The sequence below is a fragment of the Rhizobium sp. 32-5/1 genome (assembly GCF_029537235.1).
Lineage (GTDB): Bacteria > Pseudomonadota > Alphaproteobacteria > Rhizobiales > Rhizobiaceae > Pararhizobium.
On the sequence record NZ_CP120639.1, the window covers coordinates 401,723 to 632,408 of the forward strand.

The 230,686-nt window shown below is 58.3% G+C and carries 177 protein-coding genes and 43 pseudogenes (2 of these 220 cut by a window edge); 86 read left to right on the forward strand and 134 right to left on the reverse strand.

Annotation, left to right across the window (positions count from 1 at the left end; all coding sequences use genetic code 11):
- Window positions 1-164, forward strand: partial view of a LysR substrate-binding domain-containing protein gene (locus P6U16_RS23520; protein ID WP_277704696.1) — the 3' portion only. It extends 145 nt beyond the left edge of the window; only the last 164 of its 309 coding nucleotides appear in the window; the start codon falls outside the window, past its left edge; its stop codon occupies window positions 162-164.
- Window positions 165-318: 154 nt separating this feature from the next.
- Here P6U16_RS23520 and P6U16_RS23525 read toward each other — a convergent pair.
- Window positions 319-2,354 (reverse strand): annotated as a pseudogene (locus P6U16_RS23525) (NADH:flavin oxidoreductase).
- 146 nt (window positions 2,355-2,500) lie between these two features.
- Between P6U16_RS23525 and P6U16_RS23530 the strand changes: the two are divergent.
- The 3 genes and pseudogenes from P6U16_RS23530 (at window position 2,501) to P6U16_RS23540 (ending at window position 4,765) form a co-directional block, all read left to right on the forward strand.
- Window positions 2,501-3,129: pseudogene (locus P6U16_RS23530) on the forward strand (TetR/AcrR family transcriptional regulator).
- Between the two features lie 666 nt (window positions 3,130-3,795).
- Window positions 3,796-4,290 carry a histidine kinase gene (locus tag P6U16_RS23535; RefSeq protein ID WP_277704697.1) on the forward strand — a complete coding sequence of 165 codons (495 nt, stop codon included), beginning with the start codon at window positions 3,796-3,798 and terminating at the stop codon, window positions 4,288-4,290.
- A gap of 316 nt (window positions 4,291-4,606) precedes the next feature.
- A complete protein-coding gene (locus P6U16_RS23540; protein WP_277704698.1) occupies window positions 4,607-4,765 on the forward strand; it encodes a hypothetical protein in 159 nt (52 codons plus the stop codon).
- Between the two features lie 2 nt (window positions 4,766-4,767).
- On the opposite strand, the gene P6U16_RS23545 is transcribed toward P6U16_RS23540, so the two are convergent.
- The 3 genes from P6U16_RS23545 to P6U16_RS23555 all read right to left on the reverse strand — a co-directional run bounded on the left by P6U16_RS23545 (window position 4,768) and on the right by P6U16_RS23555 (window position 8,112).
- Window positions 4,768-5,310, reverse strand: coding sequence for a type 1 glutamine amidotransferase (locus tag P6U16_RS23545; protein WP_349017751.1), 543 nt, complete (start codon window positions 5,308-5,310; stop codon window positions 4,768-4,770).
- Window positions 5,311-5,447: 137 nt separating this feature from the next.
- Window positions 5,448-6,752 carry an FAD-binding oxidoreductase gene (locus P6U16_RS23550; protein WP_277704699.1) on the reverse strand — a complete coding sequence of 435 codons (1,305 nt, stop codon included), beginning with the start codon at window positions 6,750-6,752 and terminating at the stop codon, window positions 5,448-5,450.
- 1 nt (window position 6,753) lies between these two features.
- Window positions 6,754-8,112 (reverse strand): glutamine synthetase family protein, encoded by a 1,359-nt coding sequence (locus tag P6U16_RS23555; protein WP_277704700.1) that lies wholly within the window; start codon window positions 8,110-8,112, stop codon window positions 6,754-6,756.
- A gap of 345 nt (window positions 8,113-8,457) precedes the next feature.
- Between P6U16_RS23555 and P6U16_RS23560 the strand changes: the two genes are divergently transcribed.
- Window positions 8,458-9,168 (forward strand): GntR family transcriptional regulator, encoded by a 711-nt coding sequence (locus P6U16_RS23560; protein WP_277704701.1) that lies wholly within the window; start codon window positions 8,458-8,460, stop codon window positions 9,166-9,168.
- A 28-nt stretch (window positions 9,169-9,196) separates the two neighbouring features.
- Here the strand turns inward: P6U16_RS23560 and P6U16_RS28505 are convergent, their stop codons facing one another.
- The 9 genes from P6U16_RS28505 to P6U16_RS23600 form a co-directional block, all read right to left on the reverse strand.
- On the reverse strand, window positions 9,197-9,742 hold the full coding sequence (locus tag P6U16_RS28505) for a bile acid:sodium symporter (RefSeq protein ID WP_349017742.1): 546 nt from the start codon (window positions 9,740-9,742) through the stop codon (window positions 9,197-9,199).
- Window positions 9,712-10,185 carry a bile acid:sodium symporter gene (locus tag P6U16_RS28510; protein ID WP_349017743.1) on the reverse strand — a complete coding sequence of 158 codons (474 nt, stop codon included), beginning with the start codon at window positions 10,183-10,185 and terminating at the stop codon, window positions 9,712-9,714. Before P6U16_RS28510 ends, P6U16_RS28505 begins: the two co-directional genes overlap by 31 nt.
- A 53-nt stretch (window positions 10,186-10,238) precedes the next feature.
- Entirely contained in the window at window positions 10,239-10,820 is a 582-nt protein-coding gene (locus P6U16_RS23570) for an isochorismatase family cysteine hydrolase (protein ID WP_277704702.1), read from the reverse strand.
- A 13-nt stretch (window positions 10,821-10,833) separates the two neighbouring features.
- Window positions 10,834-12,420, reverse strand: a complete 1,587-nt coding sequence (gene ggt / locus P6U16_RS23575; RefSeq protein ID WP_277704703.1) for a gamma-glutamyltransferase — start codon at window positions 12,418-12,420, stop codon at window positions 10,834-10,836.
- Between the two features lie 73 nt (window positions 12,421-12,493).
- Entirely contained in the window at window positions 12,494-13,528 is a 1,035-nt protein-coding gene (locus P6U16_RS23580) for an extracellular solute-binding protein (protein WP_277704704.1), read from the reverse strand.
- Window positions 13,529-13,552: 24 nt separating this feature from the next.
- Window positions 13,553-14,359, reverse strand: a complete 807-nt coding sequence (locus tag P6U16_RS23585; protein ID WP_277704705.1) for an ABC transporter permease — start codon at window positions 14,357-14,359, stop codon at window positions 13,553-13,555.
- Complete coding sequence (locus P6U16_RS23590) at window positions 14,349-15,275, reverse strand: ABC transporter permease (RefSeq protein ID WP_277704706.1); 927 nt, start codon at window positions 15,273-15,275, stop codon at window positions 14,349-14,351. The genes P6U16_RS23585 and P6U16_RS23590 overlap by 11 nt, the downstream gene beginning before the upstream one ends.
- A complete protein-coding gene (locus P6U16_RS23595) occupies window positions 15,268-16,392 on the reverse strand; it encodes an ABC transporter ATP-binding protein (RefSeq protein ID WP_277704707.1) in 1,125 nt (374 codons plus the stop codon). The genes P6U16_RS23590 and P6U16_RS23595 overlap by 8 nt, the downstream gene beginning before the upstream one ends.
- A 2-nt stretch (window positions 16,393-16,394) precedes the next feature.
- The gene (locus P6U16_RS23600; protein WP_349017744.1) at window positions 16,395-17,852 is read right to left on the reverse strand and encodes an amidohydrolase; all 1,458 of its coding nucleotides are present in this window, start codon (window positions 17,850-17,852) and stop codon (window positions 16,395-16,397) included.
- Between the two features lie 344 nt (window positions 17,853-18,196).
- Here P6U16_RS23600 and P6U16_RS23605 point away from each other — a divergent pair, with 344 nt between their 5' ends.
- Window positions 18,197-18,910: a GntR family transcriptional regulator gene (locus P6U16_RS23605; protein WP_277704708.1), complete on the forward strand. Its 714-nt coding sequence runs from the start codon at window positions 18,197-18,199 to the stop codon at window positions 18,908-18,910.
- 592 nt (window positions 18,911-19,502) lie between these two features.
- Here the strand turns inward: P6U16_RS23605 and P6U16_RS28515 are convergent.
- From P6U16_RS28515 to P6U16_RS28525, 9 genes and pseudogenes are all read right to left on the reverse strand, one after another.
- Complete coding sequence (locus P6U16_RS28515; protein WP_349017745.1) at window positions 19,503-19,874, reverse strand: transporter substrate-binding domain-containing protein; 372 nt, start codon at window positions 19,872-19,874, stop codon at window positions 19,503-19,505.
- Window positions 19,871-20,341, reverse strand: a complete 471-nt coding sequence (locus tag P6U16_RS28520; protein WP_349017746.1) for a transporter substrate-binding domain-containing protein — start codon at window positions 20,339-20,341, stop codon at window positions 19,871-19,873. The genes P6U16_RS28515 and P6U16_RS28520 overlap by 4 nt, the downstream gene beginning before the upstream one ends.
- Window positions 20,338-21,534 carry an alanine racemase gene (gene alr / locus P6U16_RS23615; protein WP_277704709.1) on the reverse strand — a complete coding sequence of 399 codons (1,197 nt, stop codon included), beginning with the start codon at window positions 21,532-21,534 and terminating at the stop codon, window positions 20,338-20,340. The genes P6U16_RS28520 and alr overlap by 4 nt, the downstream gene beginning before the upstream one ends.
- A pseudogene (locus P6U16_RS23620) lies at window positions 21,531-22,288 on the reverse strand (ABC transporter permease). Before P6U16_RS23620 ends, alr begins: the two are co-directional and overlap by 4 nt.
- 10 nt (window positions 22,289-22,298) lie before the next feature.
- Window positions 22,299-22,976 (reverse strand): ABC transporter permease, encoded by a 678-nt coding sequence (locus P6U16_RS23625; RefSeq protein ID WP_277704710.1) that lies wholly within the window; start codon window positions 22,974-22,976, stop codon window positions 22,299-22,301.
- On the reverse strand, window positions 22,973-23,785 hold the full coding sequence (locus P6U16_RS23630; protein ID WP_277704711.1) for an ATP-binding cassette domain-containing protein: 813 nt from the start codon (window positions 23,783-23,785) through the stop codon (window positions 22,973-22,975). Before P6U16_RS23630 ends, P6U16_RS23625 begins: the two co-directional genes overlap by 4 nt.
- A gap of 251 nt (window positions 23,786-24,036) precedes the next feature.
- Window positions 24,037-24,462: a hypothetical protein gene (locus tag P6U16_RS23635; protein WP_277704712.1), complete on the reverse strand. Its 426-nt coding sequence runs from the start codon at window positions 24,460-24,462 to the stop codon at window positions 24,037-24,039.
- 824 nt (window positions 24,463-25,286) lie between these two features.
- Window positions 25,287-25,475 carry a helix-turn-helix transcriptional regulator gene (locus P6U16_RS23640; RefSeq protein ID WP_277704797.1) on the reverse strand — a complete coding sequence of 63 codons (189 nt, stop codon included), beginning with the start codon at window positions 25,473-25,475 and terminating at the stop codon, window positions 25,287-25,289.
- A gap of 24 nt (window positions 25,476-25,499) precedes the next feature.
- A pseudogene (locus P6U16_RS28525) lies at window positions 25,500-26,074 on the reverse strand (AraC family transcriptional regulator); the annotation flags it as partial.
- A 356-nt stretch (window positions 26,075-26,430) separates the two neighbouring features.
- On the opposite strand from P6U16_RS28525, the gene P6U16_RS23650 reads away from it, so the two are divergent.
- Complete coding sequence (locus tag P6U16_RS23650; protein ID WP_277704713.1) at window positions 26,431-27,468, forward strand: class I SAM-dependent methyltransferase; 1,038 nt, start codon at window positions 26,431-26,433, stop codon at window positions 27,466-27,468.
- A gap of 517 nt (window positions 27,469-27,985) precedes the next feature.
- Here P6U16_RS23650 and P6U16_RS23655 read toward each other — a convergent pair.
- Complete coding sequence (locus tag P6U16_RS23655; protein ID WP_277704714.1) at window positions 27,986-28,465, reverse strand: helix-turn-helix transcriptional regulator; 480 nt, start codon at window positions 28,463-28,465, stop codon at window positions 27,986-27,988.
- Window positions 28,466-29,157: 692 nt separating this feature from the next.
- On the reverse strand, window positions 29,158-29,820 hold the full coding sequence (locus tag P6U16_RS23660; protein WP_277704715.1) for a thermonuclease family protein: 663 nt from the start codon (window positions 29,818-29,820) through the stop codon (window positions 29,158-29,160).
- A 56-nt stretch (window positions 29,821-29,876) separates the two neighbouring features.
- Here P6U16_RS23660 and P6U16_RS23665 point away from each other — a divergent pair, with 56 nt between their 5' ends.
- The gene (locus P6U16_RS23665) at window positions 29,877-30,161 is read left to right on the forward strand and encodes a hypothetical protein (RefSeq protein WP_277704716.1); all 285 of its coding nucleotides are present in this window, start codon (window positions 29,877-29,879) and stop codon (window positions 30,159-30,161) included.
- A 191-nt stretch (window positions 30,162-30,352) separates the two neighbouring features.
- On the opposite strand, the gene P6U16_RS23670 is transcribed toward P6U16_RS23665, so the two are convergent.
- Window positions 30,353-30,934, reverse strand: coding sequence for a hypothetical protein (locus P6U16_RS23670; protein WP_349017752.1), 582 nt, complete (start codon window positions 30,932-30,934; stop codon window positions 30,353-30,355).
- 225 nt (window positions 30,935-31,159) lie between these two features.
- Here P6U16_RS23670 and P6U16_RS23675 point away from each other — a divergent pair, with 225 nt between their 5' ends.
- The 13 genes and pseudogenes from P6U16_RS23675 (at window position 31,160) to P6U16_RS23735 (ending at window position 44,001) form a co-directional block, all read left to right on the forward strand.
- Window positions 31,160-32,026 carry a lytic transglycosylase domain-containing protein gene (locus tag P6U16_RS23675; protein ID WP_277704799.1) on the forward strand — a complete coding sequence of 289 codons (867 nt, stop codon included), beginning with the start codon at window positions 31,160-31,162 and terminating at the stop codon, window positions 32,024-32,026.
- Between the two features lie 18 nt (window positions 32,027-32,044).
- The gene (locus P6U16_RS23680; RefSeq protein WP_277704717.1) at window positions 32,045-32,383 is read left to right on the forward strand and encodes a TrbC/VirB2 family protein; all 339 of its coding nucleotides are present in this window, start codon (window positions 32,045-32,047) and stop codon (window positions 32,381-32,383) included.
- Between the two features lie 3 nt (window positions 32,384-32,386).
- Window positions 32,387-32,685, forward strand: a pseudogene (locus P6U16_RS23685) (VirB3 family type IV secretion system protein).
- Window positions 32,686-32,690: 5 nt separating this feature from the next.
- Window positions 32,691-35,104: pseudogene (locus P6U16_RS23690) on the forward strand (VirB4 family type IV secretion system protein).
- Window positions 35,105-35,121: 17 nt separating this feature from the next.
- On the forward strand, window positions 35,122-36,183 hold the full coding sequence (locus P6U16_RS23695) for a lytic transglycosylase domain-containing protein (RefSeq protein ID WP_277704800.1): 1,062 nt from the start codon (window positions 35,122-35,124) through the stop codon (window positions 36,181-36,183).
- Window positions 36,184-36,193: 10 nt separating this feature from the next.
- Window positions 36,194-36,895, forward strand: a complete 702-nt coding sequence (locus P6U16_RS23700) for a type IV secretion system protein (protein WP_277704719.1) — start codon at window positions 36,194-36,196, stop codon at window positions 36,893-36,895.
- Window positions 36,885-37,097 carry a hypothetical protein gene (locus P6U16_RS23705; protein ID WP_277704720.1) on the forward strand — a complete coding sequence of 71 codons (213 nt, stop codon included), beginning with the start codon at window positions 36,885-36,887 and terminating at the stop codon, window positions 37,095-37,097. The genes P6U16_RS23700 and P6U16_RS23705 overlap by 11 nt, the downstream gene beginning before the upstream one ends.
- A 7-nt stretch (window positions 37,098-37,104) precedes the next feature.
- Window positions 37,105-38,130 (forward strand): type IV secretion system protein, encoded by a 1,026-nt coding sequence (locus P6U16_RS23710; protein ID WP_277704721.1) that lies wholly within the window; start codon window positions 37,105-37,107, stop codon window positions 38,128-38,130.
- Between the two features lie 34 nt (window positions 38,131-38,164).
- Complete coding sequence (locus P6U16_RS23715) at window positions 38,165-38,857, forward strand: type IV secretion system protein (RefSeq protein ID WP_277704722.1); 693 nt, start codon at window positions 38,165-38,167, stop codon at window positions 38,855-38,857.
- A gap of 2 nt (window positions 38,858-38,859) precedes the next feature.
- Window positions 38,860-39,669 (forward strand): TrbG/VirB9 family P-type conjugative transfer protein, encoded by an 810-nt coding sequence (locus P6U16_RS23720; RefSeq protein WP_277704801.1) that lies wholly within the window; start codon window positions 38,860-38,862, stop codon window positions 39,667-39,669.
- Window positions 39,669-40,921 (forward strand): annotated as a pseudogene (gene virB10 / locus P6U16_RS23725) (type IV secretion system protein VirB10). The gene P6U16_RS23720 and the pseudogene virB10 overlap by 1 nt, the downstream one beginning before the upstream one ends.
- Window positions 40,887-41,912, forward strand: a pseudogene (virB11, locus tag P6U16_RS23730) (P-type DNA transfer ATPase VirB11). Before virB10 ends, virB11 begins: the two co-directional pseudogenes overlap by 35 nt.
- A pseudogene (locus P6U16_RS23735) lies at window positions 41,909-44,001 on the forward strand (type IV secretory system conjugative DNA transfer family protein). The pseudogenes virB11 and P6U16_RS23735 overlap by 4 nt, the downstream one beginning before the upstream one ends.
- A 459-nt stretch (window positions 44,002-44,460) precedes the next feature.
- Here P6U16_RS23735 and P6U16_RS23740 read toward each other — a convergent pair.
- The 4 genes and pseudogenes from P6U16_RS23740 to P6U16_RS23755 all read right to left on the reverse strand — a co-directional run.
- Window positions 44,461-45,187: pseudogene (locus P6U16_RS23740) on the reverse strand (alpha/beta hydrolase).
- A gap of 78 nt (window positions 45,188-45,265) precedes the next feature.
- The gene (locus tag P6U16_RS23745; RefSeq protein WP_277704723.1) at window positions 45,266-46,057 is read right to left on the reverse strand and encodes an SDR family oxidoreductase; all 792 of its coding nucleotides are present in this window, start codon (window positions 46,055-46,057) and stop codon (window positions 45,266-45,268) included.
- A 12-nt stretch (window positions 46,058-46,069) separates the two neighbouring features.
- Window positions 46,070-46,681 carry a hydrolase gene (locus P6U16_RS23750; protein WP_277704724.1) on the reverse strand — a complete coding sequence of 204 codons (612 nt, stop codon included), beginning with the start codon at window positions 46,679-46,681 and terminating at the stop codon, window positions 46,070-46,072.
- A gap of 447 nt (window positions 46,682-47,128) precedes the next feature.
- A pseudogene (locus P6U16_RS23755) lies at window positions 47,129-47,992 on the reverse strand (alpha/beta hydrolase); the annotation flags it as partial.
- Between the two features lie 238 nt (window positions 47,993-48,230).
- Between P6U16_RS23755 and P6U16_RS23760 the strand changes: the two are divergent.
- The 3 genes from P6U16_RS23760 to P6U16_RS23770 all read left to right on the forward strand — a co-directional run bounded on the left by P6U16_RS23760 (window position 48,231) and on the right by P6U16_RS23770 (window position 51,164).
- The gene (locus P6U16_RS23760; RefSeq protein WP_277704725.1) at window positions 48,231-49,181 is read left to right on the forward strand and encodes an AraC family transcriptional regulator; all 951 of its coding nucleotides are present in this window, start codon (window positions 48,231-48,233) and stop codon (window positions 49,179-49,181) included.
- Window positions 49,182-49,320: 139 nt separating this feature from the next.
- Window positions 49,321-50,232: an AraC family transcriptional regulator gene (locus P6U16_RS23765; RefSeq protein WP_277704726.1), complete on the forward strand. Its 912-nt coding sequence runs from the start codon at window positions 49,321-49,323 to the stop codon at window positions 50,230-50,232.
- A 143-nt stretch (window positions 50,233-50,375) separates the two neighbouring features.
- Window positions 50,376-51,164: an AraC family transcriptional regulator gene (locus P6U16_RS23770; RefSeq protein ID WP_277704727.1), complete on the forward strand. Its 789-nt coding sequence runs from the start codon at window positions 50,376-50,378 to the stop codon at window positions 51,162-51,164.
- 441 nt (window positions 51,165-51,605) lie between these two features.
- Here P6U16_RS23770 and P6U16_RS23775 read toward each other — a convergent pair whose 3' ends face one another.
- Together P6U16_RS23775 and P6U16_RS23780 are read right to left on the reverse strand one after the other, a co-directional pair.
- Window positions 51,606-52,799, reverse strand: a complete 1,194-nt coding sequence (locus P6U16_RS23775; RefSeq protein WP_277704802.1) for a PAS domain-containing protein — start codon at window positions 52,797-52,799, stop codon at window positions 51,606-51,608.
- Between the two features lie 533 nt (window positions 52,800-53,332).
- A pseudogene (locus P6U16_RS23780) lies at window positions 53,333-55,289 on the reverse strand (PAS domain S-box protein).
- Between the two features lie 431 nt (window positions 55,290-55,720).
- On the opposite strand from P6U16_RS23780, the gene P6U16_RS23785 reads away from it, so the two are divergent.
- The 3 genes from P6U16_RS23785 (at window position 55,721) to P6U16_RS23795 (ending at window position 57,390) form a co-directional block, all read left to right on the forward strand.
- Window positions 55,721-56,095: a DUF2382 domain-containing protein gene (locus P6U16_RS23785; RefSeq protein ID WP_277704728.1), complete on the forward strand. Its 375-nt coding sequence runs from the start codon at window positions 55,721-55,723 to the stop codon at window positions 56,093-56,095.
- A 17-nt stretch (window positions 56,096-56,112) separates the two neighbouring features.
- The gene (locus tag P6U16_RS23790; protein ID WP_277704729.1) at window positions 56,113-56,985 is read left to right on the forward strand and encodes a YsnF/AvaK domain-containing protein; all 873 of its coding nucleotides are present in this window, start codon (window positions 56,113-56,115) and stop codon (window positions 56,983-56,985) included.
- A gap of 132 nt (window positions 56,986-57,117) precedes the next feature.
- Window positions 57,118-57,390 carry a hypothetical protein gene (locus P6U16_RS23795; RefSeq protein WP_277704730.1) on the forward strand — a complete coding sequence of 91 codons (273 nt, stop codon included), beginning with the start codon at window positions 57,118-57,120 and terminating at the stop codon, window positions 57,388-57,390.
- Window positions 57,391-57,683: 293 nt separating this feature from the next.
- Here the strand turns inward: P6U16_RS23795 and P6U16_RS23800 are convergent, their stop codons facing one another.
- Window positions 57,684-57,824 (reverse strand): hypothetical protein, encoded by a 141-nt coding sequence (locus P6U16_RS23800; RefSeq protein WP_277704731.1) that lies wholly within the window; start codon window positions 57,822-57,824, stop codon window positions 57,684-57,686.
- Window positions 57,825-58,057: 233 nt separating this feature from the next.
- Here P6U16_RS23800 and P6U16_RS23805 point away from each other — a divergent pair, with 233 nt between their 5' ends.
- Complete coding sequence (locus tag P6U16_RS23805; RefSeq protein ID WP_277704732.1) at window positions 58,058-58,765, forward strand: SOS response-associated peptidase; 708 nt, start codon at window positions 58,058-58,060, stop codon at window positions 58,763-58,765.
- Between the two features lie 4 nt (window positions 58,766-58,769).
- Window positions 58,770-59,089, forward strand: a pseudogene (locus P6U16_RS23810) (hypothetical protein).
- Window positions 59,090-59,517: 428 nt separating this feature from the next.
- On the opposite strand, the gene glsA reads toward P6U16_RS23810, so the two are convergent.
- The 4 genes and pseudogenes from glsA to P6U16_RS23830 form a co-directional block, all read right to left on the reverse strand.
- Window positions 59,518-60,483 (reverse strand): glutaminase A, encoded by a 966-nt coding sequence (glsA, locus tag P6U16_RS23815; protein ID WP_277704733.1) that lies wholly within the window; start codon window positions 60,481-60,483, stop codon window positions 59,518-59,520.
- Between the two features lie 735 nt (window positions 60,484-61,218).
- The gene (locus tag P6U16_RS23820; protein WP_277704734.1) at window positions 61,219-61,521 is read right to left on the reverse strand and encodes a hypothetical protein; all 303 of its coding nucleotides are present in this window, start codon (window positions 61,519-61,521) and stop codon (window positions 61,219-61,221) included.
- Window positions 61,518-64,038 (reverse strand): annotated as a pseudogene (locus P6U16_RS23825) (cbb3-type cytochrome c oxidase subunit I). The gene P6U16_RS23820 and the pseudogene P6U16_RS23825 overlap by 4 nt, the downstream one beginning before the upstream one ends.
- Window positions 64,035-64,655: a cytochrome B gene (locus tag P6U16_RS23830; RefSeq protein ID WP_277704735.1), complete on the reverse strand. Its 621-nt coding sequence runs from the start codon at window positions 64,653-64,655 to the stop codon at window positions 64,035-64,037. The pseudogene P6U16_RS23825 and the gene P6U16_RS23830 overlap by 4 nt, the downstream one beginning before the upstream one ends.
- Window positions 64,656-64,739: 84 nt before the next feature.
- Between P6U16_RS23830 and P6U16_RS23835 the strand changes: the two genes are divergently transcribed.
- Window positions 64,740-65,249, forward strand: a complete 510-nt coding sequence (locus P6U16_RS23835; RefSeq protein ID WP_277704803.1) for a DUF2231 domain-containing protein — start codon at window positions 64,740-64,742, stop codon at window positions 65,247-65,249.
- On the opposite strand, the gene P6U16_RS28530 is transcribed toward P6U16_RS23835, so the two are convergent.
- The 5 genes and pseudogenes from P6U16_RS28530 to P6U16_RS23865 all read right to left on the reverse strand — a co-directional run bounded on the left by P6U16_RS28530 (window position 65,219) and on the right by P6U16_RS23865 (window position 69,329).
- A complete protein-coding gene (locus tag P6U16_RS28530; RefSeq protein ID WP_349017747.1) occupies window positions 65,219-66,421 on the reverse strand; it encodes a cytochrome c oxidase assembly protein in 1,203 nt (400 codons plus the stop codon). The genes P6U16_RS23835 and P6U16_RS28530 overlap by 31 nt on opposite strands.
- Window positions 66,422-66,547: 126 nt before the next feature.
- The gene (locus P6U16_RS23850) at window positions 66,548-66,871 is read right to left on the reverse strand and encodes a hypothetical protein (protein WP_277704736.1); all 324 of its coding nucleotides are present in this window, start codon (window positions 66,869-66,871) and stop codon (window positions 66,548-66,550) included.
- Between the two features lie 223 nt (window positions 66,872-67,094).
- Window positions 67,095-67,296, reverse strand: a pseudogene (locus tag P6U16_RS23855) (transposase domain-containing protein); the annotation flags it as partial.
- Window positions 67,290-67,571, reverse strand: a complete 282-nt coding sequence (locus P6U16_RS23860; RefSeq protein ID WP_277704737.1) for a hypothetical protein — start codon at window positions 67,569-67,571, stop codon at window positions 67,290-67,292. The pseudogene P6U16_RS23855 and the gene P6U16_RS23860, both read right to left, overlap by 7 nt.
- Window positions 67,572-67,616: 45 nt before the next feature.
- Window positions 67,617-69,329 (reverse strand): conjugal transfer protein TraA, encoded by a 1,713-nt coding sequence (locus P6U16_RS23865; protein ID WP_277704738.1) that lies wholly within the window; start codon window positions 69,327-69,329, stop codon window positions 67,617-67,619.
- Between the two features lie 1,086 nt (window positions 69,330-70,415).
- Between P6U16_RS23865 and P6U16_RS23870 the strand changes: the two genes are divergently transcribed.
- Both P6U16_RS23870 and P6U16_RS23875 read left to right on the forward strand, forming a co-directional pair.
- Window positions 70,416-71,126 carry a ParA family protein gene (locus P6U16_RS23870; RefSeq protein ID WP_277704805.1) on the forward strand — a complete coding sequence of 237 codons (711 nt, stop codon included), beginning with the start codon at window positions 70,416-70,418 and terminating at the stop codon, window positions 71,124-71,126.
- A complete protein-coding gene (locus P6U16_RS23875) occupies window positions 71,123-71,500 on the forward strand; it encodes a hypothetical protein (protein WP_277704739.1) in 378 nt (125 codons plus the stop codon). Before P6U16_RS23870 ends, P6U16_RS23875 begins: the two co-directional genes overlap by 4 nt.
- A 68-nt stretch (window positions 71,501-71,568) precedes the next feature.
- Here P6U16_RS23875 and P6U16_RS23880 read toward each other — a convergent pair whose 3' ends face one another.
- Window positions 71,569-71,712 carry a hypothetical protein gene (locus P6U16_RS23880; protein ID WP_277704740.1) on the reverse strand — a complete coding sequence of 48 codons (144 nt, stop codon included), beginning with the start codon at window positions 71,710-71,712 and terminating at the stop codon, window positions 71,569-71,571.
- 441 nt (window positions 71,713-72,153) lie between these two features.
- On the opposite strand from P6U16_RS23880, the pseudogene P6U16_RS23885 reads away from it, so the two are divergent.
- The 3 genes and pseudogenes from P6U16_RS23885 (at window position 72,154) to P6U16_RS23895 (ending at window position 73,910) form a co-directional block, all read left to right on the forward strand.
- Window positions 72,154-73,184: pseudogene (locus P6U16_RS23885) on the forward strand (DUF1173 domain-containing protein).
- 96 nt (window positions 73,185-73,280) lie between these two features.
- On the forward strand, window positions 73,281-73,574 hold the full coding sequence (locus P6U16_RS23890; RefSeq protein ID WP_277704741.1) for a WGR domain-containing protein: 294 nt from the start codon (window positions 73,281-73,283) through the stop codon (window positions 73,572-73,574).
- A 57-nt stretch (window positions 73,575-73,631) separates the two neighbouring features.
- Window positions 73,632-73,910: an HU family DNA-binding protein gene (locus P6U16_RS23895; protein ID WP_277704742.1), complete on the forward strand. Its 279-nt coding sequence runs from the start codon at window positions 73,632-73,634 to the stop codon at window positions 73,908-73,910.
- A gap of 45 nt (window positions 73,911-73,955) precedes the next feature.
- On the opposite strand, the gene P6U16_RS23900 is transcribed toward P6U16_RS23895, so the two are convergent.
- The 5 genes and pseudogenes from P6U16_RS23900 to P6U16_RS23920 form a co-directional block, all read right to left on the reverse strand.
- Window positions 73,956-74,267: a DUF736 domain-containing protein gene (locus tag P6U16_RS23900; protein WP_277704743.1), complete on the reverse strand. Its 312-nt coding sequence runs from the start codon at window positions 74,265-74,267 to the stop codon at window positions 73,956-73,958.
- Between the two features lie 370 nt (window positions 74,268-74,637).
- Window positions 74,638-74,832 (reverse strand): hypothetical protein, encoded by a 195-nt coding sequence (locus P6U16_RS23905; protein WP_277704744.1) that lies wholly within the window; start codon window positions 74,830-74,832, stop codon window positions 74,638-74,640.
- 569 nt (window positions 74,833-75,401) lie between these two features.
- Window positions 75,402-75,920, reverse strand: a pseudogene (locus tag P6U16_RS23910) (hypothetical protein).
- Between the two features lie 214 nt (window positions 75,921-76,134).
- Window positions 76,135-77,064, reverse strand: coding sequence for a zincin-like metallopeptidase domain-containing protein (locus P6U16_RS23915; RefSeq protein WP_277704806.1), 930 nt, complete (start codon window positions 77,062-77,064; stop codon window positions 76,135-76,137).
- A gap of 304 nt (window positions 77,065-77,368) precedes the next feature.
- Window positions 77,369-77,953 (reverse strand): hypothetical protein, encoded by a 585-nt coding sequence (locus P6U16_RS23920; RefSeq protein WP_277704745.1) that lies wholly within the window; start codon window positions 77,951-77,953, stop codon window positions 77,369-77,371.
- 533 nt (window positions 77,954-78,486) lie between these two features.
- On the opposite strand from P6U16_RS23920, the pseudogene P6U16_RS23925 reads away from it, so the two are divergent.
- Both P6U16_RS23925 and P6U16_RS23930 read left to right on the forward strand, forming a co-directional pair.
- Window positions 78,487-78,787: pseudogene (locus P6U16_RS23925) on the forward strand (hypothetical protein).
- Window positions 78,787-79,218 (forward strand): type II toxin-antitoxin system VapC family toxin, encoded by a 432-nt coding sequence (locus P6U16_RS23930; protein WP_277704746.1) that lies wholly within the window; start codon window positions 78,787-78,789, stop codon window positions 79,216-79,218. The pseudogene P6U16_RS23925 and the gene P6U16_RS23930 overlap by 1 nt, the downstream one beginning before the upstream one ends.
- A 721-nt stretch (window positions 79,219-79,939) precedes the next feature.
- Here the strand turns inward: P6U16_RS23930 and htpG are convergent.
- From htpG to P6U16_RS23960, 6 genes and pseudogenes are all read right to left on the reverse strand, one after another.
- Window positions 79,940-81,831 (reverse strand): annotated as a pseudogene (gene htpG, locus P6U16_RS23935) (molecular chaperone HtpG).
- A gap of 389 nt (window positions 81,832-82,220) precedes the next feature.
- Entirely contained in the window at window positions 82,221-82,562 is a 342-nt protein-coding gene (locus tag P6U16_RS28535) for a transposase family protein (protein ID WP_349017748.1), read from the reverse strand.
- A 62-nt stretch (window positions 82,563-82,624) separates the two neighbouring features.
- Window positions 82,625-83,011 (reverse strand): response regulator, encoded by a 387-nt coding sequence (locus tag P6U16_RS23945; protein ID WP_277704747.1) that lies wholly within the window; start codon window positions 83,009-83,011, stop codon window positions 82,625-82,627.
- Window positions 83,011-85,038 (reverse strand): cache domain-containing protein, encoded by a 2,028-nt coding sequence (locus P6U16_RS23950; RefSeq protein WP_277704748.1) that lies wholly within the window; start codon window positions 85,036-85,038, stop codon window positions 83,011-83,013. Before P6U16_RS23950 ends, P6U16_RS23945 begins: the two co-directional genes overlap by 1 nt.
- Window positions 85,035-86,993 carry a PAS domain-containing sensor histidine kinase gene (locus tag P6U16_RS23955; protein ID WP_277704749.1) on the reverse strand — a complete coding sequence of 653 codons (1,959 nt, stop codon included), beginning with the start codon at window positions 86,991-86,993 and terminating at the stop codon, window positions 85,035-85,037. Before P6U16_RS23955 ends, P6U16_RS23950 begins: the two co-directional genes overlap by 4 nt.
- 268 nt (window positions 86,994-87,261) lie before the next feature.
- Entirely contained in the window at window positions 87,262-88,029 is a 768-nt protein-coding gene (locus P6U16_RS23960; protein WP_277704750.1) for an EAL domain-containing protein, read from the reverse strand.
- 111 nt (window positions 88,030-88,140) lie between these two features.
- Between P6U16_RS23960 and P6U16_RS23965 the strand changes: the two genes are divergently transcribed.
- On the forward strand, window positions 88,141-88,434 hold the full coding sequence (locus P6U16_RS23965) for an I78 family peptidase inhibitor (RefSeq protein ID WP_277704751.1): 294 nt from the start codon (window positions 88,141-88,143) through the stop codon (window positions 88,432-88,434).
- 62 nt (window positions 88,435-88,496) lie between these two features.
- Here P6U16_RS23965 and P6U16_RS23970 read toward each other — a convergent pair whose 3' ends face one another.
- From P6U16_RS23970 to P6U16_RS23985, 4 genes and pseudogenes are all read right to left on the reverse strand, one after another.
- On the reverse strand, window positions 88,497-88,631 hold the full coding sequence (locus tag P6U16_RS23970) for a hypothetical protein (RefSeq protein WP_277704752.1): 135 nt from the start codon (window positions 88,629-88,631) through the stop codon (window positions 88,497-88,499).
- Window positions 88,632-88,906: 275 nt separating this feature from the next.
- Complete coding sequence (locus tag P6U16_RS23975) at window positions 88,907-89,281, reverse strand: response regulator (protein WP_277704753.1); 375 nt, start codon at window positions 89,279-89,281, stop codon at window positions 88,907-88,909.
- Window positions 89,274-90,326, reverse strand: a complete 1,053-nt coding sequence (locus tag P6U16_RS23980; protein ID WP_277704754.1) for an HWE histidine kinase domain-containing protein — start codon at window positions 90,324-90,326, stop codon at window positions 89,274-89,276. The genes P6U16_RS23975 and P6U16_RS23980 overlap by 8 nt, the downstream gene beginning before the upstream one ends.
- A gap of 262 nt (window positions 90,327-90,588) precedes the next feature.
- A pseudogene (locus P6U16_RS23985) lies at window positions 90,589-91,137 on the reverse strand (IS6 family transposase); the annotation flags it as partial.
- Window positions 91,138-92,068: 931 nt separating this feature from the next.
- On the opposite strand from P6U16_RS23985, the pseudogene P6U16_RS23990 reads away from it, so the two are divergent.
- Window positions 92,069-94,269: pseudogene (locus tag P6U16_RS23990) on the forward strand (EAL domain-containing protein); the annotation flags it as partial.
- Window positions 94,270-94,536: 267 nt separating this feature from the next.
- Here P6U16_RS23990 and P6U16_RS23995 read toward each other — a convergent pair.
- The 3 genes from P6U16_RS23995 to P6U16_RS24005 all read right to left on the reverse strand — a co-directional run bounded on the left by P6U16_RS23995 (window position 94,537) and on the right by P6U16_RS24005 (window position 96,274).
- Window positions 94,537-94,797, reverse strand: coding sequence for a hypothetical protein (locus P6U16_RS23995; RefSeq protein ID WP_277704755.1), 261 nt, complete (start codon window positions 94,795-94,797; stop codon window positions 94,537-94,539).
- A 70-nt stretch (window positions 94,798-94,867) separates the two neighbouring features.
- Window positions 94,868-95,554, reverse strand: coding sequence for a PspA/IM30 family protein (locus P6U16_RS24000; protein ID WP_277704756.1), 687 nt, complete (start codon window positions 95,552-95,554; stop codon window positions 94,868-94,870).
- 114 nt (window positions 95,555-95,668) lie between these two features.
- Window positions 95,669-96,274 carry a TetR/AcrR family transcriptional regulator gene (locus tag P6U16_RS24005; RefSeq protein WP_277704757.1) on the reverse strand — a complete coding sequence of 202 codons (606 nt, stop codon included), beginning with the start codon at window positions 96,272-96,274 and terminating at the stop codon, window positions 95,669-95,671.
- 245 nt (window positions 96,275-96,519) lie between these two features.
- Between P6U16_RS24005 and P6U16_RS24010 the strand changes: the two are divergent.
- Window positions 96,520-99,917: pseudogene (locus P6U16_RS24010) on the forward strand (acyl-[ACP]--phospholipid O-acyltransferase).
- A 135-nt stretch (window positions 99,918-100,052) separates the two neighbouring features.
- On the opposite strand, the gene P6U16_RS24015 reads toward P6U16_RS24010, so the two are convergent.
- The 6 genes from P6U16_RS24015 to P6U16_RS24040 form a co-directional block, all read right to left on the reverse strand.
- Window positions 100,053-100,274, reverse strand: coding sequence for a hypothetical protein (locus tag P6U16_RS24015; RefSeq protein ID WP_277704758.1), 222 nt, complete (start codon window positions 100,272-100,274; stop codon window positions 100,053-100,055).
- 5 nt (window positions 100,275-100,279) lie between these two features.
- Window positions 100,280-100,975 (reverse strand): hypothetical protein, encoded by a 696-nt coding sequence (locus P6U16_RS24020; protein ID WP_277704759.1) that lies wholly within the window; start codon window positions 100,973-100,975, stop codon window positions 100,280-100,282.
- Between the two features lie 11 nt (window positions 100,976-100,986).
- Window positions 100,987-102,096: a GNAT family N-acetyltransferase gene (locus P6U16_RS24025; protein WP_277704760.1), complete on the reverse strand. Its 1,110-nt coding sequence runs from the start codon at window positions 102,094-102,096 to the stop codon at window positions 100,987-100,989.
- Window positions 102,097-102,225: 129 nt separating this feature from the next.
- The gene (locus tag P6U16_RS24030) at window positions 102,226-103,296 is read right to left on the reverse strand and encodes a hypothetical protein (RefSeq protein WP_277704761.1); all 1,071 of its coding nucleotides are present in this window, start codon (window positions 103,294-103,296) and stop codon (window positions 102,226-102,228) included.
- Window positions 103,286-104,176 carry a ThiF family adenylyltransferase gene (locus P6U16_RS24035; protein ID WP_277704762.1) on the reverse strand — a complete coding sequence of 297 codons (891 nt, stop codon included), beginning with the start codon at window positions 104,174-104,176 and terminating at the stop codon, window positions 103,286-103,288. Before P6U16_RS24035 ends, P6U16_RS24030 begins: the two co-directional genes overlap by 11 nt.
- Entirely contained in the window at window positions 104,173-105,129 is a 957-nt protein-coding gene (locus P6U16_RS24040) for a hypothetical protein (RefSeq protein WP_277704763.1), read from the reverse strand. The genes P6U16_RS24035 and P6U16_RS24040 overlap by 4 nt, the downstream gene beginning before the upstream one ends.
- 471 nt (window positions 105,130-105,600) lie before the next feature.
- Here P6U16_RS24040 and P6U16_RS24045 point away from each other — a divergent pair, with 471 nt between their 5' ends.
- The gene (locus P6U16_RS24045) at window positions 105,601-106,065 is read left to right on the forward strand and encodes a mobile mystery protein A (RefSeq protein WP_277704807.1); all 465 of its coding nucleotides are present in this window, start codon (window positions 105,601-105,603) and stop codon (window positions 106,063-106,065) included.
- The gene (locus tag P6U16_RS24050) at window positions 106,062-106,658 is read left to right on the forward strand and encodes a mobile mystery protein B (protein WP_277704764.1); all 597 of its coding nucleotides are present in this window, start codon (window positions 106,062-106,064) and stop codon (window positions 106,656-106,658) included. Before P6U16_RS24045 ends, P6U16_RS24050 begins: the two co-directional genes overlap by 4 nt.
- Window positions 106,659-106,768: 110 nt before the next feature.
- Here the strand turns inward: P6U16_RS24050 and P6U16_RS24055 are convergent.
- Together P6U16_RS24055 and P6U16_RS24060 are read right to left on the reverse strand one after the other, a co-directional pair.
- Window positions 106,769-108,399, reverse strand: a pseudogene (locus P6U16_RS24055) (GMC family oxidoreductase).
- Window positions 108,400-108,583: 184 nt separating this feature from the next.
- Window positions 108,584-109,381 (reverse strand): alpha/beta hydrolase, encoded by a 798-nt coding sequence (locus tag P6U16_RS24060; RefSeq protein ID WP_277704765.1) that lies wholly within the window; start codon window positions 109,379-109,381, stop codon window positions 108,584-108,586.
- 143 nt (window positions 109,382-109,524) lie between these two features.
- Between P6U16_RS24060 and P6U16_RS24065 the strand changes: the two genes are divergently transcribed.
- Window positions 109,525-109,992, forward strand: coding sequence for a MarR family transcriptional regulator (locus P6U16_RS24065; RefSeq protein ID WP_277704766.1), 468 nt, complete (start codon window positions 109,525-109,527; stop codon window positions 109,990-109,992).
- A gap of 28 nt (window positions 109,993-110,020) precedes the next feature.
- Here the strand turns inward: P6U16_RS24065 and P6U16_RS24070 are convergent, their stop codons facing one another.
- The gene (locus P6U16_RS24070; RefSeq protein ID WP_277704767.1) at window positions 110,021-110,800 is read right to left on the reverse strand and encodes an SDR family oxidoreductase; all 780 of its coding nucleotides are present in this window, start codon (window positions 110,798-110,800) and stop codon (window positions 110,021-110,023) included.
- On the reverse strand, window positions 110,797-111,126 hold the full coding sequence (locus tag P6U16_RS24075; protein WP_277704768.1) for a nuclear transport factor 2 family protein: 330 nt from the start codon (window positions 111,124-111,126) through the stop codon (window positions 110,797-110,799). Before P6U16_RS24075 ends, P6U16_RS24070 begins: the two co-directional genes overlap by 4 nt.
- 137 nt (window positions 111,127-111,263) lie before the next feature.
- Between P6U16_RS24075 and P6U16_RS24080 the strand changes: the two genes are divergently transcribed.
- Window positions 111,264-112,160: a LysR family transcriptional regulator gene (locus P6U16_RS24080; protein WP_277704769.1), complete on the forward strand. Its 897-nt coding sequence runs from the start codon at window positions 111,264-111,266 to the stop codon at window positions 112,158-112,160.
- Window positions 112,161-112,437: 277 nt separating this feature from the next.
- Here P6U16_RS24080 and P6U16_RS24085 read toward each other — a convergent pair.
- From P6U16_RS24085 to P6U16_RS24115, 7 genes and pseudogenes are all read right to left on the reverse strand, one after another.
- Window positions 112,438-112,536: pseudogene (locus tag P6U16_RS24085) on the reverse strand (cold-shock protein); the annotation flags it as partial.
- Between the two features lie 175 nt (window positions 112,537-112,711).
- A complete protein-coding gene (locus P6U16_RS24090; RefSeq protein ID WP_277704770.1) occupies window positions 112,712-113,161 on the reverse strand; it encodes a Rid family hydrolase in 450 nt (149 codons plus the stop codon).
- Between the two features lie 115 nt (window positions 113,162-113,276).
- Window positions 113,277-114,878, reverse strand: coding sequence for an MFS transporter (locus P6U16_RS24095; RefSeq protein ID WP_277704771.1), 1,602 nt, complete (start codon window positions 114,876-114,878; stop codon window positions 113,277-113,279).
- Entirely contained in the window at window positions 114,875-115,318 is a 444-nt protein-coding gene (locus P6U16_RS24100; protein WP_277704772.1) for a DoxX family protein, read from the reverse strand. Before P6U16_RS24100 ends, P6U16_RS24095 begins: the two co-directional genes overlap by 4 nt.
- A 168-nt stretch (window positions 115,319-115,486) precedes the next feature.
- Window positions 115,487-117,469, reverse strand: a complete 1,983-nt coding sequence (locus tag P6U16_RS24105) for an amidohydrolase (RefSeq protein WP_277704773.1) — start codon at window positions 117,467-117,469, stop codon at window positions 115,487-115,489.
- Entirely contained in the window at window positions 117,469-117,756 is a 288-nt protein-coding gene (locus P6U16_RS24110; RefSeq protein WP_277704774.1) for a XapX domain-containing protein, read from the reverse strand. Before P6U16_RS24110 ends, P6U16_RS24105 begins: the two co-directional genes overlap by 1 nt.
- 166 nt (window positions 117,757-117,922) lie before the next feature.
- Entirely contained in the window at window positions 117,923-118,600 is a 678-nt protein-coding gene (locus P6U16_RS24115) for an isochorismatase family protein (RefSeq protein WP_277704808.1), read from the reverse strand.
- A 285-nt stretch (window positions 118,601-118,885) separates the two neighbouring features.
- Between P6U16_RS24115 and P6U16_RS28540 the strand changes: the two are divergent.
- Together P6U16_RS28540 and P6U16_RS24135 are read left to right on the forward strand one after the other, a co-directional pair.
- Window positions 118,886-120,811: pseudogene (locus P6U16_RS28540) on the forward strand (PAS domain S-box protein).
- Window positions 120,801-121,420, forward strand: a pseudogene (locus P6U16_RS24135) (response regulator). The pseudogenes P6U16_RS28540 and P6U16_RS24135 overlap by 11 nt, the downstream one beginning before the upstream one ends.
- A gap of 201 nt (window positions 121,421-121,621) precedes the next feature.
- Here the strand turns inward: P6U16_RS24135 and P6U16_RS28545 are convergent.
- The 18 genes and pseudogenes from P6U16_RS28545 to P6U16_RS24220 all read right to left on the reverse strand — a co-directional run bounded on the left by P6U16_RS28545 (window position 121,622) and on the right by P6U16_RS24220 (window position 137,772).
- Complete coding sequence (locus P6U16_RS28545; protein WP_349017749.1) at window positions 121,622-121,861, reverse strand: hypothetical protein; 240 nt, start codon at window positions 121,859-121,861, stop codon at window positions 121,622-121,624.
- Window positions 121,831-122,436 (reverse strand): hypothetical protein, encoded by a 606-nt coding sequence (locus P6U16_RS24140; RefSeq protein WP_349017750.1) that lies wholly within the window; start codon window positions 122,434-122,436, stop codon window positions 121,831-121,833. The genes P6U16_RS28545 and P6U16_RS24140 overlap by 31 nt, the downstream gene beginning before the upstream one ends.
- 39 nt (window positions 122,437-122,475) lie before the next feature.
- Window positions 122,476-122,898 (reverse strand): annotated as a pseudogene (locus P6U16_RS24145) (nuclear transport factor 2 family protein).
- A 19-nt stretch (window positions 122,899-122,917) separates the two neighbouring features.
- The gene (locus P6U16_RS24150) at window positions 122,918-123,541 is read right to left on the reverse strand and encodes a pyridoxamine 5'-phosphate oxidase family protein (RefSeq protein ID WP_277704777.1); all 624 of its coding nucleotides are present in this window, start codon (window positions 123,539-123,541) and stop codon (window positions 122,918-122,920) included.
- Between the two features lie 89 nt (window positions 123,542-123,630).
- Complete coding sequence (locus P6U16_RS24155; RefSeq protein WP_277704778.1) at window positions 123,631-124,617, reverse strand: MBL fold metallo-hydrolase; 987 nt, start codon at window positions 124,615-124,617, stop codon at window positions 123,631-123,633.
- A 119-nt stretch (window positions 124,618-124,736) separates the two neighbouring features.
- On the reverse strand, window positions 124,737-125,450 hold the full coding sequence (locus P6U16_RS24160; RefSeq protein WP_277704779.1) for an alpha/beta hydrolase: 714 nt from the start codon (window positions 125,448-125,450) through the stop codon (window positions 124,737-124,739).
- A 911-nt stretch (window positions 125,451-126,361) separates the two neighbouring features.
- On the reverse strand, window positions 126,362-127,297 hold the full coding sequence (locus P6U16_RS24165) for a sugar-binding domain-containing protein (RefSeq protein ID WP_277704780.1): 936 nt from the start codon (window positions 127,295-127,297) through the stop codon (window positions 126,362-126,364).
- 6 nt (window positions 127,298-127,303) lie between these two features.
- Window positions 127,304-127,741, reverse strand: a complete 438-nt coding sequence (locus P6U16_RS24170) for an FGGY-family carbohydrate kinase (RefSeq protein WP_349017753.1) — start codon at window positions 127,739-127,741, stop codon at window positions 127,304-127,306.
- Window positions 127,654-128,082, reverse strand: coding sequence for an FGGY-family carbohydrate kinase (locus P6U16_RS24175; RefSeq protein WP_277704781.1), 429 nt, complete (start codon window positions 128,080-128,082; stop codon window positions 127,654-127,656). The genes P6U16_RS24170 and P6U16_RS24175 overlap by 88 nt, the downstream gene beginning before the upstream one ends.
- Complete coding sequence (locus tag P6U16_RS24180; protein WP_277704782.1) at window positions 128,061-128,813, reverse strand: FGGY family carbohydrate kinase; 753 nt, start codon at window positions 128,811-128,813, stop codon at window positions 128,061-128,063. The genes P6U16_RS24175 and P6U16_RS24180 overlap by 22 nt, the downstream gene beginning before the upstream one ends.
- Window positions 128,814-128,834: 21 nt before the next feature.
- Window positions 128,835-129,850 (reverse strand): annotated as a pseudogene (locus P6U16_RS24185) (galactitol-1-phosphate 5-dehydrogenase).
- Window positions 129,851-129,887: 37 nt separating this feature from the next.
- Window positions 129,888-131,006: a glycerol dehydrogenase gene (locus P6U16_RS24190; protein WP_277704783.1), complete on the reverse strand. Its 1,119-nt coding sequence runs from the start codon at window positions 131,004-131,006 to the stop codon at window positions 129,888-129,890.
- 84 nt (window positions 131,007-131,090) lie between these two features.
- On the reverse strand, window positions 131,091-131,849 hold the full coding sequence (locus P6U16_RS24195; protein ID WP_277704784.1) for an SDR family oxidoreductase: 759 nt from the start codon (window positions 131,847-131,849) through the stop codon (window positions 131,091-131,093).
- A 44-nt stretch (window positions 131,850-131,893) separates the two neighbouring features.
- On the reverse strand, window positions 131,894-132,667 hold the full coding sequence (locus P6U16_RS24200; RefSeq protein ID WP_277704785.1) for an SDR family oxidoreductase: 774 nt from the start codon (window positions 132,665-132,667) through the stop codon (window positions 131,894-131,896).
- Between the two features lie 6 nt (window positions 132,668-132,673).
- Window positions 132,674-134,194 carry an FGGY family carbohydrate kinase gene (locus P6U16_RS24205; RefSeq protein WP_277704786.1) on the reverse strand — a complete coding sequence of 507 codons (1,521 nt, stop codon included), beginning with the start codon at window positions 134,192-134,194 and terminating at the stop codon, window positions 132,674-132,676.
- Window positions 134,195-134,214: 20 nt separating this feature from the next.
- Window positions 134,215-135,209 (reverse strand): annotated as a pseudogene (locus P6U16_RS24210) (ABC transporter permease).
- Window positions 135,209-136,716 (reverse strand): annotated as a pseudogene (locus tag P6U16_RS24215) (sugar ABC transporter ATP-binding protein). Before P6U16_RS24215 ends, P6U16_RS24210 begins: the two co-directional pseudogenes overlap by 1 nt.
- An 89-nt stretch (window positions 136,717-136,805) precedes the next feature.
- Window positions 136,806-137,772: pseudogene (locus P6U16_RS24220) on the reverse strand (substrate-binding domain-containing protein).
- A gap of 257 nt (window positions 137,773-138,029) precedes the next feature.
- Here P6U16_RS24220 and P6U16_RS24225 point away from each other — a divergent pair.
- The 6 genes from P6U16_RS24225 to P6U16_RS24250 are packed head-to-tail and all read left to right on the forward strand — an operon-like array spanning window position 138,030 to window position 142,365.
- A complete protein-coding gene (locus tag P6U16_RS24225; protein ID WP_277704787.1) occupies window positions 138,030-138,656 on the forward strand; it encodes a glucose-6-phosphate isomerase in 627 nt (208 codons plus the stop codon).
- 22 nt (window positions 138,657-138,678) lie between these two features.
- Window positions 138,679-139,632, forward strand: a complete 954-nt coding sequence (locus P6U16_RS24230) for a shikimate dehydrogenase (protein ID WP_277704788.1) — start codon at window positions 138,679-138,681, stop codon at window positions 139,630-139,632.
- A 3-nt stretch (window positions 139,633-139,635) separates the two neighbouring features.
- Entirely contained in the window at window positions 139,636-140,292 is a 657-nt protein-coding gene (locus P6U16_RS24235; RefSeq protein ID WP_277704789.1) for an NAD(P)-dependent oxidoreductase, read from the forward strand.
- A gap of 28 nt (window positions 140,293-140,320) precedes the next feature.
- Window positions 140,321-140,575 (forward strand): NAD(P)-dependent oxidoreductase, encoded by a 255-nt coding sequence (locus P6U16_RS24240; RefSeq protein WP_277704810.1) that lies wholly within the window; start codon window positions 140,321-140,323, stop codon window positions 140,573-140,575.
- A 19-nt stretch (window positions 140,576-140,594) separates the two neighbouring features.
- Window positions 140,595-141,449: an MBL fold metallo-hydrolase gene (locus P6U16_RS24245; protein ID WP_277704790.1), complete on the forward strand. Its 855-nt coding sequence runs from the start codon at window positions 140,595-140,597 to the stop codon at window positions 141,447-141,449.
- A 22-nt stretch (window positions 141,450-141,471) separates the two neighbouring features.
- Window positions 141,472-142,365, forward strand: coding sequence for an SIS domain-containing protein (locus P6U16_RS24250; RefSeq protein WP_277704811.1), 894 nt, complete (start codon window positions 141,472-141,474; stop codon window positions 142,363-142,365).
- 127 nt (window positions 142,366-142,492) lie between these two features.
- Here P6U16_RS24250 and P6U16_RS24255 read toward each other — a convergent pair.
- Window positions 142,493-142,724: pseudogene (locus P6U16_RS24255) on the reverse strand (transposase); the annotation flags it as partial.
- 307 nt (window positions 142,725-143,031) lie between these two features.
- Here P6U16_RS24255 and P6U16_RS24260 point away from each other — a divergent pair.
- The 5 genes from P6U16_RS24260 (at window position 143,032) to ggt (P6U16_RS24280) (ending at window position 147,758) form a co-directional block, all read left to right on the forward strand.
- Entirely contained in the window at window positions 143,032-143,703 is a 672-nt protein-coding gene (locus tag P6U16_RS24260) for a GntR family transcriptional regulator (RefSeq protein ID WP_277704035.1), read from the forward strand.
- 93 nt (window positions 143,704-143,796) lie between these two features.
- Window positions 143,797-144,648, forward strand: coding sequence for a transporter substrate-binding domain-containing protein (locus P6U16_RS24265; protein ID WP_277704036.1), 852 nt, complete (start codon window positions 143,797-143,799; stop codon window positions 144,646-144,648).
- 73 nt (window positions 144,649-144,721) lie between these two features.
- Complete coding sequence (locus P6U16_RS24270; protein ID WP_277704037.1) at window positions 144,722-145,435, forward strand: ABC transporter permease subunit; 714 nt, start codon at window positions 144,722-144,724, stop codon at window positions 145,433-145,435.
- Complete coding sequence (locus tag P6U16_RS24275) at window positions 145,432-146,124, forward strand: ABC transporter permease (protein WP_277704038.1); 693 nt, start codon at window positions 145,432-145,434, stop codon at window positions 146,122-146,124. Before P6U16_RS24270 ends, P6U16_RS24275 begins: the two co-directional genes overlap by 4 nt.
- A 38-nt stretch (window positions 146,125-146,162) precedes the next feature.
- The gene (gene ggt / locus P6U16_RS24280; RefSeq protein WP_277704039.1) at window positions 146,163-147,758 is read left to right on the forward strand and encodes a gamma-glutamyltransferase; all 1,596 of its coding nucleotides are present in this window, start codon (window positions 146,163-146,165) and stop codon (window positions 147,756-147,758) included.
- Window positions 147,759-147,933: 175 nt separating this feature from the next.
- On the opposite strand, the gene P6U16_RS24285 is transcribed toward ggt (P6U16_RS24280), so the two are convergent.
- The 7 genes and pseudogenes from P6U16_RS24285 to P6U16_RS24315 form a co-directional block, all read right to left on the reverse strand.
- Window positions 147,934-148,137 carry an acetylxylan esterase gene (locus P6U16_RS24285; protein ID WP_277704040.1) on the reverse strand — a complete coding sequence of 68 codons (204 nt, stop codon included), beginning with the start codon at window positions 148,135-148,137 and terminating at the stop codon, window positions 147,934-147,936.
- Window positions 148,138-148,139: 2 nt separating this feature from the next.
- Window positions 148,140-148,370, reverse strand: coding sequence for an acetylxylan esterase (locus tag P6U16_RS24290; RefSeq protein ID WP_277704041.1), 231 nt, complete (start codon window positions 148,368-148,370; stop codon window positions 148,140-148,142).
- A 719-nt stretch (window positions 148,371-149,089) separates the two neighbouring features.
- The gene (locus P6U16_RS24295) at window positions 149,090-149,995 is read right to left on the reverse strand and encodes a hydroxymethylglutaryl-CoA lyase (RefSeq protein ID WP_277704042.1); all 906 of its coding nucleotides are present in this window, start codon (window positions 149,993-149,995) and stop codon (window positions 149,090-149,092) included.
- Window positions 149,992-152,012, reverse strand: a pseudogene (locus P6U16_RS24300) (biotin carboxylase N-terminal domain-containing protein). The gene P6U16_RS24295 and the pseudogene P6U16_RS24300 overlap by 4 nt, the downstream one beginning before the upstream one ends.
- Before the next feature lie 13 nt (window positions 152,013-152,025).
- Window positions 152,026-152,811 carry an enoyl-CoA hydratase-related protein gene (locus P6U16_RS24305; protein ID WP_277704043.1) on the reverse strand — a complete coding sequence of 262 codons (786 nt, stop codon included), beginning with the start codon at window positions 152,809-152,811 and terminating at the stop codon, window positions 152,026-152,028.
- Window positions 152,812-152,821: 10 nt separating this feature from the next.
- Window positions 152,822-154,428 (reverse strand): annotated as a pseudogene (locus tag P6U16_RS24310) (carboxyl transferase domain-containing protein).
- A gap of 62 nt (window positions 154,429-154,490) precedes the next feature.
- Window positions 154,491-155,653: pseudogene (locus P6U16_RS24315) on the reverse strand (isovaleryl-CoA dehydrogenase).
- A 248-nt stretch (window positions 155,654-155,901) separates the two neighbouring features.
- Between P6U16_RS24315 and P6U16_RS24320 the strand changes: the two are divergent.
- A complete protein-coding gene (locus P6U16_RS24320; protein ID WP_277704044.1) occupies window positions 155,902-156,969 on the forward strand; it encodes an AraC family transcriptional regulator in 1,068 nt (355 codons plus the stop codon).
- A 262-nt stretch (window positions 156,970-157,231) separates the two neighbouring features.
- On the opposite strand, the pseudogene P6U16_RS24325 reads toward P6U16_RS24320, so the two are convergent.
- Both P6U16_RS24325 and P6U16_RS24330 read right to left on the reverse strand, forming a co-directional pair.
- Window positions 157,232-158,457, reverse strand: a pseudogene (locus P6U16_RS24325) (ATP-binding protein).
- 862 nt (window positions 158,458-159,319) lie between these two features.
- Window positions 159,320-159,595, reverse strand: a complete 276-nt coding sequence (locus P6U16_RS24330) for a hypothetical protein (RefSeq protein ID WP_277704045.1) — start codon at window positions 159,593-159,595, stop codon at window positions 159,320-159,322.
- A gap of 59 nt (window positions 159,596-159,654) precedes the next feature.
- On the opposite strand from P6U16_RS24330, the gene galE reads away from it, so the two are divergent.
- On the forward strand, window positions 159,655-160,638 hold the full coding sequence (gene galE / locus P6U16_RS24335) for a UDP-glucose 4-epimerase GalE (protein WP_277704046.1): 984 nt from the start codon (window positions 159,655-159,657) through the stop codon (window positions 160,636-160,638).
- Between the two features lie 152 nt (window positions 160,639-160,790).
- Here galE and P6U16_RS24340 read toward each other — a convergent pair whose 3' ends face one another.
- The 3 genes and pseudogenes from P6U16_RS24340 to P6U16_RS24350 all read right to left on the reverse strand — a co-directional run bounded on the left by P6U16_RS24340 (window position 160,791) and on the right by P6U16_RS24350 (window position 163,211).
- On the reverse strand, window positions 160,791-161,090 hold the full coding sequence (locus P6U16_RS24340) for a hypothetical protein (protein WP_277704047.1): 300 nt from the start codon (window positions 161,088-161,090) through the stop codon (window positions 160,791-160,793).
- 85 nt (window positions 161,091-161,175) lie between these two features.
- Window positions 161,176-162,362 (reverse strand): annotated as a pseudogene (locus tag P6U16_RS24345) (polysaccharide biosynthesis/export family protein).
- A gap of 171 nt (window positions 162,363-162,533) precedes the next feature.
- On the reverse strand, window positions 162,534-163,211 hold the full coding sequence (locus P6U16_RS24350) for a sugar transferase (protein ID WP_277704048.1): 678 nt from the start codon (window positions 163,209-163,211) through the stop codon (window positions 162,534-162,536).
- A gap of 814 nt (window positions 163,212-164,025) precedes the next feature.
- Between P6U16_RS24350 and P6U16_RS24355 the strand changes: the two genes are divergently transcribed.
- Both P6U16_RS24355 and P6U16_RS24360 read left to right on the forward strand, forming a co-directional pair.
- Entirely contained in the window at window positions 164,026-164,310 is a 285-nt protein-coding gene (locus P6U16_RS24355) for an exopolysaccharide production repressor protein (RefSeq protein ID WP_277704049.1), read from the forward strand.
- 177 nt (window positions 164,311-164,487) lie between these two features.
- On the forward strand, window positions 164,488-165,510 hold the full coding sequence (locus P6U16_RS24360) for a glycosyltransferase family 2 protein (protein ID WP_277704050.1): 1,023 nt from the start codon (window positions 164,488-164,490) through the stop codon (window positions 165,508-165,510).
- Between the two features lie 22 nt (window positions 165,511-165,532).
- On the opposite strand, the gene P6U16_RS24365 is transcribed toward P6U16_RS24360, so the two are convergent.
- Complete coding sequence (locus tag P6U16_RS24365) at window positions 165,533-166,483, reverse strand: polysaccharide pyruvyl transferase family protein (protein WP_277704051.1); 951 nt, start codon at window positions 166,481-166,483, stop codon at window positions 165,533-165,535.
- 101 nt (window positions 166,484-166,584) lie between these two features.
- A complete protein-coding gene (locus P6U16_RS24370; RefSeq protein WP_277704052.1) occupies window positions 166,585-167,544 on the reverse strand; it encodes a glycosyltransferase family 2 protein in 960 nt (319 codons plus the stop codon).
- Window positions 167,545-167,713: 169 nt separating this feature from the next.
- Between P6U16_RS24370 and P6U16_RS24375 the strand changes: the two are divergent.
- The 8 genes and pseudogenes from P6U16_RS24375 to P6U16_RS24410 all read left to right on the forward strand — a co-directional run bounded on the left by P6U16_RS24375 (window position 167,714) and on the right by P6U16_RS24410 (window position 178,113).
- Window positions 167,714-169,188 (forward strand): annotated as a pseudogene (locus tag P6U16_RS24375) (lipopolysaccharide biosynthesis protein).
- 436 nt (window positions 169,189-169,624) lie between these two features.
- A complete protein-coding gene (locus tag P6U16_RS24380; protein ID WP_277704053.1) occupies window positions 169,625-170,746 on the forward strand; it encodes an acyltransferase in 1,122 nt (373 codons plus the stop codon).
- Window positions 170,743-171,528 carry a glycoside hydrolase family 16 protein gene (locus tag P6U16_RS24385; RefSeq protein ID WP_277704054.1) on the forward strand — a complete coding sequence of 262 codons (786 nt, stop codon included), beginning with the start codon at window positions 170,743-170,745 and terminating at the stop codon, window positions 171,526-171,528. Before P6U16_RS24380 ends, P6U16_RS24385 begins: the two co-directional genes overlap by 4 nt.
- 73 nt (window positions 171,529-171,601) lie before the next feature.
- On the forward strand, window positions 171,602-172,804 hold the full coding sequence (locus P6U16_RS24390; RefSeq protein ID WP_277704055.1) for a glycosyltransferase: 1,203 nt from the start codon (window positions 171,602-171,604) through the stop codon (window positions 172,802-172,804).
- Window positions 172,801-173,799 carry a glycosyltransferase family 2 protein gene (locus P6U16_RS24395; RefSeq protein ID WP_277704056.1) on the forward strand — a complete coding sequence of 333 codons (999 nt, stop codon included), beginning with the start codon at window positions 172,801-172,803 and terminating at the stop codon, window positions 173,797-173,799. The genes P6U16_RS24390 and P6U16_RS24395 overlap by 4 nt, the downstream gene beginning before the upstream one ends.
- Window positions 173,800-173,807: 8 nt before the next feature.
- Complete coding sequence (locus P6U16_RS24400) at window positions 173,808-174,743, forward strand: glycosyltransferase family 2 protein (RefSeq protein ID WP_277704057.1); 936 nt, start codon at window positions 173,808-173,810, stop codon at window positions 174,741-174,743.
- The gene (locus P6U16_RS24405) at window positions 174,743-175,780 is read left to right on the forward strand and encodes a glycosyltransferase family 2 protein (RefSeq protein ID WP_277704058.1); all 1,038 of its coding nucleotides are present in this window, start codon (window positions 174,743-174,745) and stop codon (window positions 175,778-175,780) included. Before P6U16_RS24400 ends, P6U16_RS24405 begins: the two co-directional genes overlap by 1 nt.
- 8 nt (window positions 175,781-175,788) lie before the next feature.
- Window positions 175,789-178,113 (forward strand): polysaccharide biosynthesis tyrosine autokinase, encoded by a 2,325-nt coding sequence (locus tag P6U16_RS24410; protein ID WP_277704059.1) that lies wholly within the window; start codon window positions 175,789-175,791, stop codon window positions 178,111-178,113.
- 841 nt (window positions 178,114-178,954) lie between these two features.
- On the opposite strand, the gene P6U16_RS24415 is transcribed toward P6U16_RS24410, so the two are convergent.
- The 4 genes and pseudogenes from P6U16_RS24415 to P6U16_RS24430 form a co-directional block, all read right to left on the reverse strand.
- On the reverse strand, window positions 178,955-179,968 hold the full coding sequence (locus tag P6U16_RS24415; protein ID WP_277704060.1) for an acyltransferase: 1,014 nt from the start codon (window positions 179,966-179,968) through the stop codon (window positions 178,955-178,957).
- 55 nt (window positions 179,969-180,023) lie between these two features.
- On the reverse strand, window positions 180,024-181,277 hold the full coding sequence (locus P6U16_RS24420; RefSeq protein WP_277704061.1) for an O-antigen ligase: 1,254 nt from the start codon (window positions 181,275-181,277) through the stop codon (window positions 180,024-180,026).
- Between the two features lie 710 nt (window positions 181,278-181,987).
- Window positions 181,988-182,716, reverse strand: a complete 729-nt coding sequence (locus P6U16_RS24425) for a metallophosphoesterase family protein (protein ID WP_277704062.1) — start codon at window positions 182,714-182,716, stop codon at window positions 181,988-181,990.
- A 361-nt stretch (window positions 182,717-183,077) separates the two neighbouring features.
- Window positions 183,078-184,791 (reverse strand): annotated as a pseudogene (locus P6U16_RS24430) (ParB N-terminal domain-containing protein).
- A 319-nt stretch (window positions 184,792-185,110) separates the two neighbouring features.
- Here P6U16_RS24430 and ligD point away from each other — a divergent pair.
- Entirely contained in the window at window positions 185,111-186,157 is a 1,047-nt protein-coding gene (gene ligD, locus P6U16_RS24435) for a non-homologous end-joining DNA ligase (protein ID WP_277704063.1), read from the forward strand.
- Between the two features lie 176 nt (window positions 186,158-186,333).
- On the opposite strand, the pseudogene P6U16_RS24440 reads toward ligD, so the two are convergent.
- The 3 genes and pseudogenes from P6U16_RS24440 to P6U16_RS24450 form a co-directional block, all read right to left on the reverse strand.
- Window positions 186,334-191,420, reverse strand: a pseudogene (locus P6U16_RS24440) (helicase-related protein).
- A gap of 109 nt (window positions 191,421-191,529) precedes the next feature.
- Window positions 191,530-192,117: a DUF1419 domain-containing protein gene (locus P6U16_RS24445; RefSeq protein WP_277704812.1), complete on the reverse strand. Its 588-nt coding sequence runs from the start codon at window positions 192,115-192,117 to the stop codon at window positions 191,530-191,532.
- 131 nt (window positions 192,118-192,248) lie between these two features.
- Window positions 192,249-193,556, reverse strand: coding sequence for a DUF3991 and toprim domain-containing protein (locus tag P6U16_RS24450; protein ID WP_277704064.1), 1,308 nt, complete (start codon window positions 193,554-193,556; stop codon window positions 192,249-192,251).
- Window positions 193,557-194,301: 745 nt separating this feature from the next.
- On the opposite strand from P6U16_RS24450, the gene P6U16_RS24455 reads away from it, so the two are divergent.
- Window positions 194,302-194,505: a cold-shock protein gene (locus P6U16_RS24455; protein ID WP_277704065.1), complete on the forward strand. Its 204-nt coding sequence runs from the start codon at window positions 194,302-194,304 to the stop codon at window positions 194,503-194,505.
- 64 nt (window positions 194,506-194,569) lie between these two features.
- Here P6U16_RS24455 and P6U16_RS24460 read toward each other — a convergent pair whose 3' ends face one another.
- The 3 genes and pseudogenes from P6U16_RS24460 to P6U16_RS24470 all read right to left on the reverse strand — a co-directional run bounded on the left by P6U16_RS24460 (window position 194,570) and on the right by P6U16_RS24470 (window position 200,019).
- Entirely contained in the window at window positions 194,570-197,833 is a 3,264-nt protein-coding gene (locus P6U16_RS24460) for an error-prone DNA polymerase (RefSeq protein WP_277704066.1), read from the reverse strand.
- On the reverse strand, window positions 197,833-199,344 hold the full coding sequence (locus P6U16_RS24465) for a DNA polymerase Y family protein (protein WP_277704067.1): 1,512 nt from the start codon (window positions 199,342-199,344) through the stop codon (window positions 197,833-197,835). Before P6U16_RS24465 ends, P6U16_RS24460 begins: the two co-directional genes overlap by 1 nt.
- A pseudogene (locus tag P6U16_RS24470) lies at window positions 199,265-200,019 on the reverse strand (ImuA family protein). The gene P6U16_RS24465 and the pseudogene P6U16_RS24470 overlap by 80 nt, the downstream one beginning before the upstream one ends.
- A gap of 203 nt (window positions 200,020-200,222) precedes the next feature.
- Here P6U16_RS24470 and P6U16_RS24475 point away from each other — a divergent pair.
- The 6 genes and pseudogenes from P6U16_RS24475 to P6U16_RS24500 all read left to right on the forward strand — a co-directional run bounded on the left by P6U16_RS24475 (window position 200,223) and on the right by P6U16_RS24500 (window position 206,937).
- A pseudogene (locus P6U16_RS24475) lies at window positions 200,223-202,288 on the forward strand (ATP-dependent helicase).
- Between the two features lie 11 nt (window positions 202,289-202,299).
- Window positions 202,300-202,977 (forward strand): SOS response-associated peptidase, encoded by a 678-nt coding sequence (locus P6U16_RS24480; protein WP_277704068.1) that lies wholly within the window; start codon window positions 202,300-202,302, stop codon window positions 202,975-202,977.
- An 84-nt stretch (window positions 202,978-203,061) separates the two neighbouring features.
- Window positions 203,062-204,144 carry a DNA polymerase IV gene (dinB, locus tag P6U16_RS24485; protein ID WP_277704069.1) on the forward strand — a complete coding sequence of 361 codons (1,083 nt, stop codon included), beginning with the start codon at window positions 203,062-203,064 and terminating at the stop codon, window positions 204,142-204,144.
- Between the two features lie 617 nt (window positions 204,145-204,761).
- The gene (locus P6U16_RS24490) at window positions 204,762-206,138 is read left to right on the forward strand and encodes a TadE/TadG family type IV pilus assembly protein (protein ID WP_277704070.1); all 1,377 of its coding nucleotides are present in this window, start codon (window positions 204,762-204,764) and stop codon (window positions 206,136-206,138) included.
- A 3-nt stretch (window positions 206,139-206,141) separates the two neighbouring features.
- Window positions 206,142-206,660 carry a TadE/TadG family type IV pilus assembly protein gene (locus P6U16_RS24495; RefSeq protein ID WP_277704071.1) on the forward strand — a complete coding sequence of 173 codons (519 nt, stop codon included), beginning with the start codon at window positions 206,142-206,144 and terminating at the stop codon, window positions 206,658-206,660.
- Window positions 206,650-206,937 carry a TadE/TadG family type IV pilus assembly protein gene (locus P6U16_RS24500; protein WP_277704072.1) on the forward strand — a complete coding sequence of 96 codons (288 nt, stop codon included), beginning with the start codon at window positions 206,650-206,652 and terminating at the stop codon, window positions 206,935-206,937. Before P6U16_RS24495 ends, P6U16_RS24500 begins: the two co-directional genes overlap by 11 nt.
- A gap of 522 nt (window positions 206,938-207,459) precedes the next feature.
- Here the strand turns inward: P6U16_RS24500 and P6U16_RS24505 are convergent.
- The 8 genes from P6U16_RS24505 to P6U16_RS24540 form a co-directional block, all read right to left on the reverse strand.
- Entirely contained in the window at window positions 207,460-208,314 is an 855-nt protein-coding gene (locus P6U16_RS24505) for a mannitol dehydrogenase family protein (protein ID WP_277704073.1), read from the reverse strand.
- Between the two features lie 61 nt (window positions 208,315-208,375).
- Window positions 208,376-208,891 (reverse strand): hypothetical protein, encoded by a 516-nt coding sequence (locus tag P6U16_RS24510; protein ID WP_277704074.1) that lies wholly within the window; start codon window positions 208,889-208,891, stop codon window positions 208,376-208,378.
- 2 nt (window positions 208,892-208,893) lie between these two features.
- Window positions 208,894-210,090: a mannonate dehydratase gene (gene uxuA, locus P6U16_RS24515; RefSeq protein ID WP_277704075.1), complete on the reverse strand. Its 1,197-nt coding sequence runs from the start codon at window positions 210,088-210,090 to the stop codon at window positions 208,894-208,896.
- A gap of 9 nt (window positions 210,091-210,099) precedes the next feature.
- Window positions 210,100-211,092, reverse strand: coding sequence for an L-idonate 5-dehydrogenase (locus P6U16_RS24520; RefSeq protein WP_277704813.1), 993 nt, complete (start codon window positions 211,090-211,092; stop codon window positions 210,100-210,102).
- A 65-nt stretch (window positions 211,093-211,157) separates the two neighbouring features.
- Window positions 211,158-212,564 carry a TRAP transporter large permease gene (locus P6U16_RS24525; protein WP_277704076.1) on the reverse strand — a complete coding sequence of 469 codons (1,407 nt, stop codon included), beginning with the start codon at window positions 212,562-212,564 and terminating at the stop codon, window positions 211,158-211,160.
- A 3-nt stretch (window positions 212,565-212,567) separates the two neighbouring features.
- Window positions 212,568-213,140: a TRAP transporter small permease gene (locus tag P6U16_RS24530; RefSeq protein ID WP_277704077.1), complete on the reverse strand. Its 573-nt coding sequence runs from the start codon at window positions 213,138-213,140 to the stop codon at window positions 212,568-212,570.
- A gap of 61 nt (window positions 213,141-213,201) precedes the next feature.
- Window positions 213,202-214,176 (reverse strand): sialic acid TRAP transporter substrate-binding protein SiaP, encoded by a 975-nt coding sequence (locus tag P6U16_RS24535; protein ID WP_277704078.1) that lies wholly within the window; start codon window positions 214,174-214,176, stop codon window positions 213,202-213,204.
- Window positions 214,177-214,213: 37 nt separating this feature from the next.
- The gene (locus P6U16_RS24540; protein WP_277704814.1) at window positions 214,214-214,957 is read right to left on the reverse strand and encodes a FadR/GntR family transcriptional regulator; all 744 of its coding nucleotides are present in this window, start codon (window positions 214,955-214,957) and stop codon (window positions 214,214-214,216) included.
- A 491-nt stretch (window positions 214,958-215,448) separates the two neighbouring features.
- Here P6U16_RS24540 and P6U16_RS24545 point away from each other — a divergent pair, with 491 nt between their 5' ends.
- The 3 genes from P6U16_RS24545 to P6U16_RS24555 are packed head-to-tail and all read left to right on the forward strand — an operon-like array spanning window position 215,449 to window position 219,607.
- Complete coding sequence (locus tag P6U16_RS24545) at window positions 215,449-217,704, forward strand: EAL domain-containing protein (protein ID WP_277704079.1); 2,256 nt, start codon at window positions 215,449-215,451, stop codon at window positions 217,702-217,704.
- A 51-nt stretch (window positions 217,705-217,755) separates the two neighbouring features.
- Window positions 217,756-218,664: an amino acid ABC transporter substrate-binding protein gene (locus P6U16_RS24550; RefSeq protein WP_277704080.1), complete on the forward strand. Its 909-nt coding sequence runs from the start codon at window positions 217,756-217,758 to the stop codon at window positions 218,662-218,664.
- 13 nt (window positions 218,665-218,677) lie between these two features.
- Window positions 218,678-219,607 (forward strand): amino acid ABC transporter substrate-binding protein, encoded by a 930-nt coding sequence (locus P6U16_RS24555; protein WP_277704081.1) that lies wholly within the window; start codon window positions 218,678-218,680, stop codon window positions 219,605-219,607.
- A gap of 124 nt (window positions 219,608-219,731) precedes the next feature.
- On the opposite strand, the gene P6U16_RS24560 is transcribed toward P6U16_RS24555, so the two are convergent.
- Window positions 219,732-221,714, reverse strand: coding sequence for a bifunctional diguanylate cyclase/phosphodiesterase (locus tag P6U16_RS24560; protein WP_277704082.1), 1,983 nt, complete (start codon window positions 221,712-221,714; stop codon window positions 219,732-219,734).
- Window positions 221,715-222,039: 325 nt separating this feature from the next.
- Between P6U16_RS24560 and P6U16_RS24565 the strand changes: the two genes are divergently transcribed.
- Window positions 222,040-223,014, forward strand: coding sequence for a class I SAM-dependent methyltransferase (locus tag P6U16_RS24565; RefSeq protein WP_277704815.1), 975 nt, complete (start codon window positions 222,040-222,042; stop codon window positions 223,012-223,014).
- Window positions 223,015-223,209: 195 nt separating this feature from the next.
- On the opposite strand, the gene P6U16_RS24570 is transcribed toward P6U16_RS24565, so the two are convergent.
- The 4 genes from P6U16_RS24570 to P6U16_RS24585 all read right to left on the reverse strand — a co-directional run bounded on the left by P6U16_RS24570 (window position 223,210) and on the right by P6U16_RS24585 (window position 225,808).
- Window positions 223,210-223,347 (reverse strand): hypothetical protein, encoded by a 138-nt coding sequence (locus P6U16_RS24570; RefSeq protein WP_277704083.1) that lies wholly within the window; start codon window positions 223,345-223,347, stop codon window positions 223,210-223,212.
- A 318-nt stretch (window positions 223,348-223,665) separates the two neighbouring features.
- Entirely contained in the window at window positions 223,666-224,265 is a 600-nt protein-coding gene (locus P6U16_RS24575; RefSeq protein WP_277704084.1) for an NAD(P)-binding domain-containing protein, read from the reverse strand.
- Window positions 224,266-224,267: 2 nt separating this feature from the next.
- Window positions 224,268-225,161, reverse strand: a complete 894-nt coding sequence (locus tag P6U16_RS24580) for a pirin-like C-terminal cupin domain-containing protein (protein ID WP_277704085.1) — start codon at window positions 225,159-225,161, stop codon at window positions 224,268-224,270.
- A 17-nt stretch (window positions 225,162-225,178) separates the two neighbouring features.
- Window positions 225,179-225,808, reverse strand: a complete 630-nt coding sequence (locus P6U16_RS24585) for an NAD(P)H-dependent oxidoreductase (protein WP_277704086.1) — start codon at window positions 225,806-225,808, stop codon at window positions 225,179-225,181.
- Between the two features lie 328 nt (window positions 225,809-226,136).
- Here P6U16_RS24585 and P6U16_RS24590 point away from each other — a divergent pair.
- Window positions 226,137-227,059, forward strand: a pseudogene (locus tag P6U16_RS24590) (LysR family transcriptional regulator).
- 180 nt (window positions 227,060-227,239) lie between these two features.
- Here the strand turns inward: P6U16_RS24590 and P6U16_RS24595 are convergent.
- Complete coding sequence (locus P6U16_RS24595; protein ID WP_277704087.1) at window positions 227,240-227,923, reverse strand: IS6 family transposase; 684 nt, start codon at window positions 227,921-227,923, stop codon at window positions 227,240-227,242.
- Between the two features lie 631 nt (window positions 227,924-228,554).
- Between P6U16_RS24595 and P6U16_RS24600 the strand changes: the two genes are divergently transcribed.
- The 4 genes in view from P6U16_RS24600 to P6U16_RS24615 are tightly spaced (at most 17 nt apart) and all read left to right on the forward strand, a layout consistent with a single transcriptional unit that may run on beyond the window.
- Window positions 228,555-228,875 carry a helix-turn-helix transcriptional regulator gene (locus P6U16_RS24600; RefSeq protein WP_277704088.1) on the forward strand — a complete coding sequence of 107 codons (321 nt, stop codon included), beginning with the start codon at window positions 228,555-228,557 and terminating at the stop codon, window positions 228,873-228,875.
- 6 nt (window positions 228,876-228,881) lie between these two features.
- The gene (locus P6U16_RS24605; protein WP_277704816.1) at window positions 228,882-230,129 is read left to right on the forward strand and encodes a HipA domain-containing protein; all 1,248 of its coding nucleotides are present in this window, start codon (window positions 228,882-228,884) and stop codon (window positions 230,127-230,129) included.
- The gene (locus tag P6U16_RS24610; RefSeq protein ID WP_277704089.1) at window positions 230,126-230,638 is read left to right on the forward strand and encodes a hypothetical protein; all 513 of its coding nucleotides are present in this window, start codon (window positions 230,126-230,128) and stop codon (window positions 230,636-230,638) included. Before P6U16_RS24605 ends, P6U16_RS24610 begins: the two co-directional genes overlap by 4 nt.
- Before the next feature lie 17 nt (window positions 230,639-230,655).
- Window positions 230,656-230,686, forward strand: partial view of a hypothetical protein gene (locus P6U16_RS24615; protein WP_277704090.1) — the start only. 473 nt of this gene lie beyond the right edge of the window; the window shows 31 of its 504 coding nt (coding positions 1-31); it begins with the start codon at window positions 230,656-230,658; its stop codon lies beyond the right edge, outside the window.

The following is a 230,686-nucleotide window of genomic DNA, read 5'->3' on the forward strand; positions in this document are numbered from 1 at the left end:
GCCGGCTTGTCAGGTTGACCGATTGGACCGTAAAAACCCGAAACGCCTATTTCGCCGTCGTTCCAAAGCGACGGCGTCAAACGGAAGCGTGCAATCACTTTCAGGTTTGGCTGACGGAAACAGCGAAACAAATCATGACCGCCGATCATCCAGACTCAAGATGATCGGCGCCGGCACAATCAATGCCGGCTCTTCGCTCCTCTCCCCTGTTGACACCTGGTCTTCGGGCTGAAGGCCACGCCTGACGCGCTCAATCAAAGGCAGGCGCCGGTTCGGCTGGCGCCTGCTTCAGTCACGGCGCGTCGCTTCGCGCCAGGGTTAGATATCCTTGGCAAGACGCAACGCATCGTAGATGGCCGCATGGGTGTTGCGGGCCGCCACCGCATCTCCGATGCGGAAGAGCTGGTAGGTTCCGGCTAGATTTCGCTCGACCGTCTGCGGTGCGCCGGAAAGCAACGCGTCGTACGAGACCTCGCCAAGGTTCTTGGAACCTGGCTTCAACTCAAAGTAGAGATCATCGAGTGGGATGGTTCCATGATTGACGATGATTTGATCCACCACACGCTGTTTTGAGATGCCGCCATAGTCGCTGCCGACATGGGCGATAAGCTGGTTGCCACTTCTTTCAGCCGCGTCCAGCCGGTAGGTGACTGTGAATGTTGTGTCGAGTTTCTGCAGCGAGCGCATGTAAGGCACCAGGTTCATCGCCATGACTTCTGGAGCAAAAGCGCGGTCTGGCGTCATGATTTCGACCTTGGCGCCGGCCTTGGCGATGATCTCGGCGGCCTGCAGGCCGGCATGGTCGCCGGCATCGTCATAGATGAGCACGTTCGTCCCCGGCTTCACATCGCCTGAGATGATGTCCCAGGAGGACACGACCAGCTCGTTTCCCTTAGTGAGCACATCCGTATGCGGCAGACCGCCCGTCGCGACGATAACGACATCTGGATTTTCGGCTGCGATTATGTCGACATCGGCCCAAGTGTTGAAGTGGAAGATGACGCCTTGTTTGTCGCACTGGCTCATACGCCAGTCGATAATGCCGATCATTTCGCGCCGGCGCTCACTTTGCGCCGTCAGCCGAATCTGGCCACCGGGGTTGTTGGCCGCCTCGAAAACCACGACCGCGTGACCACGCTCCGCAGAAACGCGGGCCGCCTCGAGGCCGGCAGGGCCGGCGCCGACAATGACCACCTTCTTTCGCACATCCGCCTTTGGGATCGTGTGCGGCATGGTCTCCTCGCGGCCGGTTGCCGCATTGTGAATGCAAAGGCGAGCCCGCCCTGATAGATGCGGTCGAGACAGTAGTTTGCGCCGACGCAGGGCCGAATATCGTCCTCGCGCTTTTCAATAATCTTGCGAAGGATGTGCGGGTCCGTCATGTGGGCGCGGGTCATACCGATCATGTCGACCTTGCCGGCTGCGATCGCATGACGGGCGGTGGCGACGTCCTGGATTTTCGCCGCGTGGAAGGTCGGGAAGTTGGTCGCGGCGCGAATGTCGCCGGCGAAGTCCAGATGCGGCGCACTCGCCATGCCTTGGATCGGGATGACGTCCGTCAGGCCGGGGTCGGTATCGATATGACCGCGGATGACGTTGAGATAGTCGATGAGGCCGCTATCCCTGAGGCGACGGGAGGTTTCCAGGCCTTCGGCTTTTCCCGTGCCGCCTGGAAGACATTCATCGGCCGTGTAGCGAACGCCGAGGATGAAGTCGTTGCCAACCCTCTCGCGCATCGCCTTGAACACGTCGAAACAGAAGCGCAGACGGTTATCGAGCGAGCCTCCATAAGGACCATCGAGTTCATTGGTCAGCGGCGAGGTGAACTGGTCGATAAGGTGGCCATAGGCTTCCAGTTCGACGCCGTCCATTCCGCCGGCCTTCATGCGCTCTGCCGCATCGGCGAAGTCCTTAATGATGCGCTCGATATCCCAGTCTTCCAGCTTTTTCGGGAAGGCGCGATGCGCAGCCTCTCGGTGGTGCGACGGTGCGACGACGGGCAGCCAGTCACCCTTGTCCCACCGCGTGCGACGGCCGAGATGCGTCAGCTGGATCATGATCGCCGCGCCCTCTTCGTGCACGGCGTCGGTCATTTCGCGAATCCATGGAACGATCTCGTCCTTATAGGCGAGCAGGTTGTTGAAAACCGGCGGGCTATCCTTGGACACGGCAGCCGAACCGGCCGTCATCGTCAGCGCAACCCCGCCCCTTGCCCGCTCCACCGTGTAGGCCCGATAACGGCCTTTAGGCATACCGTCTTCCGGATAGGCAGGCTCGTGCGAGGTGACGATGATGCGGTTGCGGAGGGTCAGATGCTTCAGCTGGTACGGCTGGAGAAGAGGATCGTTCGACATGCGCCGGGCTCCGGTCTAGGGATTTACGGCAAGGCTAGGCGGGAATGTACACCTATGTCAACCAACAACGACATCAGTGTTTGTATTTCTGACGTTGATGTACATTTCACTTGTCAGGTCGAGGGGAATTTGCTAGGAGGCAATCCATGGAACAGTCAACCAATGACAGTGGCTGGAGAGGCTCTCCGGAAGGATGGCTGGCGGCGGCTTACGAGGCGCTGATTGAATCCGGCGTGGATTCAGTAAAGATCCAGCCGCTGGCCAAACGCCTCGGTCTGTCCCGAACCAGCTTCTATTGGTTCTTCAAGGACCGCGAGGAATTGCTGGGTGCCCTGATCGGCCGGTGGCGGGAAAAGAATACCGGCAATCTGGTAAAGCAGTCCGAGGCATATGCTGAAACGCTCGCCGAGGCGATGCTCAACGTCTTCGACTGCTGGGTGAACAAGGATCTTTTCGACTCCCAGTTCGAATTCGCGGTACGCAGCTGGGCTCTGCAGTCCCCGGAAATACAGGCGGAAGTGCATGAGGCCGACCAGAGGAGAATGGAAGCGATCGGTCGCATGTTCATGCGGTTCGCCTACAGCGAGGGAGCGGCGGACGTTCGCGCGCGCACGACCTACCTGGTCCAGATCGGCTACATATCGATGCAGTCCCGGAAGACATCACGCTTCGCATGAAGCGCATTCCAGAATACATCGCGATCTATATCGGTGAAACTCCGCAGCAGCGGGAACTCGATCGTTTCTTCGCACGGCACGGATACAAGCCGGAGTGACAAAGTGGCAGCAGGCAAGGGCCTGAGAATTGGCGGCGGGGCCTGCCGGCTGGGCGGAGCGGTTGCAGCCGGAATGTACGATGCCGGCGTGGTCGGGCCATTGAACATCTTCATCGCTTTCTTTCAGCCGAAGCCCCACTTGCTTCCATGAGGCTGTTAGACACCAGGCAAGCGGGCGTTGCGATCGGTCCAACGTCACCACTCTTTCCGACCTGCGGACTGGCGGTATTTGGCTGCCAAGTCGAAAGCCGGCTTATCCCATAAGCCATGGCCAATATCCGCTTTGCAACCTCTCGCGACCACGACACACCCGTCTTGCCGTGCGAACCACGACGCTGAAATGCGCTGGAAAATGGATATCACTCCCAAGTTCAGCTCCACCTCCCGGCTATAGAGACGTGGGTCTGACGTGATAACGGTCGTGCGCTCGGACTTGATCAGGAGGGGTACAAAAAGCAATCATCTTGATCGCAACAGACGAGCCTTTTGAATACGGGTTTTTAATCCCAGAAATACATAGTGAGCAGCGGCCCAAGCAGCTAGAAGACCGATGGAGTGGCGTAACGACCTGATCTTCTTCTCCTTCTGGAGCCGTGGCGACATTTCGTGTTCACATTGGTTCGACGCGACTTCCACTGAAATTCCTCTCAAACAAAGGATAGATTTTTGAGAAAAATCCTCTTCATGGCGACCGCTTTTGCAATGTCGCCAATTCTGGCCCAGGCTGCAACGCTGGTTTTTCCAAGCGACGCTCCGATTGCCTCGGTAACGATCCCGGACGAATGGGAGCCAAAGGAGACTGTTTCCGGAATAGAAGCCAAGTCGCCGGATTCGGCAATCTACTTTTCCATCGACGTCGCCACGGATAAGGATACCGACAAGGTCATTCAGGACGCTGTCAAGTTTCTGACTGATAATGGGGTCACTATCGATGATTCCACGCAGACGGACTCTGGTGACGTGGAAATCAATGGAATGACCTTCGGTAGCATAGAGTACGAAGGCAAGGATGCTGATGGGCCGGTGGACGTCTCCTTGGGCTTTGCGTCACCTGCAGAAGGCAAGATGCTCGTGGTGACCTATTGGGGCACCAAGGCAACCCAAGGTGCACATAGCAAGGCTCTGGAAGAAATCCTGAAATCCCTGAAACCCTCGAACTAAGCTTCTTGCAATGCAAGGCGGGAGCGCAAAGTTTGCTTCCGCCTTTCAACGGCCTCACGGCCCGACGACGGATCGCATCGCAAGCCCCCGGTTTGTCCCTGAGATTCAGATTCATCCCGATTTGAGAAGGCCAAACAGTCAACATCAGCAAAGCGGCTTGTAAGACGCCACCAGCGCATGGAGCGCGACCATGCGATTGGTCGGAAGGCAAAGGCAGCAATGCCGCGCTGTCGACATCCGTGAGCGGCAACAATCCCAAACTTGCTTGTGTAGCTTGCCATATTCAGTGCGTCTCAAGCCTTCTGAACTCTACACCGTGGACGAGACAATTTTGGCGTGCAGAAATCTTGGCGGCAGGCCCGAAATTTCTCTTCCGGTGGGTCAACACTCCGTTGTGCGCGAAATTTCCAACATGCCCGATCCAAAGGTCGCCGGGCGCCGGGCGCCGGGCAAGCTGATTGAAACAGACAACTGAAGTCAACGCGATTTCAAGAACGCAGCTATTTCCGCACCTGTCTTGGCACGTGCGATCTCTTTATCGTCGGCACTGCATGCCGCGCTCTTTATCGCATCCGGCAGATGCTGGCCGCGCGTGGCGACAAGTCCCCGGACGAAATCGGCGGTGAATTCCGGGTGCGCCTGATAGGTAAGCGCCGCGTCGCCATAACGCAGTATGGCATAGGGGCAAGCCGACGATCCGGACAGGATCTCGGCCTCACCGGGAAGCGTCAGGATCTGCTCCTTGTGCCAGGCAAGCAGGGTGCGATCGTATGCGCCCTCGTTTGTCCGGTACTCGGCAGCGCCTGCGACCCAGCCACCCGGGTTTTCGCCCACCGCTCCACCAAGCGCCTTGGCAATGGCCTGATGGCCGAAGCAAATGCCAACCATGGGCCGGCCCGAGGCCCTGATCTGCCGGATCAACGCGATCAGCCTGCCGATCCAGGGATCGGCGTCATTGACGGAGAAGCGCGAACCGGTGATCAGCCAGCCATCCGCGCTTTCGGCGCCTTCCGGGAAGATGTCATCGACAACCGGATAGGTGACAAAGTCGAATGTCCCCTCCCCAGCAACCGCTGGAAGAAGAGATCATAGTCGCCAAAATCCTGGCGAAGCTCGTCAGGCGCGTGGCCTGTCTGGAGTATGCCGATGCGCATTCATCAAACTCCGAACCGATCGCGCAGCCCGTACCACCAGGCGCCCAAGGCTGTGAGCGGCACGCGGAAGGCGCGGCCGCCGGGGAAAGGCAGGCTTGGCAGTGATGCCCAGATATCGAAGCGGTCTGCATGGCCGGCCACCGCCTCGCCGAGGATCTTGCCGAGAAGATGCGTCGTGGTCACACCATGGCCGCTGTCACCATGCGAGAAATAGACCGTATCGGACAGTTTGCCGACATGCGGGATGCGTGTCAGCGTCAACGCGAAATTGCCGCTCCATGCAAAGTCGATGCGGGTATTGGCCAGTTCGGGAAACGTCTTGATCATGTTGGGGCGGATGATGCCCGTCAGGTTGGCGGGGTCCTGGCCGCCATAGCCGATGCCGCCACCATAGAGCAGACGGTTGTCGCTGGTGCGCCTGTAGTAATCGAGCACGTAATTGGCATCTTCGACGCAATAGTCAGCCGGGAGCATCCGGTCGAGCAATTTGGTATCCAGCGTTTCCGTGACCATCACCTGGCTCGATACCGGCATCATGCGTTCGGTGATCCTCGGCAGCACGTTGCCGAGATAGGCATTGCCGCAGACCAGCAGGTAGCGCGATACGACGCTGCCGCCCGATGTTGTGACCACTGGTTGCTTGCCGCTGAGATCGACGCCCACCGCACGCGAGTTTTCAAAGATGCGCGCGCCGAAGGCCTCGGCCGCGCGGGCTTCGCCGAGCACGAGATTGAGCGGATGGATATGACCGCCGCGCTTGTCGATCATGCCACCGACATAGCGATGGCTGTTGACATAGGTGCCGACATCCCCCTTGCCGACCATCTCCATTCCATCGATGCCATAGCTTTCGCAGCTTTTCTTGATGGTCTCGAAGTCTCGCATTTGCTTGGTCGTGAAGGCGGCAAAGAAGCCGCCGTCGCGAAGGTCGCATTCGATGCCATGTTTCGCTATGCGTGCGCGGATGATATCGCCACCCTCGCGGGACATAAGAGCGAGCTTGCGGGCTGTGTCGGGGCCAAAGCGCCGCTCGAGCGTATCGAAATCACGGCTGTAGCCATTGACGATCTGGCCGCCATTGCGCCCTGAGGCGCCGAAGCCGATGCGTTCGGCTTCGAGGACGACGACGCTCATACCCTTTTCGGCAAGATCGAGTGCGGCCGAGATTCCGGTGAACCCGGCGCCGATGATGCAGACGTCGGCCTCAATGGGGCCATCCAGAGTGGGACGGACCGTCTTGTCGTTCGCTGTGGCTGCATACCATGAAGCGATGTGGCCGGTATTTGCCTGTGTTGCTGAAGTATTCATCTCAAGTCGTCCTGATATAGGCGTCATATTCGACGTCGGTCACTCTGAGGGCGAATTCCTGCAGTTCCTGCCGTTTGGTGGCGGAATAAAGCTTGCGGAATTCAGGGCCGAACGCGGCAAAGGCGAAACTCGAGGCCGAGAAGGTCTGGACCGCTGAATGCCAGCTGCGCTGGAGCGGCTCGATATCGGGCGCATGATCATCGCCGATGACGGCGCCACCGGGATCCGCCCGCTCGATCATGCCCATGTAGGCCGCCTGCAGGATCATCGCGAGCACCAGATAGGGATTGGTATCGGCGCCGGCGACACGGTGCTCGATGCGCGTCGCCGACCGGCCAGCGGTGATGACGCGCACGGCAGCCGACCGGTTGTCGAGTCCCCATGAGGCGTAGGTGGGTGCATGCTCGCTGGGCGTGAGCCGGCGGAACGAATTGGCATGCGGCGCAAAGATGGCCGTGCTGTCCTGCATGTATTTCAACAGGCCGCCGACGGAATGCATCAGTGCATCCGACGGGCCATTCTCGTCGGCATAGATATTGCCGCCGTTGTCGTCGATCATCGAAAAATGCACATGCATGCCGCTGCCTGCCTGGGTGCCATAGGGCTTGGCCATGAAGGTGGCGTCGAGACCGTTCTTGCGGGCAACGCCCTTAACGATGCGCTTGAGCAGAACCGCGTTGTCTGCCGCCCGAAGCGCATCTGGCAGGTGGTTCAGGTTGATCTCGTACTGCCCAGGACCGTTTTCGCGCAGCGTGGTGTCAGCCGGCACCAACTGTTCGCGGCAGACGGCAGCGATTTCGCTGAATACATGCTCGAAATCCTGCAATTCGGCAATCGAAAGAACCTGCGTTTGTCCGGTGTGCCAGCGGCCTTCACGGGTATTGGGCGGCCGCACCGGGTCAAGCGCCGACCGCACAGGATCGATGAGGTAGAATTCGAGTTCGGTCGCAACCACGGGCCTTAGCTTCATACGCTCGAAGCGGGCGAGCACTGTCGCCAGCACTTGGCGCGGATCAGCATAAAACGGCTCGCCGGCAGCATTCTGCATGCTCAGCAATACCTGGGCGGTCGGCCGTTTGAGCCAGCCGACGCGGGCGAGCGTGCCAGAGACCGCACGGCAGATCCCGTCCGGGTCGCCGGTGCCTTCGGCAAGACCCGCTGCATTGACGTCCCTGCCCCAGATATCCAGCGCATAGACGGACCGAGGCATCGCCATGCCCTTGAGCAGCACCTCAACGGCACGCTCACGCGGTATCCACTTGCCGCGCGGCACGCCGTTCACATCGATAACGAAGGCCTCGAGAACCTCGATATCGGGATTGGCATCCAGAAAATCTCGCGCTTCTTGTTCATCTATCATGCTTCACCATCAGGTCGGGTGCTTTACCGAAGGCATAGGGATGCCGGCCCGGCGGACCCAAATTGCTGTTCGTTTGTTGATTTTGATGCAGCCTTGGCCGCCGCGGTGGCTCGCGTTAGCGGAAAGCGAGGGGTCCTTCATCGACCTTCATGAACCAGCGCATCTAAGCCCCCGAACGCAAGACCCTGGAGTCTTGATTATAATATGATCAAACCTATATGTGATATGATCATATTTGTAAATCGCTCAAATAGGCCTGCAAAGCGTTTTTCACTGTGCTATGGCGGAATTCTTCGCGGCAGCGGGACATGCGACTGAAATGGGCAAAGGGATCAGGTGCTGTTGATGGACACCAAGCAGATTTCGGTTGGCAGCGAACCCAAGTTGAAGGGCGAATCTACCAAGAAATGGGTCTACCGTTCGCTCCGCCGAGCGATCATGTGTGGGCGCTTCCCGCCGGGCTTGCCGGTCACAATTTCCGGCCTCTCGGAGGGGCTTGGCGTCAGCACCATGCCGGTGCGCGGTGCGCTCGATCAGCTGATTGCTGACGGCGCATTGGAATATCTCGACAACAGGCGCGTGCGGGTGCCTGATATCGGTGCTGACCGGTTTGACGAGTTGATCGCCGCCCGCGTGGCACTCGAGACGGTCGCCGCTGAACGGGCCATGCATTTCATCGATTTCCTGCGTATCGACCGTTTGATCGCCCTCGACAACATGATCGATGAGGCTTACCAGGCTGGCGACATCGAACTCGGTATCGAGCGCAACTTCGCTTTTCACCGCTGCATGTATGATGGAAGGTCTTCTTTCGTGCTGATGCCGCTGATCGAGTCCGTCTGGCTGAGGATGGGACCGTTCATGCGCGAGGCGGTTGCCCATCTCCACCAAAGCTATCAGGTGGACCGGCATGTCGAAGCTATCGAGGCGATCAAGCGCCGAGATGCCGTTGCTCTGAAGGAAGCGATCATGGCTGATATCCAGGATGGGTCCGGTCATGTCGGCCGCCAACGTCTGCGCGAGGTCGCGACCTCAGACGCCGAACGGCAGCGCTGACACATCTGCCAAGTGGCAGCCCAGCCGTTCATTCGGCCGCCGCAGCAGCACTGCGCTGCGACAACACCGCCAGCACGGTCAGTTGGATGAGGTGATAGAGCATGAGCGGCAGGATGATGAGCGCCACTTCGGCACGGTCAAACAGGATGCCAGCCATCGGCAATCCTGTCGCCAAGCTCTTGGTGGAGCCGCAGTAGAGCAGCGCCAGGCGGTCTTCGCGCGCCAAGGCGGACACTCGCCCGCCAACTTCCACGATGATCATGGCCACGCCAAGAAGTGTCACGCAGAGAGCAATCAGCAGGCTGATATCGGTCCACGACAGCAGATGCCAGATTCCGGCGACAACACCCGCCGAAAAGGCCGAGTAGACGATCAAAAGGATCGAGCCCCGATCAACCAGCATGATCGTCTGTTTATGGCGGGTTATAAAGCCTGAAAGCCAGGGCCGGGCGATTTGCCCCAACATGAACGGCAGAAGAATCTGCTGTGCTATCTTCCAGATTGCGGCGAGCGGATCACCAGGGCCATTGCTGGCATGCAGCATCACAGCGAGCAGAAGCGGGCAAAGTACCACGCCGATGATGTTCGATAGCGACGCTGCGCAGATCGCGCCGGCGACATTGCCCCCGCCACGGACGTGAATGCGATCGAGCTCTGCACTGTCGAAGGCAGGCAGCCGAGATAGAGGAAACCGATGCCGATCGCCGCCGGAAACCATGCCTGTGAAAGGCCGAAGAGCCCAAAAGCGAGCACCGGAAACAGAGCGTATGTACACAGGAGGCAACCGAGCTGGAGTTTCCAGTTGGTGAGGCCGGCGACAGTTGCGGCCAACGAGAGTTTGGCGCCGTAGAGGAAAAACAGCAGTGCAATTGCCCAGAAGGTTACCCCGGAGAGGATGGTCGCAAACTGCCCGCTGGCTGGAACAAAGGCGGCAAGCATGACGGTCAGAAACAGGATCATCAGGTAACGATCCAGCCCCAGACGCTTCAGACTGGTCTCGATGGCAGTCAATTTCATGCCTTGAAATCTCCAGGTTGGTACTGTGTTTGCCGGCTTGATACGCCCGGACGTCAGGCGGCGAGCCATTGGGCCGTGGACATCACCCGCGCGAAGCCAGCTGACAGGGTAGCCGCCGTCGCGTCCTTGATTGCGGCCTGTGTCGCGCTATCGGACAGATCGGGGCAACCGGTGGCATCGAGCAGGAAATCGACGAAGTAGTCGAGATCATGGCCATTGCGGGCCGTCGTCTCGCAGCAGAAATTGGTCATGAAGCCGGTGACGACGATGCGGTCGATCGATTTTTCTCGCAGAATCTGGTCGAGGCCGGTGCCGACAAAGCATGAATAGCGCCGCTTGGTCACCACAAGCGCGGTCACCGGAACCATCAGTCGCGGATCGTCCTCGACCTCTTCGGTTCCAGCGACGAAACCGAGTTCGCCCGGCTCGCCGCTGAAATCGAACATGTGACCGGCATCCGATCCGTCGGCACGATGAACATGCTGGACATGAACGACAAGATCACCCGCGGCCTCGGCTGCGGCAAGCACCTGATTGATATTGGCGATCACCTCATCATTGCCGACGCAATAGAGCGGAGAGGCTGGATCGGTGTAGACCTTCTGAACGTCGATGACGAAAACTGCGCGTGCCATTAAACAACCCCTTCTAGAATCCTGACGCCATGCCATCCTTGCGAGAATCGGACGCGCCGGTCAGCGTGCCCTTTTCCCAGTCGATCCACACCGCCTGTCCGCCGCCGAACGGTTCGAGTGCTTCTTCAACCGCATGCCCCAGCGCTGTCAACTGATCGACGGTCTCGGCGGGAACACCACGCTCTGCCCTGAGCACGCCTTCAGAATGGAAGACACGCGGCGCATCGAGCGCTGCCTGCACATCCATGCCGAAATCAAGCACATTGCTGAGAAAATGCACATTGCCCATCGGCTGATAGTCGCCGCCCATCACGCCGAACGGCATGACGGCGCGGCCGTCGCGAGTCAGCATGCCCGGCATGATCGTGTGCATTGGCCGCTTCGAAGGAGCCAGGGCATTGGGATGCTCGGGGTCCACTCGGAAGCTTGAGCCACGATTTTGTAGGACCACCCCGGTTTCGGGGCAAGTGATGCCGCTGCCGAAGGCGTGGTAGGTCGAATTGATGAAGCTTATGGCATTGCGATCCTGGTCAACGATCGAAATATAAACCGTGTCGGAGCGACGGAACTCGAACTCTGGCAGGTCCGTCATCGCTCGACGACGATCGATGCTGCTGTGCAGGCGTCTGGCATAGTCCTTCGACAGCAACGTTTCGACCACCGGCCCGTCGCGGTCGATCTCGGCCAGGCGGCGATCGCGTTCGCGGTAGGCGAGGCGGGCTGCCTCCACCAACAGGTGGAACCTCTCGGCACCGACGGGATCGTGGCCCGAAATCTTGTCCTCGCCCAGGATATTGAGCATGAGGAGCGCGGTAAGTCCCTGGTTGTTCGGCGGCATCTGGTGAACGCGAAAGCCGCGATAGTCGATCGTCACCGACGAGACATAGTCACACGCCGTCGCAGCGAAATCTTCCAGAGTATGAACGCCGCCGAGCTGGCGCAACCGCGCGACGATCGCCTCGGCTACACGTCCTTCGTAGAAACCGCAACGGCCCTGTTCGGCAATCGTACGCAGTGTTGCACCGAGCCGGGCCTGTATATGCAGGTCGCCGGCAGCGTAAGGCTGGCCGTCGCGCAGGAAGATTGATGTGGAAGCTTCATCATCAGACAACAAGCCGGCGGCTTCCGCCCAGTCGAAGGCGACACGATCATGCACCACATAACCTTTTTCGGCATAGTGAATGGCAGGCGCAAGCACCTCTGCCAGCGTCATGCGACCCTGATCCCGTACCAGTCGATCCCAGGCATCGATGGCGCCGGGAATAGTAACGGAATGCGGCCCATAGGTTGGAACCGCATCCAATCCCATTGCCCGAAAACTATCTATCGACGCGGCAGCAGGCGACCGCCCGGAACCATTAAGCGCGAGCACCTTGTCGCTTCCGCCAGCGCAATAGAGCACGAAACAATCGCCGCCGATGCCGGTCGACTGCGGTTCGACAACGGCCTGCACGGCACTAGCGCACACGGCGGCATCGACCGCATTGCCACCGGTACGCAGGATATCCAGCGCCGCCTGTGTCGATAGCGGATGAGACGTGGCGACCATGGCGCCGGTGGATCGCACAGGGGAGCGCCCTGGCAGCTGGAAGTCACGCATTTTCTTTTGTCCGTGGGGATGCGAGGAAATTTTGACCCCGGCGGAGGGATGCTCCGCCGGGAAACCAGTCTCTTTACTTCAACAGGTCCGTCCAGATGCGCGTATAGAGCTCATCCACGTCCGTCGGGCAAACCTGTTGCCAGCCGGCTGCAGCCAGGTGCTCGCTGGATATGTTCAATTCCGGCGCGCTCTTGAGATCTTCGCTCATGAAAGCGCTCGAACCCTTGATGCCGTTGGCATAGGTCGCGAAGTTCGAGATTAGGGCGGCATTTTCGGGTGCCATGATGAAGTTCAAGAACGCCTTGGCGTTTTCGGGATGCGGTGCATCTGCCAGGATGGCGACGCTGTCCATAAACAGGGAATAGCCTTCCTTAGGGAAGCCGAGCTTAATGTCAGCATTGACCTTGCGGGCACGGTAGGCCGCCCCGTTGTAGTAAAGCTGGGCAAGCGTGTCGCGGCTGTCCATCTTCTCGATGCCATAATCCATCGAAACCCATGATTCTTTAGCTTCAATGAGCTTGTCACGTACCTTCTTCAGCAATTCCTTGTCACCGGTGCACCACTCGCCGCCCATGTATTTGATGGCGGCGTAAAGCACGTCGTTCTTTTCCGGCGCGACATTGATCTTACCCTTCAATTCAGCCGGTGGGTCCAGCCAGATCGCGCTGGTATTGATGTCTCCCTTGTAGAAGGATGTCGCGACGACAGGTCCAATCATGCCCCACTGCCAAGGGACCGAATAATGCCTGCCCGGATCCCAATCTACGTTGACCCAGTTTTCCTCGACATTCTTGAAGTTCGGCATCTGATCGGGGCGGGATTCGAGCAAGAGCGATTCCGCGATCCAGATCGGGACGAAGTTGGCACCGGGCACCACCATATCGAAACCCGAACCGCCTGCGCGGACCTTGGCAAGCGCGGTATCGTTGGAATCGTAGTCCGTCACCGTGACGGCAATGCCGGTTTCCTTCTTGAATTTCTCAAGCAGCTCCGGGCTGGTATAGTTGCCGAAATTGTAAAGGCTCAAGACCGGCTCTTCGGCAATTGCCACGCCGCTGGCGGCCGCCAGAAACGCGCCCGCAGCCAATGTCGTCCATAAAATTCGCATATTGGTACCCCTCTGTAGGTTTTGCTATTTTTTGCGGTTGATCAGATGCACGGCGGTCACCAGCAGGATCGACGGGATCAGCAGCATGGTGGCGGCGGCATTGACTTCGGGAGTCATGTCGCGACGGATCTGGCCGAGCATGAAGGTCGGCAGGGTTTCCTGGCCGCCGGACTTCACGAGATCGGTGATGACGACGTCATCCAGCGACACGACGAAGGCGAGCATGAAACCTGCCACGATGCCGGGACCGAGCCGGGGAAGCGTGACATGAACAAAGGTTTTCCACGGATCGGCATAAAGATCTGCCGCAGCGGTTTCGAGGTTGAGATCCATTCCCTCCAGGCGTGCCCGGATCGGAAGATAGGCAAAGGGAATGCAGAAGGCAGTATGCGCTATCACCAGATAGCCGGTGCCCGAATAGCCGGTGGCGGATTTCACCGCGGCAAAGACGATCAACAGCGAAATCGCGGTCACGATCTCGGGCACGATCAGCGGCTGGTTTATCAGCGCATAGGAAATCGTCTGGCCGCGATAGGCATCCGAACGGGTCATGGCAATTGCCGCCATCGTGGCCATGATCGTGGCAAAGACACCGGCGACCGTGGCCAGAAACAGCGAGAAGAGCGCTGCATTGATGATCAGGTCGTTGTGCCAGGCCATGACAAACCAACCGAACGAGAAGCCGCCCCAGACGCCGAGAGACGACGTGGCATTGAACGAGAAAACCACGAGGATGATGATCGGCAGATACAGGCTGACGACGGCAATCCGTGCGATCGCCGAAAAGCCGGGCTGTGCCTTGAGGTCGAAGGCTTTCGCTTTAGTGGCCATGGCTGATGTCCTTTGCCGAGCTTGCCCGGATGTAGAAGATGAGGGCTGCAGTCACGATCAAAAGGAGGCAGATCGACAGCGCCGCACCAAGAGGCCAGTTGCGGCCCTGGCCGAACTGGAGTTCGATAAGGTTACCCATCATCATGTTCTTGCCACCGCCCAGCACGCGGGGCGTCACATAGGCACCGATAGCCGGAATGAAGACGAGAATAGAGCCGGCAATGATGCCTGGCTTGCACGAGGGAATGACGATGTGCCAGAGCACCTTCAGGCGGGTGGCATAGAGGTCGTAGCCTGCCTCGACCAAATTGAAATCCATACGTTCAAGGCTTGAGTAGATCGGCAGCACCATCAGCGGCAGATAGACATAGACGAGCCCAAGTAGCACCGCGCCATCAGTGAACAGCATCTGGATCGGCGTATCGATAACGCCGATCCAGATGAGAAAGTTGTTGATCGGGCCCTGGTTCGACAGCAGCCCCATAATGGCGAAGGTGCGGATGAGCAGGTTGGTCCAGAAGGGGATGGTAATCAGCAGCATCCATTGCGACCGGATATGCTCGGGCCGAGTGGCAATATAATAGGCGGTGGGAAAGCCGACCAGCAAAGTGGCAATCGTCGTTATCAGAGCAAGCCTGATCGAGCGCCAGAGAATCAACAGGTTTGCGTCAGCGAGTACAAGTGTGTCGTCAAACGGGTCGCGCTCAACGAACACGTTCATCCAGCCGTCAAAACTGAGCTGCCCGAGATTCACGCCGCCAAAACTTCCCTTTGCCATGATCGAATAGACCAGCATGACGGAGAGCGGGCCGACGGAAGCCAGAATGATGGTCAGCAGTGCAGGCGCCTTGAGCAGCCAACGCCGGCGGACTGTTGCAGCTTGATGCGCCGCGGCCTGTTGCGTAAGACTAGACATGCTCTGCTCCCAGCAAACGGGCGCAACGATCATGAATACGCAGCCACACGCGGCCGCCGGCTGTCCTCTGCCTGTCGAGTTCCGGGCTATTGGAAAGCCGCACGGTAAACCTCGCACCGTTTTCCAGTTTCAGCCCCAGCCTTGTGTCGGAGCCGACGAACACTTCGTTCTCGACTTCGGCTGGAAGGGCGTTCGGTGTGGCGATATCCAGAACATCGACATGTTCCGGACGGATCAGAACCTGTATCGCGGAGCCTCTGGTCGCATGGCCGTAGGCCGTGATTGTCGTCCCGGCAACGTAAACCTGGAACGCGCCCGGTCCCGCGTCGTCCAGGACACGTCCTTCGAGGATGTTGGACTCGCCGATGAAGTCGGCAACGAAACGATCGACGGGAGCGTTATATATTTCCCTGGGGTTGCCGACCTGCAGGACCTTTCCCTTGCTCATTACCGCAATGCGGTCCGACATCGCCAGCGCTTCTTCCTGATCGTGGGTGACAAAGACGAAGGTAATGCCGGTTTCAGTCTGCAGGCGCTTGAGTTCGACCTGCATTTCCTTGCGCAGCTTGTAATCCAGTGCCGAAAGCGGCTCGTCCAGCAAGAGCACCTGCGGCTGAGGTGCCAACGCTCGTGCCAAGGCAACGCGTTGCTGCTGCCCGCCGGAGATCGCGCTGGTCCGGCGCTCGGCGAGCGCCTCCATGCGTACCAGGCGGAGCATTTCCGCCACGCGCGCGGTGATCTTCTCCTTGGGCCATCCCAGCATCTTCATGCCAAAGCCGATGTTTTCCGCCACTGACATGTGCGCGAAGAGTGCATAATTCTGAAACACGGTATTGATCGGCCGCTTGAACGGCGGCAGCGGGGCGATATCTTTGCCGTGCAGCAAGATCTGGCCGTCTGTCGGAAAGTTGAAACCTGCGATCAGCCGGAGCAGCGTGGTCTTTCCGCAGCCCGACGGGCCGAGCAGAGTGAAGAACTCGTTCTCGGCAATGTCGATTGAGACATCGTCGAGCGCAAGGAACGTGGCTGCTCCCGAGCCGTAGCTCTTCTGCAGGCCGATGGTCTGGATGGCGGATTTTCGATCGGCGGCGGGAGCAACATGCGTGGCTATGCTCATGATCAGGCCTCGTACGTTACGCGACCGCCGCAGACGGTCAACACCGGGAAAAGCGTCTTGATTTCGTCCTTCGGCAATGCCTCGATGTCATCAGAGAGAATAACGAAATCGGCGAGGTAGCCGGGCGCCAGCTTGCCTTTGCGATCCTCGGCATGCTCGGCATAGGCACCCTCCACCGTGTAGGCCGCGATTGCCTCCTGCAGAGAGAAGCTCTGGTCTGGAAGATCCGGCGCCCAAGGCGCGCGGTTGACGGCGGCATGGATGCCGGCAAGCACATCAATACGGGCCACCGGCCAGTCCGATGCGAAAACGACGTGGGCACCCGCTTGCTTCAAGGTCCGCCAAGCATAGGCGAGTGCCCACCGATCCGGCCCGATCCGGGTTCTGCCCGGTTCCGGCGAGAAATCCATGAGCCCCGGAGGATGGGGAGGCTGCATGGATGCGATTGCGCCGAGTTCGGCGAAACGCGGAATATCGTCTCCGAGGATCACCTCGACATGCTCAACCCGGTGGCGCGCATCGCGCGCGCCGTTGGTCTTGAGCGCGGCCTCGTAGCCGTTGAGCACGGCATTGACGGCGCCATCGCCGATGGAATGCACCGCAATCTGCAAGCCACGGCGATCAGCCTCGACGGCCATTTCAGTGAACTGCCTCTGGCTGAACAGCGGCTCGCCGGTGAAATCGGGGCGATCGGCATAACCCCCTGCGAGATAGGCGGTGTAGCCTTCGATGACGCCGTCGTAAAACGCCTTCACCAGGCCCGAATTCAGCCAGTCGCCCTGATAGGCTTCGTTCATGCGGGAGGCTTTCTCCAACATGTCGACAGTCATGAAATTCTTGAAGTGGAACGGCACCTTGACGCGGCAGATCAGGTCGCCCTCTTCCTCGATCTCCTTGAGCAGTTCGAGCGTATAGAAATTGCCATCCATGTTGTGAATAGAGGTAATGCCATGCCGAGCGCACCAGGCTAGGCCAGCGGCAATGGCAGCGCGATCCTGTGCCCGCTCTTCGGGCGTCGGCGTCACCAATGGCTCACCGCCCGTGGACAGACCCAGGCTGGCGCGATCGGTGCCGGCATAGACGTTCACAGGGCCGAAGGCTTCGACTTCTCGAAGCTCACCGCTTGCAAGGCCATCCTTGCCCATCACGATTTCATTACCGGGGCCGAGCGCCTTGCCGTTCAGCAGGTCAACTTCCTTGAGCACCAAGGTGTTGACCCACATCGTATGGTGATCAAAGGCCACGAAGGCGAGCGGTCGATCACTAATGATGGCATCGAGATAGTGACGATCGATCGGCTCGCCGTCGCGCATGTCGTAATCGACGCTCTGGCAGAACAACACCTTTGCATCCGGATTTGCCGCCGCATAAGCGCAGACTGTCTGCCGCACGATGTCGTCGCCTTTAACGCCGTTCAGGGACAGGTCCTTGAGGATGGCACCCCCGCCGAAGACATGCATGTGCGCCTCGATGAATCCGGGCAGCAGGCTGCGTCCAGCACCCTGGATCCTTCGGGTGCCCTCCCCGCCAATGCCTCGATTTGGCGGTCGTCGCCGACGGCGAGAATCCGTCCGTCGCCCACAGCAAGGGCGGTTGCCGCGGTTCTTTCCGAATCCATGGTCAGAATTCTGGCGTTGGTGACGATCATGTCGGCCTGCATGCAATTCCCTCGTTCGATTCCGCAACGCGACTTTTTGTCGATCACCTACGGATACTTTTTGTATACATAATGCAGTTGCGAGTGGGCGAGTCAACCGCTATCTAGGAAGACTAATGTCCTTCCACTTAATCACTTGGGGTTCAGATGAACGAAATTGCCCGAGGCCAACTGCGGCAAACAACCTATGAGGCGATCAAGGCGATGATCGTCACAGGTCAATTGACACCGGGCCGGCGACTGACCGAGCTTGAGCTCGTCGAACAGCTGCAGGTTAGCCGAACGCCGGTTCGCGAGGCCCTCAACCGGCTGGAGCGCGATGGGCTGGTCATTGAGCGCCCGCGTACGGGCTTTGCCGTCGTTCACTTCGATGAAGCGATGTTGCGCAACGTCTTCGACATTCGCGTCGTGCTGGATGAGCACGCCACACGGCTCGCCATGGCCCGCATCACAGATGATGAAGTCGATGTGCTACGCGGCCTCGTGGCTGAATGCGAACGGCTTGCCGCACATGATCCCACCCCGCGGGGGCGTCTGCAGGAGATGCAGACCGGGCTCGAGATTCACCGCTCGATCGCACGATATAGCGGTAATCCCATGCTGGCCGACATGCTAAACGGACTGCTGGAAAAGTGCCAAGTTTATGTCTGGATGGAGCTGACCCAATTGAACGACTGGCAGCAAGCACGCGACGAACACCATGCGATCGTCGAAGCAATTGCCGCGCGCGATGTTCAAAAGGCCTGCGATGAAGCGCGACAGCATATCAATCAGTCACGCGACGGCATTCTGAAGATGATGAATCTCCAACGCGACTTCCGTGATCTCTACAAGCAAAAGAGCGAAGACGTCGGCGTGTGAGTCTCGGTCGTCATCGGGCTGATGGCCATCGCTTTTTGCATGCCGCAATTGCAGACTTGCACTTGGCGCCTCTCCAAGTCATGTCACTATCGAAAGGCCTCAGGAGGATGCGGTCGAAGCGTAGTTCTGTCGCTTTAGATTCTATGGCAACGGTAAGCATCGGACCATCCGAGGAACTCTGCAGAGGTGGCGAGCGACGCAAGGCCGACTTTGACCTCCTGCCCCTCCCGCAGTAAGTCACGTCGGCGGAACACCCGACCTCTCGACTCTGTTGACGGACGCATGAAGCGACCGTTGACAGGAGCTGCGGAAATGCCTGGTGACGGCCTCAACGCCTGCATGAGGTGCGACCACGACGACCTCTTGACCGCCCGTAGTGGCAACGGAATTTGAAACGAGATCCACTTATCTCGCTCGGCCGGTTCGGTTCTCGAACCTCTCCCCTCGCCGCGCTCGCAAAAGACAGCTTTACGCGGGAAATACATTCCCCTCGGTATTTCCGGATAGATTTGCAAGATCGTGATGGCGGGAACGCAGCGGCGTTGCCCGTGTGAGCGACAATAGGATAGCGCACGAGTTTGGTGGCAAGCTGTTACGGCGAGACCAGATCGGCTTCAAACCACTTGAGGCTTATTTCTCTCAGCGTGCCATCCTCTGCGGTCGCTTCAATTGCGTCATTGAACTTTTCAATGAGCTCTTTGTCCCGCTTTTGTAAACCTATCCCGACACCGGGACCAAATACACCGCCCGAGATTCGAGGGCCGTAGAGCACTGCGGCGGCACCTTCCTTCGATTCCAGGAAGACTTTCCAAACCGAGTAGTCCGCCAATCCGCCATCAATGCGACCCGAGACCAGATCAAGATTGAGATTGTCCTGCTTATCGTAGGTGCGGACTTGGACTGAATCGCCGAGGTAGTCCCGCACAAACGATTCAGCGTTGGTCGATCCCTGTACACCGATCACTTTCCCCTCCAGATTTTTTTCAGCGCGTGCAAAGCGGTGGTGTCGCCTTGATTTTCGGAAGAGAGGTCGATCTTCAGGCCGCTATCCATTGCCGGAAGATCAAGCGACTTACCAACGACGAAATAGCTGGATGTCAGTGCATAGGGCTTGGAGAAGGCGATGACCTGCTTTCTTTTCTCCGTGATCGACATTCCGGCCATGATCGCATCGAATTTGCCAACATTGAGGGCCGGGATGATGCCATCCCAAGCCTGTGTAACGAACACGCATTCGAGTTTCGCGCGCTCGCAAAGCGCCCTGCCGACATCAATGTCAAATCCGACCGGTTCTCCAGACGTATCGACTGAATTCCAGGGCGGAAAGGCGCCTTCCGTCGCAATCTTGATTGCCTTGCCGTCTTGCGCATGGGCTTGGCTGGCAATTGTGGTGGCCAACAACAATTGCAGTATCACTTTGAATGTGATCATTTGAGATCCTCTCTTGAATTTGTTTGATGGCTTCCTGTGTAGAGTCGCGGGATGTGGTCCCGAAGCTGGCCATAGAGGCCAACCATGTCGGTGCCCCAAAGACGAGCCAGTTCGTCGTGAGTGATGACCTGATTGCCTTGGTGGCCGAGCAGCACGACCCGGTCTCCAAAGCGAGCCTCTGGCACTTCGGTAAGATCAATGCGCAGGTGCTCCAAATGGGCCGGACGCAGTAGCCGGACCCGCTTTCCGCCGACGATGGCTTCGGAGCCCTTGGGAATATCCCGGGGGTAGCCATCGCCCCAACCCATGCCGAGCACCCCGATAAGCATCCCGGCTTCGAAGCCGGGAATGGCTGGTACCGGCCCCATGGACGCGTCAATTCGCTTTACCGCAATCAAGCTGGTCGAGATTGCTTTCAGGGCGTGTCGCAGCTTTACCGGACGGACAGGCTTATCGGACTCTGGAAGACCAATGAACAGAGCTCCCGGATCGACCGCATCCAGGTCCATCTCTGGGTGGTTCAGAACCCCTTCGGTGCTGGACATCATGGCGACTGCCGGCCGAACACCGAGATTTCGTGCATGCTGCAAGACTACCTGCATGCGACCGAGTTGGTCTGACGCATCAGAAGGTTTCGTGGTGGGCAGCTCGCTCATGTGGGCGTAGATGCCCTCCACTTTTACATCTGCATGCGCATTGGCCATCACGAGAAGCCGGCAAACCTCCTGCGGTGTGGCACCTGCACGAAAGAAACCAAGATCAACCTTTACGAACGCGCGCGTCTTCTTCAAGGCGGCACGCCACTGCCGCAACTCCTCCGCGCTTGACACGGTGATGGTGAGATCCAGCGACTCTACTGTAGATGCTGCTACGGGCAACGCGCCGGGATAGAGGAGAATCGGAAGCCTTACGCCCGCGTCGCGGATCGCGACGGCATCGAGCAACGAGGCCACCGCGAAACCATCGACACCCTCGCTGCTCAAAATGCCGGCGACCGCACCTGCACCGCAGCCATAACCATTGCGTTTCAAACAGGCGAAGACTTTCACGCTCACGGGGAGATGGCCTCGAACCTGTTTATAGTTGTGCCGAATTGCATCAACGTCGATCTCATACCAGCTCCCTCGCTTTTCGGCGGCGCTGGTGAGACTTGGAGTGTGTAGTTCTGGTGACGGCATGAGAAGTGTTGTCATCGCGCCACCTGCCGCACGGGTATCGCCTGTTCAACGGCGCTTGCTCGCACGCCGTTGTCGTTCACGACTTGAATTCGGCGCGTGTGGATTGCCAACCGCCGTTCCAGGCGATCGAACAGATGTACGATCAGAAATGTAAAACCAAGATAGAGGAGCGCTGCGGAGACAAATACCTCGTAGGGAGAAAAGGTCTGCGACACGATCTTGCGAGCGGTGCCGGTGAGCTCCATGAGGGTAATCGTGCTGGCGAGCGAACTGGCCTTCAGCATCAAAACCACTTCGTTGGCGTAGGCTGGAAGGGAGAGTCTGAACGCGATGGGAAGGACGATACGTCGTGTCCGCAGCGCAAACGACATCCCAAGCGCTTTTGCAGCCTCAATTTCGCCCGAGGGAACTGCCTGGATCCCGCCCCGCAGGATCTCAGTCGTGTAGGCAGCGTTGTTCAGGCAAAATGCGATGAGTGCGCACCAATATGGTTCCCTTAGGATGCACCATGCAACGCTCGACCGCACCCACTCTACCTGGCCGGCGCCGTAGTAGATCAAGAATAGCTGCACGAGCAGAGGCGTCCCGCGAAACATGAAAGTGTAAAGAAGAACGGGCTGAGAGAACCAAGGAGACGAAGACGCGCGCAGCAGTGCCAATGGCAACGCGAGAAAAAGCCGAGCGCAATGGATACGACAGTCAATTTTGCAGTGAGCAAGGCTCCGTCCAGCAGAAGCGGAAGAACATCAACGATCAGATACCAGTTCATAGCCAGGTCCTCATTTTGCTATACGCACGCCGCGGCTGGCATGCCATTCGAGCAGCGCCAGGCCGACTAGGGAAACGGAGGTGAACGACAGATAGAGACCAGCGGCGATCGAATAGAAGGTCAGGGGGTCGTGGGTAGAGCCAGCGGCGACGCTGGTCTTGCGCATAAGATCTTCGAGCCCGACAACGGAGATTAACGCGGTGTCCTTCAGCAAGGTCAGCCACTGGTTCCCAAGCCCTGGCAGCGCATACCGCCACATTTGAGGGATGATCACGAGCCGCCACACCAGGAGTTTCGTCAGGCCAAGGGCTTTGGCCGCCTCAATTTGGCCCCCGGGTACCGCAAGAATTGCGGCCCTGAACACCTCGGTTGCGTATGCTCCGAAAACGATCGTCAACGAAAAAATGCCAGCGGAAAACGCGTCTACCTCGACATATCGGCCGCAAATCGCCGTCAACGCCACGGTGCCGCCAAAATAGAGAATGAGAATGATGAGCAGTTCAGGAACACCGCGAATAATGGTTGTATATCCAGCGGCAAGCCTGTTTAGACACCGATTGGGGCCAAGTTTCGCCAAGGCTCCGCAAAGGCCCACGGCTGATCCCAGCGCCAGGCTAGTGATTGCCACGTGAAGTGTGGTCACTGCCCCCAAAGCGATTTGTTCGCCGAAGCCCTGCAGGTCCATCATTGCCGGAACCCTTCACCCTGAACCGATAGGAATTGCCGGAAGCGCGCAGAGCTTGGATTTCCGAATAGCGCGTCAGGACTTCCCTCCTCTTCAATTCGACCCTGATGAAGAAACACGACCCGATCGGATACTTGCCGGGCAAACCCGAGTTCGTGTGTAACGATCAGCATCGTGCGCCCTTCGTCGGCAAGCGAGCGAATGATCTTCAGGACATCGCCGACAAGTTCGGGATCAAGGGACGACGTCGGCTCGTCGAAAAGCAGGATTTCCGGATCCATGGCCAGCGCTCGCGCGATGGCAATGCGTTGCTGCTGGCCGCCGGAGAGCTGCGAGGGATAGGCATGACGTTTGTCGGCTAGGCCGACCTTCAACAAAAGTTCTTCCGCCCGAAGACAGGCTTCACGGTTGGAGATACCGAGAACGTGAATCGGAGCTTCGATTATGTTTGCAAGAACCGTCTTGTGTGACCACAGATTGAAATTCTGGAACACCATGCCAAGCTTCTTGCGTAGCTCGTTGATTTCCTTCCCGCCGGTCAACCCGCCCCGTATTTTCACTTGCCGTCCAGAAACCCAGATCTCCCCCGCATTTGGCTCCTCCAGAAAATTCAGGCAGCGCAGGAACGTGCTTTTTCCTGAACCGCTGCTGCCGAGGATGGAGATGACGTCGCCACGCTGAGCCTGGAGGGACAGACCCTTGATGACTTCGAGGTGGCCGAAGCGCTTTTTCAAATCGACCACGCAGAGTGCTGCGGTCGTCGTCTCAGATTGAACCGGTTCGCAATTCTCGGCGGCAGGCTTGGTGTTCACTGGAAAGATCCTCGGCTGTCTTTTGTCGAGGATGCAATGTCTAAGGCGCTCGCGCTTGCAGCGGTTTGATACGACTGCGCGATCTGATCATGAAATCATGCGCCGGATTTCTTGCGCCAGGCGCGCCACAGCGGATCCCAGCGGGTGGCCAGGAGGCGTTCGAACCAATCCGGATTGCACGACCTCGCACTAGACCCGCGGGCGACATAGGGTGAGAACAATTGCGCCGGCTGCAAGGAGGACACCGAATGTCAAAAAAACGTAGAGGGCGGGATGTCGTCTGCCAGTGCGGCAATGGCGCCGAAGAGAATTAAGCCAAGCAAAACCCCGACGCCGTGAACCGCACCTTTTGCCCGGCCCAAGGTCGACCAGGGGACGATGGACTGTAGGATGACCTCAACGCCCACTCTGCCAAGATTGTACAATACGCCCAGGATCGCGAACGCAACGAGCACCGATGGCAGATCCAAAATTTTGAGAAGAGTGAAGAACATTGCGGTCAACGCGAGGACCGCTAGTTGCAGAGTGTGAATTTTAACAACGCGGATCAGTGGCACGAGAAGGAGGACACCCAGGATGGAACCGGCAGACCAAGCGCTTTCAAGTTGGCCAAAGTCAATTGCATCTCCTCCCAGCTCTTCAAGAATGAAGCTTGGGCCGACAACGCTGATTAGCATTCCCCGGTAAACAGAAATGCATAGACGGCACCGAGATAGACCAAGCGCACGTCCAAATGAAACTTAGGATATATGGGATCGGCGTCGCAGCGTTGGGTTACAACCTGCTCTCGCCTGACAAAGAGCATGCATAAGGACGACAGTGTAAACGCCACGGCCATGGCCGCGAAGGTAATCGCAGGTGTGGAAGCGTACAGCAGAAGCCCAGTTAACGATGCTGCACAAAGGCTTCCAGATTGCGTAAGGAAAAACACCGCGGAGTTCGCTGTGGTTAATGCAAATCCCGATCCTACTGATGGTATCATGCATTGGGAGGCCGTAAGTGCGATCCGATCTGAGGTCGCGAACAGGACCGCTGACAACCAGATAACCCAAAGAGGATCATTCGCAATCAGCAAGAAGGCGACTGACGACGCACCCACAAACCGGACGGCATCCGCAGCCGCGTACAGTACGCGACGATCATAACGGTCTGACATCCATCCGGCGACCGGGCTTGCTACCAGTTCCGCTACGCTCACAACCGCAAAGAAAGCCGCGACAGCTGGGCTACCGTGACCCGACACCACCAGAATCCAGGCAGACGCTATTTGATATGCGTTTCGCCCCACCGCCGAAGCAAAAACACTTGCGAGAAACCAATGGAAAGAACGATGTCCGTGACTTGTCGGCCCGGAAACTGCGACAGAAGCTGGTAGACGCATATGGCGATCTTCGCTGGTGGAGCTTCTAGAGAAGTAGACGAGTGCCTCCTGCCCCGCTTTCGAAATCAGGCCAAACTTCCCAAATTGTGCCAAAATCACTGCGCAGTGCCATTAACAACGTCACCCGCGCCGAAATTCAGTCGGACTTGCGCCGAAGGCGCGCTTGAATGCGACCGTAAAGTGACTTGAACTTGCGAAACCGCATTCGAGAGCAACTTCAGTCGCGGAGAGATTCGATGCTCGAAGTAGATCGGCCGCACGCTGAAGGCGATGTTCTGCAACATAGGTGTAGGGGTCTTCCCCGTCGATTGTTTAAATGCGCGGAAGAAATGGCGACGACTAATGCCCACTTCGTGAGCAAGTTCGTCAAGACTTGGTGGGTTCGCCGTTCGAGACTTGATGATGGCTATGACGCGATTGAGTTCGAATGGTGGTAAACCACCCTTGGCTGGCTCGGCACCCAGCCCATTCAATCTGAGAAGTTGCACGAATAGCTGGGTAACTTGGCTCTCCACCATGATGACGCTGATTGAATCGGGACTTTTGACTTCCGCGCCGATCTTCTCCAAGGACGCTTCGATCGGAGCGTTGCGAAACCCAATCGCTGGTTGCAGTTCCATGATATATCCGGGGCCAATCGACCGCTCAACGAATGCTGGATCCACCGACACGAACAGATAAGAACCCGTGGGATCACCCTCGTCCCATCCCGTCCACTCGCAGTGTGCTGGCACGAAAACGACGGAGCCAGGCCCCCTGGGCGTGAAGGCAACGCGGCGCCCTTCAACGAAATCTTCACCCGCTCTTGCCTTGCCTTTGAGATTGATCAGAAAGACGTGACGCTCGGGTGCCAGTCGCGTTTCCTGGCGGGACAAACCAGTTCGCTTGACAATGTCCGCCCGCACCATTCCCCAGTCGACATGATGATGAATTAGGGAATTATGATCAGAACGACGAACCTCATCGGGTTGGAAGCCATGCGATTCCTTCAAGGAAGCTATTCCTTACTCGATAATCCGCTCCAGAAGATATCATCACCGCGAGTTGCCAAACAATCCTGGATTAACCCACGGTTGGCGGATGATGGCACTTTCATGAAAATGCGGCATTGCAAATGAAAGCGGACCTTCGAACTCTATCGTACCACCTCGTTGTATGGCGGTGTGCGGTGTTTGAAAGGGTCAACTCGATACGATCATTACTGAATTTCTTCCATCCCACTGCCGGTGTCGTACTTTCGATTGTCTTTCTGAGGAATGTTGCAATGCAAAAAATCGATGACTTTTTCACCGAATGCGACCTTGGACCACGTTTAAATCAATTGGCCGGTTTCTTTAACGAGACTGCAGCCGGGCAAAGTGGAGTGCCAATCCGCAAGCCCGTCATAGACACCCGCCTCTTGCCCACCGATCCTCTCCTTTATCGGCTAATAGAGTTGCACGCGCGCCGCCAAGGCAATTTCGACCAGCATTACCACGGCAGCATCCCGTATCGCTTGGAGGAGGAGTGCCGCATGGCGCATGCACTCCTGCGCTACGCCGAACTTAACTCGACCCACGTCTCGCTGTACAGCCTCGGCACCGCTGAAGGCACGATGGCGCGCACCCTTTCCGAATTGAGCCGCGGAAAAATCCAATCTCTATCGTGCAGTCCCAGCGAAGAAAACTACAGGTGCTTTATGGCGTTCGGCGAACCGCCGCACGCTCACTTCTTCCTCGGTCCATTTCATCGGGTGACAAAGGACTATCTCCGCTCGCAAGAAACGCTCCAACAGTTCTCGGGAGGTTTCGACTTCATCCTAGAAGACACCACGTTCCAGATGTACTCTCCCAATCGACAAAGGCAGATCGAGTTTGTCGCAGGTCATCTCAACGAAGACGGCATTCTCCTGTTCATGGAGAAATTTCGCGCTGCAGATCCCGATGACTATGCGGCGCGAGAGTCCCAAAAGGATTTCGGCTTCAAAACGCGGTATTTTGGGCTCGCGGAAATTCAACGCAAATCGAGAGTGGTTCTCTCCACAATGCACGAGTGCGAGGTCACCTTGGCGGAGATGGCCAACGCCGTTTATGCACATTTCCGATACTGTGTCGTGACGTGGAACAGCGGGAACTTCTACGGCCTTGCGGCAAGCAACAGTAAGCAAAATCTCCGGCGCTACCTTTCCCAAATGGTTCATCCCGCCATACCGGCCGAATATGTGTATGACCCGGAGCCCTATACCGAGTTGGCGACATGGATGGGAGCTGGGGAGTACGGAGCACGCCGGGCGGCGCAGAAACACGAAAGGAAGAGCGGATGACGATACGCTCTCAACCTTGCAAGCGCGAGATTTACGACTGCTACGGAAGCACATTCATGTCGGTGGCTGAGCATCATGCGCGATCCCTTGCGGAAGTAGAATTTGCTAAGCGCGACCAAATGGATAGAAATGTCGCCACTGATGTTCTAGCGCGAGCGCTAACAAATGAGGCAAGGTTGAGAATTTCCTTGATTAGATGGCAACCTTCTTCAGTCCACGAAGCGCAGACCAAACTCCTATATTTGGTTCATTTTCTTGCAGAAACCCGATCGTCATTCGATACGTCAACGATGTCTGAGCTAGAAAGCTCTATCGCGCATCTTCTTCGCTGAAGACCGCATTCTCATCGAACATGTGGAGCCTTTATAGGATTTGACAAATTGACCCCGTTACAATTCATACAAAGACTAGCGATATAGGCTCCAATGGAATTGAACTCTTTTGATCCGGGAAACAGTGGCGGTGACTTGTGTCTTGGTTGATCATCTGCGATGACTGCCGAACCAACCTAAGGCTGTTATTTCTTGGATCTTGTGGTCTCATCTTGCAAAACTGCCACCGTCTCCAAGAGCGTGACGATCGACGACATTGTTTCCGACGGAAGATCTTCCAGCATCTTCATCATCCGGAATCTTGTCTCGGCCTCTTTGTCAGTCGCGCCCCATAGGTGGGGCGCCGCCGAGTAAAGCATCGTAAGGGGCGACACCCCAAGAACCTCACTCAGATGAATCATCCTGCTGACATGCATCTTCGATGAGTTGCGCTCGTACCGGCCGTATACCTGCTCACTCAAGCCGACAAGGGTGGCAAGCTCCGCTCTGCTAAGATCCCTTTGCTGGCGACAGTTCCGAAGTGCCTCGCCCACTTTCGTATCGAGACCTTCGAACGTCACAATACCATCGAATCCCTCACGTCTATAGACAGGCTTCTCATTTTCGGGATCCGATGTCTTCACCAGCCCCAACTCAGCGATGTGACCGTCCAATTTCGTCGTCATATTTTATCCCAAACCGCAACGCACGGAGTCATACATTACGATGTGGTCGAATGGCTATCCACTTCGTGTGGCGCTTCGAAAGTCATTGCGTAATTGAGCCGGTTTTGCATTATTGTTGCAAACTGAACCAGAACCGGTTCACCTCTCCCGTGATCTCGTCTCTGATGTCAAAGAAGTGGGGGTCGCGTCGCAGCGGCCGCCGCTTGTATTCCCTATACACGCATCTATCGTTGGCAGCGAAAACGCGAGTGACACCATCTACGGTCGTTTCAGTACGACTACCCCGGGTGTCGGAAAAGCTGTATCCGCTTTTACATCTCACTACTCTACGCATGCACCGTGATGGCTCCCGCAAAAACCCGCTACTCCGAGCGCGGTCTTCAGCGGCGGCCGCCGTCCATCCCACCGGGCATTCTGCGTATTTTTCATAACCGGGCTTGCCGGCGCCACCTTCCGGGCAGGTGGGCCAGGAGAACCCTGGTTTCTTCATGGCCGAAATCAATCTTTCCATAGGCGCGTGACAGGTGTCTACACCGCGCCAGGATGGGTTGGCTGAGGCGGCGCAAAGCAAGACCTCACACCCCCATTCACTTGCTTGCGCAGACACTGTGAACGAACCGAGGAAGGAAACTGAGAGCATTAGGAGGAGGGCATATTTCATGGCGATCACCCGTGTTGTTGTCAGTCAAAAACTACCGGTCCCGACGCGCCGGCTGACGGCGCATGTCCGCAAACGGCGGCGAGATGCCACTCCGGCGCTCGGATAGAAGATTGAGGTCAGCCAACGGCCGACGGCCTGTCGTTTGGTCGATGGCCTTGCGACGCCACTCGGTCATGTCGAGAACATAGGTCGCCCACATCCCGTTGCGGGCCGCGACAGCGTCGCCTTGTGCCTCAGAATATCCATTGTCATTCCCAAATGGTGTTGTCAGTCTTGCCCATCCAACGCGCAGCATTTCGTGAGCGAGATCCCGACCAGCGGCGCTGCATTTGCCGCTCACAACGCCTGATTTGGCCCGAAAGCCAACGCTGCATCTGACGACGCGGTTGCCAATGGTGCGCTTCAACCAAGCCTTCGCTAGGGCACCACAAGGAACTGGGGTAAGAGAACCATCGCGGGGGTGGGTGCTCTTGGGATCAAAGGCCCATTGTGGCAGCTCACAGCCTTCAATTTGGCTGAGCCGGACAAGTTGGCGGGCAGAGGCAAACCAAAGTGTGCGACCGTCTATCACAGCTACACGCCCCTTTACGATACTGCGGCCGGCAGCCATCTGATTATCCATCAAATCGGCCGCCCTGGCCTGACCGGGAACCAAAAGCAAAACGGAAACCGCGAACGTCACCTTCCTGATCATGGGGCGCTCCTGGACTTTTTCGCGGCATGGCTCAAAAGCCTCGCCGGGTGCTGAACATGCTTGAACTGCCAAAGCCCTCTCCGCTGCTCGCGTGCTTCCTCTTCTGCGACCGCGTATGGCGCATGGACGGGCAGTCCATCAGTTGTCAGGCTTGCAAAGCCATAGCCCTCTATGATCATCATCGTTGCGAGATCAAGCCGCTGGTTCCCGACTTGGGCGTAGCAGACGACGAAGGTCAGATCGCTCTGTTCAGCTACCGGGCTGCAGACTGGGTTAGTGTCCCTGATAAACGCGGCCAAGACCGCGATCGACGCTTCACCGCAATCGCGCCGGATTCCTGACCGGTCTGTATACGCCGTGCCCCGCAAGCAAGACTGGAGCCCGTAGAGCCGAACACGCCGACCTTGAGAAACAACAGTATCTCCCGTCTCAAATATGACGCCTAGCGTGAGTTGGAAAAGGCCGGCGGGCCCCGCCTTCACTCCTGTCGCCGAGAGGCAAGCGGCAATTGCGCTTTTGATTAGGACTTGTCTCATTGGGCCTGCACCCTTGGATCAGCCCACATGCCGAAACCGCGCCGGCCAGCTCTTTCAGCATCCGCCAGGTCTGGCCGCATCAAAGTACCGTCCCGTTTTTTTGACAGTCGAAGGGCACCGAGCGACACCAGCTGCTCCTCAAGATTATCGACTGCGTCCAAAGAGCCTGGAAAATTGTAATATCCAAAGCAGGTTGCGTCCTGTAGGCGGGCATTTCCCTCGGTCAGGAATGCGCGGCAGAAGATCACCTTGGCCGATGTCAGCAAAATATCGAGCTGGTCACGGGCGTAGTCACCACAGCGACCTGCGAAACCTTCCTTCCGATTGACCATCTCGCCCAGGCACGGCTCTAGCCCATACAGGTGCAGGTCGACTTCGGCATCGACCACAATATCCACCGGCGACTTTGCACGAAATCCAGTCGGCGAAGCGAACCCCTTACGGTCAATGACCTTTCCGTCGGGGTTATAATATTCGATCACCAGAACGGCTTTTCCGGGGGCTGCCAGCGATTTCACATAGGCGGGATCGATTGCCCCGCCAGCCCATGCATGGGCGGCAAAGAGAATGACAGGCAAAGCGAGAGCACTTCGAGGCTCCGAAAAGATTGTTACCCTTTGTGTTATCATTTCTACAGCCACCGAATGCATTTTTTGGCTTTTCAACTCACTTCTTTCGATGTAACTATGAACATGTTGAGTAACAGATTCAACTAAAATCTGCACACCAAATTTCAGAACCTCGATCAACGGCGAGCGCCGGCTTAATCGGGACACGAATTTAGGAGGCGAACCTTGAGATCGATGAACACAAGAGTATTGGCCGCCATCCCTTTGCTCGCGTTCACACCGAGCAACGTGCAATGCTTTGATATTTCGCGCTTTTCTGGAGAGGATCTGCTCTCGATCGAGGCAAAAACCTTCCCCACTCATCAAGGCGCTTCGAGCTTCCAAAGGGATTTCACGCTGGATTCAACTGGCGCGCTGGCCAAGCCAGATGGCGGACACGATATGAACATAACTAGGTTTGATATTGCCACCGACTCCTTGGCAGACGCGGATCCGGCGGTGCATTCACAAGGCATCACGACACCGAAGAAAATGAACACATCTTATTCTAATTTCGTCGAGCCAAGAGCGCTTTCGACCGAATGCGGTCCCTCTCCTATGACGCCGGCGGAAATTGAGAATCTTGTCGGCACGACCGCGGCAACCTATGGCGTCGATCCAGGGTTTGCCCAGGCGATCGCTTGGACCGAAAGCCGTTTCGATCAGGTCCGCAATAGTCAGAAGGGCGCGCGCGGACCGATGCAGCTGATGCCCGACACCGCATCGGATCTTGGTGTGCGGGACACGTGTGATCCGGCATCAAACATCGACGGCGGTGTCCGTCATCTCAGAGCGCTCATCAACGAATTCAAGAATCCGCTGGTTGCGGCGGCCGCCTACAACGCCGGCAGCCGCGCTGTCTACGAGAATGGCGGCATCCCGCCGTATGCTGAAACGATCCGTTACGTCGCCTCTGTGATCAACCGCCAACTGGGACTGCAACTGCAGGGCCTGCGGCGCGGAGCGTTATCCAGGAATACTGGACCGCTTTCGCAGCAGCGGGCCAGCGATGTCATCGGCACGCGACGTACCCAGTTCGTCAACGGCGTCATGCATTTCTAAACGAAGAGGAGAGGCAAAATGAAAGTCATCCCATTCCACCGGCATACGAAGACGCTACGGCTCGCTACGGTCGTGTCCATCATCGCGATCTCCCAAGTGGCGATCGCAGGTGTCGCCATGGCGCAGGCCACCAACCAGGCATTTGCCCCACTTCAGACGGTCGTGCAGGCTGTGGTCGACTTCATTACCGGGCCGTTCGGCCGACTGGTTGCCATCATCGCCGTCATCTCCCTTGGTTTCCTGGCTTTTGCCGGTCGTCTCAGCTGGTTCACGGCTGGCGCAGTCGTGCTTGGCATTGGCCTGGTATTTGGAGCACCCGCGATTGTTGACCAGTTGATGTCGACCGTTGGGAACTGACCGATGGCAGAGTTTGAAGACGACAAGCCGGTCCTCACCCCCTGATCATCGGTTTGACCCGGTCGCCGACGCTTTGGGGCGTCCCGTATATGGCCGTCGTCATCGTCATCGGCCTGACAATCATTGCCTGGCTCGCCACGAACACGGTTTGGGCGCTGCTGACGGCACCTGTCTCGTACGTGATCCTTTTCACACTATGCACTTGGGACAGCAGGATCCTAGACGTGCTGCAAGTCGCAACACGTCTGACGCCCAAGACCCCGAACAGATCATTCTGGGGTGCCAACTCTTACGGACCGTGACGATCATGCTGAAGCTCATTCGAGAAGAACTGGGGTTTGGAAGCAAACTCAACGGCGAAAAGCCAATGGCGAAGCATATCCCCTACCTGAGGCATGTCGCCGACACGGTCGTCAAGCTGGAGAGTGGCGCATTGCTTTCGATCATTCGCCTCAATGGGCTGTTTTTTCAGACTGAGGATCAGGCCGAACTCAATATGCGATCCGTTGTGCAAAACACGATGATCAGGGCGCTCGGGTCCAGCCGTTTTTCTCTTTGGTCGACCGTGATCCGGCGTCAGGTCGAGAGCGACCTCGACGGCGATTTCACTGACCCATTCTGTGACCTGCTCAATCGACGCTACATGGCGCAATTGAGCGAAAAGCGCATGTTCACCAACGAACTTTATTTAACCGTCATACGGTCCGGAATGCGCGGTGCTCTGGCAGTCGGGGACAAGACGCGACGTCTTTTCGACAAGGCAGGGTCGCGCGATGCGGCGAACGACCAGCTGCGAGAAGAGGTCAGTGAGCTCGAAGAACTTGTTGGAAACATCTGCAAGGATCTCCAGAAATACGCTGCCCGGCCGCTCAGTATCGTGCATCGCAATGACGAACCCTATTCTGAGCCGTGCGAGTTCTTCCAGACGATCCTGAGCTGCGGCATTCCCCGCCGCATGCGCTTGCCCCGGATGAGCATTTCCAACTACGTCGGGAGCTCGCGCCTGCATTTCTCTCGGCGGACCATGCAGGCGCAGGGACCGGTGAAAGAGGATGATCGTTTCGGGGCGATGCTGTCGATCAAGGAGTACCCTCCCTTCACCGGCCCCGGCATGCTGGACGGTTTGTTGCAGGTGAATCACGAATTCGTCCTGACCCAGTCCTTCACCATCACCGACAAGCCAATCGCCCAGGAGCGTATTTCGCGTCTGAAGCGGCAGATTGCGGCCTCAGATGAGGCCGGCAGCGATGTCGAAAACGATATCGACTTTGCACTGAACAGCCTGTTGAACCAGGAGGCTGTGTTTGGTCTCCACCACATGACCCTGTTGTGCCTGTCGCGCGATCTCGATGGGATCAACAAATCCGTATCCGACCTCGGCGCCTGCCTGACCGACATGAATATGAACTGGTTACGGGAGGATCTCAATCTGGAGGCCGGCTTCTGGGCGCAGCTTCCCGGCAACCATAGTTACATCGCCCGGAAGTCCCTGCTTTCCAGCGCCAATTATGCCGGTCTGTCTTCGATGCATAACTTTGCCAGCGGACAGACGGAAGGCACGCATTGGAATACGCCGATCACCATTCTGGAGACGACCAGCCAGACACCCTACTGGTTCAATTTTCACCGTAGGGATATAGGCCATTTCCTGGTGACGGGTCCGACGGGCTCCGGCAAGACCGTCGTCTTGACGTTTCTGCTGGCGCAGGCATTTCGTGTTCGACCCGCCCCGAAAGCCGTTTTCTTCGACAAGGACCGGGGCGGCGAGATTTTCGTGCGCGCCATGAACGGTGCTTATGAGGTGCTAACACCTGGCACCTCGTCCGGGTTCAATCCACTACAGCTGGAAAACAATGGCCCCAACCGCGAATTCCTGCTTCGCTTACTCAAGGCCATGCTTCATCACGGTGACGGCAACGCCTTCGACCAGGAGGAGGAAGACATTCTCGAAAGGGCGCTGTTGCGGCTGATGCAGGAGCCGGCAGCGCAACGAAATCTTGCAAACCTCTCCGGTCTATTGATCGGCCGCGCCCGCGCCGGGTCTAATGACCTGAGCGCTAGGCTGAGACCTTGGATCGACGGCGAGAAAGCTTGGCTGTTCAACGCCCAGCACGATGTCCTTACCTTCTCCGAGCGACAGGTGTTCGGGTTCGACATGACCAGCATCCTCGACAACGAGGAGCTCAGGACGCCGGCCCTCATGTATATTTTCCACCGACTGGACGAGCTTCTCGACGGCAGACCGGTGATGATCTTCATGGACGAAGGCTGGCGCCTTTTGCGGGATACGACGTTCAGCGACTTTATCGTCGACAAGATGAAGACGATCCGCAAGCTGAACGGCATCGTCGGCTTCGGTACCCAGTCGGCAGCTGACATTGCCCGGGCGCCCGCATCGCACACGTTGATCGAGCAGTCGTCGACCAATATCCACTTTCCCAATCCGCGTGCGGACGAAGAAAGTTACATCAGGCGCTTCGGCCTGACGGTGAAGGAGTTCAACTTCATCCGAACGACACCCCGGAAAAGCGGACTTTCCTGATCAAGCACGGCAATGACAGCGTCATTGCAAGGCTTGCTCTCGACGGGATGCCGGACATGGTGAAGGTCTTGTCCGGCCGCAAGGAAAGTGTCGAGGAATGCGCGCGCCTTAGAGATGCGCTGGGTGATGATCCTCTCGCCTGGCTTCCTCCATTCTGCGGATGGGAGGTATGGCCATGAAGCGTTTTGCCCTTCCCATGTTGGCTGTCGCGGTGTTCGAGGTTCCGGGTCTTGCCTGGGCCGACGTCCCTGTTATCGACGATACAATTCTGCAGGAAGACACCGCGCGCGACGAGACGACGCGCAAAATCGAAACGACCGACATGGACCGTCACACCATCAACACCTCGGTCACCTGCTCCATGTACCGGCCATCCCGGCGGAACGATCCGGTTGGTGCGGCGCAGCAGAACTCAGAAATCTCCGGGCTCGTCCGCCGTGTCGCACGAGAAGAGGGCGTCAACGAAAACGAGTTTCTGGCGTTGGTTTATCAGGAGAGCCGGTTCAACCCTTGCGCCAAATCCGGCATGGGCGCCACCGGCCTGGCGCAATTGATGCCTGGGACTGCGACCGAACTCGGTGTGAACGAGAACAATATCGAGGAGAACCTGCGTGGTGGTGCCCGATACTACAAGCGGCAGCTGCGCCGCTATAGTGGCAACGTGGCCCTAGCCCTTGCCGCCTATAATTCCGGCGCAGGCAACGTCAACAAATATGGCGGGATTCCTCCCTTCAAGGAAACACAGGGATACGTGCGCGGCATCACGCAGGACTGGCTTCCGGCCTTCGGCGGATCCGACAAATCGGGCATTCCACTGAATTTTGGTGGTGGCGAGACCGCTTATACCGGCATGCGAAACTCCACGCTCAACGCCATGGGCACCACCACAGCCACCGGCGAAAGCCTCTCGAACGTGGGGAGCTGGTACCAGCAGCTGGCGGGCCTCCAGACCGGAACCATTCAAGATAGCTGGGACCACAATTCCACGGTGCGTAACGCCAACCTGGAAATGATGAACAACGCCCTCAAGCTCTCAACCGCCATGGCCGACCTCATCAACGCGCGAAACGCTGTCACGACGTCAAACCTGTCGAGCTCCTCGCAATCGGCATCAAACGACAAGGACGAAGACAAGCCCAAGGACACCACTGGTCTCTGCGATCCAAAACTGAACCTCATCTGGGATCCCGAGCAACGAGTCTGCATCGAAAAACGCGAAGCCGCCTCCAACGTGCGGCTGTTGCTGCAACCACAATAGGAGCAAAACCATGAAACTATTGAAAGTGACTGCTGCGCTCTCCCTTTTGCCGCTTGGCGTCGCCCATGCCGATGTGCCGGTGATCGACAAGAAAAACTACGAGATCGCCAAAGAAACAGCGGCCACGACCACAAAGATCCTCGAGACCAATTCAAACATTTTGAAAACTGTCGAGGACACCCTGAAGGCCGTGACCGGTGACAGAGGCAGCACATCTCAACCGCTGCAGAACCTCGCCATCGGCCAGGGTTTCAGTGTTGCTTCGATGCCTTCCCTCGACAGCCTCATCAAGGACGGCGTTCCCGACTTCGGCAATGTGAGTGGCGACATTTCCAAAGTAGTGACGACGTTCATCAATGGCCTGCAGTTGGTGAAGTCCCTGTCCGGTGAGGAAAACAGCGATTTCTCCGGCGACAAATCCTACGAGCACCTGGTCAACACCGTGTTTGGCGTTTCCGCGCTAATCAACGGATCGCAAAAGGCCACCCAAACGCGACGCAGTGCTCTCGAGGCGGCCGGGCAGAAGATCGGCACGGCCGAGGACATCAAGGGATCTATCGACCAGAATACACAGTTGCAGGTCCAATCCGGCCTGACCCTCAACGAGATGATTGGCGTCATGAACGGGGCGGTCTCATCCCTTCAGGCGGATAATCAACGGCGCCTGACCGACATCTCCAACACCAAGAAAGCGCTCGCCTATGGCGATTGATCGCACGACCAGCCGTCTGCCCTTTGGTGTCCTGTTTGCAACGGTTCTGCTCACCAGCTGCGGAACCGTCAAGGAAAAGACCGCCCCATGCAAGCGACCGGCGGAACTGAGGTCCTTTGCAGAAGATCGCCGGCAAGACTGTGGGCCGATGCGCAGCGTGAACGACCCAGCCGCCGCCTTTGCTGCGATCGGGTTTAGATAGGGGCGCTATGGAAGATTTTCTGGGCGACCTGCTTCAGCGAATTGAGGATTCGGGAACGACGTTTTCCGAGCAAGCCTACACTGTCGTCGGACAGGAGGTCTTGCCCCTCCTACAGCTTATGCTCGTCGCCTATGTGTCCTACTACGGCTTGCAGCTCTTTCTTGGAACAGCGCGTATCGGCGTTTCGGAGATTGTCGGCCGCATCGTCCGCATGATGATCATTCTCGCACTCGTCAGTTCTTGGGCGAACTTCAACAATCTGCTTTATCAATGGATCAACGATACGCCCGAGGATGTTGGACGAGCGATCCTGGCTGCCTCCGGCACGGGCATCACCGAACCCACCAACGGACTTTCACAGATCTGGCGCACAGCCAACCAGGCGGCGTCCGCATTTGCAGAGCAATCGGGGTATTTCTCGATCCTTCCCAGCATGATCGGCGTGCTGATCATGGTTGGCGCGGGAGTTTTCATCGCCGTCGCGTTGGCGATCCTGATCCTGGCCAAGGTCATGCTGTGGGTGCTGATCGGAACCGCGCCGATTTTCATCGCCTGCATGCTGTTTGAGAGAACTCGCGGCTATGGCGTCGGCTGGTTCAACCAGGTTCTCACCTACGCGCTGATCCCGCTGTTTATCTATGTCGTAGCATCTTTCCTGATCGCCGCGATGAATCCCGAGTTGGCAAAGATTGATTCCGCCAGCGGTTCCAGAGTCCTCACGCTCGCCGATATTGCCGGCTTCCTGCTCCTCTGCGCCGCCGGTGCCTTCGTCATGCTTTACGTGCAGTCGATTGGCCAGGGCATCGCCGGCGGTGTTTCATCTGGCGTTGGATCATTCGGGATCGGAATGGCCAAGAGGTTCGGCATCACCGCTCCGTGGGCAACCGCTCGCGGAGCAGGTGCGGTTGGTCGCTCGGCGTACCGCGGCGGTCGAGCCCTTCGCGCGCGGTACAAATCCGGTGGTGACGATGACAGTTCCGGTACCAAGACCGCCATGCAGACGAAGATCACGCAAAACAGTAGGCCGGCATAAGCTGGTGCCACAAATTCAAAGGGCATGACGGGCTATGGCAGAGACAATTGATGAACGCCTACGAACCTATTACCAGAGCGGCGACATCTGGGAACAGGAAGTCGTCAAGAAGGCCAAACGATCACAAGCGCTCGCATGGTTTGTCACCACAATCTTCGGTGCGATCACGCTCGTAAGCCTTGCGACGCTCGCCATGCTCGTGCCTTTGAAGAGTTTCGAACCTTATATTGTCGAGGTTGACAAGAACACTGGCTATGTTGAGGTCAAGACCGGGCTTACCAGGCCGACCAACCTGACTGAGCAGCAGGCCATCACCCAGGCCAATATCGTTCGCTACATCCGGTCGCGAGAAGGTTACGACCCCTTTGCGATCGAGCAGAATTTCGCCATTGCGGCCCTTCTGTCAACGGGCAACGCGGCCCGCCAGCTGCAGGACCTTTACAGTGCCGCCAATCAACAAAACCCGGCAAGAGTCTACGGGCGCAACAAGCGCATAACGACGGAAATCGCTTCGGTCACCTTTCCCAATACGAGCACAAGTATCGTTCGATTCACCACTGTCGAGCAATCTGAAACGGAATCCATCCCACGTCACTGGATCGCCGTCGTCCGCTATCGCTATACCGACACTCCGGCAACCAACGAATGGCGTTTTGAGAATCCACTTGGCTTCCAGGTCTACGACTATCGCCGCGATCAGGAGACTGTGACCGAGGGCCGCCCCTGATGATTGTTCGCATTGTGCTCGCTGCCGCCCTGATAGCAATCAGATCTTTGGGAACTGCTTCTGCTGCGCAGACGCCAGCCTCGGGCCGGCTTGATCCAAGGGTCACCAGTGTCGTCTATCAGCCGAACAACGTTGTGCGCGTTTTCGCGACCTATGGCATCTCGACGATGATCACTTTCGACGAGGACGAAAAGTTCGAGACTGTCGCCCTCGGCGATACCGAAAGCTGGGATGTCGTACCGACCGACAGGGGCAACATCCTGTTCGTTAAACCGAAAGCCAAGAACGTCACCACCAATATGAATGTCGTCACGACAAAGCGGACCTATTATCTCGAACTCAACGACTATGCGCCTGAGGACGGCAGACAAGTCTTCGGTATCCGTTTCGTATATCCTGAGAAGAATCTCAACGCCTCGCTCCGTAAAGAGGCTGAGGCGCGCGCCGCCAATCCAAACATGGCTGGCATCGACAAGGCTAACGTCAACATTGACTATTCATTTTCCGGCGGCGGGAAGTTGAAGCCTGCGATGGTTTTCGACGACGGCAAGAAGACATTTTTCAAGTTCGGCGCGACCGTGCCGGCAGTCTTTGCAGTCAATGCTGATTTCTCTGAGACGCTGCGGAACTTCCGACGTGAGGGTGAATACATCGTCGTTGACGGCACCGCGACCCAATACACGTTGCGGGACGGCAACCAATGGACTTGCATCTTCAATTTGAAGAAGCCGGACTTCGGGGCACCTGACCCAGACATCATGGCACCGAGCTTTGAAGAGAAGGCTAAAACACGACGAAGGAGCGGAAACTGATGCAGCGCTCTCCAGAGCTCGAAGCAATGTTGGCGGGTGACGAGGTCGACGTCAGAGACAAGCGCATACGACGCAAGCAGTTGCTTGGGGGCGGCGCCCTGCTGTTCGGCGGAGCAGCGCTGGCCTATGTCGTGGTGTTTGCGCCCGAACAGCGCAGGCCGGAGAGCGTCAGAGGCGACGAAGAGTTCACTACAACCACGTTCCGTCCGCCATCGTTTCTGCGCGAAGGTGAGAAGCAGCCGGAAAAGGATCCTGAGCCAATCATCAAGCTGCCTGATCCCCCAGTCGAGGACAAAGAGGAGGAGCCCTCGGAGACGACGAAGTTCGATGTCCCTCCTCCGCCAGGCATCGTCGAAACCATTGATGAACCAGTCGTTCAGCCTGAAAAGGTGGAGGAGTTTCCGAAACGTTTCCTGTCAAAGCAGATGGTAGTTGACTCGACCAAGGCCGACGGGCGCGACACTTTAAATGCTGGTAGCACCGAGAGCGGATTAACGGTTGCGGGGGAAGATCGCAATAGCAAGTTTCTGGCGTCCGCCACTGCGATCGGCGACCGGTCTGCCAAGGCCCGTCAGATCGAACGCATCGATGCGATGATCCCCGAGGGAACCTTGATCTCCGGCATTCTGGAGACAGCGATCAACAGCGACTTGCCCGGCCAGATCCGCGCGATCACTTCACAGGATGTTTACTCATTTGACGGCCGCCGCATCCTGATCCCGACCGGAACAAGGCTCATCGGAGAATATCAGTCAGAGGTCACGCGGGGGCAGAAGCGCATTTTTGTCATCTGGACGCGCTTGCTGCGAGACGACGGCGTGACGGTTCGGCTCAACAGCATCGGCGCCGACAGCCTGGGACGATCCGGCCTGACAGGACTTATCGACAACAAATGGCGGGAGCGTTTCGGATCGGCAATCCTGCTTTCGATTGTCGGTGCAGGCTCCTCTTACCTGACAGGCTATAGCCGCAACCAATATGGTTCCGGCAGCAGCAACGATGGATCTTCGGATTCTGACCGCGCTGCAGAACTCGCCCGCGAGACAATTGCACAGACCTTCTCCGACATGGCCAACCAGGCACTGGCGGAGAACCTGAAAATTCCCCGACGATCAGCGTTCATCAGGGCGAGCGCATCTTCGTCTATGTCCGCCAGGACCTCGATTTCTCCGCCATGTATCCGGACCCGGTCGACGAAGCGCTGAAGGAAATCAAGCATGAGCGAGGCATTCGCCAAAATCAAAGCCGCTGATCATAGTCCTTACTATTTCCTGCGGCGATCACTCGACCCCGTTTCCAACTTTCTGTCCGATCCGACAGTGGTGGAAATCTCGGTCAATCGGCCAGGGCAGGTCTATATTGAACGGCTCGGCGCCGATGTGATGGAGCATCATGAAATTCCGTCGCTGACGGCGGCGGAGATCGAAAACATTGGTGAACGGGTCGCTGGCGCCACACATCAATTCATCAGCCGGGCAAACCCTATTCTATCAGCAGCCTTGCCGACGGGGAGCGAATCCAGATCGTCCTGCCGCCGGCGGCTGCCGACGGTGGCGCCATCTCGATCCGCAAGCAGGTGACGAGTGACTTCACCCTCGAAGAATACCGGGACAATGGCTCGCTGGAAAAAGTGTCGGTTGCCGTTGGTGGTCTTACCGATGTCGAACAGGCTCTGATCGAACATCTGAGAGCGGAGCGCATCTACGAATTCATCAGGTCTGCCATTCGAAATCGGATCTCGATCCTGATCAGCGGCGGGACGTCGACGGGGAAAACGACCTTTCTCAATGCCTGTCTCCGGTCGATCGACCCGTTCGAGCGCATTCTTACCCTGGAGGATACACGCGAACTGTTTCCGCCACAAAAGAACGCCGTCCATCTCCTGGCCTCGCGGGGAGATCAGGGCACGGCGCGGGTTACCATCCAGTCGCTGCTCGAGGCGTCGCTGCGGATGCGTCCAGATCGCTTGTTCGTCGGTGAAATAAGGGGTTCGAGGCTTTTGCCTTTTTGCGCGCCATCAATACCGGTCACCCAGGCAGCATGTCGACCGTTCATGCGGACACGCCCCTCGGAGCCTACGAACAGCTTGCGATGATGGTACAGCAAGGCGGAATGTCGGCAGGCTACTCCAAGCAGGATCTTATGTCCTACATCCAGATGGTCATCCCCATTGTCATCCAGTTGCGCCGCGAGGAGGCCGCAGGGGCGTCTCCGAGATCTACTACGCAAGGCACACGGCATGAGCAGGACATACCTTGCCGCATATCTGTTGTTATGCAGTCTCATCGCTGTTGCGGTCTGGATCATCGGCTATTCTTTGATCCTGCAGCTCGTCTACAAGGATAGTCGTATCCTTCAACTGACAGTCGCAGCCAACCCGTTTGCGCCGCTGCAGCAATTCTGGCTCTATTCAGGAAATCGTGCGCTCCAGATCGCCGCTGTAGGGGCGCTCCTTCCTGCACTTGTGGTGGCCACGGCAGCCGGAATGTTCGGCTTGCGCCGCCCATCCAACCCACTGGGAGACGCAGCGTTTCAGAATATTGCCGCAATCCGGAGCGGAAGGTGGTTTCGCAAGGACGGACACGTCTTCGGCAAAATGGGTCGAAATGTCCTCAGGCGGCTCGATGATCGGCATCATCTCGTCATTGGCCCGACCCGATCAGGAAAAGGGGTGGGATACGTCATCCCGAACACTTTGATGTTTCCGGGGTCGATGATCGTTACCGATCTGAAAGGTGAGATTTTCCAGCGAACCGCAGGCTACCGAAAGGCAAACGGACACCAAGTCTTCCTGTTTTCGCCGGGTGCCTCAAAGACCCATCGGTGGAATCCGATGGATTTCGTTCGGCAGGATCGCGGCAGCCGTACGATCGACATCCAGAACATGGCGAGCATTCTCATTCCTGAAACGCTCGGCTCCGACAATGCTATCTGGCAGGGAACTGCTCAGCAGGTCATTGCCGGGGTCATCAGTTATGTCCTGGAAAGCACCTACTACCGGAACCGTCGTAACCTTGGTGAGGTCAACAGCATCTTTAACTCAGGCGTTGACCTCCAGGTTCTGATGAAACTAATCAAGGAGAAGGAGCAGGATCTTTCAAGGTTCACGACCGACAGCTTCAACGCGTACATTTCCCTCAATGAACGGGCGGCCCGCTCTGCGCTGCTCGATATTCAGAAGGCGATGCAGCCGTTTCGCAATGAACGCGTGATTGCGGCCACCAATGTGACCGACATCGACCTTGCTTCGATGCGCCGGCGGCCAGTATCGATCTACCTGGCGCCAAATATCAGCGATGTGACCATTCTACGCCCCTCCTTACCTTGTTCGTGCAGCAAAGCATGGATCTCCTGACCCGCGATTTCGATCCAGGCGCCCTGCCTGCTTATTTTCTGCTGGATGAGTTTCGGCAGCTAAAGAGGATGGATGAGATCATGAACAAGCTCCCGTATGTAGCTGGTTATAATATCAAGATGGCCTTCATCATTCACGACCTCAAAAGCCTGGATGAAATCTATGGCGAGACGTCTCGCCATTCCCTTCTCGGCAACTGCGGTCTGCAACTCATTCTCGGTGCCAATGACCAGGCCACGGCCGAGTATGCCTCTCGCGCGCTTGGCAAGAAGACCATCCGCTATCAGTCGGAGTCTCGAACTTTGGAATTGATGGGGCTGCCCCGGCGGACGAAAGTTGAACAGATTCGCGAACGCGACCTGATGATGCCACAGGAGGTTCGTCAGATGCCGGAGGACCGAATGCTCCTGCTCGTGGAAGGGCAGAGGGCTATATTTGGACAAAAGCTCCGATTTCATGAAGAAGCTGGGTTCAGGACCGCAGCACAATACGCGGCTGAAAACCAGCCTACCGTCCCCGACGCGGAACTTGTTTCCCTGTTGCAGGTTCCGGCAGTTGCTGAGACCTATGGGGGTGTTTCGCCGCCATCAGACGGAGATCACGCGCAAGCTCCCGGCGAGGCGGCTGTTACCGAAATCCCAGTTGTCGTCGCCAAGGCATTGCAGTTGGCGCCGGACAGGAAGGGTCGAAACAATCCGGATTCAGGCTTCACTCAAGGACCTGCGGCCAGCCAGAATGACGAAGCCGCCGAAAAGATTGAGGCACGGCTAAAGCCTACTGCTGCACAGCTGCGCGCGACGATCGATGCAAAGCTAACGCAGGCAAATGGCGCCTCGGCGAGAAGCAGACAAAGCATCGTGGAGATCTTAAAGCAGACAGTTCCTGATCCAGCAGAAGCTTCCGCTGTCTCCTCCAGCAGATTGGATCGGAACAGCGCGATCATTTCCGGCGTACCGTCGACACCGGTAACGGCGTGACCACTGGCAACGAGATAACTGGCGATCGGAATACCTGATCCACATCAAATATCGAGGGCCCTCGCCCCGGGCTGGAGCAGGTTTAGGAGCCGGTCGATCCATGCGCGTCCGACAGTACGGTGCCTCGCGCAGTTGTCCAGGCGACGGCATGATGACGATAGAGCTCTATGACGCGGGTAGCTGGGTGGGCCACGCTCTCCAAGGTCGCCTAACCATCTTTTACGGTGTGACCGACCATACTCACATTCATCTCAGTTGAACCAAGATGCGAGGTAAGCGGTGTTTTCCTCGCACATTGACCAAGCTCGATTGGGCTTTCCGAAAAATGCCGCTACGACATTGATGGCAAGAATGCGCCACAAGCGGTCATCGGATAGCTTCGCGTTGACGGATGTTGGCTCGGCTCTAAAAGCGCCGAGTTTGGAGCTGCTCGCTGTAGTCGTCATCACAATACCTGTTCTAATCGGCAGCGCCTGCGTTCAAAATTACTTCAGCCACCCTTTCAGGCTGCGATAACATCACCACATGGCTCGCCGATAGCTCTGTGGTCGTCGCCTTGATCGCCTTTGCCATGGCCTCTTGGGCGGCGGGAGCAATCATACCGTCCTGTGTCGCCACCACGTACCAACTCGGCTTCGTTTCGTAGGCGGCTAGTCTTCTCGTCGAAGATGCCGGAGAAGGCAGGTCCCTGGGTCGCCGCGGTGATGCGAATTTCCGCGGGTGAAAGGTCCTGCGCAAAATACTTCGCAACTGCCTCGTCGCTCAGGCGAAGGTAACCTGCGCTGTCCGGTTGGAGTTGAGCAAGCCACGGCGCTGGAGGCTGCCCGTTGCCGAGGTCGTTGATCGACACGCCTTTGGGCGGCGCGAACGCGGCGACATAGACCAGCGCTTTCACTTTGTCGTCGACGCCTGCCTGAGTGATGACCACGCCCGCCCAGGAGTGGCCTACGAGAATGACCGAACCCGGCTGGGCATCGATGACCCTTTTCGTTGCATCGACATCGCCTGCCAGCGAATTGAGCGGGTTCTGGACCGCAACTACGCGCAAGCCCTTGGCTTCGAGAAGCGGAATGACTTTGCGCCAACTCGAGCCGTCGGCGAACGCTCCGTGCACGAGAACGACAGTTGTCGGATTCGGCATCGAAGCAGCCTGGGCGTCGGAGTGGCCGAGCGTTGCGGCGAGCATGGTCGCGGCGGCACCGATTAGAGAGGATTTGGACATAGCAGCTTCCTTGGGGGTAGTTGGAGCAAAATGACAAAGGGCTCAGAGGGTATCGATAACGCCGCCGTCTACGCGAACGGCCGCTCCTGTCGTGGCGGACGCGAGCGGCGACGCTAGATAGGTCACGAGGTTGGCGACCTCGTCGACGCTGGCGGCGCGCTGTATGATGGAGGTGCTGCGGTGTTGTCTCACGAAGCTGGCAGCGACCTGCTCGATCGGCAGACCCGTCTTTGCTTGCTCGTCTGCGAGCATGGATTCGACGCCCTTGGAGAGCGTGGGGCCGGGAAGGACCGAGTTCACGGTGACTCCCGTTCCCGCCATTCGCTTGGCGAGCCCTCTGGCAACGGCGACATCTGCGGTCTTCGTAACTCCATAATGGATCATGTCGACCGGGATGTTGAAGGCGGATTCAGATGCCAGGAAGATCACTCTGCCCCAGTCCCGTCGCCGCATTCCCGGAAGATAAGCCCGGGAAAGCCTTACGCCCGACATCACGTTAACCTGCCAATGTCTATCCCACACGTCATCTCCGGCGTCGAAGAAGTCGATTGGTTGGAAGATCCCTGCATTGTTGATCAGAATATCGAGGTGAGGAACCTCGGCGACGAGTGCCGCGCACCCCTCCGCGGTCGAAACATCCGCGGCGACGGTCTTAATGGTACTGACCGAAAGCTCGGCCGTGAGGCGTTTGGCCGCAGACGCGGTCTTGTCTTCCGAGCGGCCGTTGACCACGACCTGAGCGCCAGCTTTCGCAAGCTGGCGCGCGATCGCGTAGCCGATGCCCTCAGTTGAGCCGGTCACCAGGGCCGTTTTGCCTGTGAGATCGATTTGCATGATATGGCTCCCTCAATGGCCTTCGATTGCGAACAGGATTTCGGCGAAGCTTGGAACCGTCTTCTCCCGGTTCCAGTCGCGTTGGAGCTCGCAAATAAGCTGAACCCACGAGACGGGTTTCGCACCCGCTTGGATCAAGCGTTCGACGCCGAGATCATGCGCCTCGTGCGAGGTGCCGCCGACGCAGTCGATGACGGGATAGACCTCAAACCCTTCATTGATCGCATCGAGCGCCGGATGCACCAGGCAGACTTCAGTCCAAAGCGCAGCCATGATGAGCTTCGTGCGTTCGGTGGCCTTCACAGCCTTATTGAAGTCTTCGTCCTCCCACGCATTGATCGACGTGCGATCGATCGGGGCGACCCCTGTCAGAACATCGGTGATCTGATGGATGGTCGGTTGGTTCCGTCCGGTTGCCACATTCACTGTCGAAAGAACGACGGGCATTTCGTAGAGCTTGGCGATCCGCGCCAGCGCTGTGATGTTGGCGACCAGCTCGCGCTTCGGGCGTGAGGCGATCGACGACACTTGTACCGGCTGGAAGTCGATAATAACGATGGCTGCGTTATTGGGCGTGAGAAGATGGTCCTCGCACGGGTCGCGCGGTTTGGCGAAAGAAGTCATGTTCCCCTCCTATTGATTTTCGGACGGCGCATCGGCGGCGTCGACATAGTGGGTGTCGGATGGTCCAAGCCCCGTTATGAAGACCACGGCAGGTTTGTCCTTCGTGAACGCGAAATGCTCGACGTTTGCTGGCTCGGTATAGAAGCCGCCTGGCCCGAGGACAGACGCGGCCTTATCGCTCGCTTTCGGTCCGTAGCCGAAGTGCCATTCGCCGGAAACCACCAGCGCGGTCCTGTTGTCGCGATGAGTGTGGGACGCGATCTTAGTGTTCGCTGGCACATGGAGCTCGATGGCGTAAGGTCCGGCTTCTTTCGGGTCACCTGATAGTACGATCATCTCCACTCCCTTGAGCTTAGACGTGCCTGCTCCCGCCTCGTCGCGGCCAAGCACGGCCACCTCGTCGGCGGTAAGGCGAACCTGTGGCAGTTCACCGGGGGCCGTGCTCGCCAGGAAGGCGCGGATGGTGGCAACCGTTGCTTTGGGCTGTTCTTCCATGAGCCAATGTCCAGAGTCGGCGATGACGGCTTGGCGCACGTTGTCAGCGGCAAACCGCATCACAAATGCCATCGTCGGCCCGAATGAGTGATCTCCACCGACAGCTAGGACCGGCATCTGTAAACGCCCGGACTCGAGTGCGGCTCGGTTGTCGACCGCGTCTTGATCGAATGCCGCGAACTGCTGGAACCCGGCATGCATTCGTCCCGGCTTCGAGTACAGCTCGGCATAGTGCGCGCGCGCAGCTTCGGTAAAGCGGGAGGGCTTCGCCGAGAACTCGTTCCAGAACCTATCGAGATAGACGCGCTCCCTTCCTTCCACGAGGCGCTCCATGTCGCGCCCGCCGAAGCGGAAATGCCAGAGCAGCGGGTTCTTCAGAACCTCTTCCCATGGTCCGATGCCAGGGACAGGAGCATCCATCACAACGAGACTTTTCGTGCGGTCGGGATGGGCCTTTGCAAATGCGTAGGCGACCATATTTCCAATATCGTGGCCGACGACATCAGCTTCACCTACTTTAAGCGCATCAAGGATGCCCGCGAGGTCTTCCGCCTGGTTGACCTTGGCGAAGCCCTCCGTCTCCACCGCCGATAATCCCATCCCGCGCAGATCAGGCGCGATCACGGTATGGTCTGCCATCAGCTCTTCGGCCAGCGGAGCCCACATGTCCCCGGTGTCGCCGTAGCCGTGCACCATGAGGACCGCCGGGCCTTTGCCGCCGATTCTCACGTGGATTGTTGTGCCGTTCGTTCTGATCGCTTCCGTCCTGAAGGATTTGGGAAAGACGAACGACTCCGCCAGTGCGTCGCCGCTCATGACGACGCAGGCAACCATTGCAAGAAGTATCTGCTTCATTTGGAACTACCCTCCGTTTGCAGGCGGGAATTGACGCAGAACGGCGGGGGAAAATATTGACGATTGTTGTCTTCCTTAGTCCAAAATGCGCGTCATCGAAGTGACAACGGTCCTGGCATCGAGCAATCGCTTTCATAGGTTCAATATCCGACAAAAAGGACAAGATTGTTCAAGACGGAGGTGACTGACCGATGTAATCATGTGGCTGACGACCCTGTATTTTTCGAAGAGGGAAAGCGTGCGATCCGATCTTGCGATAAGTCCGGACTTCGTAAGCCATTTCAAAACGGCTTCGGTTTCGAGTTTGCTCGCCGCCGGGCCCAAGAAATCACGCTTGTTCGTCTCTCGTGTGCGCAGGGACACTCCCGGTTATGGTCTCGCGCCGCCCCAGGGACATCAGTTCGGCGCGGTCTTCGCCGTCCTCCTGCAGCTAAAGGAACAGACCAACCGCGAACTTTTCATTGACGGCAAATGCGTCCATCGCGGGTCCTACGCTGCCCGCACGACCAGCATCGTCAACTTCCTCGAAAAGCCGGTCGCAAATCTGCTCAGTCCTTTCGACAACCTCATCTTCATTGTTCCGCAGGCGGCGCTTGACGAGATCGCAGAAGAAACAGGAGTGCGTCGGATAGACCAACTCAGGTGCGAGCGCGGCGGCGTCTTTGATGAGACGGTCTGGCACCTCGGCAACGCGCTTCTCCCCGCGCTGGAGCGTCCACACGAAATCGGCCCGCGTTACGCCGACCAGATGATGCTAGCCATCAACACGTATTTCGCCCAGACCTTCGGCGACATGCGGGCTGGTAAGTCCACCACCGGAAGATTGGCCGACTGGCAATTGCGGCGCGCCAAGGAGGCGATGACTTCCATCGCCGAGGAAGACCTGTCGTTGGCCGAACTGGCGAGGCATTGCGGGCTGTCGGTGAGCTACTTTGTTCGCGCCTTCAAGATGACGACGGGTGATCCTCCCCATCGATGGATGTTGCGCGAACGTGTGGAGCGTTCGAAGGGATTCCTGGCGCATGCAGACGCAAGCCTGGCCGAGATCGCGGTGGGTTGCGGCTTCGCAGATCAAAGCCATTTCACCCGGATGTTCAAGTCATTCGTCGGCGTCACCCCGGCGGCTTGGCGGCGGGCGATGAAATCTTGAGGTGCGAGCCGCGATGTGGTTCGTTTCCAACAAAGCTAACGATGTTCAAGTTGGGAGACTTGCATCGCGTTAGTTTCGAAACGGGGGCGAAACTCGATCCCATGATCGAGGGCTGGCCAAAGAAAAACGGAGGCGTTGCGTGAATGCCGATCCAGCCTACGGTCAGAACTTCGTAAGCCCGTTCAAAGCGGATTCTGTTTCGCAATTGGTCGTCTCCGGCCCGCGGAAGTCGCGGTTGCTGGTCTCACGTTTGCGGAGGGACACGCCGGGGCATGGGTTGGTGGCTGCTCCGCAACATGAAGGGGGCCGCGTATTCTCCGTCCTCCTACAGTTGCGGGAGCAGACCAATAGAGAGCTTTTCCTCGATGAGAAATGTGTGCATCGGGGATCGTATGCGGCCCGGACGACAAGTATCGTCAACCACATCGAGAAGCCTCTCGCGAACCTGTTGAGCCCGTTCGACAACCTCATGTTCACGGTGCCCCAAACGGCCCTCGACGAAATAGCCGACGAACGGGGCGTCACCCGGATCAATCAGCTCCACTGTCCACCCGGCGGCGTATTCGACGAGACCATCTGGCACTTGGGCAATGCATTACTTCCGGCTCTGGAGAGGCCTCATGAAGTCGGCTCTCTTTACGCCCAGCAAGTGATGCTCGCCATCAACACGTATTTCGCGCACACTTTCGGTGGCTTGCGGCCCATCAGAGACGCGAACGGCATGCTGGCACCGTGGCAGTTCCGTAGAGCCACGCAGATGATGACCTCGCTTTCCGACGACGATCTGTCGCTCAAGGAACTGGCATCTCAGTGTGGATTGTCCGCGAGCTACTTCGTTCGCGCGTTCAAGGCTACTACGGGAGACTCCCCGCACAGGTGGATTCTGCGTCACAGGATCGAGTGTTCCAAGGCAATGCTTGCCCACGGAGAGGCGTCCTTGGTGGACATTGCCGCGAGCTGCGGATTCGCGGACCAGAGCCACTTCACACGCATGTTCAAATCGTTTGTCGGCATTACCCCCGCCGCGTGGCGACGGTCTGTCAAAGCATGATTGCTACAATCGAGAAACAACAGGAGCAGAAATTGGAATCCGACCACCAATATGCACAGAGGCAAGTTCGGCAGTTCAAGACAGACGCCCTTTCGCAGATCGTGGCGTCCGGTCTCGGGAATTCGAAACTGCTTGTCTCTCGGGTGCGGCGTGACGCGCCTGATCATGGCTTCGCCACGCCGACGCGGCCGGATTCCGTCTACTCGATCCTCGTCCAGCTCAGAACGCAGGAACGCAGGGAACTTTACCTCAATGATAGACTCGCCCACCAAGGTGCGTTTCCAGAGCGGACCGTTTCGGTCGTCGACCACTGGCAAAGACCAAAGGCCAATCTTCTAAGTGCGTTTGACACCATCATATTTACCGTGCCCCAATCGGCACTCAACGAGGTGGCGGAGGACCAAGGAGTGCGGCCGCCCGAAACGCTCGCCTGCGAGGTCCAAGGGAGATTTGACGACACGCTCTGGAGCCTTGCGCAGTCTCTCTTGCCTGCGCTTGAGCGACCCGAAGAAGCCGGATTGATGTATGCGGAGCGGGTGCTGCTCGCCAGCACGACCTACTTCGCCCACGCTTTTGGCGGAATGCGCCCTCCGGCAGATGCGGGACACCGACTGTCTGCAAAGCAGGTCGACTCGGCGCTTGACCTTATGCATGACCATTTTGGCACCGATCTTTCTCTGTCGGTCCTGGCGGCGGAGATGAACCTCACCGCAAGCCAATTCGCGCGGGCGTTCCGACGAACGACTGGAAAAACGCCGGATGGATGGATGCGGCTTCATCGTATCGAGCAAGCCAAGACCATGATGCGCCACAGCTCGACGCCGATCGAGCACATCGCCCTGCTGTGCGGCTTCGCGACCTCGGGACATTTTACACGGATTTTTCGGACGTTGTCGGCTCCACGCCTGAGGCTTGGCGCAGGCAGGTCCTGAACTAAAATCGTGGCGGGTGCGGGACGGCAGCTTTGGGCCAACTCGGGCCATGGCCATACGTCTCCCTCGCGCCAATAGGAGACATGGACTGCTTCGATGTTGGAGGCTGGAATGGGGCCGGAGGCGGACGGTCTTGTTATAAACCCAGCATTTAGCGAAACGGACATTCGCGCTTGGTAGGCGCATAGTCACTTGCGGCCCATTGCAGACCTCCATCACCCGACCAAATACTGCACCGCACCTGCCGCATTCCCGACATTCGTCAGTCACGCAGCATTTTTGATGGATGAATGTCGGCACGACGGGCGGAGCGGCCTACTCCAATTTTTTGCTGGAGTATCCCCGCTCGAAGTTGCCATATATATATATCGGCAGGCAATCCCACGTCTGGAAGTATCAGGACGCGGTCGGTCACTCATCACAGCATTGGCTGCGAAGAGATCAGGCGGCCAATGCTCTTGTCCCTCTTGTCTCGGCCGCATGGGCCTCCAGAAGATCGCCGGAGCGTTTCGACAGATCGAAGTTGAGGGCCTGGATTTCGGTCAGGCCTTCACTCAGAATCTGCTGGAACGAATCAAGGTCGATGATCAGGTCGTTCAAAACGCTGCTGCTCAATCGCCCGGCTTCGATCTTGCCCATGATACGAACGGCGGCAAGACCGGAGGTCAAACGCTTTATCTCATCCATTCCCTCGGCAAACGCTCCAAGTTCCTGTTGAATGCTCACCAGGTTCTCCAAGTTTGTCAGAGCTTTGGCAGAATAGAGCGCGCGCTGTCGATTCAGGTGCTCCATTTCGTTGGCATGATCGATCTCCGAGGCTTTGCCTTCCTTGGCGAAGGCGTTGGCAATTTCTTCCTGCATATGGGATGTCGCAAACAGGAAAGCACCCTCGCGAATCGTATCTGCGACCTGCCTTGCGGCGTCTAAGAAACCGCCAAGCGCCAACCGTATTTCCTCCGCCAGCAGGCTGTAATTGTTCGAGATCCTGCCAATCGCTGCGCCATCTTTTCCGAGTTGCCCGGCCTGGATGATGAGATTGAGAGGAACAAAGCGGAAGTCGTGATATGTTCCGGCGACAGCAGCGGCAGTCTCCAGCAGTTTTTCGGACGCAAGCACGAGATCCTGAAACAGGCTGATTGTGCGCTGAGGCTCAATCTCAAGCACTTTGTCACGGGCAAGCATCTCGGAAATGAGGGCCTTTGTCATAAAGATCTCATAGCCTCTAAATCCGAGTTCGTTCAACCGCTTCAGCAGCACTTCGGCGCTTCTTGCGGGAGTCAATTCCTCGTCTTTTTCGGCTTGGAGCAGGGTGCGGTATTCCTGCTGAACCCCGGCAAACAGCGCGCTGCTGGGCTTAAGCCGCACCGAGAGGTAGCCATCTTCGATCGGCGTTACAATGGCGAAGACCCAGTAATAGCGGCCATCCTTGGACCGATTCTTGACATAGGCGCCTACCGGTAATCCCTTGCGGATCCGATCCCAAAGCAGCCAGAAGACGGCTCTCGGCATATCCGGATGACGAATGATGTTGTGCGGCTTTTCGAGGAGCTCATCCCACTCAAACTGACTGACGCGCTGAAAGACGGTGTTGCCCGATGTGATTTTTCCACGGCTGTCGGTGCGGGAAAAAACAATTCGTCAAATCCGAAAGGCGACTCATGCTCAGTGGATTTTTGCGGAGCTTTCGAAATCTTGGTAACCATCAGAACACCTGCCTTTTCATTACCGAATTGAACCGCAAAAGGACCCCTTCGGCCTGATCCAGTTAGATATGCAAGCTCTTGCAGATAATAATATCCATCCTCTTAACCGAGATCCCCCAGATGGGTTTTTCGTAGCGCTGTGACCACTTGGCAAATAGTATGACCAGACGCGTCCAATCCGACGCCCTCAATGGATACCGTTTACCGCCCGACGTAATTGACTTTATTGCCACCATCCTATCCCAACGCGAAGGCGCGATTTTGCCTCTTTGCGATCAAAGTCCATCGCGTATCGCGATTATCAAATTCCGCTTGTCGAAAGTTGGAGGAATGCTTCTTCTGTTGGGCGGCGAATGTCTGATCCGGGGAAACTGCGGTCACGGCTTCGCAACCGCGGCAAATGGCGGCTTTCCGCCCTGTCAGGACTTTGGTGATCTTGCGGTGCGAGGAAGCCAGCGATCGCGGTCATGCTGCGGGCTGCGATCCTCTCCGCTGGCTACGATCGATCATCTCCGAGAGCTGGTGCTGGGAAAACGGTTTCGGTATCAGAGGCAGCGCAGGGTTGGCACCGAATGGTAGCTTCGGGTACCCGGTTGCAAGGATGATTGGGAGCGAAGGACGGATGTCCCAGGCAATGTCAGCAAGTTCCGACCCGTTCATGAGCGGCATGGCATAGTCAGTCAGAACCAGATCAATTTGGGGATCATCCCCGATGAGATAGAGCGCCTCTTCTCCAGACGTTACGGTCATCACGGTATGGCCGAGGGCCTTCAGCATCAGCACGGTGTTGCGGAGGACCAGTTCATCATCATCTATGGCGAGAATGCGATATCCTCGCGCGCCTGCTGCAAGCCCCATATTCTGTTTCGCCTCCAGCGGAGCCTCGAGTTCCATTGCGGCAACTGGAAGCCAGAGTTCTACGACGGTTCCCGCTCCGGTCGCGGAACGCAGCACGAGCTTGCCGCCGGAATGCTCGAGAAGCGTTGCCACCATGGCGAGACCGAGACCGGTTCCCTTCCCGGCTGGTTTCGTGGTGAAGAAGGGTTGGGTGGCGCACGCCAACGTCTCGGCGCTCATGCCCGCTCCGGAGTCACAAACGCTTAGACACACGTAATTGCCCACCGGGAGACTCGGCCGCTCACCCTCTCGGACCTTATGTTCTTCCGCCTCGATAATGAGGGAACCGCCATTTGGCATTGCATCGCGTGCATTGACAGCCAGGTTGAGAAGCGCGCTCGATAACTGGTTCGTGTCACTTCGCACTTGCGGCAGGTCCGTTGGTACCTTGATTTCCAGCCTGATCATAGGTCCGATCGATCTGGCCATCAGGTCCGCCATGCCGTTGACGAGAAGACCAGCGTCAAGCGCTTGAAGGTGTGTCTGCTCCTGGCGAGAAAATGCGAGCATTCGCTCGATGAGAGCGGTCCCGCGCTTTCCGCTCTGAATTGCGTTGTCCAGCAGTTGCGTCACCTCGGGCGACGGTGGTATGCGGTTCTGCAGCATCTCCAGGCTGCCAAGCATGACCATCAGCAAATTGTTGAAGTCATGCGCGAAGCCTCCGGTCAGCTGACCAACGATCTCCACCTTCTGAGATTGGAAGAGTTCATTCTGTTTAACGTCGAGAGCTGTCTGAGCCGCCATCTTCTCGGTGATGTCGCGTGTTGCCTTAGCGAAGCCAACGAGTGTGCCAGTATCTTCGCGCATGGCGTCGATGATCACATTCGCCCAATATCTCGTTCCGTTTTTGCGGACCTGCCAGCCTTCCTTTTCGAAGCGGCCGTCTCTGGTCGCTGTCGCAAGGACTTCCAAATGCACTCCGGCGGCGATGTTCTCAGCCGTGAAAAACCTTGCGAAATTCTCGCCAATGATCTCTTCCGCGGTGTAACCGCTGATCTGTTCCGCGCCTGCGTTCCAAGTGGTGACGTATCCATGGGGATCGAGAACATAAATCGCATAGTCCGTGACACTTTGAATGATTAACCTGAATTGAGCCTCGCTTGTAGCCAGTTCGGCTTCAGCAAGTTTTCGTTCGGTAAGGTCCCTGGCCACCTTTGCAAAGCCGATGAGTTCGAGTTGTTCGTTGAAGACCGGGTCGATGACGACATGCGCCCAGAACCTAGTTTGATCCTTGCGAAGCCGCCATCCCTCGGATTCGAACCTGCCCGCGATCGCCGCTGTCTGTAACGCGATTTCGGGCAATCCAGCTGCTCTGTCTTCCTCGCTGTGGAAAATAGAGTAATGTTCACCTAAAATCTCCTCTTCCGTATAGCCGTTGCAGCGCTCTGCTCCGGTGTTCCAGGACATCACATATCCGCCGGAATCGAATGTAGATGGCATAATCGGTGATCGCGTCTACGAGCATGCGGTAGCGTGCCTCGATCATCGTGCTTTGACGATCGTGGAGGTGTACGGTTTCATTCATATGAAGCCACCTTGCAGGCTTGACCTTGGATGCCGTCCCGCTGCGCACTAGACTGCGCAATAAGAGACGTGGACCCCGGATGCTTGCCGTATCACTATACACGTTTTAGGGGAACGTTGTGGAAGTATGAGCGCCTGACGGCATCAACCCGGATGACGCATCGAAAAGCTGACGCAGCCGCGGCCCGCCGATGGCCCTCCATCTTCCATGCCCAACCGTCGAGAACGTATCTGACGCGCGTCCCATCCGACATCTGTTCTTAAAAAACCTATGCTGCGAAACCTAATGCCAAGCTGATTGCAGCCTTTGTATTCGGGTCCGATCTCCGGCTATCAGGACCGCCGGTTTATCCCCTGTGGAGCGATATCGTTTGGTCGACACGGAACATTACCGAATCCCCGGTGTTCTATCCCCGCAAGTAGGCGGTGGCAATGTCAGACCAGAACGACAACAGAATAGAGCTCATCGAAGAAAGCGTCAGCGTCGAGAAGGAATGCGTCTTGACCGGACGTGTCCGCGTTTCGACATCCAGTACCGCGGTCGAAGAGCTGGTGCAGGCGACATTGGCAGGAACACGCGTCGAAGTCACCCGGGAGCGCATCGACCGCGAGATCACCGCGGTACCAGAACCCAGAGTGGAAGGTAACACGACTATCATCCCCGTCGTCGAAGAAATCGTGATCATCGAAAAGAAGCTTGTCCTCGTTGAGGAGATACGTGTCCGGCAGATCGCGACGTCGGAAGACATCGCACTGCCCGTCACGTTGAGAAAACAGACCGCCATCGTCGAGCGTATTGACGAATAACCGCAGGAGAAAACACCATGTCCTATGCAGAACAGAACACCGTGCCGTCCCACTCGAACACCATCACGGCATTCTACGACGACCGGGCCGAAGCAGATCGTGCGATCGAGAGACTCGCGGAGGCTGGCATTCCCCGCTCAGCTATCCAGATCATCGCCGACAACAGCGGCGATACGACCGCCACCGCGCACGAGAGCAAAGGCTTCTGGGCCGCCCTTGGTGAGTTTTTCATGGCGGACGACGACCGTAACACCTACGGAGAGGGCATCCGTCGCGGCGGCTACCTTGTGACGGTTTCTGGCTATCCCTTGGACCTGCATGATCGCGCGCTCGATATTCTCGACGACGAAGGGAGCATCGACATTGACGAACGCTCCAAGGCTTGGGAATCCGAAGGCTGGTCGCGTTCGGGCTCTAACGAGTCGTTCGCGTCGTCTTCTTACGACAGAACCAGCGGTACCGCACGCTCGTCCACGCTTGAAGGCGACAACGAGGAAGTCATCCCTGTCGTCGAAGAAGAACTACGGGTCGGCAAGCGCGACGTGAACAATGGACGCGTCCGTGTTCGTTCCTACGTCACCGAGACCCCGGTTAGCGAAAGCGTCTCCCTGCGTGACGAAGACGTGGAAGTTACTCGCCGCACGGTCGACCGCCCGCTGACGGGCGCCGATAACGCATTCGTCGATCGCACGATCGAGGCGGAAGAGCACCGCGAAGAAGCTATCGTGTCGAAGGACGTGCGCGTCGTCGAAGAGATCGCCCTCAAGAAGACGGCGGAGCAGCGTCAGGAGACGGTTTCCGATTCGGTTCGCAAGACCGAGGTTGAAGTGGAAGATGATCGCACGGGTGGGGTGAGGAATATTGGTTCGAGCGGCATCCCCCGCGACTAAATCTCGCCGTCTAGGCAACATATAAGAGCCGCCGGGATTTCCCGGCGGTTTTTTTATAGATGATTTCTTGCCAATTACGGTTAACGCGATCTTTACGCACGCGAGCAATTCTTGTCCTCGAAGGAGAATGAGATGCGCAATATTGAAATTCTCGATGATGTGCGGCTCCGCTTTCCGGGTCGCGATGCCGAGTTCGATCTCGGATTCGAGGTCGGTGCGGTTAGCGTACTTATGGCTCAAGGCCAAGCGCTGATCGAGCGCGAGTTGTCCGACGGCGCGGTAGAGCAATTGCGGCCCATCTCTGACAGGTTCGGTTACGCGCTCGTTGCAACGGAAACCGTTACCGGTATGTCCTGCGTCTCGCTTTCTCCCAAATCCCGTCGCCCGCTTCTCCGAATTGTCTGAAGCATACCAGCGTCGTTCAGCCGAACCTGGGCAGTTATCCGCTTTCTGCCGAAACAAATGCGTCGTTGACGGCTTTTGAAGAAGTTTTATGGACTTGACCCATCCTCGGGCAATTTTGCCTCCGGCACGCCTTGTTCAAAGACCTAATGGATGCCTCTTTCGAATCTTGATCTATGAAGTTGAAGACTGATCAGTCGGCGCCGCAGGCCAATCATTGGCTGGCTCTTCCACGACGGCGACATCCAGTTCTCGTTCCTCTTCCAGTACCGACAGGCGCGCATTCGCGGCATCCATCACAGCCGTGAGAACTCGACGCGCTGCCACCCCACTGTGTGGGCCTCCTCGACAAGAAGCTGCACCGTAAAATCCACGGCCTGATCGAGTTCTGTTTTCCGTTCGGGATGTTCGGGCGGCTGGGTCGGAGGATCGATCATCGGCTGTGCTCCTGGTAGGGGACGAGGTCGCGGCGGACGGGTTGGGCGCTCGCCTGGCGTTTCGTTGCCCGCATCGAGAAATCGGAAAAACCGATGCGTTCGCCGTCTCTGTCATGTCCGATTGACACGCCGCGACCTCGGCTTGGAAACCAAGGATGAGCGCAATGGTTCCTTCGACGCCGTTGATAGTCGCGCGGTGCGGTCTATCTTGCTTGGCAGAACGGGAGGCAGGCATGTGCAATCTGTACAATTTGACGAGCAATCAGCAGGCCATCCGTGATTTCATCGACATCACCCGGTACCGAGAAGGCAACCTTCCGCCGTCGGTGAATGTCCACCCCGACCGCCTCGGACCGATAATCCGCGTCGACAGTGACGGGGAACGAGAGATGACGATGTCTACCTGGGGCATGCCGACCCCCGAGGAACATCTCGACGGCAAACCCGACAAGGGAGTGACCAACGTCCGCAAGACGTTTATTCCGCATTGGCAACAGTGGCTCGGTGTGGAACACCGTTGCCTGGTCCCGGCGACAGCCTTCAGCGAATACGAACAGGTAGCCGACCCGGAGACTGGCAAGAAGCCTCTTCGATGGTTCGTCGTCAACGAGGAGCAGCCTCTGTTCATGCTGGCGGGCATCCATACGATGTGGACCGGTGCGCGCGGACCGATCAAAGCGCCGCGACTGGGCGATCACGACATCTATGCGTTCCTTACAACGAACCCCAACGAGATCGTGAAACCGATCCATCCGAAGGCCATGCCTGTTCTACTGACGACGCGGGAGGAGTGCGAACTCTGGATGACAGCGCCGTGGAAAGAGGCGAAAGCGCTTCAGCGTCCCCTCCCAGTTGATATGATGTTGGTCCTGCCACGTTACACGGCCGTTGGTGGCTTGGGCGGCCATCCGACCCAAGCGGCTGATTTGTTCTCGGAATAGCTCCGTGACGACGAAGGACAAGGCATACCCCGACACGCCCGACGGCCGTTACTTCGTCGTCCGCCGGAGGCTATGGCGGCGAAGCAATCCGGCGCTCGACGAAGAAACCCGTGAAAGTCTGGTCAAAGACCTGATGTCCGCCCGGCGTGCTGTCCGCGATGCCAAAGGCGAAAAAGTTGCGACGGGGAAGCCCGGAGCCGGGTCGACCAAGCGAATGTCGCTCTCGGCGAGCGTGGCCCCGTGTGGTGGGATGACGGGGAACCCGACTACAACAGACACCTCGCCAAGAATACACCGTATGCGGCCTGGTTCGCGGCACTTTAGACGCCTGCCCGCGCAGTAGCGATGGATGTCCCGATCGTTCCGCGTAGCTCCAGTCGCGCGTTGACTTGCAAGGTGTGCGAACCCATCTTTGCATCATGCCAAAGCGCGACAGACAAGACGTTGAACTCCTGAAAACCTGGACCCTGCCTTCGAAAGCCACTCTCGGATCGGCCGTGCGCGCCCACGGTATTTTCCTCGAGATGCGGGCCAGGCTCCCGCAATCATCGAAGAAGCTGATAGTTCTCGAAGCGGGAGAACTCGTTCCCGTCACTTGGCGCAATGATAAGCCCTCCGCATTAGCGCCGGCCAACTAACTGGCAGAGCGGACGGAAAAGCTGCACTGGTCGTTCCTATCCCGGCGCTGCGGTGGAATACGAAAACCCATTTTTCACCCCTCTGCCTCGGCGACTTCGATTGAGGCCAAGGGCTTAGACCTCGCGACGCGCTTTTCCGAATACGGACCAGTCTGTCTTTAAGCTGATCAGTTCCAAACCGAGCGTCCCCAACCAGCTGTTTCCCATTGGGTCCAACGCCGGTGACCAGACAGCGACGGATGCCAGATGCGGCACGATGGCCAAAATGCCGCCTCCTACTCCTGACTTGGCGGGAAGACCGACACGATAGGCGAAATCGCCCGACCCGTCATACTGTCCGCATAGCATCATGACCGAGAGGATGCGGCGCGCCCTGCGCGCTGCGGATAGCGTCCCTTTCTTGTCCTGCTCCGGATCGTCAAGCAGCAAGAAACGTCCAGCCTTGGCAAGGCCTCGACAATCTAGTGTGATGGCGCATTGATGGATATACGCATCCATCACCTCCTCCACCGGGTGTTTCAGGTTGCCATGGTGCTTCGCCATGAACATCAAGGAACGGTTCAAATTACCTCCCGTGCGGTCGCTCTCCATGACGCTAGGATCGAGGATAAGTGTTTCATCGTCGAGCATTCGTTCAATAAGTTCGACCACATGCCTGTTGGGTCCGTCTTTTCCGCCAAGACCGACCAGTATATCGCAGATGACAAGTGCCCCTGAATTGATGAATGGATTTCTTGGGATACCCTTGCCTCGCTCAAGGTCAATGATTGAGTTGAATGGATCGCCTGAAGGGTCTCTCCCGATCCGTTTCCACAGGGTTTCGCCGATCGCCTCAAGCGCGACTTCCAATGCAAACACTTTAGAGATCGACTGGATCGGAAAACCGATCCCGGCATTGCCGGCGTACTCGAGGGAGCCGCCTTTCGTGAAAACCGCTACGCCAAACTTCTCGAAGTCCGCTTTGCGCGGAGCGGGGCTACTGGATTTTTCTGCCTCAGCCACCGCCTCGTCGTAAATTGCTGGCGCCCGCTTCTTAACCTGGGCAACCACGTCGTTCAAAATAGCCTTCAGTTCAGACATTTCAGCGCTCCCAAGTAAAGACAAAGAGATAGCGCTTGCGGGGCCATCGGCCAGTCGACAAGTCGTACGAGATGAAGCCAAGCGCCGTGAGCCAGCGACTAGGCTGTCGGGAACAACGATCTGGGGCTGTCTGTGTGCTCTCCCCTCTGAGCGAACCGCCAACACGGGCGCTCCAGACCGGTGACCGAGATCGCCCCGAAGCGGTCATTTATGCCGTCCGGCTAAAACGCTATGACCGCCAGAAACTAAATCGCCACCGCCAGTATGAAAACGAGGGAGCAGGACGAACAATGCCGCGACAGTGCCGGTGCTCACCATATCTCGGGCACTCCGTCGAAACCTGCCCGGCGTTGCGCCCAGGACCTCTTGGAACGACCTGATTAGCTGGATCGTAACCGGTGTTTTCCCCGCACATTGACCAAACTCGATTGGCTATTCGGAAAAATGCCGTTACGACGTTGATGGCAAGAATGCGCCAATAGAAGACATGGACTGCTTCGATGTTGGAGGCTGGAATGGGGCCGGAAGCGGAAAGTCGGCTGTCCGGCACCATTAGCATGACAGCGGACATGTGTGCTTCACGTAGGAAGGTCCGCAACTGGGCCCAAATCGGACTGCCACGACCGATGGGTCGTGTCTAAGTCTTCGCCGGTTTCCGCGCGGGCATCTCTGCATTTGCTTTACGTCGACGGTTCGGCCAACCTCCTCGTACTCAAAACTGCACGTCGTGGGTGTCTAAAGGCAGACCGAGGCGGCAATTACCGGCATTATGGTCCAAACCGCCGCGACAAGGGCGGTCGCGGCAAGTGCTGTGGCCGTCGTCTGCACAAAACGGGCCGGGGACGGTGCGTAGAGGACTGCCATCAGCGCGATAAGTTGAAGGACAATCGCAACAGCCCCGGCGGCAAGCAAAACCAGGCGGGCGTCGAGGTCCGCGGGCCAATGGCGCGAACACGACAGCCCCTGTAGCGCGTAGATTGCGCTAAAGCCGGTAAGCCAAACTGTAATCGGCAGCGACAGGCGCAGGATTTCGATCATGAAAACGCTCCTGGCAACCACGCCGCCGCCAGCGCTACAAGCCCGGTGGCGACGGTGAAATCCGCCCAGAGCCTCACGATCCCCGCCTCGCCAATGCGAGCGGGCGAGGCATACCCCGCTGCCACCCTCGCAGCCAGATAGCACAGCATGATCAAGGACAGGAATGTGTGCAGCCCGACATGGCCCGCCAGCAACCACAGCGTGGCGTCATAGGCATGGCTGGCAGGGTCCGGCCGATCCAGCATCACGCTCGCCGCAGCGATGGCCAGTGCCAAGGCGCCGACAATTCCAAGGGCGATCGTGGGCCAAGCAGCGCCGCCTTTGGCAATCGCACGCACCGCAAGGCGCGGCCCCGCGGTCAGCGCCAACGCACCAGTCAGTGCTAGCATGACGGCCCATGGCTGCGGCTGAAGATAGGATTGTGGCGGCCAGTTCGGAGCAACGGTCCACAGGAACGCATAGCCGAACAGCAGTGATCCGAAATGCACGCCGTCCGCAAGCAACAGGAACACCGATCCCCACCACCCCGGCGGGTCGGGACTTTCGGATGCCAGCGGCAGCATCGCGCCATGTCCCGCGTCAACGTGCCCTTCGTCCACGCGCGCGCCCAGACCCCATGCCCAGACAAGCGCAAGCGCAACCACGCCCACAAGCGCAAGACCCGCAACGATATAGGCCTCAAACAGGGGGCCAGAAAGGATGTGCTGGTAACCACGGCCAGCAGGAAGGGCAGCACGGAATTGCCCGGCAGCACCACAACTTGCGATGGCTCGCCGCGCGCGGTTGACACGATCAGCGTCTCGCGCCGGTTGCGGGATGCGTCGCCAAGATAGCCCTCGCCCCGCGCGATGTGCTGTGCGAGGGCCGGGTTGTCGTGCAGCGGGTAGCGGCCTTGTACGATGGGAATTGACGCAAAGCCGTAAGCAGGCGACGGGATTGCTGCCGCCCATTCCAGGGTTCCCGCCCGCCACGGGTTGCGCCGCCCCCGCACGCTGACAAACGCGTTCACCGCCACATCAAGGATGATCAGCGCAAAGCCGATGGCCATCACGAAGGATGCGATGGAGGCGACGAGGTTCAATGCCGTCCATCCCTGATCCGCGTCATAGGTCCAGGTCCGCCTGCGTTGACCCAGCAACCCCGCCATGTGAACCGAAAGAAACGTGATGTGGAACGACGGCACCACCAACCAGAACGCCACCTCGCCCAGTTTGAAAAACCGCGTCCGCCCGGTGAGCAGCGGCATGAAGAAATAGATCGCCGCGACCATCGGAAAGACATAGCCGCCGATCAGCACGTAATGCAGATGCGCCACCACGAAATGTGTGTCGTGGACCTGCCAGTTGAACGGCACCACAGCCAGCATCACCCCTGTCAGCCCGCCTATCACGAAGGTTGCAAAGAACCCCGTGATCCACAGCATCGGCAATTCCATCCGGGCGCGGCCTTTCCACAAGGTGCCAATCCACGAAAAAATCATGACCGAAGTCGGCACCGCCACGAGGGTGGACGCCGCTGAGAAGAACGCGAGGCCCATATGCGGAATACCGGTCGTGAACATGTGGTGGACCCAGAGGCCGAAGCTGAGCACGGCCAGCGACACGGCCGCCGCCACAACCCAGCCGTAGCCCAGCAAATTGGTGCGCGCCATCACCGGCAGGATGGTGGCGATCATACCCGCGGCGGGCAGGAAGATGATGTAGACTTCGGGGTGACCGAACAGCCAGAACAGGTGCTGCCACAGCAGGGGTCGCCGCCGTTTTCGACCTGAAAGAACGGCCAGTTCAGCGCGCGTTCCACCTCCAGCAGCAGCGAGCCAAGGATCATCGGCGGAAACGCCGTCAGGATCATCACCGACACGACCAGAATATACCATGCAAAGATCGGCATTCGCGCCAGGCTCATCCCCGCCGCGCGGTAGCGCAGCACGGTCACGATCACCTCGATCGCCGTCGCGATAGCCGAGACCTCGATCGATGTGATACCCAGCAACCAGACATCTGCCCCGATCCCCGGCGAAAACGCTGCCGAGGACAGCGGCGGATACATGAACCAGCCACCATCGGGCGCAAGGCCCATCAGCATGGCGATGATGACCGCACTGCCGCCGAAGATATAGACCCAAAGTCCGTAAGCTCCGAGACGCGGGAAGGCCAGATCGCGCGTGCCCAGCATGCCCGGCAGCAGCAGCATCGACATGGCCTCGAAAAACGGGATCGCGAACAGGAACATCATCACGGTGCCGTGCATCGTGAAAATCTGGTTGTAGACCTGCGGCTCCATGAAGGCCGAGTCTGGTGACGCAAGCTGTGCGCGGATCAACATGGCAAGGATGCCGCCAATGACAAAGAACGACGTGGCGACGATCAGGAACACGGTGCCGATGTCATTGTTGTTGCTGGTGGTGAACCAGCCACGAAAACGCTGATCGGACCCCCATATGCGCGCAAGGCCCCGGTGTAGCCTTAGCGCCGTGGCACGCGGTTGCGAGACGGGTGAAGGAGGGGCATCGGTCATTGTGTGCCTTCCGCCAGGAATGTGGCCCAGGACGCAGCATCATGCGCCTCGACCGTAAATACATGCTCACGGTAACCGCGCCCGCTGAACTCGGAACTTTGACCGTCATATGTGCCCGGACGCGCGGCTTCGATACGCAGCACGTTCACATGGCCGGGTATCGCATCGAGCTTGCCCGCCAGACGTGGCACCCAGAACGAATGGATCACATCGGTGCTGGTGATCTCGACATTGACGGGGCGACCCGCGGGAATGTGCAGAACGCCTTCGGTCGCATTGACTCGGCTCTCGCCATAGCGAAATGTCCACGCCCATTGCCGCGCGTCGGCCTGAACGGTCACCAAATCGTGCGCCGCGTGTGGCACCAACCGCTCACCGATGAAAAGACCATATAATGTCAGCGCGGCCAGCGTTACCACCGGAAAGCCAAGCCCAAGACCCCACATCCAGAAATTGGTTCCGCTCTCGTCCCTGTCTTGAACTGAAGGATTGGCGGGGCGATAAAGGGCGGCAAACAACAACGCCATAACGAAAAGAAAGATTGCCAACCCGCAAGCCAGCATGACCCACCACAATTCTGAAATTGCATGCGCTGCCGGTCCCGCAGGATGCAGCATAGAAAGCCTTTCCTGGCAACCAGTTGCGATCGCAAGCGTTGTCACGAATGCAACACCGCGAAGGAGTCTCGGGTGCCACAAAGGATGACGCAATCGGCGGAAGATATTGCCCCGCTGGAAGACCCGGTCGCCAACGATCCCTCTTTTCGGCAAACCGAAAGCCGCGTCGCGATCTGGGGCCATCCGTTGCATGCCATGACCGTGGCTTTCCCCGTGGCGCTGACGTTTTGTGCCTTTGGGGCCGACTTGCTTTACTGGTGGTCGGGGCAGGAACGTTGGGCCTGGGCGGCGCTCTGGGCCACCGGGACCGCTTTTCTGTTCGGCCTGCTGGCAGGGGCCAGCGGCACGATGGAATTGCTGATGGTCCCTGGCATCCGAATCCGCGCTGCAGCCTGGACGCATTTCGTCATCGCGGTCATGCTGCTGTCCCTGCTGGGGCTGAACTGGGGGTGGCGCCTGACAGGCTACGAGTCCGCCATTCTGCCCTGGGGCATACTCATGTCCGGCTTTGCGGTCATTGTCGTGGCAGCTACGGGTTGGCATGGCGGCAAGCTCGTTTTCGATTATGGTTTGGGTGTATCAAAGGGCAACTGACGACCCAAAGGTTGCAAAAGCCACGACGGCATCGGCATGTCGCCCAAATTGGGCTTGGCCAGAACAAGAAACAGAACGCCGATCACCAGACCGAAAATAAGGACCGTTGGAACCAGAGGTTCTGGCGGTTCGTGCTCGCCTTCCGTTTCGGCCACGGCGATGATCGTATGCCCGACCCATGCGTGCATCGCGACAAGCCCTGTGACGAGGACGAGCTTCCCAAAAATCCACACGGTAAAAACCTCACGAATGAAGATCAGGGTTGATCCGGTGAAAATTGCCAGAACCGCCACTGGCGTGATGACCCAGATATAGCCGAAATGCGTGGCGCGTCGGATCTGCGCGAATTCAGCCTGCAAGTCCGCGCGGTCGTGGCGGGCCAGCATGCGGGGCAAGGCGATCAGCCCGGCAACCCAGACAGCGACGAAACTCAGGTGCAGCGCCTTGAGATGAGGGACCATGCCTTCAATCCAGATCACTGGAGTTCTCCCATCTCGCGCCACGCCCGTCGTGCCAGCATTCCCCCACACGACAAACGGCAGGCCCGCTGGCATCCACATCATCAGCCCGCCAAGCTGCTGGTCAGACAGCGGCGACATCCCCCAAAGCATCGGTGATGCCGCGTGGGTTGCATAGACTGCATTCGGCGCAAGGGTCAGGATCGCGCCCAACAGCCCCATCGCAAGATATGCCAGAAACACCCACCCCGCGCCCGATCCTGCGGGTTGCGAAAACACTGCACGCCAGAAGAGGTATGCAGACCCGAATAGAGTGGCCTGCATGGCCCAGTAAACAGCCATATGCCCCAGCGCCGCGTCATAGGCCACAGGCGCATGCCACAGCCACAGCGCGACCGTGGCCTGAAGAAGCGGCAGAGCCACGCCCGTCGTCGCCCGTGCGGGGCGCGAGAGTGCAAAAAGTGGGGCTGCCACCGCGACCAGAAGAACATGATGCACCACCCGCGCTGAAAACAGCGCCGATGACAGAGCGCAAAGCGGTGACAGGAACGCAAATGCCAACACGATTATGCCAGCAGCGCCGGGGCGGGTCCGCCCTGCCCAAAGTGCCAGCGCGACCAGGATTGCAAGGGCCCAAGGATCGAAATTCCAGCGTGACAAAAGATCCGCCGGAGTCGGCGCGGGGCCACAATAGCTGCCCTGCCAACTGTTCACGTCGAGGCCGAAAAAGCAGGTGTTGCGACACTCATTTCTTCACTCCTGTGCGGGAAGGCTGTCCGCAGCCATCTCATTGTCTACCTGCGGCTTTAGGATCGAATTTACCTCCAACGCCCCACACTACTACAAATGTCGGTGCGGGGATCGACCGCCGCACCGCCCCAATTGTTGCCTCTGCGGTCGCGCACCACAGGAACCTACCTTGAACAGACGGCGGGGTATAGAGCCAAAGGGAAGTGCGTCGCCCAGCGTCCAAAGCTCGGGCAGCGTCGTGTGATTGATGGTCGCCACAAGCACATCGGCGAAGGGCTGCGCTTGCGACAGTAGCTTGCCCTCCGCCTCGCTAGCCGGCACGGCGGGCTCCTCAACGAGGAACAGTGGTTGCCCGGTGCGGCGATCCAGGACGAAGATGACCCTTGCTTCGTCGTCTGCACCAGCGCGGGACACTCACGCCGTTGCGCATGATGGGGCCGTCATTGCTCGCCGAGAAAAGGCCTTCGACCAGCGTATGTCCATGACATGGTCAAGCGCATTCCGGACCGGGCTCCGCTATTGTAGCAGACAGACCGCTTTAAGAAAATTTCGCCTCCGTGCGAACGACCGAAATGGAGGCGCGAAGTTGCCCCTTTCCGTCCAGCCAGCGATGACCGCAATGGGCCGACAGCAGACTTCAGCCGTTTGTCCGTCCCGAATAATTCCACGGCAAAAGCTCATCGATGGAACTCTGCCTGTGACCGTTGACGATGGCGGCGAGCGTCGCAGTCAAATAGGCCAGCGGATCGACGGCATTGAATTTGCAGGTTTCGATCAGAGGCGATTGTCGCCCAGTTCTCTGCTCCCGCGTCATGGCCTGCAAAGAGCGCGTTCAGCCTGCGTCTCTCGGATCTTCTTGAATTCGGGCATCGCGATCGTCGGGCCGGGCCTGCGTTAGCTCTCCATGCGGTGTGCCGCGATTTGCATCGGCGGCATCATGGGACTGGGTTTGTGAGGTGGACTTTTCATTCTCACGCTTTTGACGATCGGGCTCGAGAGATTGCAGTGCAGCTTTCAGTTCGTCATCAATTTCCGAAACCTCGCGAATGATGCCGTTGCCGGTCGCGCCTATTTCCGCCGCTTTGGTGATGTGTGCGGCCAGCTCTTTCTTCAAGTTCGGTAGGTCGTCATGCCTTCCAGCTGCAGTTCGCTCGATCGCTTATCGTGTTCTCTCGATATCGACAAGCACCTTATTCGCTGCATCGGCCGCGGCAAATCCATGTCTCTCGACCGCGTCGCTCCACCGTCGTTTGTCATCCTGTCGGCCATCGGCCCCTCGTTCTTGAGACGATTGATCGGAAATTCTGGACGGGCCACGGCCCTCAAGAAGTTCAACGATCTCACGGCGAACATTGACATGTTCGCGCGCCGCCTGCGCAATCTCCTCGAAATCCTTGCGCTCCTCAAGCGCCATGGCTTTCTCTGCCTGGAAGAGCGCGGTCTCGACCCGCTTTTCATATGCTTCGAACTCCGGTCGCGTCACGTGGCGCATATCGTCACCTTCAGAAACAAGCTCTGCCAACTTTACCAAATGTGTTCGAAACTGCGAGCCAGAATTTCCACTTTCTTGATGAACAGTCTTGCTGGTTCCTGCCGTGGTTCTGACTTCCTCCAGCCGAACGATCTGCGAGCGAACGAAGTTCTGTTGCGCGCCAAGCTCCCGAGACTGCAGGATTTCCCGCCACTCTCCCTGTGCCTTCTGCATATAGGCCTGGCTGCGGGCCGTTCCCGACCGGTCGGATCTATCGTCTCGTTTGGCATGGTAACGCCGCGCAGCCGCAGCACTGGTCCCCTCATGCTCAGTACATCCAATTGTGTTCATTGGACGCACCTGGTTCTTCGAATAGGCAGGCGCACTTGCCCGATCTCGCCGATCGGTCATCTCCATGTTGATGCCATGGGAGCGCGCCTTCTTGGCCATCGCTAGTCGCCACTGCCGAAAAGCGGCAATGGTTGTTTCGACCCGCTCGCCGGCATCCGATCGCATCGCGACGATGGCGTGGACATGAACGTGGGGACGCTTGCCCCCGTCCGCCTCCGCCTTCGGATCGCTGCCTGCATCGTGCAGTGAGAAGACGTAGCGATGGCCTGCGAACTGCTGGCCTAGAAAATCGCGCGCGGCACTTTGAAACGCTTCCGTGTCCGTACCGGCGCGGGCCGAGAGGATCAGGTGCATGACATCACGGGGTTTTCGACTGTAGAGTTGGTCCCGCCATTCGAGCTGAACGAGATCGCCAGCTTGCTTCGCATCGGCGATCACGCGTCCCCGTTCGTCCTGCACCTCGCCCTTGTGTGATGCCACCAGCGAGCGCACCTGGCTCGTGCCATAGTCAGTGCCGTTGCCGTAGCCAGTAAACCGAAAGGTCGCGTCCGCCCCGGCTCCCTCCAGACGCGTCTGCACGATCGCCGCGGCCTTGTCGTCCGCCGTCAGTCGCTCACCGCCGGTACTCCTAAGCACCGTCACGCCGTCAACGTCAAACCCGCTTCCATCCGCGCGTGCTGTGACCGCAAACGCGAAGGCGCGGTCCCCCAAGCCGTGTTTCACAATCTCACGAGCTCGGTCAAAGAGGTAATCGTCAGCGCGGCCGTCATCGGCGACCGAGATGTTGAAGGAGCCAATATCCCGGCTCTCGGACCGGTTCTTCATCAGGTGATTCCATTCATCAGCGACGGCGGAGAGCTGGTCACGGCCACGAAGCCGATCGCCACGTTCGTTCTCGACGGCAACGACGCCATTACGGGAGACATAATTGATCATCGCACCCAGTCTCGACCCGCCGCCAAACGATGCCATTTTGACAACGGCCGGCTGACTGCCAGAGGCAAGGCCGGCAAAGCGTGCCCGCATGGGCCGATCGGCGCGCCGCTTCACGCTGTCCGCACGCCCGTCCCCTCCGCTGCGAAATCGAAAGCCAAATGCCTTTGACGTTCCGGTTGACCCCGCCGGCGCGACACCCCTCCCCGGCGGCGGCGCTCTTCCTCCTCAAGCAAACTGCGGCGCCCGAGTGTCAGGTCGTGGAGAAAGGCCGCCTTGCGTTGCTCCCATTCAGCCGTGAATGCACCGAGGAAAATCTCCATCACACGCTGCCGACGCGTCTACGAGCGCCCCGCGCGGCAAAAGCCTGCAGTTCAAACAGCACGATCGCGACGGCGCGTTGAACATCTTCGATCACCTTTTTTCCTCCTGCGACCGACCCGTTTCACCCCTGTTGCGTGCTCGCGCCAGTTGGTTGAGATTGACGCCGACGGCTTTGACGTCGGCCAGAAGCAGGGAAAGGACTGCCCTGTCCGCGTCAGTGAAGAAGGGATGAAGCCCTGCACCCTCCAGGGTGAGAGAGCGCAAAAACCCGAGACCGTCATCCCGGCAGCGTCAGCAGCCTGCTCGATCCGCTCGATTTCGGTCGCGCTGAAACGCGCATGGACAACCTTGTTTCTGCGCTCCTGCCTAATATCATCGCTCGCAAACGAACCCATCAGACCTTCCTTGAAGCCAGCCGCAGGCCTCATCGACGGCCCGTCCGTCGATCGTTAGCAAATTTGTATCACAAATTTGCGTATCCTGCCAAAACTAAGATTACCTCATCGGTAACATATTTTCAAGCATCCGACCACGACAAAACGCGGCGCCTCGACCCGAAGCGCTTCCCCTTCTGTCGCGGATCGACGACGGCGAACCTCGCGGTGCCAATGACTGCGACAACGACCTGCACCACAAATGTATGATTTAATCGCGTTGTATCAATGCGTTGTGTGACTATACATCCGCTCGCTACATTGCAGCAATTCAAGCCTACGACAGATGTATGGAGTGTGGAATATATTCCACACTGTAGCATGCGGATGTTGCGCCGAGGTGTATATCAGTTTTGGAATGAACATATTGTATTCATTTTTGCTTGCGCCCAAGCGCGTCTTCGAAGCACAATACCCATTCAGAAGATTGGATACGGGACGACAGATGACGCGAACCTATGCGGCAGTGAGCAATAAAGGCGGGGCCGGGAAGACGACGCTGGTGACGTTGGTCGGAGGGGAATACGCGTTGCGCGGCGAGCGCGTTCTGCTGATCGATGCCGACAACAGGCAGAACCTGTCCGGCTGGTGGCGACTTTGTGCCGAGAAGAACAACGTACCTGACAATCTCGAAGTGACCGTTGCATCAACGCAGCGATCGATCGAACAGGCCATCAACAATCTGGGGCGGGCGTTCGATCTCGTTATCATCGACGCTCCAGGCGTCGACAGCACCTTGCAGACCACTATCATCCGCTCGGCCGAACTGGTGATATCGCCGATTCAGCCGGCGATAAAGGAACTTGAAGCAGCCGGACAGGCGGTCGCCACGGTGAACGAGATCAACGACCGCTTCGGCCTGTCTATCGACCATATCAACGTGCGCACCCGCATCTCCGTTCCGGGTCGGAACATGGAGGCGTATCGCTATATCCGGCCCTTCGTCGCCGGCCTTATCGCTGGCGACTATCGAACGCGATTGCTCGATACAGAGCTGTTCGAGCGCAATATTTACCGTGAGATCCAAAACGGACTTGGGACATTGCAGATGCAGGAGCTGACCGATCCGGTGCGAAAAGCGAGACTTGAGGTTCAGGCACTCGTCGACGAGATCGAGCAACACAGAATGTCGGAAGGCATTGAGGGCGCAGCATGAGCAAGGGTGGACTTGGATTGTCGGATCTATCGATTGCGCCCCGTAAATCGGAACGTCCTTCGGGACCGGTCGCCAGCGTCACCACGCTCGTGCCGGCACCCAACGAGACGGTCGCACCTTCAATATTGCCAAAGCCGAGTGAGAAGCAACGCCGCGAAACGGCGGAGACGCGGGCCATAGTGCAGGAGGATGCGCGCTATAGCCTCAAAAACTTGAAACGGTCCAAACAGCGCAATGTCAAATTCTTCGTCAATATTGCTCTCGACTACGAGCTGAAGGCGCGGCTTCAGCGGGCAGCCACAGAGAACGATCTCAAAATGACTGCGGTGGTCAAGGCGGCACTCGATTATTATCTGAAGGAGAATGACTATTGAGGACGGCAGACGATACCGGCGCCGGTCGATCCGGCGGCGGGATCGCATCCACCGCGAAAATCTGGCCCCTAGTCGGGGACCATGTTTTCGAGCAGGGCGTCGCGTTCCTTGACTGCGGCGGCCAGCTCCGCCTCGATCTGGCGGCGTTCCTCGCGGTCGACTGCGTTGCGAAGCTCGGCGCGCAGTTCCTCAACGTGTTGTTCGATCGTCATCTTCGTCTCCTTGACGTTTGTGAAAGATGGAACAGAGGCGGTGGAAGGGCGATGACGGGTCAAGGTTCGCGCAGCGACCGGCGGAGCCGGCGTGCGGAGGAACCGATTTTGTCGGAGCAAGGCGTAGGCAAAATTGGAGGGGCCGCGCGACCTTGAGGCGGCATTGTCCTTCCACCACACTCGCAGATTTCAGCAGACAGGGGTGTTGTCTCGTGTGGCACCATGAAGGAGCGCTGCGGCAGACGAGCGATCGGTTGGAGGCATAGACGCTGTGAGCAGACGCTACCGAATAGGCCAGACCATTGTGGCAGAGGACGATCCGGCCTTCGGCCCGATCCTTGCGCAAGCCTATCAGACGAGGCAAAGACCCATCTGCCTTTGCTGCGACCGGGGGCGGCGATGTATATCGCCCGCATTGGTGAGCAGTTTTGCGCCAAGCGCATGCCACTATCGGGTTCCGACCACGACCCACAATGCCAGTCCTATGAACCGCCCTATGAGCTCTCGGGGCTTGGGTCATTGATCGGCGGGGCGATCCAGCTCGATCCAGCCAAGGGATTGGCCGCGCTCAAACTGGATTTTCTCTCTCCAAGCGCGGCGCGCGGATGATGGCGGGAGGACCGACGCTGAGCGAAGGACCGGTCAAGAATGAGGTCAAGAAACTCTCGCTGCGTGCGCTGCTGCATTATCTCTGGCACCAGGGTGGCTTGACCGAGTGGACGGCGCACTGGGCTGGCAAGCGTCATTGGTTTCAGGTCCGCAGCCATCTGATGGAAGCCGCAGCGACGATGACGGTCAAAGGTGCGCCGCTTTGCGAGCGCATGCTCATCCCGGAAAACTTCCGACTGGAAGACAAGGCGGCCATCGAACAGAGGCGGGCCGTTGCGCTTGCAGATATTCGGGCGCCTGCGTCTGGACCGAGAAAACTAATCTTGCTTGTTGGCGAGGTGAAGGAGTTTGCGCCGGCGCGCAGCGGCCAGAAGATCGTTATCAAGCATATGCCAGGGTTCCCGCTGGTGGTTGAGGACTGCACCTGGCGCCGGCTGCAGTCGCGCTATGCCGCAGAGCTTGAACTCTGGCAAGCGAATAACGGGTTTCATCTTGTTGTGATCGCAACGTTCGGCATGATGCCGTCTGGACTTGCCAGTATCGATGAGATCGCCCTGATGTCGGCAACTGAGCAATGGTTGCCGATCGAGAATGCCTACGAGCAACGACTTGTCGACGCTTTGTCACGGCTCAGTCTGAAAAGCGTAAAGGGCCTGCGGTTCAACCTGTCATCGACGCAGCCGATTGCGGCGGCCACTCTTCCCCATCGCCGGCCCTCGCCCGCAGCGCTCTATATCGTGCCGCCGGACGCCGACGATGAATTCGAGATGGCGCTTTCGGAGATGATCGCGGCGCGGCCCGATGTCGATCCGTGGATCTGGCGTGTGGCTGAAGGTGAGATGCCGTCCTTTCCAATCCGGTAAGCGACCGTTTTTTCTATCAATGCAATGAATCGATCATGAGGGACCGATTCAAAACTCTGATTGGACGCAGATTCCCGAACGGGCGATTCTGCAGCCATGATTACCCAACCTTATCATGTCTATATCGAGCGGGTCGATGCCACGAAGAACATGGCGCGCTTTTATGCGCTTTCGATCCAGTCGACCTTGTTCGGCGAAGCATCCCTTTTGCGCTGCTGGGGTCGTATCGGATGTCGGGGCCAACAGAAGATCCACATGTTCGAGCACGAAGATCAGGCGGTCGATCTATTCCTCGAACTGCTCTCCAAAAAGCGGAAGAGAGGTTATCGGCCCCGCACAAACTGTGGAAATCCTGACCATTCTGCTCCGCTTGCCGTGGCGGGAGAATGACATCGTCCGCATTGACTGTCAGTGATTCCGACATCGATAACGATGCGGAGAATTGACATGACGACAACCAATGAGATTGCCGACAAGCTAGCCACCGACCATGGCCTGACCAAGGTTCAGGGAAAGGCCGTGGTTGAGGCAGTGATTGCAGCCATCACTGAGGCAGCGATTGCCGGCAACGAAACGAGCCTCCCCGGCTTCGGAAAGTTCAAAATCAAGGACACCCCGGAGCGCGACGCGCGCAATCCAGCAACCGGCGCGACCGTCAAGGTCCCCGCCGCTAGGAAGCTGGCGTTCACGCCGGCCAAGGCGTTGAAGGACGCGCTCAATAAGTGACATGACGAAAGCCCCGCTCGGATCGAGCGGGGCTTTCGTGCTTGTTCAGCGCCGGGTGTTGCGCGACCAGATGAGCTGCAGACCTTCCTGGCCCTGCACTTCGGTAAGCGTCGCGTAGATCGGGGCCGGAAAGCTCGGATCGTCGAGCTTGACGGAGATGTAGTCGCGATCGGTTTCGCGGGCCTGTTTCTGCCATCCTGCGCCGAACTCGACATTGCCGGCCAGGACCCGGAAGTCGGGAGCGTCTTCCGAGCTGCGCTCGACCCGGACGATCTTTGCCTTGACGTTGAGGTTGAGGGTCTTGATGGTGCCGGAAAAGCCGTTTTCCGAAGCGGTGAAAGAGCCGATGGTTGCCATTGTCGTGATCCTTTTCAGTTGCTCGGGCCGCGCCCATCGCGGCCTCGATGGCTGTCGATCAGACCGGGGGCGATCGGCCCGCACCTGAAAGGGCCGAAACGAAGTGAAGGACGGCCATGGGCCGAGGCTTTCTTGCCTCGCGAGGAATGGCGGCGCAGCCGTCAGGGAAGAAAACGAGCCGGCCGTTGCGGATGCCGATCGAGCCGAGCAGCGTGAGGCGGTCTTCGGTCAGACATGCCCCATCGAGACCGCAGTGGGTGTGCCTTGCGCGTGATGAAGGAAAGGCAATGGCGGATAAAGGTGTGACACCAGCAGCGACAATACTACCCCCGCATTGATCCCCGCCCGCCTTGAGGCAAGGCGATCGCCATCACAAGCGCGCGACACCTGCGAGTTTTCGAGCCGCAGCCGCCTGTTTGACGGTGCTGGCGACAGTCTTGAGAAAGGCAGGGCTGAAAGTACCAATCGGCGTGGTCGTCTCGAAGTCGAATGCCTTGTCGAGCTCTACCCGATTATACTCGTCGAGAATGATCCAGCAGGGAAATCCAATCCGGCGCGCCGGCACTCCATCTGGCTGATGACAAGGGACAGCCGGTCAGTTCCGGGCAATCGCGACGTGATAGGAAAGAGAAACACAACACCCGGCGCCGTGGCGGTGCGAACGACGACACAGGTGGGCCTTGCCTGCGACCCGACTCTTCTTCAGCTGCCGCCTCGCGGCTCCACAGATAGAAGAACCGGACGATCTGCCCAGGCTCAAGCATTGTCTGTCCCGATGATATCGTCCAAGCCGGTCATCAATTCCTGATGAATGTCTTCCGGTGCGTCGAGCAATCCGTAGGTCTGCGTGTGCGAACGACCTATAAGCTTTCGGTATTTGCTCGGCTGTCAGGATGACAAGCTTGTCTTTGCCCCGTTTTGTCAAGCTCACCGGTTCGACAAGGGCTGCCTCGAGGATTTCCCCGAAGCGCGGTTCATGTCTGAAAAGGTAAACTGCTTCATCTCCATGTCTCCGTCGTGAATTACCTATAATACGTATTGTATGCAATTCATGCAATTGAAATCGGCGGTGATGTTTCGTTCGCCGAGCGCACGGAGGATCATCACACACCTCCCTGGGAGGGCTGATTTATGTCAGCCGAGGCAGATCTGCGTGTCCTGGATCGGATGCAGCAGACGCGGTTCCGCGCCAATAAGTCGACGGGCATGGATAGCAATGCCGGTCTCCCGCACAATACCGGCATAAGGGGCGCGAGGGAACCAAGTTCCTCATTGGTCAACGCAACCAGCTCGGGGCAGTCGACGTGGACATCCGTGTCATCGACTGCCACCGCGCTGATCCAGCGACCCCATCGAGGCGGTATTCGTGTGTGCCGTAGTCGATGTCGATCTCATCCAGAAGGTTGATTGTGACCCGCCCGAAGATCTCGATCTCGCCGTCCAGTTGGAAAGCGGCAATTCGTCACCGGCGAGACGTTGCCGCTCCAAGTCCATAATGATCCGAACCCGATCGATGGCTGCGTCCAGCCCCTCAATCAGACGCTCATGAAGCCTCTGGCAAAATGCGCTGTCACAACTGAGACTGTTAGCAAGGACGATGAGCTGGAAGCCGGCAAGTTCGACATATAACGACAGGCTATGGATTGATATCATGATTTGATCTCCTTCAACTGGATGAAGGAGATCGACCACTCCTTCGCAAAGAGGGGTCAAGGACTGCGGACGCGGCTTGCAAGCGGGGGAGACCGCGCCGTCCTTGACGCCGGATTTGCTGGAGTAGAAACAGGGCGTCAGAGAGAAGAGCCCCGCGGCTCCAAAAGGGGACGCGACTGTTTCCAACGGAGTCGGCATGCGTCTGGAACGAGCACTAGGCTGCATGGCGTTGTGACTCTGACTTCAGATCGTGAAGAAAAGCGACGGATCGCTGCGCTTGGGCCGCGGCCTGGACGATGAAGCGCCTGTCATTCTTCAACACCGAGAGCCACGACGCGAGATAGCTGGCGTGGTCGGGGCGGGGTTCCATTTCCGGTACGATGCCGAGATCGGCGGCGAGAAAGACGGCGCCGAGTTCGGCGATCAGTTCTTCGCGCGCTCGCTCGGTGCGGTCTTTCGCGTATCGCGACAGATCACGATTGAGCCGCTGAGTGGCACCGGCCCAATGCACGCTTTCATGCGCGAGCGTTGCATAGTAACTCTCAATGTCGCGGAACGTCTCGATCGGCGGCATCTGGATGATATCCGACCCCGGCGCGTAAAAGGCCTTGTCGCCGCCGTGACGTATGACGGCACCTGTGGCCGCGAAGAATGCGTCCGCATGCGCGATCCTGTCGATCGGTCGAGCGGTTCCACCATCGGGCGCATCCGCGTATCGGTCCCCGAGACCGTCGATCTGTTCGACGTTGAAAACCGTGTAACCTTTCAGGAAGGGGATATCGCGCTCGATCTCGTTTCCCGCGCCGTCGGTCTCGGTCTTGCTGATCCGGTTGGCATAAACCACCATCGACCCGGTCTCACCCTTTCTGACACATGCGCCAATCTCCTGCGCCTGCCGAAACGTCATCCAGGTCGACGAGACGTAGCCGCGAACCATAGCTTCAGCCCAGAGAAGCAACACATTGATGCCCGAATAGGGTTCGCCGTTGTGGCGTAATGGCCGGGACACGCCACAAACAGGGTGTTTGCTGTTCCAGGGCTGGACCCACGGCCGCACGCCCTCGTCCAACGCCGCAATCATCCTGTCGGTGATGCGCGTATAGACATCCACCCGCTGCTCGCCCGTCCTCTTATCGTTTTTCATCATCCTGACCTCGCTTTTGCAAACCGCGCCAATCGCGGATCGTCACGGCGGTCGAAGCAGCGGCGCCCGGAGGAGGCGCACCCGATGAGAGACAGTGTTGACCGTTGGAACCTTGGCGGATGGGCCGAAACGAAGTGGAGGACGGCTTGGCCGTTGCGACCCTCCCTCTCCGGCGACGCTAGACCGCTCACCGGGACGAGCCTTGATCGGCGCGGCGCCTGGCTGTCGACACAACAAAAGCCGGCGCGTTTTGCGCGCCGGCTTTCGCCGCAATGAAGGAAGGGGCCTTCGCCCCTTCTTCGGTTCAGTCAAATGCCGACATCTGAAGCGATGCGGCCTTCTGATCGATAAGCTGGGCTGCGACCGACGAACCTGAGCGCTCGTAGGGCTTCCAAGTCTCGCCAGTGATCTCCTCGTAGGCCGATGCCGCGCCTTCGGCCGCCATGCGCAGGACGTGGGCCTGCAGTCCTGTGTCGGCTGCGAAGTCGCGCTTCCGCTGCGCTCGGCTGTCGAAGCCTACCGGGCCGTCCAGGTCCTCGTCTCTGGTGCCGTTGGAAAGTTTGCTAGTGAGATCGCGGGCCTCTGTGACCGCGCGGCTGTAGAACTGTCCGGCGCCGTAAGCCGAACCGACAAAGGATCCGACGATGCGCTGCATGTGGATTTGCATCGCCTTTTCGGCAAGGACCTCCTTTAAGGCATCGGCACTTTGGATCAATTGGCTGCGGTGGAGGTCGCGGATCCCGTCGCTGTCGATGAGGGTAAGGCCGAAGCTTTCGGAGATGCACAGGGCCTGGGCCGCGTCGGGGCAGGCGTGCCTGACCATTTCGAGTGTGGTGGCGCGCTGGAATTTTGCGGGACGGTTCTTCTGGGTGGAGTTGAGCGGTGCCATGATCGGATCCTTTTGAGCGATGTTTCAGCAAAGCCCGGGGTGCCGGTTGTCGTCCGGCTCAGCCACTCGGGTGCGGGCAGAAGGACATGGGCGTCAGCGGCCCGGCCCAAGGTCAGGACATTGTCAGGAGGAGCGGGGAAGGTTTGCGGATGGTGCTGCCCGCACTTGCGGGCTGCGACAGACGCGGGCCTGCCTTGCGACGCGGCGATGATCCTGCCGCAACGCGGCGCGCCAGCGGCCTTTGACTGGGACGCGCCCATGTCAGACCACAGCAAAACCGAGGTGCTGTCCCGGCCGACGATCTGATTCACGACAGCATGATGCCCTCGCCACGTGATCGACCTTGGCACCGCCGCCTCACCCACACAGGGGCACTGAAAAATCTTGGTCCCACTACACTCAGTGCAAGCCGCCTTGTGGGTATCGAACCATCGGCCCGGAGATTGTCCGGCGCCCAACTTGGCAAAGTGCGGGGGTGGCCCTGTATACCAAGATATTTTCAGCTAATTTACCGGGATACCCAGGAGGACACAATGTCCAGCTCTCAGACCCGCGCAATTCAGAACTACAGAGCCCGCTTGAGTGATCGTGGGCTCGCTCGTTTCGAGGTACTCGGCCGTGACGCCGATCGTGACCTCAATCAGGTTGTTAGCACGCCGTCTGGCAGAAAATGGCACAGAGTCCGTAAGATTGCGCGCGGCCGTGAACGATACGATCAAGGGTGAACCGCCCAAGAAGGGTGGGATTCTCGCGGCACTTGGCCGTTCGCCGCTCGTTGGCGCTGAGATCGAAATCGCCCGTCGCCGCGAAGAAGGTCGTGAGACCGATCTTTAATGCGCTACCTTCTAGATACCAGTGTTCAAAGTAACATTACCAAGCCAGAGCCATCCTTCGAATTGATGACATGGATGGCCGATCAGACTGATGAAGATCTTTTTATCGCTTCCCTCACAGTGGCTGAAATCCATAAAGGCATCCTGGAGAAGCCCGCCGGTAAGAAGCGAACCTCCTTCGAGAGGTGGTTTGTAGGTAATGATGGGCCGCAGCGTCTTTTTGCCGATCGTATCCTGCCCTTCGATGAAACGGCGGCTCTAATTTGGGCGCAGTTGATGGCTGAAGGAAAAGCAAGTGGGCGACCACGTAGCGGCCTTGATACTATCATCGCTGCCACTGCCCGGGCGAACGGTTGCATTGTCGTGACCGACAATGAGAAAGACTTTTACGGCATTGAATTGATCAATCCGCTTCGCACCAGCGTTAACTGAGGCCCCATTGCTGATAGATTGGGCTTTGTGGCGTAACGCCGATTTATGGAACTTTAGCGCGCTACCGGTTACCCTTTGCCGTTCGACTATTCCGCATTTTGGCAGCTTACCTTGAAAGGCCCGCTAGGGCGCGGCGCGGTCGTTTCGTGCCAACCTAGCTGTTTCTCGCTGGCCCGCACCTTAGACTACGTATCCGGGATGACGGGGTGAAGTGATTTTGGAGACGGTGCTTTGCTGTGATTGCTCCAAGTCGCTTCTAGATTCCAACTGTAAATCACCGTCGGCGAAAATGGCTGCGACAAGGACCACGTCCGGAATGCCCCTCGCATTATCCAACGGCAAATAATTCCGAGTTATGTGAACTTCGATACCCGCAATGGTTATCTCAATTGCTACAAATTGCAATCATCCGCCTCGCCTACTCAATGAAAATAGCTCGTTCAAAATCAGGCTCATTGTTCCCTCATCCCGGGGCGACACCTGATCGGCTATGAAGCCGAACCGTCGACCCGTTGTCCAAACCAAATGAAAACTCAAAGATCCGGTAAAATAACAGAAGCTTAGTAGGCAGTGCACTGGGAGCGACTGGCGATGACCTGAGATCATGAACGGAGAAGGCTGTTCATTCCCAGAAAATGCGAACATTCGGCGATCGCGCTGATCGACCTCCTCTGCCTGGGCTTTCTGGCGAGGCAGCCGAAGACCACCTCGCCAAGACTTGTTACTTGCCGTGCCCGATCGCAAGCGCAAACAGCCTGGCCTGCCGGTCAGCAAACGCGCGCGGGTTGGCGGGCTTGTCCCCATCAAGAATGCGTGCTTCGTCAAGCAAAAGCCAAGCCGCATCCTCGCGAAACGCCTGATCGTCCATCGATGCGATGCTTTTAACACGCTCGCTCTGCGCGTTGATCTCCAGGATCGGTTTCGATGCTGTCTGCAACCGCCCTGCCCCTTGGAGGAGTTTTTCGAGTTGGCGATCGGGGCCATGTTCCGACGCGACAAGGCAGATCGCGCTTTCGGTCAACCGGTTGGAAACACGCACGTCAGCGACCTCCTCACCGAGTGCGCTTCGCGCGAAATCGATGAACGCTGTAACTTCGGGGAAGCTTGCCCACCACCCTCATCGGTGTCTCCATGGCCGGCCACAGCGTTCAGATCGGCAAGACCCTGGGTAACCGATTTAAAAGGCTTGCCCTCGAAATCTGCGGCGTTGGTCGGCCAGAAATTGTCTACGCCGTCGGTAAGCAGAAGGACTTCGATACCCTTGGCCCGAAAACCCTCGAGTTGTGGCGACGATTTCAGCTGGTCCAGACTGGAGCCGCTGATGTAATAGATCGCGGACTGCCCCTGCTTCATTCCGGCCAGATAGTCGGCCAAGCTCCGAGTTGCCTCGCCGGACACGGTAGTACGGAAGCGCGCCAGCTTCAGCAACTGCGCGCGCCGCTCAAAGTCGTCGTAAATACCCTCCTTGAGAATGGCGCCGAACAGATCCCAGGCCTTGGAAAAAGTCTCGGCTTCGCCTTCGGCCATCTTCTCTAGGGCGGAAAGGATCCGGCTCGTCACGCCCTTCTTGATGGCGGCAAGCACGGAACTTTCTTGGATCATCTCGCGGGAGATGTTGAGCGGCAGATCCGAGGTGTCGACGATGCCGCGGACGAACCGCAGGTAACGCGGCAGCAACTCGGCTTCGTCGGTTATGAAGACGCGCTTCACGTAGAGCTTCATCCGACCCTGTCGGTCTGGATCGAACAGGTCGAAAGGTTGAGAGCCGGGGATGAAGGCAAGCGTCGTATATTCGTGGCGTCCCTCAGCGCGAAAATGAACGTTAGCCAACGGCTCGTCGTACTGGCCTGAGATACTACGATAGAAATCGTCGTAATCGTGCTTGGATATATCGCTCTTCTGCTTGATCCAGAGCGCTGCACCATCGGAGACCTGTGACGGCTCCGCGCCGTCTTTGTCAACGAGACGGATAGGAACAGGTACGTGTCCTGATTGATCACGAATGATCTTTTCGACCGCCCATTTGCTGGTATATTTCTTCGCATCGTCCATGAGATGTAGCACGACGCGCGTACCGCGTGCTGGTGCTTGACCGACATCGACGGCGACAACCTCATACCTTCCCTTGCCGTCGGATGACCATTTCCAGGCCTCTCCATCGCCGGCGCGGCGGGAGATCACATCGACCCGATCGGCTACCATGAACGAGGAATAGAAGCCGACACCGAATTGGCCAATCAGCTCCGCTTTCTCTCCAGCTTTGGCCGCCTCAAGCCGCTCCATGAACGCTTTTGTCCCCGAGCGCGCGATCGTGCCAAGCGCGTCGATCATCTCGTCGCGGTTCATGCCAATGCCGGTGTCCTCGATAACGAGTGTCTTCGCCTCCTCATTGAGCGTCACGAGAATTTCCGGCTGGGTTCCATCGGACGAGAGCTGCGGCTTGGAAATCGACTCATATCGCAGCTTTTCGCAGGCATCCGCCGCGTTCGAGATCAATTCCCGGAGGAACACGTCTTTGTCCGAGTAAACCGAATGCACCATCATATGCAGGAGTCGGCTGACATCGGCTTCAAATACGTGTTGCTCGGGCTGTTGTTCTTCTACTGTCGTCATTGATAACTCCATCGCACAGAAATCGCCGATCAAATGGTTTTTTTGGGATTAGAATTCAAGCGCAGTCTGTCGCGTGGCAAGCGTCGGAGTAACACTTTGGACAGATTTTATCGTCCTCTCCTCAAATTCTGATCGGCAACTCTCCACAGCCTCCCCAAGAGCCTCTGCCGAAACGCTCCGGGTCCTCGTACTGTGGAAGACGATTTGGCAGGCTGAATGACCTATCCCACGCCTTGATAGGAGTCGAACCGGCGACAGGTTGGTCAGATAGCTTAAGTGTCTGAAAAGACATACTTCGTGGGATAACGCCTATTTATGGAACTGTTGAGTTCGCCGAGATTCGCTTTACTCTTCTTGGCACGCTGATTGACCAGAGTGATCAAGCTGGCTCATTCCTCGGTGAACGCCCGGTTGAACGAGTCTAGGATTGGACGTGACAGATATTCGAGGAAGGTCTTCTCGCCGGTATCGATGAAGACCTCGATCGGCAAGAGCCTGATTTTCACAGCTTGACCTTGAACAGGCAAGTCTTGCAGACGGCGGTGGTGCCAGCTGTGCCGATGCTGACTCCGCGCTCCACAATCCGGACAGATGCCGACCGGTTTCGCAGCAGCGGAGATAACCCAGTTTCCTTCATCTTGGAGGGTGATACCCAGAACTTTGACCCCTGGGCCGGGTGACCATTTCAATTGCGCTCGCATTCTCGCAGATAGCAGTCGAGGCGCTAACATCCTGTGAACCACGGAAATTGAGGAAGACCCCGTTTAAGTGCCAAACGAGACGTGAGCCCTAGCTAAGATGGCGTTGAACCACGCGCTAAGTCCACCTTTGTAAACGCGATCCTCAAGGCATTTCCCAGCTGTTCTTGTTGATACGGTTTTGCCAGTACCTGAGCCTCGCGCAAATGGCCTGTTAACCCGGCAGCCCCGTAGCCTGTCGAAAATACGACTGGAATGTTGCGCCTCAGCAGGATTTCACCGATTGGATAACTCAGTTCCCCCGCGAGATTAACATCGAGCACAGCTGCATCGATTTCTATAGTACGCGCTTGTTCCAAACCTTCAGGCAGTCGAGACGCGGTGCCCGCGACGACGCATCCCATATTTTCCAACCACCGCTCCACCATCATCGCCACCATGGCTTCGTCCTCCACGACAAATATGCGTTTTCCAGTCAGCATCAAACCTTGCTCCTTGTCACGCCGCCCACGGGCGGAAATTCGATTGCCCTTGCGACGACATCGCAGATTGGGGCATCAATTTGGCAATGAAGTCCTTTCGGGTCATTGAATGCCAGATGGACTGACCCTCCCAGGTCCTGTGCGAGAATCCGCTCTAACAGTTTCGTTCCAAAGCCGCGGCGCGTTGGCACCACAACTGCTGGCCCTCCATTTTCAATCCAGCAAAACCTAAAGCGAGCATCGTCGTCACCCAACGTTTCCCATCGGACTTCAACACGGCCTGGGCTTGTGGAGAGCGCGCCGTATTTCACCGCGTTCGTTGCGAGCTCGTGCAAGCCCAGAGAAAGTGCCAGTGCCGCCCGTGGCCACAGACGCAGCGGTGGTCCGGAAATTGCAAAGGGATTGCTTTCGCTGCTCACGAACGGCCTGAGGGCATTTGCCACGACGTCCGCTATCGAAGCGCTCTCCCAGCTTTCGCGCGTGAGCACGTCATGTGCCGTCGATAAAGCCAGCAGACGCCCCTCAAGCGCATCGCGGATGGCTGGATCGGCGCTCCGCAATGTCTGAGTGATGATGGCCTGAACGGTGGCTAAGGTGTTCTTAACGCGATGGTTCAGTTCGTTGACCATCAGACGCAGTCGGTCCTCGACCTTCCTTCGTTCCGTGATGTCGATGGAGATGCCGACGATGCCGGCTACCCGGCCAGTTGCGTCCCGCATCGGCGTCTTCGTCGTAAGCCAGACAGGCTGGTCAGAGCCGCTTTGACCTATAGTTCCCTCAATGACCTGCGTCTCTCCCGTGTCGATGATGCGGCGGTCAGCTTTCGCGACGGCTTCCGCCTGCTTAGCATTATCGAAATACTCGTGAACCGTCCGTCCTTCCAGATCCGACCATGAGCGCCCCAGATGCCGCAGCAGTGGGCCATTGGCCATGAGAATGCGGCCTTCATTGTCTTTGGCGTAGACGAGGCTCGTTCCGGTTTCGATGATGATGCGAAGCAACCTATCAGCTTCCAGCAAGGTCGCGCCCGTGGCGCGGGCTTTGTCTTCGGCTCGTCCGCGCCGCGTTGACTCGCGCCAGAGGATTATGCCGAGACCCATCCCAAGCAGAGCCATCAGGATGATTACCGTTCCGATCAGCCACATCGTTCGGTTCCATGGAGCGTATATAGTCCGTTCCGACAGGCCGACTACGACTATGAATGGAAGCGTGCCGAGCTGACGGTATGCATAGAGGCGATAGACTCCGTCGATCAGGCTGGTGGACTCGTAGGTGCCAACCTTTGCCTGACCAATCAGCTCGAACACTCGCGCGCTTTTCACGTCTCGCCCTAAATCAACAGGATTGAACGGCGTCCGCGCAACGATCAAACCATCGGTGGTCAAGAGGCTGACAATACTCTCGTCATCCAGTTTAAGCGCACTGAAGAGATGTTGGAAGAAGTCGGTGGGAATGCCGATGCCGACAACACCGGCGAAATCGCCTTTTGCGTCATTGACGCGCCTGCTCAGAAAAATGTTCCCAATCTTAGACACTTTTCCCACCAACGGCGGGCCGACATACAGCCCAAAATCCGCCTTGTCTCTTTGTGCGGTGAACCATGCGCGATCGCTGTAGTTCGTCCTGCCATAGTCCTTATTATCAGACGACATGACCGGGTTGCCTTTCCTGTCCATGATGGCGAGGCCATTCAACGAACCTAGCGCAACGCTGTCGAATAGGGCGGCGCGCTTCACTTCAACGGACAGCTTGGCAAAGCCCGGAAGCGCCAGAGCGTGTGCCGCGCCTTGCAGCGATTGAGCATAACTGGAGATGACACGCTCCATGTCCCGCTCGAGGCCGATGGACAGGTTCTGTGCGGTCTGTTCCGCTGCAAGATGTTGGCTTTTCCGCATATCCTGACGAAGCCAAACACCACCCGACACTAGAATCAGGACGATCAACCCAACGGTCACAATCACGCGTTTCGAAATTGTCGCTCTATACATCTGGCTCGCAGGTGCCAGAAACCCAATGATCGCCGTCATGCTACGGGCTGCGATTCTTTCCGCTGGCTACGGTCAATCACTTCCGAGAGTTGCTGTTGAGAAAATGGCTTCGGTATTAGAGGGAGTGCGGGGTTCGCTCCGAACGGAAGTTTCGAATATCCCGTTGCCAAGACGATCGGCAAAGAAGGACGGATGTTCCATGCAATGTCAGCGAACTCGGAACCGTTCATGAGCGGCATCGCATAGTCGGTCAGAACCAGATCGATGTGGGAATCATTCCCGACGAGATAGAGTGCCTCTTCTCCTGACGTTGCCGTCATGACGATATGGCCGAGGGCCTTGAGCATAAGCACGGTGTTGCGGAGAACCAGCTCGTCATCGTCTACCGCGAGGATGCGGTATCCTCGCAAACTTGCGTCAGATTCGCAATTCTCTATCGCCGCCGACGGAGCCTCCACCTCGGGTTCCGCAACCGGAAGCCAGAGTTCGACCACGGTTCCAGCTCCTGTCGCGGAACGCAGCACGAGCTTGCCGCCCGAATGCTCAAGGAGCGTGGCCACCATTGCCAGACCAAGCCCGGTTCCCTTGCCGGCTAATTTGGTCGTGAAGAACGGCTGTGTTGCGGACGCCAGCGTCTCGGCGCTCATTCCGGATCCAGAGTCACAGACGCTCAGACAAACATAGTTTCCCTCCGGCAGACCCGGCTGTTCCCCTTCGCGGACCTGATGTTCGTCCGCCGCAATAATGAGGGAGCCGCCGTTGGGCATAGCGTCGCGTGCGTTGACAGCCAGATTGAGAAGCGCGCTCGACAACTGGTTTGTGTCGCTGCGCACGTTTGGTAGATCGGTCGGGAATTTGATTTCCAATCGGATCATCGGCCCGATCGATCTGGCCATGAGATCCGCCATGCCATTGACGAGGGTGATAGCGTCAATCGCCTCGAGGTGTGTCTGCTCCTGGCGCGAGAACGCAAGCATCCGTTCGATGAGGGCGGTCCCGCGTTTCCCACTTTGGATGGCATTGTCCAACAGTTGCGTCACCTCTGGCGACGGCGGGATACGGTTCTCCAGCATCTCCAGGCTGCCTAGCATCACCATGAGCAGATTGTTGAAATCATGCGCGAAGCCACCTGTCAGCTGGCCAACGATCTCCAGCTTTTGAGACTGGAAAAGCTCATTCTGTTTGACGTCGAGAGCTGTCTGGGCCGCGATTTTCTCGGTGATATCGCGTGTCACCTTGGCAAAGCCTACGAGGGTTCCAGTATCTTCGTGCATGGCGTCGATGATGACATTGGCCCAATAGCGTGTGCCGTTTTTTCTGACCTGCCAGCCTTCCTTTTCGAAGCGGCCATCCCTTGTCGCAGTCGCAAGAGCATGCGTGTTCTCCCCTGAGGCAAGATCATCGGCCGTAAAGAAACGCGAGAAATTCTCGCCGATGATTTCATCCGAGGTGTAACCATTGATCCGTTCCGCTCCTGCGTTCCAGGTGGTGACGTATCCATGGGGATTAAGTACATAGATGGCGTAGTCGGTGACACTTTGAACGATAAGCTGAAACTGCGCCTCGCTCGAGGCCAGTTCGGCTTCCGCGAGCTTGCGCTCGGTCAGGTCCCTGGCGACCTTGGCAAAGCCGATAAGTTCGTGTTGATCGTTGAAGATCGGGTCAACGAGAACATGGGCCCAGAACTTCGTTCGATCCTTGCGAAGCCGCCATCCCTCCGCTTCGAACCGTCCGGCAATAGCTGCAGTCTGCAACGCGATTTCGGGCAACCCCGCCGCTCTGTCTTCCTCGCAGTAGAAAACGGAGTAATGTTCGCCAAGAATCTCGTCTTCAGTGTAGCCTTTGCAGCGTTGCGCTCCGGTATTCCAGGACGTGATGTATCCTCCGGGATCGAGCATGTAGATGGCGTAATCCGTAATCGCATCGACGAGCATACGGTAGCGTGCCTCGATCATCGTGCTCTGACGACCGTGGAGGCGTACGATATCATTCATATGAACCGCCCTGCAGGCTTATACCTTGGATGCCGTCCCGCTGCGCATTAGCCTGCGCATTAAGAGAAGTGGACCCGGATGCCTGCCGAATCACTATACACGGGTTAGGAGAAGGATGTTCAATTATGACTACCTGGAGGACCAGCTGGATGCTGTGTCAAACGTTCGGGTGCGATTTGGCTTTGATCGGACGATACGCCCTGGCAGCCGTCCTACCAGAATGAAGCTGCGTGGCCACCGCAACTATGTTGGATAACCAAGCCGCGATTTAGGCGGCTTTGGCAAACAGCGCCTGCGCCGATACCGGAACGGCCAATTGTTCAAAGCTGGGTTTTGCCAAGAGATAGCCCTGAATGAGGGAGACGCCAAGATCGGTTAAGGCCTGCAACTCTCCTACAGTCTCAACGCCTTCACACAGCGGCGCAATCTCAAGCTCTTCGAGCATTTGCAAAGTATGCTTAACGACCGTGCGCCGGATGGGATCGGTGTCGATTCCTCTGATTAAGTCCATGTCGAGTTTGACGATGTCTGGCTGAAAATGGGCAAGAAGTCCTAAACCGGAATGGCCCGCTCCAAAGTCATCGATGGCGGTCTTGAATCCCATATCCCGATAGGTTCGAAGGATGTTTAGAACATGTTTTGTGTCCAGCTGTTCGTTTTCGGTAAACTCGAAGATGATGCGGTCGAGCGGAAACCCGGTTTTCATGGCCGTTGCGAGCGTTAATCGGATACAAGCGCGCGGCTCATAAACGGCATTGGGCATAAAGTTGATCGATAGCCTCGCGTCGCCCTCAAGATCGTAGAGCTTGGCCGCGAGTTCGATCGCCTTGACCCGACATTGTTGATCAAATGCGTAACGATTATGGGTCTGGACCTGAGATAGGACAGACACGGCTCCTTCGCCGTTTGGACCACGCACCAACGCTTCGTGGGCAAAGATCTTATTCGTGCGAATGTCGACGATAGGTTGGAACGCCATCGAGAAGGGTAGTTCAAACGCCGCACCGTCGCGGCAACCGTTGCATTGGGTCGACATCGTTGCCCGCTCTCCTTTGTTCGGAGAACCTACGGGCAAGCCGTTAAACTTCCCTTGCTTCTCTGCGCAATTAGAGAAACGATGTGTCGACGGTCAAAAAGGCAAAGGTCAATGAAATCTGCTCTGCGTGTAATGAGTGTTTTGCTCGCCTTCAGCGCCATTCCGGCCTTGGTCGCTTGCTCCGCACGCTCTGAAGTTCCCAGTGGCAGGTGCGATCCCCTAGCAGCACGGGCACTTATTGAGCAGCTAAAGCCGACCGATGAGGAAGCCAAGCACCGAACTGGAGCGACCATTGTGCGGCAGATCACGCCCGGCCAGCCCGTCACCCATGATTTCCGAGATTACAGGGTGACCTTAGAGATCAATCCGACCTCAGGCCGTGTGGTGGCGGCGACCTGCGGGTAAGCAGGCATCGAAACATTTTTGAATGCAAAGAGACGAATTCTTACGCAAGACATAGGACATGACTAAAGCGGTTCGCGCGGATTGTCGACCTTGGCGCATTCCCGAGACCTCATCCGCGACCACCTGGCGGCCAAAGGCGTTGCCGCCGTCATCGCGACCGGCGCAACCGCAAGGTCGTGCCAGGCATCGACGGCCACATTTCTGTCCGGGGAAACGCCTTCGAGCGCTGTTTGCTAAGCTCAAGCAGAACCGTCGGTACTGGCGACCGCCTTGACAAGACGGCCGACAGCTTCTTCGGCTTCGTCCTAGTGGCCTCACGCCGCTTAGGGATCAGGCATTTTAGCCACATCACCTGGCGGGCGGGCCTGGTCATTTTGGATCTGGCTCGACACATCTACCGGCGGCGGGTTAACCCAGCCGAGGTGGCCTTGTGAGGCAGCCTTCTCACTTTACGTCCGCTCTTTCTCGTGGTTCAGCCCGAAGATCGCGGCAGGAGGCCTGTCAACGCGGACGTCAACTGGTCGAAGCTGAACGGCTTGCGCAGGACGTCCCGTTCGCAGAAGCCGTCCCTCGTCTCTCGGTAGCAGTTCCCCGTCGAGTATATGAAGGGCACTCCATGGCTGGCCAGCGAGTCCGCGACGGGGCAGCTATCGATGCCATGCAGGTTCATGTCGAGCATCGCGCCGTCAAAGGTTCGCGTCTCGATCTCGAGCAGCGCCTTCTCGACCGTGCCTGCGGACGTCACGTTGCGACATCCGAGTTCGTCAAGCATCTCCTCGATCATCAACAGGATCATCGTCTCGTCCTCGACCACTAGGATCCGGCGGTCTGCGAGGAGGCTATTCATCGGATTGGACGGGAATAGGAATGTTCATGGTGCATATTACGCCTTCTGGAGGGTAGTCGAGATGCACGTCACCGCTCAGTTCGTGTCCGAGCGTTCGTTCGATGACTATAGAACCAAAACCCTTGTGCGAAGCCGGAGTGACAGTCGGCCCTCCGACTTCCTGCCAGAGAAGGCTGAGACCTGGAGCCTCCGGGGTCGCATTCACGACCCAGGAGATATGAATCGAGCCCGTGTCATTCGAGAAGGCGCCGTACTTGACGGCGTTCGTCGCTAGTTCATTGAAGGCTATGCCGAGCGCAAGGATCGACTTGGCGGGAAAGAGAATGTTGTCGCCGACGATGACGATGCGGCTGGCGCGCCCGCCGGTGACCACGAACGGCTCGAGCGCGTCCTGCACGATGTCGAGGAGCCCGGCACTCTGCCAGGTTTTGCGGTTCAAAAGGTCGTGGGATCTCGAAAGCGCGAACAGGCGCGTCTCGACCGCCTCCCGCATCGCCTGCGGTGTGGAGTTGGCCCGGGCCGCTTGCCATACGATCGACTGCACCGTCGCGAGCGTGTTCTTCACGCGGTGGTTCAGTTCGTCGATGAGGAGCCGCGAGTGCGCCTGTTCCCTCTTGTGCACAGTAAGGTCGACAAAGGAGGCGAAATGCTGGACGACGTCGCCGTCTTCGTTCCTGACAGGGCTGATGAAGACGCCTGCCCAGAACTCGCTTCCGTCCTTGCGGTGATAGCGGACCTCCGATCCGCCCTTGGAATGACCCTCAAACGCCGCCCGGATAGTCGCCACGGCTTCCGCGTCGGCGCCGTGCGCCATCAGGAAGTTGAAGTCCTGCCCCAAGACCTCTTCCCGTGAATATCCCGTCAGCTCAAGGAATGAGTCGTTAGCGAAGATAATCGGATTTTCGGGATCGCAGGCATCGCTGAACACCATGGCCATCCGGGTCGTCTCGGCGGCTACCACGAACGGGCCGAGATCGTCGTGGAAGCTTTCGACGTCGGCTTCGGCGTCTTTCTGCTCCTCAGACTTGTCAACGATCTTCGGCATGCGTGATCCCCTCAAGGTCAGGTTCATCCGAAACCGCACGAATCATCAGCCGATCGGACATTGCCGTTGCGAGGACATGTTCGCACGGCCGGACTTTAACGACAAGTGCATCAAGAGGACCAATCACCAGCAAAGATTGCAATCCTGTGCGTGCAGAGTGATCTCCGGAAAGGAGACTAGGCACTTGTCCACACCGTCTTGGCCAAACCGCGGCTCGGGTTTCCCATGATAACCCTGGCGGGGAGATGCCACTGACGCAAATCGGACGGGTCAGCTTCTTGATAAAACCGGTGGTCTTGCTCAATCAGGTTGTTGAGGTATTTGACCTGCAGGATCTCGATCAGCCAGAACCATCCCTGCAACAGCAGCAGCCAGTTGATGTTTTGCAATCCCGCCAGGTTCGCGCCACTCTTGTCGATGACGACCTTTTCAGGCCAGCCGTTGTTCTCGATCACGCGGGCGAAGAAGGCGCTGGCCGCAGCCTCATCGCGGTGCTCAGACAGCATGAAATCAAGGGTTTTTCCGAATTTATCGACAGCGCGGTAGAAATAGGTCCACTTGCCTTTGACCTGGATATAGGTCTCGTCCATTCGCCAAGAACTGCTGGTCGCGGATTTGCGGCGCTGGGCCCGGCAGGCAATAAGCGGCGAATATTTCACGACCCATCTGTTCCCGTCGCGTGGTCAACGGCGACGCCGCGCTCGGCCATAATCTCTTCCAGATTACGATAGGAGACTGCATATCTGACGTAGAAAAACACCGCGTATAAAATCACCTCTTTCGGGTAGTGACTACCTTTGAAATCGACCATGATCGGGGAACTTAACCTGCCTGCTCATCTTCGACCCAGATCTATGGCATGCTCAAACTGGTTGCAAATCCGGTGAAAAGTTTGCGAGAGAACTATCCGCCGTCAATCCAGCTCACAAAAATCTGGCGAAGGGATCGCGAGAACCTTTCCACAACGTTGAGCAGAAAAACCACATAAAACACAGGTAAGAATTAAAAATACTGCCCTGTTGACAATTCATAATGCGCAAAAATCAGAATATCATTGCTAAATTACTTTAGATTATTCGTTCTATGGATACTAATTAATAGATTATTAGGGAAATTACTCATTAATGCGATTCCGAGCGATTGGTTACAGACCTGGTGGTGTTATGATTAACCTACGAACTTATCCGTGTCGCATCGGTCTATTGGATCCGCGATCTTGGCATTCGTTCGCGTTGCACAAGAAGGATGAAGTGCAAATCCTGCGCCATGGGCGGCCGGCGACGTCTGTGTTGTCGTGCTCGTTGTGACGGCAGGCTTTGCCCCACGCAGTTGAAGAACAGAGCAAACTTGCAAATTCGATCGTCGCCGATCGCGTCTTTCCCATGCAGCAACTGAAGACAGTCGCAAATGCCTTCCGCGGTAATACCGCGGTGAAGGGAAAAACGGAAAGATTTTTGATCTCGCTCGGAGAAGCAGCCTCGTTTTGCTGGGACAAGTCAAGGTCGGATTTCAGACCGACATGGCGATGTGGAAACAGGCCCTTAGATTCCCGGTCACAAGTCAGGCAAGACGGACCATTCTGGCCGCAGGGTGTTCAAGACGTCGTCAAGTAGAGGAACCAAAACATGCCGCAACCAGAAACATCTCGGTTCGAAAGCCACGCGAAGACAGCGCAATTGCAAGTCGACCGGCTGCTTGCGACCGTGGCAAGGCTGGAAGCGGAATTCCGGGATCACTCGAACGCAGAACAGGCTTTGCTAGCCGAGCGCGACCTGCTGCGAGCAGTTCTTAAACAGACTCCCGACTTCCAATATGCAAAAGATCTTGAGAGCCGCTTCATTACGGTGAACCAGTCGGTTGCAACGTTCAACGGATTTTCACACCCGGACGAGATGATCGGCAAGACAGATTTTGACATAACGACCGCGGCCCAAGCCCAGGAACTATATGATACCGAACAGAAAATCATGCAGTCGGGGGTGCCTCTGATCGATTTCGAGGAGCTTCTGCTGGATAAATCAGGGGCGAAGACCTGGTTTGCGACGTCGAAGGCGCCTTTGCGCAATGAAAGCGGCGACATCGTCGGCCTTGCCGGAGTGACGCGCGACATCACCACGCGCAAGCAAGCTGAGCTTCTGTTAGAAGAGCAGGCCCTTGTCCTCGAATTGATTGCGCTGAATGCTCCGCTGCAAGATATCCTTGAGCGACTTGTACGCCTGATGGAAACTCAGGTGGAGGGGGTCTATGGCTCGATCCTCCTGCTCGACGAAACCGGAACTCATCTCAGGCATGGGGCGGCACCTTCCCTCCCCGCATCGTATTCCAGAGCAATCGACGGGGTTGCTATCGGCCCGGACGTCGGCTCCTGCGGAACTGCCGCCTATCGACGCGAGGCGGTCATCGTTACCGACGTCGCCCGCGATCCCCTCTGGAAGAATTTCCGGGCGCTGGCGATGCGCCATGGATTACGCTCATGCTGGTCCACACCGATCCTGTCGCATCATGGTGCGGTTCTGGGAACGTTTGCAATGTATTCGTCCGATGTACGAGAACCAGGAGAGACCGAGACCCGACTTACCGAGAAGACGACCCGGATCGCGGCCATCGCGATTGACCGAAAGCATTCGGAAGATCAGATCAACTTCATGGCCCACCACGACATGCTCACGGGCCTGCCCAATCGGAGCTTGTTGAAGGATCGTCTGACACAGGCGATGCTGCAAACCCAGCGCCACAACCCGTGGGTCTCGGTGGTGTTTGTCGACCTCGACAATTTCAAGATGGTAAACGACAGACTAGGTCACGCCGCGGGCGATGCACTTCTCAAAGTGGTCGCGGAGAGAATGATCGCCTGCGTCAAAGCAACTGATACCGTGATGCGGCTTGGCGGTGACGAATTCGTTATCCTGCTTGTCGACCAGCCGGAAAACACCGACGCTGTTTCCGCTGTCTTGAACAAGATTCGGACTGCAGTCGCAAAGCCCGTACCCTTCGAGGATAAGACTTTTCAGGCCACTTGCAGTATGGGCGTGGCGACCTTTCCCCATGACGGTTCCGACGTCGATACGCTGCTGAGGAACGCCGATGCCGCAATGTACAAAGCCAAGGAATCCGGGCGGGACAGTTTTCGATTTTACACGTCCGAGATGAATACCAAAGCTCACGAGAGGCTCGCGCTGCAGGACGCGATGCGCAGTGGCATCGCGCGCAACGAGTTCTATCTCCTCTATCAGCCCCAAGTCGACTTGGAATCGGGAAACGTGTTTGCGGTCGAGGCGCTTCTTCGCTGGAAGCATCCGACGCAAGGCATCGTCTCTCCGACGGAATTCATACCGCTTGCCGAGGAAACCGGCTTGATCGTACCGCTCGGCAACTGGGTTGTGCATGAGGCTTGCCGTCAGAACAAGGCGTGGCAGGATGCCGGAATTCCGCCGGTCAAGGTTTGCGTTAATGTTTCTGCCCGCCAGTTCAGTGAAAAAATTGGATCGGTCAGGTGATCCGCGCCCTTGATGAAACGGGCCTGGATGCAAAATATTTGGAACTGGAAATGACTGAAAGCATGCTCATGCGAGACGTCGACCAGGCGATTGCGATCATGAAGGAATTGCAAGCGTTGGGAATTCAGTTTGCTATCGATGATTTTGGCACGGGATATTCGAGCTTGAGCGCCTTGAAGAACCTACCGGTGGCCCGGTTGAAGATCGACCAATCCTTCGTCCGAAATCTCGCGGATGACGAGAACGACAGGAGTATCGCAGCCGCGGTGATTTCACTCGGACAAAAACTCAACATGAGGGTTATCGCCGAGGGCGTGGAGACCGATGACCAACTCGCTTTCCTGCGCGAGAGCCGGTGCGATGAGATTCAAGGCTATCATTTCAGCAAGCCAATTGAGCCAGGGGCGATAGAGGACCTGCTCAAACACCAGGCCCAACGCCGTTGATTTCGATCTTGGCGGTTAAGGAGTACGAACTGACCAAGTAATCTCCTATCCAGACATTAGGGTCAGCGCGTGCTGGATCAGCGGCCACTGAACACTACGGCTGCACGTTCATCACCGGTTGTTCGACAAGGGCACCAATATTGCCCGCCTTGAAGGGATCAGAACCTATGTCCCTCTGCCAGAGCCTTCTATTCTCGCAGAGTGCCCGTTCTATCGAAGACAGAAAGGGTGACGGCAAGTTTACCGTCACCCTTGATGCGAGAAAGATCAGTTCTCGCGTGCGAAGTCGGTCAACAGCCGCTCGGTTTTTGCCGCCTCGATCATGTTCAGGCGTTCCTGCGACGATCTTTCATCCATACGATACTTGACGAAATTGACGAGGCTGAGGGTCAAAAGGAACACGCCCATGGCCCAGAAGCCCTTGGTGGACAGATCCACCGGCGCCATCCAGATCGATAGGCCAAGCATGAAGTAAGCGACCGCGATGCCGAGTGCATTGAAGCTGGTGTAAACATTGTTCGATTTCATAATTCTACTCCTTGGAAACGGGAATTGTCGCGTGAGGATGGTGCGAGCAGGCTTGCGGCCTGGTTCATGGTCAGGCGCTGGCGGTGGACATCTGAAGCCGCTTCAGCACATCGGAAGCCGACACTTTGACCGGTTGACCATAACCGGAGGCAGCCAACCTTTCGCGCATGGTCTCGTGGGTTAGGTTTTTGTCGATCGTGTCAAGCACTTCGCTCTCCTCTACCGGGTCATCTCTGGACATGACGCGGGCGATCAGTTCCTCCGCTTCGCGCAGGGGCTCGGTGCGACCAATCATCCGGTTCATCGAGGCTTGCGCCTTGCGTTCGCCATCGACCGCTCTTGCCGCCATCAGTCCCTGCTTCAGATCGACGATGCGGCGGTAGGTCTTTTCCAGCGACAGTTGCATGCGGGCGATCCGCTCTTTTAGCCGGGCGAGCGTTTCGCTACGAAGGGCCGCCTCGTTTTCAAGATCTGCGATCGCCACAGCGGCCTCGGAGGCAAGCATGTCATTGCCGTCGGCCAGCGCCAGCTTGGCACGGGTCTCGAGATCGGCCTTGCGTGCCGAGACGGCATCGTAAAGCCGGCGCTCGTTGCGCTCCCGCAGGATCAGCGATGCGAGCGTTTCCTTGGCATTGCGCAAAACGGTATCGGCCTCCCGAACCTTCTGCTCGATCAGATCAATCGCGAAATGATCAGTCACCCTGTCTTCATGGCGGGCATTGATCCCCTTGATGAGGGTCGTCACAAGCTTGAGCATATTCTTTTCCTCATTCATGAACGCTGTTCATACTTATGTTATGACTGATCCTGATAAGGGCGTCAATAGCCAAAATGAACATCGTTCATAAAATTGCGGGAGGGCTATCTGACCTTATGCAGCCGCCGATTTGGCAAAGCCGCCGATCAGCAATGTGAGCATTGAGCGGATATTATCGGCCGGAACAGCGGAAAAGCGGTGCTGCAGACCAAGGGATACGACACCATGCACGGCCGAAAACAACCCGCGCGCCGTCATAGCCCCATCCTCTGGGCTGAGATTGGGCATCAATACGGTGAGCGGCTCGAGGATATGGATGAACAGCACGGCGTGCTCATTCAAATGCCATTCGGGCACCTGCGCCCCTTCCGGCATCTGATGATCGAACAGAGCCGCCCAGGAATTGGGATTGGCAATGGCGAAATCGAGATAGGCATGTGACAGCGCAACGAGCTGATCGGCCGGTCTCGCAACGGCCCCATCCTGCGCCGCTCTTGAAAGCTTGGCGCCGAGTGCCTGCAAGGTCAGCGAATTGACGTGCAGAACCAGATCGTCGATGTCGGCAAAGACATTGTAGAGCGCCCCCAGCGCGCAGCCGACATCGGTGGCGAGATCGCGGGCCCTCAGCTTGCCAAGACCGTCCGCGGCAATCCGCTGTACGGCCGACTGCAAGAGGTCATCCCTCAGTTTTTGGCGTTTCGCTTCCCGTTTACCCGTCATGGCGACTCCATGTATGAACAATGTTCATATTTTTCTTGAACGGCGTTCATTTTCTTGCTAAAGGTTATTGAACGCCGTTCATATATTTGATCGAACGACACGGCAAATGAATTCGGCAGCGCGCGAATAACGGATTGTTAACAACCCGACGAGCGCACAACCGATAGAACCAAATGCAACTCGGGATTTAACTCCGGATTATGATCTCCGTGGTTGGATCCCGGCCACGTCAACAGGAGTGAACCATGTCCGACCATCTATTGGCATCACGGCGCTTTGCGCCTTTGTTCTGGACGCAGTTTCTGTCTGCCTTCAACGACAATTTTCTAAAGAACACCTTGGTGTTCCTGATCCTGTTTACGCTGAGCGCTACTGATGCCGCGACGCTGGTAACGGTCGCAGGCGTGGTCTTCATCACGCCGTTCCTGTTCCTATCTGCTCTTGGCGGGCAACTCGCCGACAAATACGATAAGGCCCGGCTCGCGCGCCGTCTCAAACTGGCGGAAGTGGGCGCATCGCTCTTTGCCGTCATCGGCCTTGGGTTTCATTCGATCTCCCTTCTGATGGTTTCGCTGTTCATCTTCGGTGTCATCTCGGCGCTGTTCGGACCGATCAAATACGGCATCCTGCCGGATCATCTCGAACGGGCGGAACTCCCAAAGGCCAATGCCTGGATCGAGGCTGCGACGTTCATCGCCATTCTCGGCGGCACAATCATCGGTGGACTTGCCTCTGCCGGTGGTGCGAATGTCATGGTATTCGGCCCGATGATGCTGGGTCTTGCCATCATCTGCTGGCTTGCAAGCCGGATGATCCCGTCGACGCGCGGCAGCGCGCCCGATCTGCGGATCGACCGGAACGTCTTCAGATCGACATGGCAGTTGCTGCAGTCGGCCCGTCAGGACGAGCGCATTTTCAGCGCCGGACTGATGGTCTCGTGGTTTTGGCTAGTCGGCGCCGTCATTCTCTCGGTTCTGCCCCCACTGGTGAAGGACACGCTTGGCGGCGGTGAAATCGCCGTAACCGCTTACCTCGCCGTTTTTGCGATCTCGGTCGCCATCGGCTCGGCAATCGCCGCCTGGATGTCGGCCGGGCGCATCGTGCTTCTGCCCGCCCCGGTCGGAACGGCGCTGATGGCATTGTTCAGCCTTGATCTCGCTTATACGATTTTTGGCCTACAGGCATCTGCCCTTCACGCCGGCCTCGGCGAGTTCTTCTCCCAACCCGGCACCATACGTGCAGCCATCGATCTTGCCGGCCTTGCCATTGCCGGATCATTCCTCGTGGTGCCGACATTTGCAGCGGTTCAAGCCTGGGCCAAAGAAGAAGAGCGCGCGCGTGCCGTTGCGTCCGTCAACGTCATGTCGGCGGGCTTCATGGCCATCGGTGGCGCCGGTCTTGCCATCCTGCAGGCAACCGGCATGATCCTGTCAATGATCCTGCTGACGATCGCAGCTCTCAATGCCGTTGCGGCCGTCATCATGCTGAAATACCTGCCAACCAACCCCTTCCGTGACTTCGTCTCCATCCTCTTCCGGGCATTTCACCGTCTCGAAGTGGAAGGCTACGAGAATCTGAAGGCTGCTGGCACTGCGCCGATCCTGGCACTTAACCACGTCAGCTTCCTCGACGGCCCGTTGGCGGTAACACTGACGGACAGTGAGCCGGTCTTCGCCATCGACACGAACATCGCTCAGCGCTGGTGGGTAAAGCCGTTCATCCGCAACATGAAGGCCATGGCACTCGATCCTTCCAAGCCGATGGCGACGCGTGTGCTGATCAAGGCCGTCAATGACGGCAATCCGCTGGTGATCTTTCCGGAAGGCCGCATCACCGTCACCGGCAGCCTGATGAAGGTCTATGACGGTGCCGCCATGGTTGCCGATAAAACCAATGCCATGGTCGTGCCGATCCGCATCGATGGCCTGGAGCGCAGCTTTTTTCGCGGCTAACCTCGATGCACACCCGTCGCAGCCTTTTCCCGAAGGTGAAGGTGACGATCCTGCCGCCGCGCCGGTTGGCGATTGCGGACGGGCTCGTTGGCCGCAAGCGCCGCATGGCCGCGGGTGCGGCCCTTTACCAGACCATGTCGGAACTGGTGTTCAACACGACCTCCACCGACCGCACTGTTCTGGAGGCCGTCATGACAACCGCCAAAGCGCGCGGCATGGGCAAACTCGCCGTCGAGGACCCGATCACCGGAGGCCTTTCCTATGGCAAGATGCTGACCGGTGCGGCTGTCCTCTCCCGCAAGTTCGAAACGATGTATCCGAGTGAAACGACCATCGGCGTGCTGTTGCCGAATGCCAACGGCGCGGTCGTGACGCTGCTCGGCCTGATGTCGGCCGGCAAGGTTCCAGCAATGATCAACTTTACCGCAGGTCCGGCCAATATCCGTTCGGCCTGCACGGCAGCGGGCGTCAAGACCGTGCTCACCTCGCGCGCCTTCCTCAAGCAGGCCAAGCTCGAAAGCGTCATCGAACAGGTCGCAGGTCACGTGTCGATCGTCTATCTCGACGATCTGCGCCAGACGATCGGCGTCGCCGACAAGCTGCGCGGTCTGGTTTTCCGCTCGAAGATCCGCGTGGCGCGCAAGGCGGACGATCCGGCGGTTGTGCTGTTCACCTCCGGTTCGGAAGGCACGCCGAAAGGTGTCGTGCTCACCCATCGCAATATCCTTTCCAACGCAGCGCAGGCCGCCGCCCGGATCGATTTCCACTCGGGCGACAAGGTCTTCAACATCCTGCCGGTGTTCCACTCCTTCGGCCTGACGGCCGGAACGGTTCTGCCGCTGATCTCGGGCGTCCCAGTCTATTTCTACCCGTCACCACTGCATTACCGCATCGTGCCAGAGCTGATCTATGCCTCGAATGCCACGATCATTTTCGGAACCGACACCTTCCTCAACGGTTATGCCCGCACGGCACACCCTTATGACTTCCGCTCGATCCGCTACTGCTTTGCCGGTGCCGAGCCCGTCAAGGCCTCGACACGCGAGACCTACATGAACAAGTTCGGCTTGCGCATTCTGGAAGGTTATGGCGTGACGGAAACCGCGCCGGTCATTTCCATCAACACCCCGATGTTCAATATGCCGGGAACCGTCGGCAAGATCCTGCCCGGCATGGAAAGCCGCCTGGAGCCAGTTCCGGGCGTCGAGGAAGGCGGGCGGCTGTTCGTTAAGGGCCCGAACGTCATGGCCGGATATTTGCGGGTCGAGAACCCCGGCGTTCTGGAACCGCTTGCCGACGGCTGGCACGATACAGGCGACATCGTCACCATTGACGCGGAAGGTTTCGTACGCATTAAGGGCCGCGCCAAGCGCTTCGCCAAGATCGGTGGCGAGATGATCTCGCTGGCCGCCGTCGAGGCCCTTGCCGGCGATCTGTGGCCCGGCCGTCTGTCCGTCGTCGCCAATCTCCCCGATCCGCGCAAAGGCGAAAGGCTGGTGCTACTGACCGATGAGCCGACCGCGACGCGCAGTGACTTCATGGCTTATGCGAAATCGAAAGGAGTTTCCGACCTGGCGATCCCCGCCGAGATCATCATCGGGCAGGTGCCGGTTCTAGGCTCCGGCAAGGTCGATTTCGTCACCGCCGCCAGACAGGTACAGACGCTTGCCGAAACACAGGCAGCTGCCTGACCCAAATTGAGGGGATCGATGCGGCCCGGTTTCGACCGGGCCGTTTTGCGTTTCAGACGATGAGTTCGCTGACCGGCAGGCGGGCACGGGCACGAGGTCTCGATTTTGGCGCAATACCAAGCCGGAAGGCGTTGATCAGCCGCCGGTCGGGGGAATGGTAAAGCGCCCGGAGGCCTCCGCAGCGCTTGCCGGGTCGTCGGCGATCGCGGCCATGGGCCAGGCCGAAAATCCGGCCGTCGTGACCTTGAGCAGAAACTCCAGAAACAGCCGGCCGGTTTCGAGTGGATGTTCTCGGGCCGGACGGTGGAACAGCGCAATGGCGGCTGCGCGCTTCGTCTTTGCGGCTTCGCCAGTCAAACGACCTACAAGCGCCAATTGGTCGAGCGCTGGAAAGATTGGATCCGAAAGCACAAGCCCTGCCCCCAGGCTTCCAGTCGGCCAAGGCCCAAGGCTCTGGCATTGAGGCCGTCCCGATCCCATTGCGGATGGGAACCGGACAGGCGCATCCACTGCAGCAGTTCCCGCCGAAAGGCAGAGTAACGGAAGAAGGTGAGGCTGGCGCGATCGTTGAGAGTGGCGAGTTCGCCAATGCCCAGTTGATGGGTCACCAGCGTCACGGAGGGATCGTCGGCCAAAACGCCGGCAAGTGCTGCACACTGCATTTTATCCGCCTGCGAGAAAAGCCCGCGAAAGGTCGATCGTTCCGGCAGATGAATGGCAAGCGGGTGAGCGGCTGCACCAGCGCGAAACACCAGACGGACGGCAATGTCCAAACCGCCGACCGGGCTTTTGTCTCCTTCTGCCGGCTGTTCCAGCGCGACCAGCGACAGCCCGTTCTGCGAACAGGCAAGCATCGTGCCTTCGACAGCAGCCCCGGCACTGACGCCCATGTCGCGGCGCTGCGGATCGCCCGACCTCAGCCACCGGGCCGGATCGGTCAAAATCCAGATCGAGCCGTCAGCGGAAAAGTGCCAGCGCACCGGCTGGGTGTTGTGAACGCTCGGCGCAAGGCTGGCGCGGGCGACGATCGAATACCGGTCATCGGGGGAAAGGAACATCACCGGCGGCCTCAGGACAGGGTTTTGCGAAAGAGATGCTGCCGGTGCTGCGGCCGAGCGCCGGCCTTCTCCGTCTGGCGCAGGCTTGCAGTATTTTCATCGGCGATCCACGTTCCACCGACAGTCAGATACCCTGCCGCCTTCATGGCAGAGACGACCTTGTAGAGCATCAGTGGATTGAGCCCGATAGACTGGAACTCCGGTGCTACGCCCTGAAAGATGATGACTGCCCGCGTCCGGTTCATCCGGTGGCGCAGGAAGTGCCAGGGCGTCGTCCAACCGAGCTTCGAGCCGATCGAGCGCAGGAACGGATTGAGATCGGGGATGGCGATGACGGCTCCAGCCGGCTTGCCCTTGTGATGGACGACGCTCGAAATACGCGGGTCCATAATCCACTTCATTTCCTTGGCCTGGAAGGCAAACTCTTCCTGCGTCTGGGCGACGAACATCGGATTGTCGATGAACGAGGCATTGAGAACCGCACGCGCATCCTCCAGCCGGGGCATCAAGGTCTTGCCGGTGATCGGGGCAAAGGTGAAATCCGGGTTCGACAGGAGCGTCTTCTGGCGTTCTCCGAGCAGCATGGCCGGATCGACGCGCGTTATGTCCGTCTCGAACGTCGTCATCGGAAATTCGCGGCCGTAGCCGTTGGCCTCCAGAAAGCCGGCAATCCAGGGCGCGCTGTAGACGAAATCGGTATAGGGCGCATGCTCGAAACCGCCGGTCGTCACCCCGATCTGCTGCATGGCGGTCAGATTGAAGTTTCCAGCGATCTGGTCGAGACCCTTCTGGCTGGCCCAGCGCTCGGCAGCTTCGAGCAGCAGCGAAGCGGCGACCGGATCATCGGCGCAATCGAAGAAACCGAAATAGCCGAGTTTCAGGCCGAATTTCCGGTTGGAGGCGTCATGGATATGGGCAGTGATGCGGCCAACCGGCCTGCCGCTGCGATAGGCTGCGAAAAAGGTGAACTGATCATCAGACGTGAACAGGGGATTGACGCCTGCGGTCAGAAACCGGCGCAGATCGCTTTTCATCGGCGAGACATAGGGACTTTCGGGCGGATAGGCGTTGAAAGCTGCCGTAAAGAACGCCTCGAAATTGCGCTCCTTAATTTCAAGCATGCCGTTCTCCCCGTGAAATCAAAGATGCCATGCGCTGGACTGCCTGCAACTCGATCCGGGTACCCGGCGTGACCGCAAGTGCGGGCATGTTGAGGACAACCAGTTGGAGGGGTGCCTCGCGCGTCAGCATCACGTAGGTTGCTTCGTAGCGATCGAGGAGCGATTGCAGCTGCTCGCCGGCGTCGGTGCTGGAATGGGCCATCGAGCGGACATCGGCAGCCGACAGCACCGGGTGCCGGCCAAAATCTCCCGCAGTCCCATGTCGTCGAAATCCTCCAGTTCTCTGCCCTCGACAATGAGCGCGCCATCGACCAGCAAATGGTCACGCAATCCCGACAGAAAGCGGGCCGCGCTTCCGGTATCGCCCTGCGCAAGATATTTGAGCAGGGAGGCGCGGCGATCTTCGGCGCGAAGCGACATGCTGTCATTGCAGATCATGGCAACAAGCAGAACACTCAACGTAATGGCGATAGCCTGGACCGTTCCGGCCAGCCCCTGATCGGCGATTACAGCCAGCGCCCAACCGGACGCTCCAGCGGCAACGACCAGCACGGCGAAAGAGGTGAGCGTGTCGCGATGGGTGACATGCGGCCGACCGACGCCAATGCCAAGCCAGCACATGGCGAGAATAGCAATACCTGCTAGGCGCACTGGAACATCGAAGCCTTCGAAGCGAAAGTCGGTCACGATGGTGGGCACGATGATCAACAAGGATAGGCCAATCCGCTCGATCGTCTTGTTTTCTGCTGCAGACAAAGTGGATTTATCGCGGGTGGCGACAAGAACGCCGATAGCGATGAAGGTCAGGAGCTGGAACAGGAAGAGCAGAATGTAGGGGATGTTGCCAACGAGCATCGACGGCAGCAGTGCCACGACGAAGAACAAGGCTGCGCCGCCGGAGACAAAGACCTTCAACGGAAACGGTGCATGCCGGCGCATCAGCCCTTCGGTAATCAGCAACGCTGCCAGCGGGACCGTTCCGGCGGCGGCAACGGTGATGTACACAGCCAGCGAGCTGTCGTAGAGCCAGCTAAAAACGCGGGCCAACATGACCACGGCAACGACGGACAGGCCAAAGCGGAAGCGTGAATAGAGTGGGTCGCCGCGATCGCGACCGCGCAGGACGAGGATGAAGAAGACCAAGCCCACAAAGGCGCTGAGCGAGACGATGCTGTCGGCGATGATCTGATTATCTCGCATCTTGCGTGGTCCCGGTGACGAGTTTGCGCAGGAAACGATTGACCAGCGGTCGCATCAGCGCCGTCACCAGCGCATTGCGTGGATGCTCCGTCCGCGCCGTGTAGGGATTGAAGAACCAGCCGCGATGATCGGTGGGGCTAGGACGACCGACAATGTGTCCCGTCGCTTCATATGCCATCAGCATACCGGTGGTGATCACCATCGGAGCGAAGGACATTCGGCTGCGGCGGCCGGCCGCCACCTCGCCGGCGAGATCGAGGTCGATATAGTGCCGCGAGGTTGAATGCAGCACCACATGGGCAGCCTCGCAGAGGAAGGCCTCGGTGCGCTGGTCCGTCGTCAGGGCGTCCCACGCCGTGCCGATGGTCGGAAATCCAAGCCGCTCTTCTGGCATCGGCGCACCCGCACGCGTCACATAGATCGACGGAAGCGGTGAGGCATAAGCATCGATGACCGTTTTTCCCAGCGTCCGGGCGGTGCGATACAGAAGTAGAGAAGCGCCGAGATCGTCGGTTCCGTTGATGACGATGTCGCTGCGGCCAATGGATTCGATAACATGATCGGGCCAGTTTTCCCGGTACACAGTGATGTCCATCTCCGGGTTGATGGTCATGCAGAGATCACGGGTGGCTTCGGCCTTGTGCTGGCCGATTGTATCGCGGAAGGCAAAGACCTGCCGGTTGAGATTGGAAATCTCGAAGCCGTCAAGATCGCAAAGGATCAGCGAACCGACACCGGCGCGTGCCAGCGCCATGACGGCGGCCCCACCCATGCCGCCATTGCCGCATACGAAGACTGTCGCTTCCTTCAGCCGCTGTTGCTCGCCTGGCGTCACGAAACCGATGTTGCGTGTGGTAAATTCGGTGTAGGAAAATGTCATCTGCGTTCCTTCCACGGCCGCAATATGCCCCATTCGTTGCTTGGATTGACCCAATAGAGCACTGGCAAGGCAATCCGTTGCAGCAGGATAAGTGCGCTTGAAATTGCAAGAGCGGCCAGCGAACCACGCGGGACGGACTTGACCAGGAAGATTTTCGCGGCCTTCAGATCGATCTTCCCGAGCTGCAGGAAATCGTCTCCGCGCGCATAGTCCAGTTTCTCCGCGCAGAAGAGATTATAGGCCGCATCGCGGTGCTTTGGAGCAGCGTCGAAGGTCTTTTTCAGATCGTCGGATCCACCGGTATAGGCATTGGTGAAGACGAACTCGCTTTCGTCGAAACCGGCTTCCGGCCCGACGCCGAAAACGTGGCGCTGGGTCTGCGATATTTGTCGCGCCAGAAGAAGGTGATTGAAACTGCGCCGCGCCCCGAGCTTCGGCGAAGGATACACATCTGAAAAAATCTCGCTAACCATGCCTGCAACCGCCGGCACCTGAGTTACGTTAGAGATCCATAGGGGGCGGAATTGGTTGCGTAGGAAAAGGAAAAAGCACGTCAACCCGTAGAGAACCCAGCTCAGTCCCTGGCTGCGGACCTCTGGATCCACCATCACGAGCCCTAGGTGCAGGACGCGCGTTCGCTTGCCGTTGAGCTTCAACTCCATCAGGGCCAGCGCGTTGAAAGCCACAGGTTTTCCTGTTCTCCGGTCATAAACGACGGTAATGACCGTGTCCTTGAGACGTTCCCGGTCGGAAGAGAAAACCCCATAAGTCAGGGACCCGGCGGTGAGCGTTTTGGCAGCGATTGTTCGCAGATCGCCGCATAGACTATCCAGATCGGCGGCGCTCATCCAAAGGCCAGGACGTTCGACGATGCGCGATGTGAAGTCTGCACCCGCCTGCATGCGAAAATTGAGGTTCCTCTGCGACAAGGAACGGAGATAGGCGCCGATCATTCATGTCTCTCCTGCTCGGTAGAGACTTAAAGCTCAAAAGCTAATTTTTGCTGAGATTGTAATGGACCATGATAAATCGCGGCACGCACGGACAATCGTCGGTTCGAACCCTAGCTACTTAACAGATTCGAACTTTCGACCCTGTTATTTGTCGTGGAGAGCAAACAACTCAAGTGCGCCAGTTTGGAGAGGTCGGTCCTCGCGAACGATCGTCCCTATTCCGGTCGTAGCCGCTGTTCGTCCAAGCCGAAGAAAGACCGCCTGAGGGCGTGGCATCGGGAAGCTTGGAAGGAAAATATCGACGGTCAATCAATCACTAGTCAGACTACGGGATGATTTTTAGGCACGACTCCCAGATCAAAGACTGATATTGATACTCATAACTCATACTGAAAGCTGATCTGTTCGCATTGATAATCAGCCTACATGCTGATAAAATATTCATCGTGGTCAGCTTACAGTCTGAGGTTAATGCATGAAAAGCGACAATCGAAAGAGGGGCGGCTGCGACTAGATGAAAGACTTCAAGCACTCCAACCTGTTGACCGGTTCAGGGCGCCTCCAAAGGGATGGGTGCGCGCAATACGCGACGCGCTCGGGATGACGGGCGCGCAGCTCGGCACACGCATTGGCGTGCGACCTCAAACTGTTGAAGCCATCGAGAAGTCGGAAGCCGCAGGCACGATCCAACTCGACACCTTACGTCGCGCAGCTGAGGCGCTGGATTGCACGCTCGTCTACGCCCTCGTTCCAAACAGTTCACTTGAGGCAGTCATCGAGGCGCGCGCGCGGAAAATCGCAACGCGCGAGCTTCAGCGCGTCGCGCATACGATGCGGCTCGAAGCTCAGGGCACGGGCGATTCGGACTTCGAATCTCGCGTCCAAGCATACATTCGCGACAGACTCTCCGAGCGCGGCCTCTGGAACGAGACATGACGGACCTATTTCGGGAGCCTGAGGACGCCACACCCCTTCAGCCAAATGAGCGCGAGGGACTGCTTCAGACATGGATAACACACCGTCGCGACCTCAACGAAGCGGAACAAGAAAACATTGTAGAAGGTGCGGCTTGGGTGCGCGGCCGCCGGCGGATATCGCTTGAGCGAATGCTCAACGAAGACTTCATCAGAACACTGCACAAGCGGATGTTCGGAGATGTCTGGGCGTGGGCCGGCACCTTCCGAACGACGGAGCGCAACATCGGCGTCGGGGGTTACAGTGTCGGAGCGGAGCTTGCAGGCTTGTTGAGCGACATCCGTTACTGGATCGAGCACGAGACATTTCCGCCGGATGAGATTGCGATAAGGTTCCACCATCGCCTAGTCGCGATCCACCCGTTTCCGAATGGAAATGGCCGCCACGCTCGCCTGACGGCCGACCTTCTGATCGAACGTCTTGGCGGCGAGCGTTTCAGTTGGGGCAGCAGCAGTCTGGGCGACGTCGGCGAATTACGCGCTCAATACGTCGCAACCCTGCGTGCAGCAGACAATCATGATATAGCGCCGCTGCTGGAATTCGCGCGCACCTAACAGGCGCCGCCTCGTTCGCCTTGACCCAATTCGAACCGTCGTCCCGACACTGCGCAAAAAGCTCAGCTGCCCGCTTATGCTGGCCGCTGAGCTCCACATAAACCACTTCATCAATTGGACTGAGTGAGTCCTCCGATCAAGTTTGGAAGACTATGCGTCGTCCGAATGAGATCAGCTGCCCGCTCCCCAATGACAACGCAGGGCGCCATCGTGTTGCCGGTGGTAATACGCGGCATGATCGACGAGTCTGCGATGCGAAGGCCATCGATGCAGTAGACCTTAAGCTCGTTGTCGACCACCGACATGCTGTCGCGTCCCATCTTGGCTGTGCAGGATTGATGCCAGTAAGTGACGGCCGACTTGCGAATGAAATCGATCATGCCTGATCGATCTCTCGGGCCAGGCGCAGTTTCGCCGCTGACGAGTGGCATAAAACCATCGCTATTGCCGAGTTCGCGACATAATTCCACCGCCGTCAAGGCGGCCGCCATGTCTTCTGGCGCGCTGAGAGAATTCGGTTCGATCAGGATCGGGTCATTGGTATTGGGGCCGGAAAGCCGCAATCGACCACGGCTTTTCGGCTGGGCGAGACCGTTAAACATCGTCCAGCCATGTTCCGGCGTTTCGAGGCCCGTCTCGATCGGTGACGGCACGGAGAACTCCAACTGGCACTGAAGAATGTCCGGCTGGGAAAGACGCGCGTCGCTTTTCCAGTAGAGTTTTGCTTCGCACCCGCTACCACCGACGGCTTCTGGTTTTCGATAGGCCCAGGTGCAGCCGAATGCGAGATGATCCTGATGATTGCGCCCAACGCCAGGTAGGTGCTGAACGACCGGAATACCGTGGGCCTGCAGCTCATCTTCCGGACCGATGCCTGACTGCATCAACACTTTCGGCGTGTTGATCGCACCAAGCGACAGCACCGTCTCACAACGCGCCGTGAACTGACGGCGCTCGCCATCGACAAGAACCTCGACCCCCGTCACGCGCTTGCCATCGAAGATCAGACGCGTGACCAGCGCGTCGGTCAGCACCGTCAGATTTGGCCGCGACATGAGCGGACGGACATAGGATCCAAAGACAGACTGCCGCTTCCCATCCCGGATCCGCAGCTCGGCGATAGATGCGCCGCCCGGGCCCTCCATCATTTTACCGTTCGGACTATCGTAGACGGGAATGCCGATGGTAGATGCCGCACTTAACAAGGCCTCTGCGATCGGTTGGGGCGCCTGCGGCTGCGCTACATAGGCCGGTCCTCCCACGCCGCGACGCGTTGGGTCCGGAGCGCCCTGCCAATCTTCGATCCGGCGATAGTAGCCAAGGATAGACTGATAGCCCCACGCGTCATCGCCGGCTTCAGCGGCAAAGTGGTCCCAATCTCCCTTGTGTCCTCTGGCCCACACCATGACATTGATGCTCGAACCGCCACCGAGCCCTTTGCCCATGCTGAGAGGAAGACGTCGACCGTCCAGGCCAGGTGCCGGTTGCCCGACAAAGCCCCAGTCCCGGCTCGAGCCGAGATTGAGCGGCCACTGCGCAGGGTTTGTAACAGTCTCGGCCGCATCGTCTCCCCTGCCTCGAGCAGCAGGACGCTTGCGTTTCCATCCTCTGCCAGTCGCGCGGCAACAACGGAGCCGCTGGACCCTGCGCCGCAGACGATGAAGTCGAAAACATCACCGACATCGCTCTGAGGAATGGACGGATTTTCGGGTGAATTCTGTTCATGACTATTTAGCTTCACGTGGTTACCTCCGTGAATGTATTGAGAGAAAGGTTCTCTGGATGCCGGTGCGAAGCCGCGCAATGGATGTCATTTAGAGATCGAGCGATCTTTTACGTGTTCGTTTTGACCCTACCGCGACGGTTTCGTCGGACTTTACTTGTTGTCATCGGGAAGATGGACCGTCCCGATGACTTGGCGTCCATCACTGCTTCTTCGCCGAGACGGCTTTGGCGGCCTGGTCAATTGCATCGGCGACGACCTTCGGCTGCGTCATGAACAGGGCGTGGCTTGCCGAAACCTTGGTGATCTTCGCCTTGATGCGCTCTGCCATGTGGATCAACATGGCCTGATCGAATGCCTTGTCTTCGGTCGCGATCACGGCCCAGCTTGGCTTTGTACGCCAAGCAGCGTTTTCGAGCTTCGTGCCAAAGGCCGACATGTTGATCGGCACCTGAGAAGAGCTCATGAACGCGGCTTCTGCATCGCTGACGTCGTGCGCGAAACCGGCCTTGAACTTTGCCGGACTGACATAGCCAAAACCATCCTTTGTCGTCTCGATGACGAATTCCGATGCGGGGGCAAAGCCTTCGTATTGCTGTGCCGTCGTCTCGCCTGCATCTGGAGAAAGAGCGGAGACATAGACGAGGCCTGCAACCTTCGGATCGATGCCGGCCTCAGTGATGACCGTGCCACCCCAGGAATGTCCGACGAGAATGACCGGACCATCTTGCCGCTCGAGCGCACGCTTGGTGGCAGCAACATCGTCTGAAAGGGATGTCAACGGGTTCTGCACGATGGTGACGCGATAGCCGCGTTTGGTCAGATTGTCGTAAACACCCCTCCAGCCGGACCCGTCGGCAAACGCGCCGTGAACCAGAACGACGTTTTTGATGGATTGATCTTTAGGAATAATGTCGGCGGCGTTGGCCGCCGGCAGCGCAATCGACAGTGTGGCTGCAACTGCGACTGCGGAAATGGTGGTGATGGACCTGCGTGTCATAACTTTCTCCTCAATAATTGCGATAACCATTATCGCGATATCAATTTACTGGCAGATTCCCGATTACACGTCAACCATAATTGTTATCGCGATATTGGTTTTCGTGATAAGTTCGATTATACGGCTGTCTACAGGAGTTCAAAATGACCCAACGCCATAACGATCCCCCGCCTCTGCACGACCAATTGTGCTATGCGATCTACACCGCCGGCATCGCAATCCAGCGCGCATACAAGCCCGTTCTCGATGAACTTGGACTAACCTATCCGCAATATCTCGTTCTTAACGTTCTCTGGGCGGAGGACGAGCAAACCGTGGTTTCTATTGCAGACCGACTTGCTCTCGAGTCCAGCACGATCACCCCGCTTTTGAAGCGCCTTGAAACGGCCGGGCACTTACGTCGGACGCGCAACGTGAACAACGAACGGCAGGTACTGGTTGGGCTGACAGACCAGGGCCGTGCGTTGCAACACAGGGCAGGCTGCCTCAGTGATACCTTGCTTGCAGCTTCGACGCAGACACCACCGGAACTCGCTGCGTTGAACCGCGACGTGCGGCATTTGCGTGACGCGATCTACTCCCAGATCGGCGGGTGGGACACACCCGCCTGACCTGCAATGGCGTGAGGTGCCCAAATGCTCAAGCGGTCGGCACGGTCCCGCCGTCAATCACGTGCTCGGTTCCGGTAACCGACGCTGCTCGATCCGATGCAAGGAATGCAATCAGATCGGCGACCTCTTCCGGTTTGGCCGGTCGTCCGAGCGGTATGCCGCCGAGCGAGTTCATGATCACCTGCACTGCGGCTTCGTACTCGATGCCGGCTTCCTTGGCGATGCGCAGGGCAAGACCATTGGCACCCGGATCGGCGATCCAACCGGGAGAGACCCGCACCACCCGGACGCCCTTCGGAGAAACCTCCTTGGAGATGCTCTTGCTGTAAGTGTTGAGAGCTCCCTTGGCCGAAGCATAGCCGGTCGTCGCCTCGGGTAGCGGAAGGTTTCTCTGGATCGACGTAACGTGGATGACGACACCGCTTCCCTGAGCGATCATCCCGGGAATGAGAGCGCGATCCAGTCTGACTGCCGGGAAGAAGTTGAGGTTGAACTCTTTCTCCCATTCGGCGTCGGTGAGCGCGGCAAAGCCGCCTGACGGGGCCGAAGAGCCGCCCAGCACGTTCACGAGGATGTCGAGGCCGCCGAGTTCTCGCTGCACCGCGTCAACGACGGTTTGAGCCCCCGTCGGGGTGGTCAGATCGGCTTCGACAAACGCCGCTCCCGAGAAGTCAGAGGGCTTCTTACGAGCGGTGGTCAGTACGCTGGCGCCGAGCTCCTTGAACAGTGCCACGGTTGCAGCGCCGGCGCCCGAGGTTCCGCCGGTGATCAGGGCGCGACGGCCCTGCAAGGTGAGAAACGGTGTCATACGATGATCTCCAGTTCGGCAACCTTCTCGTTCGAGAGGACGAAGAAGAAGCGCAGATCGATCGGGCTGCCCGGGAAGTCGCCAACGGCATGGGCCGTCACCTGGGTTTTCTCGTTTTCGGTGGTAATGAAGAAGGGTTCCACCGTGTAACTGTATTGCTGACCTTCATCAGCCATCCATGCGCGGATGGCATCACGGCCTCGGTGCGTGAGGCCTTTGTCTTTTACGATGCCGTTCTCGGTGAATGTGGCAGCGATCGCATCCGGGCTGCCTGTATGGTCGGCCTCGAAATACGCTTGGATGCCCTTGGGTAGTTTGATTGTCATTGGTTCCTCCAATCCTAATTCAGCCTCCGCCAGCTGAGGGCGCCGCCCCTTGAGAGGTCGATGAAGGCAATCTAAGGCAAGCCGGTTGACACGATAACTAGGATAAAGAAGGATGCGGAATCACGAAAAGAGGGATAATGACGCGTTCTGGTCTTGTCGATCTGGATGCCGTTCTCAGCATCGCGCGCCTGGGCTCGTTCAGGGCTGCCGCGCTTGAGCTCGGTATGTCCACCACAGCATTAAGCAATGCCGTTGCAAAGCTTGAGCAGCGTCTCGGCGTTCGCCTGTTCAACCGTACAACGCGTAGCGTCTCGCTCACCGACGCGGGAAAAATCTTTGCCGAGCGGGTTGGACCGGCAATGACGGATATCCACGATGCTATGCTCACTGTCCAATCTCTCCAGGAAACTCCGGCTGGCACATTGCGCATCAATGCCTTCGCGACAGCAGCACGCGAGGTGATGGAACCGCTCATATTGTCGTTCATGCAGCGCTACCCTCAGGTGAATATCGATCTGGTCACGGAGGGACGGATCGTCGACATTGTTGCGGCGGGGTTCGACCTGGGCTTGAGGCCGGCCGATCTGGTGCCGAGCGACATGATCGCCGTGTCGCTTGGTTTGAAGCGCAGCAATGCTGTTGTCGCATCACCAGACTTCCTGCGCACGCATGGCACGCCAACCGTACCAGCCGACCTGTATCGGTTTCGCTGCATCCGCGCGCGTCTTCCCAACAACGCGTTGTTTCGGTGGAAATTTGAAAAAGGCGGGAATGCTGTCCAGATCGATGTGCACGGCTCGATTACCCTCGACGAACCAAGCCTTGTCAGGATAGCGGCGCAAAATGGAGTGGGCCTGGGATACGTTATGGAGGCAGATGTGCGCGATGACATTGCGGCCGGGCGACTAGTGCGCGTTCTGGAGGACTGGACTCCCTCACTGGCGCCATTAGCTTTATACTACCCCGGCAGGAAGAATCCGCCGGCTGCGTTCAGCGCATTCATTCAAGCTGCCCGGGATTTTGCGAAGGGGTAGTCGACCGGTGCTTAAATCAATGTCTTTCTCGACATAGGAGATACCCACCTAACGTCATCCGTCTTGCTGGGAAGAACAGTCCGGAAAATGACTTTTATCCGGACAGCGCCCTGCATCCCGCGTACGCGGCCGCTCGCTGAGATTTTAGATGTTCGGAAAATCAAATGGCAGGAAATGGCCAAATCAAGAGGCGCAGTTACCGCCTTGAGCGGAATCGAACCGTCGGTTCCAGTTGTTTCAACTACTAAAGCATAGACCGATTTAAGCTGCTTGGAGATCAGACCGACATCTTGCTCGAGTTGTTGTCGCGCTCGAGTTCGTAGCCGCTCTTCTGCCCCTTAACAATTTCGCGCATTCCGGCGTATTCGACAGCCGAGCGATCCACGTCCAGCCGCTTGGCGCTGCTTCATAATGGCTGGAAGTGCCAGTCGGCAGAAGTCTGTAGATCGGCTCCAGCTGGGAGACGGCACCTCCCGTAACAATGGGAAGTTCGTAAGGCTGAAGTCCTATTTCGGCCACACACTCGCCCCTGCGCTGGGGACCCGTGCCCGTTAGATGATAACCACAGCGCGGAACGCAACTTCCACGAGTTGCTCACGGAACGCCAGTCCGGAAACCCCGATCAGGTTACTTGCCACTTGGGGCATCGCTGTTCCATACATCTCCTTTCGGACCTTCCCCGCCACCTCAAACGCTGCAGGGACATCTAGAACGTAAATTGTCTCTTCGACTACGTCGTCCAGCGTTGCCCCAAATCGCGCGAGGAGCGCAGTTGCATTTTTGTAAGTCTGCCTCATTTGCTCTTCTATTGCCGAAAAATCCACCGGTCTCCCGGCCGCATTCAACAGAGCCGGCGCAATCAGATTTCCTTGTTGGTCGTGGCTCAGCTGGCCGGAGAGATACACGGTATCCTTAACCTGTAAGGCCTGAGCATAACCGAACGCCGTTTCCCATGCGACACCGAAATTCTCGGTACGCTTTGCCGTGTGTAAATTGCTCATTGCGTTCACCTTTTTGTTGAGTGTTTGCCGCAGCGATCAGATCGCCACCACCTTCGATGGACTTTGCCGCCTTCGGCCGCATCCTAGTCGCTTAAAAATTGAGTCATGCATCGCATCACGTGGCTCTTGCCGGCTTGTTGATTGACAGCAGATGTCGAACGACCGGCTTTTCAGGACCAATGTGAAGGGCCAGGACCTTGCTCTGCAGGTCGGCATCCGCATTCGAGACGCGTTTATGCTGTCGCAGATGTTCCGCCCAGGATTCCACCATGAACCATTCGGCAATCTTCTCCGGGTCCGCGGGATCCTCGGTCACACCCCAGCCATAGGCGCCATCACGGCGGCGCTCGGACGACATCTCATCAAGGGCGTGCAGAAATTGTGTCCGGTTGTGTTTTGCGACGTGGTAGTCGATCAGGATCAGCACGGGGCCTCGATCATGCGCCACGGGTTTTGCAACCAGCGGCTCTGGCCAATGATTGGACGAGACGAGGTCCGCGTCGCCTGTCGGCAGCTTCACGCGGTGCATGATAAAGCCTGCGACCATCAGTCCGGCGGCTCCGATGAGGAGCGTTGCAGGTATGCCGACAGCTTCACCAACGGCGCCCCATCCCAGGCTGCCCGCCGTCATCGCGCCGTTGAAGACGGTGAGGTAAACCGCCAAGCCGCGACCTCTCACCCAGTTCGGCAGAACGGCCTGCGCTGCGCCATTCAGCGTTGTCAGAGCGGTGATCCACGACGCGCCGAGAAACAGCAGGATAACAACGGCCAGCCACTGCGGAGGCGCAAAGGAGAGCACACTCAAGACGAGGGCGGTGATGATGGCGGCACCCAGTAGGAGGGCATCTGAATCGATCTGTTCCCGCAGTTTCGGCATGATCAGCGCGCCACCGATGGCACCTGCGCCGACCGCGCCAAGAAGCAATCCATAGTAGCTTGCATTCCCGCCGAGAAGCTGGCGGGCGACGAGTGGAAGCAGCGCCCAGACAGCGCTGGCAAAGGCGAAGAAAATAGCAGCGCGCAACAACACCACATGAAGCGATTTGCTGGCGCGGGTATATCTGAGGCCAGCTCGGAACGCGCCGAAGAAGTTCTCGGACAAAGCGTCGTCGGCATTTTTGGCGCGCGGCCACCAGATAAGCGCCGCGATAACGAGTATGTAGCTGGCAACATCGGCACCATAGGTCACTGCCGCACCAAAGGCCGCAAGTAGCAGACCGCCCGCCGCAGGTCCGATGGAGCGGGCAATGTTAATGCCGAGGGAGTTGAGCGCAACAGCCCCCTTCACATCTTCGCGCGGCACAAGTTCAGGAACGATGGCCTGCCATGTCGGTCCCATCAGGGCAGCGCCGATGCCGCCCAGAAATGTCAGGCCGATCAATGCGCTGACCGATAGCATGCCGAAATAGGACAACGTCATCAGCGATATGCTGACGCTGGCAAGCAGAATCTGAATGGCAATCAGGAATTTGCGTCGATCGAGAATATCCGAGAGCACGCCCGCCGGGATTGCGAGAAGGAAAATCGGCAGCGTACCGGCGGCCTGAACAAGGGCTACGGCTGCGGGTGCGGCGGAAAGATCGGTCATCAACCAGGAACTGGCGACATCGCGCATGAAGCTGCCGGTGTTGCCCAGAACCGTTGCGGCCCAGAGAACTGCAAAGACAGGCTGGCGGAGCGGGGCAAAGCTTCCGCCCGTGGATGTGCGGGCGCTCAACACTTCGCTCCCTTGGCGATATCAAACGCGGCAACCAAGACGAATGCACCAGCAAGGCCGAGATGTTCGAAGAAGGCGTTGGTAGCCATCATGCGGTCCATGCCTGGCGCCATTTCCCAGAACCGGAGCGCGATGAATGTGGCAATCAGCGTGAAGTCTGCAAGCGCCAATGCTCCTGCCCAGCGCAGAACACCTGAGATTACCATGGCAGACGCCGTCAGCTCGAACACGATGACGACGACTGCAAAGACAGCGGCAGGATGCAAGCCAAAATGGTCCATCTCCGCCATCGCGCCATTGAAATCGAAGATCTTGGTCAGTGGTCCCTGAATATAGGCCGCGCAGAGCGCAAGCAGCGCAACGATGCGGACCGCTGGGGTTGCGATGATGCCCGCCAGACCTGATTTCACTCGATTGGTGGTATGTGTTTGGTAGGTCATGGCTGCTCCTGCAGGTTGGCCCCGTTTGATGGGCTGTCGTCTTGCGAGGGAGTGATATGGAGCCGAAACTTTGCCGCCAACAATTGCATCAATAGTCTCGATTTAATCGCATTTTTTGAATTATGAGAGCGAACGGGCTTCAATGCCCGTCCGCCAGAGTAGGGAAAATCACACCGCCCAGCACGCGCAACCAAGCGCCCCGAAGAAACCCTTGAGATCGGCAATCGGCAGCTTCGATGTCCATGCGCCTGCGTGGTCGTGACCGTGAACACCGCAGTCGCTGGCGCAACCGCACGAGGTGATGGCGGTGCGGCGCAGCGACCGTTGACCGGCACCCTCCGGTTCGCCCCAGGCGGCATAACCACCAAATTTGCGAACGGGAGACCAGTCCGGCATGGCTGGCGGCACGTTGTTTTCATCCAGTGCCTTGAAGTCACCGGAACCGTAGACGATCTTGCCACCGACCATGGTGAGGTCTGAGGTCAGGAACGAGATTTCATCTTCAGCGCAGGAGAAGAAGTCTTTATCCGGCACGACGAGGTCAGCGAACTGGCCCTTTTCAATGCGGCCTTTCTTGCCTTCTTCATTGGAAAACCAAGTAACCTTTTCCGTCCACATGCGCAGCGCGGTTTCACGGTCCAGGCAGTTTGCACGCGGATAAAGCTGCATGCCGCCAACGGTCTTGCCCGTTACCATCCACGATAGCGACACCCACGGATTATAGGAGGCGACGCGGGTGGCATCGGTACCGGCCGAGACATGGACGCCCTTGTCCAGCATTCTGCGGATCGGAGGCGTTGCTTCGGCCACGCCGTGGCCATAACTCTTGGCAAAATATTCTCCCTGGTAGGCCATGCGATGCTGGGTGGCGATGCCGCCGCCAAGCGCTGCGATACGGTCGATGGAGCGATCCGAAATCGTCTCGGCATGATCGAAGAACCAGTTCAGGCCCTCCAGCGGAATGTCCTTGTTGACCTTTTCGAAAACGTCCAGCGCGCGGGTGATTGTTTCGTCATAGGTGGCGTGTAGCCGCCATGGCCATCGGTTTTCGGCCAGAACGCGCACCACCTCTTCCAACTCGCCTTCCATTTCCGGGGCCATTTCGGGTCTCGGCTGGCGGAAGTCCTCGAAATCGGCTGCGGAAAACACCAGCATTTCGCCCGCGCCATTGTGGCGAAAGTAATCATTGCCTTGCTTGTATTTGACCGAGGACGTCCATTTGAGAAAGTCCTCTTTCTCTTCCTTCGGCTTCTGCGTGAACAGATTATAAGCCAGACGAACCGTCATCTGGTTTTCGTCGGAAAGCTTCTGGATGACGTCATAGTCGTCCGGGTAATTCTGAAAGCCACCGCCCGCATCGATGACGCCGGTGATGCCATGCCGGTTCAGTTCCCGCATGAAATGGCGCGTAGAATTGATCTGATACTCCAGCGGCAGTTTCGGCCCCTTTGCCAGCGTCAAATAAAGAATGCCTGCATTCGGTTTGGCGAGAAGCAACCCTGTCGGATTGCCGTTGAGATCGCGCGCAATCTCACCACCCGGTGGGTTGGGCGTATCCCTGTTGTAGCCAACGGCGCGAAGGGCGGCACCATTGAGAAGCGCCCGGTCGTAGAGGTGCAGCAGGAACACCGGCGTGGCGGGTGCGATCGCGTTGATTTCTTCAATTGTCGGAAGGCGCTTTTCCGCAAACTGGTGTTCGGTGAAGCCGCCGACCACGCGCACCCACTGCGGGGCAGGCGTCATCTCAACCTGCCGTTTGAGCATATCCATGGCATCGGCCAGTGAGCGAACGCCATCCCACCGCAGTTCCATGTTGAAGTTCAAGCCACCCCGCACGACGTGTGTGTGGTTGTCGATCAGGCCCGGCAGAACGCCCTTTCCCTTGAGGTCGATAATTTTCGTATCCGGCCCCGCAAGCGCCATGACGTCGCCATCGCTACCGACTTCCGTGAAGAGGCCATCCTTGATGGCGATGGCCGTCGCATTGGGATTGGCGCGGTCGAGTGTCGTTACGCGACCATTATGAAGGATGATATCGGGATGCACGGTGTTTGCTCCAGTCGAATTGGAAGCCGCGGCCTTGGCCGACAAGAAGAGGTTCGACAAAGAAAGGCTTGAAGCCCCACCCAGGAACGTGCGGCGCGTCGCCATCAGCTTTGTCCGCCGGTCGTGCCATCGTGGGATACGATGTCGACCGGGGCTTGTCCGCCCTTGGGCATATGGCCGAACATGTGCGGCTTGATGTGGGTGAGCCATGAAACAGCAGCTGGCTCCTTCGCCCATATCGTCTTTGCAAGCGGCACGATCTGCTCTCCGACAAGAATGCCGAGAAGACCGGCCAAGGCGATCACTGGTGGTGCGGGTGAACGCACGTTGAGAAGCCCGTAAATGATCCCGACGAGAAGGCCGACGGCGAGCGACAGCAGGTAGATTTTCATGGCTGAGACCTTCGATGGGGGAAGAACAGCTCTGTTGGCCACCATCGGTGGAACGAGAGACTTTCCTGCGGGCTCATTAGGCACTGAAATTTTGAAAGGGTTTCTATTTGCTGCACATTAGAGTGAGCGGGCTGGAACCAATTCCCGCTCACAATCAGTCGTCCGGTCAGCCCGCATTCCTGGCAGCGTCCTGAGCCCTCTGATAACTCTCGATCACAGCCGCATAGTTCGGTGCTGCCATCGCATAAAGCTGGGCGAGGTCTCCGGCCTCTGGACGAGCCCAGGTGCGGTGGAGTTCTGACAAGAGCGAATTTGCGGATGTCGGCTTCACTCCGCCTTGCACAAAGCGAGCTAATGAAACTCGAGACGCCATTTCACTGGGGTCGCCTGAGGCATCCATTACCGCATATACTTCGTAACCCGCTGCCCGTGCATCGAGTGCGGGGAACATCACGCATACGCTTGTCCAGACGCCAGCCATCACGAGTGTTTTGCGGCCAGTCGCCGTTACTACGCCGACGAAATCGTCGTTGTCCCAGGCGTTAACTTCACCTTTACGCGGAACGTAGACGGCGTGCGGCGCGTATTCATGAATTTCCGGCATAAGCGGGCCGTTGCTGCCGCCAGGCTCCGAAGCCGTTGTGATGACAGGAATGTCGAGGAGTGTAGCTAGTTTGGCAATCATCGCCACGTTTCTGCGGAGATCAGCGACTGCGATATCTTTTACAGTCTGAAACAAACCAGACTGATGATCAAGCAAGAGGATCACCGTATCGGACGGATCAAGCAGGGTTGCGCCACCGCCCGAGGGAAGGATGCTGGATTTGTTGGCTGAGAGTGTCATCATCATTCTCCATCTTGTTTCGTCGTGCGGCTGCAATTGGATGAATGCCTAGCGCACCCATTGTCGTAGGTGGTCCAAAACGATCCATACAAGCATCGCCTGATTTTCGGAACGGTGACCTAGATGCCTTATGTGCAACTCATCCAATCGCTTAGCTTATGACTAAAGCGCATTTGGGTTGTTCTCAATTGCGATCAAGGTCTCGTGCGACTAGACGAACGGATTGAAAAATAGACCTTCGTCTATGAATCTCGGCTAACGCAGTCCAGTGGAAAAGCGTAGTTTATGAGAACACGAGCAGCGGGGGATTACTTGAAAAATCAGACGAACTTCGACACGATCATCGACCTGATCCCTGCGATGGCTTGGTCGACGACTTCTGATGGGATGCTGGATTTTGCAAATCAGCACTTCCTTGATTTTATCGGCATGCCGCTTGCAAACATCGCAGGGGAAAATTTCTACCGCCTGTTTCATCCCGACGACGTCGCCCATTTGGGCGCCGAGTGGCAGCGCATTATGTCGTCCAAAACGGGAAAGGAAGTCGAAGGCCGCCTCAGACGCGCGGATGGCGACTATCGCTGGTGCTCTCTTCGACAAAAGCCTCATCTCGATTCCGGAGGCAATGTTTTGAAGTGGTACGGTGTCGTTCTTGATATCGAAGATCGCAAACAGGCCGAGAATGCTCTTATGGAGACGAAATCGGCACTGGCGGCCAGCGAAGAAAACCTCAGGCTCATCATCAATTCGCTGCCGGTTCTCGTATGGTCGGCGCGACCTGATGGAAGCGCGGATTTTGTGAATCAGAGTTGGCTTGACTATGCCGGGCTGCCCGCAGATCAAATCCTCGAATGGGGCTTTCTGGACCTGTACCATCCCGATGATATCCCGGAGATGGTGGAGATTTGGAAGCGAGACCTCGAACACTCAGACCACACACAGCTGAAAGGGCGCATTCGTGGCAGAGATGGGGAATACCGCTGGTTCTATTTCTCGGGCCGGAAGCTTACCGATGCGAATGGCATAGTGCGCTGGTTCGGCGTTAACATCGACATTGAAAACTTGCAATGCGCGGAAAACGCTTTGCGCGAGAGCGAGGCAGCACTCAGAGAGAGTGAGCACAAGTTAAACCTCATCATCAATACGATCCCTGCCATGGCTTGGTCCTGCACGCCGGATGGGCGGCTGGAGTACTGGAACAAGATTTTCATCGATTTTGTGGGCCTCATGATCGAAGACCTCCAGGGGTTCGGCTTCTACCGTGTGTTTCATCCCGATGACGTCGACCGTATGCGCGTGAGTTGGGAGCAAATCGTTGCTACGAAGCACCCCCATCCAGTTGACGCCCGTATCAGACGGTTCGATGGCGAATATAGGTGGTTCAACCTGCAGCAAAGCCCCTCCTTGATGCGGACGGAAATGTGGTGCGGTGGTATGGCGTCGTTGTAGATATCGAGGATCGCAAACGCGCGGAAGAGTCGCTTCGCCAAAGCCAAAGCGATCTCGCGCACGTGACCCGTTTGACCACGATCGGGGAGCTGGCCGTCTCGATAGCACACGAGATCAACCAGCCGCTTATGGCGATTGTTACCAATGCCGGGACCTGCTTGCGCTGGCTTCAAGACGGACATACTGACCTTGGGCAAGCCCGGCAGGCGGCGGAGCGCGTCGTGCATGATGGGCACCGCGCCGGCGAGATTGTCTCCAGCATACGCGCGATGGCTCAGAGATCGCCGGTGCGTATGGAGAGGACCGACTTTACCAGAGCTCTTCGTGACGTGCTTTTCCTTCTGCGGGAAGAGCTGCAATCCCGAGGCTTACAGGTCGTCACGGATCTTCCGTCAGACCCCGTCTATGTCTTGGGAGATCGCACGCAGCTACAGCAGGTCCTGCTTAATCTGATAATGAACAGCGCTGAAGCAACGCCTCCTGGCGCAGATGCATTGATCAGGGTCAAATGCACGCAGCGTCCAGGGGTGAAGTTGAAATTAATGTTTCAGATACGGGGGAAGCTATCCCCCTGCACAGCTCGACCGGGTATTTGAGGCGTTCTACACCACGAAACCTGACGGCATCGGGATGGGCCTTTCTATCTGCCGCTCTATCGTTGAGGCCCATGGAGGGCGCATCTGGGCTACATCCAGTCATCCACGCGGGAGCTCATTCAACTTCACACTCTCCAGGTTCAAGGACGCGCCCATTGATCGATGACAGGAAGAACAGACGGCCCACTGTCATCATCATTGATGACGATCAAAGCGTCCGCGAAGCTCTCAAGGGGCTGTTTGAGTCCGTGGGCCTAAGCGCTGAAACACACGGCTCCGTAAAAGAGTTCCTAGCAGCAGACGATCCCGAAAAAGCCGGTTGTATCGTTTTGGACATCCGACTTCCTGGCCAAAGCGGACTTGAGTTTCAGGAGGAGTTAGCAAAGAGCAATCTTCCTCGGTCCGTCGTGTTGATTAGCGCTCACGTCGATGTGCCCATGGCGGTGCGGGCGATGAAGGCGGGCGCCATAGACGTTCTTAGCAAACCGGTTCGGGAACAAGATCTGTTGGAAGCCGTCAACCGCGCGATCGCTCGTGACGCCGCTCGTCGAGAGGAAAAACACTGAACGCGGCCACCCGATCAAGATATTTGACGCTGACGGAGCGTGAGCGCCAAATAATGGCTTTGGTGATCGTCGGTAAACTTAATAAGCTGATTGCGGCAGAGCTTCAAATTGCTGAGCCAACGGTGAAGCTTCACCGGGGCCACATGATGCGGAAAATGAAGGCAACTTCAGTCGCTCATTTGATCAAAATGGCTGACGAACTTTTGTAACTCAAGCTCAATGGAAATGACCGGCGTTAAGCGGGAACACGTTTCGCGACGGCGCAAAATGGCCATGCGGCGCGAGCAGCCGTCTTGACGATCTGCCGGCAACCTTGTTCACATCGGCCGATGTTTAAGGCCGCAAACTTTGCAGATCACTATCGACGAAATCGAGCCGAGCGACCGAGCCCATCAGACAAGATTTCCATCTCACAACTTGAAGTTCTTCCGGTGAAATGCCTGCCGGAAGCCTACTTTCCTGAGGTTATCAAAGGAAATGTTCCCTTCTCCAACTACAGGTGCCAATGTCTCAACGGCAAATGTCGACACCCCGTTGCCGAGCCCATGTTCGATACGGCTTTTAATCAGGGCTTTTTGAACGCCGCGATTTCGTGACTCCGGAACTGTAGTGCCGCCGCCTAACCATGCGTAGGTATCCGACTGATACATGGCGGCCGTCCCGACTGGATAGTCGCCATCCAAAGCGAAAAACACGACCAGCCCACTTTTCCAACGATTGCTGCCCACAACCTCGTCAGGGTCGAGGGAAAGTTAAAGCCTTTGCACACCATCGATCCGAAGAGCGCAGCTTCCTCAACATGAACGAGTCGCGTTCGGAAAGAGTTGGGCTCCGAAAGGTTCGCTAATGAGCCGTCGTAGACAAGCTTCGCCCAGCCGACACCGTATTCAAGCAGACCCTTGGCGAGGATCCAATCTTTAGTTCCGGCTGTAGCGCGGTCCATATTTACCTGAAAAAACCGGTTTCCGGTCTTCCCATTCATCCACCCATAGGCTTCCTCAAGATCATTCACCGAGTTCAGTCCCAATACACGGTTCAGACCGATGGCCGGCGCGCTTGGCAGCGTTATTGCGCATCCACCGTTGATGGGCAGGCATTCAAAATGCTCTTTGGACTTGAGCGTTGCTGGTGAGACATTGTACAGATCGACGAAGGCTTTGACCTCGATAGCCTCTTCGTCTGCCGGATATGAACGTTGTGAAAAGTGCGAATTCAAAATGACCATGCCGACGTCTTTGACTGATGGAGATGGAAACGAGGTCGATCAGAAACCAAGCTCGCAGAGCCCCGGGTGGTCGTCGGGCCGACGACCGAGCGGCCAGTGAAAGCGACGGTCTTCCTCGCGGATCGGCAGGTCGTTAATGCAGGCGTATCGCTTGCGCATCAGGCCACTATCATTGAATTCCCAGTTCTCGTTGCCGAACGATCGGAATTATGCAAACCTGACAGCAATCCTGTTGCCATCGAACGCCCACAGCTCCGTGATCAGACGGTAATTGAGCTCCCGCCGCCATTTCCCCGTGAGAAAAGCAACGATTGCCTCACGACCATTGACGAATTCGGCGCGGTTACGCCACTGACTATTAACCGTGTACGCCAACGCGACCTTGCCCGGGTCCCGGCTATTCCAGCCATCTTCCGCAAGCCGCACCTTTTCGGCAGCAGTCTCTGATGTAAACGGGGGCAGAGGCGGTTTTGAGCGTCGGTCATTCGGATCTTCCTTCTAATCTTGCCCTCAACGCTGCATTTTCAGCTTCCAGCTGTTGCAGCTTCTGGCGAAGCGGCGCGACTGCTTGCTCAACCTGCTGTTCGGTGTAGCGGGGGATGATGTGCTGGGGACAGTTCCAGTCGTATGCTTCGAGCCGGAGCTTGAATATCCGCTCTGCACGGCCCCTATACGTCGGATCGGATACGAGGTCCGTGAGCGATTGGTCGGCGTCGAGCGTCAGCCGCTCGACGTGGACATAGACTTTGAGCCGGGTCCGTCGGACATAGTCCATGAGAAACAGACAGGCGCGGTCGTTTGCTGCAAAATTCCCTGCGCTGATGTACTGGCGGTTTCCGCGATAGTCGGCAAATGCCATCGTTTGCGGATCGACAACCTTGAGGAAACCGATTTTCCCACCGCGATGTTGAACATACGGCCAACCCGTCTCTGACACAGACGCGATATAGAAGCTGTCGCGCGTCGCGATGAAAGCGATTTCGTTCTCCGTCAAAGTATCCGAAGGCCGATCGTTCTCGCCCAGCCATATCTGGTCCACCCCCATATCCGCCTGCGCGGCTCGGACGCTTTGCGTCACGGCGACTTCCAGAAAGTGGTACGGCATACCTCGTCTCCATACTCAAGCAGGCCCGCATCAGTGGAGAATGCGGGCCTTAATCTGTCTTCAGGTGGCCAAATCCTTCGGCTAAAGTATCAGTCTTGCAAGGCCCAGTCGGCTACTTCCCAGCGCATCTGACCCCGATCGGAGACCACGCGACCAAGACCTGGGAACGGCATGTGTGTCGCAGCGATTAGGGCACCTTCCGAGGCAGCTTGTGGGAAGAAGCGATCGCGCATGGCTTTCGCAGCAGCCTGATCTTGTTCGAACAGGAAGAAGACGTCCGTCGCAGCCGGATGGACGACCGGGAAAATCATGTCGGAAACCATGATCAGGCTCTTGCCGCCATCCTCGATGCGGACGCCGATATGGCCAGGCGTATGGCCGGTCAGGTCGACAATCGAGACGCCGGGAACGATCTCACGCTCTCCGTCGATCGCTTGCAGCTTCGGATAGAGGCGTACCACCTCTTCAGCCATCTTGAAGCTGGGCTGCAGGAAATCAGGCGCTCCATTGCGCTTAGCCCGGTCGGTCCAGTGCTTGACGTCACGGCGATCTATATAGACCTCAGCATCCGGGTAATTGTTCTTACCGCCGAGAACCAAACCGCCCATGTGGTCCTGGTGCATGTGGGTCACGACAACGGCATCGATCTGGCTCGGCTTCAGACCGAGCGTGGCCAGCGCCTGCGGGAGATGCCCGGTTTCCCCGATAGAACCTGCAGCGCCGGCATCGATCAGGATGCGTTGCTTACCGTCTTCAACGAGGTATTGATTGAACAGAAAACGTACCCCGCTGGGTCTAGCCGTAAATTGGGCCTTTGCGGCCTTTTCCACTTCCGGGGCTGAGCGTCCCGGGAAATAGTTGTATGGCATATCGGCACACCCGTCCGTCAGCGCCGTCACCGTAAATCGGCCGATGCGAATCTGTGCAAACGGCGTTGTTGCGACCGGGGCTCCGGCAGCTTGGGATGTCGCAGCCTCGGCAGTCAAGTCGCTGAGCAGACTTCCGCCGAAAAGGGTTCCTCCCACGAGACCAAGAGGCAGGGCGCTCGCGAAGGCGCGGCGTGAAAGCTGAGGCATGCCATTCTCCTCTGATTGAGTCGCTGATGTTTTTGATGCCTGTGAAGATCTCGGCATTAGAAAGTTGCGCATGGCTTCCCCAGTCGGTGATTGATGTAGACAGCAGTTGACACTCGGTATCAGTTTTGCTGTTTCGGCTTTGCGGCTGTTCTGATGAGCGCTGCGACTTCGTCAGGGTGGGACAGCATTACCGCGTGGCTGCTGCGAACCTCTACGACCGCGGCCCCTGCGCGAGCGGCCATCGCGGCCTGCGCTTGAGCGGGTATCATCCGATCTTCCGTTGCGAGCAGATAGAAGGATGGCTTGGCTTTCCATGCCGCAGAGGTGATCTTGCCCTGGACGGCTTCAAGGCCCCACGGCCTCTGGGCGGCAGCCATGAACTTCGCTTCGGCGGGGTCTATGTCGGCCGAGAATGAGGCCGCAAACTTCTGCGGATCGATTTTGATGAAGCCATCCCTCGGCGGAAGGAGTGGGGCTTTTTCCGCACCGGGGACCTCTTGCGAAGCAAGGTCAAAGACGGATTCCCCGACGTCGGGAACGAAAGCTGCCAGATAAACGAGAGCCAGGACCTTTTCTTCGCTCCCGGCTTCCGTAATCACGGCGCCACCATAGGAATGTCCGACGAGCACAACTGGATGTTTCGCCTCGGCAATCACGCTTTTGGTGCGCTCAACATCCTGATCGAAGGTTACGGCAGAGTTCTGAACAACGAGAACCTGATAGCCTTCCTCCGACAAGGTGTCATAGACCTTTCGCCAACCGGAGGCATCCACGAACGCGCCGTGCACGAGCACTACTGAAACGGATTCGGTTAGAGGACGAGAAGTAGCCATTGCGCGAGCTCCCGGGTTACACGATTTGACCGATCTGTCCGCGAAAGCTCAGCATTGAGTTTTAAGCGGATATAGCATTGGCTTCGATGAGTGTGATGTCGCACGGGCAATGCCGGCGTGCCCCACTCGCTTGAAGGCCATTTGTAGGGCTGATGAGGCCAACTCTCAATTGAGACATTGGTCCCCTCCGACTAGACGAAGGGACTGCTGAAATAGACGTTGGTCTATAATCTCAGCTAACCTAATATCTCGGAACAGCGTAATTTTCAGCCCCGCATCAGCATTACAGCCAGCACCGGGGCAGACCCAAAACACACTGACGCGAGATCGTGTCCCGCTGCGTGTTTTAACTTCGCCGTGACTTCCGAACGGAGCCGAAAATTGATCAGGGATCAAGATCCTCGCGAGCGAGCAGCGCAGATGTGGGACATTGCTGCAAGGTCGCGGCCTGGGAAGGGGCACGCCGTCGCCAATGCTGAGACGCACTGAACCGTCCTAACCTATCTCCGAAGGAGATCGCGGCAACAGCGGGCGGCACGGGCAGCCAAATTGCCGGCCACAGCGAGACGTGGCTGACGGCATCCCATCTGGCTGCCGAGACCAACAAGCGGTTTAAGATGGGTTACGCGGCAGATTTGGGGCGGACAAATCCTTCCTCAGCATGTGAAATAGCTGAACGTCCGCCTTGAGCGGAATCGAACCATCGACCCCTGCCTCGGATCTCGCTCAGCAATTGAAATCTCTTCGATTAGGGCAAGTGGCGTCGGGGTTCTGTTGCTGGCTTTTCACCGGATTTGCAACCTGGATGATCATATCACAGATCTGGGACGGAGATGGGCAGGCAGGTTAACCTGACGACACCCTGCTGCTCATGACCGCCAATGCGGTTGCCTCGTCGGTAATGACGACATTCACATATTTTGCACGCAGGCACGACAGGACTGCGTCGCGTTTTCCAGACCGGCGGCAATTCCGATGGAAAGCACCCGGCTGCGGCATGATTCCAGACTGATTCCGATCGTGCGCGCATTGAGTTCGGGATCGACGATGTTCCCCTCGGCATCGATATATCGGCTAAGGATATCACCGACGGCACCGTTGCGTTTGAGCTGCTCATGCTGTTGCAGCGATACATATCCTGACTGGATCAAAACGGAGTCTTGCACCATCGCGCCGATGCCGAAGCAGATCACCGGGACACGCGCCGCAAAATCCAGAACTGCCGCAATGGTCGGGTCGTGTTCCAGTGCCTCCTTGGTCGAGGCATGTCCGAAGACAGCCGGCACGGGCAGCAGGGTTGCGATGCCCTTTCCAGCGCTGGCGAACAATTCGGCGACGTTGTTTGTCTGGGGTCCGGAGTAGCGCACATTCATGGAGCCATTGAGCAGCACGACTTCGACGCCCTCATTCCAATAGGGCGGCAGGCGGCGGGCGACCGCGGTCATCGTGCGTCCCCAGGAGATGCCGATTGCCGGAATCTTCCCGAGTCCGGAGAGATACTGCCCCGCCGCCCGCGCGACACTATCAAGAACCAGCGCCGAATCCTGATCGCCACCGCTTGGCACGATCACGGCTTCCTTGATTCCGAAAGCGGCCTCGAACCTGCTTTCGAGACCCGGCAGGCGCGGCGTATGCGGCACGATCTCGATGCGGACGAGCCCCGTTTCCTTGGCCTCCGTCAGAAGGCGCCTTGCCTGCCAGCGTGTCAGCCCCAGCTCTATCGACAAGTCGCTCATGGTCATGTCGAGATGGTAGTAACGCTTGGCAACCTGGATCATCAGTTGTTCGCGCTGCTCGGGGGTCAGGGAACGGAACTGAATCTCACGGTCCAGACGGTCAGGTTTCATGGCCAACTATCCCTTCAACTGGCCCGTTGCCAAGCGCCGGGATTGCGGCGTCAACAGTTCCGTCGCCTCCAGATATTCGCCAAGCAGCTGTTGATAGGTTGCGTGGGCCATCATGTCGGGATCGATCATGACAGTCTCCTGCCGCACCGCGTCCGCCGCGGCAAACAGATCGGCGACGAGGCCGGAACCAGCCGCGGCGGCGGCGGCGGCGCCGATGATCGTCAGATTTGCCTCCTTCGGAAGCTCGACCGGTATACCGATGGCATCCACCGTCGCCTGCAGCCACAGCCTGTTCTTGGCATAACCGCCCGATGAAACGATGCGCTCGACTGGCACGTTGAGATCATGTACCCGCTTCAGCACGTTGGCGGACGCCAGCGCCACCCCTTCGATTGCCGATCGGTACATGCTGGCACGATCGTGTCCCAATGACAGACCGATGATGGCCCCCGAAGCAGCGGCTCGCGATAGGGCGTCCGGTTGCCCATGAAATAATCGAGCGTCAGAAGACCGGTGCCACCCACCGGTATTGCTGCTGCCCTTTCCCGCAACGCCGCGCGACCATCAGCGTCAAGCTCGAAGAGGTTCTTTTCGAACCATGTCAACACCGAACCGGCCGACACCTGGCCAGCCTCCACAAGCCAGTGATCATCGACCAACGCATGGGGATAAGGTCCCCAAAAACCCTGCATCGGCCGCTGCACATCAAGCTGAAACAACTGGACGACGGAGGTGCCGCCGATCATCAGCATCTCGCCCGGCTTTATCGTGCCCGCGCCGAGCATACCGATATGCGCGTCGATCCCCCTTGGGATAGGACCGGCCGGTCGGAAAGACCGAGATGCGCCCGAGCGCTTTCGCTGATCCGGTCGATCGGGGCACCAACGGCAAAAATCTCTGGCGGAAGCTTGTCTTCTAGCCCTGCGACGCCAAACTCCGCGTAAAGCTCAACCGGAAAGCGTTGCCGGACAGAATCATAGTTCCATTTGCAGGTGGCATTCATGCGCGAGCCGACCCAGCCACCGGTTAGCATGAAATTGATATAGTCCAGGCATTCGCAGAGGATATCAGCTTCGTCGTAGATGTGCCGCTCATGGCCGGCCAGCCACATCGCCTTGGAGATCAACCACTCCGATGCGTTGGCGCCACCGACATAGTCCATGACTGGATTCTTCGAGGCGCTGCTGCGGTCGGCCTCGGCAGCTGCACGGCAGTCCATCCACAGCAGCGCTGATCGCAACGGTGTCCCATCGCGCTTACAAGCGACAACGGTCGAGGCCGTGGTGGCCACGCAGATGCCGGCGATTTCGGGCATATCCAGTGTTTGCATCAATGCCCGGGAGGCCCGGCCCAGCGCGCGCCACCAGTCGAGCGGTGATTGTTCCGCCCAGCCGGGACGCGGATAGACCGTTTCATAAGGCTCCTCGCTCTCTCCCAGCATTCGACGATTTTCGAGGTCGAAGATGCCAACCCGAACGCCGCCCGTGCCAAAATCAAGACCGAGGAGATAAGCCATGCAAATGCTCCGATGCTTCTGTTAAGGGCGGAACATGATCTTCGAGAAGAATTCGGTCTTGTTCTTGATCTTATCGAACATGGCGGGCAGTTCCTCCAGGGAAGCTCATGCGTGATCATGAATTCCCACCTCAGCCTGCTAGTGGCGAGCATGTCAAGCGTGACCGTCCATTGCTTGCCTGGATAGGGCGCACCGAAGGAATTCCATGCCCCGTGCAAGGAAACTTCCTGACGCAGGAAATGCTGGAACGTCTTGTTTTCCAACGTCACGTCGGCGACCGGAATGCCGATGAACACGACATGGCCACCCGGTGCTGCAAGTTTTGCCGCAGTATTGATCGAAGAATTGTGGCCAGCCGCCTCGACGATGATGTCGTATTTCATATCCGCAGGGATGGTGTCCGTGACGAGGAAGGTGTGCTCGGCACCCGCCTCCCGCGCCTGGGCCAGTTTTTCCTCCGACACGTCGATGGCGACGACTTCGGAACAGCCCATGAGTTTCATCCACTGGATGGCAAACAGGCCGATCGGGCCGCAACCGATCACGGCACCACGCTGGCCGGCAGTGGGCGGAGCCTTCCAGATGGCATGCAGCGCAATGGATGCCGGGTCGATCATGGCTGTCGCTCGCGGATCCATGCCCTTGGGCGCGCGCAGCAGATTGCCCACGGGTACGGCGACGAATTCGGTATAGGCGCCATCGCGGCGCGAGCCGAAATAGTCATAGTCGCGGCATCGGGAGAAGTTCCCCGTCAGGCATTGGTCGCAGGCATAACATGGCAGCATCGGCGGCACGCCCATCAGCTCGCCGATCGAGAAGCCCTCCACGCCCTCGCCGATTTCCGTAATGTGGCCGGAAAATTCGTGGCCACAAACAATCGGCATCTTGTGGGCCCCCTTGATCAGCATGCGGGGAATATCGGAACCACAGACCCCGACAGCGGCGACCTTAAGCATGACATGGCCCGGTTTCAGCTTTGGTTTAGGGATATCTTCAAGACGAATATCGCCGGGAGAGTACATGACCGCTGCGCGCATTTGGCTGTTCCTGTCTTCTAACAAAATATGCAGCGCTTCAGAGCTGCTGGGTAAAGGCATCGGTAGCAATGATCGCGTCGCGAACAATGGCAACGGATAGGGGAACGGCGACCTTCCATGTCGGCGACCTCGGCAACAGCGCCGCCTCCGCCACCCGCTCGATATCGGCCTTGCTTGCGGAAGCCAGATTGAGATCGGCAAGCCGCGTCGGCAGTCCCAAACTGCGGCAGAAAAGGGCCATTTCGCTGACTTCGGCGAGAGGCCGGCCTTCGAGCATCAAGAGGCACAGGACCCCGAACGCGACCTTCTCGCCGTGAAAGAAGGCATGCGTTTCGTCGAGCACGGTGAGGCCATCATGGATACCGTGAGCGGCGGAGACGCCGCAATTCTCAAAACCGAGGCCCGACAGCAAGGTGTTGGCTTCGATGATATTTTCGACGGCTAGGGTCAACGCGCCTTTCTCGGCAGCAAGCTTGGCGGCCAGCGCATCGCGCATCAAGACATCGTGGCAGGCCCGGGCAATGGCGATGCCGGCTGTCGGCGGCAGCATATTTGGTTTGACCAGGTTGTTTGAGTTGGAATCGAGATTGGAGCGCGCCTCGAACCAGGTCGAAAGAGCATCGCCGATACCAGAGACAAGGAAACGAACCGGCGCGTTGACAATCACCGCGCTGTCGACAATCACCATATCCGGATTGCGACCGAGCGAATGCGCCTCCTGATAAACCCCATCCTCCGTATAGCGAACGGCGACAGCACTGCACGGCGCATCGGTGGACGCAATGGTTGGCACAATGACGATCCTGGTTGCTGTCGCGATAGCCGCCATCTTGGCGGTATCGGCCGTCTTCCCGCCGCCGATACCGACGACGACCTGCGCTCCAGATGCCTTCACCAGGCCGGTGATCCGGTCGATTTCGGCGCTTGAACATTCGCCGTTGAAGCGTTCGATCTGAAAGATGAGGCCAGAGGCTTCCATCGTCGTTTTCAGGACGTCGCCATACTGGTTCACGACAAAGGGATCGGCGAGCAGAAAGGCCCGCGAGCCCAACTGCGCGACATGCTCGCCAAGCCGCGCAATTTCCCCGGCGCGCTGAATATATTTGTTCGGCCCGCCATAGGACCGGCCACCCAGATTCCCCTTATCGTCCGCCACTGAAATCTCCTTCCCACTCACAAAAGTGGAGAAACGTGTTGATATCGACCCGTGGCCTGCTTCCAGCGGAGCACACGCCCATCATCACCAGCCGCCGTTTACGTACCCGCCATCCACGGGCAGCGTTGTGCCGGTGACATAAAGTGCTGCAGGGGATGCAAGGAACAGGCATGTTCCAACGAGATCATCGACCGAGCCCCAGCGCTTGAGGGCGGTCCTGTGTTCGATCTTGCCTGCCAGTTCTGGCACCGACCAGATGTCTTGGGTCATCGATGTCTTGTGATAGCCGGGCGCGACGGCATTAACCCGGATACCGTCCGGTCCGAACTTGTGGGCCAAGGCGCGCGTGAGGCCGACGATGCCGGTTTTGGAAGCGCAATAGGCCGGCACCCTGTCATCGGCGAGGTAGGACAACATGGATGCGGTGTTGATGATGGCGCCCTTGGATACCTTCAAGAGCGGATACGACGCCATGGCCAGCCGCATGGCGCTGTTCATATTGACGTCAATCACCTCCAGATAGGCGTCCTCGTTGAACTCCTCGTCGGGTTTGACGATACCTGCAGCATTGATCAGCACGGACAGCGAACCGAGCGACGGCACGAATGCATCAATTGCCGAGCGGTCCCTGACATCGAGTTTTTCGAAACGAATTGCCGACAGGGCCGGGTCCTTGCGGGCGCGGTCGATTTTGTCCTGTGATGTGCCGGTTGCCACCACCTGCGCGCCCATGCCTGCAAAGCCCTGGGCAATCGCCAGGCCGATACCGCTGGTCGCGCCAGAGACAAGTACCGTCTGGCCGGCGTAGAGATCCTTACGGAACGTATCCAGTATGCCTTGCATGCGCATTTCCTCCTGAGTTTTCTTTTTCTGTCGCCGGCGTCGATCTACCAGAGCGTATAGCCGCCATCGGCCGCGACGATCGAACCGGTCATCAAGCTCGATGCGTCCGACGCCAGGAACAAAATGACGGCCGCGATTTCCGGCGGCTGGCCCATGCGGTTCATCGGCGTATTGCCGACCCAGTGCTTCATCATCTCCGGATCGTCATAAACGTAGCGGGTGAGGTCCGTTTCGATATAGGTCGGAGCCACCGCATTGACGCGGATGTTGCGGGTCGCCCATTCCGCCGCAAGTGACCGTGTCAAATGGTGGACCCCGGCTTTGGAGGCATTATACTGCGCCTGTTCCTGGGGACGGTTGACGATATCGGCCGACATCGAACCGACATTGACGATATTGCCGCCACCCTGATCGATCATCGCCTTGCCGAACGTGCGGCAGCACCAGAAGACGCCATTGAGATTGACGTCGATAACCTTCAGCCACGTCGGATCGTCCATGGTCTCGGCCGGGCGGTTGGAGATTGCGATGCCCGCATTGTTGACGAGGATGTCCACCCGCCCGTGCTTTTCGGTGATCGACGCATGCACGGCCTCCACCGCGCGCGGGTCGGTGACGTCGAGCACGGCGCTGTCGACCTGGCGCCCCTTCGCATTCAAGTCTGAAGCCGCCTGGGCTGCCGCGTCCCCGTTCATGTCGGTAATGATGACCTTGGCTCCCGCCTCGCTCAGCGCGTCCGCCGTGGCAAAGCCGATGCCACGGGCAGCGCCGGTGATGACGGCGGTTTTTCCCTTGAGGCTGAAAAGTTCGAGATACATAAATGCTTACTCCCCTGAGGATGGTGATACGACCAACCGGTCAAGCTCGTCATAGAGGGACTGGCTCTGGAAATAGAGCTTGTCAAAAATCGGCTGCATCCGGTGATAGCGTTCCTGCCATGCAGGGTCTGGATATATCTCCTCGGCGTATCGAACGATCCCGGTTACGGCAGCGTCCAGTGTGGAATATTGCCCCGTGGCAACCGCGCCCATCACGGCGCAGCCCAGGATTCCGCATTCCTGCTCCACCGGCACGACGATCGGCACGCCGTAGGTGCTTGCCTTGACGCGCAACCAGAGTTCGGTCTTGGCGCCGCCGCCCGACGCGATGACGCGCTCAATTTTCTGACCGGCCGCCTTTTCCATCATCCTCAAATGCCGTGCCCCAGCAAACGCCACACCTTCCAAAATTGCCCGGTTGATATGGGACAGCGTATGGGCGGCGCCGAGCCCGAAAAACTGGGCGCGCGCATTGCGATGCGCCCCAAGTCGTTCACCGGTCAGGAAAGGCAGGAAGAACAAACCGTCTGAGCCGACGGGAGCTTGCGCCGCACGCGCCACCAATTGATCATAGCTCTCTCTGCCCTCATGCAGCGCCCGGCGCGCCCAGCGCATGGCATCGCCGCCGCTTTCAAGCAGCGCAAACGGCCCCCAGTTGCCTTCGATTGTCGCAACATTGGATATATCCGGGTCCAGCAGCGGCGCAGCTGCGATAAGGGTCAGGATGCAAGACGTGCCCGTGACATCGGAGACCAGACCGGGTCTGCACGTGCCCGAGCCCAGAAGGGCAACGGGATAGTCTGCACCACCGACCAGGACGGGTGTGCCGGCCAGAAGTCCTGTTTCCAGCGCTGCGGCCTGAGTAACAGCACCGAGAACATCCAGCGAATTGCGGATCGGCGGCAGTTTGGCTGGATCAAGGCCGAGGCGCTCTGCCATGGATTGAGACCAGGTGCGCGTGGCCGGGTTCATCAGGAACGAACAGGATGCATCGCCCTCGTCCATGGCGATTTCACCGGTCAGCCGCAGATTGATATAGTCCTTCGGCATGAGAACGAACGCTGTCCCCCGATACGCCTCGGGATCGTTATCGCGGAGCCAGGCGAGCTTGAACGCCGGCCAGGCTGGTGTTGGCGGATTGCCGCTTTCGGCAAGATAGCTTTCCGGCGCATTGGCCTTCTCGAAGTCTTCGACAAGATCGATCGTTCGCTTGTCGTTCCACAGGGGCACCAGATCACGCGTGAGATTGCCGGCATCATCGACCAGCACCGTCCCGTGCATCTGGCCGCAGGCGACCAGAACGGAAATGCGCGCCTTCGCGTCCGGTATCTGCGAAAGGACCTCGCGAATGGTGGCGACGACGCCAGACCACCAGTCGGATGGGCGCTGCTCGGCCCACCCAAACCGCGGCACGATCTGGTCGTGCTCGCGCGCGGCAATGGCAACGATCCGGCCCGCGCCATCGACAAGCGCCGCGCGCACGCTTCCTGTGCCGACATCGATAGCAAGTGTGAGCGCGGAGGTCATATGAAATGTCCCTTATCGGCTCAGCGCTTCAGCGAACCGGTGCTGTACTGAAGGAGCATGGCGATGACGATGATGGCGCCCATATAGACCTGCTGGTGATAGCCGGGGACACCCGCCAGGTTCATGATGTTGGCAATGATGCCCATGACCAGCGCACCTAGCAGCGTGTTGATCACACCGCCCTTGCCACCCATGAGGCTCGCTCCACCGATAACGACTGCCGCGATCACATTGAGCTCTGCACCGACGCCGACCTGTGCTGAGCCAACGCCCGTACGGCTGGACGAGATGATGCCCGCGACCGCCGCGAGAACGCCCGAGATCATGTAGACCGCAAGGATGTAGCGCGGCACGGCGATGCCGGAGAGACGAACTGCCTCCTCGTTTGAGCCGATGGCCGTGATGAGCCGTCCGAAGCGGGTGAAATTCAAGATGATCCCGCCCACGATGAACACGGCGAACATCAGCAACACCGGCTGCGGTATACCGAACAGGAAGCCCGAGCCAAACCGGCTGAACGCCGCTCCCGCCTCGGCCAGAGGAATTGGTCGGCCTTCGGAAATGATCAGAGACAGGCCACGGGCAATCGCCATCATCGCCAGCGACATGACGAAGGATGGAAGTTTCAGATAGGCGATAAAGCCCCTGTCACCATGCCGCAGACCGCGCCGGACAAAAGCACCATGATGATCGTGGGCATCGTGCCAAATCCCGAAATCGTGCAGAAATATCCTGTCAGCACGGAGCCCAGTGCCATGATCGAGCCGACGGAAAGGTCGATGCCGCGCGTTAGGATGACGAACAGCATGCCGACGGCCATGATACCCGCGCCTGACGCCACCTGGCGCAACACGTTGAGGATATTTCCGCGGGTCATGAAGCTGTCGGACCACAGCGTGGCAACGACGACGAGCACCAGAAAAATCGCCAGAGTGCCGAAGCGCTGGATGACGACGCGGAAGTCGACAGATCGCTTTTCGTCTCGCTGCGTGACGGGGTCTGTTGTGATGGTCATCAGTGGCTACCCTGATTTGCGGTTATGGTGCTGCCCGTCATCGACAGGCCAAGCAGGTTTTCTTCCTTGTAGTCCTTTGGCAGAAGCTCGCCGCGGATCTGGCCCTGCCCCATAGCAAGCACGCGGTCGCACAGACCGAACAGTTCCTGATGCTCCGACGAAATCACCAGCACCGCCTTGCCGTCCTCGGCGAGCTTGTTGACCAGAGCATAGATTTCGGTCTTTGCGCCCACATCAACGCCGCGGGTCGGTTCGTCGAGAATGATCACATCGCCATCCGCATGAAACCATTTGGCGAGCACAACTTTTTGCTGGTTGCCGCCCGACAGGCTCGACACGGGGGCATCGACGCTTGATGCCTTCAAACGCAGGCTCTCTCCGAGTTTGGTGACATCGGCCCGCTCCTTGCTTTGCTTTAGGAAGCCGAATGCGTTGACCACAGAAGACATCTTGGCCATCGTCGAATTGACGCGGATCGGCTTGTCGAGAATGACGCCCTGGTGTTTTCGGTCTTCCGGCACCAGTGCGATGCCGGCCTTGACGGCATCCTTGGGTGAGCGCGGCTTGAAGGTTCGGCCTTTCAGCGTGATCGTCCCACTTTCCAGCCTATCGGCTCCGAAGATGACACGGGCAACCTCTGTGCGGCCTGATCCGATCAATCCTCCCAGCCCGACAATTTCGCCGGCTCGGACGGAGAAGCTGACGTCACGCACCATGCGCCCGGCATTGAGGTTCTCGACCTTGAGCAATTCCTCCCCGATCAAGCGTTTTGCGCGCTCTGGAAACATCGTCGCGATCGGTCGGCCGACCATCATGCGGATGATGTCATCGACCTTGACGTCGCCGGTTGCAACCGTTCCGACGTTCTGTCCGTCCTTCATGACCGTCATTCGGTCGGCGATATCGAAAACCTCATCGAGTCGGTGGGAAATATAGACGACGCCGACGCCGCGATCGCGAAGACCACGAATGATCTGGTGCAGCTTCATCGCGTCCTGCGCGCCAAGCACGGCGGTCGGCTCGTCGAACACGATGATCTTGATGTCCTGCGACAAGGCCTTGGCAATTTCCACGACCTGCTGATGGGCAACCGCCAGCGACCCCGCGGTGCGACCCGGATCAATCTGGAATCCAAGCCGATCGATCAGATCCTTGGCGCGTCTGCGCAGACTTGAATGGGAAATAACACCTGGAAGTTCACCGAGGAAAATGTTCTCCGCGACGGTCAGGTCTGGTGCAAGCGCCAGTTCTTGATGGATGACGACGATACCGAGCGCTCTTGCTGCCCGCGGGTCACGAAAGATTACTGGCGCGCCGTCGATAATGACCTCCCCATGACTGGGAACCATCTCTCCGCCCAGCACGCGCATCAAGGTTGATTTTCCAGCGCCGTTCTCGCCGAGGAGTGCATGGACTTCCCCGGACGGACATCGAAATCGACGGACCGCAGCGCATGGATGCCGCCAAAGGACTTGGAGATTGACTTGAGTTGGACGAGTTCGGTCAAGGGCGCACTCCGGACTGATAGTAACGAGACGACGGCGGAACCGTCGTCTCGTCATTTACGACTTTACAGTCGTCTCGGGAGGAATCGGATCAAAAGACAGCGTCGGCGCGGTAGAACTGGTCGACGTTCTCTTTCGTAATGACGGCGGGTGTCGTCAGCTCAAGCTTCGGGGTATCGGCACCGAGTTCACCCTTGACTGCCTTGAGGCCGATATCAACGGCCGTGCGTGCGACCAGATCCGGGTCATTAAGGCCTGTCGCGCCGTATTTGCCTTCCTTGATCAACGCAAGCGCTTCCTTCTGACCATCGGCAGCGGCGAGCGCCAGCACATCGGTCTTGCCCTGGGCTTCCAAAGCCTTCATGGCGCCGAGAACCATCGAGTCATTCTCCCCGAGAACGACATTGGCATCGGGATGTGCCGTCAGCAGATCTTCCATGGCAGCAAGGCCGCCTTCGTTCGACCAGCCCCCCAGCCCTGACCGACGACTTCGAAGCTCACCTTACCATCATTCACGAGTTGGCCTTCGACCAGGCCCTTGAAGACGCCGAGACGACGATCACGGCCAACTTCATTGCCCTTATCACCGGAGAGCAGGATGATTTTCATCGGCTTGCCCTTCATGCTGTTGGCAAGCCACTGGCCCACGAGGTAGCCGTTCTGGTCGTTGGACGAGCGGACCTGAGTAACGACGTTCGCCTTGGTGCTGATGGAGGAATCCATCACCACGACCTTGACCCCTGCCGCCGTTGCGGCATCGGCTGCAGAGACGAGGCCTTCAGGATCGCGCGGATTGAGGATCAGAAGGTTAACCCCTTTGGCGACCATATCCTCGACGTCGGCAATCTGTTTGGACATATCGTTCTGGCCATCGGCAGTGGTCACCTCGCAGCCGGCCTTCTTGGCCTGATCTTCAGCGGCAGCAACCTGAGCCGCGAAATAGGGGCCCCCAGCGTGTACATGGCGATACCGACCTTGCAGTCGGCGGCATTGGCTGCGCCGATCGCCGCGACATTCATCGCAACAGCGAGCACACATCCCGACAGTGTAATCTTCATGGTTTCTCTCCTCCGATTTCCATGACAACGGAAGCAGCGGGGCCTCCTTTTTGTAGTTAAAATACATTTCTTTATTCCGTCAAGCGGTATTTTCTTCCCATATTTGACCAGTTTGCACATTTGTACAGGATACCGCGGCGCAATATGCGTGTTTTGCGCTGCGACAGCGCCCGCAGTCAAAAATTTTCTCAATCCGGGTTGCTCCGCCATTCTTATTATGTAGTATTACTACAGTTTCTGTTTTGGGAGTGATACGCATGGCCCTGTTCGAGCCGGGTGTTGGGTATGTTGATATTTCATCCGGTCAGCTGAAAGGCGCGACCAACCGATATGTGAAAACATTCAACGATCTCGAAGGTCTGTACTGCGATATGCAGGCATTTCAGGCGCTGGCATCAGAGCGCGGAAATGAGGTCGCGTATGAGGTGACGGACTTCAAGGCGTCCAGCAATCCCGGTGATATCATCATCGGGGTGACCCGCATGGAGCCCGGCAGGGTCGGCGACGAATACTACATGACGCGGGGCCATATCCATGCACGCCCCAATCGGCCCGAAATGTATTATGGCGAAAGCGGGCTGGGCGTCATGCTTTTGGAATCGCCGGACGGACAGGTTCGGACGATCGAAATCGGCCCGCGCACGATGTGCTACGTGCCGCCCTTCTGGATTCACCGGTCCGTCAATGTTGGCCGCGAACCTCTGGTCATGACCTTCTCCTATCCCGCCGACTCAGGGCAGGACTACGACATCATCGCCAAGGCCGGAGGAATGCGCAGCCGGATCGTCGATGATGGTCAAGGCGGCTGGAAGACGATCGACAATACGGGATACCGCGCGCGGCCGCAGACGCTGGTCGACAGCATCATGGCCATGCTTGATTGATCGTGCGGCCAGGAGAGATAGAATGACGGACTATGCCCCCGCCACCCAGCCAACGCTCTATTTTATCGGCGTGACGACGGCCAAGAGCTCGATCATGTCGGTGTTTCCGGCATGGGCAGATTATCTTGGCCTCGAGAATTCAGTGATCCGCGGCATCGATTTTCCGCTGCATGACGCGCCTGAGGCTTACAGGGAAGCGGTGGCCTTCATTCGCGATGACCCGATGTCGCTGGGTGCCTTGGTCACCACGCACAAGATCGACCTTTTCAATGCCTGCAAGGACATGTTCGGCGAGATTGATCCGCATGCCCGCCTGATGGAAGAAACGAGCTGCATTTCCAAACGGAACGGCAAGCTTGTGTGTCACGCCAAGGATCCGATCTCTTCGGGCTTGGCGCTCGATGCATTTTTGCCCGACGGCTACTTCGAGAGGACGGGTGCCGAACTGTTTTCGATCGGTGCCGGCGGATCGACCATCGCGTTGACTTGGCACATGATGCACAGCCGCCGCGCCGGTGACAGGCCGTCCCGTATCGTCGTGTCTAACCGTAGCCAGCACCGTATCCACGACATCAGGCGGATCCACCGCGCGATGGGCACCACCCTGCCCGTGGATTATGTGCTTGCCCCGCAACCGCCCGACAATGACGCGATCGTCGCCTCGCTCACACCCGCCTCCGTCGTGATCAACGCCACGGGCCTTGGCAAGGATGCCCCGGGATCACCGCTCTCGGATGCTGTCCGTTTCCCACCCAAGTCCGTGGTCTGGGACCTCAATTATCGCGGCGATCTGATCTTCCTGGATCAGGCACGTGCACGGCAGCCTATCGCGGACCTACAGATCGAGGATGGCTGGATCTACTTCATCCATGGCTGGACGCAGGTGATCTCGGAAGTGTTTCACATCGATATCCCTCCAAGCGGAGCGCGATTCGACGAGATCTCGAAGATCGCGCTGAATGTCACGAGAGGATAGATCATGGCGCTGAAAATCCTCATCACGCCACGCTCTTTGACGGAGGCGCCGCATCCGGCCGTGGAAGCGATGATCGGTCACGGTCTCGACGTCGTGTACGCCACCCCCGGCCAATTGCCATCCGAGGCAGAATTGCTGCAACTGGTCCCGGAAGTGACCGGCTGGCTGGCGGGTGTCGAACCGGTCTCGCCGCGGGTGATCGCCTCGGCCCCCAAGCTGCGGGTCGTAAGCCGTAACGGGACAGGTCTCGACAATCTCCCGCTGGCCGACCTGAAGGCGCGGGGTATCATGGTGCGGACGGCCGAGGGCGCCAATGCGCGCGGCGTCGCGGAACTGGCGATTGCCATGATCTTTTCCGCACTTCGTCATCTGCCCTATACGGACCAGGGGTTGAAGGCGGGACACTGGCCGCGACGACGTGGTATCGAGTTTTTCGGCCGCACGGTCGGCGTAATCGGCGCTGGCGCGGTCGGCGGCACCGTGGCGCGCCTTGCCGTTGCCATGGGCGCAAAGGTGCTGGCATTCGACCCGGCCCGGCCCGAGCTTGGAATAGCCCCCTCACATTTCCGATGGGCGACCCATGAAGAAATTTTTCGGCAAGCCGATATCCTGACGCTGCATTGCCCCCGATCGCGATGGCCGTCGGCTGGTCAACGCTGACGTTCTGAAGACAGTCAAACCGGGGCTAATCCTCGTAAACACCGCACGCGCCTCACTGGTCGATGAACTAGCCCTGGCGACGGCGCTCGATGAGAAGCGGCTGCAGACCTATTGCGTCGATGTGTTCGATCCCGAGCCGCCGGTCCACCCCGGCCTCGCCTCGAGACCCGACGTGATCGCGAGTTCGCACATTGGCGGGTATACTGAAGAAAGCGTCGATCGCGCCACCGAGATGGCAATCTCAAACCTGCTGTCAGCGCTCGGTCTGGAGCAGTCTGCATAGGCGGTCTAGGGACAAAGCAATGACCGTTTTGAAGCAAATCCCCTTCGAAGGCCCGCTCGCAAGACGGTTGGCTCAACCTCGGCCTCAAGGCGTATCGTTGTTTTGGCTGGGGCAGGCGGGCTTTATTATCGATGCCAAGGGAAGGCGGATCGTCGTTGATCCCTATCTATCGGATTCGCTTGCCGTCAAATATTGCGGCGGTGCCTATTCCCATGCCCGGATGGCATCCGCGCCTGTGACAGCTGATGAACTCGGTGCGGTGGATCTCGTCTTGTGCACGCATCATCACACTGACCACATGGACGGAGAGACATTGGAGCGCCTGGCAACGCGCTTGCCTCACCTCAAATTCGTCGTTCCTGCCGCATCAGGCCCGCTTGCTCGCCAACGCATTGGGGTCACCGGCGGACGCTTGATCGAAGTCGATGCCGGCGAGAGCGTGACCCTGCCCGGGTTCAGGCTTCAGGTCATGCGCGCTGCCCACGAAACCCTGGAGCGAGACGACAACGGCCGCCACCGCTTCCTTGGTTACGGCCTGGATTTCGGCACCGTGCGGATCTTGCATTCCGGCGATACCGTTCCTTTTGAAGGCCAGGACGACGAGATTGCGGCATTTGCTCCGGATCTTGCGTTGCTGCCGGTCAATGGCCGCTCGGAGCGGCTGAAATCGGCCGGCTTTGCCGGCAATCTGACGCTTTCGGAAGCGATGTCTCTGTGCCAGCGCTGCGGTGTCCCCGTCATGATCGCGCATCATCACGGGATGTTCGCTTTCAACACGCTGGCACCTGACGTGATCGATGCTGCTGCTGCGCAAGCCCCTGCCGCACTTGTTCGGGCCAGAGAGGGAATGGAGTTTCGTCTTGACGGCGCCTAAGCTGGAATGGCAGAAATCGCCCATGGCATTTGAAGACCTAGCGGCCCGCAATTCTGGGCAGAATATTCTCGAGATCGTGCGGCATGCGCTGCCGAAATTGCGCAAATCAGAGCGCAAGGTTGCCAATCGCGTTCTGGAAGACCCAAACCGTATCCTCAATGCGGCGCTTGCAGAGGCAGCCGCCCTTTCCGATGTCAGCGAACCGACTGTGATCCGTTTCTGCGTCGCCATTGGCTGCACCGGATATCAGGAATTCAAGCTCAAGCTCGCCCATAGCCTGGCACTCGGCACGACCGCTACACATTCCGTGCTCAGCAAGGACGATACGACGACGGAGCTGGTCGAGAAGATATTCGGCTACACGATGACCAGCCTGGATTGGGCGCGCAGTCACCTCAATACCGATGCGCTGGGTCAAGCGATTGCCCTTCTGAGCCAGGCGCGCAGCATCGAGTTCTTCGGCCTTGGTGCATCCGGTATCGTGGCGCTCGACGCGCAGCAGAAATTTCCGCTGTTCGGGGTGCCCTGCGGCGCTCAGTCCGACACGCACCAACAATTGATGACCGCCTCGATGATGCAGGCCGGCGATGTTGCCGTGATTTTCTCCAATACGGGCCATACGATAGCGATGATCGAAGTTGCCGAGATCGCGCGCAAGGGCGGGGCCCAGGTGATTGGCATCTCCGGTTCACGGGCTCCGTTGCTTGATCATTGCGATGTCGCCATACTCGTCGAAACGCTCGATAACACGGATATCTACACGCCAACCATTTCGCGCATCGCTGCCCTCGTCGTCGTCGACATTCTCTGCTCGGCCGTGGGCTTGCGCCGCGATGACGAGCACGGCCAGCGCTTCGAGAACATGAAGCAACTGCTGCGCAACCAGCGGATCGACGGCCCTAAGAGGCCTGCTTAATCGTCGAGGCTAAATGAAGTTAAAGGGCTACGGCCAAAATTGGCATGCGCGCTTCCTTTACGCAGCTTGCAGGCACGCGATCGGCTTCGGTTCTGAGTTGCCGTTTTGCATTTAATCGGAGTCTCCCTCAATTTCTGTGATTCGGTGGCAAGATTCTCGCCCTCACCAGCTTTGGGCCGGCGCGACCGTACATTGCTCGCTTCAGCATCTTGAGACGGTTGATCTGGCCTTCGGCTTAACCGTTGCTCCAAGGGCGTTCGATCGCATTTTACGGAATCAATATCACGACGCAGAACGCGGGCGAAACGCATGATGGCCGTTAGCTCGGTATCGATGGCATCGTCGATCCTTTCATCCAAGGCTTGCGAGCTGCTGCTGCGGAAGATGCTGTTGAAGCGGTATTGCCAGCTTGTTTGAGCTTTCTGCCGCAGAAATGACCGCCTGAGCCCAGTCAAATCGCTCCCGAGCACCTTGCTTCAAACAACTTGGCAAAACCGGGAATACTGCTTCGACATAGATTGGGAGCACTCGGATCATCTGATCATTCAGCCAGAACCGGGCGGCAACTGGTCCGCATCGCAGCCGGGAACGCCTAATCAAGAAAGCACTTGACGCCATTTGAATGTAGTGGTTGGATAATTGGATACAAAAATCCAGCAGGTGAAAATGTCAGGTTCTTTTGCCACCAGCGTGCATCTCGCTTCAACTGCGGAGCAGGAGGCTTATCTCCATCTGCAGCAGGCCTTGCGCATCGGCCGGTACAAGCCCGGCGACCGCCTGATTCCCGAGGAGATCGCATCTGAAATCGGCATGAGCCGCATGCCGGTTCGCGAGGCATTTCGCCGCCTTGCAGCCGATGGACTGGTGACATTGCGCCCCAATCGAGGGTGCGTGGTCGCAGGCCTCACGCTGGATGAAATCCATGAGATTTTCGAGATTCGCTCCGTTCTGGAGGGACTGGCTGTACGGCTTGCTACACCGAAGATGACGACCGAAATCTTCGAAGAACTTGAACGGCTGCTCGACCGCATGGAGCGTGCCGGAAAGTCCGGCAGCAATGACTGGGTCCTTCGTCATCAGGAATTTCACGCAATCATCTTCAATCTGAGCGAGCGCCCAAAGCTCATCCGCCAGATCACGGCCCTGCACGTCGCCATCGAACCTTACATGCGCATCTGGTTCGACTACGTCAACAAGCCACTCTCGGCACGCGAGGAGCATCAGACGCTCATTGACGCCTTACGCTCCGGCGATCCTAGCCACGCGGAAACGGTCATGCAGGAACACATAATAGCAACCCCGAACTTGCTGGCGGACTACGCCAGTCCAAGACGGTAAAGTCGCTCGATCAATTGTCCGCAGCCGGAGGAGACATCCGGCACGGGCGGGGAACCGCCGTCACAAAACGGCTCAACACGAAGAGGAAATGTCATGACGATTCGTCGCATGGCCGCGCTTGCGGCTGCTCTCACCACACTGACCTTCGGCCCGACGGCATATGCCCAGAGCGCGCCGACAGAAATCAAGATTGCGACCGAGGGCGCCTATGCTCCCTGGAATTTCACGAATGCCAAGGGTGAGCTCGACGGCCTCGAGATCGAGCTCGCGAATGATCTCTGCGCCCGGATGAAGATCAAGTGCACAATCGTCGCGCAGGATTGGGACGGCCTCATCCCCTCGCTGACCGTCGGAAAATTCGACGTCATCATGGCCGGCATGTTCATCACACCGAAGCGTCTAGAGACGATCGACTTCACGCAACCTTATGCGGTGGACCCGGGTGGCTTTGCGGTTGCCAAGGACAGCGAGCTTGGAAAGCTCGGCCTGTCGACCGAGCGTTTCGACATGAGCAAAGAAGCCGAAGCGACAACGGCTATCGAAAAGCTGAAGCCGATGCTCAAGGGCAAGATCGTCGGCGTTCAGGCGGCCACAACCATGCTGGACTTCGTCAAGAAGTACTTCGGCGACACGGTTGAAGTCCGTGAATACAAGACGACCGAGCAGCACGACCTCGACCTGGCTGCCGGCCGCATCGATGCCATTTTTGCTCAGCAGACGGCGCTTGCGGCAACGCTCACCAAGCCGGAATTTGGCGACTACACCGTTGCCGGCCCCGGCTTCGTCGGCGGCCTCTTCGGTATGGGCACGGGTGCGGGTCTGCGGAAGGAAGACACCAAGCTCAAAGACATGCTGAACGCCGCCATCGACGCCGCCATTGCCGATGGCACGATCAAGCGCATTTCTGAGAAATGGGTCGGCACAGACGTCACCCCGGTCAAGTAACCCACGGCGGACCGATGCAGCCGGAGTTCCCGCAACTCCGGCTGCAGGAATGACATAAAGGGGTTTCGCCTGCATGCTTGAAAAACTGTATCTGCTCGGTTTCGCCGAAGGCGGCTGGGGCACAGCCCTGCTCGGCGCAGCGGGAGTGACCGTTTTGCTATCGATGCTGGGCTTTCTGCTCGGAGCCGTATTCGGGGCCGTTGGCGCGAGCGGCGGGCTGTCCTCCAGACGACTGCCAAAAACCCTCGCCTCGGTTTACGGCACCATTTTTCGCGGTGTTCCGGATCTTCTCACCATCTACCTCTTCTACTACGGCGGCAGCGTGGCTCTCACAGCGATTGCCAATGCCTTCGGCTCGGGCGGGTTTGTCGGCCTTCCCTCGCTTGCGACCGGCATCATCGCCATCGGCATAATCTCGGGCGCCTATCAGGCTGAAGTCTATCGCGGCGCCTATCTCGCCGTCGAGCAGGGACAGTTCGATGCTGCAAAAGCGCTGGCGCTGTCACGCGTCCAGATGCTTCGGCTCGTGATCATTCCGCAACTCCTGCGCCACGCGATCCCCGGCCTCAGCAATGTCTGGCAGTTGGTCCTCAAGGATTCGGCTCTGATCTCCGTGATCGGCCTGGTCGAACTGATGCGTCAGTCACAGATCGGTGCGGGCTCCACGCGCGAACCCTTCCTGTTCTACATAGCCGCGGCAGCCCTTTATTTCGTCATCGCTGGCATAACCGGTCAAATCTTCCGCCGTGCAGAGACCCGCACATCTCGGGGGATCTTGCATCTATGATCGACGTCGGCTTCTTCCTGGAAATTGTCCCGCAACTTCTCTCCGGCGTCCCGCTCACCCTTAAGTTGGCCGGCACCTCCATTCTGCTCGGCTTTGCCCTGGCGCTACTGCTGGCCCTTGCTCAACAGGGCGAACATCGCCTGGTGGTCTGGCCGATCCGCACCTTCGTTGCCGTGTTTCGCGGTACGCCGCTGCTCGTCCAGATCTTCTTGATCTATTACGGCCTCGGCCAGTTCCGCCCCTCTCTGCAGGCGATCGGGCTCTGGGGACTGTTTCGCGAACCCTACTGGTGCGCAATCCTGGCGCTGACCTTGAATACTGCCGCCTATGGCAGTGAGATCCTGCGCGGCGCGATCAGGAACGTTCCGCGAGGACTGGGGGAAGCGGCCCAGGCGCTCGGCATGACGCGCCTCTTGACACTTCGGCTGGTGATCCTTCCCATCGCACTTCGCCAGGCAATTCCGGCCTATGGCAATGAAATCATCCTGATGGTGAAGGGCACCTCGCTTGCCTCGATCGTCACGTTGCTGGAGGTGACCGGAATCGCCCGGAACCTCATTTCCGAAAGCTATCGCGCGATCGAGGTCTTCCTGGCTGCCGGCACGATATACCTTTTCCTGAACTTCCTGATTGTCCGGGCACTTGCCCACCTGGAAGTCCGCATGACGCCATACCGGTCCCGGAGTTGAAGACCGGCGCAATTGAGAATACGAGGAGATTGACAAGGATGCGCAATTTCGAGAAGCCGACGCGGTCGGTGGCCGTGTCGGCCAAGGCCATGGCGGCGACGTCCCACCCCTATGCCACGCTGACGGCAGTCAACATCCTGCAGGCTGGCGGCAACGCAATGGATGCAGCGATTGCTGCCTGCGCCGTTCAGTGCGTGGTCGAACCCGGCTCCACGGGCATCGGTGGCGATTGTTTCGCCCTTTATGCTCCGAAGGGCGGCGAGCGCGTGCTGGCCTATAACGGCTCCGGCCGGACCCCGAAGGCGCTCACAATCGACTGGTTCGAAGAGCGCGGTCTGACCGAAGTTCCGCGTCAGTCGCCCTCCGCCGTCACCATTCCAGGTGCGATCGATGCCTGGACCCGCCTACATGCCGATTATGGTCGCCTGTCGCTCGCAGACGTTCTGGCACCTGCCATTCGTTATGCCGATGAAGGTTATGCCATCACGCCCCGCGTTCATCGCGACTGGGTGAAGGAAGAGGCCCTTCTCTCGACCGATAAGGCGGCAGCCGACATCTTCCTGCCGGGCGGCCGGGCGCCACGGATTGGTGAAATGCACCGCCAGCCGAAACTCGCTGCCACGCTTCGCAAGATCGCGGCCGAAGGTCGCGATGGCTTTTACACCGGTTCTGTTGCCGAAGACATGGTGGCGCATTTGAACGCCCATGGCGGCCTGCACACGCTTGATGACTTTGCCACGGCCAAGGGTGAGTATGTTGACCCGGTGACCACCACGTTCCGCGGCCATACCGTGCACGAATGCCCGCCGAATGGTCAGGGCATCATCGCTCTTCTCATTCTCAACATTCTCTCTTGCTTCGACAATACGCTCGAACCTCAGTCGGCGGACCGGCTGCACCTCGAGATCGAAGCGACCCGCCTCGCCTATGCCGCCCGCGATGCCTGGATAGCCGATCCGGCCAATGCAAACGTCCCGATCGATCAACTGCTTTCAACCGACTTCGCGCGCGGACTGGCCGAGAAGATTGATTTCACCCGAGCACTCACAGAGCTGCCCGACTTCGAGATGCCGCTGCATCGCGACACGGTCTACATCTCGATCATCGACGAAGATCGCAATGCAGTCAGCTTCATCAACTCGATCTTCGACAGCTTCGGAACCGGGCTTGTCGCACCGGAGTCGGGCGTGATCCTGCACAATCGTGGCCAGAGTTTCTCGCTGACACGCGGGCATCCCAACATGATCGCCCCGGAAAAGCGACCTCTCCACACCATCATCCCCGGCATGATGACCCGGAACGGGCGCACGGAAATGTCCTTCGGCGTGATGGGCGGCTACTATCAGGCCATGGGCCATGCGCATCTCATCTCCAAGGTCGTTGATTACGGGATGGACATTCAGGACGCGATCGACCTTCCGCGCCTGATCCCCGTCGGCGGCAAGAACCCGCGTGTCGAGGCGGAGCATACGGTCCCAGTTGAAATCCAAGCCGAACTCATCCGCCGAGGCTTCGAGATCGTGCCCGCAGAAGATCCGATCGGCGGCGCACAGGTCGTGTACATCGACTGGGAGAACGGCACCCTGACGGGCGCATCGGAGTCGCGCAAGGATGGGATCGCCCTTGGATACTGACGACGGTTGCGCAGAAACGCCGGCAAGATAAGGCCGCACCAGCACGATGTTGGCGCGGCCTTACCTTCGACTGCATTGAAACAATCACACCATATCAAAGCCCCAGCCATTTCATCTGCTTTCGCTCCTGAAACGCCTGTCCACCCTCATGTTTGTTGAAGTCGTATTCGACGATTTACTTCTCACCGGCGTAGGCTGCATAGACCGTGGAGGGTGGGCAAATGTCATCGATCATGCCGACGGAAAAGAACGCCGTCGCCCTGGCCCGCCTCGCGAAATTCACGCAGTCGAAATAGGCGAGGGTTTCGAATACCCTATCCTTCTTGTCGCGTTGCTGGGCGAACTGGGCGATCTCGGTGTAGGGCTCACGGAAGGCCACTCTCACGGCGCGTGGAAATCGCATAGGAAAGGCACATCCGGCATGGCAGCCTTGATCCATGGATCAAGCCCGGCAGCGGCAATGGACATGCCTCCGCCCTGACTGTCGCGGCAGACCGCAATCCTGGTTCTGTCGATGAAGGGCAGTTCCACCATCGCGTCGATCGCACGCACGCAGTCTTTCAGCAGGCGACGGTAGTAGTAGTCCTTCTGGTCGAGGGCCCCTCGCGTCATGAAGCCCGGAAACGACGCCGTGGACCCGACGGGGTCGGGTATCGCCGGCACTCCAGACACTGCCCTGCCCGCGCGTATCCATGCGGAAATATGCGTAGCCCGAGGCGGCCCAATGCAGTTGATCACGCGGCTGACCACGACCGCCGCCGTAGCCGATGTACTGGACCACGAGAAGGCGATCGCTCCCGAGCCCTGAGGCCAAGCGATGTGGACGACTATGGGCACGCGGGGCAGTCGATCCGCAAGAAGTTGATTCGGCGTTGAAGTCGCCCATTCAGGTGCCAGCGTATTGACCATTCCGTGTAGTCGCTGGTCTTAAATGCTGTTGCCGTCGCTGACGCAGCAAAGCCGACCTTGTTCAGCGCGAATTCAAGCTCGGACAGTCGACAGGCCGGATTGCAGGTCACCAGCACCAAGCCGGCGCGCGCCGCGGCGAATGCGTTAGCGTCCATCCGGCGCCGTCGAGTGACGGATGCCAATGCGATCACCCTGGCGGAGTTCAAGGACTAGCAGTCCAGCGGCGAAAACATCCGCGCGATCACGCAGCTCGCACCAAAGCCCAAGGCACGCCCAGCGCGGGCGATATGAGCTGGTCGTTTCGACCCATTTGTCCGCGGCTCGTTCCATTGCTTCGCCAATCATGGGGCCGGGGAGTGGCACGGCAGTCTCGGCGGAACGCAACTCGCCAAAACGTCGGTCATCAGTTCCTCCCAATTGTATCATAAGCCGCGTGCCATCAGAGCGCGTGAGACCTTTGATGCCGGCATCCGCTGCAGGTGTCGCGAGATCACCTGTCCGGCCAAACCGAGAAGTGAAAGGTCGATGCCGGTCTTAACACCCATGCCCTCCAGCATGTAGACGACGTCCTCCGTGGCCACGTTGCCGCTGGCTCCGGCGGCATAGGGGCACCCTCCCAGGCCCGCGACGGCGCTATCGATCACGGAGACTCCAAGCTCCAAACAAGCATAAATATTGGCCAGCGCCTGTCCGTATGTATCGTGAAAATGTAACGCGAGCCGGTCCATCGGCACATCTGCGGCGACGCGCTCGATCAGGCTTCGTGCTTTGGTCGGTGTCCCTATGCCTATTGTATCGCCGAGTGAGATTTCATAGCAGCCCATCTCGAACAGGCGTGATGCGACGCGCGCCACCGCCACGGCTGGAACTTCGCCTTCATATGGACAACCGAGCACACATGAAACATAGCCGCGTACCCTCACCTTATGGTGGCGCGCCTTATCCATGATTGGCACGAAGCGAGCGAGGCTATCCTCGATGGAACAGTTGATGTTGCGCTGCGAAAAACTCTGCGAAGCCGATGCGAACAGCGCGACCTCCTGGACATTGCAGGCAAGCGCGCGGTCGAACCCTTCCAGGTTGGGGGTGAGGACAGTATAGCGCACACCGGCTCGATTGCGGATTCGCGCCAGCACTTCGGCTGAGTCGGCCATTTGCGGCACCCATTTCGGCGAAACAAAACTGCCGACTTCGATACTGGTCAGGCCCGCATCGGCGAGCGCTTCAATCAGAGCGACCTTCACATCCACGGGGACAATGGTCTTCTCGTTCTGAAGCCCGTCACGGGGGCCAACTTCGACGATCCGCACATGGGGAGCAAAGCTCATAGCGCGCCCTCCTTTGCGAAAAGAACGAGTTCGGTCCCCTCTTCGACCATTTCGTCCACTTTGCAACGGACTTCGGCGATCGTGCCCTGCCTCGGCGCACTCAGCGTCAGTTCCATCTTCATCGCTTCGATGACAACCAGAGGCACGTTCTTCTCGACGACGTCGCCCGGCTGGACCATAACCTGCACGACGCGACCTGGAATCGGCGCCGCGATGCGCTCGCTTCCGGTCGCTTCCGTTACGGGTGGTGCCAGCGGGTCCTCCAGGGTCAGGACATGATTGCGGCCCTCGATAATGACGGTCAGCTCACTACCGCGCCGGACCACCTCGACCCGTCGCGAAACGCCCTCGATCAGAACACGTGCACCGGCGGCATCGGTCCGCATCTGCGCCTGCACTGTTCCCGATGGCAGATCTATGCGGAGCCGATCCTCAGGCCGCGGCCAGGTGCGGATCACGACGGGGCCCCTGTCGCCGCGCCGCAAATGCAGGTCCTGATAGCCATCTCCATTGACCCTCCACGCATCGACCTCAGCCCAGGGCGACCAGGGATCGCCCGTCTCCCGGGCTTGGGCGGCGACCAGCGCACGTCGGTCGTTAGTAACCGTCAAGACCGCCGCAGCCCAGGCAACCGGTTCAACATCATCGGTGTCTGTGTTGGTGGCGGAGAGCAGGTCATGGGCATGCCGGGCGATGAACCCGGTATCGAACTGAGCGCCTGCAAAAGCCGGATGCGCGGTGATAGCCCGCAGCAGGCCCAGATTGGTCGTGACCCCGACGACTTCATAGTGAGCAAGCGCCGCCTCCATCTGGCGCAGGGCTGCCGGACGATCCTCCCCCAGACGATCAGCTTGGCGATCATCGGGTCATAGTGGGAGGTGATGAGATCACCCTCGACGACGCCCGTATCGACACGCACCCAACCGGGAACATCGCCGGGCTGTCGCAAATGCAAGAGCTTGCCAACGGCCGGCATGAAGTCCCGCGCCGGGTCTTCGGCATAGACGCGCGCCTCGATCGCGTGCCCTCTTGGGGCAAACAGTTCAGGAAGGTTCGGCAGCGGCTCACCGGATGCGACGCGCAACTGCCATTCGACGAGGTCAAGCCCGGTGATCATTTCGGTAACGGGATGCTCGACCTGAAGTCGTGTGTTCATCTCCATGAAATAAAACTGCCCATCCTCGACGATAAATTCCACGGTTCCCGCGCCGACATAACCAACGGCCCGGGCCGCATCTACGGCAGCCTTGCCCATCGCCTCGCGTCGTTCCGGCGTCATTCCGGGTGCGGGTGCTTCCTCCAGCACCTTTTGGTGGCGACGCTGGATCGAGCAATCGCGCTCAAAAAGGGAGACGGTGTTGCCGAAACTGTCGGCAAAGACCTGGATCTCGATATGGCGAGGGCTGGTGAGATACTTCTCGATCAGCAGCCGATCATCACCGAACGACGCCTGCGCTTCGCGCTTGGCGCCCTCGATTGCCGCTTCGATTTCCTCTGCCGCGGACACAAAGCGCATGCCCTTGCCGCCACCGCCAGCGGAGGCTTTGATGAGAACCGGATAGCCGATCTCTGCGGCCTTCTGGCCGAGCAGGGAAACATCCTGGTCTTCGCCGTGATAGCCGGGGACAAGCGGGACGCCAGAGCGTGCCATCAAGGACTTGGATTGCGCCTTCGAACCCATGGCACGGATGGCGGCCTCGGGCGGGCCGATGAACACAATGCCAGCGGCCGTGCAGGCGGCGGCGAAATCGGCATTTTCCGAAAGGAACCCATAACCGGGATGGATCGCTTGCGCGCCCGATCGGCGGGCAACATCAAGGATTCCCTCTCCGCGGAGATAACTCTCGCGGGCCGGCGCCGGACCGATCGGCCAGGCTTCGTCGGCAAAGAGCGTATGCCGCGCGCCTTCATCGGCGTCGGAATAGACCGCAACCGTCGCGATGCCGAGCCGTCGTGCGGTCGCCATCACCCTGCAGGCAATTTCCCCGCGGTTGGCGATGAGGATCTTTCGGAACATCGGGGCCTCCTGCTCATTGCTGCCGCCAGGCGGGTGTCGTTTTGGCAAGGAACGCAGAAGTTCCCTCTCGGCCTTCGGTCGAGGCCCTCCGGGCTGCAATGCGCCGCCCGGTTTCCTCTGCGAGTGCTGCATCGAGGGCACGCCCCTCGCACAGAAAAATGAGATCCTTGGCATCGGCCTGGGCACCAGGGGCGCCCTGAAGCAAGGCCTTCAAGACGCCCTCGCCGGCCGTCGTCAGTTCTCCTTCAGGCACAACGTCCTGCACCAGCCCGATGTCCCGGGCACGGTCCGCATTGAAAACCTCGGCAGTTTGGAACAAACGGCGCGCCCAGCGAGGGCCGATTGCATTGATGACATAGGGACTGATCGTCGCGGGCGTGAGGCCAAGCTTCACCTCGCTGAAACAAAAGCTTGCACGATCCGACGCGATTGCGATGTCGCAGCAGGCAACAAGACCGGCGCCGCCGCCAAAAGCTGCGCCCTGCACCAGCGCGAGAGTTGGTTTGCAGAGGCGGTCGAGCATGTGCATCAGTCCAGCCAAACCAGCCGCATCGGCAATGTTCTCTTCCACAGAAAGCTGTGCCATGCGGCGCATCCAGCCGAGATCGGCCCCTGCCGAAAAACTGCGGCCGGCACCGGTCAGCACAACGGCGCGAATACCGGGATCGCCCTCGAGACGTTTGAGACTTGCCGTCAAATCCGCGATCAACACATCGTCAAAAGCGTTGTGCTGCTCCGGTCGGTTTAACGTCACAGTGGCGATGCCCCGCTCATCTACTGTTTCCAGAATACTGGTCATCGTCCTCTCCTCACATCCGGAACAGGCCAAAGCGGGTTTGTGAAATTGGTGCGTTCATGCTGGCTGAAAGCCCCAGCGCCAGCACGCGTCTTGTATCTGCGGGATCAATGATACCGTCGTCCCAAAGCCGTGCGGTCGAGTAGTAGGGATGCCCCTGAACCTCGTACTGCTCCCGGATCGGGGCCTTGAATGCCTCTTCTTCCTCGGACGACCACGTCCCACCCCGCGCTTCGATCCCGTCGCGGCGTACGGTCGAAAGCACCGAAGCGGCCTGTTCGCCCCCCATCACGCCGATACGCGCGTTAGGCCACATCCACAGAAAGTTCGGCGAGTATGCGCGGCCGCACATGCCGTAATTGCCGGCTCCAAAGCTGCCGCCGATGATGACCGTGAACTTCGGCACAGCCGTGGTTGCCACCGCGGTCACCATCTTTGCCCCATCCTTGGCGATACCGCCTGCCTCATATTTCCGACCAACCATGAAGCCGGTGATGTTTTGCAGGAAGACGAGCGGGATACCGCGCTGCGAGCAAAGCTCGATGAAATGCGCGCCCTTCTGCGCGCTCTCGGAAAAAGGATGCCGTTGTTGGCGACGATCCCGACCGGATAGCCCCAGATGTGCGCGAAACCGCAGACCAGTGTCGTCCCGTAAAGCCGTTTGAATTCGTCGAACTCGCTGCCGTCTACAAGGCGTGCGATAACTTCCCGCACATCGTAGGGGATCCGGCGATCGCTGGGGAGGATGGAGTACAGGTCCTCAGCCGCATAACGAGGCGCAATGGGAGCGCGCACTTCCACCGACGGCCGCTTCACTGTGTTCAGACTGGCAATGATCCGCCGGGCGATGCCCAGGGCGTGTGCATCGTTCTCAGCATAATGGTCTGTGACGCCGGAGACGCGGGCGTGCACATCTGCACCGCCCAGTTCCTCGGCGGTGACGACCTCGCCGGTAGCTGCCTTGACCAGTGGCGGTCCAGCAAGGAAGATCGTGCCCTGGTTGCGAACGATGATGGTCTCATCGGACATGGCGGGCACATAGGCACCGCCGGCGGTGCAGGATCCCATGACCACGGCGATCTGGGCAATGCCCTGCGCCGACATATTGGCTTGGTTGTAGAAGATGCGCCCGAAATGATCTCTGCCTGGAAACACCTCGTCCTGGTTGGGCAGGTTGGCACCTCCGCTGTCGACCAGATAGAGGCATGGCAGCCGGTTCTGAAGCGCGATTTCCTGGGCGCGCAGATGCTTCTGAACGGTCATCGGGAAGTAGGTGCCGCCCTTCACCGTTGCATCATTGGCGATGATCATACATTCCCGTCCGCAGACCAGGCCAATCCCCGCGATGATGCCCGCGGACGGGATCTCGCCGCCATAAAGTTCATAGCCAGCGAGTTGCCCCACCTCCAGAAATGGGGAGGCCGGATCGATCAAGGCGCGGACGCGGTCCCGCGGCAGCAGCTTGCCCCGTGCCAGATGCTTCTCACGGGCGGCCTCGCCACCGCCGAGCCGCACACGATCCGCCTTGGCGCGCAAGTCCTCGACAAGACCGCGCATGGTCTCGGCATTGGCGCGGGCTGTATCCGAGCGCAGGTCGATCGCCGACTCAATAACGGGCATGCAAGCCTCCTCCAGAACCAAGTTTTGTGTGCCGTGAAGCGAAAACAGGGTGCACCAGCGCCCTAGGCGGTTTCGTCGAACAGTTCGCGGCCGATCAGCATGCGGCGAATTTCACTGGTCCCGGCTCCGATCTCGTAGAGCTTGGCATCGCGCAGGAGGCGACCGGCTGCAAACTCGTTGATGTAGCCATTGCCGCCGAGGCACTGGATCGCATCGAGCGCTATTTGCGTCGCCCGCTCGGCGGCGTAAAGGATACAGCCGGCGCTGTCCTTGCGGGTGGTTTCTCCGCGATCACAGGCCGCCGCGACCGCATAGACATAGGCGCGGCAGGCGTTCATCGTCGTATACATGTCGGCAAGCTTGCCCTGCATCAGCTGGAAGGTACCGATCGGTTTGCCGAACTGCTCGCGCTGGTGGACATAGGGAACAACGATATCCATCGCCGCCGCCATGATCCCCAGCGGACCGGCTGCCAGGACCACGCGCTCGTAATCAAGCCCGGACATCAGGATGTTGACGCCCTGACCCACGTTGCCAAGGACGTTCTCGACAGGAACCGGGCAGTCCTGGAAGACGAGCTCGCAGGTGTTTGACCCGCGCATGCCGAGCTTGTCCAGTTTTTGCGCCGTCGAAAATCCCTTCATGCCCCGCTCGATCAAGAAGGCGGTGATGCCGCGTGGTCCAGCGTCGGGATCGGTCTTGGCATAGACAATCAGCGTGTTTGCGTCCGGACCATTGGTGATCCACATCTTGTTGCCGTTGAGGACATAGGCGTCGTTCTGGCGGACCGCGCGCAGCTTCATGCCAACGACATCAGAGCCCGCTCCCGGCTCCGACATGGCCAGCGCGCCGACATGTTCGCCGGAGACAAGTTTGGGTAGATATTTGACCTTCTGCTCCGGGGTGCCCCAGCGTCGCAGCTGGTTGACGCAAAGATTGGAATGCGCGCCATAGGACAGCCCCACGGAGGCGGAGGCGCGGCTGATCTCTTCGACCGCGACGCAATGCGCCAAATAACCCATGCCCGATCCGCCCTGTGCTTCCGGCACCGTGATCCCGAGCAGGCCGAGGGCACCGAATTTTTCCAGAGGTCCGCAGGAAATTCATTGTCGCAATCGATCTGCGCCGCCCGCGGCGCGATCTCGTCCTGGGCAAAGCGCCGAACCATATCGCGCAGGGCGTCGATCTCTTCGCCCAAGCCGAAACGCATTGCAACATTGAACATGGCTTCCTCCTTCACACAGCGCGATCACGCAAGGTGCGTTGTTGTCATCGGCCTAGGGAAGCAAATTCAACGCCAACGCAAATACGACGGAAGAGACTATGGGTTTCCGCACGTAGTTGTGATCCGACAAGGCAATTGCCAATGATCCGGCGATTTTTCCTCCCTGATCCCGACAGGCAATCTAGCGCGGGTGGTCTTGCTTTTCACGCCAGTTTCCGTGCTGAATGCGCCAGATGGGAGCAGGCTCAATGCGTAAGTCAACACCGCGCCGCGAAACACCCGTCGCCTTCATCCTGGCCATCTTGCAGGCCTATGAAAACCGGAGCATTGACCCGGTCGTCGCCCTTTCGCAAGCAGGGTTCCGTCGTGAGGACCTACGCGAGCCGTCAGACCGGGTCGCCGTTGAGCCGTTTGAGGCCCTGTCCACTTATGCAATGCGGGAACTCGATGATGAAGGACTGGGATGGTTCTCGCGGCGTCTGCGCTGGGGGACCTACGGCATGCTTCTGCGGGCTTCACTGCCTTCGCCGTCCCTCGATATTGCGTTGCGCCGCTGGTGCCGTCACCACAATCTCTTAACTGAAGATATCCGCCTTGAGATGCGGATTCACGGCTCGCAGGCCGTCGTTCGCATCCACGAGATGGTGGATCTTGGTGATTTGAGGGAGTTTTGTCTCGTCAGCCTGTTACGCAATCTTCACGGTATCGCCTGCTGGCTCGCCGACTCTCGAATTGTACTGGATAAGGCACGCTTTCCCTTTTCCCGTCCGTCCTATGCTGACGCTTACAGGCGGATGTTCCAGGGCACGATTGTTTTTCAAGCAGCAGAGGCGAGCATTACTTTCGATGCCGCATATCTGCAGTTGCCGGTTGTTCGCGAAGACAACGCGCTTCGCCAAATCCTCCAAAACCCGATCCGACTTATGGCAAGGCTGTATCGCCAGGACCGCCTGTTGTCGCGGAAGATTATAGAGTTGCTTTCCGCAAAATCCGACGGGCTGGACCCTGACGCTGAAGCGATTGCTGAAAATCTGGGTGTCTCGATCCGGAGCCTTCAGCGCCACCTAAGGGAGGAAGGTACATCACTCCAGGTGCTAAAATCACGTGTACGACTGTCAAAAGCGGCGGATCTTCTGCGCCGCGGGGACCTACCCATCAAGCGGATCGCATATCTTACCGGTTATCGGGACGAATCGAGCTTCAGTCGAGCATTCCGACGCTGGACTGGCCAAAGCCCGGCGGAATTCCGATGCGGCGCCTTACCCTTGCATCAATCACTGGCGTTTGACGCCACGCACAGCGAGCACAGAGATTGAGGGACGCACGGGACCGTGGGCCAAGCGTCCCCCTCAAGTTGGCGCTTCCAGCACTTGAGATGAGCTCAAACTGTGTCACTTAAGCAGGTTTTGGAGGAATACCCGACGTTTCGACAGCAACCTGCATTGTGAAGACAGGACTGCAGCTCACGCTGCACGCGGTAGACCTCGCAAGCTGTCGGAACTGGGCGCGACTGTGAATCCACAAAGCGCCTTTCATTTTTTCAATGTTACCGACAACCGCTCCAAAAGCGAACGGCCCTCACATGGACCACAGCATTGACAAGGGCGCTGCCTGCAGGCGCTCTGTGAAAGGGGTTATGCGGTCATGATCGTGCAGGACGAGGCCGCGCACGAAACGATCACCGACGGCAGCTTGCAACTGACGCAGACCACGAAAGTCATCGGCCCTAACAGTCGCGGAGGCCTTTACCTCGATAGCGATAACCCGCCCGCGTCGGTCTTCGATCACGACATCGACTTCATCGCGATCCTTTGTCCTGTAGTGGGAAAAGGCCATACGCCTCCCGGACCAGGACGCGAGCTTCATAAGTTCGGAGACGACGAAGTTCTCAAGCAGGGGACCAAATCGGGTTTTGTCGTGGGATAGGCGCGCCCATTCGTCTTCACGCAGAGCAGAAAGAAGGCCTGTGTCAATGAAATGAAGCTTTGGCGTCTTAACGAGCCGGCCAAGCCGATTATTTGACCACGGCACCAGAGTTTTGACCAGGAAAAGCCGCTCAAGTATTGCAATGTATTTCTGAGTCGTTACGCCGGATAGTCCGACCGCCGAACCAAAACTGCTGTTGTTGATCATCTGCCCGGCATGTTCTGCAAGTATGTTCAGAAGATGTGGTAAACGGTGAAGTTGATCGATGTTTGCGATGTCTCTCACATCACGATCGAGTATCAGGCTGGCATAGTCTTCGAGCCACGAGACGCGTAGGGCCGATGTGCTCCGCCGCAGGACTCCCGGATAGCCGCCGGCGAGAACCATGCTCATCATCTCTTCTCCGAGGACGACGTCTCCTTCGATCATAGGGTCCTCGCCTGCAAATCGTCTATCAAGCATGCGGCCAGGGCCTGACCGGATTTCGGCCTGTGCAAAGGGTAGGAGCGGGATAACAGCCATACGACCGGCCAAGGAATCGGCAATAGTCGGTATGGTCGCCAAGTTGGCGGAACCTGTCAGAAGAAATCGGCCGGGCTCCTCATACTCGTCCACGCTCGCTTTGATCGCCAACATAAGGTCGGGCGCCCGTTGCACCTCGTCAATGACTGCACGCTTGATCCCTCTGATAAAACCGATCGGTTCCGCTTTAGCGGCGTTCAGGGTGCCGGCATCATCCAGTGTGATGTAGGGACGATCCTTGTCCGAAAACATGCGTGCAAGAGTCGTCTTACCGCCTGACGTGGCCCTGATAACAAGACCACGCGGGTGTCTGCCAACGCGGCCTCAACCAGAGGAAGCGCTTTGCGGTCAATGATGGCCTTGGGTTTAACAAATTCGATTAAGCGCCCATTCTTAATTCACAGTCCGACCAATCTAAAGTGTGAGGGCGTCAATTTTTCATACATGCAGTGTCCAATTTTAAACAAGGACGAGTGGCCGACAAATCATGGAGATTTAAATCGAAGTCGGTCAGGCCGTCTCTGAGTGGACAGCAAAGCACAAAAGCCCTAGCGAACTGATACTGAGAATGTAGCCTGCGGAAATGCACTAAGTTGGCGTATCGGGACGACACTTGTTTTCTGCTTCGCAACAAGACCTGCGACCAGCCTCGACCTCCGCCCTATTTCCTGCCTCCAATCCTCGCCAGATCGATACGGATGCCCGTTTTGTCGGGCTGGACGAGCTCCTAGGGTGGTTGTTGGGGAGAGTTTCGCCCTTAATGTCAACATTATCTGAAGCCTTTGAAGCCCTCTGGATAGGCAGGCGCAAAGGCAGGCTTCCAGCCGCAACGGGCGTTAATCGTGCATTCTGGTGGGGGCGTTCCGGCCCGCACAGTAGTTGAGCTCGTCGGATCAGCAGAACACCAAGATCCTGTTTTCCACAAACTGCGAGAGCGGATTGCGGAGGATGTTTCCCTTCAAGCACAGTTTCTCGAAGGCAATACTGACGGGGGCGAGAGTTATCTCGGTGGCCTACCCAAAGGCAGACGTGGCTTTGGTGCTGCCGGAAAAGGCCCGTCTTTGGGCTGATGAAGCGCGGTGGGCGCGTCTATTCGATCCTGATCCCTGACGCCAAGACACAGACTTTGCTTTTGACCATCCGTCAAGGTATCCGTCCCGACAGCATCGTTTCTGTCGACGGTTTGAGCTTCGACGATGCACTGGATGGCTGTGAGTTTCACCAGGACGGATCAATCATTCGGAGGCCTTCGTCTCCGATCGCAACCACATCAAGGGAAGCGGGAATTTCTGGAGCCAGGCCAAGCGCAATCTGCGGTGCTGTAACGACATTCCGAAATCCCCTTCCATCTGTTTCAAAAAGTGGCGATTCAGCCACAGTCCCACAAGCCTTGAAGATCCTGAACGGATGGGCCAAAGTCTGAAAATCAAACGTGAACGATGCCAGCCCAAAAAAATATGGTGGATGCGGCATCGGCAACACGGTCGACTGCACTGCGGAATTTCCGTATTAACTAGACTGAGGACTTGTTCGGCAGACGGATAATTGAAGTGATGCAATCAAAAACAGTGCTTGTCGTCGGTGGTGCCGGCTATATCGGATCTCACACGTGCCTGACATTGGCGGAACGCGGCTACACTCCGGTCGTGTTCGACAACCTCTCCAACGGCCATGCGGAATTCGTGCGCTGGGGGCCATTCGAGCAAGGCGATATCCGCGATCGCAAGCGGCTGGACGAGGTGATCGCAACGCACAGGCCGGATGCTGTCTTGCATTTTGCCGCGATGATCGAGGTCGGAGAGTCCGTCAAGGATCCCGTCGCGTTTTACGATAACAACGTGATCGGGGCGCTGACTTTGCTATCGGCGGTTCTCGCGGCAGGCATCGAGGCTTTTGTGTTCTCTTCCACTTGTGCCACCTACGGCCTGCCAAAGCAGGTACCGATGGATGAAACCCACGAACAGCAGCCGATCAATCCGTATGGCCGCACCAAATGGATTGTGGAACAGGCGCTGCAGGACTACGACACCTACAAGGGCCTGCGGTCGGTTATCCTGCGCTATTTCAATGCCGCCGGCGCAGATCTGGAGGGGCGTATCGGCGAATGGCATTCTCCGGAAACCCACGCCATTCCGCTTGCGATCGACGCGGCGCTCGGACGGCGGGACGGTTTCAAGGTGTTTGGCAACGACTATGACACCCGCGACGGCACCTGTGTGCGCGACTATATCCACGTACTTGATCTCGCCGATGCGCATGTGCGGGCGGTGGATTATCTCCTTTCGGGCGGAGAAAGCGTGAAACTGAACCTTGGGACAGGCACGGGAACGACAGTCAAGGAACTGATGTCGGTGATTTCAGATGTCTCCGGCAAGCCCTTTCCGGTGGCCTACACGGAACGTCGTGATGGCGATTCCACATCACTTGTGGCCAACAACGACAAGGCGCTGAGCGTTCTGGGTTGGAAACCCAAACATGATCTCCACAGTATCATTCGGTCGGCTTGGCAATGGCATTCGCGCCACAATCACCCGTGACACGGTCGCGGCCAAAACAGGCGGCAGAAACTGTCATGGAGGATGAGGTTCAAGCTGGAGAGGCCGAGGGAGGATACTGGGGCTGCAGACTGACTGGGCAGGGCACTTGGGAAAAGGTGAGGCGGCATCTATCATGACTTCGAAACGGTGCCTTAGGCTTGGTCCTTGTAGACATAGGCATGAATCGAAGCGAGGATCATCAGGACGATAATCGCCATCAGGCCGAAGATCTGCGCGATGGCCATGCCGCAAAACCGGATTGCGGATAGCGGCGATGATGCGGTCATCGACATCCCTTTGCTCGCTTTCTGTCCGACCGGCGCATCGCCTGCCGTGACCTTGATTGCGTGTTTCCGAAGATGCTCCGTCAGCTTGCGATTGATCTGCGCATCGGTGGCATCACCGTCATTGTCGAACCGCTGGGCACTCTTCTTTGTCGGTGGGTCAATCATATCAACCTCTTCACTCCGGGTTTGAATGCCGCGCGGCCGGAGGCGCGAATGCTTCGGATCATGGACGCTCCACGCTCGGCCCACATTATTGCGTGTTGAGCACGGATTGGACCTTTACGACATCACCCGGCTGCACCTGGGTTCCTTCGTCCGCCGGGATCACAACGGATTTCCCGTCCTTCTGGCGAACCAAAGCGTAGTTGATATTGGCAGCGACACCTGCACCGGTCGCCTGTTGCGCGGCATCGGCGGATTGAAGAAGGGCCTCGGTCATCAGGTCCCGGCTCGTCGTCAGCTTCAGGTTTAGCGTATCGAGTTCCGCCTCGGTATTTTGCAGTTCCTGGGCGAGCTGCGCATTCCAATCGTTGCGCAGGGTGATCTCGTCCTGGTTTGCCTTGCTCACGTCCTGCTTGGCTTTCAGGGACGCGGTGTCGATATCAAGAACCGACGCCTGAATGTCCGCGATCCGCTGCTCGACGGACAGCAACCGGGCACTGAGCGCCAATCCCTTTTCCGCCAAGTCGTCGACCCGTCCCTTGTCCTCCATCACCAAAGTCAGTTGTCGGCTCTGGGTGGCGGACTTCTTGCCGAGCGATTCGATTTCGCTTTGGAGCAGAGCCTTCAGTTCGGCCAGAGCCGTCAACTGCAGCTTGAGGCGCTTGTCCCGCGAGACCATCAACGCTTTTTCGCTTTCGACCAGGCTCTGGACAGCAGCAGCATTCTTCAACTCCGCAGGCACTGCAATGTCGTCTTTCTCGGCGATTTCGGCCTGCAGCCTGGCACGACGGATGAGAAGACGATTGCGTTCGGCGACTTGCACTGCCGAATCTCCCTGGGCATTGATGAAGTCACGAGCGAAGCGCTGGCCGTTTTCCGAACGGTGGAGCCCTCCTCCGAGGCTGATGGCTTTCAGCACAGTCATGTCTGGCGCAAACGGATATTCCCCGGGCGTCTGGACATCGCCGGCCAGATAGATCGGGCGGTATTGCGCAAGCTCGACCGAGGCGGACGGCCGATCGGGAGGCCGAAGAGCTTCTGAAGCTGCAACCCGACCTCATCGGCTATCTCCGCCGTCGTTTTTCCCGATGCAGGCAGCGTGCCGAGAAACGGCAAGGAGATGCCGCCAGCGACGCCAACGGTATATTCGCCGCTGATGGCGGACCAGTCCCTGACCGTTCCCTCAGCCGTTTGCCATTCCGCGACGCGGATCCGTAGCTTGTCCATGGCGCCGAGCGCATAATCGTCGGCGGCGACTGCCTGCATGGCAGACATGGCGATGATGGCCGACGCAAGGGAGATGCGCAGTCCTGCGACCGCAGATAGGTGCCAACCCTTGCGAGAGGAGGCGTGAACTGCCTGGGCGAGAGATATTTTCATGCAATTCCCCAATGTTCAAAACAGCCTCGCCGCAGCGAGGCGGCAGCCGCAACGGACGGCTTCTCCTCAATAGCTGCCCCGGGATAGGCATACAGCGGGGATCGTTTTTGCAACGATGACAACATCTCTGATCAACGACCAATTGGTCACATAATGCGTATCGAAAGCGATCCGGGAGGCGTAGGAGACATCGTTACGTCCGCTGACCTGCCAGAGGCCAGTCAGTCCTGGACGTGACTGCAGGTAGAAGACAGCCGATGTTTCGTAGAGTTCAAGCTCGTCTTCGACCACCGGACGCGGACCAACGACGCTCATTTCACCACGTATGATGTTGATCAGTTGCGGAAGCTCGTCGAGGCTGAGCTTTCGCAGCACGCTTCCAACGGCGGTGACCCGAGGATCGTCCTGCAGCTTTCGGTTGGCCTGCCATTCCTGATATGCTTTCGGATTTTTTCGAAGGTGATCCTGCAGAATTCGGTCGGCGTCGGGGGCCATTGTTCGAAATTTGAGGCATTGAAAGAAGCGGCCGTTATGCCCTACGCGGCGATGGCCGTAGAATATGCTGCCGCCATCTGAGAACTTTACCAGTGCCATTAGCATGAGAAAGAGGGGCTGAAGACAAGGAGCGCCAAAGACGCCATCAAAATGTCGAATCCTTTTGGATATTCCCCCTATCGGCCGGTGTCTCCCGGTTTCGATGGTCGTCAAATACGGCGCGCTTGCCGATCGAGTCGCAGACTTCATGGGAGATAACTCCATTTTGGTGGGCGATTGGTCGGGTCCCTTGGGAGGGTTTGGGTATCAACTGCTGCGTATAGTTTAGAGCATGAATTTGTTTTTAAAAGGCAAGATCTAGCCATTGCGCAGTTTATGAACGAAATGCGGCAAAGCTGAAAAATATATGATGGCGAAAGAACGCATTGGATTTCTGTATAAATTCCTAAACCTGCCGGTAAATACCCCGATACTTCAGAATTCCCCTGGGGAATTTATGTACTAATGAGTTATATTATTCGAGTTCGCTGAACCTTGCTCCAAATATTACTATTTTATACGTAATATAATGGGATCCAGCGAGGTATTTTTCTTTACGTCCGACCCAACATCGCACCGCACCATTTTTTGCACTGCACCACGCTCTATTAGGAAATGTCGATTTTTGTAATAAAAGTTGATCCAAAAACGATGATTCTCCACAACCAACCCGTTTTATGGATAGATAGACCTCCTCTGGCTGTATCTTTCGATGGTGCTCTTCCTCAATCTGATCCGCCTTGAGCCGAATCCATATTTCTTTCCCGCCTTTACTGTCGATTAGCTATGGTAACAGTCAATCCGTTCAACAGCGTCAAAATCCCATTTCGCCGCCAAGTCTAAAGATGGCGTTAGGCCGCGCCTAAGAACTGACGTGATATTGGAACGTAATCAAATCGGAACATAGTGGGGCTTGGGCAGTTGAACCCTGACACCACGTTCGATATGTTAAGAAAATCCTAAGAGGAGAGGATCCCTTTTCCATGCCGGCTGGAGTTCAAGATACAGTTCTGGAGGCGTGTTGATGTTTGCGCCGCGGGTTTTCGTGAGCATCATCAGCGTTCTCGTTGTTTTTGCCGCTGTCACTTTCTTCCTGACCGGCTCAGCCTGGACAACAATATGGCAAACGCTTGCCTGTGCTGTGTTGATCCAGATCGGATACTTCATCGGGGTGATGATCCTTGTTGCAAAGACCAACAAGGACAGGCTTCAGGCGGCGCAACTCCAGAAGGCGGCCGCGCCTGCCGCTGAAGAAAAGGACGCAAAGGCGATTCGCGTTCAAACGCCTCCCCGTCATTTCAACACCTGATGCCCGCTGCCCGTGTCATGTTGCGCCACATGCCGACATCGGATCTCCGCAACTTAAAAACCTTCGCAGTTGCAGCATAAGACTTGCAGCCTCGGAGCGATCGACCTACGTCTGCACGAGATATCCGAGTGTTTCGAACCGGCCTTGGTTTCGGGACAACCAGACAGGAGCACGATCGTGGAACAGGACAACCATGTCTGCGTGGTCATTGCCGCGAAAAATGCCGGCGACACGATCGCCCGGGCAATCCGATCATCGCTGAACCAGGTGGAGACCACCGAGGTCTTGGTGATCGACGACGGCTCCAGCGACGGGACGGCGAAAATTTCCCGCGGCGCAGATGACGGGACTGGCCGCCTGCGTGTTCTCAGCTTCGAGACGAACAGGGGGCCGGCGGCGGCGCGAAATCATGCGATTGCTCAATCCAAATCGCCCATTATTGCCATCCTCGATGCGGATGATTTCTTCTTTCCGGACAGGTTGAAAAACCTCCTTGCTCAGAAGGACTGGGATTTCATCGCCGACAATATCGCTTTCGTGGACGAGGAAAAGGCTGCCGATGCCCACCTCCGTCTGGATGCTTTTCCGCCTGCCCCGCGCAAACTGACGCTCAGCGAGTTTATCCAGGGCAACATTTCGAAACGCGGTGTCCGCCGGGGCGAGATCGGTTTTCTCAAACCGTTGATGCGGCGTTCCTTCCTCGATCGGCATGACCTGCGCTACCGTGACGAGCTGCGGCTGGGAGAGGATTATGACCTCTATGCCCGCGCCCTGACGAAGGGCGCCCACTACAAGATCATTCACAGCTGCGGTTATGGTGCGGTGGTACGCGGCAACTCGCTCAGCGGCAGCCATCGAACAATCGACCTGAAGCGCCTTTTCGAGGCGGACAAGGCCATGCTCGCGCAAGGCGGTCTTGCACCGGAAGTTCGTAAACTGATTTCGCAGCACGAACGCCACATTCGTGGACGGTATGAACTGAGGGAATTCCTGGACATCAAAAGCGAAGCCGGATCAATGGCCGCGCTTGGCCATGTCGCTCGCAGGCCGATAGCGATCCCCGCCATTGTCAGCGGAATATGGAACGATAAAACCGAGCGCTTTCGTTCCAGAAGCGCTGAGGCTCCGATGGGCCTTGGAGGCGACGGCGCCTTGCGCTATTTGCTTCAGCCGCCATCAAGCAGCTCTCGACCGGCATGATGGCGGATAAAGAACCGCGCGATCAGAAATAATCGCGGCGCACGCTGTCGATCACATGCAAGAACTGATCCTTGCGGTCTGAAAGGACGTGATCTTCGCTCAGTTGCGCGGTCGCACGCATCGCCTGCCAAAGGGAGAGTGCAGAAGGAGCCGCCAGAAGCTGCTTTGCAGCGGCGCGCAGCGAGGTCTGTTTTGGCTCATGCACGGCCACAATGAAATTGCCGTCAATCTGGCGCTTGTTCGGGTCCTCAACGGCAGGCTTGTTCGTATCGAAATCGACTCCCCAAAACCGCGCGCCCTTGATGATCGCCTCGGCTCTGCTGGACACCGGAACATGGCGCGGGCGGTAGGTTACACCGACGGTCTGTGCCCAGTCAGTCCACTTGAAGCTGTTGATACTGCTCGAGGTGGTCACCGAAATCCAGGGGACACGGAACGCATCGGCGAGAATAGCGCCATGCATGGATTCCGCGACGATCAATTCCGACTGGGCGATCTGGCGGATGACATCCCTGGCTTCTCCGCGCGGATCGATGTAGTTCAGGCCAACCATCTGGCAGACTGCCGGCCACATGCCGGCAATGGCCGATTCCCAATGCGGGACGAAACTCTTCTTGTGAACCTTCGGCAGGTTCTTGAACTCAGGCATTTCGGCGACCATGACGGCGGGATCTATGATTCCAAGTTTGGCATCGACGCCCACCTTTTGGGCGGTTAAAGGGCCGCGAACGCAGCGAATGTCCCATTCCGCACTATTGCTCATGTCAGGCAGCGAGCCGTAACCGAAGCCGGAGCCGAGCACCAGCTTGTGCCGGCCTTCCGGCAAAAGCGCGCGGTTGAGCACGGTGCCAACGCCAACCAGCAGGGTCTCTGGATGAACGTCTCGAAATCCCGGGATTAAAAAATCCCAGAGCCAAAGGTTGAGGTCGTCGCCAAAATTTCCGTGCTCCGACTCCCAGTAGTATGGGTCCATGACCATCTCCTGCCTGCGTTACGGAAGGCTTCTCAAGGGTGATCTGCATCAGCGATCACGCGCTTCAATCGGTGTGGCAAAAAATGCTGCACCTGCTAAGGCTAGCGGGATAGTTTGCTCACGGCAAGCTGGAACGCGCTCTGCAACAGTCTTGGGTCACGCCAGATCCAGCGCGCCAGCAGGTTGAGTTGCGGCATTTTTCGGCGCTTCATTCGCCTTGCCTGGCTCCAGAGCGCCTGCCGGCGCGCCGTGTGTTTGTAGGAATGGATAGACGCGATTTCAGTCGGCTTGCGCGAAAAACGCCCTTCCAATGTGTCGAGGGCGACCCAGGTGTTGAACTGTTGCGAAAGAAATTGAGGCGAATCATTGTCGATGCTGTGGAAGATATTGACGCCTTCGCCCCGTACGGCGCCAGGCTCGTTGCACAGCACGATCCGCTGGGCTGCGATGGCACAATCGCAGAAGAACAACACGTCTTCCGCCGCCAGCCGCAGCTCGGCCTCAAAACGCACTTTCGCAACAAGCCGCCTGCCAAGCACCATGCAGGACAGGTGGAGGAAGCTCCAGTTTCGAAGCATGACCTGCGGGAAATCCGGAACCTCAAGCACCAGCGGCGTTTCCGACAGGCGGATCACCGTCTCGGTTTTCTCCAGTTCGGCCATGCCGAAATGGTAATAGAATGCATCGCCACCCGTTATCGACGCCCAATAGCAGTCCGACCCGAAGCGGGTCATCGTCTCATGCGCGTTGTGGAGATGGTTCGGGGTCCAGAGATCGTCCGAATCCAGAAAAGCAACAAATTCGGTCTGCACCGACACGTTGTCGAGGCCGGTATTTCTGGCGCCGCCTGGTCCGGCATTGGGCTGTTTGATCACCCTGATGCGCGCCCGCTCTTCCTCGGACAATCCGTCCAGATCGCTTTCAATCGGAAACGGCGACTCGTCATCAACGATGACGACATCGAAATCCTGATGGGTTTGCGCGAACACGGACGTCAGCGCTCTTTCCAGGATTCCTGCCTGTTTCTGGTAATAAGGAATGATAACCGTAAACTTTGCCATCTTTTCGCCCCTGCGGTTTCTCTAGAAGATGTCCCTGATTTCCTCCCTCGGAAAGCGGCTCGTCTGTCGAGGAGTTGCGCTCCCTGGGGAGCCGCCTCAGTCATTTTGAGCCTCGTGCCCAAGCGTCCTGCCTCCCGATGATCCTCCAATTGCCTACTGGATGTACGCCATGCCCCCTACAGTTAACGTCAAATCCGTTACGAGCAATGTCGGTTGGAGCGTTTTATCCAAGACAAGTACATTCGGGCTTAAGTTTGTCACTGTGCCAATTCTGGCCCGCATCCTCACGCCGGAAGAGTTTGGGGCGGTCGCGGTCGCCCTGACAGTCGTGCAGTTTCTGGCGATGATCGGCAGCGCGGGATTGACCTCGGCACTGGTGATTCAGCGGGAAGAGGAGATGGAAACCGTGCATTCCGTCTTTTGGGCAAACCTTGCGATTTCCTGCCTGATGGCGCTGGGTCTCTTCATCTGGGCTGATTTCTTTGCAACGCTTCTCGGCGCTCCGGAAGCGGCTTACCTTTGAAAGTCATGAGCTTTCTCATACCGCTGCAACTCGGCGGAGATGTCGCCTATTCGCTGCTTGCCCGGCGGATGAATTTTTCCAAGGACGCCGTCTGGTCGATGATATCCGAATCGCTCGGGGCTGTGGTCGCCGTCGTTCTGGCGCTCCTCGGGTGGGGTGTCTGGGCGTTGATGGCGCAACTGTTCATGTCAGCGCTGGTACGCCTGTGCGGCCTGTATGCCGTATCGCGTTACATACCGCGTCTCGTCTTTCATCCTCGGCGTGTTTTGGGACTGAGCCGTTTCAGCCTTGGCATGATGGGGTCCGAACTCGCGAATTTCATCACCTTCCAGTCGCCGATGGTCATCATTTCCCGGTATCTCGGTCTTGCCGACGCCGGTGCCTATTCGGCGGCCAACCGTTTTGCCAGCATTCCAAACCAGGTGGTTCTGTCTGCGGTCATGGGGGTTCTGTTTCCCGCCTTCAGCGGTATGGTGCACGACAAGGAACGCCGGTCACAGGCGTTGATGTTCAGCACCCAGGTGACGACCGTGCTTCTGGCGCCGATGATGTTCGGTATCTGGGCATTGGCGGAACCGGCCATGCGCGTCCTCTTCGGGCCGCAATGGGCCTATGCCTGGCCGGTGCTTGGGTTGCTTGCGCTCTCCAAGGGCATTCTTACACCCTGCAGCACGTTCATTCCCTATCTCAAGGGTGTCGGGCACGGTCGCGCGCTGTTCTGGTCGGCGACCATCCGTGCTATCGCGACCTGCGCTGCCGTCGCCTATGGCGCAAACACGGGCTCTCTCATCGACGCCATGGTCTGGCTGTGCATCGTCAACGCCGTCACGCTTGTCGGCTATTCCTGGGCGGTATTCCGGGCCGACGGGACGCCGTTCTTCAAGGGTCTCTATGTCAGCAGCCGGCCCATGCTGGCGGCGCTGGTAATGGCGCTTGTCGTCCGCTTCCTGCTCAATAGCTGGGGCTGGATGATGCCAAACCAAGCACTGCAGATCCTCGTGGGCGCGGCCGTCGGCGGGATAATCTACGGCCTGCTGATCCTCCTCTCGGAACGAGATCTTCTGCGCAAAATCTATACGCTCATCAAAAACAGGCGCAAAAACCGCACCGTGGAACCATGAGCGGAATGACACTTCGGCAGCCGGGCCGATGCGCCTTCTTTCGGTACAGACTGTCGCTAGGTGATACAACCTCATAAACCTTTGCGTGCAATAGCGCCCCGTTTCCAAAAAATCCGGAACGCCGTGTGACGCGTTCTCGTTTTCATCGGAATATTCCCACCTTCTGTAAGGCCCTGTGACTAAGGAGATTCTCTCCAGAGCTAGGCAAAGGAACAACTTTGTGAAGCGCTTGATTGCCTCATGCTCGCTCGCGTGCATTGCAGCAAATCGCGCATTTTTTGCTGCATCGCCATATTTTTTGGTCGGTCTGCTCTATCTTCGAGATCGCAGACTGAAATCTGCTCTGGTTGAACCGGCTGCTTGGGGGAGACAGCAGCCCAAACAGAGGATCTTGTCTTTGACTATCGACGCTCATACATCGGCGCGGATCAATCTGATGCGCATCTTGCTCATCTCGGGTATCGTCTTCGTGCACGTTCCCCACGATCCACAGACAAGCCCGTTTACAGGGGACAACGGATTCCTCGACTGGATTCGCGTTTTTCTGGGCGACAGCCTTTTTCGCGTCGGGGTCCCGTGCCTCAGTGCCATTTCCGGCTATCTTCTGTTTCGCCGCGGGCTCGACGCCTTCGACTATGGAAAAACCATACGCTCTAAGGCGCGGACGGTTCTCCTGCCGTTCCTGATCTGGAACCTGACCTTTCTCCTTCTCGTACTCGTTGCGCAGCGCAGCGGCATTGGCTTCGGCTACCTGCCGGATACACTCAACGCGACGCCGCGCGACCTGGCGACGCTGGCCACTGCCATCGAGGCGGCGCCGATCAACATCCCCCTCTACTTCCTGCGCGATCTGCTGTTGTGCATCCTGCTATCACCCCTTCTTGCCGTCTTGATCAAGCGGTTCCCGCTTGTGACCCTGAGCTTGTTCTTGATCTACGTGGTCTTTCCCGTTCCAAACGGCATCTTCCTTAAGAAGTCCATCCTGTTCGGGTTCAGTTGCGGCATCTATGTGAGCCTTCACAAGGTCGATGTTCGGGCGCTCGACGCCTTCGCCGGCCGGATTGGGGCAATGTTCCTGGCGGCAGCGGTCATACTGGCGACGCTCCTTTACTGGACCGGCCCGGATTACCCCGTCTGGGTGGATATCCTGCGCAGCCTGGTGGCTCTCTGCGGCATCATCGGCTCGTGGGCAATCTCTCTGCTGCTCATCCGCTCAAGCCTAGGGATACGCCTGTCGAAGCTTGAGGGCCTGAGCTTCTGGATATTCTGCGCGCATTATCCGCTGCTGATCCTCTTCTGGATGGTCTGGAACCGCGCGGGAGATGCCGATTTCTATCCGCTCTTTTATTTTTCGGCGCCAATCCTCGCCCTTGTCATCCTGACGGTGACCCATAGCGCGGCGCGGGGCCTTGTTCCTCGGCTCCATGCTGTCCTGACGGGCAGCCGTGTTGGCAGCAAGGCAACGCAAACACCGGCACGCACGGTGTCTCCGCCGCGGGGTTCCGCTGACAAGGATTGGCAAGGCCCCTACCCTGCAAAGAAAGAGATTACCCGATGACCAACATACCCGTCATGTCGCTTGCGACCGTGCTTGTTTTTTCCGCCACTTTGCAGGTGCCTGCATTCGCCACGGATGCCGCACAGTCCGGCACATCCTTCGTGGAGAACTTCGACAAGATCGATCAGGAGGTCTGGTACATCTCGGACGGCTGGGACAATGGCGGCCACCAGAACTGCACCTGGTCGAAAACGCAGGCTACGGTTCAGAATGGCCTGCTGGAGCTGACGTACGAACAACGCAAGGCCGGCAAGCGCGACTATGTCTGCGGCGAGATCCAGACCCGCAAACGCTTCGGCTTCGGCACGTATGAAGCCCGGATCAAGACAGCCGAAGGCTCGGGGCTGAATTCAGCCTTCTTCACCTATATCGGGCCGACCGACAAGAAGCCTCATGACGAGATCGATTTCGAGGTGCTTGGCAAGGATTCCGGCAAGGTCCAGGTGAACCAGTATGTTTCCGGCAAGGGTGGAAACGAAAAACTGGTCGATGTTGGGGGCGACGCAAGCGCTGGCTTCAACGACTATGCCTTCGTCTGGCAACAGGGACGGCTGCGCTACTATCTCAACGGTGTCCTCGTCCAGGATGTTACCGATCCCGCCAAGATCCCGGTCAATGCGCAAAAGATCTTCTTCAGCCTCTGGGGGACGGACACTTTAAGCGGCTGGATGGGGAAGTTTGATTACAAGGGGCCGGCGACGATGCAGATCGACCGTATCGCGTTCACGGCACCAGGCGACAAATGCATGTTTCCTAAATCCGTCACCTGCACGCTGAACTGAGGTTTGATCGCGTCGGTCCGCACAAATGCAACGAGGCGCGTGGTCAAACCGAGCACGAGAACGGGATGTCTTTATGTTAGAAGTTCTTTACCTGGCCCATGATCTGGCCGACCCGGCCATCAGGCGAAGAGCGCTGATGCTGGAGGCTGGGGGCGCAGACGTGACCATTGCCGGGTTCCGCCGGGGTGCGTCCGCGCCTAAGGACACCAGCGCGATCGAACTCGGTGTCACGCGGGACGGACGGTTTGCTCAGCGGATCGCCGCCGTGGCAAAGAGCGCCTTGCTGCTGCGTGGAAAGCTGCGTGGCGCGAGCAAACCTGACGTCATCATCGCGCGAAATCTCGAAATGCTGGCCCTTGCCAACAGGGCGAATGCACTTTTCGGGGGCAAGGTGCCGATCGTCTACGAATGCCTCGACATTCACCGCTTGCTGCTGCGCCGGGATCTCGTCGGCCGCATGCTGCGTGGCGCCGAGCGCTTCCTGGGACGCAGGATCAGTCTGCTGGTGACGAGTTCGCCGGCGTTCATCGAGAATTATTTCCGCCCTCTGTCGCGCCTTGAAGCGCCGATACTGCTTCTGGAAAACCAGGTTATTGCGCTCGATGACGACAGTACGAAAGAGCCGCTTGCCGCCCGTCCGCCACTGCCCGGCCAGCCGTTCAAGATCGGCTGGTTCGGCGCCTTGCGCTGCCGCAAATCGCTCCAGTTGCTGGCCGATTTCAGCCGGGCCATGAACGGAAAATTCGAGATCGTCCTGAGGGGACGTCCAGCCTATTCGGAATTCGAGGACTTTGACGGCTTCGTCAAGAACCAGCCGTTCATGACCTACCACGGACCGTATCGAAACCCGGAAGATCTCGCCGATATCTACAACGACGTGCAGTTTTCCTGGACCATCGATTTCTTCGAGGAAGGCCTCAACTCGAGCTGGCTACTGCCGAACCGGCTTTACGAGGGATGCCGCTACGGCGCGGTCCCTATTGCCATGCAGGGCACGGAAACAGCGCGGTACAGCGGCGCCAGGAATATCGGGCTATTGCTTGAGCATGCCGATACCGAAGCGCTCGGCACACTCCTGTCTACCATGACGGCGGAGCGCTACGGCTTGGAATTCGACCGGGTCGTGGCGATGGACCCGAGAACCTGGACCTTCAACCGGGCGGATGCGCGAGCGCTCGTCAAGCGACTGTCGGACTTGCGCGCGCAGGTCACGGCGTCCAGCGCCACCATGCAGGACCTTCATCGGACACAGAGCAACAAGGGTGGATTGTTATGAGTGCCATTGATCTGAAGCATGACCGCTGCCTTATCGTCATACCCTGCCTAAACGAGGCGGGGCATATCGAAACCCTGATCGCAAAGCTCGACGGTGCCTTGCGGGATCTGGATGCCGACATCGTGGTTGCCGACGGCGGCAGCACAGACGGTACGCGCGCTATCGTCCAACGGATCGCAAGCTTGAACAGCAAGGTTTCGCTGCTCGACAATCCGAAGAAGATCCAGAGCGCCGCCATTAATCTCGCCGTCGCAACGCTTGGCGGCGACTACGAGTACCTGATCCGCATCGATGCCCATGGCGAATATCCTTCGGACTACTGCCAGCGGCTGATGGAAGACGCCATTGCGAGGGGTGCAGATTCCGTCGTGGTCGCGATGCAAACCGTGGGCTTTTCCACATTCCAGAAGGCCACGGCTTACGCGCAGAATTCAAAGCTCGGCAACGGCGGATCAAAGCACCGCACGGGCTCCGTCGGTCACTGGGCCGATCATGGTCACCATGCGCTGATGCGCATCTCGGCCTTCCGGGCGATCGGCGGCTATGACGAGATTTTCAGCCATAACGAGGATGCCGAGTTTGACTATCGCCTAAATAAGGCCGGCTATCGCATCTGGATGACCGATAAGACGAGCATGATCTATTATCCCCGCAGTACGCCTGGCGCCCTGTTCAGTCAGTATTTCAGCTATGGTCGCGGGCGGGCGAAGAATTTCATGAAGCACCGTTCAATGCCCAGTCTGCGCCAGATGCTGCCCTTAGCGGTTGCTCCGGTCGCTGTCGGCGCGCTGCTTGCGATCATCAGCTGGGCCGCCGCTATTCCGATCGGGCTCTGGGCATTTGCATGTCTTGCATATGGTGTCTGGATGGCGCTTGGCGAGAAGAACCCTTATGGGCCGCTGGCCGCCGTCTCGGCGATGCTCATGCATTTCGCCTGGTCCGCCGGGTTCTGGCGGGAACTGCTCGATGTCCGAAACCGCCGGGTGACGTCATGAGGACCTGTTTGAAAAGCAAGGACGATCGTATCCTGATCGATATCGGCGTGTGCACCTACCGGCGCCCGGAGCTGGAGCGGACGCTGCGCTCGCTTGCCATCCTTGATCTCCCGGCCGATGTGGAGTTGCGAATCATCGTTGCCGACAACGACACCATACCCAGCGCCGCTCAAAGGATCGAGGAATTGCGGGCCTTGCTGCCGCACGAAATCCTCTATGTGCATTGTCCCTCCTCCAATATTTCGATCGCACGCAATGCCTGCCTCGAGAATGCCAAAGGTGATTTTCTTGCTTTCATCGACGACGACGAAACGGCGAGCCCCGGCTGGATTGAGAATCTGTTAAAGACGGCGGAGGCGACGGCAGCGGATGCAGTCCTGGGGCCGGTAAAGGCCATCTATGGCCCGGATGCGCCGCGCTGGATGAAACGGGGTGATTTCCATTCCACCGTCCCTGTCTGGGTCGCTGGAGAGATCGTTACCGGATATACATGCAACGTGTTGCTGCGCCTAGACGCCCGCTCGATTGCCGGAAGGCGCTTCAACCTCGCGCTCGGCCGCAGCGGCGGCGAAGATACCGAATTCTTCTCGCACATGTATGAAAGCGGCGGCAAGATCGCCTATGCCGCCAGCGCCTGGGTCGAAGAGCCCGTGCCCAACCAGCGGGCCGCGTTTGCATGGCTTGCCAAACGCAAATTCCGGTTCGGGCAGACGCATGGCCGGCTTATCGCCGACCAAGCCACGGCGGGGCGCAGGACAACACAACTGGCCCTGGCCGCAGCGAAATGCGGCTTTTGCGCCGTGGCGAGCCTCCTCTTCCTGTTTTCGCCGGAGCGGCGAAACAGGTATGTGCTGCGTGGTTCGCTGCATGCCGGGGTCATCGTCGGCCTTCTCGGTGTTCGCGAGATCGAGCAGTATGGGGCAACGGAGGTACGGTCATCCTGATGCACCATAATCCGCAAGCGACATTCATTCTCGCAGCCTACAACGCGGAGGAAACGATTGCCCGCGCCATCGACAGCGCCCTGGCCCAGACTGGCGTCAGCGTCGAGGTCGTCGTCGTCGACGATTGCTCTTCGGACCGCACAACCGACATCGTCGCGGCCTATTCCGATCCCCGCGTCAAACTTGTCCGCCAAGAACAGAACCGGGGGCCTGGCGGCGCGCGCAATGCCGGGCTTGCCGCCGCACGCGGAGACTGGATTGTCATTCTTGATGCCGATGATGCTGTGTCCCCGGGACGCACCGCGCGGATGATGGCACGCGCAAGGGTCGCTGATGCACAGATCGTCGTTGATAATCTGGACGTTATTCGGCTCGACGGCGCCAGGAAGTATATGTTTGACGAGGCGCATCTTACGGCCGTCGGAACGCTGACCCTTGCCGCCTTCATCGACTCGAATGTGTTGTTTCAGACAGAGCACAATTACGGATACATGAAGCCGATCTTCGAGCGCCGTTTTCTTGACGAGCACAGCTTGCGCTATGATGAAACGCTGCCGATCGGAGAAGATTATCTGCTGCTGGTATCCGCGCTCGCAAAGGGCGGTCGATGTGCTATCGAGCCCACCGTCGGGTACACCTACTATGTCCGCAGTGGCTCCATTTCCCGCGTTCTCAAGCTCGAGCACGTGGATGCGATGCTCGCTGGAGATGCGCGCTTCACCAAAGACAACCAACTGGACACAGCATCGATGACGGCTCAAAAACGTCGCCATCGCAGCATCGTGATTGCCCGGTCGTTCGTAATCCTGGTCGATCAGCTCAAGGCGGGTTCGGTTTCAGGCGCGATTAGAACCGCCTGGAAAAATCCGGCGGCGGTCCGCCATCTCAGCATGCCGATAAGCGTCCGGCTGCGACGGATGATGGCTCCGTTGAGCGCAATCAACATCTTCGGCAAAAGCTCCAGAACGATAAGCAGAACCGCGACATCCCCGGAAACGTCGGAAGTCAAGCAGCATTCCCCAAGGACCGGGAGATAAAGCGGCCCATGAACCAAAGACCCCTTCCACTGAACACCGTTTCATCGATCCGGAGCGATGATTCCGACTCTTTCATAGATCTCAATCGACTGATCGCGATCCTGGCCCGCAGGGCGCGCATGGCAGCAGTCTGCGTTGTCGTCTGTTTTGCGCTGGGCGGCGCGTATCTGCTTACGGCCACGCCGATTTATACGTCTCAGGCACAGATCCTGCTCGATAACAACCTGTCGAAATATGCGGAAGACTCGCCGGCGTCGCCGCAAAGCGCCCAGCAGGCAGACACGCAGATCTCCAGTGCTGTCGAAATCCTGAAGTCGGGTGAGCTTGCTTTGCGGGTAACCGATATCGAGAAGCTCAGCGAAAACGAGATCATTCTCAATCCGCCGCGATCGCTGATGTCCATTGTGAAATCGGGGGTCAGATCGCTGATTGGGGTTTTCAGCAGCAGTCCGGAGATCACTGAGGCCACCTTGAGAAACGGCAGGCGGGAGATGGCCGCCGCCTATATCCAGCAAGATTTGACGGTGGAGCGTGTGGCCAGAAGTTCCGTAATTGCGGTATCATTCAAATCGACTGACCCGCACCTCGCTGCCCGCATCACGCGCGCCTATGCCAATGCCTATCTGAGCGACCAGTTGAACGCGAATTTCGACGCGACCGAGCGCGCCTCTGTTTGGCTTCAGGAACGCCTGACCGACCTGCGCCAGCGCGCGCAGGCGGCGGCGCTCGAGGCCGAGAAGTTCAAGGCGGCAAACGGGCTGACATCCACGCGCGGTGAGCTTATGTCCGAACAACAACTGTCCGATCTGAACAGTCAGCTGATCGTTGCGCAAGCGGATAGCGCCAGCGCCTCTGCTCGCTACAGCCAATTCAAGTCGATCCTTGAGCAGGGCGCCGAAAATGCCGTCAATAATGCAACGATTTCATCCAATCAGACCGACAATAGCGTGATCCAGGATCTTCGGACACGCTATCTGGCCGTCAGCAAGCGCGAACAGGTGATCGTCCAGAATTTCGGCGCCAACCATCCTCAGGCGGTGGCCTTGCGCGCGGAAAAAACCGAACTTTCCGAACAGATATACCGGGAACTGGAGCAGTTGACGGGGAGTTACCGCAACGAGTTCGAGGTGGCGAAATCACGCGAAGCATCCTTGCGCGAAAGCATCGAGGGTGTAGTTGGGAACAATTCGCAGGCCAACCAGTCTCTCGTTCAGCTGCGAGAACTGGAACAGCGGGCGACGGCCCTGAAAACACTCTATGAATCATATCTAGGCCGCTATGAGGAAGCAGCCCAGCAGCGCTCCTTCCCGATCGCCAACGCGCGGATCATCTCTGAAGCCGGTGTGCCCATCGCGCCATCCAGCCCGAAGAAAACCATGGTGCTTGCACTTTCCATTGTGCTTGGCTTCATGACGGCTGCGGTGATTGGCGGCCTTCAGGAATTCCGCGAACGCTTTTTCCGACTGGAGGAGGACATCCGTTCAATTCTGGGACACAAGTCGCTGGGGTATCTGCCGTTCGTCGGCAAAACCACCAACTCGTTCTGGCATAAGACGCGGGGCCGGATTTCAAAGGCCGACGTGGAGGTTGCAAATGCTGATGCCGCTGTTCCGCTCACCAAAATGACGCGGATAGCGGTTGAATCTCCACGCTCGGCGTTCGCCGAGACATTGCGCAACGCAAAGCTCGCGAGTGATGTGATCCTGCAGGGACGTCCCAACCGCGTGATCGGCGTCGTCTCGGCTCTCCCGGGCGAAGGAAAATCAACTGTCGCCGCCAACTTTGCCGGCCTTCTTGCCTCCAGCGGCAAGCGGACGCTTCTCATAGATGCCGACCTGCGCAACCCGGCGATCAGCGCGATGATCTCTCCACCCCCGAAAACCGGACTGGTCGAGGCTGTCTTGGGTGAAGCCGATTGGACCTCGGGCCTTAGAGTTGATCCGCAGACGAAGCTCGCCATTTTGCCAATCGTTTCCCGCGAGCATCTTTATCACACCAACGAACTCCTAGCCTCGCAGGGGATGGAAACACTCCTCGGCAATGCCCGCAAGGTATTCGATTACGTCATTGTCGATCTTGCGCCACTGGCGCCCGTCATCGACGCCAAGGCTTTTTCACCTTTCGCCGACGGGTTCCTGATGGTCGTTGAATGGGGCAAAACACCGACGCGCCTCGTCCGTGACGTGCTACAGTCCGACCCGCTCTTCAATGCTAAGATCCTCGGCGTCATGCTGAACAAGACTGATATGGACGCACTCGGGAAATACAGCGATTTCGGCGCGGCGGAAAAATACCGAAAGAGCTACGAGAAATATTACGTCGACATGCATTGAAGGTCGAGGCTGCGTGGTGCTTAGGTCCGGCGACGGATACTCGTCGATATGCTGTTTGCCAGATCGTGCAGCATATGAGCGCGAATATTGTCAATCTCCCTATGCGCGACGCCGGCCGCAAGGTTGGGGACAATGTGCACCGGGTCGTGCATGGCGGACGGGAAATCCGCCCGCGAAACCGCTGACTTTTTAGATGGCGAAGTTGATTTCGTCCTCCTTAAAATGTGGCTTTAACATTAAAAGCCTGTCGCTCCGAAGCCCTCACACCTGTCGAGAATGAAGTTTGCTTGGGGGTTTCGTTGGAATGCGCGGAGACATGCAGGGTATTCGGAGCCTGGCGCGTAAATCAATGATCTCCCAGTTCCGACGGCCGACCGTCTTCTGGAAGCCGCTAGTAGGCGGGGCAGACGCCCTTGCCGTCGGGCCTGTCGGCGCGGATATCAAAATAGCCGTAGGTTTATACGAAGGACAAATACTCTTCAGCATTCCGGATTAAAAGCACACCAACGACTTCCCCCACGGACTGACACAGGCGTCTTTTGGGCTGTGATCGTTAACACGCCGTTGCTGATCGCAAACGGGCGTCCAATGTCGGCGCATAGGACGGATTGACGTACCATTGAAGCTCGCTGTTATCCGGCGGGCCATGCCTTTTCCCGCCCCCAGCAGATCGCGCGCTCCTGCGCCCCGTGGTTGAGACGTTCGTCGAAGGATGTGGACTACGCGACAAACGCTTTCACGCAATGCACGGCGCGATTTCCGGTAATCCGCGCCCATTTGTTAAAGGCGCTAACCCGTCGCGTTTTAGGAAATGCCAAGTTGGATGATGCGGGACAGTTGATTATGCCTCACTCGGCGGCGCAGCACTTGAGCGCGGGGAGATTGCTGGAAACCGGAGGCGCTTGACCAAAGGTTGCTCGATCAACAGGTAAGCAACCGAACCCGAAACGATCCCTCCAACAACGGCAACCGGGAAGGTGATACCGGAGGCGAGGCCCAGGGTGATGGCGGCTTTTGCGATGACCGAAATTGCAAATGTGTGCCAGAGATAGATCGAATAGGAGGCATTTCCCAGGAAGGCCGGCAACTTCCACGGATGAACACGTCCCGCCGCTTCAAGAGAAAGGGTTCCGACGACAAGAGCTGCCGCGAGCGGTCCGCAATTGAATTCGCTAAACGGCAGCCGGAAGACCTGCAGCACAAAAAAGCCAGCCAGGGCAAGGAGAATGAGCGCCAAGCCAACGTCATGACGCGGCATGAGACCTTTGAGCCAGAGTTTTCCGATCACCATGCCGACAACGAATTCCAGCATAATCGGTCTGGTATAGGTCACGAACGGTGGAATGTCAGAGCCGACCAACGCCCCCAGCAGGACCAGCATCATGAAGACCAGCGCGACGGCGATCAATCGCATGTTAGCCCGGAGAAAAAGCGAGGACGCGAAGACGAGATAAAAGAACATCTCGTAATTCAGCGTCCAGCCCTGCACTAAGACCGGCCAGAGTTCACCGCTGCTGGGCGACCGCGCAGGAACGAAAAACAGTGATGAGAGGATATGTTGCGTCGTCAGCACGAGATTTGGGAAGAGCCCGAAAGCCGCCCCCACGATCATCACAGCCGTGGCGAGCCAATAGACAGGAATGATCCGCAATGCCCTCTCAGCCAGGAACCTGCCCGGCGATAGGGCCCGGCGATCACTGATCACCCACATGATAAAGCCGCTTATAATGAAGAACACATCGACGCCGGCTGCACCGATGGCGAAATGATAACCGGTCTTCTCAGCGGCGTGAAAGAAAACGACGGCGAGCGCCGCGAAAGCGCGCAGATATTGGATTCCGTAGATGGTCTTCATTGCGCCTCGCCTATCTGTGAAAGCTCTCGCAAATCGCCTTTATTATGTTGTGCCATCAACGGGCACCTGCCTGAAAACAGACGTCATCAAACGAAGAGCGGGGCGCCGCGACCGTCAGCCTGCCCGCGGAAAAATAAAGGAGGAAGGAGCCAATGTGATAGGGATTGAGAATGTCGACTTCGACGAAAGCGCGCATAAAAAGAAGGATGGCTACGCCGAATAGAACTGAGGCCTCAATTGAGAGATCCTGCGATAGAAACCGCACCAGATGGCCAAACATTGTGATCAGCAGGACAGAGCACAGCAGGAAAAGACCGACGATGCCCGTTTCGACCACGGTTTCGATGAATGTGTTGTGAAAATGAAACCCGCTGCGTGAGCCGATAAAGAACTCGGTCCAAAGCCGTTCCGCCTCCGAGAAGCCTTGAACCCAATAGGCCTGGTAACCGACGCCGACGAGCGGCGCGTCCCCAGCCGCCGCGATGCCCTGCTGCCATAGGTAGGTCCGCCCGGTCAGCGTCGAATCCTTACCGAAAATTCCGAGAATGCTATCAACCGCGCCGCCGTAGAGGGCGCCGATAGCTGTGAATATTCCGATCACGATAGCCGCTAGGAACACCAGCTTGCGCTTGTGCGGTGACAGCATCGACAGCATTCTCATGCCGAGGCATATGCCGATGACTGCAACGGTCGTCAGCGCTGAGGTCGCTGACTGCGCTGCATAGAGGCAATAGCAGGCAACCACTCCAACCAATGCGGCCGGCCCAAGCCAATAGGAGCGCTCACGCGCCATGAAAAAGGTTGCAAAGGAAAAATAGACGCCGAGTGAGGCATAGAATCCGAGTTGGTTCTTGGAGGCAAAGGCACCGACGAAGCTAAATGTGCCGTCGAGCGGATCAAAATGATAGACCCCGAACAGCAGGGAAAAGACGAGAACGAGGCCGATGCCAACAATCATGCCGTGGATCAGCGTGCTGACGTTGACGAGGCGCATGGCAATCAGCGCGCAGATGATATGCGAAACATATTGCAGCCCCGCCCGCGCTGTCACTCCGGGTGCCGCTGACCAAAACAATGAGAGGCAGGCAAAAATTCCGAAGGCGAAGATCCAGCCAAACCGCCTATAATCACCTAGAACCCGGCGATAATCGATCATCACCAGAGGAAGCCAGAGGGCGTAATAGAGAAGGATGGAAACCTGACCGAAACGTGAAGAATACGCAAAGACGAACAGGGAAAGCGCAAGCGCCACCATGGCGTATAAGCCGTTGTGTTGGGGATCGATAAGGTTGGATTTCGCTATTTTCAAATTTGATCCTTGTAGCCGTCCTAGCCGATCGGTGACTTAGACAGCACATCGGCTAGCATGGTCGTTCCGTACGTCGATGCTTGGTAGATTTGGACCCCTGCGAGCCATTCACCATCCAGCACTTCGGGTCCGCACCTCGGTTCAGGACACGCCCTTTCGCCAAGCAGAGTGTGGTGCACATCATAAGGCAGGTTCTTGTGCGCCGCAACAAAATCCACCTACTCCCATATCGACTCTCCCTGCCATCTCGCAACGTCGAGATTATTGCGTGTTTTTTTGCAGAGCCTCGGGTTGAGCAATCCCCATTGTTCCAGCGAAACGACAAGCTGCGCGTAAGGAAGCGGTTTTAGACACCGTAGGTTGGAAATTATGCCAATCCTTTTCGTGCGCAAGACCGAAAGGATAGCAATCTGGGATCTCAACCTGGCTTCCGATCCGCGTTACGGGCGGTATTGGGATTTTCATCCATGATCCCCAAACCCAGCAATCGCGCGGAACGCGTGAGGAGATGCAGCCAAGGGTGCGCAATAGCGGGGTTGGTGATCATCGACGTCAAAGCCGCGTGAACAGATACAAGCCGGGAACGATTTTCTCCTTGCTTGAATTTTCTCTCATCACCGATGATCCCAGCAAAACTCGCTTTTGGGCCGGGTCGCCGAGCATGGCCATACTTGTACGCCTGAGCTCACCTCAGTAGCGGCATCTCATGGCTACAATACCGCGGCTGCTTTTGGAGTGACCTTTAGCACCGTCAGCACACCTGTTGAATAGCAGGCAGTGTCGATTCCAATTCGCCTAGTACCGAACACAGGTTCAGGAACGATCGTATGGCCATGGATAACCGTAAGCGGAAGCATTGGACCTTCGGATAGGAACGGCTCCCTGATCCACATCAGGTCATCGTCGGTCTGATTTTCCAAGACTTGGCCGGGCCGAATGCCCGCGTGAACGAAGAGATATTTTCCAATCGACAAGGCGACAGGCAGGTCCTGCAGGAAGTCTACGTGATGTTGTGGCACAGCCTCGCGCGCCGCTGCCACCAGAGCCTCCATTCCGCCAATTGACTTTAAGACATCCTGCGCATTGACACCATAAGATTGAAGGGTGGCGACGCCGCCGAAGTGCAGCCAATGTTCTCCACCTGCCCCGTCCCGGAGGAAACGCAAAAACGCATCATCGTGATTCCCGCACACCGCCAGACGTATGAGATCATCTTGCGGCGGTCGCGACAGGTGTTCAAGGACGCGAGCAGACCTTTCCCCGCGGTCGACAAAGTCACCCAGATATATGATGGTGGCTCTGTATCCAGCGGTTCGAGCATCGTCTCGGATTCGCGCTTCAGCCCCAAGGAGCTCGCCGAAGCAACCATGGATGTCACCTACGGCATAGATTGGCCCTGGGGTGGTGACAAGATTGATCCGTTTGCGCGGCGGCGTCATCGATGGGCCTGGGTGACCTAAGAACAAGCGAAGCAGTTTCCTCATAGCTAGTCTTCTAAGGGACAATTTATCGGCGGCCAACGGCCATTAATTGGTTACGTCGAGACCCACCATTGAAACAAGAGGTCTTCATCGTCCACCGTCCAAGGAAAGGGTCACATTGATCTGCGCCGGGGCCCAGGCGTCGACGCGCCTGCCGGTATCGTCGGCCGGTTCAATGTCCTAGTTCAGCCCTATGCGCCGCTTTTTCTGTGGCCATATCATCGTGGTTCTCTGCCCTGAAAAACTCCTTCTGATTGCTCGAAACGAAAACGCCGCCGGCGTGAGCCAGCGGCGTTGGTTCAGATCCTGATGCCTGGTGCTATTCGGCAGCCTCGCGGAAACCTTCGTCCGCCTCTTCCTCGGCGGCGGAATGGTCCAAAATCTCACCACCGGAAAGCTGATCTTCGAGCGTCTCGGGAACGTCGTGGGCGTCCTCCAATCCGCTGTCGACGCTGGCGTAGCGTCCTACCCAAGAGCGCACGTCATCAGTGGATGGGGGCAGCAGCGCTGCCGGATGCACCAGCTTTCCTTCGGCAAAGTGCTCGACCAGAGCCACCCGGGTGTCCTTCACCTTGATACGACCGGGCACGCCCGCCGTCTCCGCAGCAGCCTCCAGAGCATTTCGCGACAGGCACGAGAGGAAGTCTTCGGTTGCCATATTGGGCAGGAATTGATCAGCACCGATCGCATCGCCGGCAATGCGGGCGATCAGGCCGCTATTGGAGCGATTGCGCCGCAGAGACAGAACTTCGATCAACACCGAGCGTGCAGCCTGCACCAAAGTCTCGCGATCGAAGGACAGCTTGCCATCCTCGCCGATCAGCCGGGCAGCATGCGGCCCACATTTCGCATGACCATAGGGATTGTCCGATGCGCCGCTGGCGATGCTGACATTCGTGCCGGTGAAGGCCAGAATGAGCAGCGCCATCAGCGTATCGTCCTCAATCGGTGCACGGGCAAGCGCCTCGTGGAGAGCGTCGGTTTGCAAGTCGCCGATCATGTCGAAACCCTTTTGGGTCACATCGGGACGCGATTTCGGCGCCTCGACTTCCTCCACGACAGTCTCGACGCCATCGGCATCCTTGACCAGCCGGGGCTTCTTCACCTCGGGCATGCGGTAGGCAACCGACTGGACAGAGCCGTCGCGCGAGTTAATGTACCAGCCGGTCAGGTCACCCTTGCCCGGCTTGCCGTAGACCTGTTGCGCCTTCGCCGGAAGCTTGGCCTGGCCGTTTTCGTTGGCCTCGATGACCGAGCCGCGCTTGGGCAAGTTGTTGGCCAGCCATTCCTGCTGCGCCCCGAGAAACGCCTCAACATCTGTCGTATAGCGGCTGTCCTCGTCGGCGGGTGCAAACAGGTCCTCGACCCAGGTGATGCCGTAAGCCAAAGCCAGATCGTCGCCGAAGCTTGCATGTTTGGCCAGCATCCGGGTCGTGGTCAGCGCCCGGGCAACCTCCCACCACGACACCTGCGGATCCTGCTTCTTCGGCTTGTACTTTTTCCACACCTCGGCCTGCTCGTCCTGACCGGCGGCGGCGATCGTGCGCAGCTGTTGCTCGTTCGGCATGTCACCGCGCGCCATCTGGTCGAGCACGCGGGCAGGATATTGGCCAGAAGGCGGAGTTTGCGGATCTGCCGACTGGGGAGCGCCAGCGCCATGGCGATCGACTCTTCGGTCCATCCGAGAGCCACCAGCCGCTCGATGGCGCGCCATTGGTCGACAGGGTTCAGCGGTTCGCGGGCGATGTTCTCCGCAAAGGACTGCATGGCGCCGAGATCGTCGGAGGGATCGGCCAGCAGCAGGGGATTTCCAAAAGATCAGCTGCAATCGCCTGGGCCGCGCGGCGGTGACCGAAGACGATGACGTAGCTGTTTCCGCCTTCCGGATCGAGTTTGACGATCGGTGGCTGCACGACGCCGATGGCCCTGATCGATGCGCACAACAGGGCGTCGGACTGTGGCGAGGATTTCGACTGGCGGGACCGGTCAGGGTTGTCCTTCAGGCTGCGCGGATCGGCTGTAATCAACTGCATGGGAATAACCTCTTGAGCTTCGGGCGGACGGACTGTCCTTGCCTCCTCATCTTCTTTTCGAAGACATCTCCCGAACCGCAGGGCGGGCCGGCGGCTGCAATTGCGCCGGAGCAGACCTGGCTTGCGGGGGAGCGAGGCACACCTGCCTTGCGAAACAAGCTGGCCCGGTCTCGGCGACCGGCGCGATTGAGGGAACCGGCAGCCGTTGGACCGTACCTGCGAACCGGTTTCCTTCCCCTCCTTCATCCCCTCCCTCGTCGTCCTCCCTTCCATTTCCCAGCGATGTCACACGATTTTAAGCAATTGCTGAACTCTGGCCATGACAAAGCCGCCGCGCCAAAAATCCCAGCCGCTTTTGCGGGAGACGGATCTCCCGGTTCGCTCGCGACCGCGCAAACCACGCGATCCGGCCCAGCCGCAGCTTCCCTTCGACCCGATGCATGATCGCATTAAACCGTGCCTGGCGCTGTTGAAGGTAAAGCCGCCGTCGGGACCGGACTGGATCTACGAGATCAAATGGGACGGCTATCGCGTCGCGGTCCACATCGAACCAAACTCGGTGCGGATCATCACACGCGGCGGCCATGACTGGACCGACAGGTTTCCGGCAATCGCAGCCGCCGCGCGCAAGCTCGGCGTCAGGACGGCTATTCTCGATGGAGAGGCCGTCGTGCTGGATGCGCAGGGACGTTCGGATTTTGGGGCGCTGCAACGGTCACTGGGCGGACGCGGGGGCAGGAAGGCTTCAGACGAAGCGATCCTTTACGCATTCGACCTGTTGTATTTTGACGGCCATGACCTGACGAAGATGGAGTTGTCCGGACGTCGTCATCTCCTGGAAGACCTGATCGGGGAAAGCGAGGGAGTAATCCGCGTCTCGCAGGAGGTAGAAGCGGATGGCGCGACACTTCTGGAGGCCGCGCGCGAGCACGGTCTGGAAGGCGTCATCGCCAAGCACCGCGACAGCACGTATCGATCGGGCCGGCTCGGCGACTGGTTGAAGATCAAATGCATCCAGAGCGAAAGCTTTGTGATTGTCGGATACGAGCCGTCCACTGCGGCGCGCGGTGGGATTGGCAGTCTGCTGCTGGCGGCCTACCAGGGCGACGCGTTCGTCTATGTCGGTTCAGTCGGGACCGGCTTCAAGCAGAAAGACGCAATCGAACTCCGCCGGATGCTGGACACGCTGAAGACCAAGCGTGCTCCGGTTGCGGTCGATAAAAAGGGAGTCGTCTTCGTTCAACCGACTTTGATTGCCGAGATAGAATACCGCGCCTGGACCGACGATGGCAAGTTACGGCATGCCTCATACAAGGGCCTGCGGGAACTGCAGGACAACGCGGCGATCTACAAACTCGGCGACTAGCTTTCCAAGGTCTCAAAACGAAAGGGCGCTCGACCCTTTCGGGGAGCGCCCTTTCCGACCCGGACAGTTTCAAACGCGCGGCAATCGCCCCTGTGAGGCAAACCATCGAAACGGGTGATGACCAATAGATGTGCACCGCCCGACCCCGTTTCAAGTGACGGCGGATATGCCGCCGTTCACGCGGCTTCCTGGCGATCCTCCTCTGGTTCATCGGCGGTTGCCGCCAGATCCCGCTCGATCTCGTCCAGTTGGCTCAGCTTGAGTTCAAGCTCGGCTTCGAATGAGAAGCTTTCACCCAGACGCGGTGTGTAGGAGGCAAGCCGACGTTTGGCGTCAGCCAGACGATTGCGGTGGCTCTCTCGTTCCTGTTCGAACCCGCCAAGCGCATGTTCGAGCCGAGAGATGGCACCGATCGGCGTCGTGGTCACTGGAAGATCGATCTCGTAGTCGCCACCTGTGCGTTGGAGCAGGGTGTCATAGCGATAACCATCCTTGCCGAACCGTTCGCCCTGATAAGCGAGATCGAAGCCGCCGATCCTGGCGATGATCACCTCATTCTCTTGCTGAAGCTGAACCAGCGTGAGAATCTCCTTCATAAGCGCGCGGCCCGCGAGCTTTCGCTCGTCAAATTCGGCACTTCCGACCTGCATTGTGAATGCGTCGCCAATGGTTGGGACCAGACGGTCGATGTCCTTTCCCACATCCTGGATCCGGCGGCTGGAAAACTCGATATCCCGTTCGGCATCACGGATCTGCCGGCGGATCGCATGCTGGTCGTCGATATGGGCGGCCCGCAGCCGATCGAGACGGGCGATCTCGGCCTCGAGCCCGGCCTTCTGCATCAGCCGCTCGTCGCCGGACGCGATCGCCTTGGCCATGGCAAACTGGTTTGCCTGCCCCTCACCCATGTCCTCAAGCCGTCGAACGCTGGTGTCGCCGGACAGAGCGGCCGCAATAAAGCGGGCTTTGCGCTCGTTGTTCTGCCACATGGTGGCGTCGAGGCTGCCGAGCGTCGCATAGGCAAAGACGTCTACTTCGTCATGCTGGTTGCCCTGGCGGATAATACGGCCTTCACGCTGCTCGATCTGCGATGGCAACCACGGCACATCGAGGTGATGGAGCGCCTTCAGCCGGGCCTGGACGTTGACGCCAGTTCCCATGGTTTCCGACGAGCCGATCAGCACGCGAACCTTGCCGGCATTAAAGTCGTTGAACAGCCGCTGCTTGGCGTCCGACTTTTGTAATCCTGCATGAAAGCGATTTCGGAAGCCGGCACGCCAAGGCGGACGAGCTCATCGCGGATCCATCGGTAGGCAGAAAAACCGCGCGTCGCCTCGACATTGATCGTGCCGAGATCGGAGAAGATCAGCTGGCCGGCGCCCGGCCGGTCAAACGGCTTGCCGTCCTTGCGACGATACTCTGCCCCTCCCGTTTCCTGCCAGATCTGGTGGGCATTGGTGACCAGTGCATTCAGCTTGTTGGCCGCCTCATTGCCCATGGCCTGATCGACCAGGCGCAGATCGATCGCCGCATGGCGTCCGTCGGTGATGACCGAGAGCAGGATGTCGTCGCCAGGCTTGGCCGGACCGTCGCGCATTTCGATTGCCTTGATCCGCGCATCCAACTGTTTCTGATAGGCCTTGAACGCCGGCGTCGGCTCTGCGGTGACGATCTGGCGCTTGCCGCCGGAGACGTCGGGGACCTTCACATAGGTCCTGAGATCCGCTGGCAGCACGACATCGGCAAACGACCGGAACATGGCGATGAGTTCCGGCACGTTGACGAACTGGCTGAAGCGCGTGACCGGCTTGTATTTGCCCGACGGCTGCAGTTCGAGTTCGGTTGAAGTGTCACCGAAGGTCGAGGCCCAGGCGTCGAACTCGTGCAGACCACGTTCCGACAATGCTGCCGGATCCATCATCCGCTGCACGGAGAACATCTCGCCGAGCGTGTTGGTGATCGGCGTTCCCGAAGCCAGCACCAGCGCCCTGCCGGGGTTCTTCGTCTCGATGAAGCGGGATTTGACGAACAGGTCCCAGGCGCGCTGCGAGCCGTTCGGATCCACACCTCGCAACGTAGACATGTTGGTGGCGAAGGACAGCTTCCGGAACTCCTGCGCCTCGTCGACGATGATCTGATCGATCCCGAGCTCCGAGATGGTCAGCAGGTCGTCCTTGCGAGTGGCGAGGGCCTCCAGCCGTTCCTTGTGACCTTCCTTCATGCGCTCGATGCGCTTGCGCGATAGCCGGTCGTCGCGTTCGACCTTGGTGAGCAGCTCCTCGTAGAGTTCAAGCTCATCCTGGATCATCTGCGCCTCGAAGGCCGATGGCACCGCGATGAACCGAAACGCCGAATGGGTGATGATGATGGCATCCCAGTTGGCGGTCGCTGCCCGTGACAGGAAGCGGTGACGTTTCTCCTTGACGAAATTGGTCTCGTCCGCGATCAGGATGCGGGCGTTTGGATAGAGCGCCAGAAACTCACGCGCGGCCTGCGCCAGGCAATGGCCGGGCACGGCAAGCATCGCCTTGTTGATCAGGCCGAGCCGGCGCTGTTCCATGATGGCGGCAGCCATGGTCAGCGTTTTGCCGGCGCCAACGGCATGGGCGAGATAGGTCGCACCAGCCGAAATAACCCGCCAGATCCCGCGTTTCTGATGCCCATAAAGAGAAAAGGCGCCTGAGGCGCCCGGTAGTTGGAGATGATCGCCGTTGAAGGCTCGCGGCGCGATGTTGTTGAAAGTGTCGTTATAGACGCGCGCCAGCCGGTCGGTGCGATCTGGATCCGACCAGATCCACGACTGAAAAGCCGTCTTGATCTTGGCGAGCTTTTCCTTGGCGGCCTCCGTATCCACCGTGTTCAGCACCCGTCGCTCGGTCTCGCCGTCGCGGACGGTGTCGAAGATCTGCGGCACGGACGAATTTAAAGCGTCGGATAGAAGCTGGCCGGCATGGCGCCGGTGGGTGCCCCATTCGGTCGTGCCTGATGCCGACCATTCCAGCTGCCTCGCGTTGACAGTCCAGGTCGCCAGTTCCGGCAGATGGTGGATCGAAATCTCGGCGTCCATTGTTTCTCTGACGAAGGCGACGACATCGTCGGCCGGGATCCATGGCGCACCGAGGCGTGCGGTGATATCCGAGGGCCTGAGGTCGGCGGGCTGGACCCGCTCCAGCGCCGCAACATTCCGCTGAAAGACCGGATCCAGGTCCGCCGCCGCCCGCGCGATTACCAGCTTCGACCGGACCGCACCGGATAGATAGGCATCAGCCATCTGCCATGAACCATCGGACGGATCGCGGAAGATCGCTTCGCCCAGCTCGCTGATAACCTCATCGGCGTCACAATGCAGCAGTTCGGCGATGTGATCGGGATCGACATGGCCGCGTTCGTTGAGAACGACTGCGAGCGCATCGAGCGCCGAAGTAATGATAGGTGCCGGAGGCGGAGCGATGACGCGTTCGGTAAAGATCGGCCCGGGCTTGGCGGTATTGGTTTCGAGATCGTAGTCTTCGATCGAGGCAACCAGCCAGCAATCGGGATCGTCGAGAAAGGGTGCCATGTTCGGCCGACGATGGACCTCCCTGACCTCCCCCGTCTCCTCATCCTCCGATGTCGAGACGGAGGTGAAGTTGATCGGACCGAACTCGCGCACGAAACTGGACCAGGCGATGCGCAGCGCGACCTGCGCCTTCTGCCAGGGCTGGTCACGCTCCTGAAGCTTGAGGATGAGCCGGACCGCGTCGCGGATCGGGATCAGCTTTCCGATGATCAGGGCATGCTTGGCGAAGATGCCGTCGGTGCTGCGGCCCTTCCTGACCTCGACCGGGACAGCAACCCCGTCCACCACCTGCATCAGCGCCGTGGCCTTGCCGATGAAATAGCTGCCTTCGCGAACCTTTGGATCATCCGGGCGCTCTGCCATGGCTTCCGCGACTTCGTCCTCAAGGGCGAAGTCGATTGTGGAAGCCTCGCCGTCATAGATATCAGCTGGTAGCTGGCTGATCGCGGAGTTCAGGCTCGTTTCGAGATCATTGTCATAAGGGAGGCATGTATAGGCTTCGCCGAATGGACCTGACGTGATCGCATGCCGTCCCAGCACCATGTCGGAATGATCGGCGAACCACCTGTTGATGCGGACGCTGTCGCCCTCACCTTCCACCTTTACATCCGCGAGATCGACCCATCTGTCGTCTCCAGCCTGCTCGTCGGCGCGGCGCTTCCGGAAGAAGAGGATATCGACGACAACATCCGTGCCGGCATCAGCGCGGAAACTGCCTTCGGGAAGGCGGATCGCGCCAACGAGGTCGGCCATGCCGGCGATGTGTTCACGGGCGCGGGCGTCAGCCTTGTCCATGGTGCCGGACGAGGTCACAAAGGCAGCAAGCCCGCCAGGCTTCAGCCGGTCGATGGACTTGGCGATGAAATAGTCGTGCAGCCGCAAGCCGAGAGAGCGGAAAGCCGGATCACTCTTCACCGTGCGGTCGGAAAACGGCGGGTTGCCGAAAGCCAGATCAAAATGCGCCGGCAAGTCTGTGCGCGAAAAGTCACCTATGATGATTTTCGCACGCGGCTGCAGCAGCCGGACGATGCGGGCGGTCACCGGATCGAGCTCGACACCGGTGACATGGCTTACCGTCGAGAGCGCCTCCGGCATCAGCGCCGGAAACATGCCCGTGCCAATCCCCGGTTCGAGCACCCGACCGCCCTTGAAGCCCATGCGGACCAAGCCTGCCCAGATAGCACGAACGATAAACTCCGGCGTGAAGTGGGCATATTGCGTGCAACGTGCCAGAGACGCGTAGTCTCCTGCCGCAACGGCGCTTTCGAGATCGACGCCGAGCTCCTCCCAGCCTTTGCGAAACGCCTCGTCGCCGGGACGCCGGAAAATGCCGTTGGCCAGGTCCGACGCGCCGAAACCTGTGAAGCGGATAAGCCTGGCCTGCTGGTCAGGTCGGGCTGGCAGGCCCTGACGCTCGATCTCATTCGCCAGCATGATGGCGGCGATATTGTCGCGTGCCCGGTCGCGCCACGATTTGGCGAGACCGCGTGAACCCTCCAACCGGAAATCCACCTTTGCCCGCATCTGCGGTTTTGGCTTCGGTTCTTTGCGAACAGGGATGGCTGGCGCCGGCGTCGATGGCGGCGGGTTATCGTCGAGGTGGTTCCCGAAGTCTAACGCAAAGCCCGGCACACCGAGATTGAAACCAGATGTGAGCGCTGTGTTTCCAAACAGGTCGATGGTGAAGGGATCGTCATGGGCCATGAAAAAGCTCCTGTGAGAAGGCGCGCCAAGGCACACCCGCTGCTGGCAAGATTTGCCAGGGACGGGTGCTGACGGCGCGATGGTGAAGATGGGAGGGTGGCAGCTGCCGTCAGGCAGCGATGGTTTCTGGAAGGAGACGGAACTGCACCGGCAGCTTGGCGGCGATCTCCTCGTCGGTCAGATCATCAAGCAGCTTCCAGATCTTGCCTTGTGCCGAGGGATAGACGAGCACGATCTGGCGATTGCGCAGATCGGCCGGAAAGCGTGCGTCGGCATAGGCACGAAAATCGGGACCGGTCGTGCTCCAGATATGATCGAGTTTTTCTTGGGCGCTCATGGCGCGCACCGGGCGGGATTCACGTGCGATGATCTCAGCGCGCATCCGGTCGGGCGACTGGCGATCGCTCAGATCGCAATAGCTGTGGAACCAGCGAGACCGATCATCGATCGTCAGCGCGAAGAATACGCTGGTGACGCTGGCGGCCAGAAACTCGCGCATGGCGAACATGTCACCGCGATAGAAGAGCGGCGGCAGAATCTCGAACATGTGGTCGTGATCGGCTTCCGTGATCTCGAACCACTCGCCGACATATCGCGTGCCATTTATCCTGTTATCGTCGAAGGGCGACTGGCTGTGACGATTGAACAGGGCGTACATCTCGTGGCGGCTGGCAATGCCTTCGAACACCTTACGGATTGCGGGGAAACGAACATCTGCGGCTCCTTCGGGGTTGGGCTGAGCTGAAAAGCCTGATCGACCTCTGTTTTCAGTCCTTTGATCACCCCTCCTCAGCCGGCGCCTCGCGGGCAGCGGGTCAAGGGCCGCCGTCAGGCGGGCGGCAGCTTCACCCTTGATGCGCTGACCCGCGTATGCGGCAGCTCTCCTCTCTCCCTCCTCTCCTTCAATTCCTCATTCCAGTCCTCACATCGCGGCCTCAGCCGTGAGAAATCGCAACTGGTGCTATCCGCCATCTGGCGCAGGCGATCGGCAAAGACTTCACCCTGGACGTTGTTGTCGGTCGCGGCCACCAGCCATGCGCCTTTCCCGGAAGCCAGGGTGTCCAACGCCAGCGCGGTCAGCGGCGACCACCCGCCACCGGTGCTGACATAGAGCGTGTCGGTTCTTGTCTGCTCAATCACGGCCAGGCTGAGCGCATCGATCGCCGCCTCCGTCACACAGATCCGACGTGGATTGTTGCTCCCAAGTCCGAAGAGCGCCTTGGCACCGCCGGTGGAAAACCCGCGCCAGTCCGGACCGCGCTCTTCCCAGCCGATGACGGCGCCCGCTTCATCGACATGCTTTGCCCACATCGAGCCATGGGGTCCTTCTCGGAGCACGTCCGCCTCGATCGCCGCAGAGATGATCTGCCATGGCAACGCACGGCATTGCCGCAGATACGTCCAAGTCGCCGAAGCGCGCCACAGCCGTTTTCGGTGGTTCCAGCGGTCAGCGACCGAAGCCATTGGTTGCGTTTGATGAAGAGGCTTCTCCCAGGTCGGCATGGTGGGCTGAAACGCGACAAGATCGCCGACGGCCGTCAGGGCTTCAGCAAAACCGATGGCATGGAGATAGCTGGCAAGCGCGAAGACGTCGCCCTTGGCGTCGGAACGGGCATCGAACCAGCCTCTGTCGCCGTGGATGACGATGACGATGTCGTCGTCGCGTCGGAATTTGACCGCCCGGCGAGTGCTCTCTTTCCGGTCTATCGCGAAGCCCTCATGCTCAAGGACGGCTGCGCAGCCCACCCGGGTACGCAGCTCCTCGATGTCATTCTTTTCCATATCACCTCCTGTAGCTTTCCTCACTGTTCGGACCGTCAGCGCCCAGGCCGCGAAGATGGAAGCGTGCAAGGGCGCGGTTCGCAATGTGCAGATCTGCGGGACAAGCTCGCGGCGAAGCCTCCTTGCGCGCGCATCAGCGCAAGCGGCACGCGCTTCCCCGAAGGGGTGATCGGCACAATGAGCCGATCCATAGGCAAAGGGATCGTATTCGTTGATGATGGCGTCCTCGTCGCCGTCATACTCGGCGGAAGGCATGACGCCGATTTCGCCGTCTATTTCGAAGAGGGTGACCGGGACCATCAGGGTTCGGGCAAGATCGAATGCGTGGTTTTGTGCGAGGCTGAGATCCGACATGTGAGGCTCCATCCGTTGGCGGGGCCGATCCCCGCTCGATGGCGCCCGTTTGATCCGGGCCCGGCCGCGGTCACCTCGGCGGCGCAGCCATAGGTCGCAGTGGCTGCGAACCCCATGTGGGTTGACCGTCCAAGGCGGGATTGGATTAGGGATTCCAGACAAGAGAGCTGGGTTGGCAACGCCAATGGGTGGAGCATTATTGCGGTCGGCCTGAAATTGCCTTGCCGCTTGCTGACCAGGCGACCTACAGGTTCCGATACGAAGAAGGTGTTGGACATTTGCTGCTTGTGGCTTTCCGAAAGGGGAACTGTCAGCAACGCTCAATGGTGCCAGACCAACGTCGTCATTGAACGCGTCAGGGATGAAAGCCGAAAGGCAGAAGGCTCGCGTCCCGAGGCTTTTGCATAGCCAACAGCCCGGCCCGACAGGGCGACGTAATGCCAGACTGTGGAGGCCTCGTTCTCTCCGTGTGCAACGATTGGGAACAACACACCCGTACGCCGAATTCTGCATGTATCCTACTGACAATGTCGGCCATGATCTTTGCAACGCCGCCCGGCTTCGAAGCGGTGATGAAAAGTATTGAGGAGCTCGAGGCAGCGGTCAACACGACCAAATAGCCCACCCCCTCTAAAAAGAGGCCTCGATGCCGCTATCGCCCTGTTGGCGGTTGTTGAGCAAGCAATCGCGCTATAAAAAGCTTGTCGCAGAGTCAAATGGCTGCGGGAATTGAAGAGGAACTGTCATGCCCACCGGTACTGTTAAATTTTTTAATAGTGACAAGGGATTTGGTTTCATCACACCGGAGACAGGCGGAACGGATGTCTTCGTGCACGTGTCTGCTTTGCAGCAAGGCGGGTCGCTGAGAGAAGGTGACAAAGTCAACTTCGAGATTGGCCAGGATCGCAAGACGGGCAAGTCGAAGGCCGAGAACGTCAGCGTACTCTGATCCTTGACGAGCCGATTAGCCTGCCTATGAACTGGCAGGCTAACTGCAACCTACATCTGCGGATCTACTGAAAATTCCTACTCTTCACCTTCAGCGTATCGATGTGCAGGTCAGGTACATAAATTTCCCGCGCCTTGACGCCCATCGGCGGCCGTTCGCGGCTATCCGGGCTGCCGGGCGAACCATGCGCGAACTCGTCGCCCCGCCCCGTCGGAACGCGGAAACTGTCCCGTTCGCCCAGGCTCGCCAGATCGCCGCTCAGATCGAACATCCATTGCGCCACCAGATGCACGACGCCGCCTTCGCGCTGGATCTTGCCGTTGATCGCCATCATTGAGGATCCGAGCACGACGCGGCGCTGCTTTTCGAACAGGCTTGGCCAGACGACGACGTTGGCGACGCCTGTCTCATCCTCGATGGTCATGAACATGACGCCCTTGGCGCTACCCGGCTTCTGACGGACGAGAACGAGGCCCGCCGTCATCAGCCAGCGACCATCGCGGGCCGAGGTTGCCTCGGCGCAGGTGACGATATTTCGGCGGGCGAGATCCTCGCGCAGGAAGCTGACCGGATGGGCGCGCAGAGTGACTCCCGTATGCCCATAGTCCTCGACGACATTGGCGCCTTCGGTCATCTGCCGAAGCTCAACATCCGGTTCCTGCTGTTCGGCAATCACCGCCCGCTCGCGATCGGCCGCCGCGGCAAACAGCGGAAGCGGTTCGTCGCGCAAGGCTTTGATCGCCCACAGCGCATCGCGTCTTTCAAGGTTCAAGGACGGTCGAAACGCATCGGCTTCGGCCAGCTTGACCAGGGAAGCCGACGGCACGCCGGCGCGCCGCCACGTATCGTCGACGGAAACGAACGGATCACCGCCCCGCGCCACCGCTATTTTTGCCGCATCCTGTTCGGGTAGTCCTCTGACCAGACGCATCCCGAGACGCACGGCATGGCTGTCGGTTCCCTCGATCTCTTCGAGCGTGCAATCCCAACGCGATCTATTGATGCAGACCGGCCGGATCGCTACCCCGTGAGCCCGGGCGTCGGTGACGATCTGCGCCGGCGCATAGAACCCCATCGGTTGCGCATTGATGAGGGCCGCACAGAACACATCCGGATAGTGGCATTTGATATAGGATGAGGCATAGGCGATGAGGGCGAAAGACGCCGCGTGGCTTTCTGGAAAACCATAGGAGCCAAACCCCTCCAATTGCGAAAACGTCTTCTCTGCGAATTCTGCTGTATAGCCGTTCGCCACCATGCCGTTGACGAGCTTGTCTTTGAACTTGCTGACCCCGCCGGTGAACTTGAAGGTCGCCATCGAGCGTCTAAGCGCATCTGCTTCACCGGCGGTAAAACCGGCGCAGACGATCGCGACTTTCATGGCACTTTCCTGAAACAATGGCACGCCCAGCGTCTTGCCGAGCACGGCCTCCAGTTCCGGCTTCGGATAGACGACCGCCTCCTTGCCTTCGCGCCGTCTCAGATAAGGATGCACCATATCCCCCTGGATCGGACCGGGGCGAACGATCGCCACCTGAATGACCAGATCATAATAGGTCTGGGGTTTCAGCCGCGGCAGCATCGACATCTGTGCCCGGGATTCGATCTGGAAGGTCCCGAGCGTGTCGGCCTTGCGGATCATCGCGTAGGTCGCCGGGTCTTCCGGCTCGATGGTGGCGAGATCCAGAGTCAAACCCTTGTGCTCCTGCAGAAAGGCAAAACCCTTGGCCATGCAGGTCAGCATTCCAAGGGCCAACACATCGACCTTCATGAACTTGAGCGCCTCGATATCGTCCTTGTCCCATTCGATGGTCTGACGATCTTCCATCCGGGCCTGCTCGATCGGCACCAGCTCGTCGAGGCGGTCATTGGTCAGGACAAAACCGCCCGGATGCTGGCCCAGATGACGCGGCGCGCCCATCAGCTGCTGCGCCAGTTCCAATGTCAGCCGCAGGCGGCGGTCGGACATGTTCATGTTGAGCTCGTTAACCTGCTTTTCGCCGACGCCATCCTTGCTCCAACCCCAGACACCGGCCGACAGCGCCGTGATCATGTCTTCGGGCAGGCCGAGCACCTTGCCAACATCGCGAAGCGCACCCTTGGCGCGGTAGCGGGTAACGGTTGCGCAGAGGGCCGCCTTTTGCCGGCCATAGGTCTTGTAGATCCACTGGATCACCTCTTCGCGCCTGGCATGTTCGAAATCGACGTCGATATCGGGTGGCTCGTTGCGCTCCTCCGAGATAAAGCGTTCGAACAGCAGATCGTTTGCGGCCGGATCGATCGCCGTGATCCCAAGCACATAGCAGACGGCCGAATTAGCCGCACTGCCGCGACCCTGGCAGAGAATGTTCTGCGAGCGCGCGAAGCGAACAATGCTGTAGACCGTCAGGAAATACGGCGCGTAGTCGAGTTTGCGGATCAAGTCGAGTTCGTGGTTGAGGATCTTCACCACATCATCCGGAACACCCTCGGGGTAGCGATCGCGCACGCCCTCCCAGGTGAATTTTTCCAGCGATTGCTGTGCCGTCAGTCCAGGGATGATGGCTTCTTCAGGATACTGGTAGGTGAGTTCGTTCATGTCGAAGCGACAGCAATCGACAATCTCGCAGGTGCGGGCTAGTGCCTCAGGATAACGGCTGAACAGACGGTGCATCTCCTCGGGTGGCTTTAAGAAACGATCGGCGTGCCGTTCGCGCAAGAACCCCGCCTGATCGATGGTGGTGCGATGGCGAATGCAGGTGACGACATCCTGCAATTGCCGCCTGCCCGGCTCATGAAACAGCACGTCGTTGGTAACAACAGGCCGAACCTTGTGCCGGATCGCCAGCGTGTTGAGATCGTGCAGGCGCAGTTGATCGTTCGGCCGCCGGCGCAGGGTCAGCGCCATGTAGGCGCGGTCGCCAAATATCTCCCTCACCTTGCGCAACTGGACCGCACATGCGTCATCGGCCTCGTCAGGGATCAGGATGGCGAGCAGACCCTCTGCATAAAGGGCCACATCCGTCAGATCGAGGATGCACTTGCCCTTGCCGCCGCGCTCCTTGCCGAGCGACAGAAGCCGGCAAAGCCTCGAATAGGCTGCCCGGTTCGTCGGATAGACCAGCATTGACATTCCGTCCGACAAATCAAGCCTGCAGCCAACGACCAGCCGCACACCGGTTTCATTGGCCGCTTCCCAAGCCCGCACGATGCCGGCCAGGCTGTTGCGATCGACGATGCCAAGCGCCTCAATGCCGAGTGACTTGGCGGTAGTGAACAGCTCATCGCAGCCTGACGCACCGCGTAGGAAGGAAAAATGACTGGTGACCTGGAGCTCGGCGTAGCGCATCAGCCATAAATCCCGTGCAGGAACCATTTCGCTGTCCCGGTCGCGGGATCCACCCCATCGCCAGAGCGATAGACCCAGAAGCGATTGCCGTCCTCGTCCTCGATCGAATAATAGTCCCTCACCGCCTCCATCTCGGATGTGCGAACCCACCATTCGCCGAAGACCCGTTCCGGGCCGTCACCGCGTTTGATGCGCCGGCGTTTGCCGCGCCAGGTCATGGAGGCCGGCGGATGGTCGGGTGTGAGCGCAATCACCTCGATCCGTTCCGGGCGCGCCAGCATGCGGCTCGGCCGTGGCCAGCGGGTCGGCCAGGATTGACCGTGTTTTGCGGAAACGGCGGAGACACGCTGGACATTGCGCTCCGGCACATCGCTTTCAACCGGCGCCAGCCGGTACATGCGTTGGCCGCGGTTTCCAAAACTGTCGAGCAGAGGCGTGACGTCAACAATGGTTTCTTCGACCAGCGAGGAGATGGACTGTTTCTCTTCAAACGGTTCCATCATGGTTGCCGCAAGGGACAGTTTTTCGATACCGAAACCGGGATCGATCTGCTCGATGCTGGAACAGAGAAGCTTTGTCAGACGGAGGACATCGCGCACCGGCTTTGCTGTTCCGGCGCGCAGCGACTGCAAGGTGTTGTCGACCCGGTAGACGATCAGATCGGCGCGACGAACGCCCTGCCCGCGCGTCTCCAATGCGGCGCAGAGTTCGACCACCAGCTTGCCGATATATTTGGCGATGGTCTCGGCCGCACCGATTGGCTCGGCGAACGAACGGGAAACTTCGATCAGGTCCGCGGTGCGAATGGGGTCGATCGGTTCGGCAAGGCGTCCGAACATCTGATCGAGCCTGCGGCCGACCTCCGGCCCGAAACGCAGTGTCAGAGGCGCCCGCGGCGTGGCCGAGAGCTCGCCGACGGTGCGAAACCCGAGCACCGCCAGACCGCTGACGATGTCTGGTGGCATGCGCAGGCTGGAAATCGGCAGGTTGACGACGGCTTTGGCCGTCTCACCAACCGGGACAATGATCACCTCGCGCCGCGTAGCCCGGGCAATCGCGTGTGCGCCGCCCCAGGTGTCGGCGATTGCGGCGCGGGCTTGAAGGCCGCGGCCTCTCAGCGCGTTGACAAGGCCGGTGAGCATCGGCAACTCGCCGCCGCGCAGATGGTCGGCGCCCTCGGTGTCCATGACAATACCGGCGGGAAGATCCATGGCAACAATCGGGGAATATTGCCGCAACATCCACAGCGCCAGACGCTCGATTGCCACCCTGTCAGTCTCTGGATCTGCATCGACGAGGTGCAGGCCGGATATCATCGCCTGGGCTTTGGCGGCGGGCATACCGATCCGGACGCCGGCCTTGAAGGCTGCGGGGTCGACTGCAGCCACGGTGCGTTTCGATCCACTGCGCGCAACGACCACGACCGGTGTTTCAGGCAAAATTCCGGGATCGGCGCGCCTGATCCTGTCCGTTGATAGCGTGGGGAGAAAGACTGATACGACCCGTGGCATCGCAGGCACCTATTTCAAATTCGGCGGCTTCTCCCGCCCTTGCTCTAATCAATTCCGCCAGCCACCGCGCCCGCCCGATGCCCGGCGCGGGAAGCGGTTCGGAGGAAGGACGCTGATCCGCCACCGCGTCGTGGCAGCCGTGGGTTGACCGAAGTCTGCTGCCTCCATCGGGCGGCGCCATCGGCGCAGCGCGATGCCAATGGTGCCAGACGTTTCCGCTGCAAGCTGCAGTCGTCTGGAAGCGGTCATCGGCAGTCGCACCAGCTCGGCGACGACGGCGCCGAGCCCGCCAAAACGCAGGCCCTCCTCGAAGTTTGTGAGCACATCCTCTTCCCGGTCCGCTTCGACATAGATCACGCGATCATGATGGAGGCCCGCCTGCGCTAAGGCAGGCGCAAACAGGTCGGGCCGTGTCAGGCACCAGAGCACGTCGCCCTTGGTGCGCGCGACGATGCCAGCGACAAACAGAGCGGCCGCTGCCCCATGAACCGCATCGGCGCCACCACCGGCCACCTCATGTAGGGCACCGAAAGCAAGCCCGCCGCCCGGAAGCCGGTCATCGATATCGGCAAGGCCGAATGACAGAACCTCGCCCTTGCGCACAGCTGTTCCTTCGAGGCGCTGGATGCGCTCGCGAAGATCAGCAATAGTCGGATTGACGGCGGAGTTAAGCATAGGCTGCGGATATCTTTCTAATGCTGTTCAGGGCTTTCCAGCGATCATCGGGGCTGATATGTTCATTATTTGTTCTTATCGTCCCAATGAGTCAATGCTGATTCTACGATGGGTACGGCGGTGTTTACGGAACGCGACCCACAAGCGACGGGCATCCAAACCAAAACGGGCAGAACAGACAGGCACTTATCGGGGATCACGGCATGACGGTTGCCTATCTGGAAAAACTGAACGAGCAGCAGCGGCAGGCTGTGGAACACGGCGTCGGGCTGGCGGACGGACAGGTGGCGGGCCCGCTTCTGATCATCGCCGGCGCCGGATCCGGCAAGACCAATACCTTGGCGCATCGGGTGGCGCATCTGATCGTCAACGGCGCCGATCCGCGCCGCATTCTGCTTATGACGTTTTCCAGACGTGCCGCGTCCGAAATGGCGCGCCGTGTCGAGCGGATCTGTAAACATGTGCTTGGCGCCAATTCCGACATTCTCACCGACGCGCTGGCCTGGTCCGGCACGTTTCACGGGATCGGCGCACGGTTGCTGCGGATCTATGCGGAGCAGATCGGACTGGACGTGGATTTTACCATCCACGATCGCGAGGACAGTGCCGACTTGATGAACCTTGCCCGGCATGAGCTTGGATTTTCCAAGATGGAAAGCCGATTTCCGACCAAGGGCACCTGCCTGTCGATCTATTCGCGTGCGGTCAATTCGCAGGCACCGCTGAACGAAATCCTGCGCCAGCACTATCCATGGGTAGGCAACTGGGAAGAGCAGCTGAAGCAACTATTTGCCGCTTACGTCGAAGCCAAGCAGGTCCAGAACGTGCTCGATTACGACGATCTGCTGCTGTATTGGGCCCAGATGGTCAGTGACCCTGAGCTTGCCGGCGACATTGGCAATCGCTTCGACCATGTGATGGTCGATGAATACCAGGATACCAACAGGTTGCAGGCCTCGGTGCTGATGGCGCTCAAGCCCGGCGGTCGTGGTCTGACCGTTGTCGGCGACGATGCGCAATCGATCTATTCGTTCCGGGCAGCGACGGTTCGCAACATCCTCGATTTCCCATCCTCCTTCAGCCCGACCGCCGATATCATCAAGCTTGATCGCAATTACCGCTCGACGCAGCCGATCCTGGCTGCGGCAAATGGCGTCATCGATCTGGCGCGTGAGCGCTTTACCAAGAACCTGTGGACTGACCGGCAATCGCTGGAGCGACCGAAACTCGTGACCGTCAAGGATGAAACCGAGCAGGCGAACTTCATCGTCGAACAAGTGCTTGCCAATCGCGAGACCGGCATGACGCTGAAGAACCAAGCCGTGTTGTTTCGCACATCCAGTCATAGCGGCCCGCTCGAGGTCGAGCTCACCCGCCGCAACATTCCTTTCGTCAAGTTCGGCGGCCTGAAGTTTCTCGACAGCGCCCATGTCAAGGATCTGCTGGCGGTATTGCGTTTTGCCCAGAACCCGCGCGACCGCGTCGCCGGCTTTCGACTGCTGCAGATGCTGCCTGGCATCGGGCCAAAGACGGCCGGCAATATTCTCGAGACGATCGCGACCGACCCGGAGCCGCTGCTTGCCCTTGCTGAAATCCCGCCTCCGCCCAAGACCGGCGAAGACTGGACAGGTTTTGTCCAGTTGCTCGCAAACCTGCGTAAGACAGAAGATGGCTGGCCCTCGGATATCGGGCAGGCGCGCCTCTGGTATGAGCCGCATCTTGATCGCATCCATGAGGATGCCGACAGCCGAAAGGCCGACCTGCTGCAGCTTGAGCAAATCGCCAGCGGCTATCCCTCGCGCGAACGCTTCCTGACCGAACTGACACTTGATCCGCCGGATGCGACAAGCGATCAGGCTGGCGTGCCGCTGCTCGACGAAGACTATCTGATCCTGTCGACCATTCATTCAGCGAAAGGTCAAGAATGGCGCGCGGTGTTCATGCTCAATGTGGTCGACGGCTGCATACCATCGGATCTTGGAACCGGAACCAGCCAGGAAATCGAGGAAGAACGCAGGCTGCTTTATGTCGCCATGACCCGTGCCAGAGATCACCTAGCGCTTGTCACGCCACAGCGTTTTTTACCCACGGACAGAACGCTCAAGGGGATAGGCACGTTTATGCCGCAAGGACCCGGTTCATCCCGGCAACGCTGCTGCAATTCTTCGAGACGACAACTTGGCCGAAGGTCTCGGTAGCCGCATCCGAGCGCAGCGCCCAGCAAATTCGCATCGATGTCGGTGCGCGCATGCGGGCCATGTGGAAATAGGGAGAGGATCGATGTGCAATCTCTACAATGTGACCACCACCCGTGACGCGGTTATCGAGTTCACGAAGGCCTTCAGGGATCGCGCCGGTTGGAACGAAGCGAGCTTCGACGTCTACCCGGGCTATCAGGCTCCCGTTGTCCGCGTAGGTGACGACGGGAGCCGAGAGATTGCTCGCGCGACCTGGGGCATGCCATCGCCGCCAGCCTATGTGAAGAATTATGACCCCGGTGTCACCAATATCCGCAATGTGAGCTCCCCGCACTGGCGCCGCTGGCTTGGCCCAACCAGCCGCTGCGTCGTGCCGTTCACCACCTTTGCCGAGCCTGACCCAGCCAGAAAAGTCGAAGGCGCACGTGTGCCAAATGCCTGGTTTGCCGGCAATGAGGACAGTCCGCTGATGTTCTTTGCGGGGTTCTGGACGCCCTGGAAAGGCGTGCGCAAAGTCAGGGATGGGGAGCAGGAATACGAGCTGTTCGGATTTTTGACCACGTCGCCGAACGAAATCGTCTCTCCCATTCATGAAAAGGCCATGCCGGCAATTCTCACCACGCCGGAAGAAGTCGATACCTGGCTGACCGCCCCTTGGGACGAGGCCCGGCATCTGCAACGCCCGCTACCCGCCAATATGCTGGTGATTGTGCCGCCTCAGCCCAAGCCCACTTTGGACGATGAAGGTCTGTTGCTATGATCCTCTGCCGCCGCCGCTACCAAGGCGACCAGGAGCCCGTACGCGATGTAGCAACTTGGCTGAGCCGCGTTGTGAGCCAACCCGATGGATAGCGTGCAGCCGCTCCGCAAAATCATCCATATCGACATGGACGCATTTTATGCCTCGGTCGAGCAACGTGACAATCCGGCGCTGCGCGACAAACCATTGGCGGTCGGCGGTTCGGCGGCCCGCGGCGTCGTGGCCGCCGCAAGTTACGAGGCAAGATCCTTTGGCGTGCATTCGGCCATGCCATCGGTCACTGCCAAGCGAAAATGCCCGGATCTGATCTTCGTGCCACCGCGCTTCGAGGTCTATCGGCAGGTCTCCCAGCAGATCCGGGAGATTTTTTCAGAGTATACGCCACTGATCGAGCCATTGTCGCTGGACGAAGCCTATCTCGATGTCACCGACAACCTGAAGGGCATGGCGATCGCCACCGAGATAGCGCTTGAAATCCGTGCGAGGATCAAGGCCGTCACCGGCCTCAATGCTTCGGCTGGCATTTCCTACAACAAGTTCCTGGCCAAGATGGCGAGCGACCTGAACAAGCCGAATGGACAGGCTGTCATTACCCCGAAGAAGGGCCCGGGTTTCGTCGAAGCCCTCCCCGTCAAAAAATTCCACGGTGTCGGGCCGGCGACGGCCGAGCGGATGAAACGACATGGCATTGAAACCGGGCTCGATCTGAAGTCGAAGTCACTTGCCTTCCTTCAGCAGCATTTTGGTAAGTCCGGTCCGTATTTTTTCGGCATTGCCCGGGGCATTGATGGGCGGCAGGTCAGGCCCGATCGCATTCGAAAGTCCGTCGGCGCAGAAGACACGTTCGTGGAGGACATCGACGATCTCGATCTGGCCAAGACCGAATTGCGGCCATTGGCTGAGAAAGTCTGGCGATACTGCCAAGTGCACGATATCACCGGAAGGACTGTGACTGTCAAAATCAAATATTCGGACTTCAGCCAGGCCACCCGCAGCAGGACCGTGTCAGGAGCCGTATCGAACATCGACATGATCCTGGAGACTGCAGAAGCCCTACTTGTCTCCGTATTTCCGTTTAAACGCCCGGTCCGGCTCTTAGGCGTCACCCTGTCATCGCTCAACACCGAAGAGTGCGGACAAGAACCGCAACTCGATTTGGGGCTGTGATCACGCCGGACCATGAACCGAAAAAGCCTGCCGCGGGAGGTGATGCGAAAGGCTTTCCGAAATCAACTTGAGGTCTGCGCATGATGCTTTGGCCGGACAGGAACTTACGATAGCCGATGGTCCGAACGTCACGGGTCAACGATTGCTCGCCAACAGAGATGCGAACCTCATCCCAATGCCATGAGCCAGATCGCACTAACGCCAGCGAACAACGCCGTTGAGATTGGGCGTCGGACAACGCTTGATTGCCTGCGCCAGCGCCGTACGCTGCTAATCGTTCAAATGCGGCTGCTGACCGAGCCTTGCCACTGGACAGTTTTGGACTTGGTCCGGATCGGATCGTGGCGCCGTTGGGTGCTGATCTCAATTTCGTGCTGGACTGCGCATGCCCGAAATCTGTCCGCCGGAGGGCGTTCACGGCATGTTCAGCCCTTTCGATGACCTCATCCGTTCAATTCCAGAGCCCTATACCAACGCCGTCGTCGACAATTCGCGAGCCTATCAAAAGTCGCTGATTAGATTAACCTCAAATAAACCGGCCTGCCGCAGTTTGAGGAGCGGCGTGATCGGCACGGCGCCGGGTACCGGCCGAGGGGCCCAATGGCAGGGCTGCGGACTTGGGAACGCTGAATATGGTCTCACTACCTTCCTTCATATTCCAAAAGGGGTGGTCATTCTGCAATGATCGAAAGGGTAACATCGCCCTGTCTTTTGCGCTGTTGCTTGTACCCCTGATCGGTGCGGTCGGCGCGAGCCTGGATTATGTGCGCGCCTACAATACTCACTCAAAGATGCAGTCGGACTTGGACACGGCCCTCCTTGCCGCCATTAAAAGTGTCGGCTCGGTCGATGAGGCGGCCTTGCAGAAGCGTGTCGAGCAATGGTTTGCTGTCCAGACGGACATCAGCGCCGCCAACTATCAAGTGACCGACATCGGAATCGACGCCACCAACTTCAATATCACCGCGACGGCGCGATCGACCGTCCCCACAACACTGATGAGCGTTCTCGGCGTAAAGACTGTTGACGTCAGCGTGTCATCGACCGTGCAAGGCCCCGGCCGGGCCTATATGAACGTCTATGTCGTCTTGGATAAATCAGCGTCTATGCTGTTGGCATCGACAGCACAGGGACAGAGTGCCATGCTTTCGTCCCCGGCAAGCTGCGCTTTCGCTTGCCATGCTTCGGAAGGGACCATTAAGTACAAAGGCAAGACATACAGCACCGTCTATGACCTCTCGGTTGCGATGGGCGTCAAGCTTCGTGCAGACGTCTCTGTCTCTGCAGTTGGCGAGGTCCTCGACCTTGTCCAGGATTCCGATCCCAAGGAGGAACGGATTAAGGTAGGCCTTTACACACTGGGCGAAACGACTAAAGAAGTTCTCGCTCCTGCCTTTTCAATATCCTCGGCGCGCAAGCTTTTAACCAAGAACTCAAGTGGCCTCACAAGCTCGACATCAGAAGCGGGCACGTATTTCGATACCTCGCTTGCCGCACTTGAGAAACTTGTCGGAAGCGGTGGGGATGGCAAGACGGCAGCGAGTCCAAAGAAACTTGTGCTGCTGCTGACGGACGGCGTCCAGTCGGAACGAAATTGGGTTCTCCAAAGCAATTCGGGCAATCGTTTTCCAACCTCTGCAGGCTCATTGCAGACTACCGTGACGCCGCTCAATTCAAAGTGGTGCCAAACCATGAAGGATAAGAGCGTTTCCTTTGGGGTGCTGTATACGGAATATCTGCCGATGACTTGGGATTGGGGCTACAATGCCACCGTCGGCAAAACCATGAACAGTAGCAGCTTCGCATCGGTCTGGAAGGGCACCATTGCCAGCGGCGCAGGCGCCAAGACCCGACTGGAATACATTCCGATCGCTCTGAAAGAGTGCGCATCGGCCAAGGACCTCTTTCTACACGCGGAATCTGAAGACGAAATCAAAACTGGCCTCTCACAGCTCTTCAAGCAGTATCTGTCCAAAGTTCGACTGGCGAGCTAAGCCATGAAACGCTTTTTGAAACTCATCCTTTATGCCCGCGACGGCGCAGCGGCGATCGAATTCAGCTTGATCGCGTTTCCCTTCTTCCTGATCATTTTCGGCATCCTTGATGTTGCGTTGATGTTTTTCGTCGATAGCTCGCTAGACTCCGCCCTTCATATGGCTGCGCGTGATGTACGCACGGGGCGGGCAACGGTCGAGAAGTGGAATCTCGCCACCTTTAAACAGGAAGTGTGTGGCGGAATGGCGCTCGCTTTCGACTGCAGCAACAGTCTACTCATTGTCACGAAGGTTATGGACGATTTTTCGTCAGTGAAGTTCACGTCGGCTGTTGGCAACGGCAAGCTCTCGGTCAAGGAGAATTTCGCCAGTGGTGCTCCGGGCAACTACGTCATGATTCAAGCGTTCCTTCCCTGGCCTAGTTGGCTCTCATCGATGGGCGTCGATACGGCGCATCTTTCGGATGGCCGCTATGTTCTTTCAGCATCGGCCCTGTTTCGCAATGAACCCTATGAAAACTGATCAGGATTACACTTGGCTGGTACGGCCCGCCAAGAGGCGATCAGTTTGGTGGCGCCTTATGGGTTGCCTGCGTGATCAACGAGGGCAGTCGGGCATCGAGTTCGCACTCCTCCTGCCTCTGATGCTATTGCTGATCGCTGCGACGATCGATCTCGGTCAGGCGTTGATGGTGCGTCGTAAAATTGATCAGATGGCCGCAATAACGAGTGACATCATCTCCCAGGAAGACTTATGGGCATCAGCCGATGTGGCGACAGTGCTTAAAGGGGAGCTTTAACCCTGAGCCCGTTTGATGCGACGGATCTCAAGATCGTCGTGAGCGTTTTGGATATCGACGCGAGTGGGAATGGAAAGGTCAACTGGTCGAGAGCTTTTCAGACGGAGGCTCTAGCCACCGGAACCGCCTGGCCCCAAACCATCCCAGTCGGCGTTGTTGAGAGCGGTGTGCAAATGGTCGTGGCCCGCGTTGACTATAAGGTCAAGTCTACTCTCACCGGCTTGCTGGAGACTTTGACCGGGATTGAAATCTACAGTTTCACGGGGACTGCTATTTCCCGACCGCGCGTCGGTGACAGTGTGAAAGTAAAATAGCGAGATAAACTCCACCCCTTCATAGCACCCGAACCATCGCCTTCCACAAAGCCGCACAATCAAAATATGAGCGCTTTCATGTTGCAGGACGTCAGTGCGTTCCCTTGAGAAATTGTGCCACTGCACCGACCGCCCTAACCAAGACCGACCGATCGCCAGGACGAGATGAAGCGTGGCAATGGGCCTCCAAGCCACAGGGAAATAGTGGTTACTCAATGTCTGGGATCAAATATCCAGACGCCCTGATCTCCGTGAGACCCATTCCAACAAGATCGAGCCAATCCTTTCGTTCCAGCAGCGGGGGTGGAAACAGTCCAGCAATGGAGAAGATGGGGTTGAGATTTCCCCCTTCGGCCACCTTGGCGGCCGCGGCTAGAAGCTCGTCGCGCCGTGGATCCTCAAGGTCCATTGCCTGAAGAAGATAGGCGATCCAAGCTGCCGTTGCGTAGGCGAAGATCTCGCCACTGCGTCCAGCGGCAAGATCATCCACGGCGGCCAAGAACGTGCGCTGCGGTAGTTTCTGGCTTCCGTCCATAGCGATCTGGCGTGTCTCGTGCGCAATCGTCGGATTGGCAAAACGCGTGAGCAACTGTTCGCCGTATGATTGAAGATCAACACCCGGCACCGGGTCCAGTGTTTGCGCTGCGGCCAGCATGTAACGTTCGACGAGGCTGCGGTGGGAGGGCACCGCCATGACGTCGCGGACATGTTGGAAACCGTTAATCTGGCCGATATAGGCAATCATCGAATGAGCACCGTTGAGCATCCGCAGCTTCATTTTCTCATAAGGCTGGACAGTTTGAACGATCAGCGCCCCTCCGAGTTCCCAGGCTGGTCGGCCCGAGGGGAAATCGTCTTCAACGACCCATTGCATGAAGGGCTCGGTATCAAGGGCCAACATATCCTCCGCGTTGAGAAGGTGCGCAGCCCGCTGACGCGTACCGGTGGTCGCCGCGGGAACGATTCTATCGACCATCGTTGACGGGAAAGCCGCGCGGTCCGATATCCAGCCAGCCAGCGCTTCGTCCCGAATTGAGGCCATTTCGGTCACCAGCCGGCGCACAACCCGGCCATTGGTCGGCAGGTTGTCACAACACAGCACGGTGAAGGGCGGAATGCCGGCCCTATGCCGCCGCGCCAGGCCTTCGACGATAACGCCGATCACCCCCGTGGGTGCCCGGGGTAGCCAGGTCTGCAGCCACGGCAGGATGGGCGCGATCGAGGCCGCCGGTGAGAGGGTCTATGCCATAGGCCTTTTCCGTCACGGTGATCGAAACGATACGGATCGCCGGATCGGCAAGAAGTGCAAGCAAATCCTCCCGCTCCTCGCTAGCAGACAAGCCGCCAATAACGGAGCCGACGACACGGATTTCCTGCGCATCGCCTCCTCGGCTCGTCACCGAGAAAAGATGATCCTGCGCCTTGAGATCGCGGATCATGTCGCTCGATCTCAAACTGACGCCGACGATACCCCAATCTCCGAAATCCGCCTCCAGTGCAACATCGGTATAGACAGCCTGATGCGCCCGGTGGAATGCGCCGAAGCCGAGATGGACGATGCCTGGCTTCAACGATGCGCGGTCGAATTTCGGTCCCACCACGTTCGGTGGAAATGATGTAGAGGCAGACAGACGTTCCATGGTCAGGACAATCCATAGACGGAATGAGACAGAGCCCGCTCGATGCCACGCAACTCGGCAAGCCCCTTCAAGCGACCGATAGCCGGATAGCCGGGTTGTGCGCCTCGCGTGAGGTCGTCGAGAATTTCCTGCCCGTGGTCCGGCCGCATAGGGATATGGTGATCGATGCGTCCTGCGTCCCGGCGGCGCTTTTCTTCCTTCAGCAATTCAGCAATCACGGCGACCATGTCCGTGCCGCCTTCCAGATGCTCGTCCTCGTAGAAAGAGCATGGGGTGCAATCCTCTTCGCGACGGACGTTTCTCAAGTGTACGAAATGGATGCGGGGTGCGAGCTGCCGCACCATGGCCGGCAGGTCGTTGGCTGCCAGCGCACCGAGCGACCCGGTGCAGAAGGTGACGCCGTTCGCCCGGCTGTCCACTTGGTCCAGCATGAAGGCATAGTCTTGCGCGTTTGACAGGACGCGCGGCAGTCCGAGCAGGGCCCATGGCGGATCGTCCGGATGGGCGCAGATATTGATGCCCACCTGTTCTGCCACTGGCGTGACCTCGGTGAGAAAATCGACGAGGTTGCGTTGTAGCCTTGTCCGATCGATCCCGTCATAGGTTCGAAGGTGTTCACGCAGTTGGGGCAGGCTATAACCGTCGGCGGAGCCCGGAAGACCGGCACCGACATTGCGGGAGAGTGACAGCTTGCGCTCGTCGCTCATCTCCTCGAAACGACGCTTCGCCTGTTCCAGGGTTTCGTCGTCATAGTCTTCCGCGGCGCCGGGTCGCTCCAGCAGGTGAACATCGAAAGCGACAAAGTCGATGCGGTCGAAGCGCATGGCCTTTGCCCCATGCCGCGTCGTCCAGCGCAGATCGGTGCGGGTCCAGTCGAGGACGGGCATGAAGTTGTAGCAGACCGTCCTGATGCCCGCGAGGGATACCCGACGCAGCGTTTCCTGCCAGTTGGCAATATGATTGCGCCAGTCACCGGTCTGGGTCTTGATGCTCTCCGAGACTGGAATGCTTTCCACGACATCCCATAACAGGCCGCCGGCGCGCACCTCGGCCTGCCGCTTGGCGATCTCTCCAACAGGCCAGACCTCGCCGGTCGGGATATGGTGCAAAGCGCTGACGATCCCGAGTGCGCCCGCCTGGGCTGCATCCTGCACACTCACCCGATCGACCGGACCAAACCAACGCCACGTGTGTCGCATGTAAACTCCTTAAGGAAGAAAGGTCAGCTGCACCTTGCAGGCAGCAGAGCGGTCACCGGCCTGCTCGAAGGCTTGAACCGCCTCGTCAATTCGAAAACGGTGGGAAATGATCGCCCGCACATCGATCCGGCGGTCGGCGATCAGGTCGAGCGCCAGCGCGAATTCAATATCGAACCGCTGCGACCCGATCAGTTTCAGTTCCTTGCTGACAAGCGCGTTCAGGGGAAGCGTGACGTCGCCGGTCACGCCGACCTGGACGATCAGCCCACGTGGCCGGACGGCGGCAATCGCGCTGCGAAGCGCCGGTTCGGCTGCAGAGCACTCAAACACGACGTCGAACTGCCCCTTGTCCTTTTCGAAAACAGTTAGCCTTTCAGGAGCACGGCGAACATTGATCGTTTCGGTCGCGCCCATGGCCGAGGCACGCTGAAGGGCTGCATCGGCCAAATCGGTGACGACGACGGAGGCGGCTCCCGCATGGCGCGCAGCCGCGACGACGAGGGCGCCGATCGGACCCGCACCGGTGACGAGCACGGACTTGCCGTCGAGATCTCCGGCTTGTGAGACCGCATGAAGGCAGACTGCCAAAGGTTCGGCGCAGGCGGCTTCACCAGCCGTGACCAAGCTTCCAGCGGGAAAGCACTGCACTGCCGGGACAACCAGCCAGTCGCGGAACATGCCCTGCTCGTGGGGCAAGCGCATGGCGCTGCCCATGAAGCGCATATTCTGGCAATGGATCGGCAGGTCCTCCCGGCAGAACCGGCAGGTACCGCATGGCTGGCTGGGATTGACAGCAACCAGATCGCCGGTCGCAAGCCCGGACACGCCAGCGCCAAGGGCGGTGATGTAGCCGGAGCCTTCGTGGCCGGGAATGATGGGCTCACGGACGCGAACAGGCCCGAATCCACCATGCTGGTAGTAGTGGAGATCCGAACCGCAGATGCCGGCCGCCGCCATTTTCAGCAGAACCTCATCCTTGCCGGGCTCCGCAACCGCCTCCATCTCCAGCTGGAGATCGGCCCGTCCATAAAGTCGCGCCAGCCGGGTCTGTTGAGGGTTGTTCGCACTCACCGGATCAACCCCACTTCGGTCGGCAGCCAGAGCGTGATCGCCGGAACAAAGGTGATGAGGATTAGCGCGATAAACAGCGGCACAAGCCATGGCAGGATCGCCATGGTGGTGCGTTCAACGGAGAGCTTCGCCACACGTGACAGGACGAAAAGGACCATGCCGAGTGGTGGGTGCAGTAGTCCGATCATCAGATTGAGGGTCATGATCAGGCCGAAATGCACCGGATCAATGTCGAACTGGAGCACCAGAGGAAGAAGGATCGGAACGAGAATGGTGATCGCTGCAATCGTATCGAGGAAGCATCCGACGAACAGCATCAGCAGATTAACCAGGATCAGGAACACCCATTTGTTGTCGGTGATCGTCAGGATCGCGCCGGACAGCATCTGGGCCGCCTGGCTGACGGTCAAAAGCCAGGCGAAGACAGATGCCGCCGTCACAATAAACAGAACAGCGGCCGTGGTCTCAATCGTGTCAAAGGTCGCCCGTGCAAGGGACGAAAGCGTCATCGTCCGATACCGCACGAGGCCAAGGAACAGCGACCATAAGACGGCCGCGACCGCAGCCTCGGTCGGTGTGAACCAGCCCATCGTCATGCCGCCGATCAGGATGACCGGCGTCATCAGCGCCATGACGGCGGAAAAGTCGAAATACCAATCGACGGCGATCAGGACGACAAGGGCGATACCGACGGAGATATTCAGGGAAAGGCCGGCGAACATCATAAGATAAATGGCCAGTGGCACCGCAAGAACGATCAGGATTTCGACGGAGGCCGCCATAAGACGCCTGATTTCAAACGGCGTATCCGAACCCCAGCCGTGACGATAGGCGAAGATTGCGACCGTCAGCATCATCAATACGGTCATGACGACGCCTGGAACGATGCCGGCCATGAACAGGGCGCCGATCGAGACATTGGCCATCATGCCGTAGATGACGAAGGGCAGGGACGGAGGAAAGATCGGGCCAAGCGTGGCCGACGCGGCCGTCACGCCGACCGCCACTTCCACAGGATAGCCATGTTCCTTCATCGCCTTGATCTCGATCGTGCCGATACCGGCGGCGTCGGCGAGCGCGGTGCCGGACATGCCGGAAAAGATCACCGATCCGATGATGTTGACCTGGGCAAGGCCGCCCTTCATCCAGCCGACGAGGGCAACAGCGAAGGAATAGATGCGGCCGGTAACGCCGGCCGAGTTCATCAGGTTTCCCGCGAGGATGAAAAAGGGAACGGCCAGCAACGGGAAACTCTCGACGCCGGCGATCATCCGCTGCGCGGCGATGATGTCCGGAGCGACATTATAGAAGACGAGATAGAGAACCGAGGCAACAGCCATGGCGATGGCGACGGGAACGCCGATCAGCATCAGGACAAGAAAACCGCCAACGAGCAGGAGCATGGATCAATCCTCGACCTTCTGGAATTCCTCGGGCCGTTCCAGAACCGAATAGCCGCGGCGCTGATTGGCGATGAAGACCTGGATGGAGCGGCCGAGCATCAGCACGAAGCCCGCCAGCACGCTGTAGAAAACGATGTTGCGCGGTAGATCGACGGTCACCATGCGCTCGTCGGCAACGATCGCCACGTAGCGCCACATCAGCCAGCAGGCATAGACGAAGAAACCGATGCGGACGATATCGACGCAAATGGCCAGCACACGGGCAACACGCATGGGCAGATAATGGTAGAGTACGTCGACCTGGATATGCCGTGACAGCCGCACGCACATCACAGAGCCGAGGAAGACCACGCCGATCAGGCAATTGGTGGCGATTTCCTCGGTCCAGGCGTAGGAATTGTTGAGCACGTAACGTGTGAAGAACTGCAGAAACACGCATCCCGTCATGATCCAGAAGATCGCGAGCGTGACCCAGTCCTCGACGGCATAATTGGAAATGTCGGCGGTCGGCGCCGCGTCTTCGAAGGAGTGGGCAAGCTCCTCCGGCGTCACCGGGGTGTGGACTTCGTGTGGCATGGGATGATCCGGCACAGGAGAAAGGAATGCCGGCCGCCGTTTCAGGCGGCCGGCACGACGGTCACTTGAGGGCGCGGATGGCCTCCCAATCCTGCTTGTCGTAGCCGAATTCCTCGAAGGTTACCTTTTCGACAACGTTCTTTTCGAAGTCGGCCTTGTCGACCTCGGTGACGGTCAGGCCTTTGTCCTTGAAGCTGGCCACCAGCGCTTTTTCGCGCTCCTCGATCGTCTTGGTGGTGCGCTCCGCCGCCTGCTGCATGACCTCGGTGAAGATCGCCTTGTCCGCGTCCGACAGGCTCGACCACAGGGTCTTCGAGATCAATGTATTCAGATGATCGACGATATGACCGGTGAGGATGATATGCTTCTGAACCTCGTAGAACTTCTTCGCCTCGATGGTGGTCAGCGGATTTTCCTGCGCCTCGACGGTGCCGTTCTGAAGCGCGAGATAAACCTCGGCAAAGGCGATCGGTGTCGTGTTGGCTCCGCAGGCCCGCGGCATGGCAAGATAGGCCGGCACATCGGGAACGCGGATCTTCAGTCCCTGCATGTCAGCGCATTTTTCGACCGGCTTGTTGGATGTCGTGTGGCGCGTGCCGTAGTAGCTGACGGCAGTAATGTGATTGCCCGACGCTTCCTCGTAGCCTGCAGCCAGCTTCTTGAAGATATCACTCTTCGTATAGGCGATGAGATGGCTCGGATCGCGGAAGATGTAGGGGAAGTACGTGACTCCGACCGGCTTATGTTCCCGCGCCGCGAAGCTGGAGCCTGAAATGATAATATCGACGGTTCCGAGCTTCAGGCCCTGATTGAGATCGGCCTCCTTGCCAAGCTGCGACGCCGGAAAGACATCGATCTTGTACCGCCCTTCCGTCCGTTTGCCGATCTCTTCCGCCGCCCAGACGGATTCTGTGTGGAACGGCTCCGAGGTCTCATAGACATGGGCCCATTTCAGGACCGTTTCGGCATGTGCGGCAATGGCCGAGGCGAGAACCACGGCCGTTGCGCCGAGTAACATTTTCAGTGTGGACTTCATCTCTTATCTCCTCCCAAATTGAACTTTGTTGGTCGTCCTAGTTTCCTCCGGCGCGACTCCACGCAGCCGGTATCGTGCTCCCGGCCGGCTTCTCCTCAAAGCTTGCCGAAAGGCGCAATTGCGATTGATCGAGGTGGCCCCGCATGGCGGCGCGCGCAGCAGCTGGGTCTGCGGCTGCAATGGCGTCGCGGATGGCGCGATGCTCTTCCATCGCGGCCCTCCATGTTTCGGTATTCTCGAAGTAGCTGGCCAGCTTTTCGAAATAGGGCGTCATGCGCATATCGTGAATACTGCCAACGAACCGGTTCAACGTGGCGTTGGCGATGATACCAGACACGATCACGTGGAAGTCCCGATCAAGCGCCAGCGCCAAGTGCCGGTCGTTCAACGCCGCACTCATTTGTGTGAGATTATCATCAAGAAGTCGGATATGTTCGGACCGTGCCAGCCGTGCAGCTTCTTCGGCAACCGCGCATTCGATAACGGCGCGCGCCCGCAGCAATTCGAACGGGCCCTCGAAGTCTTCAGGTGGAAGATCGGCAAGCCTCGGCTTGCGGGCATTGACATAAATGCCCGAGCCCATCCGGATATCCACAAACCCCTCAACCTCAAGGACGATCAGCGCCTCTCTGATTGTTGGACGTGACACACCCAGTTTTTGCGCAAGCTCGCGCTCCGCCGGCAGGCGGGAACCTGAAGCAAGCTCGCCTCTTTCGATCAGGCCGCGCATCTGATCAGCCACCTGCCGATATAGGCGGCGCGATTCCACTGCAGAAAACATCTTCTTCACCCAAGCGGTCAAATGGACAGGTGGTCATACCAATTAATGGAACACAGTGTTTTTCGTGTCAAGCTGACACGCAACAGAATTTCACGATGCAGGAAGAGACCACGCGATAGGCACTCTACGGACCCCACCGCCGCGCGACCCGCGCGCCCACTTTGCATGTTGCTGCGGGTTGTAGCCTTTGTTCGGCAATCTTTCTTCCACGTATGGGCGATACAGATCAGACCGAGTGACGGAACCATGATTTCCAACAAGGATAGCAATTCCGGGACTTCTATCCTCTATGGCTCATCCAAGCTTAACCCGGCTCACTGCTTCGACAAGCAATGTTCGCGAACAATTTAAGAGAGAATAAACTACGAACCAGTAAATGTGATGCTTTCAGGTTGTTTTCTAGTTTCGCAATCTCCATCGGGCAAAATGGCTAAGCTTTGACAGTATAAATAGGCGACGAGAAATGATGAAATCTGGTTGGCAATCGACTGATGGCTGATGATACATGTCATTCACAACGCTCTGTCGACGCCGGTCGATCGCCAGCGTTGTTGCGAATCCTTCGATCGAGCCTCTCACAGGCGCGAGCCTGGAACCGCTCGCTGCTTTCCAAGATCATTCTGGTTTTTCTCGGCGTGGCGCTCTTCTCCTATAGTCTTGGGGCGATGGTGGGGTGGTCGATGTTCGTCGGCGCTGCAAAGGAGCAGTGGAACAATCAGGCACGCATCAACACCCAAATCGCCAGTTCAACCCTGCGCAACATCTATACCCATGTAGCGATCAAGACCGACAGCAGCGGCCAGGTGGAGCGCATCGTCACCGCGCAGCCAATCGGCGACGACGATTCCATCCTCTTCACCGGCTTTACCCCGACGGACGTGCTGGCGCTGGTGGCCGCGCAAACCAAGAACGACGCGTGGCTCTTCCGCTTTGACCCGAAGACGGGACGCTTTGCCGACGTGGCCTCATCATCGGGTCTCTCGCCTGCAGAAACTCCCTGGGTTGCGCCGGACGAGTTTCTTTTCACCGACGACGCGTTGGGAGGGCGGGTCTTCAGCGGTTTCGCCACAATCGCCGGTGAGAGATACTTTGTCGGCTTGTTGCCGATTGTCAGTCCGGAAAATGCGCCGCTAGGCGCGGTTGCAGTCTCGATTGGCAAGGCTTCCGTTCTCAACCGCGCGCAGGATGAGTTGCTCCGTAATTCGCTCGTCATGGTCGTTACCGTCCTGCTTCTGACCGGCGTTGTCGCCACGTTTCTCGCCCGGCGACTGTTTCGGCCAGTGCCGACACTCGTTCGGGCCACGTTGCAGATTGCAGGCGAGGTGACCGACACGGTGACGCCCTTCCAGAACCGTAGGGACGAAATCGGCGACATGGCGCGCGCCATTGAGGCACTGCGCGAGGCTGTTGTCGAGCGCGCCCGACTGCGTGAAATTCGTGACATGGCGGTGACGCTCGAGCATATGGCGCATCACGACGCCTTGACCGGATTGGCCAACCGGGCGTTGCTGATGAAGACCCTGGACGCAGCCCTCGAAGACATTGAGCACTCCGAAGCGTTCAACGTGATTTTGCTCGACCTTGATCGATTCAAGGTGGTCAACGACACGTTGGGCCATGGCTACGGTGATCAACTGCTTGTCACGACAGCGCAGCGCATCCGCAATGTGCTCGGCGACAGCGATCTGGCAGCCCGGCTCGGCGGCGACGAGTTTGCGATCATCCAGCGCGTGCGCAATGACGCGATCAATGAGGCGCGCGGGCTTGCTAACCGCCTCCTGCAGACAATTTCCACCGTCGTGGTGCTTGAGGGCCATGAGATAGTGGTTGGCACCAGCATCGGCATTTCCTGTGCGCCCGCCCATGGCGCAAGCGCCGGCCAGCTGCTTCAGAACGCCGACCTGGCGCTCTATCGCGCCAAAGCCGCCGGACGCGGCACTCTCATCGTCTTCGAACAGGGCATGGACATGGTGGTGCAGGACCAACATGCCCTGGAAATCGACCTCAGGCTCGCACTACAGCGTGGTGAGTTTGAATTGCACTATCAGCCCTTTATCAATATCGCCAGCGGCCTCGTGTGCGGTTTTGAGGCGCTGGTGCGCTGGCGCCATCCGCAGCAGGGCCTGATCGCGCCTGATCGCTTCATTCCGCTGGCGGAGGAAACCGGGATCATCGTACCGCTCGGCGCATGGGTACTGGAACGCGCCTGCGCCGACGCGGTTGCATGGCCAGTCGAGATGCGACTTGCCGTCAATCTGTCGCCGACGCAACTGCGTCATGGCGGCATTGTTGAGACGGTCGCTTTGGCCCTTCGCACATCCGGTCTTCTGGCCACACAGTTGGAACTGGAGGTGACTGAAACGGTGATGCTGGCCGGCGCCGACAGCCGCAAAGCCCTCCAGACGATTGGCGCCATGGGCATCTCGATAGTCCTTGACGATTTCGGTACCGGGTATGCCTCTCTGAGCTACCTCGCCGAGATGCCCTTCAGCAAGATCAAGATCGACCGTGGTTTCGTGGCTGACCTGCCGACGCATCATACCTCCAGGGCGATCGTGGCTGCCATAACCAATCTAGCCAGCGCATTGGATATGGAAATCACTGCCGAAGGCGTCGAGACCGAGGAGCAACTGATGATCCTGAAGGCTGCTGGTTGCACCAATGCGCAAGGCTACTATTTCGCCCGGCCGCGGCCGATCGGCGAAATCGAACTGCCGCGGCAAGCAAAAAAGCATGAACAGCTTTGACGTGAATGACACCAAGGACTGCCGTGGTGGGCACCACGGCTGTAACCCCAGATGGGAGAAGCCTATGTACAGACTTGCACCAACAGTGTTGGCCCTGGCCTGCCTCGCGTCCCCCGCGCCGACCATGGCAGACGAGACGAACAGTACACTGAAAAAGATCGCCGAAACCGGAGTCATAGCGTTGGGCTATCGGGAGGCCGAACCCCGTTCTCCTATAAAACACCAGATGGAAAAATTATCGGCTTCTCGATGGACCTATGTCACCAAGTGGTGGAGGCGGTCAGGCAGCACCTGAAACTCGACAAACTGACTGTCGACTACGTTGCGGCCACCTCTGCCACGCGCTTCGTGTTGGTCAAGAGCGGCAAAATCGACATCGAGTGCGCGGCCACCACCAACAATACCGAGCGGCGCAAGATCGTAAGCTTCTCCTATCCGCATTTCACCACCGCCACGCAGTACATGTCGCGGCGCGGCGACGGCATCACCAAGATAGAGGATCTCGCCGGCCGTTCGGTCGCGGCCGCTTCCGGAACCGTCAATATTGAACAGTTGAATACTATCAATCGCGAAAGGCAGCTCAACATCGGCGTGTTGCCGACCAAGACCAATTCTGAAGCCTTCGATCTCGTGGCCAACGCACGGGCGTCTGCTTTCGTCTGGGATGGCATCCTGCTCGCCGCCATGATTGCTCAGGCGCCCGATCCATCGAAGTTTGAGCTGTCGGAAGAGACACTAAGCCCACCGGAACCGTACGGACTGTTGGTGCGACACGGTGACGAGGAGTTCCGAACGGTGGTCAATGCGGCGCTGGAGCGGATCTTTACCAGTCGAGAAATCAACGCGATTTACAAGACGTGGTTCATGTCGCCGATCCCGCCTGACGGCATGAATCTCAACCTGCCCATGTCCCCTACCCTGCAGGCAGCCTTTACCGCGCCAACGGACTATCTGGATTAGAGAGGACTGACCAATGACAAGAGAACTTCAACGTCAAACGCCCATACTGAAATTGCTTCTTGGTGCCGTTATCGTCCTTTCAGTCCTGGTGGCGGCTGCGGCCGGCCATGCCGAAGCACCCGCCTCCACGCTCAAGAAAATTGCAGAGACAGGCGTCGTGCGCATCGGCTACAGTGCGGAAGATTTCCCTTTCTCCTACCGCCAGCCTGACGGCACTGTTAGAGGCTACTCGACTGAACTTTGCCTTGAAGTAATCGACCACATCAAGAACAGGCTGAAGCTTGCGACAGTGAAAGTCGAATATGTCGAGCGTACACCGCGCAACCGAGTGACGATGCTGCGTAGTGGCGATCTCGACATCGAATGTGTGGCCAGCACCAACAATGCCGAGCGACGAAAGAGTGCCGGCTTTTCCTATCCGCATTTCGTCACCGGAAGCCAGTTCGTTTCGCTGAAGAAAAACAACCTGAAGACCATCGCCGATCTTGCCGGCCGCACTGTTGCAGCTACTTCAGGCACCACCAATATTGGCCAGTTGAACACCATCAATCGTGAACGCGCACTGAACATCGCCGTCATGCCGGTCGAGACGCACAACGATGCCTTCCAACTGGTCACCGAGGGGCGGGCAGCCGCCTTTGTGATGGATGGTATACTTCTCGCAGCCATGGTGGCAAAATCGGAAAGTCCCGAAAATTATGCTCTCTCTACCGAAGCTCTAGGCTGGCCGGAGCCCTATGGGCTTATGGTCAGACTGGAAGACACCGATTTCAAGGATGCCGTCAACGCCGCCCTGGTAGCGATATATTCCAGTGGCCGGATCAAGACACTCTACGAGAAATGGTTCAACACCGCCGTACCGCCGGACGGCATCAACATGCGCATGCCGATGTCAGACGAACTGCGCGCGAGCTTTGCAAAGCCAGCGGACCCTGCCGAGTGATTGAGGGACTTGAAGGCCCGTTTCTCCACCGATTGCCGTACAAAGTTGCAGGGTGATCTCGGACAGGCTTTCACGCATCGTCGAGTCTTTTGCCGTGCTATGTTGGGCGACACGCTTCGTGAGGTTAGCCTATGCGGCTCTTCATGATATCGAACGGCAACACATTGATGGATTGAAGTTGGTCTGGAGCTGCGGGTCGGCCTAGATAGTAGCCTTGTAGCTGATGAATGCCGTACTGCTGCATTAGACGCTGATGCTCGATGGTTTCAACCCCTTCGACAAGAATACGGATTCCGCGGTTACGAAGCAGGCTGATAATGTCCAACATCATTCGTCTTCCTCGCTCCGTGTTGCAATCATGTAGGAATGACCGGTCAATCTTGACGGTATCGAACTCTATGAGACGCAGCCACGACAGTCCGGCAAAACCCGTACCAAAGTCGTCCAACCAGACTTGGACGCCCAATTTTCTCAAATTGTTGATGCAGAGAACTACACCCTGGTCTAGTTCCAGCTCCATCCCTTCCGTAATTTCGAGAGCGAGCCTTGCACCCGCTAAACCGAAATCAGCGAGCGTTGAAGCAACGAAACTTGAGAAGTCCGGCATCTTGAGCTCAATCGGCGAAACATTGACACTTGCTACCTCCACCTTATTCTCGGCCAATAGGTCGCTGCAGACGGTGCGTATCGCCCAACGCCCGAGCTCGATTATTGACCCCGATCGTTCGGCGACGGGGATGAAATCAACGGGTGAAATCGATGCGCCGTCCGGCCGACGCAAGCGCATTAGAGCTTCTGCAGCCGCCACTCTGCCCGTCTGAACGTTTCGGATCGGCTGATATACCAGAGACACAAGGCGCTGGCTGACCGCGACCTTTAGGATCGCTGCTATGTCTTCTTCGTCATCCCGTGTCCTCGCATCACTAGGATCGAAGACCACCACCGTGTTCCGGCCACCTTTCTTCGCAGCGTAAAGGGCAAGATCTGCTTCGTGGACAACCCTGTCGAGATGCTTAGTTTGGTTCCTGGCGAACGACAATCCGATGCTGACAGTGACGATCGATGTGCCATCTCGTCGGTTCTCATGAGGTAGAGCCAGGGAACGTATGGCAGATTTGATCGCTTCCGCAAAAGCGATAGCCTCCTCAACGTTCTGCTGCTGCGCGATGATTATGAATTCTTCGCCGCCGTATCGCGCTATCCTAGCTCCGTACGAACTCACAACATCCTGGAGAAGATGAGATACAGCGACAAGGCACCGATCACCTTCTTGATGACCATAGCAGTCATTGTATCGTTTGAAGTAATCGACATCGAGCAGCAGCACGTAGAACATCGACCTATGGTCGAGCCAACGTTGCCAGTAATCACGTAGTCGCTCATCGACAGCTCGCCGGTTTTCCAGCCCAGTGAGCGAGTCCGTGTTGGACAAGTGGAGGAGAGCTTTGCCCCTCTCCTCTGCCTCGTTTTGCTGAATGCGGGCCTCGAGCGCGTTGAGGAAAACTTTGTAACGCTCTCGATTAAGTTTCAGGTTCACGTATGATGTGAATATGAAGCACGAAATACAGAAGGCTCCGAGGATCAGCTTATAAAGCGGCAACATAGGTGAATACAGGTAGAGCATGCCCAGAAAGATGAGCATATTTGCCGTGGAGGCCGTGAGTGCAATGGGAAAGCGAAAGCTGAAAAACAGGTTTACGCTCATCATAAAGATGGCGCCGAAAACCATGTAGTACGAGAGCGCCTCTACGGCACTGGACATCTGTGCAGTGAGGATCCAAACAAGATAGGCTACAGATACAGATGTAGCCGCGACCGTATCGATCACGCCGGATCTTGCTTTGAAGTAGATCAAGACCTCCAAGAACGCTAAGGCACTGATCCCAACGATAAGACGACCCGCGACGGTGTAATGAGCGACATCGCCGATAAAAAGGTAGTCGGTAAGGGAGTACGCCAGATAAGCTGCAACGGCTATCCACAGGCCTTTGCGAGTGATGCGTTTTCTGCCCTGCTCACTCTCACGCACATACAAATCACGCAGGTGTTCCGGCGACGGCGTTGTACCTGCAGCAATGACCCCTGCCTCGGCAAACATGTGCAGCATGACCTGAGACCCAATTCGGTTGCAGCTACGCGTCGTGGACCGCCGCACCAAGTTGGATAGCGACATGTTACATGCATGACAAACGATAACGGGCTCGTGTCTCGAACCCCGGCACTAATCGCGAAGCGTATTTAACGAACTCTAAAGTTGGTGACGCGCCACTGACCTTATGCGTGACGCCCGAATAACCCTTGACGTATCATAGAATGGTAAAGAGTTTAACTTTCTATTAACACTCCGTTGATTCCGAGGTTTTTTTGGCTCACCCCCTTTTTCTCCTGACGGCAAAAGCTTGATCATTCCGCGATCCGTCAGCGACAGTCTTATCTCTCATGAACCGAGCAATCAGACAGAGCTTTTGGCTGAAGCAAACGCTCAGTTTGCCATTGTCATAAACCTTGCCATGCAGCGGTGGGATGCTGGGAGGGATCTGCCCGAGATGACCAGATGGTTGATCGGTCAACTGCATGATATCAGGCAAAAGGCAGGGCCCGATGTCTGGCAGAAGCTAATCCCCGTCATACAAGCGCATCCTTCGGCGCAGGTAATGCAGCAGTGCCCCTTTACCCGATGGTCGTCCGAAAAGCCTCGCGGATATTCCGGCGATGCAGGACTAATAGACTTCATCTATGGGCATGAAGCGGCAGCCAGAGAGGTCGCCAAGGCGACTCCTGCTGGACTTCAGATATTTGAGTACACCATCAACGCTCCCGGACCGGTTGCGGTTAGGGAAAGGCGAGACATTCTGACCCGCTACGTTGATGAGACCGCGGCGAGGACAGCCTCGGATACCGAGATCCTTGCAATTGCCGCCGGGCATCTCCGTGAAGCAGAGGCATCGACGGCCCTTTCTAAAGGCGAAATTAAGCGCTGGGTTGCCCTTGATCAGGATCCGCAAAGCATCGGCTCAATCGTGCGACAATTCACTGGAACTTCTGTCGATCCGGTCGATGGATCGGTGCGTGGGCTCCTCACAGGCAAGCATCAACTCGGAACGTTCGATCTGATTTATGCCGCGGGGCTCTACGATTATCTCACCGATAAAGTCGCGATCAAGCTGACGCAGAGATGCTTCGAGATGCTGAAGCCAAGCGGAGTATTCTTGTTCGCTAACTTTTCCGATGAGATGTCTGATGACGGCTATATGGAATCCTATATGAACTGGGAACTCTTGCAGCGTTCGGAGGCAGACATGTGGCGTATCGTCAATGCCAGCGTTGGTGCGGATACAATCGATGCTCGCGTTTGGTTCGGGACCAACCGCAATATCATTTACAGCACGATTAAGAAGCTACCATAGGTACAACATCAAGCAAGCTGCACATTCATGGCCCGCACTGCAGCTTCTACGACGGCAGCATTATCAAGTGACCGGACCTCGATCATTCTTGATGCTGCTGTCGTTTCTTTCGCCCTGACGGGACTCGAACCGCTGACCCGGTCGTTCAGTCCGCTATGCTGACACCGAAAATCCCTGTACCGCCAGTTGCTTGCTCTAAGGAATGGCCGGAATGGTCCGCAAGGAGACCGGCAGGTTCCAGCTGCCCATCGAATGAAGCCGACATTCAAGAAAGTGGTAGGTGCCGTCGTGGTCGGCCCATTGCCGATCGTCGGCGGCCGTGGCAAGCCGCATTGTGGCTTTTCCGTACCAGCCATTCTCGCCGGCCGCAGCATTTTCAGTTGGACAATGTCGCCGATGTTGACGTGTCGCTCAACCGTGCAAGCCGTCAGGCTCGAAGCGGGCGCGATCACACCTACCGGAGCATCAAACAGGACCGAAGGTCCTTTGCCGACTACTGGCCCGAAACATCGAAAAAAGACCGGTGCCAAGACCTCGGCCGTTGCCAGCTTTGGCTTCGTCCAAATATCACATGCTATGGTTCATTGTCGGATCGCCAGATGGACTGGCGGTCCGACGGATTTCTTCTATCTCAACCAACTTCACACGCTTTCAGCCGACCTTGATCAGGTTCTGGAAAATCAGGGCATTTCTGGCTTGGATCAGGCGCCCGCCTTCCGCGATCTTGCCCAATTCGATCGGTGCATAGCCAAGGTCGGAGACCAGTTTGGCGACCAAAGCGCTGGAGGCCTCGTCGTCGCTCGACACGAACACGACGCGGCGGCCATCCGGAATGGCAACCGGGGCTACAAGTCCCTTCATCGGCAACTGGTTGAACGCCTTGACGAGATTCGCGCCGGGGACCCGATCTGCATTGACCTCGGACGACAAGCGGCCCTGAAGTTCGCGCTCCTGCACGTCGAGCGGCAGAAAGGCAGCGTTGGTGACGTCGATAACGATCTTGCCGGTCCAGTCCGACCGCGTGGCGGCAACATCCTTGAAGTTGAGGAAAGGGACGGCAAAGAAGATCACGTGGGCCTCGAGAGCCGCGTCCAGCGTGGCTGCCGTCACACTCTGGCCAAGCGATGCGATCAGGGGCTCGATCGTGGCCGGGCCGCGGGTGTTGGCAATAGCGACGTCGATGCCGGCGCGCGAGAATATCCCGGCGAGGGTCAGACCGACGTTGCCGGTGCCGATGATGCTGTAGGTCATGGTCATTTTCCTTTTGGTTGCGCCACTGCTGTGGCTTGGCTGTTGGAGGCGAAGGTCCCGCGCGCAAAGTCCCGGCGGGCCTGACGTATTTCTTCGGCACTGTTCATCACGAAGGGGCCGCCGAAGACGACAGGCTCGTTCAAGGGTTTTCCCGCGAAGACGAGAAGGCTCACGGGCGTATCGTCCGTGCGCAGTGTCAATTCTGTCCGCTCTGGCCGGTTCGGGCGCGTAAGCCAGGAGATTTGCCCGGCACTGACGCGGCTTTCACCCGGTCCGACAAGGACGCTGCCTTCCAAGAGGAAAAGGAAGGCGTTGTCTTCTCCGGCAAGGTCGATCGACGTAGCGTCGTGCGGACGCAGATCGACCTTAAGCATAGTCACCGGGACATGATTCAGCGTGGGGGCCGAAATCCCATGACTTTGCCCAGAGAAGATGGCGATACGGGTGCCGCCCCGCTGCCACACAGGTCGGTCCACCGCACGCAGATGCTGATACTGTGGTTCCGTCATCTTGGCGGCGGCGGGCAGGTTGATCCAGCGTTGCAGCGTGTGGGCAATCGTGCCCGGAGGCGCGCTTTCCTCGTGCAGAACGCCGCGCCCCGCTGTCATCCACTGTGCATCACCGGACCCTAACCAGCCGAGATGACCGGCCGAGTCGTGATGATCGACCACCCCCTCGATGACGTAGGTCAAGGTTTCCATGCCACGATGTGGATGAACAGAATAGGCACCATGCGGCATCCAGTCTTCGCCCATAAGCAGGAAGGGGTCGCTGAAGGCAGGATCGTCGCTGCCGATCAGGCGCCTTACCCGATGGCCTGAAACGAAGCCCGGTGTGGTTTCAGGATCGTCAATCCGGGCAACACCGCGTTGGATGCTTTGCGGTTGAGAGGTCATGGTGCCGATCCCCGGGATCACATCGCTGCGGCGTTGGCTGGCGCGCGGGTGGCGGCAGCTTCGACCGTGGCACCCAAGGCATCGACTGCGGTTTCGCCGACGCCGCCCGCGACGCTCCGGCCGGCCAGCGTGATGTTGACGTCCGAAATCCCGATCCACCCCAGCACCTGGGTCAGATACCCGCTGGCAAGGTTGTAGCCCGCGACCGGCGAGCCTGGCGTGAAATCACCGCCGGTGGCCAGGATGATGTCGGCCCGCTTGCCGGACAGAAGGCCCTTATTGTCGGTGCCCACCGTCACCCCGACCCGCACGATCTGGTCGATCCAGGCCTTGAGTGCCGCCGGGATCGAGAAGTTGAACATCGGCGTCGCGATTAGCACGTGGTCGGCTGACTTCAGTTCCGCGACCAGGTCATCCGACACTTTGATGGCCGCCGTCATTTCGGCTGTGTGCGTGTCAGCCGGCATGAAGGCCCCGCCGATCCAGGCGACATCCACCAGCGGAACCGGCGCCTTGGCCAGGTCACGGGTGATGACCCTGCCTTGCGGATTGGCAGCCATCCAGGCCGCAACGAAGCGTTCGGTCAGCTTGCGCGAGGTTGAATAATCAAAACGCGGGCTGACTTCGATGACGAGAAGGGTGGGCATGAGGGTAGTCCTTTTTGAAAGGGGGAGAGGCGTCTGGGAAACGGGGCCGCCTGCGGTCGGGCGGAGCCGGTTGGCAATCCGCGCAATCCAGCTTCCCGACCCGGTTTTCGGGCTGTGTGGCATGGTCAATTCTTTCCTGATGACCGGCACCGACACGGGCACGGGCACGGCCTGACGATAGGCTTGATAAGAGACTCTGTTCGGTCCAGGGCGGCTGCAAACTCAAGAAGGTTGCCATCCCCAGATGGTGACCGATATTTAGGTCGCTTGATTGCATCAGTAAACTGACGTAACTTCGCTTCTATACATCTAATGATTGGATGGGAATTTGCTGGACAGCGTCACCATCAACCAGTTGCGCACCTTCGTGGCCGTTTGCGAAGAAGGCAGCTTTTCGGGTGCCGCCAAGAAACTTATGCGGGCGCAGTCCGCCGTCAGTCATGCCATCTCTGCGCTGGAGCAGGCGCTTGATGTCGCGCTTTTCGATCGGGATGCGCGCCGCGCCGAACTCAGCGCTGCTGGGCGCAACCTTCTGCCCGACGCGCGATCGGTCATCGCCCGCACTGAAGAGATGAAGACCCGCGCCAGTGCCATCGCGCGGTTCGGCGCACCGCAGCTGTCGATTGCGGCGGACGTCTATTTTCCCCGGCCGCATCTGATTGCCTGCCTTCAGTCTTTGCAGACCCTCTCGCCCATGGTGGCAGTCAGCCTGCGGATGACGACGATGCAGGGCGGCGAGGCGCTGGTCCTCGACGGCGTCTGCTCCATGGCCATTTCCATCGCCGACGTGCCAGAGTTGAACCCTGACGCCATCGAACGGCACTGGCTGGGAGAGACGTCGATGGTCACAGTCTGCGCCCCGACCCACCCCTGGCCGCAGCACGCTCACCAGTTCCAACCGACGAATTCAGCCGGCATGTGCAGCTTGTCGTCACCGACAACCGCCCGAACGCCGACAAGACCGAAGTGGCCGTGGTCGGAGAGCGCAAGTGGCATGTCAACGACCTGAGCGCCAAGCATGACTTTTTGACCGCGGGCCTCGGCTGGGGCCACATGCCGCGCGATCTGGTCACGGGCGATCTGGCGGCCGGCACCCTTGTCGCCATTCAGCGCCATGCCTGGCACATCCGTCCGTTGACCTTCATGCTCTCACAACGCCGGGGGCAACGGCTGCAGGACGCGGAGGCGACCTTGCGCGATCTACTTGCAGATTGGGAAATGGAGCAAGACCCGGAAAACCCGATCACTTAGGCCCCGACGCCAGAAACTCCAGCAACTGATTCGCCCTTCTGCCGATGATTGCGTCATTCCTGACGGAATCCGTCGGCATGTTTTAACGCGGTGCAGCAAACCTAGCTCAAGCTTCAGGACCGTCCGGGGTTCTGTCGCAAACTTTTGGAGGGTTGCAGAAACAGCTATCGCTGGACGCAGTCAGGCTGCGAGCGCTGCGAATTGCTGAAATGCGGATTGGCCATTGCTTGGAAATTGCCGCTTGCGGATCATATGCGCTACTTCGATGCCATCCAATGTTGCCGACGCACACTTGAAAGATTTGAAGCCTTTCATGGGCCGGGTCAGCTTCTTGATGAAACGATGATCTTGCTCAATTATGTTGTTGAGGTATTTGACCTGCAGGATTTCGATCAGCCAGAACCACCCCTGCCGTAGCAGCAGCCAGTTCATGTTTTGCAATCCTGCAAGATTGGCGCCACTCTTGTCGATGACAACCTTTTCGGGCCAACCACTGTTCTTGATCGCGTGGGCGAAGAAATTACTGGCGGCGGCTTCATCTCGGTGTTCAGACAGCATGAAATCAAGGGTTTTGCCGAATTTATCGACGGCACGGTAGAAATAGCACCATTTGCCTTTGACCTGAATATAAGTCTCGTCCATACGCCAGGAACTGCTGGTTGGGGATTTCCGACGATGAGCTTCACAGGCAATCAGCGGCGAATAGTTTACCACCCATCTGTTCAGCGTCGCGTGGTCAACGGCAACACCACGCTCGGCCATGATCTCTTCCAGATCGCGATAGGAGACCGCATATCTGACGTAGAAAAACACCGCGTATAAAATCACGTCTTTCGGATGGTGACTGCCTTTGAAATCGACCATGATCGCGAAACTGAACCTACCTGCACATCTTCAACACTGATCTATGGCATGATCAACCGGGTTGCAAACGACCCAAAAAGTTTGCGACAGAACCCTGTGATGTCATTAGCTGCAACCGCTGGTGATCCCGGCTCCAGCGACTGTATCTTCTAGACCGTGGTGACCTCGCTGACATTGGGCGTTGGAACAGAGAGGCGCTAAGCTCCACAAGTAGCTGACGTGCGCACCGAAATGGGAGTTTAGGTGATGTGGCGCGGACCTGCTTTAGGCTCGGCTTGTTGTCGTGAAATGCTCTGACGCTGTTTCGCGCGGTCTAAGGATCTCATTCCGGCAGAGTTGACGGAGCCCGCGGAACAACTGAAGCTCAAACGGGCGCGACACTCGCACAACTAACGAGGCGACACAGCGCATGCAGCAGCTACTGACGCTGCGCTGCCGAAGGCGATAAAATCTGGGGCTGTGAATGCCATCTCAAAAATTCGCTTGGAGACTACTGGATGATCGTGGCGACCGGCCACGACCATAGCCCGAATGTCTTCCAAGCTCTTCGGTGATGTCCCTGAACGTTTCTCTAGAATAATTGTGAACTTCGTGCTACACATTCGGCCAATCCGTAGTGCGAAGGTGACAAATGCCAACACCTCATAATCCTTCAGCCGCTGTGCGGCGCGCGCTGCGCAAACTGGGCGCAGACATACACGACGCTCGCCGGCGTCGTCGCCTGCCTATGGCTGTAGTGGCTGAGCGCGCCTTTACCTCACGCTCAACGCTGCAGAAGATTGAAGCCGGGGACACTAACGTCAGCATCGGCATCTATGCAGGTGTTTTACAGGCGCTTGGCTTGCTAGAGGGTCTGAGCGAGGTCGCGGACATTAGCAACGACAGCGTCGGTCAGTCGCTCGCCAGCGCGGAACTACCTAAGCATGCGCACCCAAAACGATCACGGGGATAGTGCATGATGGCTGATTTCGAAGTTCATATTGCCCTACACAGCCGCACTCGTCCGATCGGGCTGGCGCGGAGTAATCGTGTACGGGGTGCCGAGACGATCATGTTTGAGTATGACCGGGGCTGGCTTGACGACCCCGACCGCTTCTCGTTAGAGCCCGCGCTAGCTCTCACCCGAGGCGCTTTCGCGCCGCCAGCCGGCCTTGCAACCTTTGGCTCTATCGGTGATTCCGCACCCGATACCTGGGGCCGACGCCTCATGCAACGTTCGGAGCGGCGCATCGCTCAGCGCGACGGCCGGGCCGTTCGCACGCTGGCCGAAAGCGACTATCTGCTTGGCGTCGCCGACGAGACACGGCTTGGCGCGCTTCGCTTTCGCTGGGTCGGCGACGAGAAATTCCAGGCGCCGATCCGCGCCGGCATCCCTGCCCTTATCGAACTCGGCCGCCTGCTGCAGATCACGGAACGCGTCCTGCGCGATGAAGATACCGACGAAGACCTACAACTTATCTTCGCACCTGGGTCGTCGCTTGGTGGAGCGCGACCGAAGGCTTCTGTCATCGATCAGCATGGCCATCTCTCGATTGCCAAGTTCCCCAAGGAAACGGACGACTACAGCATGGAGACATGGGAGGAGATTGCGCTGCGACTGGCCGAACAAAGCGGCATCGTTACGCCCCTCCACGAACTCATCGACGTCGCGGGAAAGAAAGTCATGCTCTCCCGTCGCTTCGACCGCGACGGTGCTGTCCGCATCCCCTTTCTTTCGGCGATGGCGATGATGGGCGCAAAGGACGGCGAGCGCGGCAGCTACCCTGAGATCGTAGACGCCTTGGCCGAACACGGCGCGCAGGGAAAAACAGATGCACACGCGCTTTATCGCCGCGTCGCCTTCAATGTGCTGATCTCCAACGTCGACGATCACCTGCGAAATCATGGTTTTCTTTGGCTCGGCAAATCCGGTTGGTCTTTGTCGCCTGCCTATGACCTCAATCCCATGCCGACGGACGTCAAACCGCGGGTGCTGACGACAAACATCGATCTTGACGAAGGCACGTGCTCGCTTGACCTGCTCGAAGAAGCGGCTGGTTTCTTCGCCCTCACGCTCTCCCAGGCCCGTTCGATCATTAAGGAAGTGGCTATCTCGACTGCGACATGGCGGGAGACAGCAAAAACGGTCGGTGCTCGGTCCGCTGAAATCAACCGTATGGCCAGTGCGTTCGAGCACGATGATTTGCAACGAGCGCTAGCCCTATGACGAGAACTTTCCTTTATAGTTTCGATCCGCCCTCCGCCAACCCGATCACCGGCGCGACCGTAGACCTCGACCTAGCGGACATTGAGGATGCCGCCATTCGCGAGGTGCTTCAAACGCCGGGCGCAGGGTATGGCGCGTGGTCTATTCTCGACGCGCTCCTTGTCCCGACCGGCATTGGGACGCCCTTTATCTTCCGCGCACCGCTCGGCCAGGCTCGAGAGGTAAAGGTCGCTCTATCGGGGCTTTTCGGCCACTTCGTCGCGCGCGCCTATTTTGAGCGCTACTTCAACCTCTCGATCTTTGCGCATCTCGGCAGTCAAACAATAGACCTGGATCGGCGGCGGAAGATCAGAGTCACGCGTCTATCGCGAGGAGATCTACCGGATTGGATTGCGTGTGCGTCGGATTTGTCGTCGCTCACTGTCGCTGAAGCCAAGGGGTGTCACGATCCCGGGGGCCGGCAAAAGCTCTCGCGCGGGCTTGGACGCAAGCCAGCCGTATCGACGTGATCGCCCAGGGACGTAAGGTGACTGTCAAAGGTATCGCGATCGCCACGC

Excerpts from the sequence above, each read along its gene's own strand:
- P6U16_RS23550 (WP_277704699.1), bottom strand. The coding sequence starts at position 6,752 with ATGAATACTTCAGCAACACAGGCAAATACCGGCCACATCGCTTCATGG.
- P6U16_RS23555 (WP_277704700.1), bottom strand. The coding sequence starts at position 8,112 with ATGATAGATGAACAAGAAGCGCGAGATTTTCTGGATGCCAATCCCGAT.
- P6U16_RS23560 (WP_277704701.1), top strand. The coding sequence starts at position 8,458 with ATGGACACCAAGCAGATTTCGGTTGGCAGCGAACCCAAGTTGAAGGGC.
- P6U16_RS28510 (WP_349017743.1), bottom strand. The coding sequence starts at position 10,185 with ATGAAATTGACTGCCATCGAGACCAGTCTGAAGCGTCTGGGGCTGGAT.
- P6U16_RS23570 (WP_277704702.1), bottom strand. The coding sequence starts at position 10,820 with ATGGCACGCGCAGTTTTCGTCATCGACGTTCAGAAGGTCTACACCGAT.
- ggt (WP_277704703.1), bottom strand. The coding sequence starts at position 12,420 with ATGCGTGACTTCCAGCTGCCAGGGCGCTCCCCTGTGCGATCCACCGGC.
- P6U16_RS23580 (WP_277704704.1), bottom strand. The coding sequence starts at position 13,528 with ATGCGAATTTTATGGACGACATTGGCTGCGGGCGCGTTTCTGGCGGCC.
- P6U16_RS23585 (WP_277704705.1), bottom strand. The coding sequence starts at position 14,359 with ATGGCCACTAAAGCGAAAGCCTTCGACCTCAAGGCACAGCCCGGCTTT.
- P6U16_RS23590 (WP_277704706.1), bottom strand. The coding sequence starts at position 15,275 with ATGTCTAGTCTTACGCAACAGGCCGCGGCGCATCAAGCTGCAACAGTC.
- P6U16_RS23595 (WP_277704707.1), bottom strand. The coding sequence starts at position 16,392 with ATGAGCATAGCCACGCATGTTGCTCCCGCCGCCGATCGAAAATCCGCC.
- P6U16_RS23600 (WP_349017744.1), bottom strand. The coding sequence starts at position 17,852 with ATGCATGTCTTCGGCGGGGGTGCCATCCTCAAGGACCTGTCCCTGAAC.
- P6U16_RS23605 (WP_277704708.1), top strand. The coding sequence starts at position 18,197 with ATGAACGAAATTGCCCGAGGCCAACTGCGGCAAACAACCTATGAGGCG.
- P6U16_RS28520 (WP_349017746.1), bottom strand. The coding sequence starts at position 20,341 with ATGATCACATTCAAAGTGATACTGCAATTGTTGTTGGCCACCACAATT.
- alr (WP_277704709.1), bottom strand. The coding sequence starts at position 21,534 with ATGACAACACTTCTCATGCCGTCACCAGAACTACACACTCCAAGTCTC.
- P6U16_RS23625 (WP_277704710.1), bottom strand. The coding sequence starts at position 22,976 with ATGATGGACCTGCAGGGCTTCGGCGAACAAATCGCTTTGGGGGCAGTG.
- P6U16_RS23635 (WP_277704712.1), bottom strand. The coding sequence starts at position 24,462 with ATGCTAATCAGCGTTGTCGGCCCAAGCTTCATTCTTGAAGAGCTGGGA.
- P6U16_RS23650 (WP_277704713.1), top strand. The coding sequence starts at position 26,431 with ATGCAAAAAATCGATGACTTTTTCACCGAATGCGACCTTGGACCACGT.
- P6U16_RS23655 (WP_277704714.1), bottom strand. The coding sequence starts at position 28,465 with ATGACGACGAAATTGGACGGTCACATCGCTGAGTTGGGGCTGGTGAAG.
- P6U16_RS23660 (WP_277704715.1), bottom strand. The coding sequence starts at position 29,820 with ATGATCAGGAAGGTGACGTTCGCGGTTTCCGTTTTGCTTTTGGTTCCC.
- P6U16_RS23665 (WP_277704716.1), top strand. The coding sequence starts at position 29,877 with ATGCTTGAACTGCCAAAGCCCTCTCCGCTGCTCGCGTGCTTCCTCTTC.
- P6U16_RS23675 (WP_277704799.1), top strand. The coding sequence starts at position 31,160 with ATGAACACAAGAGTATTGGCCGCCATCCCTTTGCTCGCGTTCACACCG.
- P6U16_RS23680 (WP_277704717.1), top strand. The coding sequence starts at position 32,045 with ATGAAAGTCATCCCATTCCACCGGCATACGAAGACGCTACGGCTCGCT.
- P6U16_RS23695 (WP_277704800.1), top strand. The coding sequence starts at position 35,122 with ATGTTGGCTGTCGCGGTGTTCGAGGTTCCGGGTCTTGCCTGGGCCGAC.
- P6U16_RS23700 (WP_277704719.1), top strand. The coding sequence starts at position 36,194 with ATGAAACTATTGAAAGTGACTGCTGCGCTCTCCCTTTTGCCGCTTGGC.
- P6U16_RS23705 (WP_277704720.1), top strand. The coding sequence starts at position 36,885 with ATGGCGATTGATCGCACGACCAGCCGTCTGCCCTTTGGTGTCCTGTTT.
- P6U16_RS23710 (WP_277704721.1), top strand. The coding sequence starts at position 37,105 with ATGGAAGATTTTCTGGGCGACCTGCTTCAGCGAATTGAGGATTCGGGA.
- P6U16_RS23715 (WP_277704722.1), top strand. The coding sequence starts at position 38,165 with ATGGCAGAGACAATTGATGAACGCCTACGAACCTATTACCAGAGCGGC.
- P6U16_RS23745 (WP_277704723.1), bottom strand. The coding sequence starts at position 46,057 with ATGCAAATCGATCTCACAGGCAAAACGGCCCTGGTGACCGGCTCAACT.
- P6U16_RS23750 (WP_277704724.1), bottom strand. The coding sequence starts at position 46,681 with ATGACTTCTTTCGCCAAACCGCGCGACCCGTGCGAGGACCATCTTCTC.
- P6U16_RS23760 (WP_277704725.1), top strand. The coding sequence starts at position 48,231 with ATGTGGCTGACGACCCTGTATTTTTCGAAGAGGGAAAGCGTGCGATCC.
- P6U16_RS23785 (WP_277704728.1), top strand. The coding sequence starts at position 55,721 with ATGTCAGACCAGAACGACAACAGAATAGAGCTCATCGAAGAAAGCGTC.
- P6U16_RS23790 (WP_277704729.1), top strand. The coding sequence starts at position 56,113 with ATGTCCTATGCAGAACAGAACACCGTGCCGTCCCACTCGAACACCATC.
- P6U16_RS23795 (WP_277704730.1), top strand. The coding sequence starts at position 57,118 with ATGCGCAATATTGAAATTCTCGATGATGTGCGGCTCCGCTTTCCGGGT.
- P6U16_RS23800 (WP_277704731.1), bottom strand. The coding sequence starts at position 57,824 with ATGATCGATCCTCCGACCCAGCCGCCCGAACATCCCGAACGGAAAACA.
- P6U16_RS23805 (WP_277704732.1), top strand. The coding sequence starts at position 58,058 with ATGTGCAATCTGTACAATTTGACGAGCAATCAGCAGGCCATCCGTGAT.
- glsA (WP_277704733.1), bottom strand. The coding sequence starts at position 60,483 with ATGTCTGAACTGAAGGCTATTTTGAACGACGTGGTTGCCCAGGTTAAG.
- P6U16_RS23820 (WP_277704734.1), bottom strand. The coding sequence starts at position 61,521 with ATGATCGAAATCCTGCGCCTGTCGCTGCCGATTACAGTTTGGCTTACC.
- P6U16_RS23830 (WP_277704735.1), bottom strand. The coding sequence starts at position 64,655 with ATGCTGCATCCTGCGGGACCGGCAGCGCATGCAATTTCAGAATTGTGG.
- P6U16_RS23835 (WP_277704803.1), top strand. The coding sequence starts at position 64,740 with ATGACGCAATCGGCGGAAGATATTGCCCCGCTGGAAGACCCGGTCGCC.
- P6U16_RS23870 (WP_277704805.1), top strand. The coding sequence starts at position 70,416 with ATGACGCGAACCTATGCGGCAGTGAGCAATAAAGGCGGGGCCGGGAAG.
- P6U16_RS23875 (WP_277704739.1), top strand. The coding sequence starts at position 71,123 with ATGAGCAAGGGTGGACTTGGATTGTCGGATCTATCGATTGCGCCCCGT.
- P6U16_RS23880 (WP_277704740.1), bottom strand. The coding sequence starts at position 71,712 with ATGACGATCGAACAACACGTTGAGGAACTGCGCGCCGAGCTTCGCAAC.
- P6U16_RS23890 (WP_277704741.1), top strand. The coding sequence starts at position 73,281 with ATGATTACCCAACCTTATCATGTCTATATCGAGCGGGTCGATGCCACG.
- P6U16_RS23895 (WP_277704742.1), top strand. The coding sequence starts at position 73,632 with ATGACGACAACCAATGAGATTGCCGACAAGCTAGCCACCGACCATGGC.
- P6U16_RS23900 (WP_277704743.1), bottom strand. The coding sequence starts at position 74,267 with ATGGCAACCATCGGCTCTTTCACCGCTTCGGAAAACGGCTTTTCCGGC.
- P6U16_RS23915 (WP_277704806.1), bottom strand. The coding sequence starts at position 77,064 with ATGAAAAACGATAAGAGGACGGGCGAGCAGCGGGTGGATGTCTATACG.
- P6U16_RS23920 (WP_277704745.1), bottom strand. The coding sequence starts at position 77,953 with ATGGCACCGCTCAACTCCACCCAGAAGAACCGTCCCGCAAAATTCCAG.
- P6U16_RS23930 (WP_277704746.1), top strand. The coding sequence starts at position 78,787 with ATGCGCTACCTTCTAGATACCAGTGTTCAAAGTAACATTACCAAGCCA.
- P6U16_RS28535 (WP_349017748.1), bottom strand. The coding sequence starts at position 82,562 with ATGTTAGCGCCTCGACTGCTATCTGCGAGAATGCGAGCGCAATTGAAA.
- P6U16_RS23945 (WP_277704747.1), bottom strand. The coding sequence starts at position 83,011 with ATGCTGACTGGAAAACGCATATTTGTCGTGGAGGACGAAGCCATGGTG.
- P6U16_RS23950 (WP_277704748.1), bottom strand. The coding sequence starts at position 85,038 with ATGACGGCGATCATTGGGTTTCTGGCACCTGCGAGCCAGATGTATAGA.
- P6U16_RS23955 (WP_277704749.1), bottom strand. The coding sequence starts at position 86,993 with ATGAATGATATCGTACGCCTCCACGGTCGTCAGAGCACGATGATCGAG.
- P6U16_RS23960 (WP_277704750.1), bottom strand. The coding sequence starts at position 88,029 with ATGTCGACCCAATGCAACGGTTGCCGCGACGGTGCGGCGTTTGAACTA.
- P6U16_RS23965 (WP_277704751.1), top strand. The coding sequence starts at position 88,141 with ATGAAATCTGCTCTGCGTGTAATGAGTGTTTTGCTCGCCTTCAGCGCC.
- P6U16_RS23975 (WP_277704753.1), bottom strand. The coding sequence starts at position 89,281 with ATGAATAGCCTCCTCGCAGACCGCCGGATCCTAGTGGTCGAGGACGAG.
- P6U16_RS23980 (WP_277704754.1), bottom strand. The coding sequence starts at position 90,326 with ATGCCGAAGATCGTTGACAAGTCTGAGGAGCAGAAAGACGCCGAAGCC.
- P6U16_RS23995 (WP_277704755.1), bottom strand. The coding sequence starts at position 94,797 with ATGAAATCGAACAATGTTTACACCAGCTTCAATGCACTCGGCATCGCG.
- P6U16_RS24000 (WP_277704756.1), bottom strand. The coding sequence starts at position 95,554 with ATGCTCAAGCTTGTGACGACCCTCATCAAGGGGATCAATGCCCGCCAT.
- P6U16_RS24005 (WP_277704757.1), bottom strand. The coding sequence starts at position 96,274 with ATGACGGGTAAACGGGAAGCGAAACGCCAAAAACTGAGGGATGACCTC.
- P6U16_RS24020 (WP_277704759.1), bottom strand. The coding sequence starts at position 100,975 with ATGTTCCTTTCCCCCGATGACCGGTATTCGATCGTCGCCCGCGCCAGC.
- P6U16_RS24025 (WP_277704760.1), bottom strand. The coding sequence starts at position 102,096 with ATGCTTGAAATTAAGGAGCGCAATTTCGAGGCGTTCTTTACGGCAGCT.
- P6U16_RS24030 (WP_277704761.1), bottom strand. The coding sequence starts at position 103,296 with ATGCGAGATAATCAGATCATCGCCGACAGCATCGTCTCGCTCAGCGCC.
- P6U16_RS24035 (WP_277704762.1), bottom strand. The coding sequence starts at position 104,176 with ATGACATTTTCCTACACCGAATTTACCACACGCAACATCGGTTTCGTG.
- P6U16_RS24040 (WP_277704763.1), bottom strand. The coding sequence starts at position 105,129 with ATGATCGGCGCCTATCTCCGTTCCTTGTCGCAGAGGAACCTCAATTTT.
- P6U16_RS24045 (WP_277704807.1), top strand. The coding sequence starts at position 105,601 with ATGCATGAAAAGCGACAATCGAAAGAGGGGCGGCTGCGACTAGATGAA.
- P6U16_RS24050 (WP_277704764.1), top strand. The coding sequence starts at position 106,062 with ATGACGGACCTATTTCGGGAGCCTGAGGACGCCACACCCCTTCAGCCA.
- P6U16_RS24060 (WP_277704765.1), bottom strand. The coding sequence starts at position 109,381 with ATGACACGCAGGTCCATCACCACCATTTCCGCAGTCGCAGTTGCAGCC.
- P6U16_RS24065 (WP_277704766.1), top strand. The coding sequence starts at position 109,525 with ATGACCCAACGCCATAACGATCCCCCGCCTCTGCACGACCAATTGTGC.
- P6U16_RS24070 (WP_277704767.1), bottom strand. The coding sequence starts at position 110,800 with ATGACACCGTTTCTCACCTTGCAGGGCCGTCGCGCCCTGATCACCGGC.
- P6U16_RS24075 (WP_277704768.1), bottom strand. The coding sequence starts at position 111,126 with ATGACAATCAAACTACCCAAGGGCATCCAAGCGTATTTCGAGGCCGAC.
- P6U16_RS24080 (WP_277704769.1), top strand. The coding sequence starts at position 111,264 with ATGACGCGTTCTGGTCTTGTCGATCTGGATGCCGTTCTCAGCATCGCG.
- P6U16_RS24090 (WP_277704770.1), bottom strand. The coding sequence starts at position 113,161 with ATGAGCAATTTACACACGGCAAAGCGTACCGAGAATTTCGGTGTCGCA.
- P6U16_RS24100 (WP_277704772.1), bottom strand. The coding sequence starts at position 115,318 with ATGACCTACCAAACACATACCACCAATCGAGTGAAATCAGGTCTGGCG.
- P6U16_RS24105 (WP_277704773.1), bottom strand. The coding sequence starts at position 117,469 with ATGGCGACGCGCCGCACGTTCCTGGGTGGGGCTTCAAGCCTTTCTTTG.
- P6U16_RS24110 (WP_277704774.1), bottom strand. The coding sequence starts at position 117,756 with ATGAAAATCTACCTGCTGTCGCTCGCCGTCGGCCTTCTCGTCGGGATC.
- P6U16_RS24115 (WP_277704808.1), bottom strand. The coding sequence starts at position 118,600 with ATGACACTCTCAGCCAACAAATCCAGCATCCTTCCCTCGGGCGGTGGC.
- P6U16_RS28545 (WP_349017749.1), bottom strand. The coding sequence starts at position 121,861 with ATGTATCAGTCGGATACCTACGCATGGTTAGGCGGCGGCACTACAGTT.
- P6U16_RS24140 (WP_349017750.1), bottom strand. The coding sequence starts at position 122,436 with ATGGTCATTTTGAATTCGCACTTTTCACAACGTTCATATCCGGCAGAC.
- P6U16_RS24150 (WP_277704777.1), bottom strand. The coding sequence starts at position 123,541 with ATGCCGTACCACTTTCTGGAAGTCGCCGTGACGCAAAGCGTCCGAGCC.
- P6U16_RS24155 (WP_277704778.1), bottom strand. The coding sequence starts at position 124,617 with ATGCCTCAGCTTTCACGCCGCGCCTTCGCGAGCGCCCTGCCTCTTGGT.
- P6U16_RS24160 (WP_277704779.1), bottom strand. The coding sequence starts at position 125,450 with ATGGCTACTTCTCGTCCTCTAACCGAATCCGTTTCAGTAGTGCTCGTG.
- P6U16_RS24165 (WP_277704780.1), bottom strand. The coding sequence starts at position 127,297 with ATGAAACCTGACCGTCTGGACCGTGAGATTCAGTTCCGTTCCCTGACC.
- P6U16_RS24175 (WP_277704781.1), bottom strand. The coding sequence starts at position 128,082 with ATGCTCGGCGCGGGCACGATAAAGCCGGGCGAGATGCTGATGATCGGC.
- P6U16_RS24180 (WP_277704782.1), bottom strand. The coding sequence starts at position 128,813 with ATGGCTTATCTCCTCGGTCTTGATTTTGGCACGGGCGGCGTTCGGGTT.
- P6U16_RS24195 (WP_277704784.1), bottom strand. The coding sequence starts at position 131,849 with ATGCAAGGCATACTGGATACGTTCCGTAAGGATCTCTACGCCGGCCAG.
- P6U16_RS24200 (WP_277704785.1), bottom strand. The coding sequence starts at position 132,667 with ATGTATCTCGAACTTTTCAGCCTCAAGGGAAAAACCGCCGTCATCACC.
- P6U16_RS24205 (WP_277704786.1), bottom strand. The coding sequence starts at position 134,194 with ATGACCTCCGCGCTCACACTTGCTATCGATGTCGGCACAGGAAGCGTG.
- P6U16_RS24225 (WP_277704787.1), top strand. The coding sequence starts at position 138,030 with ATGGCCCTGTTCGAGCCGGGTGTTGGGTATGTTGATATTTCATCCGGT.
- P6U16_RS24230 (WP_277704788.1), top strand. The coding sequence starts at position 138,679 with ATGACGGACTATGCCCCCGCCACCCAGCCAACGCTCTATTTTATCGGC.
- P6U16_RS24235 (WP_277704789.1), top strand. The coding sequence starts at position 139,636 with ATGGCGCTGAAAATCCTCATCACGCCACGCTCTTTGACGGAGGCGCCG.
- P6U16_RS24245 (WP_277704790.1), top strand. The coding sequence starts at position 140,595 with ATGACCGTTTTGAAGCAAATCCCCTTCGAAGGCCCGCTCGCAAGACGG.
- P6U16_RS24250 (WP_277704811.1), top strand. The coding sequence starts at position 141,472 with ATGGCATTTGAAGACCTAGCGGCCCGCAATTCTGGGCAGAATATTCTC.
- P6U16_RS24260 (WP_277704035.1), top strand. The coding sequence starts at position 143,032 with ATGTCAGGTTCTTTTGCCACCAGCGTGCATCTCGCTTCAACTGCGGAG.
- P6U16_RS24265 (WP_277704036.1), top strand. The coding sequence starts at position 143,797 with ATGACGATTCGTCGCATGGCCGCGCTTGCGGCTGCTCTCACCACACTG.
- P6U16_RS24270 (WP_277704037.1), top strand. The coding sequence starts at position 144,722 with ATGCTTGAAAAACTGTATCTGCTCGGTTTCGCCGAAGGCGGCTGGGGC.
- P6U16_RS24275 (WP_277704038.1), top strand. The coding sequence starts at position 145,432 with ATGATCGACGTCGGCTTCTTCCTGGAAATTGTCCCGCAACTTCTCTCC.
- ggt (WP_277704039.1), top strand. The coding sequence starts at position 146,163 with ATGCGCAATTTCGAGAAGCCGACGCGGTCGGTGGCCGTGTCGGCCAAG.
- P6U16_RS24290 (WP_277704041.1), bottom strand. The coding sequence starts at position 148,370 with ATGACGCGAGGGGCCCTCGACCAGAAGGACTACTACTACCGTCGCCTG.
- P6U16_RS24295 (WP_277704042.1), bottom strand. The coding sequence starts at position 149,995 with ATGAGCTTTGCTCCCCATGTGCGGATCGTCGAAGTTGGCCCCCGTGAC.
- P6U16_RS24305 (WP_277704043.1), bottom strand. The coding sequence starts at position 152,811 with ATGACCAGTATTCTGGAAACAGTAGATGAGCGGGGCATCGCCACTGTG.
- P6U16_RS24320 (WP_277704044.1), top strand. The coding sequence starts at position 155,902 with ATGCGTAAGTCAACACCGCGCCGCGAAACACCCGTCGCCTTCATCCTG.
- galE (WP_277704046.1), top strand. The coding sequence starts at position 159,655 with ATGCAATCAAAAACAGTGCTTGTCGTCGGTGGTGCCGGCTATATCGGA.
- P6U16_RS24340 (WP_277704047.1), bottom strand. The coding sequence starts at position 161,090 with ATGATTGACCCACCGACAAAGAAGAGTGCCCAGCGGTTCGACAATGAC.
- P6U16_RS24350 (WP_277704048.1), bottom strand. The coding sequence starts at position 163,211 with ATGAAGTCTGCGACTCGATCGGCAAGCGCGCCGTATTTGACGACCATC.
- P6U16_RS24355 (WP_277704049.1), top strand. The coding sequence starts at position 164,026 with ATGTTTGCGCCGCGGGTTTTCGTGAGCATCATCAGCGTTCTCGTTGTT.
- P6U16_RS24365 (WP_277704051.1), bottom strand. The coding sequence starts at position 166,483 with ATGGACCCATACTACTGGGAGTCGGAGCACGGAAATTTTGGCGACGAC.
- P6U16_RS24370 (WP_277704052.1), bottom strand. The coding sequence starts at position 167,544 with ATGGCAAAGTTTACGGTTATCATTCCTTATTACCAGAAACAGGCAGGA.
- P6U16_RS24380 (WP_277704053.1), top strand. The coding sequence starts at position 169,625 with ATGCGCATCTTGCTCATCTCGGGTATCGTCTTCGTGCACGTTCCCCAC.
- P6U16_RS24385 (WP_277704054.1), top strand. The coding sequence starts at position 170,743 with ATGACCAACATACCCGTCATGTCGCTTGCGACCGTGCTTGTTTTTTCC.
- P6U16_RS24390 (WP_277704055.1), top strand. The coding sequence starts at position 171,602 with ATGTTAGAAGTTCTTTACCTGGCCCATGATCTGGCCGACCCGGCCATC.
- P6U16_RS24395 (WP_277704056.1), top strand. The coding sequence starts at position 172,801 with ATGAGTGCCATTGATCTGAAGCATGACCGCTGCCTTATCGTCATACCC.
- P6U16_RS24405 (WP_277704058.1), top strand. The coding sequence starts at position 174,743 with ATGCACCATAATCCGCAAGCGACATTCATTCTCGCAGCCTACAACGCG.
- P6U16_RS24410 (WP_277704059.1), top strand. The coding sequence starts at position 175,789 with ATGAACCAAAGACCCCTTCCACTGAACACCGTTTCATCGATCCGGAGC.
- P6U16_RS24415 (WP_277704060.1), bottom strand. The coding sequence starts at position 179,968 with ATGAAGACCATCTACGGAATCCAATATCTGCGCGCTTTCGCGGCGCTC.
- P6U16_RS24425 (WP_277704062.1), bottom strand. The coding sequence starts at position 182,716 with ATGACGCCGCCGCGCAAACGGATCAATCTTGTCACCACCCCAGGGCCA.
- ligD (WP_277704063.1), top strand. The coding sequence starts at position 185,111 with ATGACAAAGCCGCCGCGCCAAAAATCCCAGCCGCTTTTGCGGGAGACG.
- P6U16_RS24450 (WP_277704064.1), bottom strand. The coding sequence starts at position 193,556 with ATGTCGGATCTCAGCCTCGCACAAAACCACGCATTCGATCTTGCCCGA.
- P6U16_RS24455 (WP_277704065.1), top strand. The coding sequence starts at position 194,302 with ATGCCCACCGGTACTGTTAAATTTTTTAATAGTGACAAGGGATTTGGT.
- P6U16_RS24460 (WP_277704066.1), bottom strand. The coding sequence starts at position 197,833 with ATGCGCTACGCCGAGCTCCAGGTCACCAGTCATTTTTCCTTCCTACGC.
- P6U16_RS24465 (WP_277704067.1), bottom strand. The coding sequence starts at position 199,344 with ATGCCACGGGTCGTATCAGTCTTTCTCCCCACGCTATCAACGGACAGG.
- P6U16_RS24480 (WP_277704068.1), top strand. The coding sequence starts at position 202,300 with ATGTGCAATCTCTACAATGTGACCACCACCCGTGACGCGGTTATCGAG.
- dinB (WP_277704069.1), top strand. The coding sequence starts at position 203,062 with ATGGATAGCGTGCAGCCGCTCCGCAAAATCATCCATATCGACATGGAC.
- P6U16_RS24495 (WP_277704071.1), top strand. The coding sequence starts at position 206,142 with ATGAAACGCTTTTTGAAACTCATCCTTTATGCCCGCGACGGCGCAGCG.
- P6U16_RS24500 (WP_277704072.1), top strand. The coding sequence starts at position 206,650 with ATGAAAACTGATCAGGATTACACTTGGCTGGTACGGCCCGCCAAGAGG.
- P6U16_RS24510 (WP_277704074.1), bottom strand. The coding sequence starts at position 208,891 with ATGGAACGTCTGTCTGCCTCTACATCATTTCCACCGAACGTGGTGGGA.
- uxuA (WP_277704075.1), bottom strand. The coding sequence starts at position 210,090 with ATGCGACACACGTGGCGTTGGTTTGGTCCGGTCGATCGGGTGAGTGTG.
- P6U16_RS24520 (WP_277704813.1), bottom strand. The coding sequence starts at position 211,092 with ATGGAGGCGGTTGCGGAGCCCGGCAAGGATGAGGTTCTGCTGAAAATG.
- P6U16_RS24525 (WP_277704076.1), bottom strand. The coding sequence starts at position 212,564 with ATGCTCCTGCTCGTTGGCGGTTTTCTTGTCCTGATGCTGATCGGCGTT.
- P6U16_RS24530 (WP_277704077.1), bottom strand. The coding sequence starts at position 213,140 with ATGCCACACGAAGTCCACACCCCGGTGACGCCGGAGGAGCTTGCCCAC.
- P6U16_RS24535 (WP_277704078.1), bottom strand. The coding sequence starts at position 214,176 with ATGAAGTCCACACTGAAAATGTTACTCGGCGCAACGGCCGTGGTTCTC.
- P6U16_RS24540 (WP_277704814.1), bottom strand. The coding sequence starts at position 214,957 with ATGTTTTCTGCAGTGGAATCGCGCCGCCTATATCGGCAGGTGGCTGAT.
- P6U16_RS24545 (WP_277704079.1), top strand. The coding sequence starts at position 215,449 with ATGGCTGATGATACATGTCATTCACAACGCTCTGTCGACGCCGGTCGA.
- P6U16_RS24550 (WP_277704080.1), top strand. The coding sequence starts at position 217,756 with ATGGGAGAAGCCTATGTACAGACTTGCACCAACAGTGTTGGCCCTGGC.
- P6U16_RS24555 (WP_277704081.1), top strand. The coding sequence starts at position 218,678 with ATGACAAGAGAACTTCAACGTCAAACGCCCATACTGAAATTGCTTCTT.
- P6U16_RS24560 (WP_277704082.1), bottom strand. The coding sequence starts at position 221,714 with ATGCTGCACATGTTTGCCGAGGCAGGGGTCATTGCTGCAGGTACAACG.
- P6U16_RS24570 (WP_277704083.1), bottom strand. The coding sequence starts at position 223,347 with ATGCGGCTTGCCACGGCCGCCGACGATCGGCAATGGGCCGACCACGAC.
- P6U16_RS24575 (WP_277704084.1), bottom strand. The coding sequence starts at position 224,265 with ATGACCTACAGCATCATCGGCACCGGCAACGTCGGTCTGACCCTCGCC.
- P6U16_RS24580 (WP_277704085.1), bottom strand. The coding sequence starts at position 225,161 with ATGACCTCTCAACCGCAAAGCATCCAACGCGGTGTTGCCCGGATTGAC.
- P6U16_RS24585 (WP_277704086.1), bottom strand. The coding sequence starts at position 225,808 with ATGCCCACCCTTCTCGTCATCGAAGTCAGCCCGCGTTTTGATTATTCA.
- P6U16_RS24595 (WP_277704087.1), bottom strand. The coding sequence starts at position 227,923 with ATGGTCGATTTCAAAGGCAGTCACCATCCGAAAGACGTGATTTTATAC.
- P6U16_RS24600 (WP_277704088.1), top strand. The coding sequence starts at position 228,555 with ATGCCAACACCTCATAATCCTTCAGCCGCTGTGCGGCGCGCGCTGCGC.
- P6U16_RS24605 (WP_277704816.1), top strand. The coding sequence starts at position 228,882 with ATGGCTGATTTCGAAGTTCATATTGCCCTACACAGCCGCACTCGTCCG.
- P6U16_RS24610 (WP_277704089.1), top strand. The coding sequence starts at position 230,126 with ATGACGAGAACTTTCCTTTATAGTTTCGATCCGCCCTCCGCCAACCCG.